The following is a 227,038-nucleotide window of genomic DNA, read 5'->3' as shown; positions in this document are numbered from 1 at the left end:
CGCCCCGCCAAGGCGATCTGGTTGGTCAGTTGCGGCCGGAACGTGTCGGTGAAGACCGGCTTGAGAGCGCCAAGTTCAGCTGCCAGGCGAAAGCTTTCGGCGAGTTCCCGTCCATAGATGGTGCCGTCGTCGATGATGGCGAAAAGCACGCCGGCCCATTGCCGGGTCATGATACGCCCGACCGCCGCGGCTTCCTCGTCAGCGCGCGGGGCGAGGCGGAAGACCGACCAGCCACTCTGCTGTCGGCGGTCGGTCAGCGCGTTGATGCGCACGCCGGTGGTGATCACCGGAATGCCTGCTTCGGTGAGGATCGGCAGGGCCGCCTCGATGGCCTCGATGCAAAGGAAACCGACAACCAGCCTCACATCTGCGGTCACAAAAGCCTCCGCGGCCCTGCGACCGCCATCGCCTGAACATTCCGTATCGCTGGCCATGGGTTCGTTGGCCCCCGCAGCACTTAGAGCAGCGTTTGCGCCATCCCGCATCTGCCCGCCGAGCAGGGCAAACGGGCCGGAAAGCGGCGCGGCTACGCCGATCTCGGTGCCGGACGCCACGGCCGGGCAAGAAATTGCGGCGAGCACAATCGCCAAGCGTTTCAGGATGAGCATCGCGCGGACGTTTCGTTCTTCCGGCCTTCACCGGTTTCGTAAAGAAGGCCGGCCCCGCACGCAACATCGCTTGCACCGCGCCGGGTTGTGGCGTAAGCGCGCGGGCCTATATTGCAGGCAGAAAGGGTTGGCGGCACGCGGTGTTGAAAAAGAGCGAAATCGAGCCTCGCCACTATCGTGACGCAATGGCGCAGTTTGCCGGCGCCGTTCATGTGGTGACCACTGATGGTGTATTCGGGCGCCGCGGCGCGACGGTTATCGCCGCTTGCTCGGTTTCGGACAATCCGCCGACCATTCTCGTATGTCTCAACCGCGAGAATGCCAACAATGACTGTTTTGCGAAGAACGGCGTTTTCGCGCTCAACACGCTCTCCATCCAGCAGGAACCGCTGGCTTCGGACTTTTCCGGCCTGACCGGCAAATCCCAGGAAGAACGCTTCGCCGCGGCTGAATGGGCGCGCATCTCGACCGGTGCGCCGGTGCTCAAGGGCGCGCTGGCCGTCTTCGATTGCGAAGTGGTCGAAGCGCATGATTTCGCCACCCACCGCGTGCTCTTCGGCAAGGTGACAGGGCTCGATATCGGCGCTAGCCTGAGACCGTTGCTCTACCACAATCGCTCATACCGCGCGCTCTGAACCGCGGGTGCGGCAAAGCTCCCCGGAGAAGGCATGTCCCAACCGAAATCGCAGGCACTGCCGCAGTCGATCGACGACACGCTGGCCCTTCTTCAGGGCGCCGACTACGTCGCCGATCGTGCGCTGGCGACAGTGCTCTTCCTGAGCCTGCGTATGGAGCGGCCGCTATTCCTTGAGGGCGAGGCCGGTGTCGGCAAGACCGAGATCGCCAAGGTCCTGGCAAGCGCCCTTGGGCGGCGTCTGATCCGTCTCCAATGCTATGAGGGGCTCGACGTCGCGTCGGCGGTCTACGAGTGGAACTACGCCGCGCAGATGATCGAGATCCGGATGGAGGAGGCGACGGGGCACGTTGACCGCAACGTCATGGAAAAGAATGTCTTTTCCGAAAAATATCTGATCCGCAGGCCGATCCTTGATGCCCTGTCCGGCAAGGACGGCAAGGCGCCGGTGCTTCTGATCGACGAACTCGACAGGACAGACGAGGCCTTCGAGGCGTTTCTGCTCGAAATCCTGTCCGACTTCCAGGTTACCGTGCCTGAACTGGGTACGATCCGCGCTGAAGAGGCGCCGATCGTCATCATCACCAGCAACCGTACCCGCGAAATCCACGATGCACTCAAGCGACGCTGCCTTTATCACTGGGTCGACTATCCCGATGCCGTGCGGGAACTCGAGATCGTGACCCGCAAGGTACCCGAGGCCAACAAGCGCCTGTCGCAGGAGGTGGTCGGCTTCATCCAGCGCCTGCGCCAGGTCGATCTCTTCAAGGCGCCGGGGGTGGCCGAGACGATCGACTGGGCGAGCGCGCTGACCGAACTCGACAAGATAGCGCTCGATCCGGAGACCGTGTCCGACACGATCGGCGTACTGCTGAAATATCAGGACGACATCGCCCGTATCGAGCAGGGCGAGGGCCGCCGCCTGCTCGACGAGGTCAGGGCAGAACTCTCGGACGCCGGCTAGGGCGATGGACGAAATCGTGTCCAAGCCCAGGCGGGCCGCGCCCGATGGCCGCATCGCCGACAACATCGTCTATTTCGCCCGCGCCTTGCGCAAGGCGGGCATGCGGGTCGGTCCGGCTGCGGTCAAGGATGCCATCGAAGCCGTGCTTGCCGCCGGCATCGGCACGCGCGACGACTTTTACTGGACGCTGCATGCTGTGCTGGTGACGCGCCATGAGGATCATGCCGTGTTCGACGAGGCATTCCGGCTGTTCTGGAAGTCGCGCGAACTGGTCGAGAAGATGCTGGCGATGTTTTCGCCTCAAGCTGTCGACAGGCGCGAGAAGGAGAAGCCGCGCACCGCGGAGTCGCGTGTCGCCGACGCCATGTTCGAGGGGCATGAGAAGAACCGTCCGCCGCAGGAAGTTCCCGAGGTAGAGGTTGACGCCCGCCTAACCGCGTCGGCCCGCGAAATCCTTCGCGGCAAGGACTTTTCGCAGATGACCGCGAAGGAACTGGCCGAGGCGAAAAGGGCGATCGCCGATTTGCGGTTGCCCTTCGACCGTGTGCGTACGCGCCGCTGGCGCGCCGATCCGCGCGGTTCGCGAAGCGACCCGCGCGCCATGCTCCGCTCCGGCCTGCGCACCGGCGGCGAGCTGATCCTGCCGAAATTCCGCTCGGTTCGAGAGGTCCACCCGCCGCTGGTCGCACTGACCGACATTTCCGGCTCGATGAGCCAGTACACCCGCATATTCCTGCATTTCCTGCATGCCCTGACCGAGAAGCGCCGCCAGGTGCACAGCTTCGTCTTCGGCACCCGGCTGACCAATCTCACCCGTCAGATGCGTCATCGCGACCCCGACGAGGCGCTGGCGGATTGCGCTGTTGCCGTTCAGGATTGGTCTGGTGGCACCCGCATCGGTCACACGCTCTACGAGTTCAACCGGTTGTGGTCGCGTCGCGTTCTGGGGCAGGGGGCGATCGTGCTTCTCATAACCGACGGGCTGGAGCGCGACGACATCGAACTCCTCGAACGCGAGATGGAGCGGCTCCACAAGTCCTGCCGCCGGCTGATCTGGCTGAACCCGCTGCTTCGCTTCGACGGTTTCGAGGCGCGGGCGCGGGGGGTGCGCGCGATGCTGCCCAATGTCGATGAGTTTCGCGCCGTTCACACACTGAACGCGCTCGAAGATCTTTGCGCCTCGCTCGCCGCGCATGGCTCGCGGGCCGCCGACCCGCGCCGCTATCTCGACCTTGGCAATCGCGCCGCAGCGTGACCATATGTCGATGAGAGGAGAACCGGGAATGGAAAACCTTTCCGCGCTCGACGACGATCGCGACCCGTTGCTGATCGCCGAAAACTGGAAGAAGGACGGCAAGTCTCTGGCCATCGCCACGGTGGTGGAGACCTGGGGTTCGGCGCCGCGTCCGGTCGGCAGCCACCTGGTCATCGACACCGACGGCAATTTCGAGGGTTCCGTTTCCGGCGGCTGCGTCGAGGGCGCGGTCGTGGCCGAAGCCGCCGACGTGATCGAGACCGGCCGGCCACGAATGCTTGAATTCGGGGTGGCCGACGAGACCGCCTGGCAGGTTGGTCTTTCCTGCGGCGGTCGCATCCGGGTTTATGTCGAGCCTCTCGGCTGAGCGGAGCCTGGCATGGACCTGAAAGCGCTGGAAACCCTCAATGCCGAACGGCGCGCGCGGCGCGCGGTCATGCTGGTGACCGATCTTGGCGACGGAAGCGGCCGATTGGTTCGCGAAGGCGATGACCTCGCGGGAGCACTCGGCACCGAGGTCGACAAAGCGTTCCGGTCAGGCAAGTCGGGTACCGTCGAAGTGGAAGGCCGGGCCTTCTTCATCAACGTGCATCTACCCCCGCCGCGCATCGTGGCGATTGGCGCCGTCCATATCAGCCAGGCCTTGGCGCCGATGGCGAGGATCGCCGGCTTCGACGTGGAGATCATCGACCCGCGCACCGCCTTTGCCACGCCGGAACGGTTTCCGGACACGACACTGCACGCCGAGTGGCCGGAGGATGTCCTGAGCCAGCGACCGCTCGACCCTTACACCGCGCTTGCGGCGCTGACCCATGACCCGAAGATCGACGACCTTCCGCTGAAGGCGGCACTGGAGGCTGGCTGTTTCTATGTCGGTGCGCTCGGCAGCCGCAAGACCCACGGCAAGCGGCTCGAGCGACTCGCCGAAGCCGGCGCTTCTCACGCCGCGCTGGCGAGCATCAGCGCGCCCATCGGCCTTGATATCGGGGCAGCCAGCCCCGCCGAAATAGCGGTGGCCGTGCTCGCAGAGATCATTGGAGCACTGCGTTCACGTGGGCTCGCCGCCACGCGGGAAAGTCGGGCGGCATGAAGTTCGGCGCCGTCCCGGTCGGTGAGGCGGAAGGCGCGATCCTGGCCCATGCCACCAGCGCTGGCGGCAAGAGGTTGCGGAAGGGCACACGGCTCGATCGTGCCGAGATCGATCAACTCCGCGCTGCCGGCGTCGAGACGGTGATCGTTGCCGTGCTCGCGGCGGACGATCTCGGCGAGGACAGTGCCGCCACCCGTATCGCCACGGCGCTCGAGACCCGCAACATTGCTACCCGCAAGGCCGCTACCGGTAGGGTCAATCTGCATGCCGACGGGGCAGGGGTGTTCACCGTCGATCGCGCGCTGATCGACGCCATCAACGCGGTCGATCCAGCAATCACCATCGCCACGCTGGCCGAGTTCGCGCCGGTCCGCGCCGGCCAGATGGTTGCGACGGTCAAGATCATTCCCTTCGCTGTGCCGGCGCGCCCGGTTGACGAGGTTGTTGCACTTTGCACCGGACGCGAGGTCTTCGCGGTCCAGAGGTTTTCCCCCAAGCGTGTCGCGCTGGTCCAGACCCGTCTTCCCGGCATCAAGACAAGCGTGCTCGACAAGACGGCGGCGACCACCAGGGCACGCCTTGATCGTTCCGGCAGCACGATCGTCTTCGACCGGCGCGTGCCGCATGAGGAAAGAGCCTTGGCCGCCGCCCTGGGCGACGCGGTCACGGGCAGCGATATGGTGCTGGCCTTCGGCGCGTCCGCCGTCAGCGATGCCGACGATGTCATTCCGGCCGCGATCAGGCTTGCCGGAGGTGCGGTCGAACGCTTCGGCATGCCGGTTGACCCGGGCAATTTGCTGGTCAAGGGGCGTATTGGCGATGTGGTCGTGCTCGGTGCGCCGGGCTGCGCGCGCAGTCCGAAGGAGAACGGCTTCGACTGGGTCCTCGATCGTACGATCGCGGGGCTCGACGTCAGCGAACGCGATATTGCCGGGATGGGCGTCGGCGGCCTGCTGATGGAGATCGCCAGCCGGCCCGAACCACGCGAGAAGGCGACGCGGCCGGTCGACCTCAGGCCGCATGCGATCCTGATGGCGGCGGGCCGGTCGAGCCGCATGGGCGGCGCCAACAAGCTGCTGGCTGCGTTCGATGGCCGGCCGCTGGTCCGGCGCAGCGCCGAGCGCGTCGTCGCGAGTCGCGTCAGGGGAACGGTCGCGGTGCTCGGGCACCAGGCTGGCACTGTCGGCGACGCGCTCGCCGGCGTTTCGCTGACGCGCATCGACAACCCGGACTTCGCCGACGGGCTTTCGACGTCGATCAAGGCCGGCCTCAAGGCGCTACCGGCCGATGCCGCCGGCGCGCTAATCGTGCTTGCCGACATGCCCGAACTGACGACGGCCGACATCGACGAAATGATCGCGGCGTTCGAGCAGAAGGGCGGCCGCGCCGTGGTGCGGGCAACACACAACGGCAAGCGCGGCAATCCGGTGATCCTGCCGCGAGCCTTGTTCGGGGCGGTCGAAAGCCTGGAAGGCGACACCGGCGCTCGCCACCTGGTCGAAAGCGGCCTGGCCGAGGTTATCGATTTCGAGATCGGCCGGGCGGCGACCGTCGATGTCGACACGCCCGAGGCAATGCGCCGGGCAGGCGGCGTGCTTCAGGATTAGGGGTTGACGCCTTGCCATCCGGGCGTCGCGACGGCATGGTCGCGGCCCATGATCAGGCCTGTCGTCCTTGCCGTTTTCCTTGCCGCGGGCCTAGTCGGGCTTGCGTTTCCCTCGCAGGCCGTCGAACTCGCTCCGTACAAGGACAGCCTCTTTGCCTATCCGGCCCTCCTGTCCTCGAGCGATGGCGGCAGGTACCGCGTCGTCGACTACCGCGAAATGCGCGACATCAACGGCCGCGACGCCATCCCGGAACGGCGGGTGAAGGACGATTATGTGTCGTTGCGCGTGCGCGCGAGCCAGCAGCAATATGCACTAGATGGCATTCGCCACTACGCCGTCGGCAAGATCGACGATGCAAGCATCGTGACGATCTATCTGCACGGCCAGGGCGGCAGCCGCAAGCAGGGCGTCGACGACTTCACCTTTGGCGGCAATTTCAACCGCATCAAGAACCTGATGGTCCGCAATGACGGGCTCTATCTGTCGCCGGACTTTCCGGATTTCGGCGAGAGCGGCGAGGCGGCCGTCGCCGCCCTCATCGATTATTATGGCCGCAAGTCGCCGCAGGCCCGGTTCTTTATCGCCTGCGGGTCGATGGGTGGCGCGATCTGCTACAGGCTGGCCGATAACGCTGGCGTCGCCGCCCGTCTTGGTGGCCTCATCCTGCTCGGCTCGCACTGGGATGACGGCTTCATCAACAGCGCCGCGTTCCGGGCCCGGGTGCCAGTCTTCATCGGCCAGGGAAGCCGCGACACCGTCTTTCCGGTCGAAAGGCAGGAGGCGTTTTTTCGAAGCATCCTTGCCGCGGATGCCAACTATCCGGCCCGCTTCGTCCGTTTCGAAACCGGCACGCATGGCACGCCGATCCGCATGACCGACTGGCGCGAAACGCTCAACTGGATGCTTGGCCAGCGCTAGGCATGATCGGAGGAAGGAAATGACCGGTTTTATCGATCCGACACGGGAGATGTTCGGCCAGTTTCGTGGGCTGGACGAGGAAGGCCCGATACACATGTTGAATCTGGTGCGTTTGCGCGACAAGGCGGCTTACCCTGACGGGCGTGAGGCGACCGGCGCCGAGGCCTACGCTGCCTACGGCCGCGAAAGCGGGCCGGTCTTCCGCCGCGTCGGAGGCCATATCGCCTGGTCGGGCGAATTCAAGCTGATGCTGATCGGACCTCAGGACGAGCGTTGGGATCTCTGCTTCATCGCGGAATATCCCTCGGGCGCGGCGTTTGTCGAAATGGTAAAGGATCCCGACTACCAGAGTGCCGTGGTCCACCGCCAGGCAGCCGTCGCCGACTCGCGCCTGATACGTCTGGCGCCGAGAAAGGCGGGAGCGGGCTTCGGTGAATAGACGGCGGCCGGGCTACGGCGCCGAATAATAGTCGAGGATCACCTCCGGATTGATCTCCCCGTCATAGGACGCGTCGACCTCGTATTTGACCAGAACGAACTGGCCGTGACGGAACAGCCATGTTCCGACCGACGACGCATCACCGAGCCCGCGCCACTTGCTGTGTGACGTGATCGTGTAGGTCTGAGGATCGTATGACGAATTCACCAGCCGGTTCTGCTCGTTGAAGCCAATGATACGGATTTCCTCGACCGCGCCTTCGAAATCGTCGTTCTCATAGCGGATATCGAGATCCGGACTGGCGAAATGCAGTTCGCGCACGCCATCGATCTCGTCCGAGATGTAGTAGACGAAGATCTCGTTGTAGGCACCCGCGTCGCAGTAGAACTGCACCAGGCGAGCCTGACGCGTCGGCGCGTCGGCGTCGTCGTAGTCGTAGCGGAACTCGATCGTGTGGCTTTCCGGTTCAGGACGGCTGTTGCCGCCGGGCATGCCACGGCAGGAATCGCCATAGGCCTTCTCGAACAACTCGCGTGCGCGCCTCATGACCGGATCGCCCGCAGGATCGGGCGGCATGTCGCCGCATTGTGGAGGAACGGCATCCTCCAGCGGCTCCGACGCTGTCTCGAGCGATCCTTCCACGATATGCATGGGCTGGAAGGGGTCGCCCTGGATTTGCGGATTGGCGAGCCGCGCCGTGTAGCAGCCGGAAAAGACCTGTTGGGCGCCGCCGGCCTCGGTCGAGCGGATCGCAACGGCAATCTGGTAGAAGGTGCTGCCGGCGGCGCCTTCGGAACTGATATTGCCGACGACAAGATCCACGCTCTCTGTCGTGCTGTAGCCGTCGGCAAAGCTGTCGAGGTCTGGAGCCGGCTTGTCAGCGCCGAAGTAACTCCACGCCCGCGCGTATTCGCGGCGATTGACGGCGTTGTAGTAGGACTGAATCAGGTTTCCAGCGCTTGAGCGATCGTCCTTATACGGCGCGTCCTGGGCTTGAGCGAGAGCCGTAAGGGCCGCGATGACGGCGACGGCGATTGCTGTGCGCATGGTGGTTCCTCCTGCCGCCCGAATCCTTACCGCGCCTTTGCGGCGGCGCTGTGAACTTTCTCGCGCTTCACACGTTGAACAAGAGAATTTTGGCGGGAAAACCAAGGCGGTCGGCCAGTACCTCAATTTCGACCGGAATTTCAGCCAGCTTGTTAATCGATTTCACATAACCTCTCGTGAGGGTGCGTGAGACGAAAGTGGGAGCAGACTGGCGTGAGCGGTTTCTCATCCAGCGAATTTGCGACACTGCTCGATGACCTCATCGCCGCCAAGGCGCGCGAGGAGGACGATGACGGCGCACGTCCGTCGATGCCCTTCGCTTTCGTCCCGTCCAGCGAGGCCGTCGAGACGCTGTGGGCGAACGTTCCCGGCGATGTGGTCGCAAGCCTCTACGCCAGGGACGAATTCCGGACGTTGGGGGAGGCCGCCCCCGGCATCGAAACACCCGAAGATCCGGAATTGCCGCTGCCTCCGGTCGATCCGGAATCGATCGCCGCCGAACTGCGCGCGGCGTACAAGCGCTGGCCGAAGGATTTCGACCGCATCCGGCGCGAGTTCGCTCTCGCCAACCATCCCGACCGCGTCGAGCCGCGCTTGCGCGAGCGCGCGCTGATCCGCATGCAACTCGCGAACATGATGATCGACCGGGCCAAGCGCAACGCCGCAGCGAAACGCTGATCCGAAAACTCGATGAAATCACTCAAATTTAACTTGCCAATTGGCGCATGGCGTCCGATGTCTCCGGCTGAAACTGGAGCTCGAGATGACTGAGAACACCCTGCAATCGACCGCGCGCGTCAGCACGGACAAGGCCAGCCGTTACCTGCAGCAGCTATGCAAACATTTCGGCCACAAGCGGCCGGTCGAATTCACGGCCAAGCATGGCTCGATCGCGTTCGACTTCGGCACATGCACACTGGCAGCCGACGATGCGATCCTGACGATGACGGTCGCGGCTGAGGATGCTGCAAGTCTCGAGCGTATGCGTAACGTGATTGCCAGCCACCTCGAGCGTTTCGCCTTCCGCGAGCCGCCACAGATTGCCTGGACCTGAACGGAGGCCGAGGGGTTTTCGCGAGCGGCCTGCCGGGGTTATAGAGGGCGCGGTGCCTTGCGCACCGTCCGCAGACCATTCCCGGAGAGCCCTGATGGAAAAGCGCCGTATCGGCCGCACCGACCTCCTTGTTTCCAAAATCTGCCTTGGATCGATGACCTGGGGCGAGCAGAACACCGAGGCCGAAGGGCATGCCCAGATGGATCTCGCTTTCGCGCGGGGGGTCAATTTCATCGATACCGCCGAGCTTTATCCGATCCCGCCCAAGGCGGAAACCCAGGGTCGGACAGAGAGCATCATCGGCACTTGGGTGAAGTCGCGGAAGAACCGAGCCGATGTCGTCCTGGCCTCCAAGGTTGTCGGGCGCACCGCCAACGACTGGTTCCGCGGCGGCCGTCCGTCCAAGCTCGTTCGAGCCGATATCTTTGACGCCATCGAGAAGTCGCTGAAGAAGCTTCAGACCGACTATCTGGATATCTACCAGATCCACTGGCCGGAACGGCCGATCCCATGGGGTTCTAACCCGACCCGTGCCGGCCCGCCATCGGAGGCAGGTGGGCCCGATGACGAAACGCCGATCGCTGAAACCCTCGCGGTTTTCGACGAACTGGTGAAAGCGGGCAAGATCCGCCACGTCGGTCTCTCCAACGAGAGTTCCTGGGGCGTTATGCGCTTTCTCGCCGAGAGTGAGCGCGGTGTCGGTCCGCGCGTCGCCTCGCTTCAGAATGCCTACAGTCTCGCCAACCGGACCTTCGAGGTGAATCTTGCCGAGGTCTGCCGACGCGAGGATGTCGGTTTCCTCGCCTATTCTCCGCTGGCACAAGGCTACCTGACCGGAAAATACGATCACGGCGCGCTGCCCAAGGGCTCGCGCAAGCAACTGTTCGACCGCCTGCAGCGCTATGAGAAGCCGAACGCGCTCGAGGTCTACCTGGAGTACAATACGCTGGCGCGCAGCTTCGGCATCGAGCCGGCACTCTTCGCCAACGCCTTCGTCACCCAGAGCCCTCTCGTGACCTCCAACATCATCGGTGCGACGTCGATCCCCCAACTCGAGATGGCACTCGATTCGGCCGATGTCGAATGGACCACGGAGATGCAGGACGCGGTCGACGCGGTGCATCAGCGGGTGGGCAATCCCTGTCCCTGACGATCCGCGAGCGGCTTCGTCACAACTGATCGTCGCCGCGGCACGGCAGGGAAGGTGCTTCATTCTCTCGCCAAAAGGCACTAGCGTGATCGCGGCGAGAGAGGGGAGGTCGCGTGGCTGACAGCAAGCATGGACAAGCGGGCGGGGGCCGTTTCCCGCCACCGGACGAAATCTGCCGGCTTGGCGCGGTCGACCTCGCCGCCGCGATCCGCGAAAAGCGCTTTTCCGTCGCCGAAGTCGTGGCTGCGTTCCTCGATCGCATCGCCGCGGTCAATCCGCACGTGAATGCGATCGTATCGTTGCGCCCGGCCGAGGACCTGCTGGCCGAAGCAGCGGCGGCGGATGATCGCCTCGCGGCGGGCGAGGATGTCGGGCCGCTTTTCGGCGTGCCGATGGCGGTAAAGGATTTGGCGCAGACGAAAGGCCTGCGCACCACGTTCGGCTCGCCGATCTTTGCCTGCCATGTCCCGGAGGTCGACGACTTTTTCGTCGAAAGGCTGCGCAAGGCTGGCGCCATCGTCATAGGCAAGACCAACGTGCCCGAGTTCGGTCTCGGCTCCAATACCTACAATCCGGTCTTCGGTCCGACGCTCAACGCCTTCGATCCGCATCTGACGGCGGGCGGGTCGAGCGGCGGCGGCGCCGTCGCGCTGGCGCTGCACATGCTGCCGGTGGCGGATGGCAGCGACTATGGCGGCTCACTGCGCAACCCGCCGGCCTACAACAATATCTACGGCTTTCGCCCCTCACAGGGTCGCGTCCCGACGGGCCCCAAGCCGGAGAGCTACTACGCGCAGATGGGCATTGACGGGCCGATGGGCCGTAGCGTCCGCGACATGGCCTTGCTTCTGTCCGTGCAGGCTGGGCGCGATCCGCGCGCGCCGCTCTCGCTCTGCGACGACGTTGACTTCCTGGGCGGCCTTGCGCCGGCGGTAAAAGGCAAGCGCATTGCGTGGCTTGGCGATCTCGACGGCCATCTTGCCTTCGAGGACGGCATCCTCGAACTTTGCCATGCCGGCCTCGCAAGGTTCGCCAAGGCGGGTGCGATTGTCGAGCCGCTCTCCTTGCAGTTCGACCTGCCGGCATTGTGGAACGCGTTTGTCACGCTGCGCCACTTCGTCACCGGAGGCGGACTGAAACCGCATTACGACGATCCCGAGAAGCGCGCGCTGCTGAAGCCCGAGGCGATCTACGAGATCGAGGGCGCGCTTGCGCTGACGGCCGACCAGATTTTCGCGGCCTCGCAGACGCGAACGGCCTGGCACCGCTACCTCGTCGATATCTTCGAGGAATGGGACGCTCTGGTTCTGCCCACCGCGCAGGTGTTCCCGTTCCCGTTAGCGCGCCACTGGCCCGACGCTATCGCCGGCCGGCGCATGGACAGCTACCATCGCTGGATGGAAGTCTGCTCCTACGCGACCATGGCCGGCTGTCCGGCGGTCAACGTACCGGTGGGCTTCGACGCCGGCGGACGGCCGATGGGTATGCAGCTGCTCGGGCCCTTGGGCGCCGATCTCGGCGTGCTATGCTTGGCAGCGGCCTATGAAGCGACCGCGACCGACCCAAAATAGAAGTCGAGCATGCTGTCGAGAGGGGCGGGGTCGCGACGCAGCCGGCTGCGCAAGGCAGCGCCTTCCCAGCAATTGACGACCAGATCGGCCATCAGTCGCAGGTTGGCGTCGGCGGGCAGATCACCCCGATCGCGTGCCTCCTCGAAACAATTCGCGATTCGGCTGGCGATCGCGGACAGACATGCCTCGATCCGCTGCTGAAAGACCGGGCTCACTCCGGACAGTTCCTGACCCAGGCCGCCGAGCATGCAGCCGAGATAGCCTTCCGTTTCGTATTTGTCCCGAGTCGATTCAAAGAACTTTCGCACCCGGTCGAGCGGGGCCGTCGCGCAATCGCCGAGCGTATCGTCGAGCCCGTGGTGGACCTCCTCCATATAGCGATCGATCACCTGAAGAGCGAAATCCTCCTTGCTGACGAAGTGATGGTAGAATGACCCTTTCGGCATACCTGTTTCCTTCAGCACCGCCTGGATGCCGAGGTCATTGTATCCGTGCCGGAGGAGCAGACGCAGTCCGGCGTCGAGCATGCGCTGCTTGGAATCGTTCATCTAGGGGTTCCGGTCCGATCCTCTGAGCGAAAATCGACTCAGCCGCTGCGAAGGTCAAGGCCGCCCCGCTTGTCGCGGGGCGGCTGTTCACGCTGGCCGCGCCGGTATCCGGCGATCGCGGGATGTGGCAAACTTCAATGCAGGTGTTCCGGCGGGGCGAAGAGGATCAGTTCAACGCGGCTGTCCCCTTCGACGTGGGCGTCGTGGCCCGGCGGGATCTCGAAAAAATCGCCGGGCGCGATTTTCGTACTTGCGCCGGTGTCGAGCATGCGGACCACGAGAGTGCCTGCGATGCAATAACCCGTGTGATGCATCGGGCAGGAGTCCGGATTGCCCAGAAGCGGCTTCTCGTCCTTTTGCCACGTCCAGCCGGGTTCGAAGACCGCATGCATGCCGGTTGCCCCCGTCGCCATCTTCACGATGGCTATGCCGCCGGATTCCTTCATGTCGAGCAGGTCGTCCGGTTTGTCGAAGCGTCGCGTCTCAATTGCTGTTGTCACGAGTGCTCTCCTCCGTTCGAGTTAGAATAGACCGGTCGGTCCAATTGGAGCGTCACATAGGATATGGCCCGGGTCAACACGCCGGGACATAAGAAACTCATCGCTCGGGCGTTGCTCAGGCCCCGATCGGAACCTTCAGCTCCTGGCCGACGAAGATCAGATTCGGATCGCTGATCAGCTGCGGATTGGCACGGGCAATGAGCGCAAACTGGCTCGGATCGCCATAATTGTCGCGGGCGATCTTCGACAGCGTGTCGCCTGGCGCGACCACGTGGATGCGGTAGCCGACATAGTCCGTCACGATGCGCGGACCAAAGATGACCGGGACGATCGCCTTGTTGACCTCGGAACCGTCGCGAGCGCTTTCCTCGTAGACCTCGACGAACAGCCGATCGAGCTGGAACGCCGCATTGCCGATGGCCGCCGCGACATGGAACTGGCCGTGCTCGCCGGTGCCGCCGCCGACGTTGAAGAAGCCGGTGCGTTCGTCATGGCCGTCATGGACGCGCCAGTTGAGCGTGGCCTCGAAGCCGCTGCCGATACCGGCGATCAGAACGGGATCACCGACCAGATCGAAAGGCTGCGGCTGCTGGATGATGTTCTTCACAATCGTCGGCATGTCGACACCTCCATGCCGCCAGCATAGCCTGCAGACGAAAGCACTCTGCGACGCATTTCACTGACGGCGCGAAACCACAGGTGCCCGGTCGTCAAAGCGGAATATTGTCGTGCTTCTTCCAGGGGTTGTCGAGGTTCTTGTTGCGGAGCATGCGCAGGGCCCGCGCTACGCGCTTGCGGGTCGAGTGCGGCATGATCACCTCGTCGACATAGCCGCGCTCGGCGGCGACGAAAGGCGACAGGAAGCGGTCCTCGTACATCTTGGTGTGCGCGGCGATCTTCTCGGGATCCTTGATATCCTTGCGGAAAATGATCTCGACCGCGCCCTTGGCGCCCATCACGGCGATCTGCGCCGAAGGCCATGCGTAGTTGATGTCGCCACGCAGATGTTTTGACGCCATGACGTCGTAAGCGCCGCCGAAGGCCTTGCGCGTGATGATGGTGATCTTCGGCACGGTCGCTTCGGCGTAGGCGAACAGCAGCTTGGCGCCATGCTTGATCAACCCGCCATACTCCTGCGCGGTCCCCGGGAGGAAGCCGGGCACATCGACGAAGGTGACGATCGGGATGCTGAAGCAGTCGCAGAAGCGCACGAAACGGGCTGCCTTGCGGCTGGCATCGGAATCGAGCACGCCGGCCAGGACCAGTGGCTGGTTGGCGACGAAGCCGACAGTGCGGCCCTCGACGCGGCCGAAGCCGGTGACGATGTTCTTGGCGAACGACTGCTGGATCTCGAAGAAATCCGCTTCGTCGCAGATCTTCAGGATCAGTTCCTTGATGTCGTAAGGCTTGTTGGCGTTGTCGGGCACCAGGCGGTCGAGCGAAAAGTCCGGTTCCTCTGCAGGCTGATGAAACTCGATCTCGGGGATCGGCGCAGTGTTGGACGTCGGCAGAAGGTCGATGAGCCGACGCATCTGCAACAATGCCTCGACGTCATTGTCATAAGCGCCGTCGGCGATCGACGATTTCACTGTGTGCACGGTCGCGCCGCCGAGTTCCTCGGCGGTAACGGTCTCGTTGGTCACCGTCTTGACCACATCGGGGCCGGTGACGAACATGTAGGAGGTATCGCGCACCATGAAGATGAAGTCGGTCATGGCCGGCGAATAGACGTCGCCGCCCGCGCACGGACCCATGATGACGGAGATTTGCGGGATCACGCCGGAGGCAAGAACATTGCGCTGGAAAATCTCCGCATAGCCGCCCAACGCCGCGACCCCTTCCTGGATGCGGGCGCCGCCGGCGTCGTAGATGCCGATGACCGGCGCCCGGTTCCGGAGCGCCATGTCCTGGACCTTCTGCACCTTCTCGGCGTGTGCTTCGGAAAGCGAACCGCCGAAAACCGTGAAGTCCTTGGCGAACACGAAAACGGTGCGGCCGTTGACCGTGCCCCAGCCAGTGACGACGCCGTCGCCGGCGACCTTGGTCTTCTCCATGCCGAAATCGGTCGAACGGTGTTCGACGAACATGTCGAACTCCTCGAACGAACCCTCGTCCAGAAAGATGTCGATGCGCTCGCGGGCCGTCAGCTTGCCGCGCTTGTGCTGCGCGTCGATCCGCTCCTGTCCGCCGCCCATGCGGGCGACGCTGCGGCGGCGTTCAAGCTCTGCCAGAACTTCCTTCACGAACGATCCTCCCCTCGTGGCCGTCTTCCGAAGGTTCGGTCTAGCACGCGGACCGATGTTGGCAAGCTTGGCGCTTGGGCCGGCGGCACAAAACCCTGCTCACACCGGGTTATTGCCAACCAGCGCTCTCACCAGGTGCCGACATTGGGCATGGACGCCCAGGGCTCCTTGACCGGGAGCGACGCGCCTTCCTGGAGCAGCTCGATCGAGATGCCGTCCGGCGATTTGATGAAGGCCATGTGGCCGTCGCGGGGAGGGCGGTTGATGGTCACCCCCTGGTCCATCAACCGTTGGCAGGTCTCGTAGATGTCATCGACCTTGTAGGCGAGATGGCCGAAATTGCGACCGCCCTGATAGTCTTCGGGATCCCAGTTGTAGGTCAGCTCCAGTTCCGGCGCGCGTGACGCGGCCGAGGCCGACTTGTCCTTCGGCGCTGCGAGGAAAATAAGGGTGAAACGGCCCTTGTCGTTCTCCATTCGCCGCACTTCTTCCAGGCCAAGCTTGTTGCAGTAGAAGTCGAGCGACTTGTCGACATCGGCGATCCGGACCATGGTGTGCAGATAGCGCATTGCAGTTCCTCGCAGCTGATCTTGAAAAGCGGTGCAGCCGATATGGCGCGCGTTTCCCCCATTGGCAACCTCGCATGCGCGGCGGCTGCAGGGACCAAGCAAGCAATCTGCCCGCGCAAAGCAATATTGATTCGGGACTTCGACGGCCGAAAGCTGTACGCGTGCGCTGGTCCGGGGCCTCGAACGGACGTAAGCGGAGCCGCGAGACGCGCGAAGCTTGCGCGGGGCTTGATAGAACTGCCTATAACCTTAAAAAAATGGCGGCGGCCTGCTGACAGTCTCCGGCAGGGTGTTATCCTGCCTTCCAGAATCAGTTTGTTTCGCGACGGAAGGTGCGTTCGAATGGGGGACAAGTCCTCTTCGGAGGGGCGGGACGCCGTCAGGGCTGGCGCGCTGAGCGCCACCGACAGCAGCCAATCTGCCGACCTGATCGAGATCGCCGGGGCGATCAAGTGGTTCGATGTCGCCAAGGGGTATGGCTTCATCCTGCCGGACGAAGCCGGCTATGGCGACGTCCTGATCCATGTAACCTGCCTGCGCCGTGACGGCTTCAGCACTGCGATGGAAGGCGCGCGTGTCGTCTGCCTGATCCGCCGCGGCGAGCGCGGTTTCCAGTGCTTCAAGGTTCTGTCGATGGACATGAGCACGGCAACTCACCCGCAGGATCAGACCGAGCAGCGAACCCGCAACGCGGTACCGCCGGAGAGTGGTATCGAGCGCGCCATCGTCAAATGGTTCAACCGCACCAAGGGCTTCGGCTTCCTGACCCGTGGCGAAGGGACAGAGGACATCTTCGTCCACATGGAGACGTTGCGCCAATATGGCATTGCGGAGCTTCGGCCGGGGCAAGTCGTGCTGGTGCGATTCGGTCGTTCCGACAAAGGCCTTATGGCTGCCGAAATCTACCCCGATGTTGGGACGTTGCCGCTCACAAACTGACCGGACGTCCCGGCCATGCACCTGATTCTCCGACCTGCGCTTGCGCTGGTACTGTTGGCCATCTCGGCGCTGCTCGCGCCACTTCCCGAAACGGCCACGGCCCAAACCGGCCAGCGCGCGCTCACATTGCCCGTGCACGCCAGCGCGCTCGTCGTGGAGACGTCTGGCGGACCACGGTCCTTTGCCGTCGAGATAGCCGATACCTCCGAAAAGCGCAGCCGCGGCCTCATGTTCCGCCAGTCCATGCCGGCCGATCGGGGCATGCTGTTCGTGTTCGAGGAAACGCGCCCGGTCGGCTTCTGGATGCAGAATACCAGCCTTCCGCTCGACCTCGTCTTCATCGCGGAGGACGGCACGGTTCGCGGTATCCGCCAGGGGACGCCGTTTTCCACCGACCTGATATCGAGCAGGGGCGCGGTGAGATTTGTTCTTGAACTGAACGAAGGCATTGCGCAAAAGACAGGGATTGCCGTCGGAGACCGCGTCCGCCATCCCGTGATCGACAGGGTTGCGCGGCCCGGCTGATCCGGCACGAGGAGATCGCCCGGATCGCGCATGCAGACATTCCACCACGACGGCTTCGACCTGGCGTTTATTGACGAAGGCGAGGGGGAACCGGTCCTCCTCATTCACGGCTTTGCCTCCTCAATCGGCGTCAACTGGGTTTCGCCGGGCTGGGTGAAGGCCCTTGTGGAAGCCGGCCACCGGGTTGTCGCGATCGAAAATCGCGGCCATGGCCAATCGACCAAGAGCTACGACCCGGCAGATTACCGGCCGGCCAAGATGGCGGCGGACGCCGCGGCACTTCTCGATCATCTCGACATCGCCCGTGCTCATGTGATGGGCTATTCGATGGGGGCCCGGCTCGCGGCCTTTGCAGCGCTTGGCGCTCCCGCCAAGGTTGCAACGCTGGTGTTCGGCGGGCTCGGTATCGGCATGGTGGAGGGGGTGGGAGACTGGGATCCCATCGCCCGCGCGCTCGAGGTCGACGATCCGGCGACGATTACCGGGCAGCGTGCCAGGATGTTCCGCGCCTTCGCGGATCAGACCAGGAGCGACCGCCGCGCGCTTGCGGCCTGCATAGAGACATCGCGCGAACTCCTCACCGAGGAACAGGTGGCGGGGATCACGCAGCCGACGCTCGTCGCGGTCGGCACCACCGACGACATCGCCGGCGCGCCGGCTCCGCTCGCGGCGCTGATGCCCAACGCGGCCGCTTTCGCCATCGAAGGCCGTGACCACATGCTTTCGGTAGGCGATCGCACCTTCAAGAAGCGCGTGCTGGAATTCTATCGGGAGAATCCGCTTTGAGCGAGCCGCATGGCATCGAGTTCGCCGGAGTCGAAAACAACCGCATCGCGGCCAGCCTGTGGGACGGGCGAGGGCATCCCGTGCTGTTCTTTCATGGGGGCGGGCAGACGCGGCGCGCATGGGATCTGACGGCCCGCCGGGTCGCCATGGAAGGCATGAGGGCAATTACTGTCGATCTGCGCGGTCACGGCGAAAGTGCCTGGGTCGAAAGCGGCAACTATCGCTTTTCCGATTTCGCCGCCGATGTCGCGGCGATCATCCGGCAGACGGCGGAACGCTTCCATGCCGCGCCGTCGGCGGTCGGCGCCTCGCTCGGCGGCCTGTCATCGCTCGCCGCGGAGACACAGTCCGGACCTTTGCTTGAATCGCTCGTCCTGGTCGACATTACCCCGCGCATGGACCCGGACGGCGTGGCGAAGATCCAGGGCTTCATGGCCGAGCGCATGGATGAAGGTTTCGCAACGCTGGAAGAGGCGGCTGACGCGGTCGCGTCCTACCTCCCACATCGGCCGCGTCCACCATCGCTGGAGGGATTGCGCAAGAACCTGCGGCTTTGTGACGACGGGCGCTTTCGCTGGCACTGGGATCCGGCCTTCATGCGCGGCGACAACAACATCAACAGCAATGCGCGCGAGTTCGCCGAAGGCCTCATGGGAGGCATTCCCGATTTGCATCTGCCGGTGCTTCTGGTGCGCGGGATGAATTCCGAACTCGTGCAGGAGGATTTCGTGCGCGAGTTCGTTGACCTCGCGCCGAACGCGTCCAGTGTCGATGTCAGCGGGGCAGGGCACATGGTCGCCGGTGACAAGAACGACCTCTTCTGCGACGCCGTGCTGGATTTCCTGACCGACCGCGAGGCTGCCTGATCGAGGCTACTGCTGGAGCTGCTCGATCTGGCCGGCAAACCACGCAACATCGTTTTGCCAGACCGACCACGCCGGATACTTGGCTACCAGATCGGTCATGATCCGGTGCCCTTCGCGCAGATGTTCGATCGCTTTCGACGGCTCCTGCTCGGCGCGATAGATCAGCGAGAATTTCGCGTGGCTGACCGCGATGTCGCGCTGCCAGTCGGGATTCGCGGGATCGGCCTCGGCCAGTTCGTCGATCAGAACCGCGCGCGCCTCGTATTCAGCCATCGCATCCGCATACTGCCCCTTCTCATAATAGACGTCGCCGATCTTCTCGTGCGCGATCGCCACGTCGCGCTTCCAGGTGACGTTGAGCGGGTCGGAGGCATGAAGCTCCTTGCGGATGTCTAGGCTGGCACGCTGATGCTCGAGCGCGCCGTCAAGGTCGTTTTGGGCGATCAGCACCTTGCCGACTTTTTCGTGCGAGAGCGACAGGTCGCGCAGCCATGACCGATTGTGCTCGTCCATGGCGACGAGCCGCTCGGCGATCTCCTTTCGGTTCTGGTAGCTTTCCAGTGCGCCCGGCAGGTCGTTCAGTGCAAACAGCGCGTTGCCGATCTTTTCGTCGGCAATGGCGAGGTCACGCAGCCACACCGTGTTCTGGGGGTCGCGCTCGATCAACTCCTCGGTGGACTTGCGGCTTTCGCGCAGCGTGTCCAGGGCTTCCTGGTATTTTCCCTGCTGCAGCATGATGTCGGCGAGGCGCCCCAGTGCTACCGTCACGTCGCGTTGCCACACCGCATTGTGCCGATTGGAATCGGCCAGTCCCTTGATGATGGCATGCGCGCGCTCGAGTTTTTCGCGCGCCGGCTCCAGCCGGCCGAGGCTGATCTCGGCGTCGGCCACATACCAGAGGCCGGCATAGAGATCAAAACGCCAGCCGGCGTTCTGGGGATCGATCGCGACGAGTTCCTCGCGGATCACCAGGCTGGCATTGTGAGCTTCCAGAGCTCGCACGAGATCACCGGTCGCCGCCCTGATGCGCCCGATGCGCTCATTGGCGGTCGACAGATCGCGCTTCCAGGTGACGTTCAGTTTGTCCTTTTCGGCCAGTTCCCGGGCCATTTCGGCGCGGCGCGAATACGAGGCCAGCGCGCCGGCCAGATTGCCCTGCGCCACCAGGACGTCGCCGATCTTTTCGTGCGAGAGCGACCAGTCACGCTTCCACACAAGGTTTTCCGGATAGGCTTGTGACAGCGAGGAGATGATCTTCTCGGCGGTGGAGAACGCGGTGAGGGCGGCCGAGAGATTGCCTTGCGAAACGCGGATGTCGCCGATGCGGTTGAAGACAACCGAATAGTCACGCCGCCACACCGCATTGTCCGGGTCGCTGGCAACCAGTCCGAGCAGGATGTCACGCGAGCGTTCGAGCTTCTCGATGGCACTCGCCAGCCGGCCGAGATTGACCTCGACATCGGCGACGTTCCAGAGCGAGCCGTTTACGTCGAAGCTCCAGTTCGTGTTGTTGGGATCGCCCTGGGCAAGCTTGTCGCGGATGGCGAGCGCCTTTTCGAAGGCGGCGAGGGCTTCCGTCAGATCGCCCTGGGCAAAAAGCACCGACCCGATGCGGGTGGCCGAATAGGCAAGGTCGCTTTGCCATTCGGTGTTGTTGGCGTTGCTTTCGGCAAGCTTGTTCACCGGCTCGGCGCCTTTCTTGAACGCCGCCAGCGCGGCGCCGAGATTGCCCTGGTTCTTCAGGATGTCGCCGACCTTGCCCCAGGCCACGCCGAGATCCCGCTGGAACAGCGTGTTGCCCGGGTCGGATTCGGCAATCTCGATGGCCGCATCGAGGCGCCTCTGGAAGGCATCGAGAGCGCCGGCAAGGTCGCCGGTGCTCAAGAGTACGTTGCCGATGCGTTCGAAAGCGACCGAACGGTTGCGGATGGCGTAGATGTCGTCCGGATGATCCTGAAGATAGGTTTCCGAGACGCTGGCGGCGGCGTGATAGAATTCCAGCGCCCGGTCGAGCCGCCCCTGTGACTTGATGATATCGCCCTGGCCGAACGCCGCCCAGATGCGGTTGCTGATCTGGTCGTTGTCGCGTGCGCGGGCGCTTGCCTCGCGAAACGCGCGCAGGGCCTGGGTCGTCGAACCGGCGTCGCGCGAGGTGTAGGCGTAGTTCATCCAGGTCTGGATATCGTCGGGGTCCAGTTCCGCCGCCTGGCCGTAATAACGCGCGGCCTTGCCGACATCCTTGGGCCAGGCGAGGGAAGCGATGTGGCGGGCTGCGTCGGCGGCCTCCTTGCGCTGGGCCGCCTCGATCTCGGCTGCGGCACGCGCCTGCGTTGCCCGGGTCTCCAGCACCTCGTTGAAGAGTTCCTCGGCCGCGGTCTCATTGCCGTTGCGCAGCAGCGCCAGCGCGCGCTCTGCACGGTTGTCGTTGCGCTCGATCAACGCCTTGCCGGCCTTGGCGATGCCGTCGAGGATGCGCTGCCGGTCCTCGGGCGACAGGTTCTGGTTGCCGTCAAGGCCGGCGCTGCGCACATAGGCGGCGCCGATTTCGGCCAGTTCCTGGTTGCGTTCGTTTTCGCTCCGCAATTTCTCGACTTCGATGCGCAGGGCCGCGGCCTGCGGGTCGTTGCTGCAGGCGTCGCCCGACAGGCAGGCCTCCGGTGCGCCGCCGCGGATCAGGATTTCCGGAATCTGGGTGAAATTCGCCGCTGTCGTACGCTCGATGACGCGTTTGGTGACACGGTCGAGCATCTGCGCGAACGGTGCCTGCGGTTCGTTCTCCATCCAGTGGAAGAGCGCTTCGGCGAAAGGCGAATGCGCGCCGGGCACGCCATCCTGTGCCAGTTGCCCAGCACGGGTCGACGTGATCAGCAGGAAGCGCGAGGCGCTGTCGGGCACGGCGAAACTGTCGAAGGAGAGGGGCCTTGCGCCCCTGTCCAGGCATTGCTGCGCCTGGAACGGATCGTTGCGGCAGGCATCCAGGATGACGATCTTCTGCTGGGCGCCTTCCATCGCCTCCAGCACGTCGTCGAGCAGGACTTCGCGCCGCGCCTTCCACGTGCCGCAGGAAATCTCCATGTCGACCGGCGCAAGGACATTGCCTTCCGCCGTCTGCATGCCGTGGCCGGCGTAAAACACCAGCGCGACGGACGCGCCGTAGGCGAGTTCCTCGAAATCCTCGAGTGCGTCGTTGAGCCCGGAGCGGTCGAGATCGAAGCATCCGGGCTTGTCATCGTCGCAACTCATCACCTCGAAGCCGTGATCGAGAAGCGTCTCGGCGAGCCGCGTCGCGTCGCCGACGGGATTGTTCAGCGACGACATCTTTTCATAGGAGTTGTTGCCGATGACCAAGGCAACACGCCCAGCCGCGCCGGCCAGCGTCGTCTGGCCGGCGACAATTGCTGCCGTCACTATGCCGAGCGCCAATACGCGTCGTAGCATCATCACAACACCCCAAAACCCGGCAACAGGCGACTATAGCATATGGGCAAGAAGATGACCAAAGCGACCATGCACTGAAGAGGCAATGTTGATCCATCGCAAGGAAGTGGCGCGGTGGATCGGGAACACTCGCGGGAAGAACCGCAAGGAGTCCCCATCATGTATGACACCATTCTTGTTCCGATCGATCTCGCGGACAGAGCGAAGGCGGACAAAATGATCGATGTCGCTCGCCGGCTTTCCAACCGGAATGCGCGGATCGTGCTCGCCCATGTTGTCGAAGACATCCCGACCTTTGTTGCCGCCGAATTGCCGGGCGGTATCATGGAGCGGTCGCGTGAGGAAGCGACCACGGCGCTGAGAGAGATTGCCGAGAAGACCGAGCTTGCAGCCGAAATCGACGTGCGTACCGGCCAGGCTGCCAGCGGCATCCTCGCCATTGCGAAGGAGCGGGGTGCCGACGCCATCGTGATCGCCTCGCACAGCCCGGGGCTTCAGGACTACCTGATCGGGTCCACGGCCGGGCGTGTTGTCCGCCACGCGGCCTGTTCGGTGCATGTTCTGCGATAGGCGGCTGCCGCATGCAGGTGCTTGCAGAGCTGGGGGGCGGCGCGGCATAATTGTCGGCGCCGCCACAAGGCGCATTGTCGCATTGGCGCGACAGGCCAACCTGCAGGCATCGGAAGTGAGCGATAGCGACACCAGGCTTCGGACGAAAGCGCGCCGGAAGACCCAGCGTCCCAAGCTGCACAAGGTCATTCTGGTCAATGACGATTTCACGCCGCGCGAGTTCGTGGTTGCGGTGTTGAAGGCGGTGTTCCGCGTCAACGAGGACCAGAGCTACAGGATCATGATGACCGCGCACCGTCGCGGTGTCTGCGTCGTTGCCGTCTACACCAAGGATGTCGCCGAGACCAAAGCCAGCGAGGGCACCGAGGCTGGCAAGGCGGCCGGCTATCCGCTCATGTTCACGACAGAGCCGGAAGAATAGGGTTTCGCCGCGTCAATGGAAGTCGCATAAGATAGATTATGGAACTTGCGGCGGCTTGCTGTTCAGGCCGAAATATCCGCGATCCGTGCATTCGCCGCCTTCAGTAAGGCACTAGGCTCGCAGGAAAAGACCGCGTCGTGCGCGCCCGCCGCCGCCCAGACGAGGTCGTGATCTTCGAACGCACGGTCGGCAAATGCCGATATCGGAATTGTATGGCCGATCGGTGAGACGCCGCCAATGGCAAACCCGGTTCTTTCGCGTACCAGCCGTGGATCGGCCCGCAGCAGCGTTTCGCCGGCGAGCGCTGCCGACTTTTCGGCATCGAGCCGTCGGTCGCCTGGTACCAGGAAGAGGAAAAGTTCGCCCGTCCGTTCACCCTGGAAGATCAGCGACTTGACGATCTGTCCGACACCGACGCCGCATTGGGCGGCCGCATCCTCGGCGGTCCGCGTCGATTCGCCCACGCGCCGGATCTCGATCGCCAGACCGGCAGCCAACGCGGCGTCACGCACACGATCGATGCTCTTGGCCATGGAAATGCTCCTTGAAAAACATAAGCTTCAAACAGGAAGCTCGATCACCATGCCATCGTAGCCGGGCTCGACATTCTCGGGTGTCTCGCGCATCACGGTTTCATAATCGAGCGGCACGTGCATATGGGTCAGCACGGCTTTTCGCGGGGCCAGCCGCGCGATCCAGGCCAACGCCTCGTCAAGCGAGAAATGCGACGGATGCGGCCGGTACTGCAAGGCGTCGATGACCAACAGGTCGAGATCGAACAGGCGATCCGACGTGTCGGGTGGAAAGTCGTTGACGTCGGGACAATAGGCGATGTTGCCAATACGAAAACCAAGTGAGACGATCTCGCCATGGATCTGCGGCAAGGGCTCGAAGGTCAGCGGACCGCCCTCGCCGTCGATCGTCATGGACTCATCGTGCGCGATCTCATGCGGCCTAACGATCGGCGGATAGCTGCTGCCCGGCGGGGTTTCGAAACAATAGCCAAAGCCTTCGCGCAGCCGTGCCAGCGTCGGCCGATCGGCGTAGATGTCCATCAGCCGACGCTGCTCGATGACGTAGCCGCGAATATCGTCAATGCCATGGATGTGGTCGGCATGCGCGTGCGTGTAGATTACGGCATCGAGGCTCCTGACGTTCGCGCGAACCATCTGCTCGCGAAAATCGGGGCCGGTGTCGATGGCGACACGCGTTGTCGCGCCGCTGCTGGCGATGCGCTCGACAAGCGCAGCCGTGCGCAGGCGGCGGTTGCGAGGATTGGCCGGATCACAATTGCCCCAATCACCGGTGATGCGCGGCGCGCCCGGCGACGAACCGCAACCGAGAATGGTCAGCCGTAGCCGGGCGCCATCGCCGTCGTTCATCCGCTGCTGCTCGCGTGCGGAACCTTGGTGAACAGCCGAAAGAAGTTCTCGGTCGTCTGTCTCGCTACTTCTTTCTCGGTGACGCCCAGCGTATCGGCGAGCACCTTGGCCGTGTGCACGACAAAAGCCGGCTCGTTGCGTTTGCCGCGATGCGGTGGAGGCGCGAGATAGGGCGCGTCGGTCTCGACAAGCAGCCGCTCATGCGGCAGGTCGCGGGCAATGGCACGCAGCTCGTCCGATTTCTTGAAGGTCAGAATACCCGAGAACGACACATAGCCGCCAAGGCGGATGCCGGTTTCGGCGAGCCCGCGTCCGGAGGAAAAACAGTGCAGGATGAAGGGGAAGGCCCCCTTCCCCGTCTCCTCCTCGAGGATTGCGGCAATGTCGTCATCGGCGTCGCGCGCATGGATGACGAGCGGCAGCCCGCTCAGACGGGCCGCCGCGATGTGGCGCCGAAAGCCTTCCGCCTGCGCATCGCGCGGCGCCTTGTCGTAGAAGTAGTCGAGGCCAGCCTCGCCGATCGCCACCACCTTGGGGTGCGCCGAAAGCCGCACGAGTTCGTCAACGGTGATGCCGGTCTCCTCACCGGCATTGTGGGGGTGTGTGCCGACCGAGCAAAAAACGCTGTCGTAGGTCTCGGCGATCGCCCTGATCTGGTCGAAGCGCTTTACCCGGGTGGAGATCGTCACCATCAATCCGACGCCGGCCGCGACTGCGCGCGCGACCACGTCGTCGCGCTCGGGTGCGAAATCCGGAAAGTCGAGATGGCAATGGCTGTCGATCAGCATGAGGAAGGGCCGCTCGCTTGGGGATTGGGGCCGCCATCGACTTGGCTAGGTCAGCTGGCGGCCACCGGGATGGTGAAGGGGCGGACGCGCCCTTAGCTCTCGATGCGCTCCTTCTCGACGTAGCGCGGAAAGACCGGCGTTGGAGGCGGCAGCGCCACTCCCGCGACCAGGGCGGCCTTGTCGCCGAGATCGGCAAATGTGCGTTTGTCGGCTGGAACCGCGAGCAGATCGAGGAGCTTGCCCGCCGAACCCGGAATGAAGGGTTGGCACAAAAGAGCAACCCGCCTTACCGTCTCGGCGGTCACATAAAGCACGGTCTCCATCCGCTCAGGATCGGTCTTTTTCAGGGCCCATGGCTCCTGCGTGGCGAAATAGCGGTTGGCATCGGCCACGACGCTGAAGATTGCCGCCAGCGCGGCATGGATCGCCTGGGTTCCGATCGCTCTGCGCGCCGTGTCCAGCGCGGCGGCGCACTGGTCGAGTATCGCGCGGTCGGCTTCGCTCAGTTCACCCTTCGACGGCACCTTGCCGTCGCAGTTCTTGGCGATCATCGACAGCGAACGCTGCGCCAGGTTGCCAAGGTCGTTGGCGAGGTCAGCGTTCGAACGGTTGACGATGGCGTCGTGGCTGTAGCTGCCGTCCTGTCCGAACGGCACCTCGCGCAGGAAGAAATAGCGCACCTGATCGAGCCCGTAATGATCGATCAAGGCGAACGGATCGACGACGTTGCCGACCGATTTCGACATCTTCTCGCCGCGGTTGAACAGGAAGCCGTGGGCATAGACGCGCTTCGGCAGCGGAATGCCGGCCGACATCAGGAAGGCCGGCCAGTAGACGGCGTGAAAGCGGACGATATCCTTCCCGATCAGGTGGATGTCGGCGGGCCAGTATTGCCAGTTCGAGGCGCTTTCGTCCGGATAGCCGGCCGCGGTGATGTAGTTGGTCAGCGCGTCGACCCAGACATACATGACGTGCTTTTCGTCGCCGGGCACCGGTACGCCCCAACTGAAGGTCGAGCGCGAGACCGACAGGTCCTTGAGGCCCGATTTCACGAAGCTGATCACCTCGTTGCGGCGTTCGGCCGGGCCGATGAAGTCGGGATTGGCTTCGTAATGCGCGAGCAGGCGGTCCTGATAGGCCGACAGGCGGAAAAAATAGGTCTCTTCCTCGTTCCACTCGACCTCAGAGCCCAATGGTTCGCGTCGTACCCCGTCCTCGCCGACCGTCGTTTCGCTTTCGTCGAAATAGGCTTCCTGGCGCACGGAGTACCAGCCGGTGTAGCGATCGAGGTAGATGTCGCCATTGGCCGCCATCTTCTGCCAGATCGCCTGGCAGGCGCGCCGGTGGCGCTCTTCGGTGGTGCGGATGAAGTCGTCGTTCGAAGTGCCGAGCGCTTCGACCATGGTCCGGAAGATCGCCGAGTTGCGGTCGGCGAGCGCCTGCGCGGAAATTCCTTCCTTGTCGGCGGTCTGCTGCATCTTCATGCCGTGCTCGTCCGTGCCGGTGAGGAAAAAGACCTCACGGCCGTCCAGCCGGTGAAAGCGCGCCAGCGCATCGGTCGCAATCACCGTATAGGCATGCCCGATATGCGGCTTGCCGTTCGGGTAGAAGATCGGAGTCGTCAGATAGAATTTTTCGCGGGACATCGACAAAAGGAGTTCCAGGGAAGCGGTTCGAAGGCGGTCAGATAGCGCATCAAGGAAGGCTTGACCATCCCGCTTGCGGCGGACAGGCGGCGAGCTCAGCCGTTGCGCGCCTCGTGCAGCGCGCGCATCAGCCCGGCGACGTGCTGGCGCTTGTCGAGATTGTAGGTTTCGGTTTCCATGACCGTTTCGCTCGCCTGGCTCCAGAAGGCCGAAAGCCTTTCGGCGCGGCCGAAATCCCCCTGTTCCGCCGCGTGGCGGGCCAGCGATGCTGCCCGGTCGAGAACGTGCCGGTTGAAGAGCGCGAAGGCAATCGCCTTGTCGCGTCCGGCGACTGCGTCGGCGATCCTATGTGCCGCTCCGACCGCGAACTGTCCGGATGCCGAAGCGCCATCGACCGCGTCGGCGATCTCCAGGCCACCATACTGGGTCAGGAGTACCGCATCGCGCACGCTGCCTGCAGCCCGCCGGGCGAGCGCAGCACCCGCTTCGCCCTCGGGCAGTGACAGCCCGATCCCATCCACCGCGATGCGGAACTCGGCTTCGGGGAGTGGTTGCAAGCGAATCATCTGACACCGCGAGCGAATGGTCGGCAATAGGCCGCCGGCCGCATGCGATATCAGAACGAACTGGGTGCGTGCGGGAGGCTCTTCCAGCGACTTCAGCAGAGCGTTGGCGGCGTTCTGGTTCATGTCGTCGGCCGGATCGATGATTACCACCCGGTAGCCGCCATCATGCGAGGTCATCGACAGGAATCGCTGTACCTTTCGCACCTCCTCGACGGTCACCGCTGTGCGGAAAGCCTTGGTGCGATCGTTGAGCGGCCGCGTCAGGTGAAGGATCGAGGGGTGCGCGCCCCCGGCGATCAGGCGGAAGAGCGGAGAAGAAGGGTCCGGAACCGCGAGCTGGTCGGGAGCCTCGGTCCCATCCCGGTGTTTCAGGAGATGATGTGCGAGGTGAAAGGCCAACGTCGCCTTGCCGATACCTTGCGGACCGGCGAAGATCATCGCGTGATGGAGCTTGCCGGCCTGGTGCGCCGCCGCAAGCCGCGAGGCCGCTTCTTGGTGGCCTGCCAGCAGCGGGTTTTCGGCCGGTTCGGGAATGTCGGCCAGGGTGTCGTGCTGTTCCGGGGCGATGCGCTCGAACATCATCCCGCCTCCATCTCGTCCTCGCGCGCGGCGATCAGATCGGCCACGAGCCCGGCGATCTCGGCGGCGACATCCTCGGCAGGCTGCGCGGCATCGATCACCTTGCAGCGCTCGGGTTCGTTGCGGGCAATCTCCTGGAACGCCTCGCGCCGGCGTTGGTGCACCTCGATCTCTTCCTTCTCGTAGCGGTCGGCGCCCTCTTCCCCTCGCCTTTCGTCAGCGCGGCGCAGGCCTTCGGCAGGATCGAGATCGAGAACCAGGGTCAGATCCGGCATCATGCCGTTGACCGTCACCCGCTCGAGCGTAGCCATGAAGTCGGCATCGAGCCCGCCGGTCACACCCTGATAGACGCGGGAGGAGTCGACAAACCGGTCGCACAGCACGGTCACACCACGCTCGACGGCGGGGCGGATAACCTGCTCGACATGGTCGTAGCGTGCGGCGCCGAACAGCACCGCCTCCATCGCAGGGCCGAATGGCTCGGCAGCGCCCGACAGCAAGACATGGCGGACCGCCTCCGCACCCGGTGATCCGCCCGGCTCGCGGGTCACCAGCACGTCGTGGCCCTGGTCGCGCAGGATATCTGCAAGGATGCGGATCTGCGTCGACTTGCCGGCGCCCTCCCCTCCCTCGAACGTGATGAACAAGCCGCGGTCCACGGGTGAATCGGCCTTCCGTCTTGTGGCCTCGCCTACATAAGGCGAGCGGGCAGCCAGGTCCATCGCCGCGCGGATCGTTGCATCAGCGCAGCCAGCCGATCAGAAGTTCCTCGATCGCGTCGAGCGCGCGCCTGTGGAGCGGCCCCCTGCCGACATTCTCGCTGGCGAAGAGCGGCGTTTCCTGGCTGAGCGTGTCGCCGATCCAGACCTTCAGCGCTCCGACCGGGGTGCCGGCCTCGACCGGGGCGATCACCGGGCCTTCATAGACGATGCGTGCGATCAGCCGGTCGCGGTTGGTGATCGGGATGAAGATCGAGACGGGGCCGTTCGCCTTCAGCTCGACGCCGCCCTTGGCGCCACCATAAAGCTTGGCCTCGCCGATCACCTCGCCGTCGGCAAAGATTTCGCGCTTTTCGAAGGCGCGCATGCCCCAGTCAAGCACCTTGCGCGCTTCCTCGGCGCGAACATTGGGGCTCGACATACCGCTCAGCGCCACGAAAAGCCGGCGGCCGTCGCGGGTCGCCGAGCCGACGATGCCGTAGCCGGACTCCTCGGTGTAGCCGGTCTTCAGGCCGTCGGCGCCAATGTCCATCTTCAGGAGCGGATTGCGGTTGGACTGCTTGATCTTGTTCCAGGTGAAATCCGGCAGCGCGTAATAGCGGTAAAATTGCGGGTATTCGCGCCAGATGTGCATGGCGAGCCGGGCCAGTTCCTTGACCGTCACGAACTGGCCTTCGGCTGGCAGGCCGGTCGAATTCTTGAACACCGACTGCTCCAGGCCGATCTTGCGGGCACGCTCGGTCATCAGCTGGGCAAAGTTTTCCTCCGACCCGGCCATGCCCTCGGCAATCACAATGCAGCCGTCATTGGCAGACTGCACGATGACGCCCTTGATCAGGTCTTCGAGCCGGATCGAGGATTTGAGTTCGGCAAACATCGTCGAGGTGCCCGATGGCGCGCCACCCGTGCGCCAGGCATTCTCACTGACAAGGAATTCATCGTCGAGACTCAGCCGCCCGGATTTGATGGCGTGAAAGACGACCTCCATCGTCATCAGCTTGGCGAGCGACGCTGGCGGGATCAGCTTGTCCGGATCCTTCGAGAGCAGTACGGTGCCGGTTTCGGCATCGATCATGAAGGCGGTGTCGGCACGCGTCTCGAACAGTTGTGCGAAGGCGTGTTGCGGGAAAACGGCGATGGCCAACAGGCTCAGAAGAGCTGCAAAGGCCGAAAACTTGATCCTGGACACCGCTACCCCACACGCATCTGACGGCGCCCGCCGGTGCAAACCGGACGGGATGCCGCAAGGTCGACCCCGGCGAGGACACTAGCAAACCGGCGTCGCCACGATCAACGTGTGGAAGCAGGTTGTTATTCGCGGACGGTGAGTGCCTCGTCCGCGCCGGCAGCCCATGCCTGGCGCAGGATGTCGTCGACCGGCGCGCGCCCGTCCGGATGGACGTTGACCGTATACCAGGGGGCGGTGGCGTCGCTGTCCGTGACGATTTCGGCACGGCCATGCGCCGAAAGCGCGGCCACGAGGCGTTCGGCGTCGCCGCGGTCGCCATAGGTGCCGACGGAGACGTATTCGCCGCCCACCGGGTGTGATGCGGCAACGTTGCTGCCGTCCTTCCATGCCGCCGAGCCTTCGGAAGCGAAAGCCGCAAGTGCTGCGGCCGAGCCCGCCTCGCGCCGCTCGGCATAGGAGAGCGCGACGAGAACCGCCGGCCGTTCGGGAAGCGCCGGGCCGAAGGCCGGCAGCGCCGGATCGCCAATGCTAGCTGCCGGTGCGATGGCCAGCGGCTCCGGCTGCAGCGTGCGCACGCCGACCGGCGCTGACGGCGTCGGCCCGTTCATCGCAATCATGACGCCGGGCTGGATCGCATCATCCATGCCTTCGCCGGGCTGGTACGACGCCATCAGGAACTGGTCGTCCTGGCCGTGCAGCGGCGCGCGTCCCATATACTCGACCTTCACCTTGGCGACGCCCGAATGTGTGTAGTCGAGCAGTTCCGCCGCGCGCTTCGACAAGTCGATGATGCGGTTGTGGGCGAAGGGGCCACGGTCGTTGACACGCACCACGACAGAGGAGCCGTTGGCCATGTTGGTGACGCGGGCATAGCTCGGCAGCGGCATTGTCGGATGCGCCGCCGTCAGATGGGTCATGTCGTAGACTTCACCATTGGCGGTGAGCCGGCCGTGGAAAGCGGAACCATACCATGAGGCCGCCCCGACCTTGACGTAGTCGGGGTCTTCCTTGGGACGGTACCACTTGCCCTTGACCTTGTACGGCTTGCCGATCTGCTCGCGGCCGCCGCCGCGCCGTAGGTTCGAACGCTTGCTCGTTACCTTTGGACTCGCCTGGACGCCGTATTCGGCCTCGGAAAAATACTCCTTGGACGTGCCGGCGAGCTTCGGCTTGGGTGTGGAGGCGCTCGTGCAGCCAGCCAGTGCGGCTGCGACCATGGCAACGCCCGCGTAGCGGATGGCATGTCGGAAACGCCGCACGCGTGAAAAATGCATAGTGGAAACGTCCCCAGTCGCCGACAATTGACTGCTACCCACGTCCGTACCTTATTTGGCCCTGCCGGTCAGCCCCCCTGGCGGGCCGTCAGAGCTTTCTGCATCGGAACGGTTTAGCAACCTGTAAATCCCTTGTGGCGAGAACTGGGCAATAATGTGGCCTGCGCCGCACTTCGCGCGCTGCGTTCACCGGTCAGGCAAGCGATGTTTCCCAGGGCGTGAAGCGACATCCTTGAATTGGCAGGCGGGTTCAAGCATAGACGGGTCAGCACGGAGGGATGGCCGAGCGGTTTAAGGCACCGGTCTTGAAAACCGGCGTGGCAGCGATGTCACCGTGGGTTCGAATCCCACTCCCTCCGCCACCTGACCTTTGCGAAAGCGTTCTGCCGATCCGGCTGCGGCCGGATTTTCTCGTTGTTTTCGAGGGTTATGCGGGTGGAACTGAGCACCGGCCCCGGCGCCAAGAGCCCCGGAAGCGGTCTCTTAAGGCCGATGTTCTCTGGACCTGATGACTACGCTGATTTGGTGAATTTCTTACAAGTTATTGAAAAAGTGTTTGTTTTCGATGCGTGCGCCTGAACACTTCGACGGTAGTGGCGTTTGCCAGAAGGAACTCATCTCGAAACCTTGCCTGTCGGCGAGGCAGTTCGCAGGATTGGCGGGATGAGTGCACGTTACTGCACCTCGATGAATGACCTTGTTGGGGCCGGACGCTGACTGGCGGCTTTAGGCGGGCCAATCGTCAAATCGGACTTAGGCCGTGTGGTTGCTTCCTACCGTTGGAAGACGTGTTGCTGTTTGTTATCGAGCGCATGGCGCGCGACCAGCGCGGCTGATATGAAGCATGGCGGCGGCGAGCCGCCACTACTCTGGACGGCAGAGCGACCGTCACCCGAATGGGCGGGGATCCATAGGAGCCCGCCGGGGCACGGCTGCCCCCGCGGACATGTACGACCGCCTCATCATCAGGCGCGGACCTCCTGGCGCTGAAAAACCACATAGGCAAGCGTGAACAAGATCAGCATCGCCGCGACTAGCCCGGAAAACTGGGGCCAGACGATCACGAGACTTTGCAAGGTCGGCAGCGGCGCGCCGATGACGGCGCCTTGCAATTGATGCATGAAGAGCGGCCCGACCGAGCGCGCCGCGGGATCAAGCAGGAGGGTTGTCACTTCGCCATAAAGGGTTTGTGGAGAAAGGCGCGCTATGGCCTGTTGCCACTCGAACTGGGCCAGCACGGTCATGGGCTCGAGCGGATCGATCGGTGCGATCACGCCGGCAAGCAATGGTGCGATCATGCCCCAGAACAAGGTAAGCACGAGCCACATCGACAAGGCGGCCAACGCTGAGGTGGCAGGAGAGCGGACCAGAGTCGAGAAAGTGATGGCGACGGCCAGCCAGACCCCGGCATAGGCGAGCGTGGCTGCGAGCCAGAACATCCCCCGCACAATGTCCGCACCCGATGGCGGCAGACCGAGAAACACGATGCCCAGGCCCACCATCAGCAGCCACAGCGTCAGCAAGGCTATCGCGATGACGATGAATCCCCCCACGAACTTCCCGAACAACACGGCGTCCCGGTAGATCGGCTGCGCAAGCAAGCGGCTCATCGTCCGGCGACTAAACTCGCCATTGATCGCATCGAAGCCGAGGGCGATCGCGACAAGAGGTAGCAAGAAGCCCAGAAAGGCGGCGAAGGACGGAAGCGGCTCGCGCGCCACCGTGAACAGTTTCAAGAACAGGTAGGCGTCCTCGGCCGTGGTATCGCGAATGCGGTCGATTGCGCCGTAGACCGCGCCGATGGCCGTCAGCAACACCAGCAGCATAATGAGATGCATGCGCGCGCTGGTCATGTGATCGGCTGCCTCCTTGAGGGCAACCGTGCCCACGCCCGTGAGCGGGGAGCCTTTACGCTGCATTGGCGACCTCCTTGAAGTAACGGTTGTAGGCCTGGTCGAGGCGGGCACGGCGCAGATCGAGATTCTTGAGAGACCCGCCGCCCTGCACAACGAGCCGGGCGAGTTCGGGACGAAGATCGCGGGTGGCTTCGACCTCCCAGTGACCTTGTCCCGATGAGCGGATGGACTTGACGCCCTCGGTCGAAGAAGCGGCGGTCTCAAGGTCGACCCCCTCGGCCTCGACGTCGACAATGAAGGCGCCGCCGCCAATTTGCTTCGCAAGATCCTCGACCGTCCCGATAAAGCCGATCCGGCCTTTGCTGAACAGGGCGATCCGGTGGCAGATAGACTGCACGACATCGAGCATGTGCGAGGACAGCAAGATCGTCATGCCAGCACGGCTCAGCTGTTCGATCAGCGCGAGCAGGTCCTGTGTCGACTGCGGATCAAGGCCGGATGTTGGTTCATCGAGTATCGCGACCTTGCTCTCACGCATGAGCAGTTCGGCAAGCCCGAGCCTTTGCCGCATGCCGCGCGAATAGGTCCCGGCCGGACGGTCGGCCGCCGCGGTCAGCCGGACCTTGGCGAGCGCGGCGTCGATCCGCTCGCGGGCCTGATCACGGGACATGCCCGCCAGGCGCGCGCTGTAGCTGAGATTTTCGCGCCCGGTCATGGTTTCATAGAAGCCGACCGCATCGGGCAAGTACCCGACTTCGCGTTTGACTTCGAGGGGCTGGCGCAGCGGATCCTTGCCCAGGATGCGGACACTGCCCGCGGTGGGTTCCGTCAAACCGAGCAGCATCAGGATCGTGGTGGTCTTGCCGGCGCCGTTCGGCCCGAGAAGGCCAATCACCTCCCCGGCAGCGACCGAGAGGTCAACGCCGTTGACGGCGACGGTGGTTCCGTAGTGCTTAGTAAGCCCTCTTGCTTCGATTACGGTAGTCATCGCCGGCCATACCTCATCACGGCACCTCCCAGTACCAGCACCGCGGCGGCGATCACGCCAAGGCCCGCGATCCCCCACAAGGTGGAAGTCCTCACCGTGGTGCGGAACTGCACCTCTTCCGAGACCGGTCCTCCGGCGGCGCGCACGGCCACCATGTAATCTCCGGCGATGGCACGCTCGGAGGGCGTGATCTTGACTGCGACCTTGTCGCTCGCGTTCGGTGCGATTTGGTCGACAAGTTTCGGTTCAAAATCGACATTCCAGCCGGTCGGCGGCGTGGCCGAGAGTTCGATATCCTTAGCGGGCGCGCTGCCTGTGTTGAACAGCGTGAAGGTGAAGCTGGTTTCTTTGCCGGCCTGCGCCTCTCCCGAAAGCCGCTCTTGCGGACCGACAATCTGCACCGCCGGTTCCCCGGTAACCTCGAGGCTCAGCTCGGCGGTTGCCGTTTGTCCGTTGCCCGAGACCGTGAAGCCGACCGGGTAGCGGCCCGCCGCGGTCGCACGCGGCGGCACAACCTCAACGGTCACCGTCTCGGTGGCGCTGGCACCGATGGGCAGGCCGGTGATCTCGTCCGATCCGTAGCCCTTCTTGAACCGGGTCCGGAAACCCGGCGGCACGTCCGCGGCAAGGTTGAACAGCCCTTCCTCCGGAGTGTCATTCGCGACCTTGACCTTGTAGGAGAAGGTTGAGCGGGCCGTGCCGCGCAGGGCCGGCAGTTCCGGTTCGAGTTCGAGACCGCCCGCCTCCGGCGCATCATCGGAAATGCGCACGGCGAGGGGCAGTGTGACTGTCCCGGAGCCGGTGCGCGCACGGACCTCTATCTGGTGAGTCGCCAACTCGGCGTCCCCGGGCGGGGTCAGCTCGAGGGTCAGCCGCTCGGTGGAATCCATCGAGACCATCGCCGCCGACACCTCGTTGCCGCCGCCCTTTAGCGCCCACTTCCATTCCTCCGGGACGCCTGCCACCTCAATCGACGCGCGCTGCGGCGGCAGTTTTTCGTTGCGTAGCGTGAGCGTGACGGATTCCGTCTCACCAGGCGGGATCGTCAATTCCGGATAAGGCGTCGTGAGCCAGAAACCTGTCGTAACGGCAGGCTGCTCCGCGTTGTCCTGCGCCGCCAGCGGTGCCGGTGCCATCAGCAAACCTGCAAGTGCGGCTGCCGCGAAACCCTTGCTCAGATATCTCATCTTGAATTCTCCCTTGGATGTTGCATTGAAGGCCATGGCGCTTGATCTTACTAACGGATCACCAGGAGCAGCCTGCTGCCGCCGCGAAACAGGTCGAGCGCAATGGTGCCGCGCGCCTCGCCAATGAAATGGGTGAGGTCTGTCAGCGTTCTGACCGCGTTGCGGTTGACGGCAACAATGACGTCGCCGGTCCGCAGGCCCGCGAGTGCGGCCGAACTGCCAGGTTCGACATGGTCCACGAAGACATTGCCGGACGCGTCCTGAAAGCTCGCGCCGGCAAGCCGATCGGGCAGCGCAGCGGTGGCGTATGTCTCATCGGGCTCGACGCGGACGCGCACTGTGTTTCGCGCGCCTTCGCGAAGCCAAACGATTTCCACTTCGGAACCGGCGCGGGTCAGGCCGATGCGGTTACGCAAGTCGGCCGAGCTGGAAATTGACCTTCCGTCAACAGCGACGATGATATCCCCGGCCTCCAGGCCAGCTTCAGCCGCGGGTGAATTGTCCTCGACGCTGGCAATGATGGCCCCGTAGGCCTGATCGACCCCGAGCGCTTCGGCGAGGTCGGGCGTCAAGTCTTGGATGGTCACGCCGAGACGACCGCGCCGGACCTCCCCGTGCTCGATGATCTGTGTCATGACTGCGGCGGCCATATCGATCGGTACCGCGAAACCGATGCCGACATTGCCGCCGGACGGTGCGATGATGGCGGTGTTGATGCCGATCAGCCGTCCGTCGGCGGTCACGAGCGCCCCGCCTGAGTTGCCCGGATTGATCGACGCATCGGTCTGGATAAAATCTTCGTAGCCCTCGAGATTAATGCCGCTGCGACCGAGCGCGCTGACGATGCCCGACGTGACCGTCTGACCCAGCCCGAAGGGGTTGCCGATCGCCACTACATCGTCGCCGACGCGCAGCGCATCCGGATCGCCCGGTGGAAGTGCCGTCAAGTTGTCGGCTTCGATCCGCAGCACGGCGATATCGGTTGCCTTGTCGCTGCCGATCAGTTCGGCCGCGAATCGGCGGCGATCCTTCAGCGTGACGGCGATCTCCTCTGCACCTTCGATGACGTGATGGTTGGTAAGCACGTAGCCCTCCTGTGCATCGACGATCACGCCGGATCCCGCGCTCATGCGCCGGGGGCTGGACGGCGGTGGCGGGAGATCGAAAAAGCGGCGAAAATAGGGGTCGCCAAAGAGTGGGTTGGTCTCAGCAGGCATCCGCGATGTCACGGCAATGTTCACCACGGCGGGCGTGACGATCTCCAGGACGTCCGCGAGCGGGCGCGCTTGACTGATCTGCGGGTCGGTGTCTGCTGCTGTGACCGGCGCGACACTGCATCCGGTAAAGGAAAGGATGATGGCCGCGCCCAGAATGGCGATGAACCGGTTTACAGGCTCTGGCAAGCAAACAGTCATGCTCACTCTCCCCGAAAACTGTCTTCCTTTGCTCCGGAAGGCGACTTATCGGGCCGGCCGCCTTCGTCAGTTTGCATGGCCGCGTCAGGGAAGCGGCGTTGTGATCAGGCTTGCCCCGCCGGGTCTCTAGCCGCCGACAGGTGCTGCGCGGCGAGAAACATCAGGGTCGAGGCGACGGTTCGCCGGTCCCAGCCGACGGATTCTGCCCTATCAAGAAAGCCCTTCACCCACGGCCGCAAGGCGATGCGGCACTCCTTTTCATGGGCGAGGATGTCCTCTACCGGATATTGCGGCGGCGCGAGGATCGCGACGTTCTGCGAGTTCATCTGAGCGTCCTTGGGGACGCCCGCGCGCCCAGGCGGGGCGCGGGCGTTCTTCGTCTGACGTGGTCAGAAGTCCATGCCGCCGGCCGGCATCGCCGGTGCGGTTTCCTTCTTCGGTCGTTCGGCAACCATGGCCTCGGTCGTGACCAGCAGGCCGGCAACCGAAGCGGCGTCCTGCAGCGCGGTGCGCACGACCTTAACCGGATCGATCACGCCCTGCTTGTAGAGGTCGCCGAATTCGTTGGTCTGGGCGTTCCACCCCCAGGCGAAGTCGGGCTTCTCCCGCAGCTTGCCGACGATAATCGAACCCTCGGCGCCGGCGTTCTGAGCGATCTGGCGAACCGGCGCTTCGATGGCGCGCCGGACGATCTCGACACCAAACTGCTGGTCCGGATTCTCCACTTTCAGATTATCGAGGGCTTTCGCCGCGCGCAGCAGCGCAACGCCGCCGCCGGGCAGAATGCCTTCCTCGACCGCCGCCCGCGTGGCGTGGAGCGCGTCATCAACGCGGTCCTTCTTCTCCTTGACCTCGACCTCGGTCGCACCGCCGACGCGGATGACAGCGACGCCACCGGCGAGCTTGGCCAGCCGCTCCTGCAGCTTCTCGCGGTCGTAGTCGGAGCTGGTCTCCTCGATCTGCGCCTTGATCTGGGCAACGCGGCCCTGGATCTCGTCCTTGGAGCCCGCGCCATCGACAATGGTGGTGTTTTCCTTTTCGATCACCACCTTCTTGGCTCGGCCCAGCATGTCGAGGGTCACGTTTTCGAGCTTGATGCCCAGATCCTCCGAGATGGCCGTGCCGCCCGTCAGAACGGCGATATCCTGAAGCATGGCCTTGCGGCGGTCACCGAAGCCCGGCGCCTTGACGGCCGCGACCTTCAGCCCGCCGCGCAGCTTGTTGACGACCAGCGTGGCCAGGGCCTCGCCCTCGACGTCCTCGGCGATGATGACGAGCGGCTTGGACGACTGCACGACCGACTCCAGAACCGGAAGCATGGCCTGCAGGTTGGAGAGCTTCTTCTCGTGGATCAGGACATAGGGCTCTTCGAGCTCGACTCGCATCTTGTCCTGGTCCGTAATGAAGTAGGGCGAGAGATAGCCGCGGTCGAACTGCATGCCTTCGACGACCTCAAGCTCGGTCTCGGCGGTCTTGGCTTCCTCGACGGTGATGACACCCTCGTTGCCGACCTTCTGCATGGCCTCGGCGATCATTGCGCCGATTTCCTTCTCGCCATTGGCGGAGATGGTGCCGACCTGGGCGACCTCGCCATTCTGGGTAATCTTGCGGGCGTTGCGCTTGACTTCCTCGACGACGGCCTCAACGGCCTTATCGATGCCGCGCTTCAGGTCCATCGGATTCATGCCGGACGCAACAGCCTTCGCACCCTCCTTGACGATGGCCTGGGCGAGAACGGTTGCCGTGGTCGTTCCATCGCCGGCGAGATCATTGGTCTTCGATGCGACCTCGCGCACCATCTGGGCGCCCATATTCTCAAATTTGTCCTCGAGCTCGATCTCCTTGGCGACGGTGACGCCGTCCTTGGTAATGCGGGGTGCGCCGAACGACTTGTCGATGACGACGTTGCGGCCCTTGGGGCCGAGCGTGACCTTGACGGCGTCCGCCAGAATATTGACGCCCTTGAGCATGCGTTCGCGCGCGTCGGTGTGGAATTTCACATCCTTGGCAGCCATTGGATTCACTCCTTTTCTATAGGCAGCAATCTTGACTGGAGAGGGCGCCGTCAGGCCGCCTTCTTCATGGTGTTGTTGACTTCGACTACGCCGAGCACGTCGCTTTCCTTCATGATCAGCAGGTCTTCGCCATCAAGCCGGATCTCGGTGCCGGACCACTTGCCGAACAAGATGCGATCGCCGATGGCGACGTCCAGCGGCTGCAACTGGCCGGACTCGTCGCGCGTGCCCGGCCCGGCCGCGATGACCTCGCCTTCCATCGGTTTTTCTTTCGCATTGTCGGGAATGATGATGCCGCCGGCCGTCTTCTCTTCGGCCTCGACCCTTCGAACAAGGATGCGGTCGTGCAATGGACGGAACGTCATGTCGTTCTCCTCTTTGGGACAAACACGTTGAGAGGTTCCACCGCGCCGGTTCCAGCGAACCGGAACGGGGTGCGCGGCCCGGATTCGGCGCCGCGCGCGGATGAGCTAGTTTCGTGTTTTTGGAGTTTCAAGAGGTCGACGCAAAAAAGTTAGCACTCGGGAGTCCGGAGTGCTAGCGCCTTGAAAATGCGCCACTAATACGAGCAAATGCGCACGCCGCCGGGCGTTCGGCCTGCTTGAATTTTTGCAAGATGCCACCAAAATAAGAGCAACTTCGGCGCTCGCCGGAGGCCAAATGCGAAGCACAAGCAAAGGAGCTTATCTGAGACGGAGGACAACGATGAACCGACAGAAAATGCCGCCGATCATCCCCTCTTTGGTTCCCGAAACATCCGATCTCGCATGTGACCGCCTGCTGTCGCCGGCGGAACATTTCAGTAGTCCGGGCGCGGTCCTGGCGGACGAAACGCTCGATGTCCAGGAAAAGCGGGCCATCCTGTCCTCATGGGCGTCGGACGCCTGCGCCGTTGAATCAAATCCGGCGCTGCGCCGGCAGCCGGGCGCCCGGCTGCCGGTTTCTTTCGATCAGATCATGGACGCCTTGTGCCGGCTCGATGCGCTCGGATCGTCAAGGCCCGCGCCAGATCGCCGGGACATGCCGGATCGGCTTGATGCGTGACGTTGCGGAGAAAGGGAGATTTACATGTCAACAAGGGTCAGCAGGCAGTTCTGCCTGCAGATGGAGGGTTACGGCCTGACCACTGCCGAGATTCACTATCATCTGCCTGATCATCCAAACCTGCTTCAGCTTTTTGTCTGGCAGGAATACGATCTGGCGCCGCACTTCCCGGAGCTCAAGGGCTTTCTTGGTTACTGGGAGCGTGAGCTCGAGGGTGCGTTGCACTCGGTGCGCATCGCCCATCGTCGTCTCATCGAACCGGCCGAATGGCAGGCAGTGGATGGCATCATCCCGCTGCACTAGCGCGCCGCGAATAACGGTCGGAAAACAGCAGTCCGCCCCGCCACGGCGGCCCCCACAGGCTAGGTTTCGTCTTCGGGCGGATCCAGAATGTCGATCAACTCGCTCACACGGCTGCCGGGGAGCGGACGACCGGCGCCAATCAGTGCTTCTTCATTGTGCAACCATCCCCAGGCCTCGCGGAGTTCCCGCGGCGAGGCGCCGCTGGCGATGAGGTCTGCGACAAGGTCGTCGTCGACCGGCCCGACGATGGAGATGATTTGCTCTCGTGTCATGTCTTTTCTCCGGCGTGGGTTTGCGCCCGCGGCAGGCGACACGCACCGCCGCGGATGCCGGCCTGCGTCAGTTCGAAATGGCGATGCGCTTGACCTGCGAGCGCGCCTTCTCGCTCTTGGGCAAGGTCACCGTCAGGACACCGTTCCTGAACCGCGCGTCGACCTTGTCTTCCTGGACTTCGTAGCCGAGCGGAATGCGGCGCTCGAAGCGGCCGTAAAAGCGTTCCGAGAAATGCTTGTCCCCACTCTGCGTCTCGGAGCGCTTCTCGCCCTTCAATGTCAGGACACCCTCATCGAGCAGGACCTCGATGTCCTTTTCCTCGAGCCCGGGCACCTCGGCAGTCACCTTGATGTCCTTGTCGCCATCCGAGACTTCGACGCTTGGCCAGTGGCCGCCGAAAGAGGGTGCGCCACCCAGGGACGGGAGGCCCGCGCCGAAGTCGCGGAAGACATCGTCAAACAGACGGTTCACTTCCCGGTGCAGCGAGAGGAAGGGATCTCGTTCGCCGTCACGGAAAACGCTCGGAGGCCGGCTGGCGCTGTTCCGGCTCCAGGGGATCAGGTCACGAACACTCATTTTGGTTTCTCCTTTCTGTTCATCGATATCAGCCCAACACGCCGCCGTCGGCGCCGGGCACGCCGGCGCCGTGCATATGGCAGTGCGATTGGAAGCGGCCTTAGGCGGCCTGTTTGTCAGCCTTGACCCGCTTCGACTCGACCCGGTGTGCGGTCGTCCCTGCCACGATCTCAATCCGGCGCGGCTTCATCTCTTCGGGAATTTCGCGCTTGAGATCGATCGTCAGCAGGCCATTGTCGAGGCCCGCACCCGTGACCTTCACGTGATCGGCAAGCTCGAAGCGGCGTTCGAAGCCGCGCCCGGCAATGCCGCGATGCAGGTACTGGCCGTTATCGTTGCCAGACTTCTGACCTGACACCATCAGCAGGTTCTGCTCCTGTGTGATGTCCAGTTCTGCCTCGCTGAAGCCGGCCACCGCCATCGTGATGCGGTAGTGATCATCACTGGTCTTGGCGATGTCGTAAGGAGGCCAGTTGTCGGGGGCCTCAACGCGGCTCGCGGTTTCGAGCGCATTCAACATGCGTTCAAACCCGATGCCCGAACGATACAGGGGAGAAAAATCGAAAGTGGTTCTCATAGCCACATCCTCCTGTGAGCAACATGGGTACAAGTTCGTGCGGCCGGAGCTATCGCATTCCATGCCGCCTGCAGGCCCCGATATGGGCACCTACCACCGTTGATTTAGGTGTGTCTTGTCAATCGTCAAGGGTGATGAATGCGGCGTCGCCCCGGCTGTTCGCCGAGGTTTGCTATAGCCGTTTGGAGCGAGGCACTGGTCAATGGCGGGAAAGACAGATCGAGAATTCCGCACTGTCGAGCTTAATGTGCCCTGAAGGCAGTCGGCGCTTCTGTCTACGCCGCCGATGCCCAAAATGGGAGATCCCGCTCCGCGAGGCCAAGCACAAGGGCCTGATCACGCTCCAGACCTTTCAGAAGATCCAGCACCGGCTGGAGGGCAACGCCAAGGCGCCAGCGTGCAGAGATATCAGCGCCGACTTCCCGCTTCAAGAATTTGCCACCTGTGGTTCGTGCGGGTGTCCCCTGACCGCTTGCTGGTTGACCAGCCGCGGCGCCAAGAAGCATCCCTATTCTGACCAATAACAGCTGCGTCGATCGCCGCAAGTCGATCCCGCGTGACCAGGTCGAGGGCGCGTTCGAAACGATGCTTCACGACCTGACACCAAAGCGGCGCATGTATGCGATCGGCAAGGTGACTATTAAGAAAGCTGTATGATGTGCGTCTGCTATTGGGAGTTCCCAATTCGGATTTGAATGGCCGGAATGAGGGCGCGAAGCAGCCATTCGCGTATGGAAGACCTGCCGCCGCGGATTAATTGCTGTTACCGAGCATCCGGCACTGTTCGGCCCAATCATCCGGTGCGGATCCCTTGAGCGCTTCTGCGGTGGACTTCGGGTCCTGGCTTCCATCCAGGATCGCCTCGACGATGTCGGGCGCGAGCAGCGTGACCCGCAGGACGCGGGTCACATACGACGGTGCGATACCCTCCCGCTCGGCCAGTTCGGCGATGGTGGCGAACTCGCCGGACTCCAGCATGCGTTTCCATCGGAACGCGCGGGCCAGTGCCTTGACCAGCGTGTTGTCGGTTCGGCGCGGTTGCGTAGCACCTTCGGGCATCTGCATCTCCTTGCGGCAGCCGCGCTTCACGAGGCGGAACGGGACGTGCAACGTGACGGTGTCGGGAATCGGCGCGCTGCGGGTCATGCGGCCTCTCTGTCGTTGGAAGCCCGCATTTCGCGGTAGAGACTGCCGAGCCCATCGATGCGAAGGCGCACATCGAGCCCGTCAGTGCCAACATCGACGCGTTCGACCAGCAGTGCCACGATGCGCGCCTGCTCGGCGGGGAACAGTTCGTCCCACAATGGGTCAATCTTCTGGAGTGCGGAACGCGCGTCGGCTTCCGTGATGTCGTCGGCGTGGGTGCGTGCCGCCTTCCACGTCGCTGCGACGATCTCGGGCTGGCGGAACGCGACCCGGAGCTGGTCGATGACGGCGGCCTCGATCTCGCCGGCGGGCACGCGGCCGACCGGGCACGACCCGGCGCCATGCTTCAGCACCGTCTGGCTGACATAGTAGCGGTACAGCCTGGCGCCCTTCCGCGTGTGGGTCGGCGAGAACGCCGCGCCATCGGGACCGAACAGCAGCCCCTTCAGCAGCGCGGGCGTCTCGGCGCGGGTGCGCGCGGCGCGCTTTCGCGGGCTTTCCTGCAGGATGGTATGGACGCGGTCCCAGGTCTCGCGGTCGATGATGGCTTCGTGCTCGCCGGGATAGCTCTCGCCCTTGTGGACCGCCTTGCCGATATAGGCGCGGTTGTTGAGCATCCGATACAGGTACTTCTTGTCGATCCGGTTGCCGCGTGGCGTGCGGATGCCGCGCTGCGCAACCTCGCGGGCCAGTTCCGTGCCCGAGCCGATCTCGAGGAAGCGGGCGAAGATCCAGCGGACATGCGCGGCGGCTTCGTCGTCGATGACCAGTTTCCGGTTCAGGGCGTGGTAGCCGTAGGGCGGCACCCCACCCATCCACATGCCCTTCTTGCGGCTGGCGGCAAACTTGTCGCGGATGCGCTCGGCCGTGACCTCACGCTCGAACTGGGCGAAGCTGAGCAGGATGTTCAGCGTCAGGCGGCCCATCGACGTCGTCGTGTTGAAGGACTGCGTGACCGAGACGAAGGTCACGCCGTTCCGATCGAACACCTCGACCAGCTTGGCGAAGTCGGCGAGCGACCGGCTCAGGCGGTCGATCTTGTAGACCACGACCACGTCGACCAGCCCGTCCTCGATGTCCTCCTGCAGGCGCTGCAGACCGGGGCGGTCGAGCGTACCGCCCGAGATGCCACCGTCATCATACTGATCGCGAACCAGCACCCAGCCCTCGGAGCGCTGGCTCGCAATGAAGGCCTCGCAAGCTTCTCGCTGGGCGTGCAGCGAGTTGAACTCCTGTTCCAGCCCCTCTTCGGAGGATTTGCGCGTGTAGATGGCACACCGCTGCTTGCGCACGATCTTCGATTTCTCCGGGAGCTTCGTCATGTCCGCCCCCTGTGGTTCTTGAGGCCGAAGAACACCCAGCCATTCCAGCGCGTGCCGGTGATGGCCCGCGCGATCGACGACAGCGACTTGTAGGGCCGCCCCTGCCATTCGAAGCCGTCAGCGGTCACTGTGACGATCTGTTCGACGCCCTGCCATTCGCGCAGAAGGCGCGTGCCAGTGATCGGGCGGTCACGGTCGAGGCGGACACTGCGCTTGGATCGGTCGCCCCCGTCCAGTTCCTCGCCGAGCCGCTCCAGCCGGCGGATCGTCTCCGGCTTCAGCCCGCCATAGGCCAATTCCTGGATGCGGTAGGCGAGCCGGCTTTCCAGGTAGCGGCGGTTGAACGGCGGCGGTTCGCTGTCGAAGAGGTCGCGCCACTGCGCCTTCAGTTCGGGCGCCGTTGCCGCCTTGAGCGCGGCCAGGCGGGCAAGGACGGCCGGATCGTCATGGCGGCCTCCCCTGCCCTTCGCGTCGTTCGTGGAGACTGTTGTCATCGGAACTCCCCCTTGCGGTCGTCCCGACACACGCTCTCCCGGGCGCCGAAGTGAAGCGACTTGTCTGCATCATCGCCAGATAGTTCGCTTGACTGTCGAAGCCTCAGCCGGATCAGACCGAGAGCCAGGATTGAGCAGAGTTCCTGCCGACGCTCTATCGAGCCCAACATCTCGGCGGGGATCGGATTCGCGCCTGACGCGGATCTGCGCAGCGTTTCGAAGAAGTACATCGAGTGGTGGTAACCCGCCCCGGACCGCGCTCCAATCATCGAGCGAATCGTAGCGTAGTCCTGCGTATCCACCGGATTTTGCTGCACAATTGTAGCGGCGAGGATTATTTTCCTGTATATTCCAGAGCGTGCTTCGAGATGGAGAACCCGCTTGACCCGAGCCTACCTGCAACAGCACGAACTGGCAGCCCGGTGGCGCATCAGCCCAAGAACGCTTGAGCGCTGGAGATGGCGCAAGACAGGTCCCAGCTATACCAAGATCGGCGGCAGGGTCGTCTATTCGCTGGAAGATGTGGAGGCCTACGAGAGGCGGAGGCGCGCCCAGACCCATTCCTCGATCATCGGCGACTGGAGGGCGGCTTGACCTCCACGCCACCGATTTCCCTGCGCCCAAAACAGCCAGCGGAAGAGATGGGCGCGACCGATGCCTTCCATCCAAGGCTGCCCGCCGCTCTCACGGCGCAGATGGCGAAGCTGTTCTCCGGCGGGTATTCCCTGATCCCGCTCGGTGGCGCCGATGGCAAGCGGCCGACGGTACGCTTCCGGGAGCGCAAGCGGCTGCCGCTCGCTTCCGTCCTGGAGCGAATGGCGGGAGGTGGCAACACCACCTACGGCATCCGCCTCGATGGTCTGCTGGTCGTGGATGTCGACACGGACACGCCGGAGGCCCGCGACTATGTCGAGCGGCGTTTCGGCGCCTGCGGGTACACCACCCGAACGGGTCGCGGTTTCCACCTCTTCTTCCGACATCGGGGAAAGCGACCGGCTCCCGTCCGGCTTCCCGGCATCGCGATCGACTTCAAGATGGGGGAGAACGAGTTCGTCGTCGGCCCGCTTTCGGAGCGCCCGGACGGGATTGTCTACCAGCCGTCAGGACTTCTTGCAGCAGCCGAGCACCTCCCCGTCTTCATGGACCACTTTGAAGACACGAAAGAGCTGGGTCACGGCCGCAGACGGGTTGCCAGAGGCGGTCGCCACCTCGCGCTCAAGCGCGAAGGTTACCGGCTCGCACTTACCGCTGCGACTTTTGAGGAACTTGCCGCCGGGCTGCGTCGGTACCGCGACACGCTCATCGAAGCGCCCGAGGATTTTCCCGACCGCAGGATCGACAGCCTCGCATCCTGGTTCTGGGAGAAGCGCGAGGCGGGGCGGCTTTACGGGCGCGGCAATTCGACGGTTTCCATTCCCCGCCGCGCGATCCGCCTGCTTGCGCATCAGGGCGAGCCGCTCGCGTTCCAGCTCTATTCCATGCTTCAGGCAGCGCATGGCCACGTCCCGAGCAAGACGTTCGCCATCGTGCCGGACGGAATCCGCAACAGCGGCCTGATCAAAGCCGGCAGAAGCCAGCTCTATGCCGCCATCGAGGTACTGATACGAACCAGGCTGATCGTGAGGGTGGCCAAAGGCACCAGGAACCGCGAGCCGCACCAGTACCGGCTGGTCCCCCTGCAGGAACTTCAAGAAGAAGGAGAAGGGTCTATGCTTACATTGGTACCCTCTGCGGGTACAGGTTCAAGAAACCTTGCGCGCAAGGAGCAAGCCGCATGAGCCCCGCGCCCCGTACTCGCCTCCATCCTCCTGATGATCCTTCCAGCGCCCGCGTGCTGGACTGGACAGAACCTTTTGCAAGGCGGGTTCTCGCACGGCTCTCCGAATATGACGACCGGCGCGTCAAGCCGCGGAACCGCAACACGGTGGTTCCATTCGCACCACCTGGCGCTTGTCGCCGCAACGGCTGCCTCTAGACGAAACGCACACGATGCGCCACGAATCCCAACTCCAGATCCAGTACCGTCCTGCCTCGGGTCTGATCCCGTACGCCCGCAATGCGCGCACTCACTCCGAGGCACAGGTGGCGGAGATCGCGGCATCCATCCGGGAGTTCGGGTGGACCAACCCCATCCTGGTCGACGGCGAGAACGGGGTCGTTGCCGGCCACGGACGGCTGCTGGCGGCGAGAAAGCTCGGCATGGCACAGGTTCCGGTCATCGAGCTTGCAGGTCTCAGCGAGGCACAAAGGCGCGCCTACGTCATCGCCGACAACAGGCTGGCGCTCAACGCCGGGTGGGACAACGAGCTGTTGGCGCTGGAGTTCGGCGATCTGGAGAGCCTGGGCTTCGATCTGGCCCTAACCGGCTTCGGCGAGGAGGAGATCGCGGCGCTGACTGCGCGCGGCACGACCGGCCTCACCGATCCGGATGCCATCCCTGCCCCGCCCGCAAAGCCTGCAAGCCGTCGCGGCGATCTCTGGGTCCTCGGCAACCATCGTCTGATCTGCGGTGATGCCACCAGTGAAGCGGACGTCGCCCGCCTGCTGGGTTGCGTCTCCCCTCACCTGCTGGTCACCGATCCTCCCTATGGCGTCAACTACGATCCGGCCTGGCGCGGGAAGCTGAATGGTGCCGAGGGGCTTGCGACCGGCAAGGTGGCCAACGACGACCGCGCCGACTGGCGTGAGGCCTGGGCACTGTTTTCCGGCGATGTCGCCTATGTCTGGCACGGCGCCCTTCACGCCGGGATCGTGGCGGAAAGCCTCGAGGCCTCGGGCTTTGCCATCCGGTCCCAGATCGTATGGGACAAGACCCGCCTGGTGATCGGCCGCGGGGACTATCACTGGCAACATGAGCCGGCGTGGTACGCTGTGCGCAAGGGCAGGAAGGGCCACTGGAAGGGCGACCGCAAGCAGACGACCGTCTGGCAGATACCGCACCGCAAGAACGACAGCGGCCATGGCACGCAGAAGCCGGTGGAGTGCATGCGCCGCCCGATCGAGAACAATTCCTCTCCCGGTCAGGCCGTCTACGAGCCGTTCAGTGGATCCGGCACGACGATCATAGCCGCAGAGATGACGGGGCGGTGCTGCCATGCCATCGAGCTCGACCCGGCCTATGTCGATGTGGCGGTGAAGCGCTGGCAGTCCTTCACCGGCGAGACGGCCATGCTGGAAGGCGGCGATGCGTCCTTTGCGACTGTGGCTGCCGAACGCGGTGCGCAGGCAAGCTGATGCCAATGCCGGACGCAAGCAAGGGAACATCCAGAGGGATTGAGGAGACCAAGAACGCCCGCTGCAGGATCAAGCGTGCCCGGGAACCGAAGCAATGGCAGGCCCCCCGGGGGGGGGGCGGTTCGGATCTCTGGAGAATCCGACTGGGGACCGCGCGGGGTCCTTTCTTCACAGATCCGCGAAATTGGCAGGGGGGTCCCGGCACCATGACGGTATCGAGAACCGCGCAAATCCGGGGTTTGTCTGGTGAAATGAAGGCCAGAGACAGGCTCCGGCAGTCGACCAACTCCACAGTCGCCGCCGTGCTTTGTGCAAGACAAGCCGGGCACTGAGGGCAACCCGATGCGTGGACGCAAGCCTCTTCCGACAGCGATGAAGATCGTGCTTGGCAACCCTGGCAAGCGGCCGCTCAACCACCTGGAGCCGAAACCCGTGGCCGCCATGCCCACCTGTCCCGCCCACCTGTCACCGACGGCCAAGGCCGAATGGAAGCGGCTTGGCCGCTATCTCCACCGGCTTGGCATCATGAGCGATCTCGACCGGGCCGCCTTCGCTGCCTACTGCCAGGCCTATGGCCGCTGGGTGGAAGCCGAAAAACGGCTGAAGGAAACGCCGACGCTGCTCAAGACGCCCGCCGGCTACGTGCAGCCCTCCCCCTGGCTGGCGATTGCCAACAAGAATGTCGAGCTCATGCACAAGTTCATGTGTGAACTCGGCCTCTCGCCGTCATCCCGGAGCCGGGTGACCACCAGTTCCTCTCTCGGCCCGAAGCCATGGGAGTTCAGCGGGCTGGAAGCCGAGGACGACGAGTTCTTCTCATAGGCACGATTCTGGCCCTGTGCGACTTGCCACAGCGACTGTACGATCGGCAGGACGCCCTCACCCGCCGACTCCGTCACGCCAGGTCACGCGCTTGACGTTGTAGACCTTGTCGAGCCGGCGGATCGTCATCGTCATCGTCATCCTTTGCCCGGCGGTCGGTAGTTCCTAGCTTACACGCATCCACCAGCGCTCGCGGCAGCGCCCGCAGCACATCTTGGTCCAGCGGCTCGAAAAAGCGTACGATACGACAGTGCCTACATTCGATGCGGATCAGCGAGCCATTCGCATGCGCGTGCGAGCGCGATGATACCGGCGCCCCACATCGCCATCAATAGCGCCGCCATCGCGGTGACTCGAGCAGCCTCTTGACGTCTTTCCCGGTTATCGGTTTGCCAGGCTGGCTCACCAAGACGCGCGGGCCGTCGCGGCCCCGGTCGGTTTCGAGCATCGCCGTCGCGATCCCGCAGGTAGCGTCGAAGGTGATGGTGCGGAGCTTCATCGTGCGTCTCCTCGTCTGGCTGCCGGTCGCGCCGGCTTTCTAGATTCGGCTTCTCTCCGCGCTCCGGACTTCATCCACATCGACGTTGGACGGTCCAGTCGCTGATCCCGGCCTCGAGATGCAGGCAGGCAGTCCATCACGACTGCGCTTGCTGGCATCGGGGTCGACACGCATCTGGGCAGAATGGCGCTGCGCCAATGCCGTCACTGGCGGGACGGCGCGGTCCGGCCCCGTCAGTCGACCTTTCTCACAGTGATATCCGCCTCGACATCGAGCCCCAGGGTGAGCGGGAAGGAGACGTGGTGCCCCCGCGTGGTGATGTTGTCGTCATGCACGGCCAGGGTAACGGTGAGCGTGCTGCCAGGATCGAGCACCGCATCGTCGGGCTCGCCCGTATCAAGCGGACGGACCCAGACGACGGTCCATGTGCCGTCCTCCCACGTTCCCAGCACCTCCATGTTATCCGCTGCCGAGCCCGACGCTTGGGCACGGCTGAGGACGTATTGCGGGACCATCTCTCCCTCAGTCCAGTCGAGATCGGGATCGAAGGGGACGGTATTCTCTCCAAGGATCAGCGCGCCGGCCTCGGCCCGCTCGACGATCTCGTCGGCGCGGCGCGATCTATAGCCGGTCTTCACGGCGTCGAACATGTACTTCGGCCGCTTCGCGTCCTTGTCCCAGTTCGAGGTAAAGACAGGCTGGCCGGCGTCTGAGAGGCGGTATTCCAGCACATAGCCGTCGTCGGCCATGCCGACAGGGTTCGAGCGGTGTGCCCGCCACTGCATCAGGTCGGCGAAGCCGCGGTCCACCTTGATCCCGGCGATCTCCTCGGGGGTCTTCGTCGCTTCCCAGTTCGCATCCTCATCCGCGCGCGAGGCGGCGAGGTATTTGCGCACGTCGCTCTTGCCCAGAACCTCGCCGAGCAGCGGATGCGCTTTCACCTTGTCCGCATTCGGCTCGTCCGGCATGTCGCGCATGCTATTGTGGCACGAGAGCCAGCAGCCCTGCTCGGCGAAGGCGGGCACGCTCCCGCCGTCCAGCATCATCGACAGGCGGTCCTCGTAAATCGCCGGGCCGCCCTCCTGCCAGACGTCCGGATGCAACCTCGGTGCGCCCCAGCGCTCCCAGCCCTCGCCGTCGAAGCGCCAGTGCGGATGCGCCACGCCCGGATAGGGGTTCTGGGTTGCCCACTGGAAGCGGAGATAGAGGTTCTCGTCGTCGTGGGCGGCCTGCACGCGAAGGTCGATGACCGGCTTCTTGCCCTCGATGGGGCGCGGTTCGAGCGGCCCGCCCCCGACGATGCTGCGGCCGAGTTCGGCCGCGTCGTCCTTGTGACAGGTCCGGCAAGCCATGCCGGCCGCAACCTGTGCGCCGCCCGCGTGCTCGTCGCTCCGGAGCCACTGCAGGCTGGCCTGCCCGGGCCAGAAGAGCGTCACCTCGTGGACCGGCAGCTCTGACCAGTCGGCGGGAGCCTGCGCGGCCGCGGGGCCACCGGCGGCAAATCCCAGGGCGAGCGCGAGGGCGGTAAGCGAGTAACGACGGCGTGTCATCTGCGTCTCCTCCGTTGATAGATTCTTCGACCCCTTTGGTCCGCAAGCCGATGAACGAACGCCGATCCGGGGCTGCCGATGGCGCCTCCGGGCCGGGCCGCGACGCTCGGGCGCCTCCCCAGTACTCGACGAGGGCGCGGAGCATGTCGGCGCGGCTGATCTGTCCGACGAGCCGCCCCTCCGATAGTACTGGAAAACGGCGATGGCTGCTGTCGACGAACCGCTCTGCTGCCGTGACGATGTCGAGCCCCGCCTCCATGGCCGGCCAGGCCGCTAGGCCGGGCGGCAGGCGCAGACGTCGCGTCCTCATGCGTCCGCCTCCAGTTGGTCCAGGACCGCTCGCAGGAGCGGGCGATAGTCCATGCCGCTCGCGCAGAGTGTTGACAGGAGCGCCACGTCCTCTTCGAGCAAGTCGAGCACGCCGAGCTTCAACGCCGTCTCGGCGTCGCCCACGGCGAGCGCGCGCATCAGCGGCACGGCGTGGATGCCCCGCGGCAGCGTGGCGTCGAGTCGGTCGGTGGCGAGGATCGGACGCGGCCGCGCCTGCGCTTGCCGGCCGAGCCAGGTCGCGCCGCCGTCGTGCGGCAGGGGACAAGCCTCGTCCAGCGTCACGACCTGGTCGTCCGGGCCGAGCCAGGCCGCCTCGAGCCCCGCCCCGGGCGGACCGGTGAGGACGCGCACTGCCCCGGTGCCCGACCGCGCCTCGGCGCGCGCGATCTCCTGTAGGTCGGCGCCCAGTCGGAGCGAGACCGCGCGCGGGCGAGCGGCGAGCGGCCCGTCGATCCGCACGACGCGGCGGGGGTCGTAACGCCCGGTCTCGAACAGCCGACCGATGGTAAGAACATCGCTGCAGGAGATTGTCGCGACCATGCCGCCGTCGGCGACGCTGTGATGTCGCCGGAGGTGCGCGGCGGCGAGCGCATCGGCCGGCCGCGGGCCGGAACGGCTGATCCGGATGCGGCCGCCCTCAGCCGCTAGCGCCGGCCCCGCATCCTGGCAGAGCCAGATCGGGCCGTCGGTCAACTCGGCGATGCGCGCGACCGCGTCGGCGAAGCGCGCCGCCTCCGGCGCGACCACCGAGCCGCGGTTGGGCGCAGCCGGCCCCTGGCGCAGCGCCAGCACGAAGATCGCCTCGGGCCGGGCGTTGGGACCGCATTGGTCGATACAAGCCCTCCGACCTGCGCACTGCTCCCGGAACCAAGATGCATCAAGCACGAGACCGGCTTCGACCCTGACTGAGGCGCTGGCGTGATCAATAGTCTCGATGGCTATCATCCTCGATAGTGAGAGGATAACGCTACCAGCGCTCCCCAACACTGCCCCGCCGCACAGGCTGGTGTTGCCGCCCTGCGGGACTATGGTCAGGCCATGCCGTAGGCACAACGCGACGACCCGCGCGACCTCCACAAGTTATTGAAAAAGTGTCTGTTTTCGATGCGTGCGCCTGAACACTTCGACGGTAGTGGCGTTTGCCAGAAGGAACTCATCTCGAAACCTTGCCTGTCGGCGAGGCAGTTCGCAGGATTGGCGGGATGAGTGCACGTTACTGCACCTCGATGAATGACCTTGTTGGGGCCGGCTGCGGACGGTCCGGTTCTCGCGCAAACCTTCAACAATCTGCCTTCAGCTTCAGACGCCATCGCCGCCGCTTAGCAGGCGCGACGCGACCTGTGGATTAAATCAACGCCTCTGACCCCGGATGGAACCTGTTTGCCCCCCCGATCATTACCATTACGGTGTGGCGCGACTACCAGCTATTCCTTGGGGGGTCCTCGATATGGCGGAACTACCGACCTTCCTGACTGGCGGGGGCGAATTAAACAATCTGATGCGCGCTCACGACTGGGCAGGAAACCCTCTTGGTCCTCCGGAGCACTGGCACCAAAGCCTAAAGACGGCCGTCCGGATCATGCTCGCGTCCCGACAGCCGATCTGGATCGGCTGGGGCAAAGAGTTGATCTACCTTTACAACGACCCGTACAAATCGATCATCGGCGGCAAACATCCTTGGGCGCTAGGGCGACCAACCCGAGAGGTTTGGGCCGAAATCTGGCCGGACATCGAACCTCTGCTAGCGACGGCTATGCAGGGTGACGAAGGAACCTACGTGGAAGAACAACTCCTGATCATGGAGCGCAATGGCTACCCTGAGGAAACCTACTACACATTCTCATACAGTCCTATACCAGCCGATGATGGGTCCGCAGGGGGCATCATCTGCGCCAACACCGACGACACCCAGCGCGTCATAGGTGAGCGGCAGATTTCACTGCTAAGGGAAGTGGCAGCGAGAACGGCCGATGTGAGCACGGTGGCCGATGCTTGCCAGCGCAGCGCCGAAGCTTTGTCGACGAACGGCCGGGATATCCCCTTCAGCCTGAAGGGGGAAAATCACGACGGGGCGAATTTGAGGGGTGACAGCATCTTCGCCCCGTCGTGAGATTGCCAACGCTCTTACGCCAATGTTCCCTTTACCCTGAACGACTGCGACCGCGTCGCCCTTGTGCGTCAGTTGGCTCAGCCGAGATAGATGGCCTTCGCCTCGACCGAGGCCGCGGAAGCGGCCGTCTCGATGATGGCCAGCACGTCTGAGTCGCTGGCCTGCTGAACCTCGATCGTGGCGCCCTGGTCAACAAAATTGTAGTTGCCTGAAGTACCATTCAGCATGAGGAAGTCACCGGTCGTCGTCGAGGTGCTGAAATCCTTGATCGTCAGTTCGCCGCCTCCCGTATAGTAGTTGGTATCGTCACTGCCCAGGTAGAAGAAGTCGGTGCCCGAACCGCCATAGGCGACGTCATCGGTGCCTGAGCTCCCCTCTACGTCGACGCCGATGATGATGTCGTCGCCGGCACCCCCGAAAATGGTATCCAGGCTGAGGTTGCCTATAAGCAGGTCGTTGCCGTTGCCGCCGAACAGGACGTCGAGCGAGCTTCCGCCGAACAGCACGTCGTCGCCGTCCTGGCCTTCCTGGACGCTGCGATCGTTGATGCTCTCGATCACGTCATCGCCAGCGCCGCCTCGCATATGGTCGAAGCCGAATGAGCCTGCTCGCAGGAAATCGTTACCTTCGCCACCGTCCAGCACATCAGTACCGTTGCCGGCGATGAGCGTGTCGTTGCCGGCGCCGCCGATGATCTGGTCGTTGCCAGTATTGCCAAGCAACTCGTCGTTTCCCGAGCCGCCGAAGATCGAGTCTCCGCCGATACCACCGTCGGCCCGATCGTCGCCGTCGCCGGCCATGATAAAGTCGTTATCGTCGCCGCCGAAGATCAGGTCGTCGCCACCGCGCCCAAAGAGGTCATCATTGCCGTCGCCCCCATCGATGAGGTCGTTCGTGTCGCTGCCGGTCAGGGTCTGGCTGGACACCGTGCCCGGCATCGCCTGCATCAGCGTCAGTTCGCCGCTTACCGGGTCGCGCATGACCAGTTCGACGATGCCGTCATTGTCGAAATCTCCGGCGTTCTCGAACTGGACGTTGGCAAACGTAGGCACCTCGTAGATGGCGCGGCCGATCTCGGTGGAGCCGTTGGTGAAGACGACCTCGATGCTGCCCGTGTCGCTGCCGGCGGCGTCCCGGTAGAGAAAGTCGGGGTCGCCGTCGCCGTTGAAATCGCCGCTCATGACGAACTCGTTGCCGGCATTGACCGTGAATGTATCTGTGACGGTACGCACGCCACCGGAGTAGCTCGTGATGTCGAACTGGAAGGTGGAGTCATCGAACCAGAGGCTTTTGAACGTGTCGAAGTCCGTCCCGTCGAAGGCGGCGAGCAAGGTATCGTCCGTTGTGTAGCCGGAAGCGAAGCTGCTGGTACCCGGCACTGACGCGCCGTCCATCTCGAAGATCAGCAGGTTGGCGTTGGTGTTGATGAAATAGATGACGTCGTCCATGCCGTCGCCGTTGAGATCGGTCGCCGCGCGGGCGTCGGCGATCGAGGAGGCGGACGCGCTGTTGGTGATCGCACCGGTGCTGCTCAGAAGCACCTTGTTGGTGCCGACAGCCTGATCGCGCAGATAGGGGTCGGCGCGGCCGTCGCCGTCGAAATCACCGACCACGGCGACTTCGTGATCGCTGACCGAGGGCAGAATGTCTGTAGCGACCGTGGAGGTGCCATCCTGCTGCCACAGCACCAGGCTCTGGTCGGCGATGTTCTGCCACAGAATGTCGCCGAAGGGCGCGCCGTTGATGTGCAGCGTCGAGGCGATCTGCCAGGTGCCGTCGGTGAAGTTGGGTGTTGAGACCATGACGTCCTCCTACGGTGGAAATGCACGCCGGAGGACCCCACGCCCCGCGCGGCGCGAAGGCCAGTGTAGCCCCGCAACATCGGATGACGAAGCTCGGGTAGGGCGTGTTCGCGACGTTGACGGACACGAACCCGGGACAAATGCCCGACGGACTGCCAATGACGGTTAGGTTTTGCCGTAATTCTTGAGCGTTCTTCCCCACCGACGAAACCAAATCGTTTCGCCGGTATCGCGGGAGTGCTCGCTGATCCCCTACGCCCGCAATGCGCGCACTCATTCCGAGGCGCAGGTGGCGGAGATCGCGGCATCCATCCGGGAGTTCGGGTGGACCAACCCCATCCTGGTCGACGGCGAGAACGGGGTCGTTGCCGGCCACGGACGGTTGCTGGCAGCGAGAAAGCTCGGCATGGCACGGGTACCGGTCATCGAGCTTGCAGGTCTCAGCGAGGCACAAAGGCGCGCCTACGTCATTGCCGACAACAGGCTGGCCCTCAACGCCGGGTGGGACAACGAGCTGTTGGCGCTGGAGTTCGCCGACCTGGAGAGCCTGGGCTTCGATCTGGCCCTGACCGGTTTCGGCGAGGAGGAGATCGCGGCGCTGACTGCGCGCGGCACGACCGGCCTCACCGATCCGGATGCCATCCCTGCCCCGCCCGCAAAGCCTGCAAGCCGTCGCGGCGATCTCTGGGTCCTCGGCAACCATCGTCTGATCTGCGGTGATGCCACCAGTGAAGCGGACGTCGCCCGCCTGCTGGGTGGCGTCTCCCCTCACCTGCTGGTCACCGATCCCCCCTATGGCGTCAACTACGATCCGGCCTGGCGCGGGAAGCTGCATGGTGCCGAGGGGCTTGCGACCGGCAAGGTGGCCAATGACGACCGCGCCGACTGGCGTGAGGCCTGGGCACTGTTTTCGGGCGATGTCGCCTATGTCTGGCACGGCGCCCTTCACGCCGGGATCGTGGCGGCAAGCCTCGAGGCCTCGGGCTTTGCGATCCGCTCCCAGATCGTGTGGGACAAGACCCGCCTGGTGATCGGCCGCGGGGACTATCACTGGCAACATGAGCCCTGCCAGCCCGCTGGCACCATGGTCCAGAAGGTGATCGAACGCGGCGCCGGTTCGCGCCCTGCCAGGATCGAGGTGACGCCGATCGAGAGCCTGCGCGAAGGCGACTTCGTGGTGTCTTACAATCCTTATGAGAGTGTCGTTCGGCGTCGCGGGCGCAAGATCACCCGCTTTGGCAAGCGTCACTTCGACGGGCTGATGCACACGATCTCTGCCGGCGACCGGGCCACGCGGGCCACACCGGAGCATCGCTTCTCGGTGCGCCTTGATCCGGATGCAGCAGACAAGCAGATCGTCTACCTGATGCGCCGCGGCCCATGGTGGCGGGTAGGACGGGTGAGTCTGTTCAATACACGCGGCTTTGGCCTGTCGACCCGCCTCGCCGACAACAAGGCCGAGGAGGCGTGGATCATCTCGGTGCACGATTCACCCTGTCTCGCTCAATGCGCGGAACAGGTCCTGTCCTGCCGATACGGCATTCCCACCACCCATTGGGAGGTTGACGGATGGGCAAAGGCACCCGAGCGACAGCGTTCTGCCGAGATGATTGCAGACATATATGCCAGCCTTGACCCTGGCGCCCTTGCTGCGCGAGCGACGTTGCTGCTTCGCGATCATCGCCTTGAGCCTGACCACCCGGTGATCACGAGCCGGGAGCGACTGATGTTCTCGCGCAAGGCGACCCGGCTGGTTCGGGCCTGCAACGTGTTTGCGCAGATCATGCAGGTCCCTGCACCCTGCGAAAGAGATCAGTTCACGTGGCTCACCGTCACCGGCAACGATGCTACGCCCTTCAGCGGTCCGGTCTTCTCGATGGACGTGGATCAGGATCTTCACTACGTCGCCGATGGACTGGTGACGCACAATTGCTGGTACGCTGTTCGCAAGGGCAGGAAGGGCCACTGGAGGGGCGACCGCAAGCAGACGACCGTCTGGCAGATACCGCACCGCAAGAACGACAGCGGCCATGGCACTCAGAAGCCGGTTGAGCGCATGCGCCCGACCGATCGAGAACCATTCCTGTCCCGTTCAGGCCGTCTACTAGCCGCTACCGGCGCCGGTACCATCGTCAACGCCGCCGAGATGGGTGGCCCATCCTGGAAGGAAGCGTCTACCGGTTGGCATTCTAGTGAGATAAACGACCTTTAGTCGCAATGCCGTTCGTCGTGTCTGCAGAGCTTCAGCCACAAGACACCCGTTTTTGGCCTCGATAGCATGCGCGGTGCAATCGCGAATGCATTACGTATCAGGTCTTCGCAGGTCCGACACGATCAAGGAGAGCATCGCGCGAACAGCCGACGAGCCCCATCTCGGCTGCGCCTCGTGTCGGGACCTCGCCCCTACTCCGCGCGATTGCGCAGAGTGCGATCAGTGCGTCGGCCACCGGCGTCGCCACACCGGCGATCCGGGCGATCACGGTGAAGGGAACGAGCCCGTGTCCGAAATCCTCGACATAATAGCGGTGATCAAGGCTGTCGGGGGCCTTGATGCTCCGGTTGGCGGCCCCCGAGGCGATCGCGCCGTAGTCGTTAGGGTCGGCATCCGCGGGAACCGTACCGAGCGCGCGCATTTCTCCGATGACGGTGGGAAGCGTATGCCCGAGGGCAGTCGCGACTGCGATCCGCTCAGCATCGAGCGCGCGCATGACATGCATGACACCCGGCGTCATGCCCTGGACGTAGAAGGTGAAGTCTCCGCCGGTTGCCTCAGTCCAGGACGCGCCGAGCATGGCGCCGGGAGGATGGACGATCATATTGACGTTGCTCAGCCCGGTGGCGATCACGTCGCCGCTGTCATAGGCACCGGGAAAGAGCGCGCAGGCCAGTTCAAGCGCGGCGCGACCCGACGGCAGCGACGCCGCGCGCAACGCCTTTGCCCGCCCGGTGACATTGACGGTGTCCGGCTGCGGCTTGCGCGCGACATAGGCGAGCGTGGAGAATTCGGCGACTGGGGGAAACTCGTCACTGACGGTGCGGTAGGCGGTCTCGAATTCGAAGACGCCGCCGGTATGGCCGGGATTAAGAATTATCGGGCGGGTAGCGCCCCATTCCGCCTCCGCCAGCGCACGGGCAACCGCGCCGTGCGCGTAGACGGGCAAGGCCACGACCGCGGCTTCGACATCCGCGATCGCCGCTGCAAGGTCGCTGCCAAGGCCGTACGGACGCAGCCGACCCTCGCCAAGCACGCCTGCAAAGCCGATACCATCGCGCGAGAACGGCTCCAGTGTCGAAGCCGACCTGGCGTAAAGGCGGACTTCATGCCCCGCCAAGCTCAGCTCGACGGCGGCGGCCGCACCGCCGTTTCCCGCGCCGATTACCAAAATACGCATTCTCATCTCCCGCTTGGCTGCACCTAGCCGCCCAGGCGCTCGCGCAGGCGTGAGAGGCCAGCCACCGCCTCTTCGATATCATTGACCGCAAATCCATCGGCGATCTCGGCGCTATGGGGCCGGATCATCTCTCTGGCCTTTTGTGAATAGACGACTCGGCCGTCACGGATGCTGACGCCGTCCTTGTCCTCGAATTGCAGGTTCCAGGCGACTGCCTCGTCGCGGCTGATACCGGCGGGAAGGTCCAGCCGGACACCCGAGGCGTCGACGGCGACCGGGTATCCGCCCGGCAGACCGGCAGGGCCCGGCACATGCGCGCGGCGCCCGCCCTCGCCGGCCAAGGCAAGCAGTACCGGCACTGCGCTGGCCCCCGAAATCAGGTTGAGGTCGCGATAGGGAAGCTGGATGTCGCGCGTCATCGCTTCGACCTCGCCGATTTCGGTGTCGCCAATCCAAGCGCGAACCGGTGCGCCGTCGCGCTGACCAGGCGGCTTGCGCCACTCGACAATGTGGCGGTGATGACCAAGAACCCTTAGCGCGGCCCGATCGGCGTGCGACAGGCGCCCGCCGATCATAGCCGAGAAAATTCCGACGTTGCCCACGCCGGTGGTCATCGGCATCCCGGCTGAGGCGAGAACCTGATTGACGCCGTCGGGATAGCAGGTGTTGACGAAATGCGCATGCAGTCCGGCTTGCTTGAGCGCGCCGGCAGTGCGCCAGGCCAACAGCGCATGAAAGGCAATGGTCATGCCGAAACCGGCTCGGGCAACGAGGTCGGACCATTCGCTTTCGCCGTTATCGACGCTCCACGGCGATTGCGCCGACGCCGATTGGACGACCACTTTGGGATTGAGCACGCTCAACGGTTCGATCAAGGTGTCGCGCGCGGTCGCATCAAGTCGCACACTGTCGAACGAAACGGGCGTGCCGTAGATCGTCGCCCGCGCTCGGCAGGCATCGACCAGCCAATTCATACGGTCAGGATTGCGCCCACCGATCGTCACGCGGAGATCGGTCGTGGCCGTCGCGGCGAGGTCGGCCAACATGATTTCGGTGAAATAGCCGGTCCCGCAAAACAGAATGTCGCAGCGCTGATGCCGCTCCATGATCGCTGCCTCCAGATTAGTCGATACGGATAAGCGTGTCGGTGTTTGTGTAGTCGGACAAAAGGGTCGCGCCATCGGCCGTCACGTGCAGCACGTCCTTGTTCTGGACGCCGAAGCCGTAACCGGTGCGGTAGCACAACGGCTCGAAGCCAAGCACCATATCTTCCTCGATCGGCGCATCGCCGCCCGGCTCGCCCAGAATCGGCGTCTCGCCGATATAAGGGTCCTCGTGCAGATGCAGACCGATACCATGGCCCACGAAGGAGATCGGCGGCAGGTTCATGGTCTCCAGCCGCGCGATGAAGTCCCGGTAAACGTCGAGGCAACTCGCACCCGGCCTGATCCGGTCGAGGATCGCGTATTTGCACTCGACCATCAGGCGCCAAATCTCCTCCGCCATCGGCGGAGCCTCCTGAACGTAGGCGGTCCGACACACGCCGGCCTGATAACCGCCAATGACCGAAAATATCTCGACCCGGCAAACGTCGCCGCGCTGAAGTTTTCGGGCGGTGGGGCCGACATTCGGGAGTTGGCTACGTTCGCCGGTCGCCACGATCAACAGCTTGAAATTTTCCGCACCAAGCTCATAGATGCGCCGGGTGAGGACGGCAGCGATGTCGAGTTCCGTGTCGCCGCCACGCACGGCGGCCAGGCTTTCGGAGATCGCCTGATCGGCGATGCGCGACAGACGTCTGATCAGCTCCACCTCGCCAGGAGTCTTGATCTGACGCAAGCGCGATAGATCTTTTTCCACACCGACCAGGCTGGCATGCGGCAAGAAACCGGTAAGTCGGGCGAAATCGCTGGCGGCAATGTAATCGAGTTCGAGTCCGAGACGTGCCCTGGCGAGCCCCATACCCGCTAGTGTGGAGGCCAGCACCTGCATCGGATCGTCGCTGAACTCCCGCCACACACTGAGCGGGCTGTCGGGCGCCTCGCGCTTGACGGTCGATTCCTCCATGTCGACGCAGAAAAGTCCGGGCGCGCCGCCGGACGGCACAATCGCCATGGCGTGGCGATGGCGCATCAGCGGCTGGGAGGGCGGGATGAAGCCGGCGACATAGCCGAAATTCTCCGGCGAACTGGTGATGATGGCGTCGAGCGAGCGGACCTTCATCAGACCCTGGAGCTTGTCGAGAATAGCTTGGCGCATGCGAAATGACCTCAGGAAGCGACGCGGTAGGTATCGATCTTGTTCATGTCGACCTCGACGCCCATTCCGGGACCAGTCGGCACGCGAATGCCGCCATCGGTGAACTCGAGCGGCGTGGCGAGCAGATCGTCGGCGTAATAGATGCCACCGATGCGGCCATTCTGGTGCTCGGCCGGCATCGAGACCGGGATGACGTTGGAGAGCGTCGCGGCCGGCGCGGCAGCGGCGAGATGAATGTTGGCGAGGTTGCCGACGCCGGTTTCGACCGAACCGTTGACGTTGCACGCAATGCCCGCCGCTTCGCAGACCGCCGAGACCTTCATCGCCTGATAAAGCCCGCCCGGCTTGGTGGTGTAGATCGAGATGATCTGCGCCGCACGCTGTTCAACGATCTGGAGCGCGTCATGCGCGTTCCACGCAGATTCGTCGGCCATGACCGGCGCGTCGATCGCTGCCGCGACGGTTGCCAGACGCTCGATCCCCATGACCGGCTGCTCGACATAAATTAGCCGGCTCGCCTCCATGCGGCGCACGGTCTGGATAGCCTGGCCGGGCGTTGCGTAACCCTCGTTGGCGTCCACACACAGCGCGATGTCCGGGCCAACGGCCGCACGGATTGCCTCGACGGTCTTGACATCGCGATCGGGATCGACTCCGACCTTGATCTTGATGGTGCGGACACCGTCGGCGACGACCTTCTTCACCTCCGCCACCGCCTCATCAACAGCCAGCAGGCCGATCGAATGGGTAACGGGTACGACGGGCCGCAACAAACCACCCAGCAACGCGTGCACAGGTACGCCGAGCACGCGGCCGGTCAGGTCGTAATAAGCGAAGTCGAGCGCCGCCTTGGCGTAGGGATAGCCCTTGACCTGGGCATCCATGCGTCGATGGAGCTCGGCAGGGTTCGCAATCGCTAGGCCGATCACGGCCGGGGCCAGATAGCGCGAAATCACAGTCTCGACGATCGCCGTGCTCTCGCTGAAGTAGCGGCCGAATTCGCCGCCCCAATCCCTGAGCGCGGGCGCCTCGCCCCAACCGACGGTGCCGTCGCTGCCGGTCATGCGCACCAGAAGATACTGGCCGATCGGCTCGGTCAGCCCGGTCCATTTATGCACACGCCGGGTCGGCAGGCGCACAAGCACCATCTCAATTGCCGCGATCTCCACCATCACCGAAAACTCCTCAAATTATGATCTCATAATGTGATCACAGGCGGAATGTCAACGTGCTCCGACAAAAAACGGCCGTTGTTCGTCAGGCGTTTTGCGTGCGGGTGATTCTGCGTCGCAGGCCCGCAATTAGAGGAAAGAAAATGATGATGGCCGTTACCGCCAGCATCAGCGCGCAGATCGGGCGCGTAAGAAACACGCTCCAGTCGCCGTATACGATCATGGTGCGTCGCAGGTTCTCTTCCAGCACCGGCCCCAGAACGAGACCGAACATGACCGGAGCCGTCGGCACGCCGAACTTCGCCAGCAGGTAGCCGACACAGCCGAAGAAGATCATCAAAAGCACGTCGAACAGCGAGTTCTGAACCGCGTAGGACCCGGTCACGCACAGGATGAGGACACCGACAAGCAGGATGCGCGGGGGAACACTCAACAACCGCGCGAAGACCCGCATCAAGGGCAGCGCCAGCAGGAAGGTCACCAGTACGGTGAGCGTCAGAGCGACATAGATCGAGGCGATGAAGTCGGGATGTTCGACGAAGAGGTCCGGCCCAGGCCGCAAGCCGTGGACCAGTAGCGCGCCGATCAGGACGGCGGTCATCGTATCGCCTGGAATGCCGAGCGTGATTAGCGGAATGAGCGCACCGCCGACACAGGCATTGTTGCCCGCCTCGGCCGCAACGATGCCGCGCGGATTGCCATCGCCAAAGGTCTCGCGCCGGCCAAAGAGCTTCTTTTCCTGAGCATAGGAGATTGATACCGCCACCGCCGAGCCGGCGGCGGGAATGATCCCGACCAGCAGGCCGATTGTAGAGGACCGGATCGCGGTGCCGAATTTGGCGGCGATCTGACCGAACGATGGCCAGAGATTAGCAATACGGCTGGCGCTGCGATCGCTATCAAGCGGCTTTTCCAGCAGCCGCAAGACTTCGGCCAGGCCGAAAATCCCGACCGCGAACGGGATAATATTGATGCCGCCCTGCAGACGATGGATTCCAAAATCGAAGCGCGACAGATTTGTCACCACGTCGAGGCCGACCATGCCGAGTACGAGGCCGAGGATGCCCGACATTATGCCGAGATAAGTCGAGCCTGGCGACGCATAGGCCAGCATCGACAAGCCGAAGACCATGATGACCGCATACTCCGGACTTTGGAAGGCAAACGCCGCCTTGGCCAGGATCGGCGCGAACAGCATGAGACCAACAATGCCGAACAAACCCCCGATCGTGGAGGCCACCAGCGCGTAGGTCAGCGCTTGGCCGGCATCACCGCGCCGGGCCATAGGATAACCATCGAGTTGGGTAACCATCGAGCCCGGCGTTCCGGGGATGTTGATCAGGATAGCCGAGATCGAACCACCATAAACACTGCCGTAGAAGGCGCCGATCAGGAAGATCATCGCCACATGCGGCGACATGGAGAAGGAAAATGGTAACAACACCGCCAGCGTCATCGTGGAACTGATGCCGGGCAACGCGCCGAGAATGATGCCGAGCAACGTCGCACAAACGCCGAGCCCGAGCAGCGTGGGACTGGTGAGAACCTCCAGCGCAAATGTTGAAAATTCTGTCAGCATGGTGCTTTCACGGGAGTGGCACCTGGATGCCGTGACGGAAAATCAGATAGACGCCGACGGCGAGAGCTGCACCCTCAGCAGGCAACTGGAAAACATGGCGCGAACGCACCCCGTTGGCTGAACGCCAATGCAGGACGGCAACCCAGACAACGCCAAAAGTGATGCTAGCGGCCAGGAAACCGAACGGTCTTAGCGCGGCCTGGTAGACCACCAGCGACGCCAGCATCAATGCCGGTACCCACAACCGCGCGAGCGAAAACTCGCCGTTGGCTACGCCGAAACCGCCAGCAACGACAGCGCGGCGCAAAACGGAAAGCATATGGACAATGCCGCCGACCAGCAGGACGGTGAGCGCAATCCAAGGCACGAACCCCGGCCCCGGATCGGACCCGCTGCGTCCAAGTTCGAGATATTCGTTGTTGGCAAGGCTCGTCATGCCCACCAGCGCAATTCCAGCAAAGGCGACCCCTGCGAGGAGTTCGGTGAACTCCGGGCGACGATCTCCGTCGCCGCCCGCAGCCTGGCCCGCTTTGTATCGGGGCGCCGGTTTTCCGGTTGCTTCGGTCCGGCTCATTTCTGCCGGACTTTTACGAGGCCGGCCTCCAGCAGTACCGGATACATGTCCTCGTCCATCTTTTTCAGGAAGGCGGTCGCGTCTGCCGACCCCAACGGCGCAATCGAAAAGCCGGCCGCGGTCGCCCGTTTCTTGAAGTCCTCATCGCTAAGGGCCGTCATGATTGCGGCTTCCAGCTTCGCGACTACATCGTCCGGCGTCTGGGCCGGGACGACGATGGCGCGAACCGTACCGGTCACCAGCGGGAAGCCGGCTTCCGTGAACGTGGGAATGTCTGGCGCCATAAAATGCCTCTCGGCACCGGCCACGGCCAGGATCGTCACCTCGCCAGCCTTGTGCTGGGCGATTAGATCGGTGACCGAGGGCGTGGCAGTCTGGGTCTCGCCAGACAAGATGGCCTGCACCACCGGCGCCGACCCCTGATAGGGCACGAGCGTCAGGTCGATGCCGAGGGCGATTTCCATCAGCGAAGCCGCCACGAAGGCCGTGCCGCCGGGCTGGTCGTTGGCATTGCGCAGCTTGCCTGGCTCCGCCTTACCTTCGGCGACCAGCTGCTCGAGCGTCTTGATACCGGTGTCCCTGCCGGCCGCAATGATCGCGGGATCGACGCCGATGAAGGCGACAACTTTATACTGGTCCAGCGTTGGCGAATTGGGATTGCCGTATTGTTCGGCAATGAAACCGGTGGCGACCATGCTCATGGTGTAGCCGTCGGGTGGGCTCTCGGCGACTTCGCGCAGGCCGAGTGAACCGCCGGCGCCGGGCTTGTTCACGACCACCACGGGCTGACCGAGCGAGCTAGTCGCGCCTTCCGCGATCATGCGCATCAAGGTGTCGCTACCGCCACCGGCCGGCCACGGCACGACAAGCGTGACGGGCTTGTCTGGGAACGCGGCGGCGGTGCCGGCTCCGGCCAGGCCGAGCAAGGCTACCGACAGCGCAAGCGCCGCAAGTTTTTTCAGTCTCATCAGATGTTCTCCCATTTTGACCATCTATTAGGAATAGCATTTTATGATTGCATTTTGTGATGACACTTTTCGTTTTGCAAGCGTAAAAATTCGCCGCGCTCGGTTGAATCAGCTGCGACGCCTCGCGTCTCCGGCTTGACGTCGAGACTCATATGATGTTGATGATCTCAATACGTGATCACAAAACTAGAATGCCGGTCCAGCGTCGGCGAGGAGTATTTATGCGCATATGTGACATCGTTCCGGTTCGTTCGCCAAAGGTCATTTCGGGAATGCGCAACCAGCGGACAGTCTGGGAACGCACGGGCGTGGAAATCGAGGTTCGCGCGGTCGAGCAGGGCCCCTACTCCATGGAGTTCGCGACCGAAGAAGTGCTGGCCGGTCCGCACGTTCTCAAGGAAGTCCGCCGCGCCGAGCAGGACGGCTTCGATGCGGTCGTGCTCGATTGCATGGTCGATCCCGTTCTGCGGGCCGCGCGCGAGACGGTCTCGATCCCGGTTATGGCGCCGGGGCAATCGGGGCTTGCGGTGGCGAGCGTGCTCGGGAAGCGCATTTCGGTGATCGGGATGCGCAATGGCCGCCAGCATCTCGAAGAGCATATTCGCGCATATGGCTACGCCGATGCGGTCGTGTCGATGCACGCCGTTGATGTTCCACCAGCCGAACTGATCGAGAGCAAGCCGCATTGCTTGCCCACGATCGAGTTCGAGATACGTCGGGCGATCGAAAACCACCGGGCCGAGGTGATTCTTCTCGGCTGCACGGCGATGTCCGGCTACATAAACCACCTCAGGACAAGCATTTCCGTGCCAATCGTCGAACCCATGGCTTGTGCGATCAACATGGCGGTCGCCATGGTCACCATGGGCCTGTCACATTCAAAACTGTGCTACGAAAGCCTACCCAAGCGCGGCAGCGCACCTGGCAGCATCGAGATTATCTGAAACGCCGCCCTGAGGGATGCTAGGCGCGAAACGTAGCGCTGGGCGGCGCGCTCCACACTCCCGTCATACGGCCGCCTGAACCTGCATTTCGACACGCAGCGCGGGACTGGCAAGGCTTGCCTGCACGCAGGCGCGTACCGGTTGCCGCCCCTCTACGACCCAGTCATCGTAGATGGCATTCATTGCCTCGAAATCCGCGATATCGCTCAGCCAGATCATTACCTGGATCACTTTTTCCTTCGACGTGCCGGCCTCCGCCAACAGCCGATCGATCTGACCGAGAACGTCGCGTGTTTGGCCGGCAATGTCGGTCGGACCGTTTCGAGACGTGACGCCCTTTAGATACACGGTGCCGTTATGTGTGATCGCCGCACTCATGCGAGTTGTGCCGGGGATCCTGTGAAGTTCAGCCATCGTGTAGTTCTCCTTGCAACGATGTGGACGGGAGGCGCGTAACGGAAGCGCGATCGAGTTCGCATAAGGTTTTCCAGCCGCCGATCGTCATGGCGTTACGCATCTCCTGTTCAAGAATATCAAGAACCGCCTCCACCCCCCTCGCTCCGGCTACGGCCAAGCCCCATAGATGTGCCCGACCGATGACGCAGGCATGCGCGCCTAACGCAACCGCCTTGACGATGTCGGTGCCCCGAGAGATGCCGCCGTCGAGCAGCACCGGCACATGGCCGTCGACTGCGTCAACGACGGCCGGCAAAGCGTCGATGCTCGCAAGTGTCCCGTCGAGTTGGCGGCCGCCATGATTGGATATCTGCACGGCGTCAGCGCCGCGTTCGACTGCCTGACGTGCATCACCTGGATCGAGAACACCCTTGACGATGAGGGGCCCCTTCCATTGCTCGCGCAACCAAGAAAAATCGTCCCAGGTCACGTCGGGATCGAGTACGGAGGCAATATAGGAAGCCATGTCGACCATGTTGCCGGTAGAACGGCCGGCGAAGTTTTGCATCGCAAAACGCGGCGCCCGTGCCATTCGCAACCACCAACGATAGTGCCATGCGACGTCGATCAAGGTGGCTGGGGTCAGTTTGCGGTCGATGGAAAACCCGTTCCTGGTGTCGCGATCGCGGCGACCATGTACTGGCGCGTCGGTCGTTACACAAATAGCGCGATAACCGGCCACGCGCGCGCGATCGAGAAACTCCAGTGTTAACCCTCGATCCCGATAGAGGAAGAGCTGCAGCCATTTGTCAGCGTCCGAAGCCGCCGCGATGTCCTCCATCGACTGCAGAGAACCGGCCGAAACCTGCATGATGACTCCCTTGGCGGCTGCCGCCCGGGCAGTTTCTGCCTCGCCGAACGGCCACAAAAGGCCGGAGGCGCCGGTGGGAGCGAGCATAAGCGGAAAAGAAAGGGTGCTGCCAAAAAGCTCGCGACGTAACGACACGTGCGCACTGGAGCGGAAGCTGCGCCCTCGAAGCCACCAGTCCCCAAAGCCCTCCCGATTACGGTAAACTGTTTGCTCATCAAGCGCGCCGCCGACAACGAAGTCGTAGAGCATTCGCGGAAGCGTGCGCTGCGCGGCCGCCCGGTAGTCCATGACGGTGATCAAGCCTTTTTGGATCGCCATGCTAGGACTCTCCTCAATAACTTACTTGCGGCCAGTCATCGAGCCGGTGGACCCTGCTACGGAAACCCGCCGACTAGGTCGCCTGCGGGTTGAACGCAAGGCGGTCAAGTTGATATACTGATCGCAAAGTGTCATCACAATAGCGAAACAGCAGATGGCCAGATTTGTCCGAGGAGAGATACATGACGCGTACGACCCTAGATGAGGCGGACACGAAGACGGCCAAACCTTCAGTGCGCGGTAAGGTTCAGGACAGAGTCCTGACCAGCCTGCGATACGGCCTGATGTCGGGACTGTTCGTGCCAGGGCAGGTGTTCAGCCTGCGAAAGCTGGCTTCCAGCCTCGGAACGAGCCCTATGCCAATTCGCGAGAGCCTAAGCCGGTTGGTCGCCGCCAACGCGCTCGAGGAACTTCCAAACCGCTCTGTACGAGTGCCGCGGCTGAATGCGACTAACCTCTCACAACTTTTCGAGATGCGTACCCTTATCGAGGGCGTTGCGACGCGTGTTGCGTGCGAGAAGGCGACGGACGAGTTGCTGGACAAGCTGGAACGGCACAATGACTCGATCATAGCGGCCCATAGCCAAGGCGACATGGCCGAGGTGCTTCGTGCCAACCAAAAGTTTCATTTTGCCATCTATCGCCATGCTGATTCCGACATTATGATGCCTCTGATCGAATCGCTTTGGCTACGGAGCGGCCCGACGATGTACTATTCTCTCAACTCGCCGGGGCTTTGGGACGCGAGCTCGCATATGAAGATCCTTGAGGCCATGGCCGCCAGAACGTCCGAGGACGCGCGGGCCGCAATGGTCGAGGACATCCTGAAGACCGGCAATTATCTGATTGAAAAAGCAAGCATGCGAACGAGTTCCGGCCCGTTCGCTGAACTCGGCACGCTCGGGGTCGATGACATGACCTAATCACGCAGGGGCCACTTTCTCCGCGCCGGTTCTTCGGACTACCTACCTGTTCAGACGAAAGCTGCATGACACCTGAAGCAAGGATCGTTGGCGTTTTTGTTGGGGCCGTAGAGAACCGTTGGCCTGAAAAACCGCCTTCCGCGATTCGAAAAAGCGCCGTCGAAGAACCGGTCGAGATCAATTTCTCCGGCCTGGTTGGCGATGCGCAAGCGGACCTCAACGTGCATGGTGGCCTCGACAAGGCGTTGCACCACTATTCCGCTGACCACTACCGCAGCTGGCGTATGGAACTTGGGCGTGAGGATCTCGTCCCCGGCGGTTTCGGAGAGAACATCTCGACCAGCGGATGGACCGAGGAGGCTGTCTGTATCGGAGACATAGTTGCCCTCGGATCGGCCACGGTGCAGATCAGTCAGGGCCGCCAACCCTGCTGGAAGCTGAACGCGTACACGGAAAATGAACGCATGGCATGGCTGTTCCAGAAGACGGGACGGACGGGCTGGTACTACAGGGTCCTCGCGCCCGGGATGGTCATCCAGGGCGACGTCGCCACACTTATCGAGCGGCCATGTCGCGAGTGGTCCGTACGGCGCGTTACAGCGGCCCGCTTGACGCGCGTTGTCGCAATCGAGGAGGCCAAAACCTTGGCTGAGCTACCTTAACTAGCGGACGGATGGCGGAAGGCTTTTGCGCGGATGGCGACCGGTAACAACAGCGAGGACACGACCGCTCGCCTCGAAAGATAGTAGACCTCCTTCGCAGGCGATCGCACGCGACCAGGAGTCGACGCGTGTCTACGCGCCGCCTGTCCCGCGCGGAAGCACCCGTCGCCTGGCGATGCCCCGGGGCGGGAGTACTCGCGGTTCTAGGGGATCTAGAAACCGGCTGCTGCCAGGAACTCGCCGCGCAAGGTCTCGTCTTCCCCGTACGCCCCCAGCATGCGCCTGGTGACCAATCGTGCTCCGTGAGCGCGGATGCCTCGCGAGGTCATGCAGCCGTGCTCCGCCTCGATGACGACTGCCACGCCCCTCGGTTTGAGCGCGGCATCGATCGCGGTGGCGATCTCGTCGGTGAGGCGCTCCTGGATCTGCAGGCGCCGGGCGCAGCTCTCCACGGCGCGGGCCAGCTTGGAAATGCCTACGACCCGGCCGACCGGAAGGTATGCGATGTGAGCCGTTCCCTCGATGCCCGCCATATGATGTTCGCAGAAGGAGTGGAAGCGGATGCCATGCAGTTCGACCGCTTCCGAGTAGCTGCCGATTTCATCGAAGGTACGCTCCAGCAGTTCAACCGGATCCTCTTTGTAGCCGCGGAACCACTCCTCGTAGGCCCGCGCCACGCGTGATGGTGTGTCGAGAAGGCCCGGCCGGGCAGGATCGTCTCCGGCCCAGCTGATCAGTGTCCTGACTGCCGCTTCAGCCTCTGCCTGTGACGGTCTCGACCGAGCGAATGACGGCTTTGTGATGTTTGCTCTTACTGCGTCCGATCCCAGCACTGCGGGGTCATCGAAACCGTTCATTGCTTCAGTCCGGTTGCCCATGGTCTGCTCCAGTCTGCGTTCGTAGCCCTCATTCGATGACGGGTGAGGCCAAATGTTCCCCATCGGCGGAAACATTCTCGGGAACCTTTGGCGGCACGCTTCGTCCAATAGGCAGGACGTGCCGAGGGCACGGTTCGCAAAGGAGACTTTCTCAATGGGTAGCAAACCGACAGGCGGGACAGGTCCGGACCTGACCAGAGGTTTCGATCTCGGAGGGCTGCGCGAGGGCGAGATTTTCGAGGGACACGTCGGAGACGAGACCGTGATCGTCGTGCGCAAAGGCGACGACGTGCTCGCAGTAAGTGGCACGTGCACCCACTACGGCGCGCCCCTGAGCAAGGGGCTGCTACAAGGTGAGACAATCCGTTGTCCTTGGCACCACGCCTGTTTCAGCCTGCGCACAGGCGAAGCCCTACGCGCGCCCGCCTTCGATCCGATCGAGTGCTGGTCGACAACAAGACGCGGGAACCGTGTTTTCGTTGAAGAAAGGGTGGAACGCGCGCGTCCGGTCAAGACTGCCATCCCGGAGACGCTCGGCGAGATCGTTATCATCGGAGGAGGTGCGGCAGGATTTGCCGCAGCGGAGATGTTGCGCCGGCGGGGGTTTGGTGGCCACCTTGCCATGCTCAGCGCCGATACCGATGCTCCCTATGACCGACCGAACCTGTCAAAGGATTATCTCGCGGGCGATGCACCGGAGGAATGGATTCCGTTGCGTTCGTCCGATTTCTACAGGCAAAACGAGGTCGACCTCAATTTGGGAACAACGGCCATCCGGATTGACTCGCGGGCAGGCGTCGTGTCGACAGTTGACGGACGCTCTTTCCACTTCGACCGTCTGCTTCTGGCCCCGGGCGCAGAGCCGGCCACCCTCCCCGCCACTGATCATCCGAACGTATTCACGTTGCGCTCGCTTGCCGACAGTCGCGCCATCATCGAACGCGCGAAAACGGCCAGGTCGGCTGTGGTGCTGGGTGCTGGCTTCATCGGGCTGGAAGTGGCCGCCGCCTTGCGGGCGCGGGGCATCGAGGTTCAAGTCGTTGCGCCTGACCGGCAACCGCTGGAGAAGGTGCTGGGCCTGGATCTGGGACGTCATGTGCGGTCGCTACACGAGCGGCATGGCGTGGTTTTCCACCTGGAGGATGTGGTCTCACACATCAAGGAAGATCATGTCACCCTGGCCGGCGGAGATGTTCTGGACGCCGATCTGATCGTCGTGGCAATCGGCGTTACCCCGCGCACGTTGTTAGCCAAGTCCGCTGGGATCGCAACCGGCGAAGGTATTCTGGTCGACGAATATCTGGAGACCAGCGTCCCGGGAATTTTTGCGGCCGGTGACGCCGCCGAGTGGCTCGAGCGCGCCAGCGGAACTCACACGCGAAGCGAACACTGGGTGGTCGCCCAGAGGCAGGGACAAGTCGCCGCATGCAACATGCTTGGTGAGCGCAGGGTTTTTGCCGACGCTCCATTCTTCTGGAGCGCTCACTATGAAACCTCGATCAGATTTGTCGGGCACAGCCGACACTGGGACAGCACCGAGATCGAAGGCGACCTCGAAGCTGGCGAAGCGGTGGTGCGCTATCGTTCAGAAGGAAAGGTCGTAGCTGTTGCTGCTATCGGTCAGGACCGGGAGGCGTTGAACGCAGCCGTCAGCCTGGAACAGGGATTTGTGGCGGGGTGATCTGGCTTCATCACTCTGGTGCGCAAAGCGTCCGACGCCGTCTGAAGAGCAGACCTCGCCTCGAACTCTTCGACATCAACAGGATGGCTAGTCGTGAGCCTCGGCGCGTGTTCAATGCACTCCATCGCGCTACTTGGAACGAGACTGGGCGGCATCCTTACGGAAGTTCGCCCTTCCGGCCGTCCGTACGAACTGCGCAATGTCGTTGACAATCTCCATTGCGCGTCGAAGTTGGCCGTGGCCGGCAGTTTCCAGGAATCTGGCCCCCACGCCGCAATGGCTCAGCACTCGCAGCCGTTGTCGAGCGGAAGGCGCTCGCTCTAACTCAGCCGACAATCATCGAGGGCGTGACGAGGGTATCCTGGGAGCGAAAGTGCTTCAGGAAGGCGATTGTGTAGTCGAGCATGCGTGAGAAAAGCTCTTGACCGCGCTCCTTCGACGCATTGGTCGAATTGCCCCATCCCGACGTCGGAGAAACTTCCTCCAACTGCAGGAACATGTCCACCTCGCTCTGACCGAAGACTACACTGTTCGGCGTGCTGATGGCCAAACCGAGCACAGTACCCTTGGCCGGGTCACTCGGCCCACCTTCGGACACGCATTGGGGATGCAGGTGCATCATCAGCGATGTGCTGGGTTCGGCGCCGTGACCCATTTCCTCCGAACGAAACAGGTCGCTGCCCAGATCGCGAGCGATCCTGGCGGGATTGATCGAAGCGATCAGACGCCCGGTCCGGCGGCGAAAATTGCGGCCGGCGATCTCGGCCGGCGTCTGGTTTGGACCGTGATTGGTGATGAGAAGAACCTTGTTGAAGCCGGAACTCTCCAAGCTGTCGAGGATTCCCTCGATCTGCTGTGCGAGGAAGGCGGGTGATACACTGATCGTGCCTGGGAAAGCGTCAATCGCTTCTGACACACCGTAGAATAGCGGCGGCAACAGGACGTCACCTGTGCGTTCGGCCGCGCCCCGCGCCAGCGCATCCGACACCAGTGTGTCGTAGCCGAGCGGCAGTTGCGGTCCGTTCGCCTCGACAGTGCCGATTGGAACGATCGCCACTGCGCCGCGAGCCGCGGCGTCCCTCGCTCCGCGCCAAGTCATATGCGGCAAGAAGTTGACCATCAGAAGTCCTCCGAGATGTTCGTGGTAAGTAATGGTGCCAATGGGACGCGCGCCAGGTCCTAGCCAACGCGGCTGCGCGAACGCGGGTCGAGCGTGTCGCGAAGCCAGTTGCCGACCGTGTTGATGGAGATGATAGTCAGAGTAACGACAAAGCCGGGCATCACGACCAGCCACCATTTGCCAAGTTGCAGGTAGCGCTGGCCCTCCGCGATCATGGCGCCCAGCGTCGGCGCCGGCGGCGGCACGCCCAGGCCGAGATAGCCGAGCGCCGCTTCTGCGATCATCACATGTGCGAACTCTAGTGTCGTAATGACCCAGATCGGTCCGGCAATGTTGGGCAGGACGTGGTAGAGCAATATGCGCATGTCCGAACAACCAGTTGCCCGCGCCGCCAACACGAGATCGGTCTCGCGCAGCGACAGAACCTGGGCGCGGGCAACGCGGGCATAGACGACCCAGACAATGAGCGAGAGCACGCAGATTGTCGTTCCCACACCCGGCCTCAGCACTGCGGCCAGAGTCAACACGAGCAGCACGCCGGGCACCGCGAGCTGAATGTCCACAGTCCGCATCAGAAGGTTGTCGACCCGTCCGCCGAGATAGCCGCTGGCGAGGCCGATTGCCGTCCCAAAAACGCCGCCGATCAATACAGCGAACAAGGTGATGAGCAGCGACGTCCGCATGCCGGTCACGAGTCGCGCCAGAAGGTCGCGGCCGAGTTGATCCGTGCCAAGCAGATAGGTGCCGACATTACCACGGGCGAGCGGTGGCCTCATTACCGCCAAAAGGTCCTGAGCATTGGGATCGCGCACCAGCAGCGGCCCCAAGGCGGAAATAGCGACGACGATCGTTACTGCTGCAAAGGCCAGCACGACTGATGGGGGGCACCGCGAGAACAACGGGCGCGGAATCGACTCCAACGGCTGCGGTGGGTTGTCAGTGCGGCGGTTGGAAAGGATCGCCATCGCCGCGCTCACTGGAGCCTTATGCGCGGATCGACCAGCGCATAAACTATATCGGTGACGAGATTGATCGTCACGACGGCTCCGGCCACGAAAACGATGATCGTCTGGGCCAGCGGAAAGTCACTGGCCAAAAGCGTATCACGCGCGAAGCTGCCGAGCCCCGGCCAGCCGAAGATCGATTCGACCACGATTGTGCCGCCTATCATGGCGATGACCTGCAATGATATGACGGTCAAGGCCGGTAGCAACGCGTTGCGCACCATGTGACGGGCGACGATTGCGGGGTGCGACAAACCCTTCGCTTGAGCCGTCAGGACATAGTCCTGTTCGATGGTGTCCAGCATGCTGGCCCGCAGCACTCTCGTCACCAGTGCCATCGGATACAGTGCCAGGGTGGAGGCCGGCAGCACGATGGAGGAGGTCGTTGCGCCCCCCGAAACTGGCAGCCACTTCAGCATGACGGCGAAGAACAGGATAAGCAGTGGACCGACGACGAAATGCGGCACCGACTGGGCAAGGCCGGTCGCGGCTGAAACGCAGCGGTCGAACCAGCTGTCCTTGAAGACGGCCGCCAGGATTCCGAGAGGCAACCCAAGTGCGACGATGATGGCGATGGCTGCGCCACCGAGCATCAGCGTGTACGGCAGTCGCTCCATGACCATATCGATGGAAGGCTGACCAAAGCGGATCGACTCTCCGAAATCGCCATGCGCCATGGCCCACAAGAAATCCCCATAGCGGACGATGATTGGCCGGTCATAGCCGAGCTTCGACTTGAGCGCCGCGATTTCCTCTTGCGAGGCGCCAGTGCCCTGCAGAACCGCCGTGACCGGGTCACCGGTCAGGTTCAGCACGAAAAAGGTTACAGACGCGACGATGAAAAGCACGATGAAAGCAGATATCAGGCGACGCAGGACAAAGCGGATCATACCGTTGCCTCCCCCGCAAGGTCGCGCCACCGATGACACGAGACGCGGTGCTGCCCCTCTATGGTTTCGAGCGCTGGTCTCGAACTGCCGCAGCGCTGTTCGGCATACGCGCACCGCGTCTCGTAGTAGCAGCTGTGAGGCTGAAGGATGGGCAGGTGCGGCACGTCGGTCGCCATTGGGTCGACAGACCGGAAGGAACGCTTGTCAGTCATCGCCGGGTTGCGAACCGCCGACAGCAGGGTGCGAGTATAGGGATGGCGCGCGGCGCGAGCCAGATCATCGCTCGCCAGTATCTCCGCTACGCGGCCAAAATACATGACCATTACACGATGAGCGAGGTGCCGGACGATGGCCAGGTCGTGTGAGATGAAGATGTAGGTGAGCCCGAACCGCTCCTGCAGTTCCGACAACAGGTTGACGACCTGCGCCTGGACGGAAACGTCAAGGCTTGCGGTCGGTTCGTCGCAAACGACCAACTGCGGACGCGCGATTAGTGCTCGCGCGATGGCAATGCGTTGAAGTTGCCCGCCCGAGAATTCGTGGGGATAGCGGTTCCCTGCCGCGGTCGTTAGGCCAACCGCCTCCAGCATCTCGTCGACGATCCGGTCGGCCGCAGGACCCGAAGCGATGCCGTGCACGGCGAGCGGTTCGCGCAATGTATCGCCAACGGTCCAGCGTGGGTCGAGGCTAGAACGCGGATCCTGGAAGATCATCTGCATGTGACGGCGTACCCCGCGCAATTCCCCACCACTAAGGCGGGCGAGGTCACTGTCGCGAAAAAGTACTTGGCCGGCAGAGGGCCGCAGCAGTTGCAACACGGCACGGCCGAGCGTGGTCTTGCCACAGCCCGATTCGCCGATGATTCCGAGGGTCTGGCCACGCATCAGGTCGAAAGAGACGCTATCGACTGCACGGAATGTTTTGCGCCGGTTGCCGAAGTCGACCGACATGTTGTTGACCCGGAGCAGAGGCGCATTATCTGCAACCAAGCCGCCGCGCTCGATTGGCTTTGCAATAGAGGGGGGCGTCATGTCGATGCGCACTTCGGAGTCAGGGTCGGGCGCCAGTCCGCCGATGCCAGCCAGCAGCGCGCCGCGCGATCATTGTCGATATTCGCGAGTGGCGGGGTTTCTGTCCCGCAGCGGGCAATCGCGAAATCGCAGCGCGACCGGAACGAACATCCAACATCGTTCGCAGACACAGCTGAGACGCTTCCACGGATCGCCTGCAGCCTGGGACGGCGGACGCCATCGACATGCGGCACCGAGTTCAGCAGTCCGAGGGTGTAAGGATGCGCGGGATCGCGCAGTAGCTGCGTTGAAGCGCCCTGCTCCACGATGCGGCCCGCATACATTACGGCAATGTGGTCGGACACGCTGGCTATCGCCGACATGTCGTGGCTGATGAACAGCATCGCCATCGACATTCTTTCTTGCAACGAGGCGAGCAAATCGAGGATCTGCGCTTGAACCGTCACGTCGAGCGCGGTCGTAGGCTCGTCAGCAATCAACAGCTTCGGATCGCAACTGATCGCCATGGCGATCATGGCGCGCTGGCGCATGCCGCCGGAAAGCTGGTGCGGATATTCGTGGACGCGATCCCGTGGCCGACTAATGCCGACGATGTGGAGAAGTTCGATCGCGCGAGCGATCGCGGCCCGGCCACGCAACTCCGTATGGATCTCAAGCGCTTCGGTGATTTGCCGGCCAACCGTGAGCACTGGATTGAGCGCCGACATGGGGTTCTGGAAGATCATAGCCACGACACCTCCGCGCTGCCTGCGTATCCTCCGTTCGTCCATCGCCGCCACGTCGCTGCCAAGTAACCGGATGGAGCCTGCCATCGTGGCGTTCGGCGGCAATAGCCTCATCACAGCACGGCCGAGCGTGGACTTACCGCACCCGCTTTCGCCAACGAGGCCTAACGTTTCTCCGCGGCGTATTTTCAGCGATACTTGGGCGAGTACCGTTCGCGTCTGGCTTTGGTCGAACCCGACCGAGAGGTTCTTCACCGCGAGGACCGTATCCCTTTCATTGTCAGCCAGCCGTTCCACGTCTAACGGGCCACGGATTTTTCCACGACGTCGGAGACCATTTCGATGAAGATCTGGCCAGACTGCCCGAGCAGACTTTGCACCGAACCCATGAGCATCCGCGAGCCGAGCTCGATGGCTCGCTCGACAGAGGCCTTGTCACCAACTGCCTCGTTAAGGATCTTGCCGTTGCGTTTGGCAACCTCGGCAGCCTTGCGCAGGCGTGCCTGAACCGTTTCGTGCCCGACGTCGCCTGGCACGCCGGCGGAGATGGAAAGGTCCATCTTGCCAAGGCAAAAGACGTCGAGCCCCTCAACCTCGCCTATGGCGTCGAGATCATCATCATAAGCTTCGATGTCCTCCAGTAGGGCCATCGCGACCGGGTGAGTTTCGACGGCGCCAAAATAGTCGCGCGGGCTCTGTGTGACGCCGAAGTTTGCAGCGCGCGAGCCGGCAGCGGCGCCGCGAATGCCGAGCGGAGCATAACGAAGGGCAGCGACGAGTGCCTTGGCGTCAGCTGCGTTGCGAACATGCGGTCCGATTACGCCTCCGACGCCGCTGTCGGCGTAGGCCAGGATCGTTTCAGCGCTGATGTCGGGCACACGCACGATCGAGGCGATGCCGGCGGCATCCGCAGCTCGAACGAGGTTGTAACATGTTTCAACGCTAATCCCGACATGCTCGGCGTCGATCAGAATCCAGTCGAATCCTATCCAAGCGGTAAACTCGACGAGATCAGCTGACGGGAAATCCATGAAGGCTCCCACAGTAACATGCTTCTCTGCCAGTACCTTGCGCAGCTTGTTCTCGCGCATCGGGAATTTCGTTCTTGCGTTCACAATACTCTCATCCGTGCTTTGTATTGGACGCGCGCGGCCAAGAGCGGTGGTCAGACGCGGTTCCCCCAGGGACCCACGAAGGATAGCGACGCTCCCCGGCTGACCGTCATACATAAATGACATGGCTCCTATCGCGGCCGTGTAGGAGTCGCCAGTGTCAGTAGCGCAGGAAACTGCTTCCCGAGGCGAGCGAACGGGTAATCTCGTCCTTGAATGCGCTGGTGACGATCTCGCGTACCGCCCGCTCGGCCTTTGAGAAGGTGCGGCGCTCGCGGTAGATCAGCCGCAACTCAGTCGAGACCACGGGATTGACGATGCGGCGCGCGACGAACCGACCTTGCTCCATCTTCAGCCTCGCCGCCATGTAAGGTAGGATCGTGTAGCCGAATGAGCGCTCGACCAGTTCATTGACCAGGGGCTGCGATCGTACTTGCAGTGGAACGCTAAGCGAGACGCCGTTGCGAAGGGCAGCATCGTGCAGTAGTCGGCGCAAGCTGTTTTCTTTGCCGGGCAGGATAAGCGGGTGCTTCACCATTTCGTCGAATGAAATGTCACTGCCATTGTCGTCTATCATTCCCGGTGCGCCAACAAACAGAAAGTCCTCGCGCAGCAGTCGCTCGCCGCGCATGTCGCGTGGGATTGAATCGACGTAGGCGCAGGCCATATCGAGTCGGCCGTCCTCGATCCATTCGACCAGGAAAGAAGAGAACTCCTCAACGATCGTAAGCGAGATCTCCGGATATTCGGCCCTGCAGCGCTCGATGACATCGATCGGCACCGAATGCACGATCGGCGGTATGCCGAGTGAAACGTGGCCGCGCGGTGGCCCCTTATAGTCGTTGATCTTGTTCTTTATGGCGTCGGCGTTCGCCAGCAATGCCTTGGCTTGCTCGAACAATAATGCGCCGACATCGGTCGGCTCCACACCGCGCGAATGACGTACCAACAGAGGCGCGCCAAACTCCCCCTCCAGCTTCTTGATCTGGACCCCGAGTGCCGGCTGCGCTATGCGGAGCACGGTCGCAGCCCGCGTCAAGCTGCCCATCTCCACCACCCGCACGAAGTATCCAAGCTGCCTGAGATCCATATATCGACCTAAACTCGGGAAGTCTCATCCTCGCCCTTAACAGGAACCCGAACGCTCTGGATCATAGCAGCGGAAGAGCGTAGTGACGCAACGCCAAAATGCTGTTGCGTGCTGCGCACGCTCGACTCGTCGACATCGAGGATCGATTGCAGGAACTCGTTGCGCTTCCATTGTTCGAACTCGCATTCCGCATGGCCGCCACTGCTGCGGTGGTTATGGCGGTAACGTGGGCCGTCGATCATTTCGGTCCATTCATCGGCGGTGCGCTCGCAGGCTTGCCCGTGGTGATCGGCCCCGGTTTCTACTTTCTCTCCCTCCATTCCACACCTGATTTCGTCAACAACGCGGCGTCTCACTCACTCTGGTCTCTGTGCGGAACGCAGGCATTCATTCTTACCTACATGGCATGTGCGCGCAGGCATGGAGTTGCCAGGTCGCTAGGCTGCTCGGTGATTGTCTGGTCGATTGCCGCGGTCGCTGTCAGCCACCTTCCGCCCGCGCCACTCTTGGGCCTTGCAGCCTTCGCAGCCGTAACGTTGATCGCAATCTGGCTCGGGGGACGTCTCGCGTTTGGCACAGCACCCGCCATGCCGTCCATCGGGTGGGCCACGCTGCTTGTTCGCGGCGGTCTCGCCGGCCTGCTGGTTGCGGCAGTCACGACGATGTCGAGCCGCCTTGGCCCAGAGTTCTCCGGTATCTTGCTTGCCTTCCCGATCGGCTTTGGCGTGGTTGCCGTAACGCTACACGAGAAACTTGGAGCCGCGAATGTGATAGGTACCTTGAACGCCGCCCTGAAAGGCGCGGCAGGACTGGCTGTGTTCTCAGCCGCATTCTCGCTCTTACTGCCGCATTTCGAGTATGGTTGGAGCCTCATTCTGGCAACCATCGTCTCCTGTTCGCTTACGCTGGCACTGGTGCTGCAGGCCAGGATGCTGGGACGACAGTTGACACCGCCGAAGCCTCCGGGCGGGTAGCCAGAATTTATTGATATACCTGCCAGCTTCAATCCATATGAACGAATCCGGATCGCGCCCCCTATCATCCACCGTACGCCAAAGACCGTCCCGCGAGCGCTGGCAGGGGTTACGCCCTGCGAGATGACTCTGCGTACATCTTGAAGGGGAGCGCAATCCAATGATCAGAAAAAACTTTCTTTCAGCATTGAGCGTCGCAGCATCCACACTTTCCCTGTCTGTCGCCGCTTGGACCAGCGATGCACTCGGCCAGGAAAAGAACACGCTGAACGTTGTCCAGGCGGCAGTAGTCAACATGCTTGAACCGGACTTCGAATCTGCCCGTCCATCCCTGCGTATCAGCTCGGAGATCGTCGAAGCCATCACCAAGTATGTATGGGACGGCAAGAACTACGAGCTGCACCCAGGTCTCGCAGAAAGATGGGAACAGGTGGACGATTATTCTTGGCGATTCTATCTGCGCCCGGGCGTCGAATTCACCAACGGTGAGCCGTTGACGGCCGAAGCTGTTCGTTTCACCAAGGACGTATACATGGAGAACAAGCGCTCCGGTCCACCACTCGTCGGAGACTTGGAGATCAAGGTGGTGGACGACCTGACCTTCGATGTGATCACTAAGGTACCCAACCTTCCCACCGTGCCCGCACAACTTTCCTTTCTGTATGTTTATCCGCCGGCGTACTTCGCGCAGGTCAAGACGCAGGGGTTTGGGAACGCACCGATCGGCACCGGCCCGTTTATGCTCGACAACTGGCAAAAGGGCGTAGCGATCACGCTCAAGCCAAACCCCGATTACTGGGGGACCAAGCCGGAGATTTCGAAGGTCGTCTATCGGAGCATCCCTGACGACATGACTCGCGTGGCGGAACTGCAGGCCGGCAGTGCCGACGTGGTTGCCGACCTTTCTCCGACGCTCGCCCCGCTTGTCGAGGCGCTGCCTGAAGCCGAGGTAAAGCGTATTCCGAGCCAACGGCGCATCTTTTTCTTCGTAAGTGCCAAGCACAAGCCGACTGACGACGTGCGGATCCGGCAGGCGATTGCCCATGCCATCGACCGCAACGCCATTGTAAACTCGCTGCTAGCCCAGGACGCTGTGCCGCTAAAAGGTATCTTCCTGCCTGGCGAGATCGGCTACGAGGCTTCCTTCGAGGGCATCCCTTATGATCCTGAGAAAGCCAAGGCGCTTCTTGTGGAGGCGGGCTTCGCCGATGGCGTCACTATTGACCTGCACTTCACGCAGGACGGTTCAGTGATGGAGCCATATGTGGCGCAGGCAGTGCAGGCCCAGCTCGCTGCCGTAGGCATCACCGCCAATCTGGACAGCGCCGCGCAGAGCATCATGATACAAAAATATGGTGCCGGGGACTCCACCGGCATGAGTTTGGCGAGTTACGCGCCGATTTATGCCGACTCAAGCTTCCTGGTATCGCGTGCCTACTTCGCCTCGACGTCACGCTATGGTGGCTACCTTGAGTCTGATGACAAGCGGCTTGACGAGATGGGCGCGGCGGCCAATCTGACGACCGATACGGACTTCCGTCAGAAGACCTACGCCGAAATCGAGAAGCATGTCATCGTCGACAAGGCCTACTGGGTGCCGCTTTACCAACTGGTCGACAGCTACGGTGTGTCGAAAAAGATCGACTGGGACCCTCGCCCCGACCAGAACTACGACTTCGGCGCGGCATCGGTGCGGTGAATTCCATGAGCATCGGTTTCAGGGTCTACGAGAAGGTCGAGCGCGCGCCGGCCGCCCTCGTGAAGCGGCTGGCTGAGTGTGACACTGCTGACATCGCCGACGTCACTCGCCAGGCGGCGACAATGCGCGGCCTGCACCGCATCGGCAATGTGCCGGGCCGTGTCGCAGGGACGGCGATCACCGTTTCGCTGCCGCTGGGCGGAGTGAACATGCTCAAGATGGCGATGGCGCAGTTGCGCAAAGGTGACGTGCTTGTTGTATCTAGTCGTGGCAGCGCCGACTTCGCCATGTTCGGCGGCCTGCTGGCCGGTGGCATGCAGAAGCACGGGGTGGCGGCGATGGTTGTTGATGGCTATGTCCGAGACGCGGACGAAATTGCTGAATCGGGCTTCCCAATTTTTGCCCGTGGCGTTGTGCCGAACGCATGTTTGGCGGATGCGCCGGGAGAGGTGAATGTGCCGATCGCCTGCGGTGGCGTGGTCGTCTTCCCCGGCAGCATAATCGTGGCGGACACCAACGGCGTTGCCTGCGTGCAAGCTGCCGACGCGCCGTACGTTGTCGACAAGGTGGTCGAACTACATGGCAAGCACGTCGAATGGGGTCCGTTGCTGGCCGCCGGTCAATTCCCGGGCATGGCCAACGCCAGGAAGGTCGTCACAGACCAGGGCTGCGCCTTCATCGACTAACGCCGCGTCGCTCGAACCCGCTCCGACAGGTTCGACCTCCCCGAGCCGGCCCCTTTCCTCCCGGGGCCGGCTCCCGCGCTCGCGCACAGCCCACACGGAGCCTTACGCATGGACGTTGAGCAGATCCTCGCTTCCGGATCCGTCACCGAGCTAACCCGCTCCTATCGTGAGAAGCGCCTGTCCGTACGTGAGGCCGTCGAGTGGTACCTGACGCGCATCAGGGCGCGAAACGGGAGTGGGGATGCAATCAACGCTATCCGCGAGGTCGCACCGCGGGTACTCGAAGACGCTGATCTGGCTGACCGGCGCCTCGCGTCGGGTCGAGCGAACGATGAGCCGCTGGTTGGTGTGCCGGTCGTGTTGAAGGACAACGTGACGACGGCCGACGGCATGGCGACGACAATCGGCGCACGGGCGCTGAAGGACTTCCTGCCGCGTCGCGATGCGACCATCGTTGCCCGTCTGAAACGGGCCGGGGCGCTCGTACTCGGGAAGGCCAACATGACCGAGTTCGCCGACTATGCATCCGACATTATGCCCTCGGAATTCAGCGGCGCCGGCGGTGTCGTCCGCAATCCGCGTGGGCCGCGCTTCGACCGCGGCCAAGGATCGAGTGTCGGCTCGGCTGCTTCGGTAGCGGCGGCTTTCGCTCCTTTCGCCATCGGCGGTGAATCGCAGAATTCTATTCAATCGCCGGCCTCCGCGACCGGGATCGTTGGCTTCAAACCAACCGTGGGGCTTGTGAGCCGCGCCGGCGTCGCCCCGCTAGTTCCAAGTCAGGACAGCATCGGTCCGTTCGCGCGCACAGTCGAGGACGCAATCGTCGTCGCCGCAATCATGTCGGGCTCGGATGCTCGCGACAGCATCAGTTATTTGCGCGGCGTGCCGGCGCTCGAAATGCCGAAGACCGCCGACCTGCGTTACGCGACAATCGGCGTGCCGCGGACCGCAATGGCCGACATGATCGAGGACGACGCGACACAGGGCATGTTCGACAAGGTGCTGAGTGCGCTGGCCAAGGCCGGTGCCCGCATAATAGATCCCTGCGACGTTCCCAGCGCCCCGGAATTGGCACCGCTACGCTCGTCTGTCTTTCGCACCGAGTTCAAGCAAGCGATCGGCGAGTTCCTTCAGGAACACCGCGCTCCTTGCGGCATGGCGTCGCTCGCCGATATCATCGCCTGGAACGAAGCGCATCCCGAAGCCATTCCCTACGGCCAATCATTGCTATTGGCGGCCGAGGCGACCAGCGGTCTCGAAGACCCTGCTTACCGCGTCGACCGCCTCAACGACGTCCGTTTGGCCACGACGGAGGGCATTGATGCAGCTCTTGCTGCGGGCGCGGCCGACATCTTGATCGCGCCGATGGGCGTGGCGGCCAAGTTGACGGGCAAGGCTGGCGCTCCAGCGCTATCGATACCGATCGGGTGGCACCCTAACGGTTCCCGATTCGGAATATCGCTCTTCACCCGGGTCGGACAGGACATGCGGCTACTGTCGATCGGACGCTCGGTCGAACGTGTCGTAGAGAGCCCTTTCCAGCCCTCCTGATTGTTCGATCCCTCCAAGCATTTCCAACGGAGGTTGTGGGGCTGGAGAAGGTTGGACGTCAGACCCCTCCCCTCCGCCACCTGCCCACTCGAAAGCGTTCTCCCGATCCGGCCGCGGCCGGATTTTTCCGTTGTTTTCGAGGGTTATGCGGGTGGGGCTGAGCACTGTCCCCTTCGCCAAGCGGGCCGGAAGCGGTCTCTCAGGGCCGATTTTCTCCCGACCTTATGACTGCGCCGATTTGGTAAATTTCCTGTACGCCTTTGTTTTGATGAGGGAAAATCCCGCTAAAGAAACTGTTTGGATTGGAGTCGCGTCTGCACCTGCCGCGACCGGGCTCGGAAGTCAGGCCAAGGCTCGTTCCAACCGCTGCTTCTGACGCTCCCAATCGGGCATCACCTTCTCGAGGAGCTCGAAGAAGGCTGCCCCGTGATGGGGTTCAGCCACGTGGCAGATTATCTCGCGGCTCGCGTCTCGGCCATGCCTGCGAGCGTGCCCTGCAGTTCGAGTTCACGGCGACGCCGAAGGACGAGGGCCAGGACTTCAGCGGCCAGTCGCTGCGCATCTTCGCCATCGGCCATGCGCTCGAGGATCTGGCCGTCGCCTGGCTGCGCGGCGCGGGCTTCGACCTCTACACGCGCAAGGGCAACCGGCCCGATGGCGGCCAGTTCGGCTTCTCCGTCGCGGGCGGGCGCATCCGCGGTCATGTCGACGGCATCGTCGCCGCCGGGCCCGAAGGCTTCGGTCTGGCCGTTCCCGCGCTCTGGGAATGCAAGACGATGAACGCGAAGAACTGGCGCGCCTGCGTCAAGGACGGCGTGACCAAGTCGAAGCCGGTCTACGCCGCCCAGATCGCGCTCTATCAGGCCTACATGGAAACCAGCGTGCCTGGCATCAGCGCCGCGCCCGCCGTGTTCACCGCGATCAACAAGGACACCGCCGAGCTCCACCACGAGCAGGTCGCCTTCGACGCCGATCTCGCGCAGCGCATGTCCGACCGGGGCGTGCGGATCCTGCAGGCGACCGATGCGGGCGAGCTGCTGCCGCGCGTCGCCACCACGCCCGACTTCTTCGACCGTCGTCATGGGAATGCACGAGATCGATTCCGAATTCAGCGGCTCGACCCTGTTCAACACCGTCGTCGTGGTCGGGCCCGACGGCGCCATCCTCAACCGGCACCGCAAGCTGATGCCGACCAATCCCGAGCGCATGGTCTGGGGCATGGGCGACGCCCGCGGCCTGCGTGTGGTCGATACGCCGGTCGGGCGCATCGGCTGCCTGATCTGCTGGGAGAGCTACATGCCGCTCGCCCGCTTCGCGCTCTACGCCCAGAACCTCGACATCTACATTGCCCCGACCTGGGACAGCGGCGAGACATGGCTCGCCACCACGAATCACATCGCGCGCGAGGGCGGCTGCTGGGTGCTCGGCACCGCCACCGCGCTCGCCGGCTCGGACATTCCCGACAGCTTTCCCGAGCGCGACACGCTGTTCACGGATGACGAATGGATCAATCCCGGCGATGCCGTCGTCATCAAGCCGTTCGGCGGCGTGGTCGCCGGGCCGCTCCACCGGGAGAAGGGCATCCTCTACGCGACGATCGACGCCGAGGCAGCGCGCAGCGCGCGAAAATCGCTCGACGTCGCCGGCCACTACGGACGGCCTGATCTGTTCCGTCTGGAGATCGATCGGCGCGCGATGCAACCGGCGGCGTTCGTCGAGGCGGACGAGCGGCCATCGTAGCTCAGTCCAGAACACCCTGCCTGAGCCGGGTAGCCAACTCCGCCCGCCAAGCTCAACCCCGCATGGTGGCGGCCGGCTAGAAACTCAGCGTCCCGGCGCCCGCCTTGATGCGTTCGTGCATCGGGCTGGCGCCGGTGACGACGACTCCCTCTATCAGGTCGCCCTCTTCGTATCCCCGCGCCTTCACGCAGGGCGCGCATGCCCACAAGGTGCCCCCGCGCTTCAGGAAATCGTCGACCAACCCGGCCAGTGGCTCGAGCGGCTTGACGTGCGTCATGTCCGTCGCCTTGCGGCGTACGGCGTCCACCGCCGAACTGGTCAGAAAGATCGACACGTTCAGTCCGGCGGTCATCCCTCCATTGGCGATGGTGAACGCGACGGAGGAGAGTTCCTCGTCCGGTCCATGTGTCATTACCACAACGAGGTCACGCTGAGCTTCCGGCATTCTTGGTCTCCTTGCTGCGCGCGTTTTTCTTGAGCCGCCAATCCCAGGCCGCGGCGAGCGCCAGGGCGGCGAGGCCGACGAGCTCCGTCAGCCAGTGATAGGATCCGAACATCGCCCAGAGCACGGCGGCGGCTCCGAGGGTGGCGAGCGCCGCCGGCCAGAGAATGCGGTAGCGCCGATACCCAATGAGCACACTGGCCCAGGCGAGAACGGCGAACAGGCTCACGGCTCCGGCCCAGACGCCGTCATGGATCGCCACGGCGATGCCGAGCGAGGCGAGCGCCGCCACGATCAGCATCGTGCCGTAGCAGGCGGCGACCGCGAGCGCCGTGGCGCCCGCGGCGAGCGAGTTTGGTCCGGCCTCGGGTCTCATGGCGCCGCTCATTGCGTCCTCGGGTCGTCCTCGTCGCGGACATAGGTGATTGTCCATGGTCCGGTGCTGTTGAGCTGGATCACGGTCTCGCCCTCGGCATAGGCGTAGTGCACCATGCCCGGCGGATAGGCGAAGAAGCCACCGGGCTCGAGCGCGGTCGTGGCCTCGGGGTCTGCCTCCTCGCCCATGCCCAGCCGGAACGTGCCGGAGATCACCGTCACGATCTCGGGCTGGGTGTGTTGGTGGGGCGCGATGTGGAAGCCGTCGGGCAGCCTCAGCCGCATGGCGAAGACGCCGTCCGAACCGGGGTCTCCGTAGAGGACCGCGAATTCCGCCCCCTCGTCGATCGAGGCGGGACCGGCTTGATACTCGAACGCGTCGCTTTCGATCAGCACGTGATCGTCTTCCGCCAACGCGACAGGCGCGGCAAGCATGGCGGTCGCGATGGCGGCAGAGGCAAATGGCATTTGGTGGCGGGTCATTTCGATCTCTCCTCTCTATGGCACGCGCCAGAGTGGGCGCGATCCGGCCCGGTCACATCTGTGTTTGGTCGGAACCAAGCCGTCGATGACGAGCCTAAAGAACCCGCACCCGGCATGCTTGAGGATTTCCTGCTTCTTGCGTGACGGTTTTCTGCATTCGCGAGGTCCGGCCTGATGCGGCGGCTACTGCCATCTGCGGGCGGCGACGCCAGGACACGAAAGCCCCACGGAACCGTCAGGAAACGCTCAAGCATCGAACCGGCACCGCACCTATGCTTCGGACCCGGAAGTTTCCAAAAACCACAAATGGAGGCACGCATGCCCACGCTCGACCAAACCTCCGCCACGCCTGCAGTTGCGCCGCAAGACGACACTGAGTTCGTGCAGTTCTGGAACGAGGTGCTCGCACCCAAGTTCATCCGGTTCCGCCACATCCTCGTCGACGGCCTGACGCATCACAGCGAGGCGGTTTTCCCCAAGCTCCCGGTGCGCGAGGGGGACCGGGTGCTCGACGTCGGCTGCGGCTTCGGCGACACCGCGATCAAACTCGCGCGCATCGTCGGCCCAGAAGGCGAGGTCGTGGGAATCGATTGCTGCGACGCCTTCCTTGCCGCCGCCGATGCCGACCGTGAACAGGCTCGCATCGACAACCTCAGCTTCATGCGGGGCGATGCCGAGGTCGCGCTTCCCGAGGGCGCCTTCGACTTCGTCTTCGCCCGCTTCGGCACCATGTTCTTCGCCAACCCGGTGTCGGGCCTGCGCAACATGCGCCGCGCGCTGCGACCGGGCGGCCGGATGACTCACATCGTATGGCGCAATTCGGCCGACAATCCTTGGCTGTCCATGGCCAAGGATGTCGTCCTGCGCTTCCTGCCCGCGCCGGGCGACGACGCGCGAACCTGTGGACCGGGCCCTTTCTCGATGGCGGACGAGCCGATGGTGCGCAAGATGATGGAGATCGCCGGCTACGACGACATCACCTTCGAACGCGTCGACGCGCCCGTGCTCGTCGGCCACGACGTCCGCGATGCAGTAGCGTTTCAGCTGGCTATCGGCCCTGCCGGCGAAGTCTTCCGTGAGGCCGGAGACGCGGCCGAGGCGCGGCGGTCCGAGATCGAGGCGGCGCTGGCGGAGGCGATCCGCGCCCAGACGAGTTCGGCCGAGGGCATCGTCATGCCGAGTTCGTCCTGGGTGATCAGCGCCACGAATCCCGGCGGGAACGGCCACTGACCGGACTTTCCTTGCCGCAAGGGCGCGGCCTCTGGTAGGGTTTTCCGAGATGTCTTCCGCCGGAACCCACCGCGACGCCGACAAGTCCGCGCGTCGCCCCTGGAGGCGAGACCGATGCGTCGGCAGGCAATAGCCGTCTGGCGCCCAACGAAACCGGGAGCCGCTGATGAGCCGCTCGACGGTGCAACCGCTGACACTCGACGAAGCCGACGGCCCGATCCGTTTCGGCCCATTCGAGCTTGACCCGGACCACTTCGAGCTGCGGCGGGATGGGCAGCGGGTACCGATCGAGCCGCGGACGTTCGACCTCATCCGGTTTCTGGCGCAGAACATGGGACATACCGTGACCCGCGACGAGATCTTCAGCGCGGTCTGGCCCGACCGGGTCGTCTCGGACGCAGCACTCAGCAGCCAGATCCGGTCGGCGCGGCGAGTCCTCGGCGACGACGGCGATAGTCAGCAGATCATCGCAACGGTGCACGGGCGCGGCTTCCGTCTGCGCCGGCAGACGGCTCCGCCGGAGGCGGCAGGACCCGACAGCGACGGCAGAGCCGCAGCGGCGCGAACCGGCCCGCCGACCTTGGTCGTGCTCCCATGCACAAGCCTAGACGACGACGGGCGGGGTACCGTCCTAGCCGAGGGAATGACGGAAGACATTATTGCCGCGCTCTCCCGGAACCGCTGGCTGCGAGTGATCCCGCGCAGCACTGCCTTCGCGCTGACGGGGATGGGCGACGAGCCCGCCGAGATCGCCCGCACCGCGGGGGCCGATTACCTCGTGGCCGGCAGCGTCCGCCGCGACGGAAATCGGGTTCGTGTTGCGGTGCAGACGCTCGATGCCCGCGACATGCGCTGCCTCTGGAGCGAGACCTTCGACCGGGACATGACAGACATCTTCGAGTTGCAAGATGAGATCGCTCGTCTGGTCTCCGCGAGGGTCGCGACCGAGCTCGGCATCACCGAGCAGCAGCGTGCCGCGCGACAGGCACGCAAGAACCTCGGTGCCTGGGAACTTTACCAACTCGGCTCGATCGAGTTCTACCGCTTTACACCGGAAAGCAACCAACGCTGCCAGCGCCTGTTACGGCAGGCAATTCACGAGGACGCCGGCTTCGGCGCTCCCTACGCCCGGCTCGCCTACGCGATGATACTCGAGATGGTCTATTTCGACGGCGAGCCCAACCGGGCGCGGATGGACGAGGCACTCGAATTCGCCCGCGAGGGCGTCGCCTGCGACGATCAGGACGCCAACACCCTGTTCGCGCTCGGCCGCGTCCGCCTCGCTCGCTGCGAGTACGAACTCGCGATCGACGCGCTCGAGGACGCGCTGCGGCTGAATCCCTGTCTGGCGCTAAGCCATTGCGGCCTCGGGGACTCGCTTGCCTATGAGGGCCGGCTCGACGAAGCGATTGACAGATTCCAGGCAGCGATCGACCTCAGCCCGCACGACCCATTCCGCTGGGCCTTCATGTCCTATCGTTCGCTCGCCCATCTCTTCGGCCAGGAGTTCGACGAGGCGGCACAGTGGGCGCGCCGCGCGACGCAGGTGCCGAACGCGCATTTCTGGGCCCAGGCCAACCTCGTCTCAGCCCTCGGTCATCTTGGCGACTGCCGCGCCCCCGAGGCTGTGGAGACGCTGAAACGGACGCGGTCCGACTTCTCGCGGAACTTCGCACGGAAGCGGCTCTTCTACCTGAAGGATCCCGCTCAGCTCGACATCTTCATAGAGGGGCTGCGGCTCGCCGGTGTCGACGAGTAGAGCGAGCCTTCGTGGTGCACCCAACAACTCCGGCGTCGGCGATCTCTCCGACGCATCGATTTGATGGACCCCGCGCTACCGTCTGCGCTCTCAGCCTGAAATCTACGCTGTTCGACGTCGGAGCCGCCTCGCTTGCATGGGCGTGCCGGAGTAGCCCGTCCTCCGACACGCCCAGATTGAACGCAGCCGCGGAGGCGGCCACGCGGCCGGCGAAAACTCCAGCCAGCCTGGTGGGCTCCGAACGGGTTCGCCGCCATCCCCACCGCCGCGCTCGATCCGGCCCACCGTCCGGCGTCTCCCGCGGTCCCCGCGCTTGTCGGGTCCGGGTCCCCATCGTCTGCTCTTGCCTCAATCAATCGGGGTTGGCGGCTTCCACCGGCGTGATCTCGGTGATCGTCTGGAACTCGCCGAGGAACTCGGGATGGTTCTGCGCCAGATAGCGCCTGCGGCGTGCCCGCGAGGATCGCGTTCACATAGGCGACGGAATAGTTGTTTGCGTTGACCAGCAGCTCGGCCGCCTCGATCTGCCGCATGGTCTTCATCTTGCGCAGTGTCTCGAACACCGCATTGGTGCAGGGCTTGTCCTTCAGGATCGCGACCGCTTCCTCGCAGATGCCATCGAGCAGGCGCGCCTTGCGCCGGATGCTGCTCATGTTGAGGTCGAGCGCGGCTACAACGACCGGCAAATCGGCGAGAAGATCGGCGTGTCCACCGAGTATGTGAACATGATCGCCGGTCTGTTGGAGAAAGGCGAAGAGCGCCTGGTCGCGGCAGTCGAGTCGGGGCTCCTGCCGCTGAATCTCGCCATCCAGATTTCCAAGACGGACGCGAAGGGCGCACAGAAGGCGCTGATGGACGCCTACACGCAGAACAAGCTGCGCGGCCGGAAGCTGGCGCTCGTGCGACGCCTGATCCAGCAGCGCGAATTGCGCGGCCCGCAGATCAAGAGCAATCCGCTCGGTCGCCGTGTGGGGAGACGGGCGCTGACCAGCGAAGGCCTCGTTCGCGCCTATCAGCAGGAAGCCACGCGCCAGAAGCTGCTGATCAAGAAGGCAGAGCACAACCCGGGCGTTCCCGAGCAGTCTGCCGACGTAGCCCTTGATCACCGTCAGATGCAGGTGATCCTGGCCATAGGTGTCCTGGATCGAGGCGATGCCCTCCTGCAGCCGGGCGAGTTCCTGCTCCATCCGTGCCATCGCCTCGGGCGTGATCCCTTTGACCTTCTTTGGCTTGGACGACTCGACCAGCTGCGCTGGCGGAGCGCGCCGATCTCGCGCATCAGGTCGATGGGGTTGTGCTGCCGCCGCGCACAGTTTTCGACGAGGCTCATGACGAGGCAGTCGCTTTCGTCGGCCTCGATCACGATGGCGGGGATGCGCTCCTGCTTGAGTTCCATGAAAGCCTCGAGGCGGCCTTGGCCGCAGACGAGGTCGTATTCCTGCGGATCGGTCCCGGCGCGCGGCGCCACGGTGATTGGGCGCTTCAGGCCAATGCGGGCGATGTTGGCCACCATTGCCTCGAAAGTCCGCCGGTTGCGGACGCGGGGGTTGAGGATCCGGATCCTGTCAGTCGGGATCAGTGTCACCTGCTTCGGGCTGGTCGGCTCAAATTCGTCGGGCATCACGCCACCTCCGCGATCCTGGCCCGCGAGGCGAGCGCATAGAAGAAATCGAGCGTATCGAAGCGGTACGCATCCAGCGCGAGCCCGTTCTGCTTGGCGAATTTCAGTTTCCCAAATGTCATGTCGATGCTGGGCAGCACGTAGTAGTCGCGCGGCGCCTCGTTCACCTCGTCCATGCGCACGGCGATGGTGATGTCCGGCACCAGCCCAGTGTCGAGACGGATGCGCCAGCGCAGCGACCCGGCCGCCGTCGCCGTGCAGCGGGCCAGCACGATGGACACGGTGAACTCGTCGTTGACGCGAACAAGGTCCGTGGCCGGATCCTGCACGGCCGACCCGCCATGGCGCGTAACGCCCGCGATGATCTCTGGTGGACAGCATTCCGGGCGATTATCGTGGTGCGATAGCTTTGGCTTTGCATACGGAGCTCGGCTCGACTCATCGGGCGATCAAGACCGCGATGCGGTGGACGGGAGCCAGCGAGAGAACCGTGAAATACTGGTTTTCGGGTGAGCGCGGGCCGAGCGGCGAGCACCTGATTTTACTCGCGCGGCATTCCGACGCCATCGTGTTGGTGCTCCTGGCGCTGGCGGAGCGGTGGATCAGGGACGACGATTAGGGGCGTGCGCTACCTCCGGGGTCCATGCCACCTCTTGTCCTGCGTTCGTTTTTGGTTATCTTGAATACAGAAGAAGGAGGACGGCCCCCATGCCGCGCACCACAACGATGACCGTACGCGTGAGCGGCGCTCTCAGTGAGTTCGTCGCGACGAACGTTGGCGAGGGCGGCGCCTATGAAAACGTCAGTGAGTACATCCGCGACCTGATCCGCCGCGACAAGGAGCGCGCGGAGCGCGAAGCCTTCGATCGCCTGAAGGCGGAACTGAACCGGGCGTTCGCCGCGCCCGAGGAGAGCTACACGCCCATGACCGCCGCCGAGGTGATCGCTCGAAACCGGCGGGCTTGAGCCCATGGCAATCCGGGTCCAGGAAGCGGCCTCGGTGCGTCTCGACGAGATCTACCGCTACACCCGCGATCAGTGGGGCGAAGCGCAGGCCGAGACATACATCACCGGGCTGTTCGACGCCTTCGAGAAGATCGAAACCCGCGGGGTGATATCGAGGCCGGTGCCGGCCGAGTTCGGAGTAGACGGATACTTCTTCCGCTACGAGCGGCACTTCGTTTACTGGAGACGGCTCGGCAATGGCGACATCGGCATCGTCACCATCCTGCACGAGCGGATGCACCAGATCGACCGGTTCAAGGAAGACTTTGGATAAACCATTGTAGCGAAAAAAGTCAGATCCGAAGCCGAGCCGAAGGAAGGCCATGCGAGGTGGAGAAGGTTGGATATCAGGCCCACTCCCTCCGCCAGAACGATCATCGCGTGTATTCGAGCCATCGCGACCGCGTACGACCCCTGCCCGCGATACGGCGGGATGGTGTTCTCAGGACCATCCGTACTCAATCACCGCCTACTGCCGGCGCTCGTGACCTTCAAACGCACCATCTCGGGATCGAACGTCTTGGTCTCCGCCCTGACAGAACTGTCCCGCTGTTCATAGCTTCGTGCATTGTTCGCATTGCTCCATGGAAGGCCCATAGGAGAATGCAAGCGCTGACATGGATGTGCTAACGAGGATTCGGGCATGGGCGGCCACCCAAGGCTCGTTGTGGCAAGTACCGGTCGGTCTGCGCCAGCGGTCTGACCAGCGCGATCGCTTTGAAAACCGTTCAAAAGATATCGTAACCGAGATCATCAACCGGCGTGATGCAGAGCGCGGAGCAATGAGACATTGAGCGAACACGAGGACAAGCAGCCCAGCGCTTCAACGAGCCTCGGACAGCTTATTGCTCGAATTCCAGGCGGGATACTGGGAGGTATCGGTCTTGTGGGCCTTCTCAGCGGAGTGATTGACCTCCAAGGCCAAATCAAAGAGGTCGTCGATGCATATCAGAGTGTAACTCGCCCGATATGGGATTTTTCGCTAGGCGCATTCCTGAGAATATTTGGCTGGCGACTGCCGGGATTTCTAAAAGACTACCTTTCAATGGGATTTATTGTTGCTACCGCAGAATTTTTCGCAATCGGCCGATTGCTCTGGGCCGGCAATTGGCGAATGAAATTCTGGACGAGATTATGGGGTGGTTTCCGGGTACTGTTTGTCGATATGCATGGCAGGCCAATCGTTACATTCTTGTTTTGGCCCATCACGATCATACGAACATTTATTTCTTCGCTTCGGAGTGCCAGCGCCAAGGACCATGCCGAAATGATGCTGAGCCCGCTGCGCAGCACAAAGAGGGCGCGCGCATTTTATCGTTCAATGCGCCATTACGGCGCCAAATCGTTCTTTGGCTTTGTTTTGTGGGCACTGATAATCCTAATGATAAGTTACGGCATCAAGTTAACAGAAACGGCAGGAACGCTAGCCTAACGCATGTACCCCGATGCCGAACTGCCGAGATAGAGGGGAACCGCGGAAATCACCCCCCTTGCCCGCTTGATTATTCGCACCGCCCACGAGGTATCGCCGGGCCGTTGTGACGATCAGATCTTCTTATGCCTTTCGATGAGTCGCGACGCCGAACCCGTCTCACCCGCGGCTCTGCGTATTTCCCCGAGCAGCAGGCTCTGGGCCTTCGTGGGTACCCAGCCCCGGCGGTACAACTCGGCCTGCTGCCCCGCTTCGAGATCCGCCATACGTTGGATCGAGAGAGTGGCCAGATCTATCTTCCGGCGATCAATATTGCCCTGGTTGCCGGCGTTCTGCTCCTCGTCCTCGAGTTCCAGAGCTCGAGCGCCATGGCTGCAGCCTACGGCATCGCCGTCAGCGGCACGATGCTGGTCACGACCGGGTTGGCCATGCTTATGCTGCGGCATGTCTGGAAGTGGTCGTGGTTGCTGGTGGCAAGCATTTCCGCTCCCATCCTGCTCATCGAGCTCGCATTCTTCTCCGGCAACCTTCTGAAGGTCCCGGAGGGCGGTTACGTACCTCTCGTGCTGGGTGCGCTGATCGGGTTGGCCATGTGGACCTGGTCGCGCGGCACGCGGGATCTGTTCCAACGGAGTCGTGCGCAGGCTGTCCCTCTTGATCGTTTCATCCGGCAGATCGAGCGGGGCTCCGCGCTCCATGCACCGGGAAATGCGATCTACCTGTCGAGCGATCCGAAATCGTCTCCGCCGGCGTTGCTGCACAATCTCAAGCACAACCACGTCTTGCACGGCCAGATCGTCGTCCTGACCGTCGAAACTTGCGATACGCCGCGCGTCCGCGCTGCTGAGCGCGCATCGGTCGAGCAGATCGATGATCGGTTCACGCGTGTGACGCTACGCTTCGGGTTCATGGAGACGCCCAACGTTAATCGCGCGCTCGGCCAGCTGCGGAAGGACACGCTGGACTTCGAAGGCCGCAAGCTGTCGTTCTTCCTCGGTCGTCGGAAGATCGTGGCGAGCCCGACGGTCGGCATGCCCGTCTGGTGGGACCGCGTCTACATCCTGATGTCGCGCCTCGCCGCCGACCCCAGCGACTTCTACCACCTTCCGCGCGACCGCGTTGTCGAGATGGGATCGCAGGTCGCGGTCTAGACGAATGGCCCTCGTCTGTTAACCTCAACCCGAAAATGAAAGGAGTTAGAACGTGTTGGAGATCTGGTTGCCTCTCATCGGAGGTCTCGTCCTGCTGATCGCTGGAGGCGAGTTGCTGGTCCGAGGCGCAGTCCAGGTCGCAACTGGCCTCGGGGTTTCACCGCTGGTCATCGGGCTGACGCTGGTCGGTTTCGGAACTTCAACACCCGAACTCGTCACCTCCGTGCAGGCGGCACTCTCTGACGCGCCGGGGATCGCCTACGGCAACATCGTCGGCTCCAACATCGCGAACATCCTGCTGATCGTCGGCGTTGCAGCCCTGATAAGTCCGATGGTCATCGCGTCCGTGGCGCTGAAACGCGACGGCGCAGTCATGCTGGCTGTCGCCATCGTCTTCGCAGTTGTTGCGTTCGCGATGCCCCTGGGACGCGGTGTCGGCGCTGTCTTCGTCGCGGCGCTGATCGCCTATGTCTATCTTGCCTTCCGGCAGGAGAGGGCGTCTGCCCCGAGCGGCCATGGCGCGGTCTACGACAAGAGCCTTGCGCTGCAGGAAACCGATGTCGCTCTTGCGCCTCCCTCGGAACCAAAGAAATCCCTTCTGGTCTCGGCCCTGATTGCCCTTGCCGGGCTCGTGCTTGTCGTGATCGGAGGTCGCTTTCTCGTGGAGGGCGCCGTGTCGCTGGCCCGCGGCTTCGGAATCTCGGAGACGGTGATCGGCTTGACCATTGTGGCGGTCGGCACCTCGATGCCGGAATTCGTGACCTCGGCGGTTGCCGGTCTGCGCAAGCAGGGCGACGTGGCCTTCGGCAACATCGTCGGCTCGAACATCTACAACATCCTCGGGATCGGCGGCTTTACGGCGCTCATCGCACCGGGCGTGGTGCCGGCCGAGATCGTGAGCTTCGACAACCTCGTGATGATCGGCGTCTCGCTAGCGCTGGTCGCCTTTGCCTGGACCGGGCTCAGGATCGCGCGATGGGAGGGCGCAGTCCTGCTCGTCGGCTACCTCGTCTATGTCTGGGCGATCTGGCCCTAAATCCCGGATGGCGGCGGCAGGCTCAAGCCGCCGCCTTCTGCACCAGAAGCTTGTCGATGCGCCGACCGTCCATATCGACCACCTCGACCCCCAGCCTTGCAGGTCGATGCGCTGCCCCACTTCCAGCAACTGGCCCGCTTCGTCGAGGACAGGCCCTGCCACCGTCTCGTATTCGCGGTCTTCGTCGATCTCTAGCGAGAGGAGATCGGCGAACCCGTCGACCGGCATCCACCCCGCGATCAGGTAGGACCCGTCCGCCCGCGTCACCACCTTGGGCTCGTCGGTACCGTGTTCGGGGAGCTCGCCCGCGATCGCCTCCAGTACGTACATGGCGTGACGATGTCCTCGAAGTGCCCGTATTCGTCGTAGACCAGCACCATATGCGCCGGCGCCGTCCGCAGCCTGTCGACACCGCGGAAATCAGCCCCCCTGCCCGCTTGATTGTTCGCACCGCCCACGAGGTATCGCCGGGCAGTTGTGACGATCAGATCTTCTTATGCCTTTCGATGAGTCGCGACGCCGAACCCCTCTCACCCGTGGCTCTGCGTATTGCCCCGAGGAGCAGGCTCTGGGCCTTCGTGGGTACCCAGCCCCGGCGGTACGTGAGGCCGATGCTGCGGCCGGGCCAATCGATTCGCGTCCGCAGGCTTACAAGAAGGCCGTTGCGGACCTCCGCCTCGGCTTGCTGACCGGATATGCATCCCAGGAGGTCGCTCCTGAGAAGCAACTCCCGCATGAGCAGTATCGAACCACACTCCACGACGCTGTCCGGCAGGACCATTCCTTGCGCCTCGAACAGGGCATCGAATTGCTCACGCGCCGGCGTACCCGGCCGCGGTACGGTCCAGGTGTGCTGAACGAGTACCTCCAGCGGGATATCATGCTCGGCGGCCAAAGGGTGGTCGGGTCGGGCGAGTATCGCAAGATGATCGAGGAAAAGCGGTTCCTGGGTTACGTCGTCGATAGGCAGCGGATCGCGCAGGGCGCCGAGGATGAAGTCGATCTGCCCGCTGCGGAGACTCCCCAGCAAATCGTCGTAGGGGCCATCGATGATCGTCACCCTCCCCTTTGGCCGAGCGGAAAGGAACCTGGCGACGGCCTCAGGCAGCACGACGGAGCGGGACAGCGGCAGGGACCCGACGACGATACGGCCCACCTCGCGCCCGTCAAGATCGGCAAGGTCCGCCTCGATCTGGTCGAACTCGGAGAATGCAAGCCGGGCGGCCTGCGCGAGCTCGCGACAGGGTCGCGTCGCCACCATGCCGAAGGGCGTTCGCTCGAACAGGGACCGGGTCGCCTCCAGTTCGATCTGGGTGATCGCCCTGTGCACGGTTGGTTGGGCGACGCCGAGCCTGCGTGCCGCCAGCGTGAAGTTCCGCGCCTCGGCCATGGCTATCAGCGCTTGCAATTGAGCCGTCGTGGCCGTCACCGCCAACCTCGGCGAGACCTCGGCGAAACTGTTGTCGAGCCTGTCCATCGCGCGCCTCAGTCGCGCGTTGAGCACCTCGCCGCGCTCGGTCAGGAAAAAGCCTTGCCGGGTACGCTCGAACAAGGCGCCCCCGGCTTGGCGTTCCAGTTTGGCGAGAGCCTGGGTTACCGCGGGCTGCGAAACCAGGAACCGGTCAGCGGCCGCGGTCGGCTTGCGAAGCTCGGCTACAGCAAGAAAAACTCTGAAATGTCTGAGGTTCCGCGAGATCATGGAGCGGACGGGCCGCGATCGAGCCTACGGTCGTGGTATCGTGCGAACATTGCTCCCGGGTTGCCGCGATCATGTTGCTGATGTCGTGCCAACCCAGGCGGAATGGCGGCCAACCTGCCAAATGCTGCGCCGCCCTCCGGAGGCCGACGAAGGCCCGCCGCCGGTGTTTTGACTCTCAGCAATCCTTACTCCTTTTCGTCCTCTCGCTTCGCCGTACGCGCATGCCTGCAGAACTAGATCGCAATTATAGCAAAAACTTATCCTGCTGCATGAGCTTCCAAATTGTCGAGCGCCGGGTTGGATGAGACAATGCAAGGCGACAGGAAGCTCCGGGGCCCAGATCATGTCTACACCGAAGACCGCGCTCGTCATTTCCGCCCATGCCGCCGATTTCGTCTGGCGCTGCGGCGGAGCCATCGCGCTCCACGCCGAAAAGGGCTACGCCGTTACGGTCGCATGCCTCTCCTTCGGCGAACGGGGGGAAAGCGCCAAGCTGTGGAAGGAAGGCAAGTCGCTGCAGGAAGTGAAGGACATCCGGCGCGGCGAAGCGGAAGCCGCAGCCGCGGCGCTCGGCGTGACCGAACTCGTCTGTTTCGATCTCGGTGACTACCCGTTGCAGATGGAAAAGGACGACAAGTACAGGCTGGTCGATCTGATCCGCAAGGTGCAGCCGGCCTTCATGATGAGCCATTCGCAATACGACCCCTACAACACCGACCACATGTACATGACGCAGGTTGCCCTCGAGTGCCGGATGATCGCGCAGGCGTGGGGCTACAATCCGGGCGAAAAGGTGCTGGGGGCGCCGCAACTATACCTGTTCGAGCCGCACCAGACCGAGCAGATGGGCTGGAAGCCTGATACCTTCCTCGACATCACACCGGTATGGGAGAAGAAACGCGCTGCGATGGAGCATATGCAAGGGCAGGTCCACCTGTGGGATTATTACACCCGCGTCGCCCAGCAGCGCGCCAACCACTTCAAGCGCAATTCGGGCGGGCAGGCCGGCGGCCGCGATTGTCTTTATGCCGAAGGCTTCCAGTCGGTGTTTCCGCGCACGGTCGACGAACTCTAGGATCAGGCGCTCGACCCGAAACGACCACGGCCAGGGATTGACCGCGCCTCGGCGATGATTCCCCGGAGCAGGCGGACGACAAAGGAAGGAAGAGCTGATGAGCGTCGTTGTGCAGAAGGTCGAACGGGCGGAGGCTGACGTGATCCGCAGGCTTGGCGAGGCGGGTGTTGCGACTGTCCACGAGGCACAGGGCCGCAACGGATGCCTTGCCGCGCACATGCGCCCGATCTATCCCGGCGCGCAGATCGCCGGCTCGGCGGTGACGATCAGCGCGCCGCCCGGCGACAACTGGATGCTGCATGTGGCGATCGAACAGTTGCGGGACGGCGACGTGCTCGTGCTCGCGCCGACCTCGCCCTGCGACAACGGCTATTTCGGGGACCTGCTGGCCACCTCGGCCATGGCCCGCGGCTGCCGGGGCCTGGTGATCGAGGCCGGGGTGCGAGATGTGCGTGACCTGACGAGAATGGGGTTTCCGGTCTGGTCGAAGGCGGTCAGCGCCCAGGGAACGGTCAAGGAAACGCTTGGCTCGGTCAATGTACCGATCGTGTGTGCCGGTCAGTTGATCGAGGCCGGCGACGTGGTCGTTGCCGACGACGATGGCGTGGTCGTGGTCCGGCGCGCGGAGGCGGAAGCCGTGCTCGCGGCCTCCGAGAAACGGCTCGCCGCCGAGGAGGTCAAGCGCAAGCGGCTGGCCGCCGGCGAACTCGGCCTCGACATCTACGAGATGCGCGAACGTCTCGCCGCCAAGGGGCTCAAATATGTCTGATGGCGAAACCGACGGCATTCCCTGCATCTGGATGCGGGGCGGCACGTCGAAGGGCGCCTACCTGCTTGCCTCCGACCTGCCGGCGGAGCGCAAGGACATCGACGCGCTCCTGCTGCGCATCATGGGATCGCCCGACGCGCGCCAGATCGACGGGATCGGCGGCGCCGACCCGCTGACCTCGAAGGTCGCGGTCCTTTCGCCCTCCTCGCGCGAAGACGCCGACGTCGATTATCTTTTCCTGCAGGTTTTTGTCGATCAGGCGCTGGTCTCCGACGCGCAGGGCTGCGGCAACATTCTGGCCGGCGTCGGCCCGGCGGCGATCGAGCGTGGGCTGGTCGTAGCACTGGACGGCGTGACGCCGGTGCGCATCCACATGGTCAACACCGGCGAGGTGGCGGTCGCGCGCATCGCCACGCCGGGCGGACGTGTCAGCTATCGCGGCGAGGCGGAGATTGACGGCGTTCCCGGCCGGCACGCGGCGGTACCGCTGATGTTCCGCGACATCGCCGGCTCGATGACGGGCGCCCTGCTGCCGACGGGCAATGCCGTCGACATGATCGACGGCATCGCCTGCACGCTGATCGACAACGGCATGCCGATCGTGGTCATGGATGCGGCGGATTTCGGCTTGAGCGGACAGGAAACGCGCGACGCGCTTGACGCCGACACCGCGCTCAAGGCCCGCATCGAGACGATCAGGCTCAAGGCCGGACCGATGATGAAGCTTGGCGACGTGGCTGACAAATCGGTGCCGAAAATGACGTTGGTGTCGCCGCCGGCGGCTGGTGGAGCGATTGCGACCCGCAGCTTCATCCCGCATCGCTGCCATGCCTCGATCGGCGTCTTTGCCGCCGTCAGCGTCGCGACCGCCTGCACGCTGGCCGACGGTCCGGCGGCACGGCTGGCCTCTCTGCCGGCCGACGGCATCTTCCTGATCGAACATCCGAGCGGGGTGGCCGAGGTCGTGATCGAACGCGACGAAACCGGCGCCGTGCTTGGCGCGGGAACGGTCAGGACGGCGCGCAAGCTGTTCGAGGGCCGCGTCTTCCCCGCCCCGGCCCGCTGACCGGAGGCCACTCAGTTTTCACGGGCGCAAACCTGCTTGATCTGGTCGCGCAGCCAGGCATGCGCCTGGTTTCCCTCGAACCGCCGGTGCCATATCAGATGGTTGGCAATCGGCGCCATTGCGAGCGGCACCGGCACCGCGACCAGGCCGTAGCGGCGCACGAAATAGTCGCTGGTGCGATGGGTGAAGACGCCTACCAGATCGGACGTCAGAAGCAGTTCCGGAACGATTGTGAAGCTCATCAGCGTTGCCGCGATCGTCCTGCTGGCACCATGCCGGTCGAGCACCGCATCGAAGGCCGCGCGCCGGTCGCTCGTGGAACTGACGACCAGGTGTGAATAGGCAAGCAGGTCGCCGAGGTCGAGATCCCTGCCACTTTCCAGCAGCGGGTGATCGCGGCGGCACAGGCATACGAACCGGTCTTCGTAGGCGAACATGCGTCTTAGGTGCGGCGGCGTGGCGTCGAACCAGCCGATCGCCAGGTCGATTTCCTCGGCTTCGATCAGGCGGATCGCGTAGTCGCGATCGGTGGTGCGCAGATTGACGACGATGCCCGGAGCGACGCGGCCAAGATGCTCCAGCAGCGGCAACAGGACCGGCAAAGAGAAGCGGTCGGGCGCGCCGATGGAAAATTGCGCCTCTGCCGTCGTCGGATCGAACGCGTCCGGCCGCGCTATGCAGGCATCCGCATCCTGGACGATCTTGGCCAGCAGCGGGGCCAGTTCGGCTGCCCGCGGCGTCGGGCTGAGGCCGTCGGGCGTGCGCACCAGCAGAGGATCGCCAAGGCTGTCCCGTAGCCGCCTCAGCGAATTGGAGATCGCCGACTGGGTGCGGCCCAGCCGCTGCCCCGTCCGTGTGACGCTGCGTTCCTCCAGCAAGGTATGCAGGACGACAAGCAGGTTGAGATCGAAATTGTGCAGCATTTTCAATCAATCATCACCAACGGTGATATTGTAGAACACGACTATCCATTTCACAAATTGCCGGCAATCGCGCACAGTCGGGGTAAGAGGAGAAACCCGACATGCACTTGTCGCGAGCGGAGGACGCTATCGCGGCCGCGACACGGCCCGACCCCGACTACCTCCCGTTCCACCCGGCGCCCGCGCGGCCGCAGTTCCGCATGCCGGACGGCGCCGTCGACGCGCATTGCCACGTTTTCGGCCCGGCCGCGCTGTTTCCCTTCTCCGCCAGCCGGCGCTACACGCCGGTCGACGCCCCGGCCGAGCGCCTGTTCGCCCTGCGTGACCATCTCGGCATCAGCCGCAACGTCATCGTGCAGGCCACCTGCCACGGCACCGACAACAGCGCCATGCTCGACGCGATCGCGCGCTCCAATGGGCAGGCGCGCGGCGTGGCGGTGATCGACGCCGATACCCCGCAGGAAGAGTTGTGGCGGATTCACGATGGCGGCGTCCGCGGGGTGCGTCTCAATTTCCTCAAGAGATTGGTCGGCGACGCACCTCGCGACGACTATATCAGGATAGCGGAACGCGTCGCCGCGCTCGGCTGGCACATCGTCGTCTATTTCGAATCCGCAGAACTCTCCGAGCTCGGCCCCTATGTCGAGGCGCTGCCGGGAACGATCGTGATCGACCACATGGGGCGGCCCGACGTGGCGGACGGACTTGGTGGTCGCGGCTTCGCCCGCGTTCTGGAACTGATGGCCAGCAACCCGCGCTTCTGGATCAAGGTCTCCTGCCCCGAACGGTTGACGGTAGACGGGCCGCCCTATGGCGACGTGGTGCCGTTCGCGCGAACGCTCGTCGAGAGGTTTCCCGATCGCACGCTGTGGGGCACCGACTGGCCGCACCCGAACATGACTTCGCACATGCCCGACGACGGCGCGCTGGTCGATCTCATCCCGCAGATCGCTCCGAGTCCCGAATTGCAGAAACGCTTGCTCGTCGACAACCCGATGCGGCTTTACTGGCCCGGGGAGCGCGCGCCGTGAGCAAGGCAATCCGCGAGCGCGGCAACTGGGTCGGCTGGGTCGTGGCAGCGCTCGCGACCGTCATGTGCGTCGCCTGCATCCTGTGGAACCTGGAGGTGCACACGCGCATCGGCGTGGCCGTCCTGCGCCAGCAATATATGGCGCTGCAACTCGGACTGGCGCTCACCATCGCCTTCCTGCGTTTCGACCCGCGCGGACAACCCGCCACGCGTCCCTGGCTATTCGATGTTGCGATCGCAGCGACCTGCTTCGGCACGCTGATCTACGCCGCGGCGGACTTCGTCTGGCTGCTGCAGGAACAGTTCTACCGCCCCTGGCAGATCACCCTGATCGGCACGGTAGTGGTGCTTGCGGTGATGGAAAGCATCCGCCGGCGCGCCGGCCTGATGCTGTTTTCCATCGTCGCCGTGTTCCTCGTCTATGCCCTCTTTGCCGACAAGGTTCCCGGCCGGCTGGTGGGGCGGGAACTGAGCCCGATCCGGCTGGTCGACTATGTCGGGTTCGATTCCTCCGCCGTTTTTTCCTCGCCGCTCGCCGTCGGCACGATCACGGTCCTGCTGTTCGTCTTTTTCGGCCAGTTGCTGTTTGCCGCCGGCGGCGGCGCGTTCTTCACCGACCTTGCGATGGCGGCGACCGGCCGCTCGCGCGGCGGCAGCGCCAAGATCGCGGTGACCGGCTCGGCCCTCTTCGGCTCGATCTCGGGCTCGGCGGTCTCCAACGTGGCGACAACCGGCGTCATCACCATCCCGCTGATGCAGCGTGGCGGCTACACCCGGGAAGATGCCGGCGCGATCGAGGCGGTCGCCTCGACCGGCGGCCAGCTGACACCGCCGATCATGGGCGCGGCCGCATTCCTGATGGCCGAGTTCCTTGACATACCCTATGCCACCGTCGCCGGCGCGGCACTGGTGCCGGCGATCCTCTATTATCTCGGCGTCTTCATGCAGGTCGACCTGATCGCGGCGCGCGACGGGATCGCCGCGCCCGAGGAAAGCGCGCTCGGCGTCCGCAAGGTGCTGGCGGAAGGCTGGCATTTCCTGGTTCCGTTCGCAGTCCTCCTCTACGCGCTGTTCTGGGTCCGCCTCGATCCGGAGGATTCCGCCCTTTTCGCGTCACTGGCGATCGTGGCGGCGGGTTTCGCGCGCGGCTACCGCGGCACCCGCTTGACCTTGCGCACGCTCGGCCGCGTCTTCGTCGACACGGGGACCTCGATGGTCGACCTGATCCTGGTCGTCGCCGCCGCGGGTTTCGTCATCGGCGTCCTCAACATAACCGGCCTCGGCTTCGCGCTGACGCTGCTTCTGGTCGATTCCGTCGGCACCAGTCTCGTGCTGCTGCTCCTGATTTCGGCGGTGGTCTGTATCATCCTCGGCATGGGCATGCCAACCTCGGGCGTCTATGTCCTTCTGGCAGCACTGGTCGCCCCGTCGCTGGTCGAAGCTGGCGTCGAGCCGATCTCGGCCCACCTGTTCATCCTCTATTTCGGCATGATGTCGATGATCACGCCGCCGGTGGCCCTTGCTGCCTTCGCCGCGGCGACGATCTCGAAGGCGGGGCCGCTGGCGACCGGGCTTGCCGCGATGCGCGTCGGCTGGGCTGCCTTCATCCTGCCGTTCTGCTTCGTCTCGACGCCGGCGCTGCTATTTGCCGGGGGACTGCAGGAGACCGTGATCGCCGCCTGCCTGACGGCGATCGGCATCGCAGCGGTCACGGCCGGTATTGCCGGCTACTGGGGCCGCCAATTGCGGCTGGCGTTGCGGGTCTGCTTCGTCGTTCTTGGCGCGCTCACCCTGCCGCTTGGCTTCGTCGCCGTCCCCCTCGCCGTTCACCTCGTCGCCGCCGGAGCGACCCTGACGCTCGGCCTCGGCCTCTTGATCCACAAGTCGCGGTCCAAGCTCGACGGCCAACTGACCTGATCCGAACAATCAACCCAGGGAGGAAACAATGAGACATCTGAAAATGCTGGCCGGTGCGGCCATCGCCAGCCTGGCTTTCGCTGCCGCGGCCCAGGCGCAAGTGGTGTCGATGGCGACCGGAGCGCAAGGATCGCTGGCCTACAATTCCGGCCAGGCGGTGGCGCGCGTCGCCAATGACAACGGCATCACCGTGCGCACCCAACCGCTCGTCGGCTACATGCCTCTGCTGCAGAGCGGCGAGGTCGATTTCGGTTACGCCAACGGTGCCGAGGCCGCCTTTGCCTACACCGCGACCGGCAATTTCGACCGCGAGCATCCGAACGTGCGGCTCGCCGGCGTCATGTTCCCGCTGACGACCGGCATCATGGCGCCATGCGATCTCGAGATCGAGAGCGTCAACGACCTCGTCGACCGCGCCGGCGACCTCAGGATCGCGTCGGAATACACCTCATCGACCATCATTCCTTTCTATATCGGCGGCGCGCTGGCCTCGGCCGGGCTGAGCTATGAGGATTTCCAGCAGGTGCCGGTGGCGAGCTTCGTCGACGGCATCAACGCCCTTGGCGATGGGCTGGTCGACATCGCGCTGGTCAGCCTCAATGCCGGCGCCGGGCAGGAAGCCGCCGTCAAGCTCAAGGACCGCGGCGGGCTTTGCTACATTTCCGTCAACAATACTGAAGAAGGCATTGCAGCCTTCTCCGACTACCTGCCGGCAGGCTATGTCGCCGAACTGCCGCAGAACGAAAACGTCAACGGCCTGCAGAAGCGCGGCGCGGTCCTGATCCGGGTTCCATGGATGCTTCTCACCAACGCCGATGTCAGCGACGACCTCGTCTACAATCTGGTCAAGGTCGTTGCGGAGAACCAGAAGGCGCTCGGCGAGGCGTTCGGCCCGTTCAAGCTCTCTAAGGTCGAGCAAATGGCGCCCAAGAACGTGATGCCGTACCACCCCGGTGCTCTGCGCTATTTCGAGGAAGCCGGGATCGCGGTCGGCAAGTAAGCATGTCGCCGACGGGCTCGCCGAAGAAGGCGAGCCCGCTGTGCCGGTAAGTCTGGAGGATCAACGAAATGATGACGCAACTCACCGCGGCCGACGGCCATGTACTTGATTGCTGGATGGTCGAGGCCAACGGCCCGCGCCGCGGCGGGATCGTCATTCTGCAGGAAATTTTCGGCGTCACCGACCAGTTGAAGGGCGTGGCGGCGATGTATGCCGTCAAGGGCTACGACGTTGCCGTGCCGGCACTGTTCGATCGGCACGAAAAAGATGCCGTTATCCCCTTCGATCAGGGGGCGCGGGGACGCGACATGATGCTGGCGTCGAAGCCGGAAGAATGCCTGATGGACGTCGATTCAGCCGTGAAGGCGCTTGCGATCAAGGGCGGCAGGGTCGCCGTCATCGGCTTTTGCTGGGGCGGCGGGTTGGCGCTGCGCGCAGCGCAGAAGCTCGACATCGCTGCCGCCGTCGCCTTCTACGGAACCCGGCTGCAGCAATATCTCGACAGCCCCCTGAAGGCGCCACTGCTCGGCCATTTCGGCAGGACGGACGACCATGTGCCGCCGGAAATGCTGGCCGAGGCGCAAGCCTACCTGCCGGACATGGAAGTGCATCTCTACGACGCAGGACACGCCTTCGTCAACGATGCACGTACGACTTATGTCGCGGAAGCCGCCGCCGAGGCGCATGTACGGACGCAGGCCTTCCTGGCCAGGCACGTGGGTTAGCTGGGAACGCGAATTCCTCCCGCGTCTATCTCAGGGCATGCCTCTGTCACAACAGCACAGGAGGCATGTCCGCCATCCTGGCTCCGTTGCCCAGGTCGATGGCGCTGCGCCAGATCGTTCGTGCGCGCAACAGCGGCACCGAGCGAACCGGCGCCGGACGCCCCTCCCCGATCGCCACCTCCTGCTCCCAGTGCGGCGGCTGTAAATCGCGGAACTCGACGTTGAGATGGACGTCAGCGTGCGCGTAGAGATGGCGAAGAGCGCGCGGTGGCAACGTGGCGGCGAGCCCGATATCGGGAACCCAGCCGGCTTCTTCCGCAGTGAGTTCCTCGCGCAGACTCTTGAGCCCGATCGCCATCATACGCGCCTGATAGCTGACCTCGGCGATCACATAGGCCCGCGTCCGGCCTTCGCGCAATGACGGCGCCTCCAGATCCGTGTCGGTCAGTTCGTTGAGCTTTCTGGCAAAGAAGGCCGCGCCCCGGCGCGCCAGCAGCAATTCGTCGGCCGGTGCGTTGGCGGCGTCGTAGCGCGCCCCGCTGCCCTGCCGCGCGCGCAACGCTTCGCGTGCGGCGAGGTCGGTGTCGGTCTGCTGCACGCCTACCGTCCTTCGATCCTGGTCCGCATGAAGTGCAACCGCTCCATGATCGGTGCATCGCAGAAGCGGAACAGGTCGAACTGGCTCTCGGCTTGCAGCAACCAGGGGACCCAGGACGGCACCACGAACATGTCGCCCTTGTCGAGCCTCGTCGTCTTGCCGTTGAGGACGACGGCGCCGCTGCCGTCGAACACCTGAAACACGGAAGATCCGACTTCGCGGCAGGTCGCGGTCTCTGCGCCGGCGCGTAGGCGATGAAACTCGCAGCGGATCGTCGGCATCACATCACCGCCGGTCGTCGGGTTCACGTAGCGGATCGCGGCGTGGCCCTGGGCGACCGTGGCCGGCTGGCCTTCATCCTCGAGCAGCAGTTGCTCGGTCAGGGCACGATCGGTGAACTCCCAGCGATAGGCACCGATAGGCGAGGAAACCGTATCCTGGAGCTGCGACAAGGGTCTCAGGCCGGGATGACACCACAGCCGCTCGCCGCGCGAGTAGTTGGGCGTCGCATAGTCGGTCACCCGGTCGGAACCGAACTCGAAAAAGCCGACATCCATCTGCTGGCTGAAGGGAATGTCGAGTCCGTCGATCCACGCCATCGGGTGGTCGGTGTCGTTGTGGTGGCCGTGAAAATTCCAGCCCGGCGTCAGCAGCAGATCGCCCCGCGACATGCGCACAGGGTCGCCGTTGACCACGGTCCACACCCCCTCGCCCTCGACGACGAAGCGGAAGGCGTTTTGCGAATGGCGATGCTCAGGTGCGGTCTCGCGCGGGCCGAGATACTGGATGGCCGCCCATAGCGTTGGCGAGACATAGGCGTTCGGCGCCAGGCCCGGATTGGCGAGGCCGATCGCTCGTCGCTCGCCGCCACGGCCGACGGGCACGAGTTCGCCCGACTTTTCCGCCAGCGGCAGCAGGTTCGCCCACTTCCAGACATGCGGGACAGCTTTCGACTTCGGGTGCACCGGCATCAGGTCGCCAAGCTGGGTCCACAGCGGGATCAGGTGCTCCTTTTCGAAGCCGGCGTAAAGGGCGCGCAGTTCCGGGCTATCCTCCGGCTGCATCGCATGCGCCACATTGTCGTGATCGAGCTGTTCGTTCATGACAGTTCTCCTTCGAGCATGGGGCCGACGGCCGCGCGTCGTCGTCGGCCCCGAGGGCAGAGGAATGGCCCGGGCATCATTCCCGTGGGCCGATCTTTGTTTCGATGGACCCTATCCCTTCTATGGTCACGACACATGTGTCGCCCTCCACAAGGGCGCCCACCCCCGCCGGCGTGCCGGTCATGATCAGGTCGCCCGGTTGCAGTTCGATCGAATGGGACAGGATCGAGATGATCTCGGGAACGGACCAGATCAAGTCGGTCAGGTCCGCGTCCTGCTTGACCTCGCCATTCACGGTCAGCCTGATGGCTCCTTCGGCGGGGTGTCCGACCTGCTCGACGGCGTGAACCGGGCCGATCACCGCGGAGCGGTCGAACGCCTTACCCCAGTCCCATGGCCGGCCTTTCTCGCGCGCATCGAGTTGCAGGTCGCGACGGGTCAGGTCGTTGCCCACGGCGTAGCCCCAGACATGGGATAGGCTGTCCTTTTCCGCGATATTCCTGCCTCCGTTTCCGATGGCCACGACCAGTTCGGCTTCGTAGTGAAAATTGTTCGTTTCGGGCGGATAGGGAACAGTCGCGCCGGTATCCACGACCGCATCAGCCGGCTTGGTGAAGAAGAAGGGGGGCTCGCGATCGGGATCGCGGCCCATTTCACGGGCGTGGGCGGCATAGTTGCGACCGACGCAGAAGATGCGTCGAACCGGGAAACGGTCGGACGTGCCGGCGACTTCGACGCTGGCGACGGGTGGTTGCGTAATGACGTAGGCCAAAAAGTCAGCTCCGTTCTAGCTAAATGGCGTGGGCCGTGAGGGCACGGACCTCGGAAATCCGCGCCTCAGCACGCGAGCGGCGTGTTCGCGATCGCCTGCCGGTCGATCTTGCCCGTTCCGGTCTTCGGCAACTCGGCAACATATTCGATCATGCGCGGCGACTTGTAGGGCGTCAGTTGCGATTTCACGTAATCGCGCAGCTTCGTGGTTCGCGCTTCGTCACCGGTCAGGCCGGGTACCAGGCACACCACCGCCCGCAGCGCCATGCGCCGGTCTCCGAGTTGCTGGGCCAGCACCGCGCATTCGTGCACGTCAGGGTGTTCATTCAGGCAACGTTCGACCTCCAGAGGCCAGACCCATTGGCCGGAAACCTTGATGAGGTCGTCGGCGCGGCCGAGGAAGTAAAAATAGCCGTCGCGTTCGACGAACCGGTCGCCGGTGTAGATCCAGTCGCCGCGTATGGTCTCGGCGGTCTTGTCCGGTCGGTTCCAGTATGTCGGCGCCGTGGAATGGCCGCGAACATACATCACGCCCTCTTCGCCGGGTTTGGCCTCCCCGCCTTCGGGTGTCTCGAGGCGGATTTCATAGCCGGGCACCCTGGCGCCCGCCGCACCTATGCGGTGGTCGTCAAGGGCATTGGACAGGTAGACGTGAAGCACCTCGGTCGAGCCCAGCCCTTCGGTCGGCCCGTGGCCGACCAGCCTCTTCCAGGCATTGTAGACCTCCTCCGAAAGGATTTCTGCTGCCGACATCGACTGGCGGATCGAGGTCAGGTCGCGGGCCTCGATCCCGCTGGTCCTCGCGAGTGCGGTGAAAAGCGTGGGCAGGCCAAAGAACACCGTCGGGCGATAGGCCTCGATCGCGTCGAGGACTGTTTCCGGACGCGGCTGCCCCGGCATCAGGAGCGTTGTCGCACCGCAGGCAAAGGGAAATATGAAGGAGTTCCCGAAGCCGTACGCGAAATAACCCTTGGGCACCGAATAGCAGATGTCGTCGGCATTGAGCCTGAGCACATGCTCGCCGAAGCTCTGCTGTACATAGGCCACGTCGTGATGCAGGTGGACGATCCCCTTCGGCCGTCCGGTCGAACCCGAGGAATACATCCAGAACGCCATGTCGTCCGGCCCGGTGTCGGCGCACGCCAATTCGCCCGGTTGGCCGTCGAGAAACGCATCTGCGGACCGAAAGCCTTCTCCGTCCACCGCACCGTTGGCGACGATAGTCTCCTCGAGCCGGGTTCCCTCGACTATCTCGCCACTGAAGATGTCGGCAAACTCGGCATCCACCACCGCGAGGCGGGCTTCCGTGTCCTCCAGGAAATAATTGAGAACGTCCGGCTTGGTCTGGATGTTGAGCAGAACCGGCACGAAGCCCGCCCGCACTGCGCCGAAGAAGGCGGCGGGAAAGACGGGTGTGTCGTCGAGGAAAAATGCGATGCGCTCGCCAGGGGTGAGTCCTGCCGCGGCAAAGGCATTGCCCCAGCGCGCAGCATCGGCGACGAGTTCGGCATAGGTTAGGGTTCCGGCCGGCCCGACAACGGCCGTCTTGTCCGGATTGCGCGCGAGGTTCTGCCACAGAACCTCCGAACAGTTGCGATGACGCGACCGTTGAAAGCCGATTTCGATCGCTCCCGGGATGTCCTCCGCGACCGGATCAACGATTGGCGTTTGGGCCGTGCGGCGGAGCGTCTCTGTGCCTGCCAAACTCGACATGTTTTCTCCCTGAATGGCTTGCGAAGCGCCAAGTTGCTGCAGCAACCGCGGCCAGATGTTTCCTCGAACCTGTCCGGCCGCGTCAGCCGGCCATCGCCTTGTGGTTCGCGTAAGCCGCGGCAAATCGCGGCGCGATCTGCCGCAAACGTTCCTCCGTCATGCGCCCCGATCGCATCAGGTAATCGCGGGCGAAATCCATTGGCGACAGTCGCATCTTGTCGCCGAAGGTCTCGTACCATTCGGCAGAGGTGTTGGCGGCATCGACGATCTTGCGTGCGATCGGCGCCCGCTCCGACTGGTAGGCGGCCAGCGCGCTGTCCAAATCGTCATGGTTCGCCAGGGCGTGAACCAAGGCGATCGCATCTTCCATCGCAAGGCGGGTTCCGGATCCGATCGAAAAGTGCGCCGTATGCGCGGCGTCGCCGAGCAGCGCGTACCGATCGCTGACCCAGGTACTGCACCACAGGCGTGGGAACTGGCGCCAGGTCGACTTGTTGGTGATCAGCGACGTCCCGCGCAGAACGTCGGCGAACAATCGGCTGCACAATTTGGCGCTTTCCTCTTCGCCCATGGCATCGAAGCCGTGCGCCCGGTACGTCGCGTCCTCGCACTCGACGATGAAGGTGCTGCGATCCGGCGCATAGCGATAGTGATGCGCATTCATCGGGCCCTTGTCGGTTTCGATGAACGTCTGGGTGAGCGTGTCGAAGGGAACCTTCGCGCCGAACCATGCGAAATGATTGCTGAAATGATCCAGGGTGGGGCCAAATCGCTCCTCCAGGGAACGGCGAACCAGTGAATTCAGGCCATCCGCGCCGATCACCAGATCGGCCTTCAATTCGTCCAGCGAATTGACCTGTGTGCCGAAGCGGATCGGCACGTCGAGTGCGCGCGCCCGCTCCTTCAACAGTTCGATGAGTTCGAGGCGTCCGATCGCGGTGAACCCGACGCCATCAAGGGTTACCGATTCGCCCGGCAGGTTCAGCGTCATGTTCTGCCAGCGTTCCATATGCGGCGTGATCAGGTCATGCGTCTCCGGATCGTCCGCCTTCAGGAACTCGAGCGCCTGGTGCGAAAAAACGACGCCAAATCCAAAGGTAGCACCCTCCGGGTTTTGCTCGGTCACTCGCACGCTCATATGCGGCAACAGCTTTCGCACGAGGATGGCGGTGTAGAGGCCGCCGGGACCTCCCCCCAATATTTCCACGCTCGTGAGCCTCGACATGTCGCCTCCGAAATCCCTGGACGTCAGGCAGAGCGTAGGCTACAATTCCAAATTATGCAACGAATTTTACATAGCAGAATTATTGCGTCACGCATGGCTATGCGGAAACGATGACTCGCTGCGTGACCGGAGCCTGCGGGATTGATATCGAGGCTGCGCCCCTGCCCCGCGCCGCGCCACCACGGAGAGCGAAGAATGGCTGACGAAACCACCCATGGGCTCACCTCGCTCGACACTGCTCTCGGGGTCCTCAATTACATGGCGCGGCAGAGCGGCCCGCTAACCCTGTCCGAGATCGCCCGGAGCTGCGGCATGCCGCCCAGCAAGACGCATCGCTACCTGGCGTCCTTCGTCAATGCCGGGCTGGTCAGGCAGGAAGGCAGGTCGGGCCGCTACGACCTCGGACCCAGCGCCATGGAGCTTGGCCTGGCGGCGATCGCCCGCCACGATTTCGTCAATCGCGCCGCTGACGGCCTCCCCGGTCTCGCGGGCGACACCTCCATGACTGTGCTGCTCGCGGTTTGGGCGAACGGCGGCGCAACGGTGGTGCGCTGGGAACGCGGGGTTACGCCGACTGTGACATCGATGGGGCTGGGGACCACCTTGCCGCTCCTGAACTCGGCCACCGGCAGGATTTTTCTCGCATGGGCTCCCAAGGCAGCGGTTCAGGCCACCGTTGAACGCGAGTTGAGGCGCGCGGCGCGAAACCCAGCGCTCGTTCCAGACATGAAGCCGACCAAGGCGGGCGCAGCTGAACTCGCCAACAGCATCCGTGCGAACGGCTTCGCGTCGGTGGACAGTCAATTCATCCCTGGCCTTGTCGCTGCCGCGGCCCCGATCCTCGACTGGCAGGGCGAGGCACAAGCCGTCGTGACACTGGTCGGGGTGGATCCAGCGGCCATCGCGCCAGGTGCCCCGGAGATCGAAGCCCTGCTTGCGTTTTGCCGCAACCATTCGGTCGTCAGGAACATCGCCTAGCCGCGACAGGTTTGCCTTAAGGCACCGGCGCGCGCTACAAGGGTCGGGGCCAAGGGCGGTATCGTTAACAGATTGCGGCCGTTAACTATTCGGTAAGGTTTCCCTTCCAACTTTCCGGCGCCTCCATAAGACTGTCACGAAAGAGCGTGGTCTGGGGGCGACGGTCATGACATCGATGGAAATTCGCGATCTCGGCAGCAGGATTGCCTGGGTCATTCTGGGACTACTCGTGGCGGCGATTGCGATCCGCTACGGCACGCTGCAGAAAGGGCTGCAGCTTCTTGAGAAATACCCGCCCGATTTCTCCGCGCCCGGCTGGCTCCGGCTTGCCGGCTCGACGCTGGCAGCGTTTCTCATCTACCTTGCACTGAAGCCAGCGCGCGGCCAGACGCGGTCGTTCCTTGACGGGACGCCGAGTTCGCATCTCCCCGCCGCACTTTCCATCACGGCGGCTGCCATCGTGTTGGCTACCATGGCTGCAGTCATCTTCATTCCGGATCGGCTTTACCCCTGGGTCACCGACGCGGCCGCAGTGCAGACGATTTCCGAACTGTTCCTGGCCGGGACAATCGGCTTTGCCGTCTACGCGGCGGTGCGTTCGCGCCAGGTCGAAGGTGCCAAGATCGGGGTCTTGCCGGCGCCTCTGCCCTTCGCCGCGATGGCGGTGGTGTCCCTGCTCATCCTCGGCGAGGAAATGTCCTGGGGGCAGCACCTGATCGGCTGGGAAACCCCCGAAAAATTCGCCGGAAACATCCAGAACGAGACGAATCTCCACAATTTCTACACGTATCGGTTCGAGACCGCCTACTATCTGGCGGCACTCGTCCTGTTTTTCGTGCTTCCCTATGCGTGGGTCCGCCGACCCGGACGCCTGCTCTCCATGATCGCCTTCTTCGTTCCGCCGGCCGGCTTCATGCTGATTGCCGTGCCGATCTCGGGGCTTTTCTACGAATATTGGAACGTCGTGCCGATGCAGATCGCCTTTGCGCTCGGCGTCATCCTGCTGCTCGACGCCGCTTTCGACAAAGCGCGCGGAACACCGGCCCAGCGCGTATGGGCGGGTACCTGGGCGCTCCTCATGCTCGCCTCGCAAGCCGTGTTCCTGCTCTACGGCAGCCGCATGACGGAAGGCCACGAACTTTCCGAGATCCGGGAGTTCCTGATTTCGTTCCTGATGTTTGTCTATCTCGGCTGGCTGCTCTGGCGCATCCGGCAGGCTCGCGTGGCCGCAGGCCCTGCGCGGACGTAGCTACTAAGGTCATACGTGCCGCGTTCGCGGCGTGATGATCTGGTGGCAAGCCTGCGCTTCGCGTGCTATGCGCCGGCGCAATCGTCAGCAAAGCAGACCAGAACCCGCCCATGACCGCGCCACGCGTTTCCTTCGTCAGCCTTGGTTGTCCCAAGGCGCTGGTCGATTCCGAACGCATCATCACGCGGCTGCGTGCCGAGGGTTACGAGATTGCCCGCAAGCATGACGGCGCCGACCTCGTCGTCGTCAATACCTGCGGCTTCCTGGATTCGGCGCGCGATGAATCGTTGGCCGCGATCGGCGAGGCCATGGCCGACAACGGCAAGGTGATCGTCACCGGCTGCATGGGCGCCACGCCGGAACTGATCCGGGAAAAACATCCCGGCGTGCTCGCGATCACCGGTCCGCAAGCCTATGAGAGCGTCATGGCGGCGGTGCACGAAGCCGCACCGCCGGCGCACGAACCTTTCGTCGACCTGATGCCGCCGCAGGGCGTGAAGCTGACACCGCGCCACTACGCCTACCTGAAGATTTCGGAAGGCTGCAACAATCGCTGCTCCTTCTGCATCATCCCGGCATTGCGCGGCGATCTGGTGTCGCGCCCGGCGGCCGACGTGCTGAGGGAAGCCGAACGGCTGGTCAAGGCCGGTGTGAAGGAAATTCTGGTGATTTCCCAGGACACCAGCGCCTACGGGGTCGACGTCAAATACGCGCCGAGCCTCTGGCAGGAGCGCGAGGTGCGTACAAAATTCCTCGACCTGGCGCGCGAACTCGGCGAGATGGGCGTGTGGGTCAGGCTCCACTATGTCTACCCCTACCCTCACGTCGACGAGGTGATACCGCTGATGGCGGAGGGCAAGGTGCTGCCCTATCTCGACATTCCGTTCCAGCACGCCTCGCCGGCGGTGCTGAAGAACATGCGCCGCCCCGCGCACCAGGAAAAGACGCTGGAGCGAATTCGCCGCTGGCGCGAGATCTGCCCCGATCTTGCGATCCGCTCGACCTTCATTGTCGGCTTTCCCGGCGAGACCGAAGAGGATTTTGGCGAACTGCTCGACTGGATGGATGCGGCGAAGATCGAACGCGCCGGCTGCTTCAAATATGAGCCGGTCGCTGGCGCGCGCGCCAACGAACTCGGCCTCGACGAAGTGCCGGAGGAGACAAAGACCGCACGCTACGACCGCTTCATGGCCCGGCAGCAGGCGATTTCGGCCAGCCTTCTCAAGAAGAAGATCGGCAGGCGCCTGCCGGTCATCATCGACGAGGCGCATGGCACGTCGGCCCGCGGACGCTCGCAGTTCGATGCGCCGGAGATTGACGGCGCCGTTCACATCAGCGCACGCAGGCCGCTCAGGACCGGCGACATCGTGACCGTCAAGATCGACCGCTCGGATGCGTACGACCTCTTCGGTCAGGCGGTCTGATCGTCAGCCGGCCGCCTCACCGCCGAACTGAGCCTTGAAGAACGGTAGCTCCATCGCCAGGACGCGATCCTTCTCGTCGGCGCGCTTTGCCGCCGGCCGCGCTTCGATCCGGGACATATACGCCTTGAAGGCATCGCGTTCCGGGAGGACCTTCAGCACCTCCATCGTGTAGCCGATGGCGCTGCCCATCTGCACATCGGCGGCGGTGAAGCGGTCGCCGCACATGAAGGCGTTCGTCGTCAGATGTTCTTCGACATGGCGGACCATGTCGTCGAACAGACCGAAGGAATAGTCGTTGCTGACATAGTCGAGCCCGTGGACGCGGGCGCTTACCGCCGGATCGAAAACGGCGTCGGCATAGACCAGCCATTTGAGATATGCGGCACGCATCGGGTCGCTGATCGCGGGCGCCAGTGCTGCCTCTGGGAAGGTGTCGCAAAGATAGATGGTGATCGCGGCACGCTCGGTGACGATCCTGCCGTCGTGGTCGATCGCCGGCACCTTCTTGTTCGGCTGGATGGCGCGGTAGGCTTCGGGCGCCCCGCCCTCACCCCTGATGTCGACGATCTCGAGTTTGTATTCGACGCCGAGTTCTTCCAGCAGCCAGAACACGCTGGACGAGCGGGACCAGGGCGCGTGATAGAAGGTGAGCATATTGCCGTTTCTCCGTTCCGATCAGCGTTTCTAGCACCCGCCTCCTGACGACCGACTGTCAGGAGCCGGATGTCAAAAGCAGCATAAAACGAAGAAGGGCGCCCTGCGGCGCCCTTCCCGTCTCACCGGCTACCCGGCCGAGATTACTGCGGCAGCTTGTCGTCCACGCCTTCGACGTAAAAGTTGAGACCGAGCAGGACGCCTTCCTCGGCTACCTCGCCGTCGGCGAGCCAGTCGGAGCCGTCCTGCTTCTTCACCGGGCCGGTGAAGGGATCGAACTCGCCCGACTTGATCTTGGCTTCGGTCTCCTCGGCCAGCTTCTTCACGTCGTCAGGCATGTTGGTATAGGGCGCCATGACGACATGGCCCTCCGCCATGCCGGCCCAGACATCGACCTGTTCCCAGGTGCCTTCCATCACCGCCTTGACGCGTTCGGTGTAGTACGGACCCCAGTCGTCGATGATCGAGGTGAGCTGGGTCTCAGGCCCGAACTTGATCATGTCGGAAGCCTGGCCAAAAGCCTTGATGCCGCGTTCGGCCGCAACCTGCATCGGGGCGGTCGAATCGGTATGCTGGGTAATGATGTCGACACCCTGGTCGATCAGCACCTTGGCAGCGTCGGCCTCCTTGCCGGGATCGAACCAAGTATTGGCCCAGACCACCTTCACCTTGAATTCCGGATTGACCGACTGTGCGCCGAGCACGAAGGCGTTGATGCCCATGACCACTTCCGGAATCGGGAACGAGGCGATGTAGCCGGCAACGCCCGCTTCCGACAGGCTCGCGGCGATCACGCCCTGAACGTAGCGGCCCTCGTGGAACTTGGAGTTGTAGGTCGAGACGTTCGGGTGCTCGCGCTTGAAACCGGTCGCATGTTCGAACTTCACGTCCGGGAACTTCGCCGCGACCTTGTTGGTGGCGTCCATATAGCCGAACGACGTGGTGAAGATGATGTTGCAGCCGGAGCGCGCAAAACGTTCGATGGCGCGTTCGGCGTCAGCACCTTCCGGCACGCTTTCGAGATAGGCCAGTTCGACCTTCTCCTCGCCACCTAATGCCTCCTGCATCTCCAGCGCACCCTGATGGTGCTGATAGGACCAGCCGAAGTCGCCGATCGGTCCGACATAAATGAAGCACGCCTTGGCCTTCTCCTGTGCGCCCGCGGCTCCGGCGGCCAGAAGCACGGCAGTTGAGGCGGCCAGTGCAAGCAGTGTTTTTTTCATGGTGTTATCCTCTGTTGGTTTCTCTTCCGGGGTTTCCATCCCTTGTCGTTCTAGCGATCGGGCACGAACGGCCGCCCCAGCGAGGCCGGCGTGTTCATCATGGTCAATCGCCTGTTTCTGGAGATTAGTACGAGGACCACGATCGTCGCCAGATAGGGAAGCGAAGAAAGGAACTGCGACGGGATCGACTTGATCATCTCGGCCAGCCAGTAGAGGGGCGCGGGCAGTCCGATGAGATCGCTCAGATTGGTGGCCTGAATGTGAAGCTGGGCGATTGTGATGGCGCCGAAGAGGTACGCGCCGGCCAACACCCGCCAGGGACGCCACGAGGCGAAGACTACGAGCGCCAGAGCGATCCAGCCGCGCCCGGCCGTCATGTTCTCGATCCACTGCGTCGTGTAGACGAGCGAGAGCTGCGCACCGGCGAGCCCGGCGCAGGCGCCGCCGAACATGACCGCGAGATAGCGGATTCCGATCACCTTGATGCCGAGCGCATGGGCCGATGAGTGGCTGTCGCCGACCGAGCGCAGCGTCAAACCGGCCCGGGTGCGGAACAGGAACCACATCACACCGCCGGTCAGAAGCAGCGAAATGTAGAACATCGGATCCTGACCGAAGAGCAGCTTGCCGACCAGGGGCAGGTCCGACAGCCCCGGAATGTGCAGGACGCCGAGCTTCACGCCGGGCTGCCCGACGAAGGCCTCGCCGATCATGCCGGAAATGCCGATGCCGAGCAGCGTCAGCGCCAGTCCGGTCGCCACCTGGTTGGTCACCAGCGTCAGTGCCAGGAAGCCGAAGAGCAGCGAAAACAGCATGCCGGCAATCGCCCCTGCGAGGATGCCGAACCAGGGTTGGCCGGTGGTCAGCGCCATGCCGAAGCCAGCGACGGCGCCCATCAGCATCATGCCTTCAACGCCGAGGTTGAGCACCCCGGAGCGCTCGACCACCAGTTCGCCGATCGCCGCCAGAAGCAGCGGCGTCGCCGCCGTTGCTATGGTGAGAAGGATTGCTTCAGCCATGCCCATGAGCGGCCTCCGTGGCAACGGGTTTTTCGGGGGCGGCCGCTGGCGCGGGCCGGACCAGGCGCACCTGGTAGTGGATCAGCGTGTCGCAGGCGAGCACGAAGAAGAGCAGCATGCCCTGGAACGCGCGCACCGTCTTGTCCGTCACGCCGATCTCGATCTGGGCCGCCTCGCCGCCGAGATAGGATAGTGCCAGGACCAGGCCGGCGGCGACGATGCCGAGCGGGTTCAGCCGTCCGAGAAAGGCCACGATGATCGCGGCAAAACCGTAGCCGGGCGAGATCTGCGGCTGCAGGCGGCCGATCGCGCCGGAGACCTCGACGATGCCGGCAAGCCCCGCCAGCGCGCCGGACACGAGGAAGGCGAAGATGATCGTGCGGGTAGCGGAGAAGCCGCCAAAGCCGCCGGCGCGCGGGCTCTGGCCGATGACCTTGACCTCAAATCCCTTCAGCGTCCTCGACATCATGTACCAGACGGCGACCGCGGCGATGACAGCGAAGACGATACCCCAATTGGCCCGGCCGGAAGCCGGTAGTAGTTCGGGCACGATCGCCCAGGAATGGAAGGCGGGCGCCTGCGGGAAGCTCATCGCCGCCGGATCGCGCCACGGACCACGCACCAGCCAGTCGAGCACCAGTTGCGCGACATAGACCAGCATCAGCGAGGTCAGGATCTCGTTGGTGTTGAACCGCGCCTTGAGCAATGCCGGGATCGCCGCATAGAGCGCGCCGCCGATCGCCCCGCAGACGAGCATCATCGGCAGCACGGTCCAGTTCTGGAAATCCGGGAAATAGAGCGGGATCACGGAGCCGACGATGGCGCCCAGCGTGAACTGGCCTTCCGCGCCGATGTTCCAGTTGTTGGACTGGAAACAGACCGAAAGGCCGACGGCAATCAGGATCAGCGGTGCCGCCTTGATCGCCAGCTCATGCAGCGACCACATCTCCGTCAGCGGTTCGATGAAATAGGCGTACAGGCCCGCGACCGGGTTCTTGCCGAGTGCGGCGAAGACGATCGCGCCTGCGACCACCATCAATGCGAAGGCGAGAAACGGAGACAGCGCCGAATAGAGCTTCGACTGTTGCGGACGCTTGATGAGTTCGATGCGCATCAGGCAACCTCCGCCGGATGATCGTGTTGGACGTGGCCGGGTTCGGCGCCGCCCATGAGCAGGCCGATCTTCTCGAAGGTCGCCTCGGCACGCGGCACCGGCTTCGACAGTTCGCCGTTGTGCATGACGGCAATGGCGTCGGAAATCTCGAACAGCTCGTCGAGATCCTGGCTGATGACGAGTACTGCGGAGCCGGATCGCGCGAGCTCGATCAGCGCCTGACGGATACGCGCCGCCGCTCCTGCGTCGACACCCCAGGTCGGCTGGTTGACGACCATCACCGACGGTTTGCGATCCAGTTCGCGGCCGATGATGAACTTTTGCAGATTGCCGCCAGAAAGCGCCGATGCTGCCGGGTCTTCCGCGCTTTTCCTGACGTCCATGATCTCGTTGATGCGCTTCGCGGCGGCCGAAAGCGCGCCGGTGCGAACCGTTCCGAGCGCGCCGAGGAAGGCCTTGGCATCCGTGGTGTGGCGCGAAAGGAGCAGATTGTCGGAAAGCCGCATGGCGGGCGCTGCGCCGTGGCCGAGCCGCTCCTCCGGAACGAAAGCCGCGCCCATCAGCCGGCGCCCCGAAATGCCCTTGAACCCGACTCCCTCGCCGCGAATGCGCACGGCGTCGGCACGACCCTGCGTGACTTCGCCCGATACCGCCTCGAAGAATTCGCCCTGACCGTTGCCGGCCACACCGGCGATGCCGATCACCTCGCCGGCGCGCACCGTGAGCGATATCTTGCGCAGCGGGATGGAAAACGGCGTGGCTGGCGCCCGGTCGAGCTTGTCGACCTCGAGCAGCGCCGCGGCTGAACCCGTCTCGACCGGTTCGCGCACGACCGTATCGACCTCGTTACCCACCATCATGCGCGCCAGCGACGATGCGGTCTCCTTGCTGGGGTCGCAATGGCCGACGACCTTGCCGTGGCGAAGCACGGTGGCGCGGTCGCACAACCGCTTCACCTCCTCGAGCCGGTGGGAGATGTAGAGGATGGACTTGCCTTCGCCGCGCAGCCTTTCCAGCGTCTCGAAAAGCTTGTCGGCCTCCTGCGGCGTCAACACCGAGGTCGGTTCGTCGAGGATGATCAGATCCGGTGTCTGCAGCAGGCAGCGGATGATCTCGATGCGCTGGCGTTCGCCGACCGACAGGTCGCCGACCAGCGAATGAGGATCGAGCGGCAGTCCATAGCTGTAGGAAAGCGCCTGCGCCTTGGCCGCGATCGTCGAGATCGGCGTATCGGAGGCCAGTGACAGCGCGATGTTCTCGGCCGCCGTCAACGCCTCGAAAAGCGAAAAGTGCTGGAACACCATGCCGATGCCGAGCTTCTTGGCCTCGCTCGGGCTGGTGATGCGCACCGGCTTTCCCTGCCAGGAAATCTCGCCGGCATTGGGCTCCAGCGAACCGAACAGCATCTTCACCAGCGTCGACTTGCCGGCGCCGTTCTCGCCGAGCAGCGCGTGGATCTCGCCTTTTGCGATGTGGAGATCGACGCCGTCGCAAGCGCGCAAGGTCCCGAAAATCTTCGTCAGACCACGGACGTCGAGAAGGGCATGGCCCAGCCGAGCGTTGTCACCCGCCAAAGTGGTTCCCCTTATTTTTCAGTTTGTTCCCGACATTGATCGTAGGCGCGGCCTTCGCCTAACGCAAAGCGGTTTGCACCTTGAAAGTGCTTCAACAATTCCAACGCAATATCAGGGGAGCAGGATCGTTGCGCCGGTTGTCCGTCGGCCCTCGAGATCGGCATGGGCGCGCGCCGCATCCTTCAGGCTATATCTTTGATTGACTTCGATTTTCACTGCACCGCTCGACACCACGTCGAAGAGATTCCCTGCAGTGGATTCAAGGTCCTCGCGCTTGGCGACGTAGGTGAAAAGCGTCGGCCGAGTGGCAAACAGCGAGCCTTTTTGTGAAAGTATTGCAAGGTTGAAAGGCGGAATCGGGCCGGAAGACTGCCCGAAGCTGACGAACATGCCCAGCGGCCGCAGGCAGTCGAGCGAAGCCGGAAAGGTGTCCTTGCCGACCGAATCGTAGACGACATCGCACATGCGCCCGTTGGTGATCTCCCGCACGCGCTCCACGAAGTCTTCACTCCTGTAATTGATGACGTGGTCGAAGCCGTGCGACTTGGCAAGCTCGGCCTTTTCCGCCGAACCAGCGGTGCCGATCACAGTCGCACCGAGATGCTTTGCCCACTGGCCGAGGATCAGGCCGACGCCGCCCGCGGCGGCGTGATAGAGGATCGTGTCGCCAGCCTTTACCTTGAACGTGCGGCACAGAAGGTATTCCGCCGTCATGCCTTTCAGCATCATTCCCGCGGCCTGCTCATCGGCGACGGCGTCGGGTGTCTTGACCAGCCGGTCGGCCGGCATGACACGCTTCTCGGCGTAGGCGCCCAGCGGGCCGACATAGGCGACCCTGTCACCCGGGCGGACATGGGTCACGCCCTCACCCACCGCAAGCACTTCGCCGGCTCCCTCGTTGCCGGGCGTGAAGGGGAGTCCGCTCGGTGCCGGGTAAAGCCCGGTCCGGAAATAGACGTCGAGGAAGTTCAGTCCGATCGCGCTGTTGCGCACCAGCGCCTGCCCCTTGCCAGGGCTGCCCACGTCGACCTCCTCGTAGCGGAGGACCTCGGGCCCGCCGGTTTCGTGAACGACGATGGCTTTAGGCATTTGTTGTTCCCCTCGCTCCGAGACCAGGTAGAAGCTGCATGATCCCGCCGATGACGTAGAGATAGATGCCGGTCGCGGCGATGCCGACCTTGACCAGGATATGGGCGTTCATGTCCTGCAGCAGCGCGATCGCCCCGAACAGGCACCATGCAAGAAAGACCGGCAGATTGATTGCCCGCAGCCGCTTCACCCTTACAGGGTGCAGGAAATTCATCGGCACGAAGGTGAGGATGCCGGAGACGACCACGACGGCGAAGGACGCCCATTCGCCCGGTTCGATGACGAACAGGGTGAACACCACCATGTTCCAGACCACGGGAAAGCCCTTGAAGAAGTTCTCCTTGGTCTTGATCCCGGTGTCGGCATAGTAGATGGCGCTCGACACCACGATGATCGCCGCTGACAGGAACGAGAGGCCTTCGCCCATGAAGCCGCGCTGATAGAGCGCGAAGGCGGGGATCAGAACGTAGGTGACATAGTCGATGATGTTGTCGAGCATGTCGCCCGACCATGTCGGCAGGATTTCCTTGACCTGCAGCTTGCGCGCGATCGGGCCGTCGATGCCGTCGACCAGCAGTGCTAGCCCTAGCCACCAGAACATCGCGGTCCAGCGTTGCTCGCTCGCCGCGACCAGCGAAAGGAACGCCAGGAAAGAACCCGAGGCGGTCAGGAGATGTACGGAAAAGGCCCGCGTCTGCGGCCAGGTGACCTTCTTTCCAGCCTTGGGGAAGCGTTCGGCGATCTTCCGGCCGATGACGTTCTTGCTCACGGTCCGCGCCAGTCCAGCTTGCAGATTTCGGCCGAGCGCCCGGCAAAGTTCCAGTTGCGTCCGAAGGCGCGCATGCGGCTCTTCTCGGCCTTTGCAATCGTGATCTCCGGCGCGATCCAGTATTCGGAATTTGAGATTACGGTATCGGTTTCACGATCCTTGCCGGGGATCGGCGTCACTGCTCCGTCGATGATTTTCGGAATCGTGAACACCCGCGTGCGCTCGCGGGTCTCGTAGGAGATCGGCGCTCGCTCGATCCCGAGAAAATTGCCGACGAGGATCGAAAGCAGCGATGTCGTGCCGCCCGCCTTGCCCGAAAAGATCTTGCCGATAGCCTTCTGGGCGTAGATCGAGGCGCGTTCGTCCACGAAGAGGCCGGCCGTCCAGTTGCCGCGGCTCATATAGCCCGGAATTTCCATGACCAGGCCGAGATTGAGTCCCGACAGGTCAACATCGCCGAAATGGCCCTGGTCGATGCGGAACCCGGCCCACGTCTGGCAATAACCTTCGGTCGGTGGATGGTTGCCGAGCGACAGGACGCAGGGGCAAAAGACCGTGCAGTTGCACGACAGAACCAGTTCCCCCTTCATGGTCCAGCTGTGGTCTGGCATCTGTCGCGTGGTTCCTCCGTTCACGCGGACAGTACAAGCAGGCTTCCGGCCCAGACAAGCAATATCGCACCGGCCGTCCGTCTGAATGTCGGTCCGCTCGCCTGCTTCTCGATAACGGCGGAAAGCGCCAGCAACGCCATCCAGAACGGGTTCATGACGCCGACCGCGAACATGACCAGCATCAGCGCCCAGCAGCAGCCGAGACACCAGATGCCCTGCAAGACGCCGAGGCGGAATATTTTCGGTGCGCGATCGCTCCAATGGGCGAAGAGCGTGGCGAACGGGTTACGGCATTTAGCAAGGCAGGCGTCCTTCAGCGAGGTGAACTGATAGAGGCCGGCAAACGCCAGCGCGATCGCCGCTGCCGCGACCGGCAGCGGCCTGATCCCCTCGGTTCCTGTAGACGCGCCCAGGACCGAGGTCAGCATGGCGAAGCCGAAGGAGGCCGCCAGCCACGTCGCGAGATAACCCGCAACCAGCACCAGGGGATGGACGACCGGCGCGCTCTTTCCGCGTGCGGTATCGGCGATCTCGCAATAGGTAGCGATCATCGGTGTGGCCGAGGGCAGCATCATCGCCACCGACATCAGGAACCACATCCCCGCCAACGCAACGAAGCGCCAAAGGTCGGCATCGGCCCCGGCGGGAAACACGCAAAGACGCAGGAGCCATCGAGCCATGGCTGGCAGTTCCAAATGGGGCAACCAGGCAAGAATGTCGGTGCCGGGGCCATTTTCCAGCGGCGAAAGCCGCGACAATTCCAGCGCCATGGCGAACATCATCAGCCACGCCAGCGCGGTCAGCAGGATCAGTGCGGCAACGACACCCAGGCCCGGGCGGCGCGCGAAAGCGCCGACGCCGCGGCCGGTCCGATCCAGGCTGGGAAAATCTTCACTCGCGTCGGACAAGCGCCGCTCCCGTGGCAATCGGCCCGATTGATCGTACCGGCGCCGGTGCCATATAGAGTTCAGAGCCGGCTTCCCAAGCCGTCGACGCTAGCAGGAGAGCCCGCCATGGCAAACGGTGATTCGGGATCCGTCATTGTCGCGGGAACCGGGCCCGCGGGCCTTATCGCGGCTCTGGCCCTGGCCCACGCAGGCTTTTCTGTTTCATTACTCGGACCGGTCCCACGCACGGACGACCGCCGTACGACGGCATTGATGATGCCGTCGCTGTCGTTCCTCGACGAACTCGGTGTGCGCGAGGCGCTTGTTGCCGGCGCTGCGCCGCTGAAGACGATGCGCATTGTCGACGCGACAAGGCGGTTGGTGCGAAGCCTGCCGGTGACCTTCCGTGCATCCGAAATCGGCGAGGAAGCGTTCGGACACAATATCCCGAACACGGTTCTGAACCGTGAACTCCAGGCCGCGGTGGAGCGCGCCGAAAACATCGCCTGGCAACGGGACATGGTCGCCGGCTGGCAGATCGATGCCGAGAATGTCACCGCCAACCTTGATGACGGAAGCGCGGTGGCGGCCCAACTCGCGGTCGCAGCCGACGGGCGCGGCTCGGCGGCCCGGGAGGCGGCGGGCATCCGCGCCGTGCGGCATTCCTACCGGCAGACAGCGCTGGTGCTCAACTTCGCGCATGAGCGTGACCATGGCTTTTGCTCCACGGAATTTCATACCGAGACCGGCCCCTTCACCCAGGTTCCGCTGCCCGGGCGCCGTTCCAGCCTGGTCTGGGTGGTGCGCCCGGAGGAGGCCGAACGGCTGGAGGCCCTGTCCGACGCGGAGATTTCGTTGCTGATCGAAGAAAAGATGCAGTCGATGCTCGGACGGGTAACGGCGGAGCCGGGTCGCCAGACCTATCCCCTGTCGGCCGCCCTGCCCTCGCGCTTTGCCAGGAACCGCGTCGCGCTGGTTGGAGAATCGGCCCACGTCTTCCCGCCAATCGGCGCCCAGGGCCTCAATCTCGGCATCCGCGACGTCCGCGACCTCGTCGCCACCGCCGAAAGGTTCCGCGGCGATCCCGGATCGGAACGCGCTCTTTCGGACTATTCGGCACGTCGGCGTCCGGACATCGTGGCGCGTGCCGGGGCTGTCAACGCGCTCAATGCGTCTTTGCTGTCAGGCTTCCTGCCGGCGCAGCTTGCCCGCTCCGCCGGCCTTGGCCTGCTGTCGGCGCTGGCGCCGCTGCGCGCCTTCTTCATGCGCGAAGGCATGGAGCCCGGCAGCGGGTTCAGGCAGGCGGCAACGTCAACCCGGGAACAGGTCCGGCGGCAGCGCGCCTGACTTGATCAGGTAGAGAAGCCCGGTGACGGTCGCCACCGACAGCACCGTCGTGATGAGAACGCTGGCGGAAGCGCGCTCGACCCATGTGTGATATTGCTGGGCGATCACGAAGACATTGGTCGCGGTCGGCAGCCCCGCCAAGAGCACCGCGGTCGAAACCCAGACCGGATCGAAGTCGCCTATGGCGCTCAGCACCACGTAGCAAAGCAGCGGGTGCAGCACGAGCTTGAGCACCGCGATCGCGCCCAGTTCGCGCGGGACGCGTTTCAAGGGCCTGAGAGCCAGCGTCACCCCCATGGCGAAGAGCGCGCAAGGCGCGGCGGCGCGGGCCAGCGTTTCCAGCAGGCGTTCCACCGGCTGCGGCGGGGCGACAGCCAGCGCGGCGGCTGCAACGCCGACGGCGGTGGCAATGATGAAGGGATGCAGCGCGATCCGCCTCACGACGTCGACGGCAAGTGCCCCCGCGCCGCGCCTGTCGTCGCCGGCCAGTGCCATCATCATCGGCGCGATGGCGAAATGCATGATGTTTTCGAAGCAGAAGATGAGGGCGACCGGGACTGCCGCCTCCTCGCCGAACGCGATCAGCGCGATACCCGGCCCCATGTAGCCGATATTGCCGTAGGCCGCGGCCAGTCCCTTGACCGTGCTTTGGGCGATCTCGCCGCGCGACCACAGCACCGACGCCACAAACATCAGCGAAAACATGACATAGGTCGAAAAGACCGCTCCGAAGATGAAGCTCCATTCCGTGAGCTTCTCAATCGGCGTTTTCGACAGCAGCTGAAAAAACAGGGCCGGAAGCGCGACATAGATGACGAAGATGTTCATCCAGCCGAGCGCCTCGAGAGGCTGGCGCACGATCCGGGCCACGAAGAAGCCGAGAAAGATCAGCCCGAAGAACGGAAGAACGAGTCCGAAGATTTCTGCCATGTGCTCGCCGCGCGGGTAACCCGAAGCGGCTACCGGCTCCCTCGCGCAGGGTCAAGGCCGGGGCTATTGAACTGCCCGCCGACGTGCGCCAAATAGAAGTCAGAATGGCAAGCGTTATGACAGATATCAAAAAAGCCAAGTTTCAGATCGGCCAGGTGGTCAGCCACCGCATTTTCCCGTTCCGCGGTGTCATCTTCGACGTCGACCCCGAGTTCGACAATTCCGAGGAATGGTACCAGGCGATCCCCGAGGACATCCGTCCCTCCAAGGACCAGCCTTTCTACCACCTGCTCGCCGAAAACGAGGAAACCGAATACATCGCCTATGTTTCGGAACAGAATCTGGTGCCCGACGATTCCGGCGAACCGGTCAGACACCCGCAGATCGCCGAGTTCTTCAACAAGACGGCCGACGGCCGCTACGAGCCCAAGAACTCCGGCGTTCACTGATTTCGCAGCCGCATAGGGCCAACAAAAAAGCGGGGCGCATTGGCCCCGCTTTCGATTCCAGCCACTTTTGTGGAAGTCAGTTGCCGGCTTTCGCCTTTTCCTGCTCTTCCTTGAGCTTCTTGGCGAAATCCTCGTTGTTCTTCGAGACGAACTCCTGCAGCTTCTTCTGGCGGTCTTCGATGTCGGACTGCTGAAGCGGCGCGCCGTCAAAGGCGTCGGTGAAGCCCTGCAGCGAAACCTTGATCGGGTTCGGCTGGTTCTGGAAGTTGACTGAGGTGAGCGTCAGCTCGCCGCCCTTCTTGAAGGAGTCGATGAGCGGATCGGTGAGCGGCACCTCGGCTACGCAGCGGTCCGGCAGGCAGACGGCGTAGTCGACCTTCTGCGCCTTGCCGCCATCGACCTGGACGCCGACCCCCGGCTTCATCAGCCGCCCGGTCGGCACCGTTATCTGGAAGACCTTGCGGTTCACCTTGCCCTTGATCTCGATCAGGCTCACCCCGGTGATGAGCTGGCCTGAATCAGCCAGGATGATGTTCTGGACATTGCAGATGTCGACATCCTCCTGCTTGGAGCAGGCCTTGAACCATCCACGCGGAATCTGCGGCTGCTGGGCCTGCTGCGCGGATGCCGGAATGACATTGGCCGCCAGGAACGCCGTTGCGGCGCCTGCCAGTACCGTCAGTCGGGTCGCGCTTTTGCGATTGATCTTCATTCTGGATTGATCCTTTCGAGCGTTCCGTTGCCAGCTCTTTTGACCCGCTACCTGTTTGCCAAATGAGGCAACAGGATGACTGCAGCCGCCGGCGCCGGGTCGTTGCCGGCCGCAAAATCGGTTTCCGGGCCGTGTTACACTGCCCGACCGCCCGAATCCAGCCATTTCGAGCCGATCCCGCGCCTGCCGCTTTGCCGACACCGGCGCCTTTCATGATAGGTTCGAGGCGATTCGAGACACCCCGGGCACAGCGAGGCACCATGAACCGATTTGCCCTGACGACGGTCGCGTTTGCCGCCGCCTTCCTGAGCGGCATGGCGACGGGGGAGGCCGAACCGAGCCATGCCCTCGCCATGCATGGCGAACCGGCGCTGCCAGCCGATTTCGAGCATCTTCCCTACGCCAATCCGGATGCGCCGAAGGGCGGTTCGGTCGACTATGCAGTGCAGGGCTCGTTCGACAGCCTCAATCCTTTCATCATTCAGGGGTCGGCGGCGCGCGGAACGCTCGACCTCGACTTCGGCTACAACGTCTTCGAAAGCCTGATGCAGCGCTCCTATGACGAGCCCTTCACGCTCTATCCACTGATCGCCAAGACCGTCGAGACCGACGAGGAGCGTTCTTTCGTCGAGTTCACCCTCGACGAGCGGGCACGGTTTTCGGACGGCGAGCCGATCACGGCGGACGATGTGATCTTCACCTTCAAGCTTCTGCGCGACAAGGGTTTTCCCCGCTACAGGCGCACCGTGGACAAGATCGCCAGGATGGAAAAGGTCGGCGACAACGGCGTCCGCTTCACCTTTGGCGAAGGCGATCGCGAATTGCCGCTGATCCTCGGTCTGATGCCGGTGCTGCCCGAACACGCGACCGATGCCGAAACCTTCGAGAAATCGACGCTGAAGCCGATGATCGGCAGCGGTCCCTACACCGTGGACGCGGTTCGCCCCGGTGAACTTCTGGTTCTGAAACGCAACCCCGACTACTGGGCAAAGGATATTCCCTCAAAGCGCGGCTTCGACAATTACGACGAGGTGCGCATCAACTATTTCCGCGACGAGAACGCGCTCTTCGAAGCCTTCAAGAAGGGACTGGTCGACGTCCACGTCGAAAACAACAGCGGCCGCTGGACCGGCGAATATGATTTCCCGGCGGTGACGAGCGGCGACATCGTCAAGGATACGTTCGAAAGCGGCCTGCCATCCGGCATGTACGGCTTCGTGATGAACACCCGCCGCCCGGTGTTCCAGAATCGCGATGTGCGCGCCGCGCTCGCAATGCTGTTTGATTTCGAGTGGGCGAACCGCAACCTGTTCGACGGCGCCTATACCAGGACAAAGAGTTATTTCGACGGCTCGGAGCTGTCGTCCCAGGAACAGCCGGCCAGCGATGCCGAAAAGGCCCTGCTAGCGCCCTTCCCCGACTCGGTCGAACCGGAGATCATGCAAGGCACGTGGGCACCGCCGGTTTCGGACGGCTCGGGGCGCGATCGCGAGTTCCTGCGCAACGGTTTCGAGGCGCTGAAGAAGGCGGGCTACGCCATGCAGGGCGGCAAGTTGGTCGGGCCTGACGGGCGGCCGCTGGCGTTCGAGATCATGCTGCGCGCCAAGGGCGGGGAGGAACTGGCGCTTGCGTGGCAGCGCACCCTCGCCCGGCTGGGCATCGAGGCAAGCCTGCGCTCGGTCGATGCCGCGCAATATCAGCAGCGCCTCCTGAGCTTCGACTATGACGTGATCCTGCATTCCTACCCGTCATCGCTGTCACCGGGCGTCGAGCAGATCGGCCGCTGGGGCAGCGCCTCGCGTGAGGCGCAGGGCTCGTGGAACTTCGCCGGCGCGGCCGACCCGGCGCTCGACGCCATGATCGACGCGCTGCTCAATGCGCGCCAGCGCGACGAGTTCATCGACGCGGTACGCGCCTATGACCGGGTCCTGCTGAGCGGTGCCTATGTCGTGCCGCTCTATCACCGCGACGAAAAGTGGGTGGCGCGCTGGAAGCGCATCCGGCACCCTGACCAGGCGCCGCTTTACGGCTACCAGTTGCAAAGCTGGTGGCACGCCCCAGATTAGGCCAAAACGGCCGGAGGCAACCATGAGCGACAGCAGCAAGGTCCAAATCGACGTCGTGTCGGATGTCGTCTGTCCCTGGTGCTATATCGGCAGGCAGCGGCTGAAACAGGCCATCGCAGACCTGGACGGTGTCGAGGTCGAGGTGCGCTGGCGGCCCTACCAGCTCGATCCGACCATCCCTGCCGAAGGCCATGACCGCAAGGCATATATGCTGGCCAAGTTCGGCAGCGAGGAGCGGCTGAAAGAGGTTCACAAGACCGTCCTGGGTGCCGGCCAGGAAGCAGGCATAGAATTCGATTTCGGCGCGATTGCCGTTTCGCCCAACACGCTCGATGCACACAGGGTGATCCGCTGGTCCCAGACCGCCGGCCCCGGCGTCCAGGATCGTCTGGTCGGCGCGCTGTTCAAGGCCTATTTCGAGGACGGCAAGAATGTCGGCGATCGCAGCGTGCTGATCGACGCCGCGCGCGATGCCGGTATGGACGTCGCCGTGGTGGAAAGCCTGCTGCCCACCGACGCTGACCGCGACGCGGTGCGCACCGAGATCGAGACGGCGTCGCGCATGGGTATTCGCGGCGTGCCGTGCTTCCTGCTCGAAAACCGCTATGCGGTGATGGGCGCGCAGGAGCCGGAAGCGCTCGCCGACGCCATCAGGCAGGTCGCCGAGGCCAAGGCGCGCGGCGAACTGGAGCCGGCGGCTGGCTAGGCCGCGGCCTTCTCCACCAGCCTCGTCAACTGCGTCATCACCACCGCGGCGCCGGCCAGCCTCTTTTCGGCGCTCGGCCAGTCGCGGATGAAAACCACGCTCTGGTCCGGCCTGATCTTGGCGAGCGAACCTTGCTCGGCGATCATTCCGACGAGCCCTGCCGGGTTCGGGAACACCTTGTCGCGAAACTGGATGACGACGCCCTTCGGACCGGCGTCGAGCTTCTCGACATTGGCGCGGCGGCACAGCGCCTTGATGTAGACGATCTTCAAGAGGTGCTGGACCTCGACCGGCAGCGGGCCGAAACGATCGATCAGTTCGGCGCCGAAGGCGTCGATCTCTCCGGTGGTTTCGAGTTCGGCCAGTCGCCGATAGAGCCCGAGCCTGAGTTGGAGATCGGCGACATAATCCTCCGGGATCATCACGGCGGTTCCAACCGTGATTTGCGGCGACCAGCCCGTATCGACGGTCTCACCCGAGCCGCGCAACTCGGCGACCGCTTCCTCCAGCATCTGCTGGTAGAGCTCGAAGCCGACTTCCCTGATGTGGCCCGACTGTTCCTCGCCAAGCAGATTTCCGGCGCCGCGAATGTCGAGGTCGTGGCTGGCAAGCTGGAAACCCGCGCCGAGCGTGTCGAGCGACTGCAGCACCTTGAGCCGACGGTCGGCATTGGCGGTCAGCGTGCGGTTGGCGGGCAGCGTGAACAGCGCGTAGGCGCGCACCTTGGAGCGCCCGACCCGGCCGCGAAGCTGGTAGAGCTGGGCGAGCCCGAACATGTCGGCACGATGCACGATCAGCGTATTGGCGGTCGGAATGTCGAGCCCGGATTCGACGATCGTGGTCGACAGCAGCACGTCGAACTTGCCGTCATAGAAGGCGTTCATGATGTCGTCGAGTTCGCCCGGCGGCAATTGTCCGTGAGCCGTTGCGACCTTCAGTTCGGGCACCGATTCCTTCAGGAATCCGGATATTTCGGCCAGATCGCTGATGCGCGGCACGACATAGAAGCTCTGGCCGCCGCGATAGCGCTCGCGCAGCAGGGTCTCGCGGATGACGAGCGCGTCGAAGGGCGAGATGAAGGTTCTTACTGCCATGCGGTCGACGGGCGCAGTGGCGATCAGCGACAGTTCGCGCACTCCCGTCAGCGCCAGTTGCAGCGTGCGCGGGATCGGCGTCGCCGACAGGGTCAGGACGTGCACGTCGGATTTCAGCTCCTTCAGCCGTTCCTTGTGCTTGACGCCGAAATGCTGCTCCTCGTCGATGATCAGCAGCCCCAGATTCTTGAACCGCACCGAGGCGCCAAGCAACGCGTGGGTGCCGACCACGATGTCGACCGTGCCGTCGCAGAGGCCCTTCTTGGTCTCGGCGAGCTCCTTGGCGCCGACCAGCCGCGACGCCTGGCGCACCCGCACCGGCAGGCCGGAAAAACGTTCGGCGAAGGTCCGGTAATGCTGGCGGGCCAGCAGCGTGGTCGGAACCACCACGGCGACCTGAAACCCTTCCATGGCGGCGAGGAAGGCGGCGCGCAGCGCCACCTCGGTCTTGCCGAAGCCGACATCGCCACAGATCAGCCGGTCCATCGGGCGCCCCGCGCCAAGGTCATCGATGACGGCGTCGATCGCGCCCTGCTGGTCCTCCGTCTCCTCGTAGGGGAAACGGGCTGCAAATTCACCGTAAAGGCCGTGGGGTGGCCGGATCGCCGGTGCGCCGCGCATCTCGCGCTCGGCGGCGATGCGGATGAGTTGGCCGGCCATTTCCAAAAGCTTCTTCTTGAGCCGCGCCTTGCGCGCCTGCCAGTTGCCGCCGCCCAGCCGGTCGAGCGCCGTGTCGGCCGCGTCGGAACCATAGCGCGACAGCAGCTCGATGTTTTCGACCGGCAGGAACAGCCGGTCATCGCCGGCATAATGCAGCTCCAGGCAGTCATGCGGAGCGCCTGCCGCCTCGACCGTGCGCAGGCCGATGAAACGGCCGATACCATGGTCGGCGTGAACGACGATGTCGCCGGAGGCGAGCGAGGACAGCTCGGTGATGAAGTCGGCGCTGCGCTTGCGGCGCGAACGGCGCACCAGCCTGTCGCCGAGGATATCCTGTTCTGACACGACCGCGAGCCGCTCGGTCTCGAACCCGGTCTCGACCGGCAGGACCGCGAGCCCCGCTTCCTGCGGAGGCAGCTTGTCCAGCTCGGCAAGGTCGGCCGCGCGCTCCATCCCGCCGAGGCCGTGTTCGTCGAGGATCTGCGACAGACGGTCGAGCGATCCCTCGGTCCAGCCGGCGATCATGACGCGTTTGCCCGATGCGCGAAGTGCGGTCAGGTGGCGAACGGCGTGATCGAACACATTGGCGGAGGGATCGGCGCGTTCGGCGGCGAAGGTGCGGCCAGCCTTGGAACGGGCATGAACGACGCGCCGCCCCGCCGAGTCCGGTGTTTCGAATGCTGTGAGATCGCAGCGCAGCCTCTGTGAGGCGGCCGCCGAGACTTCGTCTTGATCGAGATAGAGAAGCTCGGGCGGCAATGGCTTGTAGGGCGTGGCGTCCGCCAGCCCCTTGCCTTCTGCCTGGTTGCGGCGGGCCTCGTAATGGTCGCGGATGAGGTCATGCCGCTCGCCGAGGGAGTCGTTGGCAAGCGTATCGAAGACGACGGGCACGTCCGGCAGGTAGTCGAAGACGGTTTGCATGCCCTCGTGAAAGAACGGCAGCCAGTGCTCCATGCCGGCGAAGCGCCGACCTTCGCTGATTGCGGCATAGAGCGCGTCGTCGCGCGAGGGCGCGCCAAAAGCCTCGATATAGGCGCGACGAAAGCGGCTGACTGCTTCCGGCGTCAGCGCGACCTCGCTGGCAGGCTTGAGCACGAGTTCGTTGCGCTGGCTGGTGGTGCGCTGGGTGGCGGGATCGAAGGCGCGGATCGATTCCAGCGTATCGCCGAAGAAGTCGAGCCGCAGCGGCTCGGGCGATCCGGGCGCGAAAAGGTCGAGGATGCCGCCGCGCACGGCGTATTCGGACACGTCGCGAACCGTGCCGGTGCGCTCGAAGCCGCTGGTCTCCAGCCGCTCGACAAGCACCTTCATGTCGATCTGGTTGCCCGGCCTGACCGTCAGAAACTGGCTCTCCAATGCGGCCGCCGGCGGAATGCGCTGCAGGATCGCGTTCACTGTCGAGAGCACGATCGCCCGGTGCGGCGCCTTTTTCAGCGCAATCATGGCGCCCAGCGCGTCGAGCCGCCGCGCGGCGGCGTCCGCGCCCGGCGATACGCGGTCGTAGGGAAGACAGTCCCATGCGGGCAGTTCGAGCACCGGCAGACCGGGCGCCACGAAGGCCAGGGCTTCGCGGATCGCTGGGATGCGCTGGCCGTCACGAGCGACGAAAAGCATCGGACAGTCCGTGGCCGCCTCAGCGGAGATGGCGGCAAGTGCGAAGGCCTCGAAGCCGTCGGCAACGCCGGCGACGGTGACCGGGCCGGGTGCGGCTGACGCCAGGCCGAATTTTGGAAGCAGTGTCATGAAAGGGCTATGTCAGATCGGCAAGACCCGGCAGAAGGCCTGGATCCGGCGAAAAAGTTCGGTGTCGTGGTGGTCGGGGACCGGCGCCTCGCCGGTCATCCATTTGAAGAGTTCGGCATCCGGCACTTCCAGGAGATCCTCGAACACATCGATGTCCGCCGCCGACAGCGTGTCGACGCTGGCGTCGGCGAAGGTGCCGAGAAGCAGATCCATCTCGCGCATGCCGCGATGCCGGGCGCGGTAGTGCGCCTTGCGCCGCCGCACCTCCAGGGTGCCGCTGCTTCTTGTGGTGCCTGTCATCCGACGATCATCCTTCGCGAGGCGATATATAGTGGATCGACGCCGGTGTCAGCCTTGCGCGCCATCGCCTGCCTCATATTGTTGACACGTCATGCGGCCCTCACGTCTCGATCCCCTGTTCGCTCCGGCCACCGCGCTCGACGGCGTCGGCGCCAAGATCGCTGACCTGTTGGCCAGGATCGTGCCCGCCGATCTTGCCGGTCGCGACGTCAGGGTCGGCGACCTTCTTTTCGTGCTGCCGCATTCGCTGATCGACCGCCGCAACCGTCCGGGCATCGCCGCAGCCCCGGAGGGCGCGATCGTGACACTCGACCTGAGGGTCGACCGGCACCAGCCGTCGCCGCGCGGCAGGAGCAACGTGCCCTACAGGGTCTTTGCCCACGACGAGACCGGTGAGATCGCGCTGACCTTCTTTCACGCCAAGCAGAACTGGCTCGAAAGGGCATTGCCGGTTGGCGAAAACGTGGTCGTGAGCGGGCGCATGGAGTGGTTCAACGGGCGGCCCTCGATGGTGCATCCCGACCACATCGTGAATGCGACCGAGGCTGCCTCGTTGCCGCTGGTCGAGGCGGTCTACCCATTGACCGCCGGGCTCTCGCCGCGGGTGCTGCGCCGCTCGCTCGAGCAGGCCCTGGCCAATGTGCCCGACCTGCCCGAATGGCTCGACGAGGCTTTGATGCGCCGCCATAGTTTTCCCGCCTTTGGCAGCGCGCTGGCGCGGTTGCACCACCCTGCGGGACCGGAGGATGTCGACCTCGACAATCCCGCGCGCCGGCGTCTGGCTTATGACGAACTTCTCGCCAACCAGCTCTCGCTCGCGCTTGTGCGCGCCCGTATCCGGCGCCTGTCGGGCCGGCCGCTGTCCGGCGACGGCCAGCTGGTCGAGGCCATTCGCGCCGCCCTGCCCTATACGCTGACCGGTTCACAGCAGCAGGCCTTTGCCGAGATCGCCGACGACCTTGCCCGGCCGGAGCGCATGTTGCGGCTGCTGCAGGGCGACGTCGGTTCCGGCAAGACCGTGGTCGGCCTGCTCGCCATGGCGCGCGCGTCCGAGGCCGGCGGCCAGTCGGTACTGATGGCGCCGACCGAGATCCTCGCTCGCCAGCATTTTGCCACCATCGCGCCGCTGGCAAGAAAGGCGGGGATAGAGACGGCAATCCTGACCGGCCGCGAAAAGGGCCGCGAGCGGCGCGAAATCCTGGCGGGCATCGAGGACGGCGCCACCGGCATTGTGGTCGGCACCCACGCGCTCTTCCAGGACGAGGTCCGCTACAAGGAACTGGTGCTGGCAATCATCGACGAGCAGCATCGCTTTGGCGTGCACCAGCGCCTCGCCCTGACCTCGAAGGGTGTTGCGCCGGACATGCTGGTGATGACGGCGACCCCGATCCCGCGCACGCTGGTGCTGACGGCCTTCGGCGACATGGACGTGTCGCGGCTGACGGATAAGCCGGCCGGCCGCCGTCCTGTCGTCACCGTCACTCTGCCCACCGAGCGGCTCGCCGACCTCCTCGACCGCATCGCCAGCGCGCTCGCCGAGGGACAGAAGGTCTATTGGATCTGCCCGCTGGTCGAGGAGTCCGAAGAGGCCGGGCTGATGTCGGCCGAAGAGCGCCATTCGCTGCTGGCGCCGCGTTTCGGCGACACGGTCGGGCTGGTGCATGGGCGCATGAAGGGCGCCGACAAGAACGAAGCGATGCGCGCCTTCAAGTCCGGCGAGACAAGGCTGCTCGTCGCCACCACGGTCATCGAGGTCGGTGTCGACGTGCCGGACGCCACGATCATGGTGATCGAACATGCCGAACGTTTCGGCCTCGCGCAGCTGCACCAACTGCGTGGCCGCGTCGGCCGTGGCGACAAGCCGTCGACCTGCGTGCTGCTCTACAAGGGACCGCTCGGCGAGACGGCGACCAAACGCCTTTCCGTCATGCGCGACACCGAGGATGGCTTCGTCATCGCCGAGGAAGACCTGAAGCTGCGCGGCGAAGGTGAACTGCTCGGCACGCGCCAGTCCGGAACACCGGGTTTCCAGGTGGCCCGCATCGAAGCGCATGCCGACTTGCTGGAAACCGCTCGCAGCGACGCGCGATTGGTGCTGGAGCAGGATCCCGAACTGACCTCGCCGCGCGGCGAGGCGCTTCGCCTGCTGCTTTATATCTTTGGCAGGGATGCAGCGATCCGCCTGTTGCGGTCGGGCTGACCACTACTCGGCTGCTGGCCGTTTCTGGTCGCCCCGAAGCGCATCCTCGGCGAGCTGCTGGGTCAGTTTCTGGTATTCGGGCGTCACGAGGCCCGCGGAGATGACAAGCTTGGCTGCCTCCTCCACCGTCATCGACAGTTCGATCACCTCGGATTTCGGCACGTACATGAGGAAGCCGGTGGTCGGGTTCGGCGTCGAGGGCAGAAAGACTGCGATTGTGCGCCCCGCATGCGGCTCGATCAGGTGGTTGACCTCGGATTCGCGCTCTGAGGACACGAAAACGATCGCCCATGCGCCGCGACGCGGATATTCGATCAACGCGACCTTCTTGAAGACATCGGATTTGTGCGACAGCACGGTTTCGAAGATCTGCTTCAGGCCGCGATAGATCGAGCGCACCAGCGGCATGCGCCCGAGCATATCCTCGCCATAGGAGACGATCGAGCGCCCGATGAAGTTGGCGGTCAGGAAACCGACCAGCGTGATCAGCACCAGCGCCACGATAAGCCCGAAACCGGGCACTGCGAATGGCAGGTAGTTGTCCGGGTTGTAGCGGGCCGGGATGTAGGGTTTGACCCAGGAATCCACCCAGCCGATGAGCGACCAGGACAGGTAGGCCGTGATGGCCAGCGGCGCACATACGACGAAGCCGGTCAGGAAGTAGTTGCGCAGGCGGGTCATGCCGCGGTGCTTGGGCTGCTCAGACATCGGCTCCCGGAGCGTGCAGGGTCAAACGTTGCACGATAGATAGTGCATGACGACCGAATTATGAATGGCGAGACGTTTCACGCAAAGTCCTACGCCGCTTCCGCGGCGTCGGCAAGGTCGCCGGACGGCGCTTTGCCGAAAGCTATTCGACGGTCACCGACTTCGCCAGGTTGCGCGGCTGGTCGACGTCGGTTCCCATGAACACCGCCGTATAATAGGCCAGCATCTGGATCGGCAGCGCATAGACGATTGGCGCCACGAACTGCGGAACGTCGGGCATGACGATCGTTTCAAGCGTGTCGATGCCGGCGCGTTCGGCGCCCTTGCGGTCGGTGATCAGGATGATCTTGCCGCCGCGGGCCGCCACCTCCTGCATGTTGGAGACGGTCTTGTCGAAGATGTGGTCATGTGGTGCGATCACGATCACCGGCATGTTTTCGTCGATCAACGCGATCGGACCGTGCTTGAGTTCGCCCGCCGCGTAACCCTCGGCGTGAATGTAGGATATTTCCTTGAGCTTCAGCGCGCCTTCCATGGCGAGCGGATAGTTGGTGTCGCGGCCGAGATAAAGCACGTGCTTGTAGTGCGTCAGTTCGCGGGCGACCTTTTCTACCTGTTGTTCGAGCTTCAGCACCTGGCTGGTATAGCGCGGCGCCTCGGTCAGCGCGCGCACATGCGCCTTCTCCTCCTCCGCCGAAATGGTTCCGCGTTCTTTGGCCGCGCGCAAAGCGAGAGAGGCAAGCACGGAAAGCTGGCAGGTGAAGGCCTTGGTCGAGGCGACGCCGATTTCCGGCCCGGCCAGCGTCGGGAAGATGCCGTCCGACTCGCGTGCGATGGTCGATTCCTGCACATTGACGATGGCGCCGATCGCAACGCCTTGCTGCCGGCAATAGCGCAGCGAGGCAAGCGTGTCGGCGGTCTCGCCCGACTGCGAGACAAACAGCGCCGCGCTCCTTTTCGACAGCGGCATCTCGCGGTAGCGGAACTCGGATGCGATATCGATGTCGACGGGCAGCCGGGCCAGCCGTTCGAACCAGTATTTGGAGACGAGGCCGGCCAGATAGGCGGTTCCGCAGGCCGAGATCGCAATCCGGTCGAGATTGGCAAAGTCGAAGGGGATCGCGTCCGACTTCGTCGTCCGTTCGGCGAAATCGATGTAGTGCGACAGCGTGTGGGAGATCACTTCGGGCTGTTCGTGGATCTCCTTTTCCATGAAGTGGCGGTGGTTGCCCTTGTCGACCAGGAACTTGGTGCCGATCGATTGCTGCTGTGCGCGTTCGACGCGGTGGCCGTTCATGTCGAAGATTTCGAGCCCGCCGCGCCGCACCACAGCCCAGTCGCCATCCTCCAGATAGGTGACCGCGTTGGTGAAGGGCGCCAGCGCGATCGCGTCTGAACCCAGGAACATCTCGCCGTCGCCATGGCCTATCGCCAGCGGCGGGCCGTTGCGGGCACCGACGATCAGGTCTTCATCGCCGCGGAAGATGATGGCGAGCGCGAAGGCGCCCTCGAGCCGCTTCAGCGCGGCGAAGGCCGCGTCGACGGCCGCGCTGCCGCGCGCCAGCTCGCGCGAGATCAGGTGCGCCACCACTTCGGTGTCGGTCTGCGAGGCGAAGGTGTAGCCGTCGGCGAGAAGCTCGGCGCGAAGCTCGGCGAAGTTCTCGATGATGCCGTTGTGGACGATGGCGACATCGTCGTTGGAAAAATGCGGGTGGGCGTTGGTCTCGTTGGGAACGCCGTGGGTGGCCCAGCGGGTATGGCCGATGCCGATGGTGCCGGTCAGCGGCTGGTCGGCGATCCTGCGCTCGAGGTTGACCAGCTTGCCTTCCGCCCTGCGGCGGTCGAGACGGCCACCATGGATTGTGGCGACGCCGGCCGAGTCATAGCCGCGATATTCCAGCCGTTTCAGCGCGTCGACGATCAGCGGCGCGACGGGCGTGTTGCCGACAATTGCTACGATTCCGCACATGGCGATTGTTCCCCGCTTCGATTCGACCGGCCCCTCAATCCGCGAGGATTTAGGTGGTTACAAGGCGCGACGGAAGTAAAAAGAGTTTTCAGTTAATGACAGCCGGCAGATGGCGACGCTATTCGCCCGAGGCGGGCGCGCTGCGCTTTGCCGCGAGCCGGCGTTCCTTTTCCTGGCGGTAGCGCTCCCTCAACATTGGCGCGCGACCTTCCTTCACCTCCTGCTTGGCCCGCCCGAAAGCCAGCGCATCGGCCGGCACGTCGGCGACAATGACGCTGCCCGAGGCGATATAGGCGTTGTCGCCGATCGATACCGGGGCGACGAGGGAGGAGTTCGAGCCGACGAAGGTTCCACGGCCGATCTCGGTGCGGTCCTTGGTGTAGCCATTATAGTTGCAGGTGATGGTGCCGGCGCCGATATTGGCCTCGGCCCCGATCGTGGCGTCGCCGATATAGGTCAGATGGTTGACCTTGGCACCCGGCCCGATGTCGGCCGCCTTGACCTCGCAGAAATTGCCGACCTTGGAGCCTTCGGCCAGCTCGGCGCCCGGCCGCAGCCGCGCAAAAGGCCCAACCTCCGCGCCGCTCGCCACTGTCGCGCCCTCGATATGGGAGAAGCCGCGGATTCTCGCGCCGCCGGCAACGCGAACGCCGGGCCCGAAGATCACCTGCGGCTCGATCGTAGTGTCGGGGCCGATTTCGGTATCATGGGAGAGGAATACGGTCTCGGGTGCCGCCATGGCGACGCCCTCGAGCATGAGCTTGCGCCGCCGGCGAGCCTGCCAGATCGCCTCCGCCTCGGCGAGTTCCGCACGGTTGTTGATGCCAAGCACGTTCTCGAATGCTACCTCCGTGGCAACGACCCGCAGGCCCTGCCGGTGCGCGATGCCGACGATGTCGGTCAGATAGAATTCGCCCTTGGCGTTATCGTTGCCGACGGCATCGAGCAGCGCCAGCGCCTGCCGGCCGTCGATCGCCATCAGGCCGCCATTGCAGAAGGTGATGCGGCGCTCCTTGTCGGAGCAGTCGCGTTCCTCGCGAATGTCGGTCAGGTGCCCGTTCTTTTCGATCAGGCGGCCATAGCCGGTCGGGTTGTCGGTCCGGAAACCCATGACAACAACAGCCGCACCGTCGGCCAGACCGTCGCGCGCGCGCGCCAGCGCGTCGGCTTCGATCAGCGGCGTGTCGCCGAACATGACCAGAATCTCGTCGAAACCGCGCGCGATCGCCTCGCGAGCCGCAAGCACGGCATGCGCGGTGCCCAGCCTCTCGGCCTGCACGAACGTCTCGACGTCGCCGCTCGCGCGCTTGACCTCGTCCGCGACCTTGTCGGCGCCATGGCCAACGACGACCGCCAGCTGGCCGCTGCCGGCCGAGCGCGCCGCCTTCAGCACATGCGCGACCATGGGCAGGCCGGCAATCGGATGCAGCACCTTGGGCAGTGCGCTTCTCATGCGCGTGCCTTCGCCGGCGGCGAGAATGATGGACAGGCAGGTGCGTTCGCTCATCAATGGGTTCCGTCGGGCTTTCGGGAAATCTCGTCGGTTCTGGTGGGATCACCTAGCACTGCCGGCGACGCAATCCAATCCGCACCGGTGTGCGGGCACTTATCCAAGCATGCCGAGTGCCGGAAAGGTTTCGAGCAACCAGTATGAGGCGGCCTGGATACCGCCGGTCAGGAACAGGATGCCGGCAATGACCAGTAAGCCACCCATTATCTTCTCCACGCGTCCGAGATGCACCCGGAAGCGCGCCAGGAACCGCATGAAGGCGCCCGAAAAAAAGGCCGCGATCAGGAAGGGAATGCCAAGGCCGAGCGAATAGGCAAGGAGCAGCGCCGCCCCCTCGCCGACCGTCTCGCGGCCACCCGCCAGGGTCAGGATCGGGCCGAGCACCGGCCCGATGCAAGGCGTCCAGCCGAAGGCGAAGGCAAGCCCCATCAGATAGGCGGGAAGCAGCCCGGTCTGTCCGCCACCGGTCTGGAAGCGGGCCTCGCGTGACAGCAACGGGATGCGCAACACGCCGAGAAAGTTGAGCCCCATGATGACGATCAGTACCCCGGCGACGATGGCAAGCTCCTGCTGCCAGGCGCGCAGTACCCCGCCGATGGTCGACGCACCGGCGCCGAGCGCGACGAAGACGGTCGAAAAGCCGAGCACAAAAAAGACCGCGGCCGAAAGCAGCGCGGCCCGCGTGCGGGTCGCCACGGGCGTGGTGCTGTGGTCGCGCCGGAAGTCGTCGACCGAGACGCCGGCCATATAGCACAGATAGGGTGGCACCAGCGGCAGTACGCAGGGTGACAGGAACGACAACGCCCCTGCCCCGACCGCGCTCGCATATCCGACGTCGATCGCCATTCGTTTCCTGCTGCCATGCACCGGCCTGCGGCCGATGGCTCGTGCGGCCTATAACCCCGCCGCGCCACAACTGCCAATCACCCTTAGGTGCGCGAATTGTCCCGGTCGTGACCGCCCATCGAGAGACGCGGGCACAGCGGCGCGGTGTCATCGCTTTTCAGGTTGACCGTTCGGGCCGGCCTCCCTATTTTCCGCCGCACTTCGGGGCCTGCCCCGCGGGAGCGCGTAGCTCAGTTGGTAGAGCAACTGACTTTTAATCAGTAGGTCCAGGGTTCGAGCCCCTGCGCGCTCACCAAGCCACGCGATCGAAAATGCTTTGTTTCGGTAGGCGCGACATTTGCGGCAGTAGGCACGTGACGAAACGGTAGCCATCCGACGTGTAACATAATCGGCATGGATAGATGCGTTTCTTCGGCTCGGCGCCGGAAATACTAGGAGCGAGCGCATTGCAACGCGCTTAGCCAAGCCTTATCCAAGGCGGCTCCGTTCATAGGCAACTACCACTCAATACTTCGCTCAGCAACGATGGCAACTGATCTTTCACTCGACGAGGCCAGGGCCACCAGCCATCGACGCGCCGACTTCCAGGGCTTGCGCGCCGTAGCCGTGCTTGCGGTCGTAGCCTATCACTTCGGGGTTCCGGGCATTTCCGGCGGCTTTGTTGGTGTCGATATTTTTTTCGTAATCTCGGGCTTTTTCATCACGCGACTGCTGCTGCGTGACATCGAGCAAGACGGGCGGGTTCGCTTCCTTCGTTTCTGGAGCCATCGGGCTAAGCGCCTGCTTCCCAATGGGCTTTTGGTCGTCATCTCGGTGCTGGCAGTATCGGCGTTTCTGTTGCCATCCTATCGCCTGCCAACCATCGCGGGTGATGCGTTCTCGGCGGCGGCGTTCTTTGCGAATTTCCATTTTGCGCAGCAGACGGTTGACTACTTTCACCTCGACGCTCCGCCAAGCCCCTTGCTTCACTATTGGTCACTGGCCGTTGAGGAACAGTTTTATCTTGTCCTTCCGGTTTTGGTGGCGCTGTCAGCCGTGCTGTCGGGTAGAAATGCGCGCGCTACTGTTCTAACGCTCCTGCTTCTCGTTGCACTGGCATCCTTTATTGGCGCCACCATCGTGATGGAACGCAGTCAACCCGAGGCATTCTTTCTTCCCCAGTACCGGGCATGGCAGCTCGCGATCGGTGGACTTGTCGGGGGCCTCTTCGATCAGCGCACTCTCTTGCCATCGTTTGTTCGGCGCATCTGTTCATTGCTCGGTTCATTGAGCGTCTTGGCAAGTATTTTCCTGCTTAACGATGCACTGCCTTATCCCGGTTGGCTGGCGCTCGCGCCAAGCTTAGGAACCGCAGCTCTCATTCTTGGCCTTGATGCCGGTGGATACGCTTCGGCTCCAAGGCGCGTTCTCGCCATGCCGGCCATGGTGTCGATCGGAGACATGTCTTACAGCATCTACCTCTGGCATTGGCCGGTTTGGGTCACGCTCGCCAGCCTGTGGCCGACAGCCTCTGGTGCCATGGCTTTGGTCGCAGGTCTGGTGGCGACAGCCTTGCTAGCGTCAATCGCCTATTTCTTCGTTGAGCGGCCTGCCCATCGGATGTCCGCGACCACGCTGGGCCATCCGCAAATGTGCGCCGCGGCTGCGGCGGGCGTACTTATAGTTGTTACCGCTTCATACGGTGCAAAACTGCTTCCGGGCCGTTCCGATCCCGCAATCAGGGCGATGATTGCTAAGGCTTCAGCCGATCATGGGCCGAACTACCACAATGGCTGTCACGTTCACTACGAAGATATCGCACAGCCGGACTGCCGGTTTGGCGATCTTGGCGGACCGCGCGTTGTCCTCTTCGGCGACAGCCACGCCGCCCAGTGGTTCGCCGCCATAGTGAAGGCGGGAACGGAGGCGGGCTGGGAAGTGAACGCTTGGACAAAAACCGGTTGCCCGACTCCGGAGGTGACCATCTGGTATCCCGCGAAGCGTTCTGTATACGAGCAATGCAATGTCTGGCGGCGACAGCGCTTGGAGCAACTTGTCAACGATCCACCCGCCTTGGTGATCCTCACGAACTCAACGCGCTACTATGGTTGGATCTACGATCAGGCCGGGCGCCACCCGGCTACCCGTTCGCGTGCCGAATTGCTGTGGCAAGAAGGGTTTCGGCAGACAACAAGGGTGTTGACTGACGCAGGCATAAGCGTGATCGAATTGAGGGACACGCCAAAAATGTACCCGAGGTTCAAGGATTGCCTCAGTCAGGACGCGTGGTCCGCCTGCCACCGTCCCCGGGAGGAAGCGCTGGCCGGGATGACTAGCCCGACTATGAAAAGCCCCCTTTTCGCGCAGATTGATCTGACGGATGCGCTATGCGGACCGCATCTTTGCTGGGTCGCGATTGGAGAGAAGATACTCTATCGCGATACCGACCATTTGACGGCCACGTCCGCCGCGTCATTGTCCGACAAATTCCTGGAACTACTGGCTACCGACGCGGCCGGTAACGAGCGCTAGCCAACGTCGCGATGGCGCCACCGCCATACCACGTCGCCTGAACGAGCCCATCGCGTCGCCAGCGGCGACTGTTCGCTCACCGGAATTTTTCCCGATCTCGCCTGAAACGTGCCTCACCGGCCATAACAAAGCGCGCAGGTTGCGCGATCGGTGTCGTTCGGGCGCAAAACATGTTTCCGCCGCCGGCAAACATACGTGATCGCGGAATACCGGGTCGGTCATCCTTCGGTGACACATTGTAGCGTGGATCGCGATTCCCGGAAGCGTATCTCCCACGCGATCTGGCAACGTCCGGGTCTCGCGGTCTACTCCCCTGCCCGTGGACGAGGCATGGGCAGGGGGCCACCCTAGACTAAGGCGATTTTCCCGCACGAGAAGTGAGAGATGATGCGGGTGTCCGCGGCCGAGCGGGCGGACGATAGCGTCCGCCGAAGCTGCCTCAGCGCGCCGGCAATTCGCCTTGCGGGAGCGGTCGCTCCCGGCCGGCTCAGCCCACGAAGGCGCGTTCGACGACGAAGTCGGCCGGCGCCGCATTCGAGCCTTCGGCGAGGCCCGCCTTCTCCACCAGTTCCTTGACGTCGCGGATCATGTCCAGCGAGCCGCAGATCATGACCCGGTCATGGGCCGCGTCGAGCGGTTCGACGCCGAGGTCGGAGAAAAGCTGGCCGCTCTCGATCAGTGTCGTGATGCGGTTCTTGACCGGCGAATCTTCGCGCGTCGTGGTCGGATAATAACGAACGCGCTCAGCCACCAGTTCGCCGATCAGCGGGTCGGCGCGCAGCGCCTCGATCAGCTCGTTGCCATAATGCAATTCGGCAACGTCGCGGCAGGTATTGGTTAGCACGATCTCGTCGAACTTGTCATAGGTGTCGGGATCGCGGATCAGGCTGGCGAAGGGTGCTATCCCGGTGCCGGTCGCGATCATGTAGAGCCGCTTGGCCGGGCTCAGCGCGTCGTTGACAAGCGTTCCGGTCGACTTCTGCCGCAACAGCACCGTGTCTCCGGGCGCGATCTTCTGCAGTTCTGAGGTCAAGGGGCCGTTCGGCACCTTGATCGAATAGAACTCGAGCTCTTCGTCCCAGGCCGGGCTGGCGATCGAATAGGCGCGGAACACCGGCTTTTCGGCATTCGGCAGGCCGATCATCACGAACTCGCCGGAGCGGAAGCGAAAACTTTGCGGCCGGGTGATGCGGAACGAGAAAAGCCGGTCGGTGTAATGCTTCACCGAAACGACCCTTTCGGCATGGACACCGGCAGGAATCGGGAAGTCCTGCTTGCGGCCGATCTCGTTCGTGTTGGCGGCGACGTTCGTCATCCGTTTTTCACCTTTGCGGGAGATTGCCATGGCGGCCCCGGCCGGGCCGATCTACGGATTTCAGTGGCGGGGCACGGCGACGAAACAGAATCCCGACGGACGTCCCTTGCTCGCGAAATTTATTAGTATACAAATGAATATCGGGTCAAGGTGCGACCCTAGAGAGCCATTCCAAATTGCTGCCGATCGGTAGTCGAGCGTTTCGGAAATCCGGCATGAACGAGAAAAACGCCGCCACGCTGAAAGGAACGGTCGCGGGCATCGATGTCGGTGGGACATTCACCGACCTGATCCTCGTCGACGGAGGCAGCGACGGCAAGGTGCTTCTGGCGAAGACGCCGACGACGAGCGACAATCAGGCCAGTGGCGTGCTCAACGCGTTGACACAAACCGGTTTCCCGATTGCCGGGATCGACCTCATCGTACATGGCACCACGACCACCACCAACGCCGTGCTGGAACGGCGCCTCGCGCGCACCGGCATGATCACCACACGCGGCTTCCGCGACGTGATCGAACTCGGCCGCCGCACCCGGCCACAGCCTTACGGCATGACCGGGCGCTTCGTGCCGGTGATCGCACGCGATCTGCGTGTCGAGGTGACGCAGCGCATGGAAGCCTCGGGCGCGGTGCGCGAGAACCTGGACGAGGACGAGGTGCGCGCGGCGGTGGCCGATCTCCTGTCGCGCGGCTGCGAGTCTCTGGTGATTCATTTCCTGCATGCCTACGCCAATCCGGCCCACGAGCTGCGCGCGGCCGAAATCGCGGCCGAGACATGGCCCAACGATCACATCACCACCGGCCACTCGCTGCTGTCGGAGGCGCGGGAGTTCGAACGGGGCGTGACGGCTGCGGTCAATGCCTCCGTGCAACCGATCCTGGAACGCTACGTCTTGCGTTTGCGCGACGAACTACGCCGCCGCGGCTACGAGCGCGAGTTCCTGGTCATGAACGGTAATGGCGGCATGATCTCCGCCGGCAAGGTGACGCGCGAGGCGGCCAAGACGGTGATGTCGGGGCCGGCCTCCGGCGTCATGGCTGCGGCCTATACGGCGCGCCGGGCCGGCTTCGCCAACGTTGTTACCTACGACATGGGCGGCACCTCCACCGACGTCGCCCTGATCCGCGACGGCCAGCCGGCGGTCTCCAACGAGATCGAGATCGAATACGCCATGCCGATCCACGTGCCGATGGTCGACGTCCACACCGTCGGCGCCGGCGGCGGTTCGATCGCGCGCGTCAACGATGCCGGCCTCCTGGAGATCGGCCCGCAGAGCGCCGGCGCCGTGCCCGGTCCGATATGCTACGGCCGGGGCGGCGAGGAACCGACGGTGTCGGACGCGAACCTGCTCCTCGGCCGGTTGAACGCCAAAAAGCTGCTCTCGGTCGAAGGAGCCGCCGACATCGACCGGGTGCGGGCGATCTTTGCCGCAAAACTCGGCGAAAAGCTCGGGCTTGACGCGACCGGGGCCGCCGGCGCCGTACTGCGCATCGGCAACGTCAAGATGGCCGGCGCGATCCGCATGGTTTCGGTCGCCAAGGGCCACGACCCGCGCGACTTTTCGCTGTTCGCCTTCGGCGGCGCCGGCCCGTTGCACGCGGCGGCACTCGCCCGCGAACTCGGCATTCCACGCGTCATCGTGCCGGCACGGCCCGGCATCACCAATGCGCTCGGCTGCATCGTCGCCGATCTGAGGCACGATTTCGTCAGGACTCTCAACCGGCCGGTTGCCAGTGTCGACATGGAAGAGGTCCACGCGGTCCTTAAGCAGCAGGCCGATGAGGGCATGGCTCAGATCGACGCCGAGGTCGTGCGGCCCGAGCGGGTCGATATCATCCATTCCGCCGATATGCAGTTCATCGGCCAGACCCATCTCCTGAACGTCGCCCTGCCCTCGGCTGAGGTCGACCGCGCGACCTTGCAGGGGCTTTTTGAAGCGGCCTACTTCGCCCGCTTCAAGGTCAGGTTGCCGGAGATCCGCGCCAATCTCGTGAACCTCAACACCTCTGTGATCGGCGTGCGTGCCGATCTCGACTTGTCGAGATTGATTGACCCGGCCGGGCGCGCCGACAGGCTTGACGACGCGAAGACCGAAACCCGCCCGGTCTGGTTTGCCGGCACATGGCACGACACTCCGGTCTACGCGCGCGAGCGCCTGCCCCTGGACGTCGAAATCGCGGGACCGGCCATCGTCGAACAGATGGACGCGACCACCGTTCTGGAGCCCGGCGACAGGGCGTGCGCCGACCGTGACGGAAATCTGATTATCGAAGTGGTCAGGCACTGAGCCATGCGCGAACTCGATCCGATCACCCTCACCGTCATTCAAGCCGCCCTGCAGCAGGTCTGCGACGAGATGGACCTGACATTCTCGCGCGCCGCCTTCTCCCCGGTGATCGCCGAAGCCAACGACCGCTCGGACGGCATCTATTCGGCGGAGGACGGCTCGCTCATCGCCCAGGGTTTGGGCGGCCTGCCGGTCTTCGTTGGCGTCATGGAACATTCCACTCGCACCTTGATCGAGATGATCCGCGATGGTCGCTGCCTGCCGCCCGAGCAAGGCGATATCTACATCGTCAACGATCCCTATCTCGGCGGCACCCACCTGATGGATGTGCGTTTTGCCAGGCCGGTCTGGCGTCACGGCAAGATTTTTTGCTGGCTGTCGAATACTGGCCATTGGCCCGACATCGGCGGCGCCGTGCCGGGCGGCTTTTCCGCTTCTGCCACGGCGGTCGAGCAGGAAGGCTTGCGGCTGCCGCCGGTCAAGCTCTTCAAGCGCGGCGAACTTGACCCCGAAATTCACGCCATCATCGCCTCCAACATCCGCGTCGCCGACCAGCGCATCGGCGACATCAAGGCGCAGGCGGCCGCGCTGATGGTCGGCGAGGACCGGCTGGTCGCCCTGCTCGACCGCTATGGCGACGAAACCATCGTCGAGGCGATTGCCGAGCTGCGCCGTCGTGCGGCCGAACAGATGCGGGTGCGTATCGCCGAAATTCCAGACGGTACCTACCGCTCCGAGGCCTATGTCGATTCCGACGGTGTCGTCGACGCGCCGCTCACCATCGCGCTTGCGGTGGAAAAGACCGGCGACCGGCTGGTGTTCGACTTCACCGGCTCGAGCCCGCCCTGCGCGGGGCCGATGAACAGCGTGCTCGCCACCACGATCTCCTCGGTCTATCTCGCCATGCGCCACATCTTCCCGGACGTGCCCTTGAGCGCCGGCGCTTTCGAGCCGCTGGAGATCAGGAGGCCGGAAGGCACTTTCCTCGACGCACATTACCCGCGCCCGGTCTCGGGCTGCGCGGCGGAGGTGTCGCAACGCATCGCGGAGTCAGTGTTCGCCGCCCTGGTACAGGCGCTGCCGGAAAAGGTGACGGCTGCGCCTGCCGGCTCATCCGGCAATTTCGCGCTCGGCGGCCACGACCCGGCGCGCGGACGCGGCTTCGTCATGTACCAGATCTCGGGCGGCGGCTATGGCGGCAACGCCGATCATGATGGACTTTCGAATGGCTGCTCGACAATCGGCATCTCCAAGTCGCCGCCGATCGAGGTGATGGAGCAGGCCTTTCCGATCCTTTATCGCCACTACGCACTGCGTGAGGGCTCCGGCGGCGCGGGCAAGCATCGCGGCGGTTTCGGGCTCGCCTACGAGGTCGAGCTGCTGCGCGGCGAGGCGCGCGCCTCCTTCGTCATGGACCATGGCCGTTTCGGCCCCCAGGGCGTGCTCGGCGGCGCCGATGGTGGCGTCAACACCGTCACCGTGTGGCGCGACGGCGCCGCCTATGTACCGAAACACCTGTCCAAGGAGCAGGACATCCCGCTGAAGCCCGGCGACCGCGTCAGCGTCGGCACGCCGGGTGGCGGCGGCTACGGCGACCCGCGCCAGCGTGACCCGGCGCTGGTCCGGCGCGATGTGGAACTGGGGTATTATTCGCAAGAGGACGCACGCGAAAAGTTTGGCACAGCGGATTGACCCGCCTCAAACGACCGGCGTCAGGATAATTTCGCCAGCAGTCTGAGCAGTGTTGCGCGTTCTCGCGCGGTCAGCGGGGCCAGCGTCTCCTCGCTGATTTCGGCGGCCAGCGGCAGCAGTTCGGCAATTTTTGCCCGGCCGGCTGCGGTCAGGTTGACGACCAGACGCCGGCGATCCTCCTTATGGCCGTTGAGTTCGACGAGCCCCCTCGCCTTCAGGCGGTCGATCACGCCCTTGATGGTTGCCGCGTCCATGGCGACCAGACTGCCGAGCTGGTTCTGCGAGGTTTCGCCGACCTCGTGCAATTTCGCCAGCGCTGCAAACTGCGGCGGCGTCATGTCGCCGATACGCACACCGAAGATCGACAGGTGGCGCTGGTTGGCTTTGCGCAAGGCAAATCCGATCTGATCCTGAAGGCGATACTCCTCGGGATCGCCGCTTTCCATGGTCACCACCACCGGTTTGGTGGGCGCGCTCATCTGAGCCCGTCCTCGCCCTTGACGTCGCCTGCCGAAAGCCCGCCCATGCGGGCGTGGATGCGCGGGCCGCAACTCATCGCCAGGCAGAACAGGATCTCGTCCGGACGCGGGCCATCCGGTGCCGACACGGTGATGGCGTCGAAATGGCTGCGCACATAGGCGGCGTTGGTATGGCCGAGCGGCACGTCGAGGCTCGAGCCGAACGCGCCGACCTTCATTGCCGAGGGCACGATCGCCTTCGACTTCGGCAGCCGCTCGCGCATCGCATAGCCGCCGGGAACATGCCACAGGGCGCCGTGCTCGATCTCGCCGGCGCTGCCTACAATGGCGCCCTTGCCGTAGCCGTCGATCGCGCCAAGGTCGCCGCCCAGTGCGGCAATCAGCCGTTCGGTTAGCGTCGCTCCAAGCGGCTTCAGGTCATCCATCGCGGCTTCCAGTTCGGCGGCGTAGCCGCCGGCGAAGGGGTTCTTCACCAGCGCCATTGCCGCGGCCCTGCGGCGCGGCTCGGCGGCGGGCTTGCCGCCATCATGGAAAATCTCCTCGGCGAACACCGCAATCTTGCGGATCGCGAAATCAGGCATGAAGCAGTTCCTCTTGCAAGAAGCGGATCGGCAGGTCGGCAAGCTCTCCACACAGGCGCGCCTCACCGGCCAGGAAAAGCGCTGCCGAAACGATCAGGCCCCTGCGGCGAAAGTCTTCGGCCACATCCCGCCCGCGCTCCAGCGCTTCGTTAGCATCGGTAGCGGTCAAGTCCCCGACGCCGGTCGTCACCAGCCGCTCGCCGAGATCGCTGTCGGGTGCCAGCTCACGGGCCGGCCTGCGGCTGATGGCGGGGTGTCCGGGCAGGTCGACTGCGTTGGCGATCAGCGTTGCCGCGACGTCGGCGGACGCCGCGTCCCGGGCCAGCACCGTCACGGCGTCGGCGATGCCCAGGGAGTGGCTGCGGCCGCGCCAGCCCGAAGTGGCGATGCCGCGCACCGGCTCGTTCGCGGCAACGCGAACGCGGTCCGAAATGCCGTGGCCGGTGCCGGCAATGGCAAGGTCGAGCGCCTCACCAGGCGCCAGGTGGATTGCGATATCGCCACCATTGTTGACAAAAGCACGTTCGAGCGTTCGGCCCTCGACCAACGCCGCGAGCATTTCGTCGGCGACGGCGCCGGCCACCGCCGCCATTGGCGTGACGAACCGCGACGCGTGACGGCAGGCCGCAGCCTCCATGCGACGCGCCGTGGACCCGCTGAAGATCCGCACGACGGGTTGCACCGGTCGGCGTAACTCGCCGAGTTCCCCGACAAGTTCGCCGAGAATGGTCCTGAAGCGCCTGGCAGCCTGTCGGTAGGCCGCGTCGACTTCCTCCACCGGGCCGAACGCCCGCATGATCAGATCGATCGGCCCATGGTTCAAATGCAGCCGCTTTCCGTCGGCCAGCCAGGCGATCTGCGGCCCGTTCATCGGCCGCGATCCCGGCGAAGCTGCTGCAACGGCGGCCACTCATTGCCTGCCGGCGCTGCCGCGCCCGCACGTTCGTTAAGATACTCTCCGCCCCTTGCGACGATATCCTCGACGGTCCTGATTTCGGCCTCATAGCCGCCTAGCCGGACATAATCGTCGCGGCGCAAGGTGAACTCGATGGGCGCCACCAGCGCCGGCGTCGGCACGTAACCAAAGGCGTTGTCAGGCGTCCGCGTCACGTCGACCATGATGGTGATGCCGCCGCCGGGCCAGACATAGACCGGCGCCCCGCCGCAGGTGACGTAAGTCTTCAACCCCTGCACGGAGCGGGTGAGGTTCACCGGGTTCTCGGTGACGCCGGCCCGCAGCGAGCCGCCCGCACCGCCCATGAAAAGCACAGTACAGAGGGCCGGTTCGCAATTATCTTCAATGAGTTCGACCGATTTTCTGAGGCGTTCCGGGAACGGCTTCTCAACCGGCTTGAGGTCGTGGTCGAGCTCGTAGTAGCCGAACTGCTCGCCGGTGGTCGACACCATCAGCAGCGACAGGCCTTCGCGGGCGCCCTTTTTGGCGTTGAAGGGTCCCAGGATTTCGAGCGGATCGGAAATCGTCGTGCCGCCCCAGCCGAGACCGGGCTCGGAGACCTTGAAATAGCGCCCGGGCGTGGAACGCCGGCCGACGATCTTGATGCCGGTATCCTCCCAGCCGAGCACCTTGCCGGCCTGGTGTTCCGAGACGACCCCGGTGATGTGATCGTCGACGACGACCACTTCGTCGACGAGGTCGCGCCACTGGGTGGCGAACATTCCGATCGTCGCCGAGCCGCAACCGACACGCATGCGGTATTCCTGCTTGCCGTCGATCACCGGCGCCTTGCCGGCCTCCACGATCACCGTGGCGCCATCGTCGATTTTCAGTTCGATCGGCTGCCGGTTGCAAAGCGTCATCAGCGTGTCGCAGGTGACCCGCCCTTCCGCCTTGGAGCCGCCGGTCAAATGACGCACGCCTCCCAGTGACAGCATCTGCGAGCCGTATTCGGCCGTCGTGACATGGCCGACCGCCTCGCCATTGGCGCGCACTGTCGCCGTCTCCGGGCCGAGATGGCGGTCGGTGTCGATCTTCACCTTGACGCCGCAATAGGAGAAGATGCCCTCCGTCACCACGGTGACGAGATCGACGCCCTCGACTTCCTGGCTGATGATGAACGGCGCCGGCTTGTAGTCGGGATAGGTGGTGCCTGCGCCGATCGCGGTGACGAAGCGGCGGCCGGTATTGACGAGGTTCCCGTCCCAATCCTCCGTACCGTCGAGGAACGGCACCACCTCGCCGCCGCGCTCCTCGGCATGATGCAGGATGGTCAGCGGGTCGGTGCGCACGATGCGGCCCGCCTGATTGGCGTAACGGTCGCAGGCGCCGGTCCGCCCCTCGGCGATGTAACACATGACCGGGCACGCATCGCAACGAACCTTTTCACCGCCTGTGTCCGGTTTGGCGGTCGACGGCTCGAAGCGTTCCGAAAGCTCGCTCACCGGCCGGCCTCCCGGATCGCCGCCAGCACCCGGCTCGGCGTCGCCGGAACCTTCGTAACCAGCACGCCTGTCGCGTCTCGGATGGCGTTGAGGATCGCCGGCGCGGTCGGGATCAGCACGTGTTCGCCCAGCCCCTTTGCGCCGAATGGCCCCTCGGGATCGGCAACCTCGACCAGGATGGTTTCGATCTCCGGCACGTCGCCGATGGTCGGGATCAGGTAGTCATGCAAATTTTCGGTGCGACCGGGAACGTATTCCTCCATCAAGGCCATGCCGATCCCTTGCGCGATGCCGCCCTCGATCTGGCCCTCGGCAAGTTGCGGGTTGATGGCGCGACCCACATCGTGCGCGGCGGTGATCTTCAAGAGCTTCACCGTGCCGAGGCGGCAGTCGACCTCGAGTTCGACGATCTGTGCGCCGTAGCCATAGACCGCATAGGGGATCCCCTGCCCTTTTTCGTCGAGCGGCGCGGTCGGCGGGTCGTAGGTTTCCTCAGCTGAAAAGACGTATCCGCGTTCGTCGACAGGCAGCTTGGCCAGCTCGATCCGCCGCCGCTCACCGCCTTCCGTCACGACGATCGCCCCTCCTTCGATGGCGATCGATGCGCCGGCCGAGACATTGGCGAAGCGCAGGATATTCTCTCGCAGCGCCCGCCCTGCCTTCTCGGCCGCCTTGCCGGTGACGAAGGTCTGGCGCGATGCGGACGTCTTGCCGGCGTCAGGCGTGATGGCCGTGTCGCCGCCTACCAGCCGGAAATCGGCCAGCGGCAGCCCGAGCGCGTCGGCGCAGATCTGGGCAATCACCGTATTGGAGCCCTGCCCGATATCGACGGCGCCCTGATGCAGGACGACCTCGCCGCTTACCGAAATCCCGACCCTGATGGTCGACGGGTTCGGCAGTGAAGTGTTGCCGCAGCCATACCAGCACGAGGCAATGCCGACGCCTCTGCGCAGCGGCGAGCCGTTGGCTGTCGCATTGGCGCTTGCCGCGTCGGCACAGGCGCGACGCCAATGCGGCGACAGCGTTTCCAGGCACGCGGCAATGCCGACACCCTCGGCGAGAAGCTGGCCGGCGGTGGTGTTTGACCCGTCACGCAATGCGTTCCTCAGCCGAAATTCGAGGCGATCGATGCCGAACTTGCCGGCCAGTTCGTCATAGAGCGTTTCCTGCATGATCGTCGCCTGCGGCACACCAAAACCGCGAAAGGCGCCGGAGACAGGCCCATTGGTGTGGATCGCGCGACCGACCGCGCGGTAGTTCGGCGTGACGTAGGGTCCGGAGGCATGGACCGGTACACGATTGGCTACCGTCGGTCCCCAACTGGCGTAGGCGCCGGTGTTGAAATCACCCGAAAAAATCATTCCGGTGATGTTGCCGTCGCGGTCGGCGCCGATCGTCGCCCGCATCGACGCCGGGTGTCGCTTGGTGGTCGAGGCCATCGATTCCGAGCGTGTGTATGCCAATGCCGCCGGGCGTCCGGTCTTCAGGGCCACCAGCCCGATCAGCGGCTGCAGCGAGACGTCGAGCTTGGAGCCGAAACCGCCTCCGGTCGCTGTCGGCACGATGCGCACCTTCTCCGGCGGCAGGCCAAGCACCGCCGCCGTGTCGTCGCGGTCCATGTAGGGCGCCTGCGTGCAGGCCTTGATCACGAGAATATCCCCGTCGAGAAAGGCATAGCCGGCTTCCGGTTCGATATAGGCATGTTCCACATAGGCCGTCTCGATCGCGCCGGTCACGGTGAGGTGAGAGGCAGCCAGGGCCGCCTCCGGCTCGCCGCATTCGACAAGACCCTGGGTCAGGACATTGCCTGGGCGGCTGTCGTGGACCGGCCTCTGGCCCGCAGCCAGCGCTGCGCCGAGTTCGAGAACATGCGGCAGTTCACGCCATTCGATCGGAAAGTCCGCAATGTCGAGTGCCGCGATGGCATCGCGTTCGCCGGCAATGAGCGCCACCGCCTCGCCGCGAAAGCGCGCCCGGCCTTCCGCCAGCGCCGGCTGGTCGGCGAAGGGGGGAATGACGCCGAAGCAATTCTTCCCGGGAATGTCGGCGGCTGTAAAAACGGCAACCACACCCGGATGTTGGCCAACGAACGCTTCGAGATCGCCGAACGAAAACGCCGCGTGCCAGTGTGGCGAGCGCACAACCAGCACGGAAAGCGCTTCGGCCGGCCGTTCGTCGGCGCCGAAAAGGTCGCGGCCGGTGACCTTTGGCACGCCGTCAAGCCGGACGACCGGCATGCCGACCGCGTGTCCGTTGGCAGGCGGGTTGTTGTGGCCGCGATCCGGCAGATGCGCGTTCATTACAGCCGCGACGATCTTGCGATAGCCGGTACAGCGGCACAGCACGCCGCCAAGCGCGTCCATGACTTCGGCCTCGCTCGGTACAGGGTTGCGTTCGAGCAGCGCCGTGGCGGCTACGAGGAAACCGGGTGTGCAGATGCCGCACTGCGCGGCGCCATGCCGAAGGAACGAGTCCTGCACGGCCGAGAGCGCCCCGTTGCCCAGCCCTTCAACGGTTCGCACCTTCGCACCCGCCGCACTGGCGGCCGGCACGAGGCAGGCGCAAACCGGCTCGTCATCAAGGAGCACGGTGCAAGCGCCGCAGTCGCCCGCATCGCAGCCGACCTTGGTGCCGGTGCGGCCCAGATGGTCGCGCAAGAGGTTGGAAAGCCGCGTCACCGGCGGAGCGGTCACCGAGACGCGCTCGCCGTTGAGATCGAAGGCGATGTTCTCGACCGGCAGGCTCATGCGGCGAGCCCCCTTGCGGTGGGGTCGGTTGCCATCGCGATCGCGCGGTCAACGATTTCGGCTGCGGCCAGCCGCCGGTATTCGGCACTGCCGCGCACGTCGTCGATCGGGTCGAGTTCCGGCATCAGGTTCGGCGTGATGTCGATTGCCGCCAAACTCCGGCCGCGAAGGGCCTGTTCCAACGTCGTCATCCGTTGTGCCACGGCTGAGCAGGACCCGACGGCAATCGCGATATTCTCGACCAGGCCGCCCTCCCCGATCTCGACGCGGACCGCGACCATGGCGATCGAGATCACCAGATAGCGCCGGGCCCCAAGCTTGACGAAGCTCGAGCGGCCACCGGTCGAAGCCTTCGGGATGCGGATGGCCGTCATCAGTTCGTCTGGCGCCAGAGACGTCTTGCGGTTGCCCTGGATGAAATCGGCGAGCGGCACATGCCGGACGCCATCCAGCGAGCGCAGTTCTACCTCGGCGTCGAGTGCCAATAGCGGCGGCACGCCGTCGGCCGCGGGCGACGCATTGCAGAGATTGCCGGCAACGGTGCCGGCGTTCTGGATCTGGATCGAGCCGACCTCGCGCGCGGCGAGTTTGAGCGCGTCGAAAGATGTCGGCAGGTGCCGGCGCATGATGTCGGTCCAGGTCGTCCTGGCACCGAAGACTACATGCCGGTCCGTCTCGGCAAAGTGACGAAGTTCGCGCAATCCATTGATATCAAGGATATTTTCGCGGATCGGCCGAGCGCCCTGGGCCGGATAGAAGTCGGTGCCGCCGGCAAGCACCCGCCAGCGATCGGCCGACAGCAGATCGAGCGCCTCCTGCAGTTCCCGCGGTCGTGCGTAGTGCGCCAAGGTGGCCGTTCCCAACACGCTGCCGGCTTCTCTTGTCATTGTGACCGGCGTCACGAAATCATTCGTATGCAAATGATATCAGGACGCCGCCACTTGTCAAAGCCGACGCGTCTGTCCATGGTCGCCAAAAGCACCCGACCGACAAAAAACCCGAGGGGAGACGGATGGCCGACAAAGCCCTGATCGTGATCGATCTTCAGAACGATTTCTGTCCCGGCGGTGCGCTGGCGGTTGCCGGCGGCGACGAGATCGTGCCCTTGGTCAACCGACTGATTGTCGAGCACGAACACGTGATCCTCACCCAGGACTGGCACCCCGCCGGCCATTCGAGCTTCGCCTCCGAGCATGAGGGCAAGAACCCGTTCGAGACGGTGACCATGCCCTATGGCGAGCAGACCCTGTGGCCGGACCATTGCATTCAGGGTTCGAGAGGCGCCGAATTTCACGAAAAGCTCGAATGGACCAAGGCGGAACTCGTGGTTCGTAAGGGTTTTCGGCGGAAAATCGACAGCTATTCGGCATACTTCGAGAACGATCACGAGACCCCGACCGGCCTCGCCGGCTATCTGCGCGAGCGCAGCCTTTCCGACCTCACCATGGTCGGGCTGGCGACGGATTTCTGCGTCGCCTATTCGGCGCTCGACGCCGCCCGTGAAGGCTTTTCGGTCACGGTGGTGATGGACGCATGCCGCGCGATCGACCTCGGCGGCTCGCTCGCCGCGATGACCAGCATGATGAAGGATGCCGGCGTGCGGCTCGCCTGAGCTAATGTCTCGGGGTCTCAGCCGACGCCGACGTAATGATGGACCAGTGCCGGGTCGGCGCGCAGCTTTTCCACGCCGACAACATCGCGGTTGACGCCGTTTTCGATGAAGGCGACGCGGTCGGCGATCGGCAGCACCGCATCGACCCGCTGCTCGACCAGGATGGTCGAGACGCCGCGACTGCGCAATTCGGCAACCGCCTCGCGGATGCGCGCGATCATCGACGGCATCAGCCCCTCGGTCGGTTCGTCGAGCAGGAGCACCTCCGGCTCGACGCACAGTGCCCGCGCCATGGCGAGCATCTGCTGTTCGCCACCGGAGAGCGTACCGGAGCGCTGGCGCAAGCGCTCGCGCAGCACCGGGAAGAGTTCCAGCACCGCCTCGCGCGTTGACACGCCCTTGGCGCGCGCCATCAGCCCGATATCGAGATTTTCTGCGACGCTGAGTTCAGAAAACAGCCGCCGGCCCTGCGGCACATAGGCGACGCCCTTGCGCGGGATGTCGTGGGCGGCGAGGCGTGCCAGGTCGGTTTCACCCAGCATGATCGTGCCCGAGCGCACCGGCACAAGGCCCATGATCGCCTTCAGCATCGTGGTCTTGCCGGCCCCGTTGCGGCCGAGCAGGCAGAGCACTTCGCCCTTGCGCAATGTCAGATCGAAGTCTCGCAGGACCTGCACATCGCCATAGAAGCAATTGATCTGATTGACGGAAAGCGCGTCAGCCATCTTGCGCAGTTCCCAGATAGGCATGCTGGACGGCGCTGTTGGTCCGGATTTCGTCGGGCGTGCCTTCGGCGAGGATCGCACCGGCGTTCATGACCGTGATACGACCGGCAAGGGCCATGACCACCGGCATGTTGTGTTCGATCAGAAGCACGGTGGCCGATTGCGCGATCTCGCGTACCAGCTTGATGAAGCTTTCTATTTCGGCGTCGGAGAGCCCCTGTGTCGGCTCGTCGAGGATAAGCAGCCTCGGGGCGAGCGCCAGCCCCATCGCCACCTCCAGCAGTCGCTGATGGCCATAGGCCAGCTTGCCGGCCGGCTGGTCGGCGCGTTCATGAAGGCCGACCCGTTGCAGCGCCTCCTCGACGCCGTGCCTCAGATCGGCGGCTGAAAAACGGCTCCCCCCACGCTCGGCATGATCGATCAGGCGCCGTTGCACCGAAAGGGCAACATTGTCGAAGACGCTGAGATTGGCGAAGATCGAGGTGATCTGAAAGGTATAGGCGATGCCCCGCTTCACGCGCCGGTGCGCGGGAAGCCGGGTCACGTCGCGACCGTCGAAAGACACGCTGCCGGCACTGGGCGCGATCCGCCCGCAGACCAGGCTGACGAAGGTGGTCTTGCCGGCACCGTTGGGGCCGATCACGGCCCGGATTTCACCTTCCTGCAGCGAGAAATCGACATCGTCGACAGCACGCAGGCCGCCAAATGAGCGCGACAACCCTCTGGTGACGAGCAGCGGGTTCACGGCAGCCATCGCAGCCACCTTTCGCGGACAGTGCCCAGGAACCCCTTGGGAAAGAAAAGCACCAGCAGGATCAACGCTATGCCGACGATCAGCAGGTAGGCCGAGGTGTAGCCGGAGGTGATGTCGACGACATAAAACATGAAGACTGTGCCGATGAGCGGCCCGAGTGTCGTCGCCGCGCCGCCGAGCAGCACCCAGAGCAGCGGCAGGATCGAATACTGGATCGAGGCAAAGGTCGAACCGACATAGCCGAACAAAAGCGCGTAGGCGGCACCCGCCGCCGCGCAGAAGACGCCGGAAATGACCACGGCCGCGAGCTTGTTGAGGAACACGTCGTAGCCCAGCATGCGCACGCGTTCCTCGTTCTCGCGGATCGCGATCAGGACACGGCCGAAAGGTGCGCGGGCCACGGCAAGGCTGGCAAACAGCACGACGCCGAACAGGATGACGGCGGCGAAATAGCGCGTTGCCGGGTCGGTCAGGTCGACGATCGTGCCACCGATCACGAACTGCCTGAGTTGCTGCCCGATCACAAGACCTTCCTCGCCGCGCGTCCAGGTCGTGAAATAGAGCGTCGTCAGATAGAAGACCTGCGAAAACATCATGGTAACTATCATGAAGGCGACGCCGCTGGTCCTGAGCGCCAGGAAGCCGACCACCAGCGCCAGCACGGCGCCCGAGGCGATTCCAGCAGCGAAGGCCGGCAAAACACCCCAGTCGAGGTAATATGCCGGCATGCCGGCGCCGTAGATGCCGGCGGCGAAAAACATGGCATGGCCGAGGCTCAGGAGCCCGGTATAGCCGAAAAGGATGTTGTAGCCGGCGGCGAACACCGCCAGCACCAGAACGCGCGGAACGATGCCACGGTGGTAATCGGGCAGAACGAAATACAGTGCGACAAGCACGGCCAGCACCGCCAGATGCAGCGCCAGCACCCTTGATGCGCTACCCCGCCCCATCAGCGCGCCACCGTGCCGAACAGGCCTTGCGGGCGGAAGACGAGCACCAGCGCCACCAGCAGGGTGGCGATCATCTTGGCCAACGTCGGCGAAAAGAACACCGAGATGATGCCGTCCGAGAGCCCGATCAATACGGCGGCGAGCACGGTTCCGCGCAGTGAACCGAGCCCGCCGATGATGACGACGATGAAGGACAGGAGCAGCGGGTCGAGCCCCATCAGGTAATGCGCCTGCTGGATCGGCACGATCAGCACGGCGGCGACCGCAGCAAGCATCGCGCCGAGCGCGAAAACGATCGCATAGACCCGGTCGACGGGGATGCCGAAATTCTGCGCCGTCTCGCGGTCGAACTGCGTGGCGCGCATGACGAGACCGATGCGCGTGCGCGTCAGCACGAACCATGTCATTCCCATCAGCACGATCGAGGCCGCGATGACGGCGAGCTTGTAACCGGAATAGCCGAACCAGGGCAGCGCGACACGAAAGTTGAACGGCGCCAGCACCGGCCGAGCCTCTGGACCATAGAAGGTCAGTGCCAGTTGCTGGATGATGTACAGCATACCGATGGTGGCAACGATCGTCGCCTCCGGGTCGTAGGAAAGGCGGCGCAGAACGAGCCGCTCGCAAATGAGTGCGACCAGCCCGACCACCAGCGGCGACAGCACCAGCGCCAAAAGGAAGCCGACGGCCGGGTGGCCCGTGACCAACGTCGAAAAGAACCAGGCGAGCACGGCGCCCAGCATGAAAAACTCGCCATGGGCGACGTTGACGACGCGCATGACGCCAAACACCAGCGACAGGCCGAGCGCGGTCAGCGACAGCACCGCGGCGGTGACGAGGCCTTCCAGGGAGGCCAGAAGCAGGTGTGGTCCGAAACCCATTCAGTCGTGGCTCTCACGCTTCCCGGGCCGGGGCAATGGCGCGGGACGATCCGGTTCGATATGCAGGCAGGACTATTGCAGCCGCCAAACGGCGGCGCCGGCCTTCCCCGCCAGGGGCGGCCGGCGCGATGCGATCAGAGCGACTGGGTGGTGTAGTCGGCCTCCGGCTCGTACATGCCGTCCTCGATCGAGGTGGTATGCACGACGTTCAGCCTGCCATCGGCGACCTGCGAGATGTTCTGGTGGCCGAAGCACTGGTGGATCTTGCCGTTGAACTTCTTGTCGCCCTGCGGGTGCTCGGGGCCGGCGGCGAATTCGGTCATCGCCTCGGTCGCCTCGACCAGCTTGGCACGGTCGTCCGGCCCCTGGTAACCGGCGGACTCCATCGCCGCCTTGATGACGTAGAGCGTTTCCCAGCAACCGAACATGTGCGCGGCCGTCGAGACGTCCTTGCCGTCTTCCTTCGAGGCGCCGTTGTCGTCGATGCCGACGGCGTCGCGATAGGCCTTCACGTAGTCCGGCGCGTCGGGCTGGAGATAGCGCGGCATGCCCTCCCAGAAATGGCTGCCCTCGAGGAACTCAAGCCCGGGGCTGGCGATGTCGACCGCTTCGAGCGAATCGATGAAGCCGAACAGCTTGGGACCGCCGCCGCCATAGAATTCGCCGAGTTCCTTGACGAATGTCAGCACGCCCGGCCCGACCATGACGTGGTAGAGCACCTCGGTCTCGGACGGGATCTGCGGCAGATAGCGTGTGAACGAGCTCTCCGTCGGCGGGATCGGCACATGCTGGATGACCTCGCCGCCCTGCGCCTGCATCGCCGCGGTGAAGAAGTCGCGATGGTCATGCCCGAAGGCGTAGTCGGGGAAGATCATGGTGACCTTCTTGCCGAGATTGGACGATACCCAGGGCGCCATCGACGACACCTGCGCCTTCACGTCGGTGATACCGGGCTGGAACACGTAGCGGTTCAGCTTGCCCGACGCGACGTGATAGCCCTCGCTGACCACGTAATACGGGATCTTGAGTTCACCGGCGGTCGGCGCCGAGCCGACGACGACGTGGCTGAAGAGCGTGCCGAAAACGACGTCGACCTTGTGCTGGTTGGCGAACTTTTCCACCACCTCGGCGCCGCGCTTGGGGTCGGTACCATCATCCTCTGTGACGATTTCGAGCGGGCGGCCGTTGATGCCGCCAGCGTCGTTGATCAGCTTGGCGGCGGCTGTGGTCGTGCGCTCGTACCAGCGGCCATAGGCGGCGCCAATGCCGGTGCGGTGCGCCTGGAAGCCGATGCGGATCGGCTCGGACGATTGCGCCTGCGCGTACCGGACAAAGCCTGGTCCGACGGCCAGGCCAGCCGCAGTCGCGCCCAGCCCCTTGAGGGCCGTGCGGCGGTCCAAGGTCCGGCTCAAAATATTGGTTTTATTGCGATTCTCAGTCATGGCTGTTCCCCGAAGATTTTGGTTTCGACCGAAGAAGGCGCTTGCAACCGATCGTGCCGTGGGCGCGAAAAATTGCTTGTGTACAAACTAAATCACCAAACTTCCGGCATGGCAACAGAAACTGCCCCAGCGGAAGGAATTCGGCCGGTTCAGTATCCGGTCGGGGTCGACAACAGCCACAGCCCGAACCCGGTATAGGCGACCATCAGGATCGCCAGCGGGATTTGGCTTCGCGCGGCGCGGGCCGTCGAACCGTGCATTCGCCACGCGACGACATGGCTCGCCGCGACCGCGAGCAGATGCCCGCCGATGATCGCCGCCGACTGGATGTTCCACATGACCCATGCCATTTCGGCGCCGGCGGTGACGGCGGCCGAGACATAGAGGCCCGCCGTGCCGAAGAGGTTCCAGCCACGTGCGAATGGATCGGAGATCGCCGCCAGCGCGTACTGGCCGTCGACAAGCAGCGCCGGCAGATGGTGCGAATAGTGGTAGCCGAGCACGATCGGCATCAGCGACCAGACAAGACGGCCGGCAGCGCCGGCGCCACCCTGTCTGCATTCGGCCAGCCATTCACCTAGGCGCACGCAGAGCACAAACAGCAGCCACAACAGAAGGAACGCCCCTGCCGCGCCGAGGCTGTTGGGCATGACAACGGCCGAGCGGCCCGGAAACTCGAGCGGGTTGATCCCCGACAGTCCCAGCCAGAAGAAGGTCCGCATCAGGCTGTCGAAGGAGATCGAACTCAGCGTGAGCAGCAGGAACGCCGTTCCGCTTGCCGCGAGTGACGGCGCGAGCACGAGGCCGGCGCCCGGCAGCCTGAACCGGACCAGCGTGCGGCCTTTGCCCGTCGTCCTGAAAACGGCGATACCCATCTGCGCGACGATGGTGAAGAGCAAGGTCAGGAACTCGCCGTTGCGGCACCATGCGCGGAAGCCGAAGGCGATCATGCCGGCAAGCGAATAGAGCCAATAGGCGATCATTGCGGTGGCGAGCGCCTCCGGATCGGCCGGCGCGACATAGACCAGTTCGAACCAGACAAAAGCGCCAAAGGCGGCAAAGGCCGGCCATCGCCCCGCAGCGCGTGGATACGCAAACAAGCCCCCTTCCGCCCCTCGTCCAATCAGCCGCGTCGCCAGCCGCCACGGCGCGTACCAGGGGTTGAGCCAGCGCCAGAGGTCGCCGACCACGCCCTGCACCAGAAGCATGCCGATCCAGACGAACGTCCAGAACACCAGCGGCAGCGGGTTTGACAGCGGGTCGCGGCTGCCGCCAAGCCCCGCGGCCAGCAGGCTGGCGAGAACCAGAAACGAGATTGTGCTGCCGAGAAACCGCCCGTCGACGGGCAGGACAAGAGCCCGCAAGCGCAGGCGCGCAAGCCGGTCGAGCGGGCTTGGCGGCGTGAATGCCAGAATGGCGAAACTGAGGGCGACGGCGACGGCCCCGCCGAACAGATAGTACCCCGTCGGCAAGAGCAGCACATAGCCGCGATCGGAGACATGCGCGAGCGCCGGCACTGCCAACAGGAGCCCTGCCAGGCCACCGGTCGCCCGAAACCACCGTTTTCGCCCGGAACTTGTCACTCCCGCTCCTTCGCGAAGGTCGGCATCAGGTATGGCATGTTCGCCATGCTGGCAAAAACCCGCGCGGAAAAATGCGTAATAGACGGGCCTCTGCCCCGCCCAGCCGTTGCTCCAGCGCCAAAATTTCACGGCAGCATCTTTCAGCAACGAAAGCATTTGCTAAATAATGGATAGCTCCCATCCGGGAAACTGTATATCCAGACACTCGACTATTGGGACTCACGCCGAGGCGCGATGTGCTGAACGAAACGAGCGACATGGCTGGCGCGGCCAATGTGAGCGACGAGCTTGACCAGGGCTTCCTGCCGGAGCTTCTCGGCCGTCAGATTCGTGTGACCTATCTGGCCACCTTCCGGATCGTCGAGCAGGGGCTAATGGCGTTTGGCATCACGCCGCAGCAATTTGCCCTTATGATGATCGTCGACCGCAACCCGGGATCGCGCCAGAGCCTGCTCGCGCGCGCCCGCGGTCTCGACAAGTCGACCCTGGTGCCGATGATCGACCGGCTTGAGCGCGACGGGCTGCTGGAACGGCGGCCGCTGCCGACCGACCGCCGCATCAAGACCATCTGGATCACCGAACGCGGACGCGAGGTGCTCGATCTGGCCGTGCCGGCGGTACAGGACAGCGACCGGCTCATCGGCGGCAATCTCAGCGCCGAGGAACGGGCCGAGTTCCTGCGGTTGATGGAGAAGGTTCGCAGCGGGATCAGCCACAACGGGCAGGGCGAAGAGTAGGCGGCGTCTCTCGTCCTGTGGAAATCTCGGGCAAGGCAACGCACGGCGATGGCGGTGCTGGCAAGCCGCGCTAAGGTCGCCTCCATGCACCCTTCCAAGGACATTTCGCGTCTGATCGAGATCATGGCCGCGCTCCGGACACCCGGCAGCGGCTGCCCGTGGGATCTCGAGCAGGACTTTTCCACGATCGCGCCCTACACGCTCGAAGAGGCCTATGAGGTTGCCGACGCCATCTCCCGCAACGATCTGGCCGACCTCAGGGACGAGCTCGGTGACCTTTTGCTGCAGGTGGTCTTCCATTCCCGCATGGCCGAGGAGGCCGCTGCCTTCTCCTTCGGCGATGTGGTCGAGGCGATCACCCGCAAGATGATCCGTCGCCACCCGCATGTCTTCGGCGACGAGGACGCCCGCGCGGCGGGCATGGCGAAAGGCATGTGGGAAAAGATCAAGGCAGAGGAAAAGGCCGAAAGGCGCGCTGACCGCCTCGAACGCGGCGATCCGGCGGAAGACCATGGCAACGGCTATCTCGACGGCGTTCCCCTTGCCTTGCCTGCCCTCACCCGCGCCCTGAAGCTGCAGGAAAAGGCCGCCCGGGTCGGCTTCGACTGGCAGGATCCAGGCCCGATCCTCGACAAGATCGCCGAGGAGATCGACGAACTGCGCACCGCCCTGCGCGAAAGCGACAAAAAGGCGGCCATGGACGAGTTCGGCGACGTGCTGTTCGCATTGGTCAATTTCGGACGCCATATCGGCACGGATGCCGAAACCGCGCTGCGCGGCACCAACGACAAGTTCCGGCGCCGGTTTCACCAGGTCGAAAAGGCGCTTGCCGATCAGGGCCGCAGCCTCGACGAGGCCTCGCTCGACGACATGGAAAACCTCTGGCAGGCCGCCAAGGCTGCCGAATAGCTATCCCGTCGCCCGGCGGCGCGCGAATTCGTCACGCGCGGTTTCCGTCATGCGTACTTCGAGGGCCGCGCCGCCATCCTCGCGGTCCTCGCGGTCGAGCACCTCGGCATTGCGGTAGAGCCAGTCGATCAGCCGCATTTCGTCAGCCGACAGGGTGACGCGCAGATCGGTGAGCGCGCCGGAAACGCGGTTTTCGATGACCTCGAGCAGAAGCGGCATCCCCTCCCCCGAAGCGGCGGAGATGGCGACCGGGTGATGATCCTCGGGCCCGCCGTGCGCCGCGAGCATGCGCTCGCGCGTCTGGACGTCAAGCTGGTCGATCTTGTTCCAGACCTCCAGCACGCGGCGATCATCGGTGGTTTCCACGCCGAGGTCGGCAAGGATTCGCTCCACATCCTCCGCCTGGGCCGCCGCGTCGGGATCGGAGATATCGCGCAGATGGATCACGAGATCGGCCTCGATCACCTCCTCCAGCGTCGCCCGGAACGCGGCCACGAGATGTGTCGGCAGGTCGGAGATGAAACCCACCGTGTCGGACAGGATCACGATCGTGCCGCGCGGCAGCCGAACCCGCCGCAAGGTCGGGTCGAGGGTCGCGAACAGCATGTCTTCGGCGAGCACGCCGGCACCCGTCAGCCTGTTGAACAGCGTCGATTTACCGGCGTTGGTGTAGCCGACGATGGCGACCACCGGAAACGGCACCTTCTTGCGCTTCGAGCGGTGCAGTTCGCGCGTTCGCCTCACCGTCTCCAGCTCACGCTTGAGCTTGGTGATCTTGTCCTGCAACAGCCGGCGGTCGGCCTCGATCTGCGTCTCGCCCGGCCCGCCGAGGAAACCGGCGCCGCCGCGCTGGCGTTCAAGGTGGGTCCAGCTCCGAACCAACCGGCCGCGCTGGTAGTTCAGATGGGCAAGTTCAACCTGCAGCGCGCCTTCCTTGGTGCGGGCGCGGCGGCCGAAGATCTCGAGGATCAGCCCGGTGCGGTCGAGCACCTTGGCGTTGAGCGCGCGCTCGAGATTGCGCTGTTGCACCGGGGTCAGCGGATGGTCGATGATGGCAAGCGTGGCGCCGGTCTCGGCAATTTTGCCAGCCAGTTCCTCGACCTTGCCGGCACCGAGCAACGTCGCCGGTCGCGGATCGTTGACGGTGACGATCTCGGTGTAGACGGGCGCAAGGTCGATGGCCTGGGCGAGCCCGACCGCCTCTGCAAAGCGGGCGTCGGGTGTCCGCTCGAGGCGCGGGCGGGTCCTGTCTTCCGAGCCGGTTTCGCGGGCGCGGTTGGGGAGTACCGGCACGACCACGGCCGCGCGCGTAGCATCAGCCGGCGCGCCGTCAGCCGCCGTTTTCGTCGCCCCATCCCGCCGCCCGGCCGGATTTATTGTGTCCAATCAGCCATCCCGGCCATTGTCGTCACCATCGAACATCTGCACCGGCTGGCTCGGCATGATGGTGGAAATGGCATGCTTGTAGACAAGCTGAGAGTGGCCGTCTCGTCGCAACAGCACACAGAAATTGTCGAACGATGTGACGACACCTGTCAGCTTCACGCCGTTGATCAGAAAGATTGTGAGAGGATTCTTGCTCTTGCGAACTGTGTTCAGGAACAGGTCCTGAAGATTCTGCGAACGTTCCGCCATTTTTCTTTCTTCCGCCGTTCCCCGTTCTCCGCTGTTACGGCGTCGAGTCCGGACATCGAGGTCCGAAACACGCACATGCCCGCCGCCGAAACAGACACACCCCGAGCGTAAGGTATTCTATCCTAGCGGTTATCAGGCTTGGCATTTTTCCGCAACGTCAAAAAATGCCGCCCTCAGGGAAAGGGTAATGCTGCCCGGGTGGCCGTTGGCCACTGTGTCGCCGTCTATCATGACGACCGGCATCACGACCGTCGTCGCCGCCGTAATGAAGGATTCGCGGGCTTTCTTGGCTTCTTCGACACTGAAGGGACGTTCCTCGATCTCGTAGCCGAGCTTTTTCGCCACATCGAAAACGGTCGCCCTCGTGATGCCGCGCAGGATGCCGAAATCGGCCGGTCGGGTCACGAGGCGCCCGTCCTTGGTGACGATCCAGGCATTGGTCGCGGCCCCTTCCTTGACCATTCCGTCACCGTCGACGAACCATGCTTCCTGGGCGCCGGCATCCTTGGCCTGCTGACGTGCCAGCACGTTCGGCAAAAGCCCGACGGTCTTGATGTCGACCCGGTCCCAACGATTCTCCGGCACGGTGATGACGGAGATCCCGGTCTCGGCCTTGCGGCGCGCAGCTGCCGGGTCGGAACGTTTCGCCGTCACGACAAGGGCCGGCCTGATGGCGGTCGACGGGAAGACATGGTCGCGGGGGGCGACACCACGCGTGACCTGCAGATAGACCAGACCGTCGCGGACACGATTACGCCTGACGACCTCACGCATGATCAATCGGAGCACATTGCGTTCGACCGGCCAGTCGATCTGCAGCTCGCCCAGCGAACGATCGAGGCGATCGAGATGGCGCGTCATGTCCATGATGTGGCCGCGCGCGACCTCGCAGACCTCGTAGACGCCGTCGGCGAACTGGTAGCCGCGATCCTCCATATGCACCATCGCCTCGGCATGGCGCTGGTAGCGGCCGTTGACATAGGAAATGCGCGGCATGGGGTCCCCTCTGGCGTTCGGCGGGCGCTGGTTGTCAGAAATATTCGAGACTGACGCGGAACATCTGCTCAACCTGCCGCACGGCATTGGCGAGCGCGAAGATCACGATGCGGTCGCCGGGGCGGATGACGAAGGCCCCGTCCGGCTTGATGGCAGCGCCATCACGATAGACGATGCCGAGCCGCATCCCGTCCGGCAAGTCGAGGTCACGCAGCGGCGAGCCCACCAGCGGTGAGGTTTCCAGCGCCTCGGCCTCGATGATCTCGGCCGCACCGCGCTGCACGCTGTGCACGGCCCGGATGCGGCCGCGGCGCACATGCTGGAGGACACGCGAGATCGTCACCGTGCGCGGATTGACATGAGCGTCGATGCCAAGCGTGCGGGTGAAGTCCTGATAGGTCGGGTTGTTGATCAGCGCCAAGTTCGACTTGCAGCCGAGCCGCTTGGCCATGACGCTCGACAGGATGTTGACCTGGTCGTTGTTGGTCAGCGCCACCATCAGGTCGGCGTCCTGGATGTCGGCCTCCAGAAGCACCTTCTGGTCGAGCGCGCTGCCGTTGAGCACGACGGTGCGACGCAGCTTGTCGGCAATGGCGACCGCGCGCTCGCGGGTGTCCTCGATAATCTTGACCTTGGCGCGCGACTGCCGCGCCTCGAGCGCCTTGGCGACATAAAGCCCGATATTGCCGCCGCCGGCCACGACGATGCGCATCGCCTCGACCTCCTCATGGCCGAACAGACCGAGCGTGCGGCGCACCTGGTCCTTGGTCGTCACCACATAGGCAAGGTCGCCCGCAACGAGCTGATCGGCGGAATGCGGAATGAACAGGCGGCCATTGCGCGATACGCCGACCACGGTCGAGGGAAGGTCCGGGAAAAGCTCGGAGAGCTGCGACAGCGGCGTGTTGATGACCGGGCATTCCTCCTGGCACTCGATCGCCACCATCGCGACCTTGTCGTCCGCGAAACGCACGACATCGGTAGCGCCAGGCAACGCGATCCGGCGCAGCACCATTTCCCCGACCTCGATTTCGGGCGAGATGATGACATCGATCGGCAGGTGCTCGCGCGAGAACAGGTTCTGGTAGTGCGGCAGGAGGTAGGACTGGGCGCGGATGCGGGCGATCTTGGTCGGGATGTTGAAGATCGAATGGGCAACCTGGCACGCGGTCATGTTGACCTCGTCATAAAGGGTCACCGCGATGAACATGTCGGCCTGCTGGGCGCCGGCCATTTCCAGCACGTCGGGATGGGCGCCATGGCCGACAAAGCCGCGCACGTCGAGTTGGTCGCGGATGGTGCGCACCAGTTCCGGCGAGGTGTCGATCACCGAAACGTCGTTGCGCTCGGCCGCGAGCCGCTCGGCGATGCCATAGCCGACCTGGCCTGCGCCGCAGATGATTACCCGCATGGTCTGTCCGTCTCCGCCTCACACACCGAGAGACTTCAGTTTCCGGTGCAATGCGGAACGTTCCATACCAATGAACTCGGCCGTGCGCGAGATGTTGCCGCCAAATCGGTTGATCTGGGCGATCAGATATTCCTTCTCGAAATGCTCGCGCGCCTCGCGCAGCGGCAGCGCAAGGATGTGCTGATCCGACTGGTTCGGCGCGCGTGGCATCACGTCGCCGATCTCGGCCGGCAGAAGATCGGCGGTGATCGGCGCCTCGGCATCGTCGCCGCGGGCCAGAATCATCAGGCGCTCGACATTGTTGCGCAATTGCCGGACATTGCCGGGCCAGTTGTGCGCCTGCAGGACCGCCAGCACGTCGTCGCCGACCCGGCGCGACTTGATTCCGGACTGGCGCGCCATCTGCTTCATGAAATGGTCGACGAGATAGGGAATGTCCTCGCGCCGCTCCGAAAGGGCCGGCACGATCACCGGAACGACCGCCAAACGGTGGTAGAGGTCTTCCCGGAACCGGCCCTCGGCGATCATCGCCTCCAGGTTTTGGGCGGTCGAGGAGATGATACGCACGTCGACCTTGACCCGCTTGGCGCCGCCCACGCGCTCGAACTGCTGCTCGACCAGCACACGCAGGATCTTGTTCTGCGTCTCGCGCGGCATGTCGGCGATCTCGTCGATGTAGAGCGTGCCGCCATGTGCTTCCTCAAGCGCACCGACCTTGCGCTCCGCCCCGTTCGGCTCGGTGCCGAACAGCTCGATCTCCATGCGCTCCGGTGTGATGGTCGCGGCGTTCAGCGAAACGAACGGTCCCTCCTTGCGCACCGACATGGCGTGGATGGCGCGGGCCACCGACTCCTTGCCCGAACCGGACGGCCCCATCACCATGACGCGGCTGTTGGTCGGTCCGATTCGTTCGATGGCGTGGCGGAGCTGGTTCATCGGCGCCGACATGCCGATCAGGTCGAACGTGTCGGCGGTGCGCTTCTTCAGGTCGCTGACCTCGCGGCGCAGCTTCAGCGTCTCGAGAGCGCGTTCGCAGATCAGGATGAGCCGGTCCGCCTTGAACGGCTTCTCGATGAAATCGTAGGCGCCGCGCTTGATCGCCGACACCGCGGTCTCGATAGTGCCGTGGCCGGAGATCATCACCACCGGCATCTGCGGATGGATCGTCTTGATCTCGTCGAGCAGGGCCAGCCCGTCGAGGCGCGAACCCTGCAGCCAGATATCGAGGAAGATCAGCGACGGCACGCGGTCGGCGATCGCCGCCAGCGCGCTGTCGCTGTCGTGCGCGGTGCGGGCCTGGTGGCCCTCATCGTCGAGAATGCCGGCGACGAGTTCGCGGATATCTTCCTCGTCGTCGACGACCAGGATGTCAGACGCCATTTCGGACCTTCTTCTTTTCGCTGTCGACGCTGTCGCCAGACGCCGTCGTTTCTTCCGCCCCGTTGCCCTCGAGCGCCGGCAGGAATACCCTGATCAGGGCGCCGCGGCCGTCGAAAAAATCGGCCGGCGCATCGTGCAGTTCGAGCCGGCCGCCATGGTCCTCGATGATCTTGCGGACGATGGCGAGCCCGAGCCCGGTGCCCTTTTCACGGGTGGTCATGTAGGGCTCGAGCAGTCGCTGCCGGTTCTCGCGCGGCAGCCCCTTGCCGTTGTCGACCACATCCACGGTGATCCATTTGCCGGCCTTTGCCGCGGTGATGCGCACCGCGCCCGGCAGATCGCCACGCTCGCTGTCGGATTCGATCGCCTCGGCGGCGTTCTTGACCAGATTGCCGAAGGCCTGGCTCATCAGACGGGTATCGAAGCTGCCGGTGAGCGGCTCCTTGCCTAGCTTGTGCTCGAAACCGATCTCGGCCCGGCTGACCTCGACCAGGAACACCGCCTCGCGCAGGGAATCGCGCAGATCGGTAACCTCCATGGTCGGCTTCGGCATGCGAGCGAATGCCGAAAACTCGTCGACCATGCGGCCGATGTCGCCGACCTGGCGGATGATGGTGTCCGTGCACTGGTCGAAGACCTCGCGGTCCTCGGTGATCACCTTGCCGTAGCGGCGGCGAATGCGCTCGGCCGACAGCTGGATCGGCGTCAGCGGGTTCTTGATCTCGTGCGCGATGCGGCGCGCCACGTCGGCCCAGGCAGAAGAGCGCTGCGCCTGCATCAGGTCGGTGATGTCGTCAATCGTGACGACATAGGCCGGGCTTTCCTGCGTCTTTTCGCCTTCCTCGATCGTCACCTGGACGTTGAAGGTACGTTCCGCGCCGGCACGGAAGAACGTCACCTGTTCACGATAGACCGGCCGGCCGGACCCGCGCGCGATCTCGAAAACCCGGCCGATATGTGGCAGCACCGAACTCAGCCTGTCGCCGAGCGCCTTCGATGCTCTGACATGGAGCATGGTCTCGGCGGACCGGTTGACGATGGTGATGACGCCATCCGGGTCGACGCCGATGACCCCGGCAGTCACGCTTGCCAGCACCGCTTCGGAGAAGCGGCGCCGTTCGTCGATCTGGTCCTTGGCCGAGATCAGTTCGTTGCGCTGCGACTTCAGCTGTCCCAGCATCTTGTTGAAGGTGTCCCCGAGCGAGGCGACGTCGCCATCCGAACTGCGCACGGGCACCGAGACATCGAGATTGCCGGTCGAGACCTCGTCCGCCGCGCCGATCAGCTGCCGGATCGGTCGCACCAGCCGGTCGGCGACGGCGATGCCGGTCCAGATCGCGGAAAGCACGATGATCAGCGTCAGCCCGAGATAGACCAGGGCGAAGGCGAACTGGACGGAGGTGCGGCTTTCCTCCAGTTCGCGATAATCGCCGGCGTTGGCCTGGACGATCTGGCGCGCCCGGATCACCTCCGGATCGACAAGCCGGATCGTATAAAGATAGCTGTCATCGATCTCCGCCAGCCGGATGATGGAACCGACGATATTGCGGGTGCGCGGCTCGATCAGCACCGGATCGCCGTCGGCCGCATCCTTGACGGCGCCTGCGGGCGGTTCCGGCATCGCAAACTCGGCGCGCGTGTCGGCCTGGATGATGACGCTGCCGTCGTTCCGGATCAGGGCGGCGTGGGCCAGTCCGCGGCCTACCGCCTGCTGCGTCATGAGTTGCTGGAAGCCTGTGCGGTCGAGGCTGTAGAGGGCCCTGTTCTGGTCGAGCGTCACCGCCATCGACAACGCCGTGCCCTGCAGGTTGCGCGCATTCTCCTGGACGTATGCCTCGGCGATCGACAGCGACGAACTCACGATCGCCTTGGTCTTGATCTCGAACCAGCGATCGAGCCCGATGTCGAGCGTGATCGACGCGATGATGGCGACCGCGAGCGCCGGAACGGCTGCGATCAGCGAGAACAGCGCGACGATGCGCACGTGCAGCCGCGAAGCGGCCTTGCCGTGCCGGCGCGCCACGATGATGCGGTGCACCTCGCGGCCGATCAGCGCGATCAGCGCCAGGATGAGCGTGACGTTGACGGCAATCAGCGTCAGCGTGACCTGGCGGGTCGGCAGGATCGGTCCGAGACCGACCAGGATCGAAAACGAAACGGCCGCGCAGATCAGTGCCGCCACGACGGCGATGATGCCCGGCAACGCCAGCAGCCTGCGCCCCTCCGGCGAGGCGGGGCCGATCACGTCGCCGGCCCGCATGAGTTCGGTCTGAGTCGTCATTTCCTGCCACGCAGTCGCCGTGGCACTCATGCAACACAATGTGGCGATTCTGCAACAAAATCGCGGCAGTCGTGGATTTTTCGGGCGCTCAGCCGCCGCGTGCGGTGCGGTAGACGTTGATGCCCAATTCGCGGATCTTCTTGCGCAGGGTGTTGCGGTTGAGGCCCAGCAGTTCGGCTGCCCGGATCTGGTTGCCGCGCGTGGCCGTCATTGACGCCAAGACCAGCGGATATTCGACCTCGGCCAGGATGCGCTGGTAGAGCCCGGCCGGTGGCAGCTCGTCGCCATAGGATGTGAAATAGCGCTGGAGATAGTGCTCGACCGCCTGGCCGATTGTGATGTTGTCGGGCAGCATCGCCTGCGTCTGTCCGGCCTCGGGCCGCGCCGCGCCGCTCAATTCGGCGTCGATGATCTCGGCGGTGATCTCTTCCTGCGGGTAGAGCGCGGCCAGCCGCCGCACCAGGTTTTCCAGTTCGCGCACATTGCCCGGCCACGAATAGCGTTTCATGGCGTCGAGCCCCGCCGGGACGACGCGCTTGGCCTGCAGGCCTTCCTTCTCGGCCGCGGCAAAAAAATGCCGCACGAGGTCGGGTACGTCCTCGGCGCGCTCGCGCAGCGGCGGCAGGCGAAGCGGCACTACGTTAAGGCGATAGAACAGGTCCTCGCGGAACAGGCCCTGATTGATCAGGGTGCGCAAATCCTTGTTGGTGGCGGCGACGATGCGCACATCGGTCTTGATCGGGGTGCGGCCGCCGACGGTCGTGTATTCGCCCTGCTGCAGCACGCGCAGAAGCCGGGTCTGCGCCTCCATCGGCATGTCGCCGATCTCGTCGAGAAACAGCGTGCCGCCCTCGGCCTGCTCGAAGCGTCCGGTCGAGCGGTGCTGGGCACCGGTGAAGGCGCCCTTCTCGTGCCCGAACAGTTCCGATTCGATCAGGTCGCGCGGGATCGCAGCCATGTTGATGGCAACGAAGGGGCCGTTGCGGCGGCGGCCATATTCATGCAGCGCGCGGGCGACCAGTTCCTTGCCGGTGCCGGATTCGCCGCTGATCATGACCGTCAGGTCGGTCTGCATCATGCGCGCCAGCATGCGGTAGATGTCCTGCATGGCTGCCGAGCGGCCGACCAGTGGCATCGATTCGGGCTGGTCGTCGCTACGCTGTTCGGCTGCCGGCTGTTTCGGCTCCGACAGGGCGCGGTTGACGATGCCCAGCAGTTCGGTGAGATCGAACGGCTTGGGCAGGTATTCGTAGGCGCCCTTTTCGGAGGCCCGGATCGCCGTCATGAAGGTATTCTGCGCACTCATGACGATGACCGGCAATTGCGGCCGCGCCTTCTTGATGCGCGGCAGCATGTCGAAGGCGTTCTCGTCGGGCATGACCACATCGGTGATCACCAGATCGCCCTCGCCCGCCGCCACCCAACGCCACAGCGTCGCCGCGTTTGACGTCACGCGCACGTCGTGGCCGACGCGCGACAATGCCTGGTTCAGCACGGTGCGGATTGCGGCGTCGTCGTCTGCAACAAGAATGCTGCCGTGGCTCATCGATCGTCTCTTTCCGGGGTTTGGTCGCCGCGCCGACTGCCGCTTTCCTTCCAGGCCGGCATCAGGATGCGGAACGTGGTGCCACGCGGGGAGGAATCGCATTCGATGACGCCGCCATGCTCGCCGACGATCTTCGCGACCAGAGCCAGGCCAAGGCCGGAGCCGTTCGTCTTGCTGGTGATGAAGGGATCGAACAGGATCGGCAGGATGTCGTCGGGCACGCCGGGGCCGTTGTCGTGGACGCAGAATTCCAGCGGCAACGAGACGCGGTCGCGGGTGCCGGGAACGGCGAGCCTGATGCCGGGCCTGAACGCCGTCGACAAGGTGATCTCGCCGCCGGTATCCGGCCCGACGGCCTCGGCGGCGTTCTTGACCAGGTTGAGGAACACCTGGACCAACTGGTCGCGGTTGCCGTAGACCGGCGGCAGCGACGGATCGTAGTCCTCGAGGATACGGACCTTGTTCGCGAAGCCGTTGCGGGCGATCGCCTTCACGTGGTCGAGCACGACATGGATGTTGACGGCCTCGCGGGCGATCGGGCGTTCGTCCGAGAAGACCTCCATGCGGTCGACCAGCGCCACGATGCGGTCGGTTTCGTCGGTGATTAGCCGGGTCAGCGCCCGATCCTCGTCTGATGCACTCGATTCCAGAAGCTGGGCGGCGCCGCGAATACCGGAGAGCGGGTTCTTGATCTCGTGGGCAAGCATCGCCGCCAGCCCCGTGACCGAGCGTGCCGCGCCGCGATGCGTCATCTGGCGATCGATCTTGTCGGCCATCGAGCGTTCCTGGAACATCACCACCACGGAGCCCGGAAGCTCCGGCACCGGGGCGACGAGGATATCGACCAGCTTGTCGCCGCCAAGGCGCGGCGAAGAGATATCGACCCGGTATTCGTTGACCGGCGACTGGCGCTCGCGCACCTGTTCGACGAGTGTCAGCAGCGGGCTGCCGAACGGCACGAAATGGCCGAGCGTGTTGCGCGCCAGCATGACGGCGCTGGAACGGAAAAAGTCCTCGGCGTCGGCATTCGCGAAGGAAATGCGGTCGTCCGCGTCGAGCATGATGACGGGGTGGCGGATGGTGTTCAGCACTACCTCGGCCAGCGACACCTGCGGCGGGGAAAGCGTCGCTGTCGTCATGCGGCGCTCCTCAGGCCGGGCATGGCGTCGCCTTGCAGAATGAAGGCGGCACGTAGCGCGGCGGCGACCTGCCCGGGATCGGTGCCGGTCATGATCGCGTGGCGATCCGCCTGTTCGAGCGCTTGAGCGTGCCGGTCGAGATACCAGCCCAGATGTTTCCGGGCATGGCGCACGCCGGTCGTCACGCCATAAAGGGACAGCATGTCGCGATAATGGTCGACCACATAGTCCGCGATCTCTTCCGGCGAACTTGGTATGCCCGGCGCGACCGTGCCCGCGGCACGGGCGGCGATGGCGCCGGCGATCCACGGCGCACCGCAATGGGCGCGCCCGACCATGACCGCATCCGCGCCGGAGGCTTGCAGGACCGCGACCGCGTCGTCCTCCGTCTTGATGTCGCCATTGGCGATCACCGGGATCGACACGGCCTCCTTAACCCGCCGGATGGCGCGCCAGTCTGCCTGCCCCTTGTAGAACTGGCAGCGGGTGCGCCCATGCACCGTCACCATCCGCGCACCGGCGGCCTCGGCCCGGCGCGCCAGCTCGGGCGCCAGCAAAGCGCTTTCGTCCCAGCCGAGCCGCATCTTCACGGTGACCGGAACCGAAACGGCTTCGGCTGCCGCCGCGATCAGCGATTCGGCAAGGTCCAGATCGAGCATCAGTGCCGACCCGCAATAGCCGCCGGTCACCTTCTTGGCCGGGCAGCCCATGTTGATGTCGACGATGTCGGCGCCCTCGCCCGCCGCGATCCGCGCGCCCTCGGCAATCCAGCGCGCCTCGCGGCCGGTCAGCTGAACCACGCGCGGCGTTTCGTCGGCCCACAGCAGTCGCCGCCTGGTGTCGCCACGCCCGCGTGCAAGCTCGCCGCTGGCAATCATCTCGGAGACCACCATGCCCGCACCGTGGCGGAAGGCGCGGCTGCGAAAGGCGCTGTCGGTGATGCCCGAGAGCGGCGCCAGAAACACCCGGTTGCGAATTTCGACCCCGCCGACCCGCAAGGGCTGAGCCAGATCGTCAAGAACTGCCATGCACATTTTCCGCGCACAATCTCATGCTGCTTAATCCTTAGCCATTGACGGACGATGTTGCAATGCGGAATCCAGCATCCGGACTGCACGCCGGATAAACTTCTGGCCTTCCCCCGGCAGCCTCGCTAATCCAGCGCGACTGATACGGAAAAGGCCCATGTCCACGCGCGAGAAGGGAACGATCGCCGCCGTCATCGTCGCGGCAGGCCGCGGCGAACGCGCAGGCCAGCGCGACGGGCCGAAGCAATATCGCTCCATCGGCGGACGCGCCGTGCTGGCTCATACCATCACCGCGTTTTTAGCGCATCCCCTCGTCGGCAGGCTGGTCGTCGCCATCCATCCCGAAGACGAGGAGCTGTTCCGCACCGCCGTTTGCGACCTGCCCCCGGACGTCGTCATCGTCCATGGCGGCGCGACGCGGCAGGCCTCGACCTTGCGGGCGCTTAAGGCTCTCAAACCCTCCGCGCCAGGCGCGGTGCTGATCCATGATGGCGTCCGGCCCTTCGTGTCGGAGGGCCTCATTGCGCGGGTCGCAGCGGCTGTCACTGCCGATACCGGCGCACTGCCCGCGCTAGCCATTGCCGATACGCTCAAGAAGGCGGGCAATGGCGGCATCGTGTCAGCGACCGTTCCGCGCAATGGCCTTCATGCCGCGCAGACGCCGCAGGGCTTTCCGTTTGCCGCCATCCTCGCTGCGCATCGCCAAGCGGCTGCTGAAGGCCGCGACGACTTCACCGACGATTCGGCCATCGCCGAGTGGGCCGGCCTTACCGTGCGCATCGTCGAGGGCGAGCCCGACAACATCAAGCTGACCTTCGCACGGGAGATCGTTATGGCGGACGAAAAGCTGCGCATGAATGCATCGGCGTGGCCTGACGTGCGCACCGGCAACGGCTACGACGTGCACGCGCTCGGACCCGGCGACCATGTCACGCTGTGCGGTGTCGACATCCCGCACGACAAGGCGCTCGTTGGCCATTCAGATGCCGATGTCGGCCTGCATGCGCTTACCGACGCGCTTCTGGCGACCTGCGGCGCCGGCGACATCGGCACGCACTTTCCGCCATCCGACCCGCAATGGAAAGGTGCTGCTTCCTCGAAGTTCGCCGCGCATGCCGCAACGATTGTCCGCGAGAAAGGCGGTCGCATCGCCAATGCCGACGTCACGCTGATCTGCGAAGCGCCGAAGATCGGCCCGCACCGGCCGGCGATGGTCGCGGCCCTCGCCGCCGCCCTCGGCATCGAGGAACACCGCGTCTCGGTCAAGGCAACGACCAACGAAAAGCTCGGCTTTCTGGGCCGCGGTGAAGGCATTGCCGCGATCGCGACGGCGACGGTGGTTTATCCGGGCAGCCTGTCATGACGACGCATGACGATCTCGCCCGGGCGGTCCTGGCGGCCTGCGAGAGCCGCGGCCTCATGGTCGCCACGGCTGAATCCTGCACCGGTGGCATGGTCGCGGCGGCGCTGACCGACATCGCCGGCTCCTCCGTCGTGGTCGAGCGCGGCTTCGTCACCTATTCCAACGAGGCCAAGGTGGAGATGCTGGGCGTCGATCTGCAGACTCTGGCCCGGCATGGTGCGGTATCCGGCGAAACGGCGCGCGAGATGGCGGTGGGCGCACTCGATCATTCGCGGGCGGATATAGCCGTGTCGGTGACGGGCATTGCCGGGCCCGGCGGTGGCTCTGCCGAAAAACCCGTCGGGCTGGTCTGGTTCGCCGTCGCGCGGCGCAACGGCAACGTCGCCGCGCATCAGCGCCGTTTCGGTGATCTCGGCCGTGATCCGGTCAGGCGGGAGGCGCGCGACCTTGCGCTTCGACTACTCCTCGAGGAAGCCGAACGCGAGCGTTGAATGCGCTTCGGCCGCCGTCGACCGCCTATTTCTTTCGCATCATCGCCGAGATGATGTTCGAGTAGTCGTCAGTCCAGGCGCGCGTTGTTCCCGCCTCCGGCACCGTCCAGCGCGGATCGTCGAGCATTGGCCCGAAATGCGCGGCCTCGCGCGCAATCACCGCCACGCGGGACTTCGCCACGTGGCGCTCGGCGTCAGCCGCGTCCGGCGTGAAATGGCCAGTGCGGATCGCCAACCCCTCGTCCCGGGCGATCGCCGCCAGCACGCTGCCCAGTTCCAGATGGCGGTTCGAGATATGCATGACGACAACGCCGTCGGCGACGACCTTCGACAGATAGAGCGCGATCGCCTCCCGGGTCATGAGATGAACCGGGATCGAGTCGGAAGAAAAAGCGTCGACCAGAAGCAGGTCGTAGCGGTGGTCCGGTTCGCCGGCGAGCGTGATCCGTGCATCGCCGACGATCATCGGGGCATCCGGCGCGCAGGACGGCATGAAGGAGAACAGGCCCTTGTCGACCGCCGCATCCACGACGCTGCGGTCGATCTCGAAGCCGGTCCAGGTTTCGCCCGGCGCGCGGTGGCAGAAGGCGCTGCCGGTGCCGAGCCCGATCGCCCCGACCTGATCCATGGCGCCGCCCCGGCGCCGCTGCATTGCATGGATGGCGGCTGCGATCCCGCCGGAGGAATGGTAGTAGGTCAACGGTTCGGGCCGGTCGCCGGAGTTCGAAAGGGCCATCGCCCCGTGGATGGTGGTGCCGTGGCGCATGAGCCGAAAGCGCCCGTCCGCCGTGTCGCTGACGCGCACGACGCCGAAGAAGGAGCGCTCCTGGAAGAGTTCGCCCGAGGCATGACTTTGCAGGAAGGCAAGCGGGATCACCGGTATCAGCATGATCAGTCGGGCGGCTGGCTGGAAGATGCCGATCACCAGTGCCGCGAACGCGAAGCCGATCAGGACTGCGGCAAGCGCACCGCCGCTGAAGAACCGTTCCAGCGCTTCGAACTGTGCCCCGGTCAGGATCATGGCGCCCAGAACGGCGCCCGTTGCAACGAAGGTCGCGATCTCGCCCGCGGGCCGCGCCGCGATGCGCGGTCCGATCACCATGACCAGGAGGATAAGCAGCACATACTCGGCCACCCATTCGAAGGCGATCGGCGCGATCAGCGACGCAAAGATGCCGCCCAGCACACCGCCGAACGACATCCACAGGTAGAACGCCGTCAGACGCGCAGCCGGCGGCCGGCGCGCCACCAGCAGGCTGTGGCAGAACAGCGCCGCGATGAAGAAGAACGCGAGATGGATACAAAGCGCGATCCAGATCGGGACCATCGAATGCGCATAGATGGCGATCAGGGCGGCGGTCGCCGCGAACGGCAGGACGGAGCCCAGTCGCCTTATGGTGAAGATCGGCCGCCGCGCGAAGGCGAGCACGAAGGTCAGGAGGAAGAGCGCCAGCGGGGCCACCCAGAGGAAGGGTGCGGCGGCCACATCGACCGAAATGTGCGCAGTGACCGCAACCAGAAGGCCGGAGGGGATGAAGGCGAACAGGATCCAGCGCGCGGTCTCTCCGATCGAGCCGCTCATTTCGCCTCCCGTCTGGTTCTCCGGCCCGTTCTCAACCGGTGCCTCGACGGAAATCACGAGCATTGCCGCGCCGACGATCATCGCCGCCAACAGGGCAAATCCCGCGGCCCACATGGCCGATTGCAGCGATAGCGTGAAAAGCGGTTCGAAAAAGATGATGAACAGGATCAGCGAAGCAAACGACCCGAGATTGCTGGCACCGTAGAGGAAATACGGGTCTGCCGCGTGCGGATGGCCGGTGCGGGCAAACCAGGCCTGCAAGAGCGGCGCATTGGCCGAAACGGCGAAGAACGGCAGGCCGACGGAAACGCCGAACAGGCCGAGCAGCCAGAGCGACTGGCCGGTCTCGGGCGGCGTTTCCCAGCCGGCAGGAATGGCTATCGGCAGGAACAGGAAGGCTGCGGCGAGCACAACGGCATGGAGGAGAGCCGCGGCACGCAGGCCGAGGCGGCTGGTCAGCAGGTGCGCATAGCCGTAACCCAGCAGGAGAACACCCTGGAAAAAGACCATCGCCACCGACCAGACGCCGGGCGAACCGCCAAGCCGCGGCAGCACCATCTTGGCGAAGAACGGCTGGACGGAAAAAAGCAGGAAGGCGCTGAGTGACAGCGTCAGTGCAAAGACCGGCAACGCAAGGCGCACCGCCGGCGAACTCCGCTCCGTGGCGACCCTGTCGATGGTCGTCATGATGTTCTCCCTGACCGCGAGGCGGCCAAGGTAACGCGCGGGGGGTTAACCCGGCTTTTACGTGGCCGTGGCGCGGTTCGGCGCGCCGTAGACCTCGTCGGCGCGCTTTTCGAAAGCCGAGGCGAACATGCGGAAGGCGCGGTCGAACATCGCCCCCATCATGGCGCCGAGGATGCGGCTCTTGAACTCGTAATTAATGTAGAAATGGATGTCGGTGCCGCCGCGGCCGTCGGGCTCGAAACGCCAGCGATTGTCGAGGAAACGGAACGGACCGTCGAGATATTTGACGTTGATGGCGTGGTCGCTCTTGCGCGCGATCACCTGGCTGGTGAAGGTCTCGCGGATCGCCTTGTAGCCGACGGTCATGTCCGCGACCGACAGAACGACGCCGTGGCCCTCCTTTCGCGAACGCACCGCAAGCGCCTCACACATCGGGACGAACTCCGGGTAGCGCTCGATGTCGGCGACCAGCGCGAACATCTCGTCCGGCGCATGTGCGACGTTTCGGACCGTCTCGTATTTGGGCATGGCGGCCTACGCGGTGGCCGTCTTCGCCAGATGCGCCTCGCGCGCATCGCGCAGGCGGGCGAAGTCCTCGCCTGCATGGTGCGAGGAGCGCGTCAGCGGGCTCGCAGACACCAGGAGGAAGCCCTTGGCGTAGGCGACCGTCTCATAGGATTTGAACTCGTCCGGAGTGACGAACTTCTTTACCGGATGGTGCTTTTTCGTCGGCTGCAGATACTGGCCGATGGTGAGGAAATCGACGTCCGCCGTCCTCAGATCGTCCATCAGCTGCAGCACCTCGTTGCGCTCCTCCCCAAGCCCCACCATGATCCCAGACTTGGTGAACATGGTCGGGTCGAGCTCCTTCACCCGCTGCAACAGCCGGATGGAGTGGAAGTAGCGCGCGCCGGGCCGCACCGTGAGATAGTGCGACGGCACCGTCTCCAGATTGTGGTTGAAGACATCGGGCTTCGCCTCCACGACGATCTCCAGTGCGCCGTCCTTGCGCAGGAAGTCCGGCGTCAGCACCTCGATCGTGGTCTCCGGCGATTGCTCGCGGATAGCGCGAATGACGTCGGCGAAGTGGCGCGCGCCGCCATCCTTCAGGTCGTCGCGGTCGACCGACGTGACGACGACGTGGTTGAGCCCCATCTGGCGAACGGCCGAGGCCACGTGGTCGGGCTCTTCCCGGTCGAGCGCGTTCGGCAGCCCGGTCGTGACATTGCAGAAGGCGCAGGCGCGGGTGCAGATTTCGCCCATGATCAGGAACGAGGCGTGCTTCTTGTCCCAGCATTCGCCGATATTCGGGCACCCGGCCTCCTCGCACACGGTGACCAGCTTGTTGGTGCGCACGATCTCGCGGGTTTCCTGATAGCCGCGCGAGGTCGGCGCCCTGACGCGGATCCAGTCAGGCTTGCGCAACACCTCCTGGTCGGGGCGATGCGCCTTTTCCGGGTGGCGCGGGCGAGGCCGGTTGGCGACGGTGTCGATGACTGTGACCATGTCTCTCCGTTTCGGGCCTTAGCGGCTTTCCCTCGCATATAGGCCATCTCGCGGTCCGTAAACAGGCCGCGGAATGGCACCCTGCTATGCGTTGAGCGCCTGACCGTAGGCGTCGAGCACGCTTTCCTTCATCATTTCCGACAGGGTGGGATGCGGGAAGATGGTGTGCATCAGTTCCTCCTCGGTCGTCTCCAGGTTCATCGCGACGACAAAACCCTGGATCAGTTCGGTCACCTCGGCGCCGATCATGTGCGCACCCAGCAGCTCGCCGGTCTTCTTGTCGAAGATGGTCTTGACCAGCCCCTGATCCTCGCCGAGCGCCACCGCCTTGCCGTTTGCGACGAACGGGAAGCGCCCGACGCGGATGTCGCGCCCCGCCTCCTTCGCCTTCGCCTCGGTCAGTCCGACCGACGCGACCTGCGGATGGCAATAGGTGCAGCCCGGCACCAGCCCCTTGTCGAGCGGGTGCACGCCCTTCTTGCCGGCGATCTTTTCGACGCAGATCACCCCCTCATGCTCTGCCTTGTGGGCGAGCATCGGCGGCCCGGCGACATCGCCGATGGCATAGATGCCGTCGACGCTGGTGCGGCACCACTCGTCGATGACGATCGTGCCGCGCTCGGTCTTCACACCCAGCGCCTCCAGCCCGAGGTTCTCGACATTGCCGACGACCCCGACGGCCGAAATCATCCTGTCGGCGGTGATTTTCTCGACCTTGCCGCCCTTCAGTTCGACATGGGCAGTGACCGAACCTTTGGCCTTGTCGACCTTGACCACCTTGGCCTCGAGCAGGAATTTCATGCCCTGTTTCTCAAAGCGCTTTTTCGCCAGGCCGGAGATCTCGGCGTCCTCCACCGGCAGGATGGTCGGCATCACCTCGACCACCGTCACCTCGACGCCGAGCGTGCGGTAGAAGCTCGCGAACTCGATGCCGATCGCGCCGGAGCCGACCACGATCAGCGATTTCGGCAGTTCCTTCGGCACCATCGCCTCGAAATATGTCCAGATCAGTTCGCCGTCCGGCTCCATGCCGGGCAGCGCGCGCGGCCGCGCGCCGGTCGCCACGATGATGTGCTTGGCCTTGTAGGTGCCCTCGCCCTTCGTGTTCTTCGGCGCCGGATGCTGCGGCTGCATCGCCTTCTTGGCTGGCTTGGAAACGACGACCTCGCCCGGCTTGGCGACCTTCGCCTCGCCCCAGATGACGTCGACCTTGTTCTTTTTCATCAGGAAGCCGACGCCGTTGTTCATGCGGCCGGCGACCCCGCGCGAACGCTCGACCACGGCCTTGATGTCGGCCGCGATCTTGCCGTCGAGCTTCAGCCCGTAATCGGCGGCATGTTCGCCGAAATGCAGGACTTCGGCCGAGCGCAGCAGCGCCTTGGTCGGGATGCAGCCCCAGTTGGAGCAGATGCCGCCCAGGTGCTCGCGCTCGACCAGTGCGGTCTTGAAGCCCAACTGCGCGGAACGCACCGCGGTCACGTAGCCGCCCGGCCCCCCGCCGATGATGATCACGTCGTAGCTGTCGGACATGTTTGCTCCTGTTTCTTTGCTGGCCGCATCGCCGCGCCCGGGACTTTTCTCCGCGAGAGGATCAAAGCCCCAGCATCATGCGAACGACCGGTTCCAGCCCACGGCCGATGGCCCGGGTGTTTTCGGCATCGAGATGGACGCCGTCGGCGGGCGATGTCTCCGCCACCGAGCCGGCATCGAAGAAGCCGCAGCCGTTCACGTCGGCCAGATCGGCATAAAAGCTGGCCAGCATGCGCGACTGCGCAAGGCCGCCGGCAAACATCGCGGCAAAGTCCGGATCGGCGGTCTCGCAGAGCGGCGGCGGTGCGACCACCAGCACCTCCGGCGCCGCTTCGTCGAGCGGATAGGAATGGCCGCGCACGATGGCCACCAGCCGCTCCATGCCCTGCTTGGCGCCGATCGCCTGGCCGCAGACGAAAGGCTTCATGTCGTTGGCGCCGAGCATGATGATGATCAGGTCGAGCGGCGCATGCGTGGTGAGCAGCGTCGGCAGAATGCGGGCGCCGTTGCGGTCGGCGGAACCGAGATGATCGTCAAAGGCGGTGGTGCGGCCGTTCAGCCCCTCCGCGATCACCCGGACCCGCTCGCCGAGTGCTGCCTGCAGGAAATCCGGCCAGCGGTCGGCCGGCGCGTGGCGCGACGGCCCTTCCGGGTTGTAGCCCCAGGTCAGCGAATCGCCGTAGCAGAGGATGGTCTTCATGGCCGCGACCCGGCCCTAGACCAGCATCGACATCGGATTTTCGACAAAACCCTTGAACGCGGCGAGCAGTTCGGCTCCGAGCGCCCCGTCGACAGCGCGGTGATCGGTCGAAAGCGTCACCGACATCAGCGTTGCAACCTTCACCTCGCCATCCTTCACCACCGCACGCTGCTCGCCCGTGCCGACGGCGAGGATGGTGGCGTGCGGCGGGTTGATGACGGCCGAAAAGTCCTTGATGCCGAACATGCCGAGATTGGAGACGGCGGTGGTGCCGCCCTGGTATTCCTCCGGCTTCAGCTTGCGGTTGCGGGCGCGCCCCGCCAGGTCCTTCATCTCGTTGGAAATCGTCGACAGCGTCTTTTCCTCGGCGCGGCGGATGATCGGCGTGATCAGCCCGCCCGGGATCGAGACCGCGACGCCGACATCGGCATGGGCGTGCTTGACCATGTTGGCGTCTGTCCACGACACATTCGCCTCCGGCACCGCCTTCAGCGCCAGCGCCATCGCCTTGATGATCATGTCGTTGACCGAAAGCTTGTAGGCCGGCTGCTCGCCCTTTTCGGTCTTGGTCACCGGCGCGGCGTCGTTCAGTTGCTTCCTCAGCGCCAGCAGCGCATCGATGTCGCAGTCGATGGTGAGGTAGAAATGCGGGATGGTTGACTTCGCCTCGACCAGCCGCCGGGCGATCGTCTTGCGCATGTTGTCATGCGGCACGAGTTCGTAGGAACCTTCCTCGAACAGTTTCAGCACCGCGTCGTCCGACATCGGCTTCGGCGCAGGTGCCGGCTGTGCGGCGGCCTTCGCCTCCGCCGGTGCGGCCTTGGCGCCGCCCGAGGCCGCCGCCTCGACGTCGGCCTTGACGATGCGTCCATGCGGGCCGGACCCCTTCACCGAGGCGAGATCGACGCCTTCGTTCTGGGCGATGCGGCGCGCCAGCGGCGAGGCGAAGACGCGCTCGCCGTTCTTCGTCGGCGCCGGACCGGCCTTGACGTCGTCGGGGATGGCCGACTTCGCGGCCGCCTCCTTCGCGCTGGCGCCCGCATCGGCCGGCGGCTGCGGGGCGGCCGTTTCCTTGGCCGGCTGCGCCTTGTCCTGCGCCTTCGCGGCACCGTTGCCGCCGCCATCGCCGGACGCCTTGGCGGCGTCGGCGGCATCCTCGCCCTCGGCGGCAAGCACGGCGATCAGCGCGTTGACCTTCACGCCCTCGGTGCCGGCCGGCACCACGATCTTTGCCACCGTACCCTCGTCGACGGCCTCGACCTCCATCGTCGCCTTGTCGGTCTCGATCTCGGCGATCACGTCGCCGGGCGCGACGCTGTCGCCCTCCTTGACCAGCCACTTGGCGAGGTTGCCTTCCTCCATGGTGGGCGAAAGGGCCGGCATGGTGATGTTGATCGGCATCTATCGGTCTCCGGCGTAATAGGGCGTAGGGTCTTCGTTCATGCCGAGCGGCGGGTCGAGCGGCCAAAGGTCGGCAAGCGAGAAGGCGATGGCATCGAAGGGAGGCGCGCGGACGGCGTCGGCAGAGTTCCAGTCGCCGACCTTCGTCCACCGTCCGCCAACGTTCTCAAACGCTTCAAGTATCTGAAGTCGGGGATCTACCAACCACAGGTGGGCGATGCCGGCCATTCCGTATATCCGCATTTTCAGCGTACGGTCGCGAAGTTCGGTCGAACCAGACAAGACTTCGCAGATCCAGTCCGGGACGACCGTGAAATAGCTCGTTTCCGGATGATCAGTCAGCCGCTCGCGACGCCAGCCGGCAAGGTCGGGCACCACGACATCGCTGCCGATGCGAACCTCCGGTTCGTCCAGGATCACCCAACCTCCGGGGCCGCCCCGTCCTTTCTGGAAAGGCCCGACGAGTTCATCGCCCAACGAACTGGCGGCCGCCACATGGCGGCGCGACGGTCGCGGATGCGTGAGCAATGCCCCGTCAATGAGTTCCGCAACCAGATTCTCCGGGACGGCCTCCAGATCGGCATATGTCGCTGGGCGTCTGTCAGTCTCGGCCATGCTCGGTGTTCCTGAAGCAACCTCTCGCGAACGTCTTCAGCCTTTGTAGCTCACCGCCTTCACCGCCGCGACAACCTCGGCGACGCTCGGCAGCGCCAGCTTCTCGAGATTGGCCGCGTAGGGCATCGGCACGTCCTTGCCGCAAATCGTGACCACCGGCGCATCGAGCCAGTCGAAGGCGCGCTGCATCACCTGGCTGGCGATGTGGTCGCCGACCGAAGACTGCGGGAAGCCCTCTTCCACCGTCACCAGCCGGTTGGTCTTCTTCACCGAAGCAATCACCGTATCGAGGTCCATCGGGCGGATGCTCCTCAGATCGATCACCTCGCCCGCCAGCTCCTCCGCCGCCTTGACGGCATAGGTCATGCCGATGCCGAAGGAGACGATGGTGGCGTCGCTGCCCTGCCGGTGCACGCGCGCCTTGCCGATCGGCAGCACGAAGTCATCGAGCTTCGGCACGTCGAAGGTCTGGCCGTAGAGGATTTCGTTCTCGAGGAAGATGACCGGGTTCGGGTCGCGGATCGCCGCCTTGAGCAACCCCTTGGCGTCGGCGGCCGTGTAGGGCTGCACCACCTTAAGCCCCGGCACGTGGCTGTACCAGGCTGCATAGTCCTGGCTGTGCTGGGCAGCGACGCGCGCCGCGGCGCCGTTCGGACCGCGGAAGACGATCGGCGCCCCCATCTGGCCGCCCGACATGTAGAGCGTCTTGGCGGCGGAGTTGATGATCTGGTCGATCGCCTGCATGGCGAAGTTGAAGGTCATGAACTCCACGATCGGTTTCAGCCCGGCCATTGCAGCGCCGACCCCGACGCCGGCAAAGCCGTGTTCGGTGATCGGCGTGTCGACGACGCGCTTGGCGCCGAATTCCTGCAACAGCCCTTGCGTGATCTTGTAGGCGCCCTGGTATTCGGCAACCTCCTCGCCCATGACGAAAACGTCACCGTCGCGGCGCATCTCCTCGGCCATGGCATCGCGCAACGCCTCGCGCACCGTCGTCGGCACCATTTCGGTGCCTTCGGGAATATCGGGATCGGAGGAAATGTCCGGCTTCATCGGCTCCGGATGCACCTTGCCTTCGGCGGGCACGCGGCGCTCGTCCATGTCGGCGACCGCATCGCCGGATGCGGCCTGGCCGCTCTCTCCTTCATTGCTGGCTTTCTGGGCGGACCCGGCCGCCTTGCCGATATCGTCGGCACTTTCGCCTTCCTCCAGCAGCACGGCGATCGGCGTGTTGACCTTGACGCCCTCGGTGCCTTCCTCGATCAGGATCTTGCCCAGCGTGCCCTCGTCGACAGCCTCGACCTCCATCGTCGCCTTGTCGGTCTCGATCTCGGCGATCACGTCGCCGGCGGTGACCTTGTCGCCTTCCTTCTTGACCCATTTGGCCAGATTGCCCTCCTCCATCGTCGGCGAAAGGGCGGGCATGAGGATTTCGATCGGCATGTCCGTCCCTCCCTCAGAGCACGATGTCGGTATAGAGCTCGGACACGTCCGGCTCGGGATCGGTCTGCGCGAACTCGGCCGCGTCGGCAACGATGTCGCGCACCTCCTTGTCGATCGCCTTCAGTTCGTCCTCGCTGGCCCAGCCCTTCTCGACCATGCGCGCCTTGACCTGCTCGATCGGGTCATGCTCTGAACGCATCTTCTGCACCTCGTCCTTCGAGCGGTATTTCGCCGGATCCGACATCGAATGGCCGCGATAGCGGTAGGTCATCATTTCGAGGATGATCGGCCCCTTTCCGTCGCGGCAATGCGCCAGCGCCATCTCGCCGGCCGACTTGACGGCGCGCACGTCCATGCCGTCGACCTGGATGCCGGGGATCTTGAAGGAGATGCCGCGGTGGGAGAAATCGGTCTCGGCGGAGGAGCGCGCCACCGACGTGCCCATGGCATAGCGGTTGTTCTCGATGACGTAGATCACCGGAAGCTTCCACAGCGAGGCCATGTTGAAGCTCTCGTAGACCTGCCCCTGATTGGCGGCGCCGTCCCCGAAGAAGGTGAGCGAGACAAACTTGTTCTCGCGATACTGGTTGGCAAAGGCGAGCCCGGTGCCGAGCGACACCTGGGCACCGACGATGCCGTGACCGCCGTAAAAATTCTTTTCCTTGGAGAACATGTGCATGGAGCCGCCCTTGCCCTTGGAGTAGCCCCCGCGGCGGCCGGTGAGTTCGGCCATCACCCCGCGCGGCGACATGTCCATGGCAAGCATGTGGCCGTGATCTCGGTAGGCCGTGATCATCTGGTCGCCGTCCTCCATGGCCATCTTGAGCCCGGTGACGACAGCCTCCTGACCGATATAGAGGTGGCAGAAGCCGCCGATGAAACCCATGCCGTAGAGCTGGCCGGCCTTTTCCTCGAAACGGCGGATCAGCAGCATGCCGCGATAGGCGGCAAGCTCTTCTTCCTTGGTGAGATTGGCAGGCTTGGGGGTCTTGATCGCGGCGACCGCGGCGATCTCGGCTTCGGCCTTGGTCTTGGCGGACGGGCGTTTGGTGCGTTTCGGCGCCGCGCTCATGCATCACTCCCTGTATGCGTCTCTTTGCGGACAAGGCGGGAGGATGACAGACTGGCCTCCTCCCAGTTGTTCCAGGAAGGCTAGCATGGGCTGGCGGTTTCAGCCATGCGGAAAAACGCATGGCTGGCATGCGGCTAAACCGTTCTTATTGTTCGGCTTATGCTGAATTAACTTGATATGAGTTAATTGTTGACGTCGAACGGGCGCATGATGGTGAGTTCGTCCGGCGCCGACAGATTTAGCGCCCGCCGCGCCTGCTCGTCGAGCATGTCCCGTTCCAGCGTGCCGTTGTGCAGCAACTGCACGCGCCGCTCCAGTTCAAGGCGTTCGGCGCGCTTGTCCTCGAGCCGGGCGAGCATCTCGACCGTGCGTGTCTCGAGGCGGTATTTCGAGTAGATGCCGAACTCGCCGTGGAAGGCATGGAAGCCGAAATAGGTCAGGAACAGCGCCGCCAGCACCGGGACGATGAACTTGCCGCCGTTGCGCTTCTTGTACTGACGCGTCCACATTGCCGGGAGATTCCTTTCCCGGCCACCTTGCCCGCGACGTGCTTAACGTCCGGTTACGGGTATGCGCGAATGCCGCTCAGCCGCGCAGGATGGAGCGCCCGGCGTAGCGCGCTTGCCGGCCGAGTTCCTCCTCGATGCGCAGCAGCTGGTTGTATTTTGCCAGCCGGTCGGAGCGCGCCAGCGAGCCGGTCTTGATCTGCCCGCAATTGGTCGCCACCGCGAGGTCGGCAATGGTGGCGTCCTCGGTCTCGCCGGAACGATGCGACATCACCGCCGTGTAGCGCGCCTTGTGCGCTGTCTCGACTGCGTCGAGCGTCTCGGAAAGCGTGCCGATCTGGTTGACCTTGACTAGGATCGAATTGGCCACGCCCATCTTGATGCCGTCGCGCAGCCGCGCCGAGTTGGTGACGAAGAGATCGTCGCCGACCAGCTGGCACTTGTCACCGGCAAGATCGGTCAGCTGCTTCCAGCCTTCCCAGTCGTCCTCGGCCATGCCGTCCTCGATCGAGATGATCGGATAGTCGGCGACCAGCTTGGCGAGATATTTGGCCTGCGCCTTCGGATTGCGGGTCTTCTTCTCCCCCTCGTAGATATAGTCGCCGTCCTTGAAGAACTCGGTCGCCGCGCAGTCGAGCGCGATCGCCACATCCTCGCCCGGCTTGTAGCCGGCCTTCTCGATCGAGTTCATGACGAAGTCGAGTGCAGCCTGGGCGCTCTTGATGTTCGGCGCGAACCCGCCTTCGTCGCCGACATTGGTATTGTGGCCGGCCTCCTTGAGGCCTTTCTTGAGCGTGTGGAAGATTTCCGCGCCCCAGCGCAGCGCCTCGCGAAAACTGTCCGCGCCCACCGGCATGATCATGAATTCCTGGAAGTCGATGGGGTTGTCGGCATGGGCGCCACCATTGACGATGTTCATCATCGGGACGGGAAGCACATGCGCGCCGGCACCGCCGACATAACGGTAAAGCGGCAGGCCGGAAGCCTCGGCCGCCGCCTTGGCCACCGCCAGGGACACACCGAGGATGGCGTTGGCGCCGAGCCGGCCCTTGTTGGGTGTGCCGTCGAGATCGATCATGATCTGGTCGAGATGCAGCTGGTTTTCCGCTTCCATGCCGCTCAGCGCCTCGAAAATCTCCCCATTGACGGCGTCGACCGCCTGCTCGACACCCTTGCCGAGATAGCGCTTGCCGCCATCGCGCAGTTCGACCGCCTCATGCGCGCCCGTCGATGCACCGGAAGGCACTGCGGCGCGCCCCATCGAGCCGTCTTCCAGCACCACATCGACCTCGACGGTCGGATTGCCGCGGCTGTCCAGGATTTCGCGGCCGATGATGTCGATGATGGCGGTCATGGATGATCCCTCGCTCGGTCGATGAGTGGAGCGCGGCTGGCGGGCCCGATCCGGCCCCGCATGCTCCGATCGGAAAGTCGCGCCTCTCTTAGCGGAAGCGGTCGAAAACGCAATGCGCCGCAGGCGTCGTCAGGCCGCTGGCGCCACGGTCGACCGGAACTTCGACATCAGATAGGGACCCGAAAGCACTGGCTCGTATCTGGGTTCCGCGCCCGGTTCGAGGCAGGACGGGATGCAGGCGATCTCCTGGTCCCAGTTGGGCTGGTGGAAAAACGCAAAGGACTGGCGTCGCGTCGAACCCGAAGGACCAGGCGGCGGGTTCACCACGCGATGCAAGGTTGAGACCCAGCGGTCGTTCGTCCACAGCGCCATAAGGTCGCCGATATTGATGATGAAAGCACCGGGCACCGGCGGCACCGGACGCCATTCGCCGCTGGGATCGCGGATTTCCAGCCCGCCGGAGCCGGCCTGTGGCAACAGGATCGTCAGGCTGCCATAATCGGTATGCGCGCCCGCCCGCAACTGGCCGGGCTTTGGCGCGATTGCCTGCTCGGGATAGTTCAGCGCTCTCAACGCGCTGATCGGCCGGCTGATCGCCGCCTCGAAATAATCCTCCGGCAGCTTCAGCGCGGTGGCGAACACACGCATGATGCGTGCAGCCAGATCCTCCATCTCGGCATAGTAGGCCTGCCACGCCTCGCGAAAGCCTACCGGCCGCTCCGGCCAGATCGTCGCCGCGTAGCAGAAGGCGAGCGCATCCTCGTCGGTCAACCCTTCTGGTACCGACGCCGGCCCGCCATTGAAGCTTTCTTTCAGGTCTGGTGGGCTGTCCTCGTTGCGCGACTTGGCCAGCGCTTCCGATTCGGGGCCGAGATAGCCATAGGGATAGCCGGCATAGGGCGCCCGCGCCTTGGCCTTGTCCTCGGCGGCGAGGTGGAAGAAGGCGTGTGCTGCGTTCCAGGCATCGTCGATCACCGTTTGTGCGACCCCGTGCCCGCTCACCGCCAGGAAACCGGTCGTACGGCAGATCGCATCGACCTCCTCGCCCAGCGCGCGACGCTTGTCGGTGGGCGCTCGCTCATAGGCTGCCAGATCGAAGACCGGGAAATCAGCGCTCGTCATCCTGTCCTCCGTTCGGAGCGGCCATCCTAGCTGTGGCGAAGATGTGGCGAAAGGATTCACGATGCGAAAACCGGCGACACCGTTATTGAATCGGCGATTCACGACAGAGGGCGCGATCACATGTAGATTCCGATTTGCGAGGGGCGAAACACTAGGAGTTTCGCCATGACCCATCTGGCCGGCATCATCAGCCTGTTCCTGATCGCCGCCGCGTTCCTGACATCCGTCGACGGGCCGCAAGGCGGCTCATCCACAATGTACCTGACGGCTTCCCACTGACGGCGTCCCATGCGGCTGCCGGCGGACCCGTCGTCGTGTAGGGTAGCCGCATGGATCGCCTTGCCATCATCCTTCGCGCCGCCCTGATTGCGGCGACGATTGCCACCTCGACCGCGTTCGCCACCGGAGCGGAGCGTCTTTCCGGAGCGACCTGGCGGATGGATGTCAGCCATCCGCCGGGCGCCGGGCCGTTCCCGGCCGTGATCCTGCTGCCCGGCTGCGCCGGCAATACTCCGCCACTGGTGGCGCGCGGTCTGCGCGCCCACGCGAAAGCCCTCAATGCCCGAGGTTACGCGACCGGCATTCTCGACGTCCTCGGACCGCGCGGACTCAGTTCGATCTGCGCCGATGCCGGCCGCCTCGGCGGAATGGTCGAGAGGGCGGTACGCGATGCGTTTGACGCCGCCAATGCGCTGGCGGCGCTCCCACGCATCGAAGCCGCCTCGCTCGCCTTTCTGGGCCAGAGCTTTGGCGGCTCGGTGGCGCTCGCGATCGCGTCGCGGAAGTCGCAGCCCTTCGCGGCGACCGTCGCCTACTATCCGTGGTGCGCCGGCGGCTATGGCGCTAGCGGCCGTTCTGATTTTGCCGTTCCCGTGCTCATCCTGGCTGGCCGTTCCGATGACTGGACGCCGGTCGAGCGCTGTTCGAGGCTGAAACCACTGTCAGGCACCCGCGGGGCCCGGATCGTCATCTACGAAAAGACCCACCATTCGTTCGATCTGCCAGGACTCGGCCGTCAGACGATCGCGGGTGTCGGCGGCGCGAAGACGGTAGCAGGCAACCCTGCCGCCACCGCTGACAGCCGGCGCCGCTACGCGGCCTTCCTGAAGAACGCATTTAGTCGATAACGCTCGCCGTGCGGCTGACGTAGGTCAGTCCTTGAGGATGAAGGTCACCTTCATGTTGACGCGATAGGCGGAGATCTTGCCGTCCTCGACGACGATCTTCTGCTCCTGGACCCAGGCGCCGGTGACGTGTTTGAGCGTCTTCACGGCCCGCGCAATGCCCTTTTCGACCGCGTCGTCGAAGCTCTTTTCAGAGGATGCGGTGATCTCGGTGACGCGTGCGACTGTCATGACTGCCTCCTTGGTAAGGAAGGCAGCCTAGAGGCGGCAAAAGGCAAGCTCAAGGCAGGTCGAGCGGTGATTTCCTTCGCCGGCTCAGCCCTTTGCCACCCGGTCGAGCGCGATCAGGCGTTCCAGCAGCGCCGGCATGTCCTTCAGCGGCACCATGTTGGGGCCGTCCGACGAGGTCGAATTGTCGGGATCGTCATGCGTCTCGATGAACACTCCGGCCACGCCGACGGCGACCGCCGCCCGCGCCAGCGTCTCCACGAAGCGCCGCTCGCCGCCCGACGTCGCCCCCTGCCCGCCCGGCTGCTGGACCGAATGGGTGGCGTCGAAGATGACCGGAGCGCCGATGTCGGCCATGATCGGCAAGGCGCGCATGTCGGAAACAAGCGTGTTGTAGCCGAAGGACGCACCGCGCTCGGTGACCAGTACGTTGGCATTGCCCGAACCCGTCACCTTGGCGACGACGTTCTTCATGTCCCAGGGCGCCAGAAACTGGCCCTTCTTGACGTTGACGACCCTGCCTGTCTTCGCCGCCGCGATCAAAAGGTCGGTCTGCCGGCTCAGAAATGCCGGGATCTGCAAGACGTCGACCACTTCCGCCACGACCGCGCATTGTTCTTCGGTGTGAACGTCGGTCAGTATCGGAAGGCCGAGTTCGGAGCGCAGATCGGCAAAGATCGGCAGCGCTGCATCGAGGCCGGCGCCGCGGGTGCTGCTCAGCGACGTGCGGTTGGCCTTGTCGAAGCTGGACTTGTAGACGAGGCCGATACCCAGCCGAGCTGTCAGTTCCTTGAGCGCGCTCGCCATGTCGAAAGCGTGCTGGCGGCTCTCGAGCTGGCAGGGGCCGGCGATCAGCGTCAGCGGCCTGTCGTTGCCGAACACCGCCTCGCCGACCGTCACGGTGGCGTTGGGAGAACTCATTCGGTTTCCTCGAAGAAAAACGCCGCCCCCTGGCCGGGTGCCGCCGGAACCAGAAGGCCGCCGCCGACGAGGCGGGACGAGATACCCCGCATCGGCAGAAGCGCCTTCACCGCCTTCACGTCGTCGACGCCGACGGAAACCAGCACAAAGCCGGCGCCGTCGATCGCCGGATCGATCCCGAACCGTCCTGCATAGGTTTTGCGGTCGAGGATGTCGATGCATCCATTGGGCAGCGAGACCTGATGGGAATCACCCTCGCTGTCGGCCTCAGCGCCGGCGATTTGCGCGATCTCGGCAGCGGTCGCGGCCGGGTCGCCGCTGACGACCGTCACCCCCAGGAGGCGGGTCGCGCCGTTCTCGTGGCGCTCGAGTGCGGACCGGTCGACCGCAGGCGCATTCATCCGTTCGCAGGCGAAGAAGAAGCGCGCGGGAAGCGATGGGGCCACTGCGAAGGCGAGCCTGAAACTCGCCGTGTCTTCCTTCCCGCTGGTATCGACGAACGGCCGCGAGAATGACAGCATCTCCCCCGCCGAGAGGTGATCGGCCACGTAGCCGGCATGGTCCGCGGCCGCATCCCTGCTGCCGAAAACGATGGCCGAAAAGCCGTCATCGCCTTGCGCGGCACGGAAATCATTGTCCCGCTTGACGAAGACGTTGCCATCCGCAATCGCGGCATCGCGCTGTGTCGCATCGCCGACCGCCAGCGGCTCGAGAAAGGTTCCGTCCGCGAAGTAGATGCAGCAATTCTGCGTCCCGAACGGGTGAACGCCGGTCGGCGCGACCGTAAAGCCGAGCGCGGTCAGGCGGTCGCGCGCCGTGTCGAGGCTCGCGGCGGGCAGCACAAGGTGATCGAATGCTCTGGCTGCTGTTTCCGTCATGACGCCCATCTGCCCGAAGTCGGAGCGCGGTGCAAGCCGTACAGGTGCCGGCCGCATCCTGCTGCGCGCCGGCAAAAGCGGCCGCCTGCTTTCGCCCTCGAAACAGGCCCCGTTTCGCCGAATTGCCGTGCCGGATATTGCATTCCGGCGCGACGGCGATAGCCTCGCGAAAGTTCGTTGTGCAATTCGCGGCGAAGCTAGGGGCAAGAAAGGGCGGCGCGGGGCATGGTTTCTCTTCGGACACAAGGATGGCCACTGGCAGGCGGTTGGGTGCCGCGGCGCCACATGATCGGCACAGGTCTCGCGGCAGCGGCGCGCTTTTTTCTATGCCTGTTCCTGGCTGTCGCCGTTACTGCCTGCTCGACATCGGAGACGCTGCGCAGCGCGGCCCCGACCTCCAAGGCAGCGGCATCGTCCAAGTACGCGGCCATCGTCATGGACGGTTACAGCGGCGAGGTGCTGTTCGCGCGCAACGCCGATTCACCGCGCTACCCCGCCTCGCTCACCAAGATGATGACGCTCTACCTGCTGTTCGAAGCCCTGGAGGACGGGCGTCTGAGCCGCTCCTCGCAGATCACCTTCTCTCCCTATGCGGCCAGCCGTCCGCCATCCAAGCTCGGCTTCAAGGCGGGCCAGTCGATCGATGTCGATACCGCGATCCGGGCGCTGGCCGTGAAGTCGGCCAATGACGTGGCGACCGCCGTCGCCGAACATCTTGGCGGCAGCGAAGCGCAATTTGCGCAGATGATGACAGCGAAGGCGCGCCAGCTCGGCATGGTCAGCACGGTATTCCGCAACGCCTCGGGGCTGCCCGATTCGAGCCAGCGCACGACCGCGCGCGACATGGCGCGGCTGAGCATGGCGCTGCGCAGCCGCTTCCCCGGCTATTATCCCTATTTCTCGCAGACGAAATTCACCTTCCGCGGCCGGACGATCAATGGTCACAACAAGGTGCTGGAGACGGTGCGCGGCGCCGACGGCATCAAGACCGGCTACACCCGCGCCTCCGGCTTCAACCTGGCGACCTCGGTCAGCCGCGACGGACGGCGGTTGATCGCCGTGGTGATGGGCGAAAGCTCGGCCACGCAGCGCAACGCGCACATGGCGGACCTGGTCGCGACCTACATGCCAAAGACGTCGTCGCGCAACGGTGGCAGCCGCGCGCTGGCGATCAGGCGACCCTGAACCGGCTCAAGCCGGTTTCGCGTCCGCCGGCGCCTGCCGCCGTTTGCCTAGGTAGCCGACCAGCCAGGTGATGGCCAAGCCGCCCACGATCAGTGCGATCGAAAGCAGCGGCCGGTACCAGAACCAGGCGACCGCGATTGTGGCCGTGCCGACCACCACCGCCAGCACGAAGGCGAGCGCGCCGGTGCCCATACGCACGATGTTGCCCAGGAACGGGATGACATCGGCGATGACGCCGATCGGGCCCATCATCAGTGAAAAGCCGACCATCAGCAGCATCAGCCCGACGGCGCGCAGAACCCATGTCAAAACCTTGTTGCCGCTGATCGCGTCCGCGAACATCTGGTCGGCCGGTACGGCGCCGCTCTCGACCATCAGCAACCGGTCTCCGGCTTCTGTCTGGTAAGGCGCGAAGGTCGAACCGGTCTGCCGCGCGACGAGGCTGATCGTGCCCAGCGGCACCAGTGCATAGGCGATCCTGTAGTCGCCGATCGCCGGGGAGGATGGATTGGCGCCAAGATAGATCCGGCCATCCGCGACCCCGATCGGTTCGGGGCCGGTGAAGCTGCCGCGGATCGACGGCAGCAGCCCGGGCGTGATCGGCACGTCCCGCGCGCCACCGATGCGGCTCAGCACCTGGCCGTCGAGGTCGAACGCGCCGAGCTTGGCCGCGTTGACCTGAAAATCCTCGCTGCGATAACGCATCGGCGGGTTCCGGTGCCCGTCCGGCTGCTTGAAACTCGCCGAATCGATGGGCTGCGACGACCACGCGCGCTCATAGGTGTAGGTGGTGACCGTCTCTTCGCCGCCACCGAGCTCCTTCTTCGTTTCGGAGCTGGCGTTCTGTTTCCATTGATACATCTCGACCGCACGCTCGAGTCTCACCCCTTCGGCGGTGATGCCGAAGGCAAGATCAGCGGGATTCTCTTCGGTCGTGACCGGGCCGGTGACATGAACCAGTTCGCCTTCGTTCGCGGCATCGATCAGTTCGGCGGGAACGGAGACCACGATGCCCGCCCCTTCGGCCAGAGAGCGCGCGGTCTGGACCGCCCTGCCCTCGTTCCAGAACAGGGCGACGATCATGAACAAGACCAGCAGGATGCCGAAGACGATCCCGCCAAAGGAACTCCGGATCCGCGAAAACCACGAACGCCGTGTCACTTCCGTATAGCTGTCGCTCATTGCAGGCATCCCCTCCGCGGCAGGCTGGCAGGGCAGCCGCCCTCGTACACCCCGCGGAAAGTCTAGTAGCGAACGCCGCGCAAAGCCAGATCGGCTGCTAGACCAGCCGGCTCTGCTCCACCGCCGCGCCGATGAAGGAGGCAAACAGCGGATGCGGCTCGAGCGGCCGCGATTTCAGTTCCGGGTGATACTGGACGCCGATGAACCAGGGATGGTCGGCATACTCAACGGTCTCGGGAAGGACGCCGTCCGGCGACATGCCCGAAAAGACCAGGCCGCATTCCTCGAGGCGTTCCTTGTAGTCGATATTGACCTCGTAGCGGTGGCGGTGACGCTCGGAAATGTCGGTGTCGCCGTAGATCTCGGCGATCTTGGTATCGCCGGCGAGCCGCGCCTTGTAGGCCCCGAGCCGCATGGTGCCGCCGAGGTCGCCGGCCGCCTGGCGCTTTTCGAGCATGTTGCCCTTGAGCCACTCGGTCATCAGGCCGACGACGGGTTCGCCGGTCGGCCCGAATTCCGTCGACGACGCGCCCTCGATGCCGGCCAGCGAGCGCGCCGCTTCGATGCAGGCCATCTGCATGCCGAAGCAGATGCCGAAATACGGCACCTTGCGTTCGCGTGCAAACTTTGCGGCCAGGATCTTGCCTTCCGAGCCGCGTTCGCCGAAGCCGCCGGGCACTAGGATGCCGTGAACCTTTTCCAGGAAAGGCGCCGGGTCTTCCTTTTCGAAGACCTCGCTTTCGATCCAGTCGAGATTGACACGCACCCGGTTGGCCATGCCGCCATGCGACAGCGCCTCGATCAGCGATTTGTAGGCGTCCTTGAGGCCGGTATATTTGCCGACGATGGCGATCGTGACCTCACCTTCGGGGTTGTGGATGAGGTCGGAAACGCCCTGCCAGGGCTCCATGCGCGGTTTCGGCGCCGGATCGATACCGAAGGCAGCCAGCACCTCGCCGTCGAGCCCTTCCCGGTGGTAGGCCATCGGCACGTCGTAGATGTGCCGGACGTCGAGGGCCTGGATGACGGCGGTTTCGCGCACATTGCAGAACAGCGACAGTTTGCGCCGCTCCTCCTTGGGAATGGCGCGGTCGGCGCGCACCAGCAGGATGTCGGGCGCAATCCCGATCGAGCGCAGCTCCTTCACCGAATGCTGGGTCGGCTTGGTCTTGAGTTCCCCCGCCGCCGGTATCCACGGCATCAGCGTCAGGTGGATATAGATCGCGGCGCCGCGCGGCAGGTCGTTGCCAAGCTGGCGGATCGCCTCCAGGAACGGCATCGCCTCGATGTCGCCCACCGTGCCGCCGATCTCGCAGATGACGAAGTCGTAGTCGTCATTGCCTTCGAGAACGAAGTTCTTGATCTCGTCGGTAACGTGCGGAATCACCTGGACGGTCGCGCCGAGATAGTCGCCGCGCCGCTCCTTCTCGATGATGTTCTTGTAGATGCGGCCGGTGGTGATGTTGTCCTGCTGGTTCGCCGAGCGGCCGGTGAAGCGTTCATAGTGGCCGAGGTCGAGATCGGTCTCCGCGCCGTCGTCAGTCACGAACACCTCGCCATGCTGGTAGGGCGACATCGTGCCGGGATCGACGTTGAGATAGGGATCGAGCTTGCGAATGCGCACACGGTAGCCGCGTGCCTGCAGAAGGGCTCCGAGAGCCGCTGCGGCGATGCCTTTTCCGAGGGATGAAACCACGCCGCCAGTGATGAATACATATCGCGCCATGGGAGTCAGGGCTTAGCGTGGTGCCGCTGATTCCGCCACTAAAAAATCCCGCCCCCCGACGTTTTCCCGTCCCCGTTGGCAAACGCCCACGGGCCGGCCGGAGGCCGGCCGGTCTCGCAACGTCCAAATGATTGGAATTAAAGCACGATCACCGGCGCGCCCACCGGTACGCGGCTGTAGAGGTCCATCACGTGGTCATTGACCATGCGGAAGCAGCCATTGGATGAATTGGTGCCCACCGTTTGCGGCTGGTTGGTGCCGTGGATGCGCACATGGGTGTCGGTCTTGCCCTGGTAGAGATAGAGCGCCCGCGCGCCGAGCGGATTGTCGGGTCCGCCGGGCATGCCGTCCTTGTACTGGCCGTATTTCTTCGGCTCGCGCTTCTGCATCGCCTGGGTGGGAATCCAGCGTGGCCATTCCTGCTTGTCGCCGATCGTCGCCTTGCCCTTGAATTCCAGCCCCTCGCGCCCGACCGCGATGGCATAGCGGCGCGCCGAGCTGCCCGATTCGACAAGGTAGAGGTAGCGGGCGCGCGTATCGATCACGATGGTGCCGCGCTTGTAGCCGGAATAGGAGACCGACTGCGGTTCGAAGTCCGACTTGACCTTGAACTTGCCGCCCTGCTTCTCGAGCTTTTCGTCGAGCGCCCGCGTCTGCGGCAGCAGGCTCGAGCGCTTGCCGCCGAACAGCGAACCGAACACGTCGCCACCACCGTTGCCGCCATGGCTGCGCAATTCGCCATTGTTGCCGTTTGCCACGACTTCGGAAACCGATGCTGTCGGCAGCGTGTCCTTCTTCGCCGACCGCTCGGTCGCGGTCACCCGCTTCTTCGCAACCGGGGCGGCAGTACGCTTCGGCGTATTGTTCTCACCGATGCCGAGTTCCTTCCACTTGGACGGTCGGAAATCCGATTCGGCCTGCGCGACGCCGAAGGAGTAAAGGAAGGTCATCACCGCGCCGAGCGCGAAGCCAAGAAGAGCTCTCGTTGCCATCGTTCGAACCTGCTGGCTGCCAAAACCGGTGTCGTGGCGACGCGAACGCGCTGCCGACAGGTGCAATCATACCCGCACTCGCGGCATTCGCTCAAGCCGCAACGCGTTGAATGGTGACGAGGCAATTCAACGCAAATGCGCGAAATCGGCTTCCGTGGCAGGCACTTGCCGCAGGTTGGCTGTTACTCGGCGTCCGGAACCGCGGGTTCGCCCGACGCCTGGCCGCCATTGTCGGCCGGCGCCGCCGGGATGTCGTTGCCGCCAAGCTGGTCCAGCACGCCCTGGCCGCCACCACCGCCATCCTGCTCGGCCTGCGGCGGCAGCCGGTCGAGAATGTCGATCGGCTGTTCGCCGTAGCGGGCGAGGATCGAAAGCGCCAGCGAGGTGGCGAAAAACGCCGCCGCCAGGATCGCGGTCGCCCGCGTCAGGGCGTTCGCCGCGCCGCGCGCGGTCATGAAGCCGGAACCGCCGCCGATGCCGAGACCACCGCCCTCGGAGCGCTGCAGCAGCACGACGCCGACGAGCGCGAGCACGATCATCAGGTGAACGACGATGAGGACGGTTTGCATGATGTGGTTCCGCTGAGTTCGGGCGGTTCGCCTGTTCGAGGACGCGGCTCCTTACACGGCTTTTGCGGCCATTCCAAGCCTTTCGCCATAGCGCGCCAATGGGGCCGATATGGAGGCCGGGCGCGCCGATTTCAAACGCAGCGGAGCCAGTGGCGTCAGATTTCGCGGTAGGCCTCGGCAATGGCGAGGAAATCGGCTGCCTTCAGGCTCGCCCCGCCGACGAGCGCGCCGTCCACATTGTCGATAGCCATCAGTTCGGCGGCGTTGGCCGGCTTGACCGACCCTCCATAAAGAATGCGCATCGACGCTGCGTGCTTCGCTCCCGCCTTCCTGCCAAGCTCGGCGCGGATATGCGCGTGGGCCTCTGCCACGTCGGCAACGGTCGGCGTCAGGCCGGTTCCGATCGCCCAGACCGGCTCGTAGGCGATGATCGTGTTGGCGGCTTCCGCGCCGGCCGGCACCGAGCCGGCGATCTGCCGCGACAGGACGTCGAGCGTGCGGCCGCCCTCGCGTTCGGCCTGGGTTTCGCCGACGCAGACGATCGCGACCAGGCCGGCAAGCCACGCTGCTTCCGCCTTGGCGCACACATCCGCGTCACTCTCAGCATGATCGGTCCGCCGCTCGGAGTGGCCGACGATGACGTGCGAGGCCCCGGCATCCTTGAGCATTTCGGCGGAAATGTCGCCGGTATGCGCCCCGCTGGCCCTGGCGTGGCAGTCCTGACCGCCGAGCCGCACCGGCGACCTGGCGACCACCTCGCGCGCCCGCGAAACCAGCGTCGCCGGCACGCAGATCAGTGCTTCGGTGTCGGCGTCGAGGCCATGCAGGAACCCGTTGGCGATCTGCCGCAACTCGCCCAGCGAGGCGGCCGTGCCGTGCATTTTCCAGTTGCCGGCAACGAGCGGCCGAATTCCTTTGGTCATGGGCGGCAGGCCTCGCGGATCAGGACCGAAACGTCGGGCTTCCCTAGCAAATTCGGCCCATAAAGCAATCGACACCGGTTCCGAAGGGCGTTATTTGCATCGGCTCAGGAAACGCCGCACCTTCCTCGGTGCGCGAAGCACTGGGAAATTAGATGCTCAATTCTCTGCGCTCGGCCGCCGGCACATGGGTCGCGAAGCTCCTGCTCCTGCTACTGGTGCTCAGCTTCGCCGTGTGGGGCATTTCCGGCCAGATCGCCAATGGGATCGGCGGCAACACGGTGATCTCCGCCGGCGAGACCACGGTTTCGGCGCTCGACTACCGGCTGGCCTACGACCGCCAGATATCCGTGCTGTCGCAGCGCTTCGGCCAGCGCATCACGCGCGAGCAGGCGATCGCGCTCGGCGTCGACGGCCAGGTGCTTACCCAGCTTGTCGCCGGCGCGGTGCTGGACGAACAGGCGCGCAAGATGGGACTTGGCGTCTCAAAGGACCGCCTCGCTGCCCTGACCTCGGAAGATCCGGCGTTCCACGGGCCCGACGGCAGTTTCGACCGGCAGCAGTTCGAGTTCGTGCTGCGGCAGATCGGCATGCGGCCGGAAGATTATCTGCGGAACCGCGAGCAGGTCGCGATACGCCAGCAGATCGTCGAGGCCGTGTCCGACGGCATGGCGATCCCAGACACCTTCCTGCACGCCGTCGCGCTCTATCAGGGCGAAGACCGCACCGTCGATTTCCTCGTCCTGCCCCCTGCCCTTGTCGAGCCGATCGAGCCGCCGTCCGAAGAGGCGCTCAAGGCTTGGTTCGATGACAATAAGGTGCGCTACGATGCCCCGGAATATCGCACCATCTCCTATGTGAAGCTGGAACCGACGGACATCGCCGATCCGCGCGCCATCTCCGACGCCCAGGTGCGTGAGGACTACGAGGCCAACATCGACGACTACACCACCGCCGAGCGGCGCGCGATCGAACAGCTGGTGTTCGCCAACCGGGACGCAGCGCAGATCGCGCTCGACCGCATCCGTGGCGGGGCGACCTTCGAGGAGACGGTCGCCGCCGAAGGCAAGACCATGTCTGACGTGGAGCTCGGAACGCTGGCGAAATCCGCGGTGCCGGACGATGCCGTCGCCGACGCCGCCTTCTCGCTGGCCCGGAACGAGATCAGCGGCATCGTTGACGGCGCCTTCGGCCCGGTCATCCTCAGGGTCACGGAGATCACGCCGGAAACCGTGAAGCCGCTCGAGGAGGTTGCCGAAGAGATCCGAATGGAGCTCGCGCTCAACGAAGCGGGCGCGGTGCTGTTCGACGTCCACGACAGCTACGAGGACGCACGCGCCTCCGGCGCCACCATGCAGGAAGCGGCCGAAAAGCTCGGCCTCAAGGTGGTGACGGTCGAGGCCGTCGACAGGACCGGCCAGACGCCGGACGGTACCATCCTCAAGGACCTGCCGGAATCCAAGGAACTTTTGCGCCAGTCATTCGAGACCGAGGCCGGCGTCGAGAACCCGCCGATCTCGATCGGCGCCAGCGGGTTCGTGTTCTACGAGGTCGACAAGGTAACACCAGGCCGCGAACGCAGCCTCGAGGAGGTACGCGAAGAGGTGATGGCCGACTGGACCGAAGCCGAGCGTGATACGCGGCTGTCGGCGAAGGCCGAGGAACTGCGCAAACGGGTCGAGGACGGCGCTTCGCTCGACGATGTCGCGGCGGAACTGGAACTTGAAAAGCAGACCAAGCGCGGCGTGCGCCGTGGCGCCGACGACGCCGATCTCGGCCGCGCCGGCGTGGCGGCGGTCTACGGCGTCGCGCCGCAAGGGACCGGTACCACGGCGACGCCGACGGGTGACGGCCAGATCGTGTTCAAGGTCACCGAAGCCTTCGAACCCGCCGGCGCCAGCGCCGAATCGATCGCGCCCGAGAACCAGCAGGCCTTCCGCTCCGGTCTTGCCGACGATCTGCTCGACCAGCTGGTCGGCAAGCTGCGCAACGAATACGAGGTCACCATCAACGAGGCCGCCATACGCCAGGCACTGAGCTTCTGACGGCGGCCATGAGCGACTTCAAGCCCCATATCGCCAAGGTCGCGACCGGGACGCCGCTCTCTTTCGAGGAGGCGCGCGCGGCCTTCGAGGTGGTCATGTCCGGCGAGGCGACGCCGGCCCAGATCGGCGGATTCCTCATGGCCATGCGGGTGCGCGGCGAGACGGTGGCCGAGATTTCCGGCGCGGTCGCGACCATGCGGGCCAAGATGCTGCCGGTCGCCGCACCGGCGGACGCGATCGACATTGTCGGCACCGGCGGCGATGCGTCCGGCTCCTACAACATCTCCACTTGCGCGGCCTTCGTGGTCGCCGGCGCCGGCGTGCCGGTTGCCAAGCATGGCAACCGCGCGCTTTCCTCGCGCTCCGGAGCGGCCGATACGCTGGCCGCCCTCGGCGTCGACATCGAGATCGGGCCGGAAGCGATCGCCGCCTGCATTCGCGAGGCGGGGCTCGGTTTCATGTTCGCGCCCAGGCATCATTCGGCCATGAAACATGTCGGCCCGGCCCGGGTCGAGCTTGGCACCCGCACGGTCTTCAACCTCTTGGGGCCGCTGTCGAATCCCGCCAGCGTCAAGCGCCAGATGGTCGGGGTCTTCGCGCCCGAATGGGTGGTGCCGGTCGCCGAGGTGCTGAAGACGCTCGGGGCCGAGGCTGCCTGGGTTGTTCACGGCGACGGCCTCGACGAGATCACCACCGCCGGCGAGACCGAGGTCGCCGCCCTCGAGTATGGCGCGATCACCACCTTCAAGGTGAAGCCGGAGGATGTCGGGCTGCCGCGCGTTGCCTTCGCCGATCTCAAGGGCGGCGACGCCGAGCACAACGCCATGGCGCTGAAGCTGGTTCTCGACGGCGAGAAGACGCCCTATCGCGACATCGTCCTGATGAATGCGGGCGCTGCCTTTGTCGTCGCCGGCAAGGCCGCGACACTCAAGGACGGCGTCGCGCTCGCTGCCGAGACGATCGACGCAGGCAAGGCGCGCCAGACCCTCGAACGGCTCGTCGCCGTTTCGAACCGAGGCGACGGGTAGCCGCCATGGCTGACATCCTGAAGAAGATCGAGACCTACAAGCGCGAGGAGATTGCCCGCGCCAAGGCCGAGCGCCCGCTGGCCGAACTCAAGGCGCGGATCGCCAATGTCGAGCCGCCGCGCGGCTTTCGCGCTGCACTTGAGAAACAGCGCGCCGGGGGCGGCTTCGGCCTCATCGCCGAGATCAAGAAGGCGAGCCCGTCGCGCGGGCTGATCCGCGCCGATTTCGACCCGCCGGCGCTCGCCCGCGCGTACGAAGCTGGTGGCGCGGCCTGCCTCTCGGTGCTGACCGACACCCCGTCCTTTCAGGGCACGCCGGAGTTCCTGACCGCGGCACGCGGCGCAACCTCCCTGCCCGCGCTGCGCAAGGATTTCATGTTCGAGCCCTATCAGGTCCACGAAGCGCGCGCCTGGGGTGCTGACGCCATCCTGGTCATCATGGCGAGCGTTTCCGACGAGGAAGCCAGCGCGCTGGAAGAAAGCGCCGGCGAACTCGGGATGGACGTGCTGGTCGAGGTCCACGACGAAGCCGAGACCGAGCGCGCGCTCAAGCTTGCCTCGCCGCTGATCGGCATCAACAACCGCGACCTCAGGACATTCGAGGTGAGCCTCGCCACATCCGAGCGGCTTGCGCGGCTGGTGCCCGACGACCGCACCCTGGTCGGCGAAAGCGGCATTTTCACCCATGCCGACTGCCGGCGGCTTGCCGCGAGCGGCATCAATGCGTTCCTGGTCGGCGAAAGCCTGATGCGCCAGGATGACGTCGCGGCGGCGACGCGATCGCTGATCGGCGGCGCATCCGAGCCGGTGCGCAGCGCGGGCTGAGGCATCGATGACCAAGGCCCGCCTCACCCATATCGGCGCCAGCGGCGAAGCGCATATGGTCGATGTCGGCGACAAGGCCGAGACCGAACGCGTCGCCGTCGCCGAAGGCGCGGTGACGATGGATGCGGCCACGCTGCGGACGATCCTCGCCGGCGACGCCAGGAAAGGCGACGTGCTCGGCACGGCGCGGCTTGCCGGCATCATGGCCGCCAAGAAGACCCACGAACTGATCCCGCTCTGCCACGCTCTGCTCCTGAGCAAGGTCTCCGTCGACATCGAGCCGGACGAGGCTTTGCCCGGACTGCGCGTCCGCGCCATGGCGAAACTCAAGGGCCGCACCGGCGTCGAGATGGAGGCGCTGACCGCGGTCGCCGTCGCCTGCCTGACGATCTATGACATGGCCAAGGCGATCGACCGCGGCATGGCCATCACAGGCGTCCGCCTCATCGAAAAGACCGGCGGCAAATCAGGCGACTGGCGCGTTCCGGACGACGGTCGATGAGCCTGCTTCCGGTTGAGATCGCGCTGGAACGGCTTCTTTCGGGCGCCAGCCGGCGACCCGCCGAGACGTTGGCGATCGCCGAATGTGCCGGCCGGGTGCTCGCTGCCCCCTTGATGGCCCTGCGCACGCAGCCTCCCTTCCCCGCCTCGGCAATGGACGGCTACGCCATCCGCGCCGCCGACGTCGAGACAGTGCCGGTCATGCTGACGGTGATCGGCCAGGCACCCGCCGGGCTGCCGTTTGACAGGGTGGTCGGACCTGGCGAAGCTGTGCGCATCTTCACTGGCGGCGTCGTGCCGGAGGGTTCCGACACGGTACTGATCCAGGAAAACACGCGCCCGATCAACGGACACACGGTCGAGGTTACCGAAACAGTCGTCCGCGGGAAAAACATCCGCCGCAAGGGGCTCGACTTCGAGGCCGGCGAGAGCCTGCTCGAGGCCGGCCGCGTCCTTGACGCCGCCGCGCTATCGCTGGCCGCGGCCGCCAATCATGCCCGACTCGACGTCGTCTCGCGGCCGCTTGTGGCGATCCTCGCCACTGGCAACGAACTGGTTCCGCCCGGCAGCGAAGTCGGCCCCGGCCAGATCGTCGCTTCCAACATGTATGGCGTGGCCGCGATCGCGCGGGAGGCCGGCGCCCGCGTGCTCGACCTCGGCATTGCCGCCGACCGCGACGAGGCGATCGAGGCCGCCCTTGCCCGCGCCGTCGATGCCGACGCCGACATCATCGTCACCATAGGCGGCGCCTCGGTGGGCGACCACGACCTTGTCCAGCAGGCGCTAAGGGCGCATGGCGCGGCGATCGATTTCTGGAAGATCGCCATGCGGCCCGGCAAGCCGCTGATGGCGGGCATGCTCGGCGGTCGCCACGTGCTCGGCCTGCCCGGCAACCCGGTCGCAAGCCTCGTCTGCTCGCACGTCTTCCTCAAACCGCTGATTGCCCGGCTCGCAGGCCGCCCGGCGCCCGACGGACCGGTCCCCGGTTTTATCGGCGCCGATCTTCCCGCCAACGATCTCAGGCAGGACTATCTGCGCGCCATCGCGGTGAGGGAAGGCGGCCGGCTCGTGGCGCGGCCCTCGCCGATCCAGGATTCCTCTATGCTCAGGGTGCTGGCCGACGCCAACGCCCTGATCGTCCGCCCGCCGCACGCGCCGGCGGCTCAGGCCGGCGCGCCCTCCGCGTTGCTGATGTTACGCTGAACAAAGCGTAAACGCATTCACTAAAATTTAAATGGTTGCGGAACAAGACTGGAACAGATAGTGTTTGTTCTGGTTTTGTTTATGAACGATTCCCTTGGGGGCCCGAATGCTGACGCGGAAGCAACACGAACTCCTGCTCTTCATTCATGAGCGTCTGAAGGAGACCGGCATTCCGCCCTCCTTCGACGAGATGAAGGAGGCGCTCGACCTTGCCTCCAAGTCCGGCATTCACCGGCTGATCACCGCTCTGGAGGAGCGCGGATTCATTCGCCGGTTGCCCAACCGCGCCAGGGCGCTCGAAGTGATACGGCTTCCCGATTCCATCGCGCCGGGACTTGGCGCGCCGCGCAAGTTCTCGCCAAGCGTGATCGAGGGTGGCAAGCCGAAACCCGCGGCCCCGCCGCCGTCGGGCAATGACGACGACGCGGCCTCGGTCTCGGTGCCGGTCATGGGGCGCATCGCCGCCGGCGTGCCGATCGACGCCATCCAGCATCAGACCCATTCGGTCGCCGTGCCGCCGGAAATGCTTTCCGGCGGCGAGCATTTCGCGCTCGAGGTCAAGGGCGATTCGATGATCGAAGCCGGCATTCTCGACGGCGATACGGTCATCATCCGCAGCATCGGCACCGCCAATCCCGGCGACATCGTCGTCGCCCTGGTCGACGATGAGGAGGCAACGTTGAAGCGCTTCCGCCGCAAGGGCGCCTCGATCGCGCTCGAGGCTGCCAACCCGGCCTACGAAACCCGCATCTTCGGGCCCGACCGGGTCAAGGTTCAGGGCCGGCTCGTCGGTCTCATCCGCCGCTACTGACCCGCTGGCTGCCGTCGCTCGTCAGTCCTCGCCCCTTCGGTAGGGCGGCAGGCCGCGCGCCTCGCGTGAGAAGCGCCGGTGGTCGTGCCATGGGCGAAACGGCTCCGAAATGGCGAATTCCGCGCTCGCTTGGTTCGTACCGGCGTCGAAGTGGACGGCCAAGCTGCCGCGCCGCGCCAGGTCGCGTGCCGTCACCACCAGCACCTTGCTGTCGCCGCACGGATCTTTTGCCGTCGCATCCTCGATAATGATGATTGCGGCTATCGCGCAGAACGGCGCAGCGGTCTCGGCAGTGGCGGACTGAACGATGACGGCCCCGCCGGCATGGCGCGCGATGCAGGTGTCGTCCGCGCAGATGAAAGCGTCGCCAGAACCATCTGCGGCTCCCAACAGCGAGGATGCTTCGGCATCCTTGGAGGTTTCGGGCTTCACCAGCCGCTCCGACGCCAGCGCCTTCTGCCAGATGCCGACCGTGAAGCCGTTGGGTCGCGACCTGCTGACCGCCAACCCGCCATCCGACCGCGCCAGGGCCAGCAGCTTGCCATCCTCAGAAACAAGCAGATCAGGATGCCGGCCCGCCAGCATCGCCGCCAGTCCGGCGACGGCCAATGGGACTGCGATCAAGCGCAGCCGCGTCGTGGCAACGGTGGCCACGATCAGGGCGGCCGTCAGCCACAGCAGAGCAGCCGGTGAGATCGCTCCAACTGCGTCGAACGGCGTGCGTTCGGCGACCCAGTCGGCTATCGCCACCATGGCCGATATCCCCTGCCCCATCACCCGCAATGCCGGCCCTTCGAGGCCCAGGGGCATCAGCACGCCCGCGATCACTGCGAACGGCATGACGATCAGCGAAACGACCGGCATCGCGGCAAGGTTGGCGATCAGCCCCAGCGGCGCCGCCCGGTGAAAATGCCAGACAGCAAAGAGCGTCGTGGCGCCACCGGCAATCAGGGACGTCATTGCCAGTCCGGTGGTGTAATAGGCCGCGCGGCTTGCAAGCCGGCGGACGAGGCCGGCTTCGGGCGACCAGTCGCGCCGGGGCGCGGCCGCCGCCCGCTCGGCCCAGGCGGCGTAAGCGGCAATCAGTGCCGCGGTGGCCGCGAACGACATCTGGAAGGAGGGACCAACCACCTCGTGCGGGGCGATCGCGATGATGATCATCGCTGCGATTGCCAGGTTGCGCATGGTGATCGCCCCCCGGTCGAAGAGCAGCGCGACCAGCATCACGGCGATCATGATGAAGCTGCGTTGCGCCGCGACTGCCGCTCCCGATACCAGGAGGTAGTAGCTGGCGGCGACCAGGGCCGCAGCGGCGGCGTATTTCTTTACCGGATGTCGCGAGGAAAACCCCGGCAACGCGGCAAACAGCGCCCTCAGCGCCAGCATCACCGTCCCCGCAACCAGCGCCATGTGCAGTCCCGAGATCGACAGCACGTGGGCCAAGCCCGCCTTGCGCAACGCCTCGTTGGTCTCTTCCGGAATGCCGGCGCGGACACCCGCAATGAGGGCGGCCGCGACCTCGCCGGCCGCGCCGTCGAGATGGCGGCGGATGCGCGCCGCGATGGCCTCGCGCATATTGGCAACCCGGGCCGCCCAGTGGCGGCGAACATTGCTGTCCGGCGCCGCCTCGATGCGCCGCGGATCGCCGAGGAAAAAGCCGGTCGCGCCGATCCCGGCCATATAACTTTCGAAAGCGAAATCGTAGCCATGGGGGCGCACCGGCCCCGATGGCGGGAACAGCCTGACGACGCCTTCGATCCTGTCGCCGGCCGCCACGCCGGGATCGTTTCGCGCTGATGCACGGATACGGTCGGGCGCGTAGCGCAGGAGTGGGCGCCGCGTCGCCTCGACGTCGACCGTGAGCCGCGTGCGCCCGCTCGCCTGGTGTTCGACCGCAACGACGCGGCCGGTCAGCACCGTCGACACGGAGGAGCCGAGCATCGCGGTGCCGGCGCGCCAGGCCTCGATCTTGCCAGCCGCCAGCCCGAGGCAGACGACGAGGAGCGCCGTACAGAGGAATGCCAGATGGCGTTTCGCAGCCAAAGCCTGGCGTAGCGCGACGACGGCGAGCATCAGCCCGGAGACAAAGGGCCAGCCCGGTTCCACCGGGAGGGCAAAATAGGTTGCCGCGCCTGCCCCGAGGCAGACCGGCAGCAGCAGGAACGGTGTCCCGCGCGCTTGTTCCAGTTCCAGAGCCGCGGGGATGCCCGCCGCAACGTGCGCCGGCCAGGCTGAGAGCCGGACGGCAAGCGTTCTCTGCGACCGCAGGGGCATGCCATCGGCGCGCACCGGCAACCCGGCTTGCGGCGCGTCGCCGGCTTCAACGCCGATCCGGCTGCGACTGTCGCTGGCGAGGACCATCCCTGCCCGCCTCCCGCAACACCCCTTCTTGCACCCCGAGCCACCTATGCTACATGAACGCCAGCCAAAATCACCCGTACGCACCTCCGGTAACGTTCGGCGCAGCGAATTCCTGGACATTCTCATGAGCAAGACCGTCGTCACGCGCTTTGCGCCCTCGCCAACCGGCTATTTGCACATTGGCGGCGCACGCACGGCGTTGTTCAACTGGCTCTACGCGCGGCACACCGGCGGCAAGATGCTGCTGCGCATCGAGGACACCGACCGCGAACGCTCGACCGATGCGGCGACCGCGGCGATCCTCGACGGCCTGGCATGGCTCGGGCTGCAATGGGATGGCGAGCCGGTATCGCAGGCCGGCCGGATCGGCCGCCACCGCGAAATCGCCGAGGAGCTGGTGCGCCGTGGCGAGGCCTATCATTGCTATGCCAGCCAGGCCGAACTGGAGGAAATGCGCGAAACGGCCCGTGCTGAAGGGCGCCCGCCGCGCTATGACGGGCGCTGGCGCGATCGCGACCCCTCGGACGCTCCGGCAGGTGTCAAGCCAGTCGTGCGCATCAAGGCGCCGCGCGAGGGCGAAACCGTCGTGGCCGATCGCGTTCAGGGAGAGGTGCGCTTCCCCAACAAGGACCTCGACGATTTCATCATCCTGCGCTCTGACGGCAATCCGACCTATATGCTCGCGGTCGTCGTCGACGATCACGATATGGGCGTCACCCACATCATCCGCGGCGACGACCACCTGACCAATGGCGCCCGCCAGACCATCATCTATCAGGCCATGGGCTGGGACGTCCCGGTGATGGCGCACATCCCGCTGATTCACGGGCCGGACGGCGCCAAGCTCTCCAAGCGCCATGGCGCGCTCGGCGTCGAGGCCTACCGCGCCATGGGCTACCTGCCGGTTGCCTTGCGCAACTACCTGGCCCGGCTCGGCTGGAGCCATGGCGACGACGAGATCATGTCGACCAAAGACATGATCGCATGGTTCGAGATCGAGGACATCAACAAGGGTGCTGCGCGCTTCGATTTCCAGAAGCTCGAAGCCGTCAACGGTGTCCACATCCGTGGCATGCCCGATGCCGAACTGCTCGATATCTTGGTCGCTACGCTACCGTATCTCGAAGGCGGAGAGGCCATCGCCGCCGCGCTGGACAATGGCAAGCAGGCCAGTCTGCTGGCAGCCATGCCCGGGCTGAAAGAGCGCGCCAAGACGCTTGTCGAATTGATCAACAATGCCGCCTATCTCTTTGTAAAAAGGCCTCTTTTGCCAGACGACAAGGCTGCCGAGATCATCGCCAAATCGCACGAGGTGTTGGAGGGCGCGAGGCGGTCACTGGAAGCGGTGAGCGGCGACTGGAGCGCGGAGACGACCGAAGCGGCGGTCCGCGCCTATGTCGCCGATTCAGGCGTCAAGCTTGGCGCCGTGGCCCAGCCGCTGCGCGCCGCGCTCACCGGCCGCACCGTCTCGCCCGGCGTGTTCGACGTCCTGGCCGTGCTCGGACGCGAGGAGAGCCTTGGGCGCATCGCCGACGCGCTCGACCGCTAGTTTCGGCGTCTTGCGTTTCAGGCCGATGGTGCCGGTGTTGCATCGCAGCATTAGGCTTTCGGTCAGCTTGGCACGGTGGCGGAAATAGGATAGCTAGAGCGCACTTTTCACGCCGCGATGTCCGTCGCGGAGCTGTTCCCGTTTGGCTGGCCATTTCAGACGAAGGAGTTCGCCCATGACTGATTCCACCGCAAAGCTCGAGATCGGCGGTAAGGAAATGGAGCTCAATGTCCGGCCAGGCTCGGTGGGCCCCAGCGTTGTCGACATCGCCGCGCTCTACAAGGAAACCGGGATGTTCACCTACGATCCCGGCTTCACCTCGACCGCGAGCTGCGAATCCAAGATCACCTATATCGACGGCGACGAGGGCGTGCTGCTGCATCGCGGCTATCCGATCGACCAGCTCGCCGAACATGGCGACTTTCTCGAGGTCTGCTACCTGCTGCTTTACGGCGAATTGCCGACCAAGGTGCAGAAAGAGGATTTCGACTACCGCGTCACGCGGCACACGATGCTGCACGAGCAAATGTCGCGCTTCTTCACCGGTTTCCGCCGCGACGCGCACCCGATGGCCGTGATGTGCGGCGTGGTCGGCGCGCTGTCAGCCTTCTACCATGACTCGACCGACATCTCGGACCCGCATCAGCGCATGGTCGCGTCGATGCGCATGATCGCCAAGATGCCGACGATCGCGGCGATGGCCTACAAATACCATATCGGCCAGCCGTTCATTTATCCGAAGAACGAGCTCTCCTACGCGGCCAACTTCCTGCATATGTGCTTCGCGGTCCCCTGCGAGGACTACAAGGCCAACCCGGTGCTGGCGCGCGCCATGGACCGTATCTTCATTCTCCACGCCGACCACGAGCAGAACGCCTCGACATCGACGGTGCGGCTGGCCGGCTCCTCGGGGGCCAATCCGTTCGCCTGCATCGCCGCCGGCATTGCTTGCCTGTGGGGTCCGGCGCATGGCGGCGCCAACGAAGCCGCGCTCAACATGCTGGCCGAAATCGGCACTGTGGACCGCATTCCCGAATTCATCGAACGCGCCAAGGACAAGAACGATCCGTTCCGCCTGATGGGCTTCGGCCACCGTGTCTACAAGAACTACGATCCGCGCGCCAAGATCATGCAGCGTACCACGCACGAGGTGCTGGCCGAACTCGGCGTCAAGGATGACCCGCTGCTCGAGGTCGCCATGGAGCTCGAAAAGATCGCGCTCACCGACGAGTATTTCATCGAAAAGAAGCTCTATCCGAACATCGACTTCTATTCCGGCATCACGCTGAAGGCGATGGGCTTCCCGACGACCATGTTCACCGTGCTGTTCGCCCTGGCGCGCACGGTCGGCTGGATCGCGCAGTGGAAGGAAATGATCGAGGATCCCCACCAGAAGATCGGCCGGCCGCGCCAGCTCTATACCGGCGAGCAGTCGCGCGACTACGTGCCGATCGCCAAGCGCTAGACCCCTCAGCCGGTTTTTCTCAGACGGCGCCGCGTGGCGCCGTTTTCGTTTTGGCAATAACCGCTTGCACCGCGTCCGCGCCGATCGCACCCGCCGGGCGCTCTGTCGCCATGCGGTCGCGCACGCGCGCGAAGCCTTCAAGCTGTCCCCGCCGTTCCGGCGTCTCGGCGATGAGGCGCTCTAGCTGGCGCGCGATCAGCCGCGGCCGTACGAAATAGTCGTAATATTCGGGCACGACCGGGTAGTCGGCAATCAGGTTCGGCAGCGATGCCGACCAGGTCGTGATCAGCGGATAAAGGGCCTTGCCGACCGTGTCGGCCTTGTAGCAGGCGACAAGAGGCACGCCCGCGAGCGCCAGTTCGAGTGAGACAGTGCCCGAAGCCGCAAGCGCGGCGTCGGCCTCGCCGAAGGCCCGGTATTTGGCCTCGCTGCCGAGGATCAGTTCAGGCCGGTTGCGCCAGTTGGCGATGGCCGCCTCGACCAGCGGCCGCACATGCGCCACTGTAGGTAGCAGCAGGCGCAGAGCCTGCCCCCTGTTTTCGAGTTCTTCAACGGTTTCGCGAAACGGCCCGATCAGCCGGCGCACTTCGCTGCGCCGCGAACCGGGAAGCACAAGCAAGGTGGCCGTTTCGCCCGTCGCTTTCGGAGCGCGCTGCGCCTGCCGGGCTGCGGCGGCGATCAGCATGGGGTCGTGCGCCAGCCGATGCCCGACATAGGTTGCCGGCGGCCCTTTCAGGCGCGCAAGGGCGTCGGCCTCGAAGGGCAGCAAGCACAGCACATGGTCGACATAGGCCGCCATCCTCACCGCACGCTGCGGCCGCCATGCCCAAACGCTTGGGCACACATAGTGGATGATCGGGATTTCAGGCGCGAGCGCCCGCACTTTCCGCGCCACGCGCAGGCTGAAATCCGGGCTGTCGATGGTAATCAGGCAGTCGGGCCGCGTCTCGGCGATGGTCCGCGCCGTGGACCCTATCTTGCGCACGAGGCTCGGTAGGCGGGCCAGAACCGCTGACAGGCCCATGAGGGCGATCTCGGTCGGATCGAAAAGCGAATTCAGTCCGAGTTGAGCGAGATGCGGGCCGCCGACGCCCGTCAGGCGGAGCGATCGTCCGGCCCGCCGCGCCAGTTCGCTGACAAGATCCGCGCCGAGCAGGTCGCCGGATTCCTCCCCGGCAACCACTGCCACATGGAGCGACTCTTCACCGCTCATCGCGGCTCGCCCCGTACGCCGACGACAAACATGCCGAGCCGATCAGCCGCTTCGATAACGCCGGGCTGATCGAGAACGAGCGAACGGCCTGCCTCCACGGCGACGCCGCCAAGCCCAGCCCGATGCGCCGTGACAATCGTATTCGGCCCGATCGTCGGCAGGTCGGCGCGCAGCTCTTGCGTGGGCTTGGCGCATTTGGCGAGCACCCCGCCGGAACGTGCGGCAAGGCGACCGTGGGTCCGCAACTCGCGCGTCCGTTCCAGGAGCCCGTCGGTACCTTCGATGCCTTCGAGCGCGATCACCCGCCCGCCGATGGACACCGCCGCTTGTCCGATGTCGAGCGCCCCGATGGCGCGGGCAGCCGCCATCGCGGCGTCGATGTCGCGCTGCGCGGCTTTCGACGGCTTCTTGCGGGACAGCGCGCCCTCCGCCGCCAGCAGGTCCGGCATCAACTGATGTGCGCCGACGACGGCGAAGCCGCGCGATTCAAGAAAACCCACGATCGTATGGAGGAGCACGTCGTCGCCTTGCGCCAGCGCGGCCACCACGCGCGGCAACAGCCGAACGAGATCGAACGTCAATTTCAGAGAGGCAAACGCCGGACGGCGCTCGATGCCGCCGGCTAGGACGACATGCGTGGCCTCGTTCTTCTTCAGAACCGCAACGAGCTGCGAGAATTCCTCCAGCTCCAGCACGTGGTGATCGTAGGTGAAGAGCGGCGAGCTTGGCGACACCTCGCCTCCGGCAATGACGATAAAGGGGGCCTGGCCTGCCTCGCTCAGTCGCTGTGCCAGATCAACGGGAAGCAGCCCGCCACCGGCAATGATCGCCACGCGGTCGCCGGCCCCCAAGGCGAGGCGAATGTCCGCCTCAATCGCGCTCATCGTCGGTATCGGCAGCCGAACCCGCCAATGGCGGAACGCAGAAATAGCGTCTGTCGCGCCCTTCCATGAAGGCAATGATCTCCATCACGGCGGGTGTGTCGGCATATGCCTCGCGCGCGATGGACAGGTTCTCGCTGAGCGGTCGGGCTGGGTCGAATATCGTCCGGTAGGCTTCGCGCATGCGCAGAACCTGCGCCCGCGGTATACCTGAGCGGCGCATGCCGACGATATTGAAGCCGCGCAGCTTGGCGCGGTTGCCGACCGCCATGCCGTAAGGGATCACGTCGCCGACGATGGCGGAGCAGCCTGCAGCGAAGGCGCGCGAACCAATGCGGACGAACTGATGGACCGCGGTCATGCCGCCGATGATGGCATGGTCGCCGACCTCGCAGAAACCGCCAATCGTTGCGCCATGCGTCAGCGTGACGTGGTCGCCGACGATGCAGTCATGCGCGACATGCGAATAGCCGAGAAAGAAGCCGTTGTTGCCAACCACGGTCTCCCGGCGGCCATGGTCGGTGCCCACATGCATGGTCGCGAACTCGCGAATGATGTTGTCACGGCCGATCTTCAGGGTCGTGTGACCGCCTTTGTGCTTGGCGTCCTGCGGGTCGCCGCCAAGCGCGACGTGGGAATGCACGACGGTCCCAGAGCCGATTTCAGTGGCGCCGACGACGGAGACATGGCTGTGAAGCTCGACGCCGTCATGCAGGCGCACTTGCGGACCGACGAAACAGAAAGGGCCGATACGAACGCCCTGCCCGATTTCGGCGCCGCGCTCGATGACCGCGCTCGGGTGGATCGACGATCCGCTCTCGTCGTTCACGCGGGGCTGGTTCAACTGTTTTCCTTGGGCGTCATCATCGCCGATATGTCCGCCTCCGCAACCTTGTTGTCGCCGACGTGGGCTTCACAGGCGAACTTGAAGATACCGCCGCGCTGCTTCTGCTTGACGACGGAGATGCGGAGTTGGTCTCCCGGCAGCACGGGCTTGCGAAACTTCGCACTGTCGATGGTCATGAAATAGACCAGCGCCGGCATTCCACTGCCCGAACTCCTGACGCAAATGGCTCCCGCCGTCTGCGCCATGGCCTCGACGATGAGCACGCCCGGCATGACCGGCTGATCGGGAAAATGGCCTTGAAAATGGGGCTCGTTGATCGTGACGTTCTTGATGCCCACAGCGGAATTGTTGCCGTCGATCTCCTCGATCCTGTCAACCAGCAGGAAGGGATAGCGATGCGGCAGGAACCGCATGAGTTCCATGATGTCGAGCGTGTCGAGAGCCGATTTCGCCTGAGCCTCAGACATCGCCTTTTCCCTTTCGCCTGTTCTGGCCGGCCAGCTTGCGAAGCGCACTCACCTCGCGGAAGAAGTTGGTCACCGGTTGAGCCGGCGCGCCGGCCCATTTCTGACCTGCCGGAATGTCATGCATCACTCCGGCGGCAGCCGCAATATGTACCCCGTCTCCTATCGTGACATGGTCTGAGATGCCCACCCGACCGCCGAGCAGGACATAGTCGCCGATCGTCACTGAACCGGAAATGCCGGAATGGGCGGCAATCGCGCAATGGCGGCCAATGCGCACGTTGTGGCCGACCTGCACCAGATTGTCGATCTTGGTGCCCTGCCCGATGATGGTGTCGCCAAGCGCACCGCGGTCGACCGTCGAGTTGGCACCGATCTCGACGTCATCCTGTAGAACGACGCGACCGATCTGCGGGATTTTCTTCAACCCTTGCGCCGAAGGCAGGAAGCCGAACCCTTCCTGGCCGATGCGCGCTCCAGCGTGGATGACGACGCGGTCGCCGAGCAGTGCCGCCATGACGGTCGCGCCGGGGCCGATATAGCTGTCGCGGCCGATCTGGCATTCGGGCCCGATGATCGCGCCGGGCGCAATCACGGTCCCGCGGCCGATACCCGCCCCGGCACCGATCACGGCACCGCCCTCGACGATCGCCCCCGGCTCGATGACGGCACCATCGGCGACCGTCGCCAGCGGCGACACGCCGGCCTCCGCGGTGAAAGCTGTCGGACGCGCCGCCGTCGGGTACATCAACGCCGCAATGCGTGCGAAATCGAAGCCCGGCCGGCGCGAAACGAGCGCAGCGACGCCAGCGGGCACCAGATCCAACATTTTTTGAGGGCAAAGGATGGCCGCAGCGTCGAGGTCGCCGAGCTGTTCGGCAAAACTCTGGCGTTCGACGAAGACGAGGCTGCCCGACCCGCCTTCCCCTATCGAGGAAATCCGCTCGATCGTCACGCCGGCAAGCGCGGGGTTGGCCAGTTCGGCGCCTGTCAGCTCTGCCAGTTCCCCGGCCGAATACGAACGCGACGGCACGAAGAACTTGGGGTCTGCCATGTCACGTCCGAAGCCTCGGAATGCGGGCCGGCCATCCTGCCAGCCCGCGCGGGCGCATCTTAGAAGCGGGTGGAAACGCCGAAGTTGAAGTGCTGGATCTCGTCGGTCGGTTCCTTGAGCACCGGTATGGCGTAGTCGATGCGGATCGGACCGAAGGGTGACGACCACAGGATCGAGGCGCCGATCGACGCACGCCACTGCATGCCGGTCGTGGCAGGATTCACGTCGGCAAGCGAGTTGGCGTACAGCGTTGCCGCGTCGACAAAGAGAGCACCCTTGAGCCCGAGGCTGTGCGGTACCACCGGCAGCGGAAACTGCGCCTCCGCCGAGGCGTGGAAATAGGTCCGGCCGCCGAGATGATCGGTAGGCGATGTGAGCGACACCGGTCCTATGCCGCTTCCCTCGAAGCCGCGGATGATGCGATCACTGTTCTGGAAATGATCAAACAGGCGCAAGGTCTGGCCGGTCGGGATGATGTGCCCGGCACCGGCGACCAGAACGCCGACGACGTCCTGCTCGTCGAGCAAGGTGTGGTAATAGGTTCCGCGACCGGTCAGCTTGACGTATTTGGCGTCGCCGCCAATGCCGGCATATTCGACCGAGAAGGTCGAGTAGACACCTTCGCGCGGATTCTTCAGGTCGTCGATCGTGTTGTAGAGCAACGTGCCGGAAACCGCCGACTTCTTCCACGGGCTCTGGCCGACCGCCGTGACGATAGCCGGAGACACCAGGCAACCCGGGTCGGGAATTCCGTCCGCGTTCGCGTCACAGGCTGACGTCAGGTCGTATTCTTCGGTCGAGTAGGTATAGGCGAGTTGGCCGGTCAACGCCTCTGTGATGGGCAAACCGAAGCGCACGGTCGCGCCGGTCTGCGCCGAGGTGTAGTTGTCGAACGAGCGCGACTGACGGAAAATATCAAAACCGGCCGCAATCCGTCGCCCGAGGAAATAGGGTTCGGTGAACGAGATCGAGTAGTCCCGCGATCCCTTGCCGCCGCCTGCCGAGACCTTGATGAACTGGCCGCGACCGAGGAAATTGCGCTCGGCAACCGAACCCTCGACGCTGACGCCGCTGCGGCCGCTGGCCGAATTGCCGGTGGAATAGCCGGCACCGATCGAGAACTCGCCGGTCGACTTCTCGACAACATCGACAACCAGATACACCTGATCCGGCTGCGAGCCGGGCACGGTCGAGATGTTCACCGACGTGAAGTAGTCGAGCCGTTCCAGCCGACGCTTGGCGCGCTGCACCAGCACCTGATTGAAGGCGTCTCCCTCCGTGATATCGAATTCACGGCGGATCACGTAGTCGCGCGTGCGGTCGTTGCCGCGAATCTCGATGCGCTCGATGTAGGTGCGCGGCCCCTGGTCGATGGAATAAACGACGGAGATCGTGCGGGTCTCGAAATTGCGGTCGCCACGCGGCGTAACCTGCGCAAAGGCATAGCCGAGACCGACAGCGCGCTCGGTCAGCGCGATGATCGTGTCCTCGACATCCTTGGCGCTGTAGACATCGCCCGAGCGAGTTTCCAGCAGCGAGTTGAGCGTGCTGGCGTCCATGCCGTCCAGCGTGCTTTCGACCTGAACGTCACCAAAGGTGTAGCGGTCACCTTCCTCGACGGTGATGTTGACCGTGTATTCGTTGTTGGTCTCGTCGAGTTCGGCCGATGCCGAGATCACGCGGAAATCGGCATAGCCTCGATTGTAGTAGAAGCGGCGCAGCGCTTCTTCGTCGGCGCGCAGCCGGTTCTCGTCATAGACGTCGTCACGGAACAGGAATGAAAGCAGCGACGAACGCTTGGTCGAAATGACGTCCTGCAGCCGGCGATCGGAATAGGCGTTGTTGCCGATGAAATTGACTGACGCGATCTTGGTTCGGCCGCCTTCGGTGATCTCGAAGACAACGTTCACGCGGCCTTCGCCCAGATCGATCGTGCGCCCGTTGACGATCGCGTCCTCGCGGCCGATTCGCGCATAGGCTTCGCGGATGATCTCGATGTCGGCCTGCATCGCGGCCTCCGAGAAGGGTCCGCGCGGCTGAAGCTGAACGGAGCGCGCGAGCGCGTCGTCCTTGAGCTTGCTGTTGCCCTGAAAGATCACCTGGTTGACGATCGCGTATTCGTCGACCTCGACGACAAGCGTGGAACCGGCGAAATTGATGCGCACATCGGCGAACAGCCCGGTGCCGAACAGGCGCTTCACGGCCTCATCGATGTCGGCGCCAGAATAGTTCTGACCGCGACGGACGTTGAGATAGCTCTCGATTGTGGCGTCGTCGACGCGGCGGTTGCCACGAACGTCGATGTTGCGCACGACCGCAGCCTCGGCCGCGACAACCGCGGCCAGCTGAACGGTGATCGATCCCGAAACAATCAAGCCGGCTGATAGCGCGGCTGCGGACGCGGCGCCCAAAAATTTTCTATATGCCTTCATCGGGCGAAATTACCTTGTTCTCGTAGTCCCCACGGCGAGAAACCGGATATGCGAAATCGTGTCCGATACCGTAATACCCGGAAATTCCATACACGCAAGGCTTCTGGTTAAATTGCGTTTACTAAGCCCGCGCGCGTGGCATTCGCGTCACGCAATTCGGCACTCATGGTAAATGGCATGTCAATCCAATGGCCTGTCGCTATTCCCTTATCCTCCTAGCAACCAAAGATGTCGTTCCAGAAAACGAACGCCATGAACACCAGTACCAGAAGCAGGCCGGCCCGGTAAATCGCCTCCGTAACCCGCTCCGACACCGGTCTGCCGGTTGCCGCCTCCACCGCATAAAAGACCAGATGGCCGCCGTCCAGCGGCGGAATCGGCAACAGGTTGAGCACGCCGATTCCCACCGACAGCAACGCCACCAGTTGCACGAGCCATTCGAAGCCTTTGCTGGCCGCCTTGCCGGCCATATCGGCGATCTTCACCGGTCCGCCCAACTGGCACCGGTCCTCACGGCCTGCCACGAAACGTTTCAGAAATTGACCGGTCCGGGCGATGACATGCCCGGTTTCGGTCACGGCTTCGCCCAATGCCTCCAGCGGCCCGTATTCCACCACGCGCGGCTGTCCGGTTTCCGGATTGCTCACTACGCCGATGATGCCGATGCGGATCGTGTTGCCGAGCGCGTCGGTCTGTTCGGTCAGTTCGGGCGTTGCCTGCAGCACAACCTCATTGCCGTTGCGCGCCATGACGAAGGTCAGTTCGTCACCCGCCCTGCCCGAGACGATGCGCTGCACATCGGCGAAAGTCTCGATCGCCACGCCCTCGACGGTGACGAAGCGGTCGCCGGGCATGAAGCCCGCCGTATCGGCCGGGCTGCCGGCGCGAACCTCCGAGACGACCGGATCGGAGACGAAGCGCCCATAGGCGGAAAACATGACCGCGAAGACCGCAATGGTGAGCAGGAAGTTGAACAGCGGCCCCGCGAAAACGGTCGCCGCCCGCTTCCACACGGACTGGAGGTGGAAAGCCTGGGCGCGCTCCGCCTCGGTCAGTTCGTCCAGCTCGTCGGTGTCGGGCTGGCTGGTCGCGCTCATGTCGCCGACGAATTTCACGTAACCACCGAGCGGCACCGCGGAAAGCTTCCAGCGCGTGCCGTGGCTGTCGGTGAAACCGAACAGTTCCGGCCCGAAACCGATCGAGAACGCCTTGACGCCGATGCCGCACCATCGCCCCACGAGGTAGTGGCCCATTTCGTGGACGAACACGACCACGGTCAGGACGAACAGAAATGGGACGATCGTTCCAATCAGGATGCCGTCCACGCCGAAGATCGATTGCAACATTCAGGCCGCTACCGTGATTCGTGTCTTCGTGGACCCGTCTTCGGCCGCCGCCGCGGCGCCAAGCGAAGCCGGAAGCCTGCCTACCAGGCGAAAATACCTGCCGATGGACCACCCGCCCACGACACGGTCAGGCCGACCAAGTAGAACGCAATGAGGGCCACGACAAGGCCGTCGACCCGATCCATGACCCCGCCGTGGCCGGGAATGATGTGCGAGGAGTCCTTGGCGCCGAAGCGGCGCTTGACCCATGATTCGAAAAGGTCGCCGGCCTGCGAGACCGCCGAGATCACCAGAATCGCGACGACGAGCCCTACCCCGGCTCGGGTGCCGGCCGCCGAGGCCATCGCAAGGCCTGCCGCCAGCGCGAAACAGGCGCCGCCGACAGCCCCGCTCCAGGTCTTGCCGGGCGAGATCGCCGGCGCAAGCTTCGGCCCGCCGACGATTCGGCCGACGAAATAAGCGAAGATGTCGGTCGCCCAGACGACCGCGAAGATGAACAGGATCGCAGCCAGCCCGCCCGCGCTATCGTCGCGTATCGCCGCCGCGGCGATGGCCGGAGTTGTCGCATAGACGAGGCCCGCCGCCGCCCAGCCGCCTCGCCCTGAGCGCTGTCCGGCGACCAGGGCAGCGATTGCCGCCGCGCCCGCCGCCGCGAATTGCAGGAAAGTCGACGCGTCCGAAAGCACCAGCAGCAACACGGCCGCGGCCAGGACGCCATAGACCGCGCGCAGCCGGCGGTCTGCCGCCACTCCGCACAACATTGCCCATTCGACGGCAATCGCGACGCCCATCGCGACGACGAGGATGCGGAAGGCCAAACCGCCGAGCCAGGTGAGCCAAAGCACCACGGCCGCAAGCACCAGTGCCGAGATCACCCTTGCGACCAGATTGTTCATCCGTGATTCCCGCCGTTCCCGGACACGGACGGTCGTTGCCGGCGGTCGCGCCTCAAGACGCGACGTCCTGCGCGGCGACGCCGCCAAAACGCCGGTCGCGGCCTGAGAAGGTTTCGATCGCGCCAAGCAGGTCGTCCCTGCCGAAGTCGGGCCAGTAGCAGGGCAGGAAGACCAGTTCGGCATAGGCAGCTTGCCAGAGCAGGAAGTTCGAAAGCCGCTGGTCGCCACCGGTTCGGATGATGAGGTCGGGATCGGGAATGCCGGCCGTGTCGGTGAACGCGGCGAAGGTTTCCTCGGTGATCTGGTCGGGCGACATTTCCCGCGCCGCTGCCAGGCGCGCGATCTTGGCCGCCGCGCGGGCGATCTCGTCGCGAGCGCCATAGTTGAAGGCGATGACGAGGTTCATGGCGGTGTTGTCGACCGTCAGCGCCTCTGCTTCCTCCAGCAGCGCGCGGATGTCGCCGGTCAGGTTGCGCCGGTCGCCGATGATCCTGACCTTGACCCCGTTCTGGTGCAGTTCCGCCAGGTCGCGCCGGATGAAGAGTTTCAGGAGCCCCATCAGGTCGCTGACTTCGGAGGCCGGCCGCGACCAGTTCTCCGACGAGAACGCATAGACTGTGAGCCAGCCGATACCGAGTTCGCCGACCGCGCGCACCGTCTTGCGCAGCGCCTCCACGCCGGCGCGGTGACCGGCGGTACGCGGCATGCCGCGAGACTTCGCCCAGCGTCCGTTGCCGTCCATGATGATGGCGATGTGGGTCGGCTTGGCCACGGTGTCCTCCCGGGCCGTCACGGCGACGGCCCGCCCGGATCAAACATGCATGATTTCGGCTTCCTTCTCGGTGAGAAGGGAATCGATGGTAGCAATGGTGTCGTCGGTGAGCTTCTGCACCTGGTCGGAGCGCGAGCGGACTTCGTCCTGGCCGAGCTCGCCATCCTTTTCGAGCTTTTTCAGCCCGTCCATGCCGTCGCGGCGCACGTGGCGGGCGGCGATGCGCGCGTTCTCGGCATATTGATGCGCGATCTTGACCAGTTCCTTGCGCCGCTCCTCGTTGAGCTCGGGCAGCGGGATGCGCAGCGTGGTGCCGTCGACTATCGGGTTGAAGCCGAGATTGGATTCCCTGATGGCGCGGTCGACCGCACCGACCAGCGACTTGTCCCAGACCGCAACGGAAATCATGCGCGGCTCGGGCACGGAGATGGTGCCGACCTGGCTGATCGGCATCGGCGACCCATACGCCGTGACCATGATCGGGTCGAGCAGATTGGCCGAGGCACGCCCGGTCCTGAGCGTCGCCAGGTCATGCTTGAAAGCGTTGACCGCGCCCTCCATCCGCCGCTGCAGATCCTTGTAGTCGTATGGGCTCGTCATCGTCTGGCTCCGTTTTGCGCCGCTTGTCTACCACGTCTCAGCTGTCGGAGACGACAGTGCAGCGGCCCTCTCCCCGCAGAATGGCGCCGAAACCGCCCTTCTCGTGAATCGAATAGACGATTATCGGAATGTTGTTTTCGCGTGCAAGCGCAATCGCGGCGGTATCCATGACCGCCAGCCCGTCGCGCAGCACCTCCTGATGGGTGATGCGATCGTAGCGTTTCGCGCTCGGATCCTTCTTCGGATCGGCCGAATAGACGCCGTCGACCTGCGTGCCCTTGAAGAGCGCGTCAGCGCCGATCTCGGCCGCCCGCAACGCCGCCGCCGAATCGGTGGTGAAGAACGGGTTGCCGGTGCCGCCGGCAAAGATGACCACCTTGCCGGCATTCATATATGCGGTCGCCTGGCGCTGGGAGAAACTTTCGCACAGCTCGGGCATGGCGATCGCCGAAAGCACCACCGCATCGACGCCGATCTTGACCAGCGAAGTGCGCATGGCGAGCGAGTTGATCACGGTCGCCAGCATGCCCATGTGGTCGCCGGTCACCCGGTCACCGCCGCTGGAGGCGACCGCGACGCCGCGAAAGATGTTGCCGCCGCCGATGACCAGGCCGACCTCGACGCCGAGCGCCCGCGCCTCGGCAATATCGGCCGCGATCTGGTCGGCGACCGAAACGTCGATGCCAAAGCCCTGCCCCCCCATCAGCGCCTCGCCGGACGCTTTCAGCAACACGCGGCGATAGGGCGGATTGGCGGCCATCTGTCTCTCTTTTTCGTCGGATTGTTGCGCGGCAAGCGATTACACGAAGGGCGCCGCGATGTCACGCGACGCCCCTGGCGTTTTCCGACCGTGCCGGAAGGCGGTCAGCCCTTGACGGCGGCAGCCACCTCGGCGGCGAAATCGCTTTCCTCGCGCTCGATGCCCTCGCCGATGGCGAAGCGCACGAAGCCGGTCAGCTTCGCCGGCGCGCCGATGGCCTTTTCGGCCTCCTTCAGCGCCTGTTCGACCGTCTGGTCGGGGTTGATCACGAAGGCCTGCTTCACCAGCACGACTTCCTCGTAGAACTTGCGCAGCCGGCCTTCCACCATCTTCTCGATGATGTTTTCCGGCTTGCCGGAGGCACGCGCCTGGTCCGAGAAGATCTCGCGTTCCTTGGCCACGGCGGCCGGGTCGAGTTCCTCGGTGGTGAGCGCCATCGGGCTGGTCGCCGCGACATGCATGGCGACCTGGCGCGCGAAGGCGCGGGCGGCTTCCGCGTCACCTGAGGTCTCGATGCCGACGAGCACGCCGAGCTTGCCGAGGTTCTCCGCTGCCGCATTGTGGACATAGGTCGCCACGGCGCCCTGGCTGACGCTCAGCTTGGCCGCGCGGCGCAGGTTCATGTTCTCACCGATGGTGGCGACGGCGTCCTTGACCTGATCGGCGACCGCCTTGCCCGAGCCCGGATAGGCAGCGCCGGCAACGGCCTCGACCGAGCCGTCGGTCGTCAGCGCGACGCCGGCGATGTTGCGCACCAGTTCCTGGAAGGCCTCGTTGCGGGCGACGAAGTCGGTCTCGGAGTTGACCTCTACGACAACGCCGGCGGCGCCGTCCGAAGCGACCCCGATCAGGCCTTCGGCGGCGGTACGGCCGGCCTTCTTGTCGGCCTTGGCGATGCCCTTCTTGCGCAGCCAGTCGACGGCGGCTTCCATGTCGCCGCCGCTCTCGGCGAGCGCGTTCTTGCAGTCCATCATGCCCGCGCCGGTCAGCTCGCGCAGCTCTTTAACCTGTGCAGCAGAAATGCTCATACCTACCTCTTCGTCCTTTGCCGCAACGGGCGCTCGCCTCGTGGCGCGCCGCCCGTCCGGTCCGACCTTGTTCTCCTGATCCGGCGCGGCGGATGTCCGCGCCGTCGATGTCGCAGATGACTGCGGCAGCCTTATTGCTTCGCCTCTCCGGCCTCGCCGCCGGCGGCTTCCTCGGCCGGGGCTTCGCCGGGCGCCGGGGTCTCGGCTTCCGCGTCGAGCGCCGGCTCAACAGGAGCTTCCTCGGCTGCGCCGATATCGACGCCCATGGAGCCCTGCTGGCGGGCGATACCGTCGATCGCCGCCTTGGCGATCAGGTCGCAATAGAGCGCGATCGCGCGGGCGGCATCGTCATTGCCGGGGATCGGATAGTCGACCTGATCCGGATCGCAGTTGGAATCGACGACGGCGACGACCGGAATGCCGAGGCGCTTGGCCTCCTGGATGGCGATCGCCTCCTTGTTGGTATCGATCACGAACATCAGGTCCGGCGTCGAGCCCATGTCCTTGATGCCGCCGAGCGCCTTGTTCAGCTTCTCGCGCTCGCGCTCGAGGTTCAGACGCTCCTTCTTGGTGAAGCCCTGGGCTTCGCCGGCCAGCAGCTCGTCGAGCTTGCGCAGGCGCGAGATCGAGTTGGAGATCGTCTTCCAGTTGGTCAGCATGCCGCCGAGCCAGCGGGCATTGACGAAATACTGAGCCGAACGCTGCGCCGAATCGGCGATGATCTCGGAGGCCTGGCGCTTGGTGCCGACCATGAGGACGCGGCCACCCGCGGCGACGGTGTCGGAGACAACCTTGAGCGCCTGGTGCAGCAGCGGCACGGTCTGCGACAGGTCGATGATGTGGACGTTGTTGCGGGCGCCGAACACGTACGACGCCATCTTCGGGTTCCAGCGGTGGGTCTGGTGGCCGAAGTGAACACCAGCTTCCAGAAGCTGGCGCATGCTGAAATCAGGCAGAGCCATTCTCGTTTCCTTTCCGGTTCAAGCCTCCACGGGCCATCGACGATCACCGATTTCGGCGTCGCCACCGGCGGTGCCTGGCGGATGTCTCCCGGCCAGTTACCAAGACCCGTGTGTGGAATGAGCGCGCAGATAGGGGATTTTGCAGTGCAATGCAAGTCTCGACGGCTTGTCGCCGCCGGCGGGCCCGTTCAGGCCGCCTTGCTTGCCTTGCTGTTCTTCACTCGCACGCGG

General features: G+C 64.3%; 213 protein-coding genes, 2 tRNA genes and 7 pseudogenes (2 of these 222 running past the window's edge). 79 read left to right on the top strand and 143 right to left on the bottom strand.

Translation table 11 applies throughout. The features are described from left to right. A protein-coding gene (locus FQ775_RS08005; RefSeq protein ID WP_146298203.1) for a branched-chain amino acid ABC transporter substrate-binding protein crosses the window boundary here: on the bottom strand, positions 1-608 show its 5' portion. Its footprint begins 463 nt before the window's first position; only the first 608 of its 1,071 coding nucleotides appear in the window; it begins with the start codon at positions 606-608; its stop codon lies beyond the left edge, outside the window. 140 nt (positions 609-748) lie between these two features. Here FQ775_RS08005 and FQ775_RS08000 point away from each other — a divergent pair, with 140 nt between their 5' ends. Genes FQ775_RS08000 through FQ775_RS07965 form a run of 8 tightly spaced genes read left to right on the top strand, consistent with a single transcriptional unit; the run spans position 749 to position 7,515 of the window. Continuing rightward, entirely contained in the window at positions 749-1,243 is a 495-nt protein-coding gene (locus FQ775_RS08000) for a flavin reductase (protein WP_146298202.1), read from the top strand. A 33-nt stretch (positions 1,244-1,276) separates the two neighbouring features. Then, entirely contained in the window at positions 1,277-2,206 is a 930-nt protein-coding gene (locus tag FQ775_RS07995) for an AAA family ATPase (protein WP_146298201.1), read from the top strand. Between the two features lie 16 nt (positions 2,207-2,222). Beyond that, on the top strand, positions 2,223-3,461 hold the full coding sequence (locus FQ775_RS07990; RefSeq protein ID WP_432420049.1) for a vWA domain-containing protein: 1,239 nt from the start codon (positions 2,223-2,225) through the stop codon (positions 3,459-3,461). Positions 3,462-3,489: 28 nt separating this feature from the next. Beyond that, a complete protein-coding gene (locus FQ775_RS07985) occupies positions 3,490-3,828 on the top strand; it encodes an XdhC family protein (RefSeq protein WP_146298199.1) in 339 nt (112 codons plus the stop codon). A gap of 12 nt (positions 3,829-3,840) precedes the next feature. Then, a complete protein-coding gene (locus FQ775_RS07980) occupies positions 3,841-4,551 on the top strand; it encodes an XdhC family protein (RefSeq protein ID WP_146298198.1) in 711 nt (236 codons plus the stop codon). Then, positions 4,548-6,158, top strand: a complete 1,611-nt coding sequence (locus FQ775_RS07975; RefSeq protein ID WP_146298197.1) for an NTP transferase domain-containing protein — start codon at positions 4,548-4,550, stop codon at positions 6,156-6,158. Before FQ775_RS07980 ends, FQ775_RS07975 begins: the two co-directional genes overlap by 4 nt. Before the next feature lie 48 nt (positions 6,159-6,206). After that, a complete protein-coding gene (locus FQ775_RS07970) occupies positions 6,207-7,076 on the top strand; it encodes an alpha/beta hydrolase (protein WP_146298196.1) in 870 nt (289 codons plus the stop codon). 19 nt (positions 7,077-7,095) lie between these two features. Then, entirely contained in the window at positions 7,096-7,515 is a 420-nt protein-coding gene (locus tag FQ775_RS07965; protein WP_146298195.1) for a DUF1330 domain-containing protein, read from the top strand. Between the two features lie 12 nt (positions 7,516-7,527). On the opposite strand, the gene FQ775_RS07960 is transcribed toward FQ775_RS07965, so the two are convergent. Next, positions 7,528-8,562 carry a DUF1176 domain-containing protein gene (locus tag FQ775_RS07960; RefSeq protein ID WP_146298194.1) on the bottom strand — a complete coding sequence of 345 codons (1,035 nt, stop codon included), beginning with the start codon at positions 8,560-8,562 and terminating at the stop codon, positions 7,528-7,530. Positions 8,563-8,775: 213 nt separating this feature from the next. Here FQ775_RS07960 and FQ775_RS23925 point away from each other — a divergent pair, with 213 nt between their 5' ends. The 4 genes from FQ775_RS23925 (at position 8,776) to FQ775_RS07940 (ending at position 12,337) form a co-directional block, all read left to right on the top strand. Further along, positions 8,776-9,240 (top strand): hypothetical protein, encoded by a 465-nt coding sequence (locus FQ775_RS23925; protein ID WP_246730300.1) that lies wholly within the window; start codon positions 8,776-8,778, stop codon positions 9,238-9,240. Positions 9,241-9,325: 85 nt separating this feature from the next. Further along, positions 9,326-9,616 (top strand): DUF2218 domain-containing protein, encoded by a 291-nt coding sequence (locus FQ775_RS07950; RefSeq protein WP_146298193.1) that lies wholly within the window; start codon positions 9,326-9,328, stop codon positions 9,614-9,616. A 94-nt stretch (positions 9,617-9,710) separates the two neighbouring features. Next, positions 9,711-10,766, top strand: a complete 1,056-nt coding sequence (locus tag FQ775_RS07945) for an aldo/keto reductase (RefSeq protein WP_146298192.1) — start codon at positions 9,711-9,713, stop codon at positions 10,764-10,766. A 113-nt stretch (positions 10,767-10,879) separates the two neighbouring features. Then, the gene (locus tag FQ775_RS07940) at positions 10,880-12,337 is read left to right on the top strand and encodes an amidase (protein ID WP_146298191.1); all 1,458 of its coding nucleotides are present in this window, start codon (positions 10,880-10,882) and stop codon (positions 12,335-12,337) included. Here the strand turns inward: FQ775_RS07940 and FQ775_RS07935 are convergent. The 5 genes from FQ775_RS07935 to gloA all read right to left on the bottom strand — a co-directional run bounded on the left by FQ775_RS07935 (position 12,307) and on the right by gloA (position 16,197). After that, complete coding sequence (locus FQ775_RS07935) at positions 12,307-12,864, bottom strand: TetR/AcrR family transcriptional regulator (protein ID WP_206064850.1); 558 nt, start codon at positions 12,862-12,864, stop codon at positions 12,307-12,309. The genes FQ775_RS07940 and FQ775_RS07935 overlap by 31 nt on opposite strands. Before the next feature lie 155 nt (positions 12,865-13,019). After that, complete coding sequence (locus FQ775_RS07930; protein WP_146298189.1) at positions 13,020-13,385, bottom strand: cupin domain-containing protein; 366 nt, start codon at positions 13,383-13,385, stop codon at positions 13,020-13,022. Between the two features lie 115 nt (positions 13,386-13,500). Further along, a complete protein-coding gene (locus tag FQ775_RS07925) occupies positions 13,501-14,004 on the bottom strand; it encodes a Gmad2 immunoglobulin-like domain-containing protein (protein ID WP_246730299.1) in 504 nt (167 codons plus the stop codon). 91 nt (positions 14,005-14,095) lie between these two features. Then, complete coding sequence (locus tag FQ775_RS07920; RefSeq protein ID WP_146298188.1) at positions 14,096-15,628, bottom strand: acyl-CoA carboxylase subunit beta; 1,533 nt, start codon at positions 15,626-15,628, stop codon at positions 14,096-14,098. A gap of 128 nt (positions 15,629-15,756) precedes the next feature. Continuing rightward, a complete protein-coding gene (gloA, locus tag FQ775_RS07915; RefSeq protein WP_146298187.1) occupies positions 15,757-16,197 on the bottom strand; it encodes a lactoylglutathione lyase in 441 nt (146 codons plus the stop codon). Between the two features lie 342 nt (positions 16,198-16,539). Here gloA and FQ775_RS07910 point away from each other — a divergent pair, with 342 nt between their 5' ends. Genes FQ775_RS07910 through FQ775_RS07895 form a run of 4 tightly spaced genes read left to right on the top strand, consistent with a single transcriptional unit; the run spans position 16,540 to position 19,313 of the window. Next, entirely contained in the window at positions 16,540-17,136 is a 597-nt protein-coding gene (locus FQ775_RS07910) for a cold-shock protein (RefSeq protein WP_146298186.1), read from the top strand. A 15-nt stretch (positions 17,137-17,151) separates the two neighbouring features. Then, positions 17,152-17,661 carry a DUF192 domain-containing protein gene (locus FQ775_RS07905; protein ID WP_146298185.1) on the top strand — a complete coding sequence of 170 codons (510 nt, stop codon included), beginning with the start codon at positions 17,152-17,154 and terminating at the stop codon, positions 17,659-17,661. Positions 17,662-17,691: 30 nt separating this feature from the next. Next, a complete protein-coding gene (locus FQ775_RS07900; protein WP_146298184.1) occupies positions 17,692-18,447 on the top strand; it encodes an alpha/beta fold hydrolase in 756 nt (251 codons plus the stop codon). Next, positions 18,444-19,313: an alpha/beta fold hydrolase gene (locus FQ775_RS07895; RefSeq protein ID WP_146298183.1), complete on the top strand. Its 870-nt coding sequence runs from the start codon at positions 18,444-18,446 to the stop codon at positions 19,311-19,313. The genes FQ775_RS07900 and FQ775_RS07895 overlap by 4 nt, the downstream gene beginning before the upstream one ends. Positions 19,314-19,319: 6 nt before the next feature. Here FQ775_RS07895 and FQ775_RS07890 read toward each other — a convergent pair whose 3' ends face one another. Next, complete coding sequence (locus tag FQ775_RS07890; RefSeq protein WP_146298182.1) at positions 19,320-22,754, bottom strand: caspase family protein; 3,435 nt, start codon at positions 22,752-22,754, stop codon at positions 19,320-19,322. A gap of 156 nt (positions 22,755-22,910) precedes the next feature. Here FQ775_RS07890 and FQ775_RS07885 point away from each other — a divergent pair, with 156 nt between their 5' ends. Beyond that, a complete protein-coding gene (locus FQ775_RS07885) occupies positions 22,911-23,321 on the top strand; it encodes a universal stress protein (RefSeq protein WP_146298181.1) in 411 nt (136 codons plus the stop codon). Between the two features lie 115 nt (positions 23,322-23,436). Next, positions 23,437-23,742, top strand: coding sequence for an ATP-dependent Clp protease adapter ClpS (clpS, locus tag FQ775_RS07880; RefSeq protein WP_246730297.1), 306 nt, complete (start codon positions 23,437-23,439; stop codon positions 23,740-23,742). 62 nt (positions 23,743-23,804) lie between these two features. Here the strand turns inward: clpS and FQ775_RS07875 are convergent, their stop codons facing one another. The 8 genes from FQ775_RS07875 to FQ775_RS07840 form a co-directional block, all read right to left on the bottom strand. Next, positions 23,805-24,275: a YbaK/EbsC family protein gene (locus FQ775_RS07875; protein ID WP_146298179.1), complete on the bottom strand. Its 471-nt coding sequence runs from the start codon at positions 24,273-24,275 to the stop codon at positions 23,805-23,807. A 27-nt stretch (positions 24,276-24,302) separates the two neighbouring features. Then, the gene (locus tag FQ775_RS07870; RefSeq protein ID WP_146298178.1) at positions 24,303-25,124 is read right to left on the bottom strand and encodes an MBL fold metallo-hydrolase; all 822 of its coding nucleotides are present in this window, start codon (positions 25,122-25,124) and stop codon (positions 24,303-24,305) included. Beyond that, positions 25,121-25,912 (bottom strand): TatD family hydrolase, encoded by a 792-nt coding sequence (locus tag FQ775_RS07865; protein ID WP_146298177.1) that lies wholly within the window; start codon positions 25,910-25,912, stop codon positions 25,121-25,123. Before FQ775_RS07865 ends, FQ775_RS07870 begins: the two co-directional genes overlap by 4 nt. 92 nt (positions 25,913-26,004) lie before the next feature. Continuing rightward, positions 26,005-27,558, bottom strand: coding sequence for a methionine--tRNA ligase (gene metG, locus FQ775_RS07860; protein ID WP_146298176.1), 1,554 nt, complete (start codon positions 27,556-27,558; stop codon positions 26,005-26,007). A 95-nt stretch (positions 27,559-27,653) separates the two neighbouring features. Beyond that, positions 27,654-28,706: a DNA polymerase III subunit delta' gene (locus tag FQ775_RS07855; protein WP_146298175.1), complete on the bottom strand. Its 1,053-nt coding sequence runs from the start codon at positions 28,704-28,706 to the stop codon at positions 27,654-27,656. Next, the gene (gene tmk / locus FQ775_RS07850; protein WP_146298174.1) at positions 28,703-29,362 is read right to left on the bottom strand and encodes a dTMP kinase; all 660 of its coding nucleotides are present in this window, start codon (positions 29,360-29,362) and stop codon (positions 28,703-28,705) included. The genes FQ775_RS07855 and tmk overlap by 4 nt, the downstream gene beginning before the upstream one ends. A gap of 82 nt (positions 29,363-29,444) precedes the next feature. After that, a complete protein-coding gene (locus FQ775_RS07845) occupies positions 29,445-30,575 on the bottom strand; it encodes a D-alanyl-D-alanine carboxypeptidase family protein (RefSeq protein ID WP_246730357.1) in 1,131 nt (376 codons plus the stop codon). A 158-nt stretch (positions 30,576-30,733) separates the two neighbouring features. Further along, positions 30,734-31,885, bottom strand: coding sequence for a septal ring lytic transglycosylase RlpA family protein (locus FQ775_RS07840; protein WP_146298172.1), 1,152 nt, complete (start codon positions 31,883-31,885; stop codon positions 30,734-30,736). 272 nt (positions 31,886-32,157) lie between these two features. Between FQ775_RS07840 and FQ775_RS07835 the strand changes: the two genes are divergently transcribed. Beyond that, positions 32,158-32,247: transfer RNA gene (locus tag FQ775_RS07835), tRNA-Ser, on the top strand. A 603-nt stretch (positions 32,248-32,850) separates the two neighbouring features. Here FQ775_RS07835 and FQ775_RS07830 read toward each other — a convergent pair. The 7 genes from FQ775_RS07830 to FQ775_RS07800 all read right to left on the bottom strand — a co-directional run bounded on the left by FQ775_RS07830 (position 32,851) and on the right by FQ775_RS07800 (position 39,711). Then, positions 32,851-33,804 (bottom strand): ABC transporter permease, encoded by a 954-nt coding sequence (locus FQ775_RS07830; protein ID WP_146300998.1) that lies wholly within the window; start codon positions 33,802-33,804, stop codon positions 32,851-32,853. Further along, positions 33,794-34,729 carry an ABC transporter ATP-binding protein gene (locus tag FQ775_RS07825; protein WP_146300997.1) on the bottom strand — a complete coding sequence of 312 codons (936 nt, stop codon included), beginning with the start codon at positions 34,727-34,729 and terminating at the stop codon, positions 33,794-33,796. Before FQ775_RS07825 ends, FQ775_RS07830 begins: the two co-directional genes overlap by 11 nt. Beyond that, positions 34,726-35,916 (bottom strand): COG1470 family protein, encoded by a 1,191-nt coding sequence (locus FQ775_RS07820; RefSeq protein WP_146302058.1) that lies wholly within the window; start codon positions 35,914-35,916, stop codon positions 34,726-34,728. The genes FQ775_RS07825 and FQ775_RS07820 overlap by 4 nt, the downstream gene beginning before the upstream one ends. Before the next feature lie 50 nt (positions 35,917-35,966). Then, positions 35,967-37,331, bottom strand: coding sequence for a DegQ family serine endoprotease (locus tag FQ775_RS07815; RefSeq protein WP_146300996.1), 1,365 nt, complete (start codon positions 37,329-37,331; stop codon positions 35,967-35,969). 104 nt (positions 37,332-37,435) lie between these two features. Then, entirely contained in the window at positions 37,436-37,657 is a 222-nt protein-coding gene (locus FQ775_RS07810) for a hypothetical protein (protein ID WP_146300995.1), read from the bottom strand. A gap of 63 nt (positions 37,658-37,720) precedes the next feature. Continuing rightward, positions 37,721-39,346 (bottom strand): chaperonin GroEL, encoded by a 1,626-nt coding sequence (gene groL / locus FQ775_RS07805; RefSeq protein WP_167812837.1) that lies wholly within the window; start codon positions 39,344-39,346, stop codon positions 37,721-37,723. A gap of 50 nt (positions 39,347-39,396) precedes the next feature. Further along, complete coding sequence (locus FQ775_RS07800; RefSeq protein ID WP_146301232.1) at positions 39,397-39,711, bottom strand: co-chaperone GroES; 315 nt, start codon at positions 39,709-39,711, stop codon at positions 39,397-39,399. A 340-nt stretch (positions 39,712-40,051) separates the two neighbouring features. Here FQ775_RS07800 and FQ775_RS07795 point away from each other — a divergent pair, with 340 nt between their 5' ends. Together FQ775_RS07795 and FQ775_RS07790 are read left to right on the top strand one after the other, a co-directional pair. Beyond that, complete coding sequence (locus tag FQ775_RS07795; protein ID WP_246730296.1) at positions 40,052-40,390, top strand: hypothetical protein; 339 nt, start codon at positions 40,052-40,054, stop codon at positions 40,388-40,390. Between the two features lie 24 nt (positions 40,391-40,414). Continuing rightward, positions 40,415-40,693, top strand: coding sequence for an usg protein (locus FQ775_RS07790; protein WP_146301231.1), 279 nt, complete (start codon positions 40,415-40,417; stop codon positions 40,691-40,693). Positions 40,694-40,752: 59 nt separating this feature from the next. Here the strand turns inward: FQ775_RS07790 and FQ775_RS07785 are convergent, their stop codons facing one another. From FQ775_RS07785 to FQ775_RS07760, 6 genes are all read right to left on the bottom strand, one after another. Next, on the bottom strand, positions 40,753-40,965 hold the full coding sequence (locus tag FQ775_RS07785; protein WP_146301230.1) for a hypothetical protein: 213 nt from the start codon (positions 40,963-40,965) through the stop codon (positions 40,753-40,755). A gap of 67 nt (positions 40,966-41,032) precedes the next feature. Beyond that, complete coding sequence (locus FQ775_RS07780; protein ID WP_146301229.1) at positions 41,033-41,542, bottom strand: Hsp20/alpha crystallin family protein; 510 nt, start codon at positions 41,540-41,542, stop codon at positions 41,033-41,035. A 100-nt stretch (positions 41,543-41,642) separates the two neighbouring features. Beyond that, positions 41,643-42,119 carry an Hsp20 family protein gene (locus FQ775_RS07775; protein WP_146301228.1) on the bottom strand — a complete coding sequence of 159 codons (477 nt, stop codon included), beginning with the start codon at positions 42,117-42,119 and terminating at the stop codon, positions 41,643-41,645. Between the two features lie 753 nt (positions 42,120-42,872). Further along, positions 42,873-43,265 carry a hypothetical protein gene (locus tag FQ775_RS07770; RefSeq protein ID WP_206064849.1) on the bottom strand — a complete coding sequence of 131 codons (393 nt, stop codon included), beginning with the start codon at positions 43,263-43,265 and terminating at the stop codon, positions 42,873-42,875. Next, positions 43,262-44,587, bottom strand: coding sequence for a recombinase family protein (locus FQ775_RS07765; RefSeq protein WP_167812836.1), 1,326 nt, complete (start codon positions 44,585-44,587; stop codon positions 43,262-43,264). Before FQ775_RS07765 ends, FQ775_RS07770 begins: the two co-directional genes overlap by 4 nt. After that, entirely contained in the window at positions 44,584-45,081 is a 498-nt protein-coding gene (locus tag FQ775_RS07760) for a DUF2924 domain-containing protein (RefSeq protein ID WP_167812834.1), read from the bottom strand. The genes FQ775_RS07765 and FQ775_RS07760 overlap by 4 nt, the downstream gene beginning before the upstream one ends. A 381-nt stretch (positions 45,082-45,462) precedes the next feature. On the opposite strand from FQ775_RS07760, the gene FQ775_RS07755 reads away from it, so the two are divergent. The 4 genes from FQ775_RS07755 (at position 45,463) to FQ775_RS07740 (ending at position 49,137) form a co-directional block, all read left to right on the top strand. Next, positions 45,463-45,675 (top strand): helix-turn-helix transcriptional regulator, encoded by a 213-nt coding sequence (locus FQ775_RS07755; protein ID WP_146298861.1) that lies wholly within the window; start codon positions 45,463-45,465, stop codon positions 45,673-45,675. Next, on the top strand, positions 45,672-46,859 hold the full coding sequence (locus tag FQ775_RS07750; protein WP_206064848.1) for a bifunctional DNA primase/polymerase: 1,188 nt from the start codon (positions 45,672-45,674) through the stop codon (positions 46,857-46,859). The genes FQ775_RS07755 and FQ775_RS07750 overlap by 4 nt, the downstream gene beginning before the upstream one ends. Before the next feature lie 211 nt (positions 46,860-47,070). Beyond that, positions 47,071-48,315 (top strand): site-specific DNA-methyltransferase, encoded by a 1,245-nt coding sequence (locus tag FQ775_RS07745; protein WP_167812830.1) that lies wholly within the window; start codon positions 47,071-47,073, stop codon positions 48,313-48,315. 342 nt (positions 48,316-48,657) lie between these two features. After that, positions 48,658-49,137 (top strand): phage terminase small subunit P27 family, encoded by a 480-nt coding sequence (locus FQ775_RS07740; protein WP_167812828.1) that lies wholly within the window; start codon positions 48,658-48,660, stop codon positions 49,135-49,137. A gap of 328 nt (positions 49,138-49,465) precedes the next feature. Here the strand turns inward: FQ775_RS07740 and FQ775_RS07735 are convergent, their stop codons facing one another. The 5 genes and pseudogenes from FQ775_RS07735 to FQ775_RS23915 form a co-directional block, all read right to left on the bottom strand. Next, positions 49,466-49,636: a hypothetical protein gene (locus FQ775_RS07735; protein WP_167812826.1), complete on the bottom strand. Its 171-nt coding sequence runs from the start codon at positions 49,634-49,636 to the stop codon at positions 49,466-49,468. 233 nt (positions 49,637-49,869) lie between these two features. Continuing rightward, positions 49,870-51,186, bottom strand: coding sequence for an ethylbenzene dehydrogenase-related protein (locus FQ775_RS07730; protein ID WP_146297753.1), 1,317 nt, complete (start codon positions 51,184-51,186; stop codon positions 49,870-49,872). A gap of 139 nt (positions 51,187-51,325) precedes the next feature. Next, positions 51,326-51,445, bottom strand: a pseudogene (locus FQ775_RS24110) (CBS domain-containing protein); the annotation flags it as partial. Positions 51,446-51,492: 47 nt separating this feature from the next. Then, positions 51,493-52,401, bottom strand: coding sequence for a hypothetical protein (locus tag FQ775_RS07720; RefSeq protein ID WP_246730356.1), 909 nt, complete (start codon positions 52,399-52,401; stop codon positions 51,493-51,495). 51 nt (positions 52,402-52,452) lie between these two features. Next, a pseudogene (locus tag FQ775_RS23915) lies at positions 52,453-52,593 on the bottom strand (FAD-binding protein); the annotation flags it as partial. 370 nt (positions 52,594-52,963) lie between these two features. Between FQ775_RS23915 and FQ775_RS07710 the strand changes: the two are divergent. Next, positions 52,964-53,566 (top strand): annotated as a pseudogene (locus FQ775_RS07710) (PAS domain-containing protein); the annotation flags it as partial. 137 nt (positions 53,567-53,703) lie between these two features. Here FQ775_RS07710 and FQ775_RS07705 read toward each other — a convergent pair. Further along, the gene (locus FQ775_RS07705) at positions 53,704-55,428 is read right to left on the bottom strand and encodes a calcium-binding protein (RefSeq protein WP_167812819.1); all 1,725 of its coding nucleotides are present in this window, start codon (positions 55,426-55,428) and stop codon (positions 53,704-53,706) included. A gap of 184 nt (positions 55,429-55,612) precedes the next feature. Between FQ775_RS07705 and FQ775_RS23770 the strand changes: the two genes are divergently transcribed. Further along, positions 55,613-57,640 (top strand): ParB N-terminal domain-containing protein, encoded by a 2,028-nt coding sequence (locus FQ775_RS23770; RefSeq protein ID WP_206064847.1) that lies wholly within the window; start codon positions 55,613-55,615, stop codon positions 57,638-57,640. 97 nt (positions 57,641-57,737) lie between these two features. Here the strand turns inward: FQ775_RS23770 and FQ775_RS07690 are convergent, their stop codons facing one another. The 7 genes from FQ775_RS07690 to FQ775_RS07660 all read right to left on the bottom strand — a co-directional run bounded on the left by FQ775_RS07690 (position 57,738) and on the right by FQ775_RS07660 (position 65,387). After that, on the bottom strand, positions 57,738-58,820 hold the full coding sequence (locus tag FQ775_RS07690) for an NAD/NADP octopine/nopaline dehydrogenase family protein (protein WP_146298240.1): 1,083 nt from the start codon (positions 58,818-58,820) through the stop codon (positions 57,738-57,740). Positions 58,821-58,843: 23 nt separating this feature from the next. After that, a complete protein-coding gene (locus tag FQ775_RS07685) occupies positions 58,844-59,863 on the bottom strand; it encodes a hypothetical protein (RefSeq protein WP_146298241.1) in 1,020 nt (339 codons plus the stop codon). Positions 59,864-59,942: 79 nt separating this feature from the next. Further along, positions 59,943-61,079 carry a M24 family metallopeptidase gene (locus FQ775_RS07680; RefSeq protein ID WP_146298242.1) on the bottom strand — a complete coding sequence of 379 codons (1,137 nt, stop codon included), beginning with the start codon at positions 61,077-61,079 and terminating at the stop codon, positions 59,943-59,945. An 11-nt stretch (positions 61,080-61,090) separates the two neighbouring features. After that, positions 61,091-62,251, bottom strand: coding sequence for a mandelate racemase/muconate lactonizing enzyme family protein (locus tag FQ775_RS07675; protein ID WP_146301823.1), 1,161 nt, complete (start codon positions 62,249-62,251; stop codon positions 61,091-61,093). A gap of 85 nt (positions 62,252-62,336) precedes the next feature. Further along, positions 62,337-63,830, bottom strand: a complete 1,494-nt coding sequence (locus FQ775_RS07670; RefSeq protein WP_246730295.1) for a tripartite tricarboxylate transporter permease — start codon at positions 63,828-63,830, stop codon at positions 62,337-62,339. 7 nt (positions 63,831-63,837) lie between these two features. After that, complete coding sequence (locus tag FQ775_RS07665; protein ID WP_146298243.1) at positions 63,838-64,404, bottom strand: tripartite tricarboxylate transporter TctB family protein; 567 nt, start codon at positions 64,402-64,404, stop codon at positions 63,838-63,840. After that, complete coding sequence (locus FQ775_RS07660; protein ID WP_167812817.1) at positions 64,401-65,387, bottom strand: tripartite tricarboxylate transporter substrate binding protein; 987 nt, start codon at positions 65,385-65,387, stop codon at positions 64,401-64,403. The genes FQ775_RS07665 and FQ775_RS07660 overlap by 4 nt, the downstream gene beginning before the upstream one ends. A 137-nt stretch (positions 65,388-65,524) precedes the next feature. Here FQ775_RS07660 and FQ775_RS07655 point away from each other — a divergent pair, with 137 nt between their 5' ends. Next, positions 65,525-66,316 (top strand): aspartate/glutamate racemase family protein, encoded by a 792-nt coding sequence (locus FQ775_RS07655; protein WP_206064846.1) that lies wholly within the window; start codon positions 65,525-65,527, stop codon positions 66,314-66,316. A 63-nt stretch (positions 66,317-66,379) separates the two neighbouring features. On the opposite strand, the gene FQ775_RS07650 is transcribed toward FQ775_RS07655, so the two are convergent. Then, complete coding sequence (locus FQ775_RS07650; RefSeq protein ID WP_146298246.1) at positions 66,380-66,730, bottom strand: RidA family protein; 351 nt, start codon at positions 66,728-66,730, stop codon at positions 66,380-66,382. Continuing rightward, a complete protein-coding gene (locus FQ775_RS07645; protein WP_146298247.1) occupies positions 66,723-67,901 on the bottom strand; it encodes an alpha-hydroxy acid oxidase in 1,179 nt (392 codons plus the stop codon). The genes FQ775_RS07650 and FQ775_RS07645 overlap by 8 nt, the downstream gene beginning before the upstream one ends. A gap of 182 nt (positions 67,902-68,083) precedes the next feature. Here FQ775_RS07645 and FQ775_RS07640 point away from each other — a divergent pair, with 182 nt between their 5' ends. Both FQ775_RS07640 and FQ775_RS07635 read left to right on the top strand, forming a co-directional pair. Next, positions 68,084-68,824, top strand: a complete 741-nt coding sequence (locus FQ775_RS07640; RefSeq protein ID WP_146298248.1) for a GntR family transcriptional regulator — start codon at positions 68,084-68,086, stop codon at positions 68,822-68,824. A gap of 65 nt (positions 68,825-68,889) precedes the next feature. Further along, entirely contained in the window at positions 68,890-69,486 is a 597-nt protein-coding gene (locus FQ775_RS07635) for an MOSC domain-containing protein (protein ID WP_206064845.1), read from the top strand. 212 nt (positions 69,487-69,698) lie between these two features. On the opposite strand, the gene folE is transcribed toward FQ775_RS07635, so the two are convergent. Next, complete coding sequence (gene folE / locus FQ775_RS07630) at positions 69,699-70,343, bottom strand: GTP cyclohydrolase I FolE (RefSeq protein ID WP_146298249.1); 645 nt, start codon at positions 70,341-70,343, stop codon at positions 69,699-69,701. A 175-nt stretch (positions 70,344-70,518) separates the two neighbouring features. On the opposite strand from folE, the gene FQ775_RS07625 reads away from it, so the two are divergent. Then, positions 70,519-72,045, top strand: coding sequence for an FAD-dependent oxidoreductase (locus FQ775_RS07625; RefSeq protein WP_146298250.1), 1,527 nt, complete (start codon positions 70,519-70,521; stop codon positions 72,043-72,045). A 325-nt stretch (positions 72,046-72,370) separates the two neighbouring features. Here the strand turns inward: FQ775_RS07625 and FQ775_RS07620 are convergent, their stop codons facing one another. From FQ775_RS07620 to FQ775_RS07590, 7 genes are all read right to left on the bottom strand, one after another. Next, complete coding sequence (locus tag FQ775_RS07620) at positions 72,371-73,165, bottom strand: creatininase family protein (RefSeq protein WP_167812815.1); 795 nt, start codon at positions 73,163-73,165, stop codon at positions 72,371-72,373. A 59-nt stretch (positions 73,166-73,224) separates the two neighbouring features. After that, positions 73,225-74,130: an ABC transporter permease gene (locus FQ775_RS07615; RefSeq protein WP_146298252.1), complete on the bottom strand. Its 906-nt coding sequence runs from the start codon at positions 74,128-74,130 to the stop codon at positions 73,225-73,227. Between the two features lie 8 nt (positions 74,131-74,138). Beyond that, the gene (locus FQ775_RS07610; protein ID WP_146298253.1) at positions 74,139-75,059 is read right to left on the bottom strand and encodes an ABC transporter permease; all 921 of its coding nucleotides are present in this window, start codon (positions 75,057-75,059) and stop codon (positions 74,139-74,141) included. Further along, positions 75,056-76,102, bottom strand: a complete 1,047-nt coding sequence (locus tag FQ775_RS07605) for an ABC transporter ATP-binding protein (RefSeq protein ID WP_246730294.1) — start codon at positions 76,100-76,102, stop codon at positions 75,056-75,058. The genes FQ775_RS07610 and FQ775_RS07605 overlap by 4 nt, the downstream gene beginning before the upstream one ends. Next, entirely contained in the window at positions 76,087-77,112 is a 1,026-nt protein-coding gene (locus tag FQ775_RS07600; RefSeq protein WP_246730293.1) for an ABC transporter ATP-binding protein, read from the bottom strand. The genes FQ775_RS07605 and FQ775_RS07600 overlap by 16 nt, the downstream gene beginning before the upstream one ends. 2 nt (positions 77,113-77,114) lie before the next feature. Next, a complete protein-coding gene (locus FQ775_RS07595; protein WP_167812813.1) occupies positions 77,115-77,906 on the bottom strand; it encodes an HpcH/HpaI aldolase family protein in 792 nt (263 codons plus the stop codon). A gap of 181 nt (positions 77,907-78,087) precedes the next feature. Then, the gene (locus tag FQ775_RS07590; protein ID WP_146298255.1) at positions 78,088-79,017 is read right to left on the bottom strand and encodes a LysR family transcriptional regulator; all 930 of its coding nucleotides are present in this window, start codon (positions 79,015-79,017) and stop codon (positions 78,088-78,090) included. 98 nt (positions 79,018-79,115) lie between these two features. Between FQ775_RS07590 and FQ775_RS07585 the strand changes: the two genes are divergently transcribed. The 4 genes from FQ775_RS07585 (at position 79,116) to FQ775_RS07570 (ending at position 83,927) form a co-directional block, all read left to right on the top strand. Then, positions 79,116-79,991 carry a hypothetical protein gene (locus tag FQ775_RS07585; RefSeq protein ID WP_146298256.1) on the top strand — a complete coding sequence of 292 codons (876 nt, stop codon included), beginning with the start codon at positions 79,116-79,118 and terminating at the stop codon, positions 79,989-79,991. A gap of 160 nt (positions 79,992-80,151) precedes the next feature. Then, positions 80,152-81,690, top strand: coding sequence for an ABC transporter substrate-binding protein (locus FQ775_RS07580; RefSeq protein ID WP_146298257.1), 1,539 nt, complete (start codon positions 80,152-80,154; stop codon positions 81,688-81,690). Between the two features lie 5 nt (positions 81,691-81,695). After that, a complete protein-coding gene (locus FQ775_RS07575; protein ID WP_146298258.1) occupies positions 81,696-82,376 on the top strand; it encodes an RraA family protein in 681 nt (226 codons plus the stop codon). Between the two features lie 108 nt (positions 82,377-82,484). Continuing rightward, positions 82,485-83,927 carry an amidase family protein gene (locus FQ775_RS07570; RefSeq protein ID WP_146298259.1) on the top strand — a complete coding sequence of 481 codons (1,443 nt, stop codon included), beginning with the start codon at positions 82,485-82,487 and terminating at the stop codon, positions 83,925-83,927. A gap of 342 nt (positions 83,928-84,269) precedes the next feature. Here FQ775_RS07570 and FQ775_RS07565 read toward each other — a convergent pair whose 3' ends face one another. Next, positions 84,270-84,371 (bottom strand): YgjP-like metallopeptidase domain-containing protein, encoded by a 102-nt coding sequence (locus FQ775_RS07565; RefSeq protein WP_246730292.1) that lies wholly within the window; start codon positions 84,369-84,371, stop codon positions 84,270-84,272. An 8-nt stretch (positions 84,372-84,379) separates the two neighbouring features. Beyond that, a complete protein-coding gene (locus FQ775_RS07560) occupies positions 84,380-85,009 on the bottom strand; it encodes a hypothetical protein (RefSeq protein WP_167812811.1) in 630 nt (209 codons plus the stop codon). On the opposite strand from FQ775_RS07560, the gene FQ775_RS07555 reads away from it, so the two are divergent. Beyond that, positions 85,008-85,667 carry a nitrilase-related carbon-nitrogen hydrolase gene (locus tag FQ775_RS07555; RefSeq protein ID WP_206064844.1) on the top strand — a complete coding sequence of 220 codons (660 nt, stop codon included), beginning with the start codon at positions 85,008-85,010 and terminating at the stop codon, positions 85,665-85,667. The genes FQ775_RS07560 and FQ775_RS07555 overlap by 2 nt on opposite strands. 76 nt (positions 85,668-85,743) lie before the next feature. Here FQ775_RS07555 and FQ775_RS07550 read toward each other — a convergent pair whose 3' ends face one another. Genes FQ775_RS07550 through FQ775_RS07540 form a run of 3 tightly spaced genes read right to left on the bottom strand, consistent with a single transcriptional unit; the run spans position 85,744 to position 86,967 of the window. Continuing rightward, complete coding sequence (locus FQ775_RS07550; RefSeq protein ID WP_146300999.1) at positions 85,744-86,112, bottom strand: DsrE family protein; 369 nt, start codon at positions 86,110-86,112, stop codon at positions 85,744-85,746. After that, entirely contained in the window at positions 86,093-86,497 is a 405-nt protein-coding gene (locus tag FQ775_RS07545; protein ID WP_167812809.1) for a MerC family mercury resistance protein, read from the bottom strand. The genes FQ775_RS07550 and FQ775_RS07545 overlap by 20 nt, the downstream gene beginning before the upstream one ends. Then, positions 86,494-86,967: a cupin domain-containing protein gene (locus tag FQ775_RS07540; RefSeq protein ID WP_146301001.1), complete on the bottom strand. Its 474-nt coding sequence runs from the start codon at positions 86,965-86,967 to the stop codon at positions 86,494-86,496. The genes FQ775_RS07545 and FQ775_RS07540 overlap by 4 nt, the downstream gene beginning before the upstream one ends. Positions 86,968-87,285: 318 nt before the next feature. Here FQ775_RS07540 and FQ775_RS07535 point away from each other — a divergent pair, with 318 nt between their 5' ends. Then, a complete protein-coding gene (locus tag FQ775_RS07535) occupies positions 87,286-88,197 on the top strand; it encodes a class I SAM-dependent methyltransferase (RefSeq protein ID WP_146301002.1) in 912 nt (303 codons plus the stop codon). 166 nt (positions 88,198-88,363) lie between these two features. Next, positions 88,364-89,956, top strand: a complete 1,593-nt coding sequence (locus FQ775_RS07530; protein WP_146301003.1) for a winged helix-turn-helix domain-containing tetratricopeptide repeat protein — start codon at positions 88,364-88,366, stop codon at positions 89,954-89,956. On the opposite strand, the pseudogene FQ775_RS23905 reads toward FQ775_RS07530, so the two are convergent. Further along, positions 89,905-90,573 (bottom strand): annotated as a pseudogene (locus FQ775_RS23905) (plasmid partitioning protein RepB C-terminal domain-containing protein); the annotation flags it as partial. The gene FQ775_RS07530 and the pseudogene FQ775_RS23905 overlap by 52 nt on opposite strands. An 87-nt stretch (positions 90,574-90,660) precedes the next feature. Here FQ775_RS23905 and FQ775_RS23900 point away from each other — a divergent pair. Then, positions 90,661-90,954 (top strand): annotated as a pseudogene (locus FQ775_RS23900) (plasmid partitioning protein RepB C-terminal domain-containing protein); the annotation flags it as partial. A gap of 102 nt (positions 90,955-91,056) precedes the next feature. On the opposite strand, the pseudogene FQ775_RS23895 reads toward FQ775_RS23900, so the two are convergent. From FQ775_RS23895 to FQ775_RS07505, 3 genes and pseudogenes are all read right to left on the bottom strand, one after another. Continuing rightward, a pseudogene (locus tag FQ775_RS23895) lies at positions 91,057-91,203 on the bottom strand (plasmid partitioning protein RepB C-terminal domain-containing protein); the annotation flags it as partial. Positions 91,204-91,280: 77 nt separating this feature from the next. Then, positions 91,281-91,577 (bottom strand): annotated as a pseudogene (locus FQ775_RS23890) (ParB N-terminal domain-containing protein); the annotation flags it as partial. Next, complete coding sequence (locus FQ775_RS07505) at positions 91,577-91,906, bottom strand: hypothetical protein (protein ID WP_206064841.1); 330 nt, start codon at positions 91,904-91,906, stop codon at positions 91,577-91,579. The pseudogene FQ775_RS23890 and the gene FQ775_RS07505, both read right to left, overlap by 1 nt. A gap of 41 nt (positions 91,907-91,947) precedes the next feature. Between FQ775_RS07505 and FQ775_RS07500 the strand changes: the two genes are divergently transcribed. From FQ775_RS07500 to FQ775_RS07475, 6 genes are all read left to right on the top strand, one after another. Beyond that, entirely contained in the window at positions 91,948-92,196 is a 249-nt protein-coding gene (locus FQ775_RS07500; protein ID WP_206064840.1) for a hypothetical protein, read from the top strand. A gap of 89 nt (positions 92,197-92,285) precedes the next feature. Continuing rightward, entirely contained in the window at positions 92,286-92,543 is a 258-nt protein-coding gene (locus FQ775_RS07495) for a ribbon-helix-helix domain-containing protein (protein WP_146301005.1), read from the top strand. A gap of 4 nt (positions 92,544-92,547) precedes the next feature. Next, positions 92,548-92,856, top strand: a complete 309-nt coding sequence (locus FQ775_RS07490; protein ID WP_146301006.1) for a type II toxin-antitoxin system RelE/ParE family toxin — start codon at positions 92,548-92,550, stop codon at positions 92,854-92,856. 516 nt (positions 92,857-93,372) lie between these two features. Continuing rightward, a complete protein-coding gene (locus tag FQ775_RS07485) occupies positions 93,373-94,014 on the top strand; it encodes a hypothetical protein (protein WP_146301007.1) in 642 nt (213 codons plus the stop codon). 125 nt (positions 94,015-94,139) lie between these two features. Beyond that, positions 94,140-95,165 (top strand): KUP/HAK/KT family potassium transporter, encoded by a 1,026-nt coding sequence (locus FQ775_RS07480; protein WP_167812807.1) that lies wholly within the window; start codon positions 94,140-94,142, stop codon positions 95,163-95,165. Positions 95,166-95,217: 52 nt separating this feature from the next. After that, positions 95,218-96,201 (top strand): calcium/sodium antiporter, encoded by a 984-nt coding sequence (locus tag FQ775_RS07475; protein WP_146301009.1) that lies wholly within the window; start codon positions 95,218-95,220, stop codon positions 96,199-96,201. Here FQ775_RS07475 and FQ775_RS07470 read toward each other — a convergent pair. Together FQ775_RS07470 and FQ775_RS07465 are read right to left on the bottom strand one after the other, a co-directional pair. After that, on the bottom strand, positions 96,097-96,531 hold the full coding sequence (locus FQ775_RS07470; RefSeq protein WP_206064839.1) for a transporter associated domain-containing protein: 435 nt from the start codon (positions 96,529-96,531) through the stop codon (positions 96,097-96,099). The two genes, FQ775_RS07475 and FQ775_RS07470, sit on opposite strands and share 105 nt — an antisense overlap. 154 nt (positions 96,532-96,685) lie before the next feature. Then, positions 96,686-97,900 carry a LysR family transcriptional regulator gene (locus tag FQ775_RS07465; RefSeq protein ID WP_146301010.1) on the bottom strand — a complete coding sequence of 405 codons (1,215 nt, stop codon included), beginning with the start codon at positions 97,898-97,900 and terminating at the stop codon, positions 96,686-96,688. Positions 97,901-98,243: 343 nt separating this feature from the next. Here FQ775_RS07465 and FQ775_RS07460 point away from each other — a divergent pair, with 343 nt between their 5' ends. From FQ775_RS07460 to FQ775_RS07450, 3 genes are all read left to right on the top strand, one after another. Further along, positions 98,244-98,975, top strand: coding sequence for a PIG-L deacetylase family protein (locus FQ775_RS07460; protein ID WP_146301011.1), 732 nt, complete (start codon positions 98,244-98,246; stop codon positions 98,973-98,975). 97 nt (positions 98,976-99,072) lie between these two features. After that, a complete protein-coding gene (locus tag FQ775_RS07455) occupies positions 99,073-99,744 on the top strand; it encodes a 4-carboxy-4-hydroxy-2-oxoadipate aldolase/oxaloacetate decarboxylase (RefSeq protein WP_146301012.1) in 672 nt (223 codons plus the stop codon). Then, positions 99,737-100,810: a 4-oxalomesaconate tautomerase gene (locus FQ775_RS07450; protein ID WP_146301013.1), complete on the top strand. Its 1,074-nt coding sequence runs from the start codon at positions 99,737-99,739 to the stop codon at positions 100,808-100,810. Before FQ775_RS07455 ends, FQ775_RS07450 begins: the two co-directional genes overlap by 8 nt. A gap of 11 nt (positions 100,811-100,821) precedes the next feature. Here the strand turns inward: FQ775_RS07450 and FQ775_RS07445 are convergent, their stop codons facing one another. Further along, on the bottom strand, positions 100,822-101,733 hold the full coding sequence (locus tag FQ775_RS07445) for a LysR family transcriptional regulator (RefSeq protein WP_246730354.1): 912 nt from the start codon (positions 101,731-101,733) through the stop codon (positions 100,822-100,824). Between the two features lie 101 nt (positions 101,734-101,834). On the opposite strand from FQ775_RS07445, the gene FQ775_RS07440 reads away from it, so the two are divergent. From FQ775_RS07440 to FQ775_RS07425, 4 genes are all read left to right on the top strand, one after another. After that, positions 101,835-102,764, top strand: a complete 930-nt coding sequence (locus FQ775_RS07440) for an amidohydrolase family protein (RefSeq protein WP_146301015.1) — start codon at positions 101,835-101,837, stop codon at positions 102,762-102,764. Further along, the gene (locus tag FQ775_RS07435; protein WP_146301016.1) at positions 102,761-104,680 is read left to right on the top strand and encodes a TRAP transporter permease; all 1,920 of its coding nucleotides are present in this window, start codon (positions 102,761-102,763) and stop codon (positions 104,678-104,680) included. Before FQ775_RS07440 ends, FQ775_RS07435 begins: the two co-directional genes overlap by 4 nt. 28 nt (positions 104,681-104,708) lie before the next feature. Beyond that, on the top strand, positions 104,709-105,680 hold the full coding sequence (locus tag FQ775_RS07430) for a TAXI family TRAP transporter solute-binding subunit (protein WP_146301017.1): 972 nt from the start codon (positions 104,709-104,711) through the stop codon (positions 105,678-105,680). A 68-nt stretch (positions 105,681-105,748) separates the two neighbouring features. Then, positions 105,749-106,405 carry a dienelactone hydrolase family protein gene (locus FQ775_RS07425; RefSeq protein WP_146301018.1) on the top strand — a complete coding sequence of 219 codons (657 nt, stop codon included), beginning with the start codon at positions 105,749-105,751 and terminating at the stop codon, positions 106,403-106,405. 46 nt (positions 106,406-106,451) lie between these two features. Here FQ775_RS07425 and FQ775_RS07420 read toward each other — a convergent pair whose 3' ends face one another. The 5 genes from FQ775_RS07420 to FQ775_RS07400 form a co-directional block, all read right to left on the bottom strand. After that, positions 106,452-107,003, bottom strand: a complete 552-nt coding sequence (locus tag FQ775_RS07420) for a maleylpyruvate isomerase N-terminal domain-containing protein (protein WP_146301019.1) — start codon at positions 107,001-107,003, stop codon at positions 106,452-106,454. 2 nt (positions 107,004-107,005) lie between these two features. Next, on the bottom strand, positions 107,006-108,106 hold the full coding sequence (locus FQ775_RS07415) for a cupin domain-containing protein (protein WP_146301020.1): 1,101 nt from the start codon (positions 108,104-108,106) through the stop codon (positions 107,006-107,008). 76 nt (positions 108,107-108,182) lie between these two features. Continuing rightward, the gene (locus FQ775_RS07410) at positions 108,183-108,878 is read right to left on the bottom strand and encodes a fumarylacetoacetate hydrolase family protein (protein WP_146301021.1); all 696 of its coding nucleotides are present in this window, start codon (positions 108,876-108,878) and stop codon (positions 108,183-108,185) included. Between the two features lie 65 nt (positions 108,879-108,943). Continuing rightward, positions 108,944-110,590, bottom strand: a complete 1,647-nt coding sequence (locus FQ775_RS07405; protein ID WP_146301022.1) for a benzoate-CoA ligase family protein — start codon at positions 110,588-110,590, stop codon at positions 108,944-108,946. 82 nt (positions 110,591-110,672) lie between these two features. Further along, positions 110,673-111,815 (bottom strand): FAD-dependent monooxygenase, encoded by a 1,143-nt coding sequence (locus FQ775_RS07400; RefSeq protein ID WP_146301023.1) that lies wholly within the window; start codon positions 111,813-111,815, stop codon positions 110,673-110,675. A gap of 195 nt (positions 111,816-112,010) precedes the next feature. Here FQ775_RS07400 and FQ775_RS07395 point away from each other — a divergent pair, with 195 nt between their 5' ends. From FQ775_RS07395 to rimO, 3 genes are all read left to right on the top strand, one after another. Then, complete coding sequence (locus FQ775_RS07395) at positions 112,011-112,793, top strand: IclR family transcriptional regulator (RefSeq protein WP_146301024.1); 783 nt, start codon at positions 112,011-112,013, stop codon at positions 112,791-112,793. Between the two features lie 166 nt (positions 112,794-112,959). Then, positions 112,960-114,042, top strand: a complete 1,083-nt coding sequence (locus FQ775_RS07390) for a hypothetical protein (RefSeq protein ID WP_146301025.1) — start codon at positions 112,960-112,962, stop codon at positions 114,040-114,042. A 110-nt stretch (positions 114,043-114,152) separates the two neighbouring features. After that, a complete protein-coding gene (gene rimO / locus FQ775_RS07385; RefSeq protein ID WP_146301026.1) occupies positions 114,153-115,466 on the top strand; it encodes a 30S ribosomal protein S12 methylthiotransferase RimO in 1,314 nt (437 codons plus the stop codon). A 3-nt stretch (positions 115,467-115,469) separates the two neighbouring features. Here the strand turns inward: rimO and FQ775_RS07380 are convergent, their stop codons facing one another. The 9 genes from FQ775_RS07380 to FQ775_RS07340 all read right to left on the bottom strand — a co-directional run bounded on the left by FQ775_RS07380 (position 115,470) and on the right by FQ775_RS07340 (position 124,427). After that, positions 115,470-116,120 (bottom strand): glutathione S-transferase family protein, encoded by a 651-nt coding sequence (locus FQ775_RS07380; RefSeq protein ID WP_146301027.1) that lies wholly within the window; start codon positions 116,118-116,120, stop codon positions 115,470-115,472. 143 nt (positions 116,121-116,263) lie between these two features. Next, entirely contained in the window at positions 116,264-117,343 is a 1,080-nt protein-coding gene (locus tag FQ775_RS07375) for a BMP family ABC transporter substrate-binding protein (RefSeq protein WP_146301028.1), read from the bottom strand. A 50-nt stretch (positions 117,344-117,393) separates the two neighbouring features. Then, on the bottom strand, positions 117,394-118,368 hold the full coding sequence (locus FQ775_RS07370) for an ABC transporter permease (protein WP_206064838.1): 975 nt from the start codon (positions 118,366-118,368) through the stop codon (positions 117,394-117,396). Beyond that, on the bottom strand, positions 118,355-119,476 hold the full coding sequence (locus tag FQ775_RS07365; protein WP_146301030.1) for an ABC transporter permease: 1,122 nt from the start codon (positions 119,474-119,476) through the stop codon (positions 118,355-118,357). Before FQ775_RS07365 ends, FQ775_RS07370 begins: the two co-directional genes overlap by 14 nt. Beyond that, on the bottom strand, positions 119,476-121,050 hold the full coding sequence (locus FQ775_RS07360; protein ID WP_167812805.1) for an ABC transporter ATP-binding protein: 1,575 nt from the start codon (positions 121,048-121,050) through the stop codon (positions 119,476-119,478). Before FQ775_RS07360 ends, FQ775_RS07365 begins: the two co-directional genes overlap by 1 nt. 111 nt (positions 121,051-121,161) lie before the next feature. After that, on the bottom strand, positions 121,162-122,139 hold the full coding sequence (locus tag FQ775_RS07355; protein WP_146301031.1) for a quinone oxidoreductase family protein: 978 nt from the start codon (positions 122,137-122,139) through the stop codon (positions 121,162-121,164). Next, positions 122,132-122,908, bottom strand: coding sequence for a phosphatidylcholine synthase (pcsA, locus tag FQ775_RS07350; protein WP_167812803.1), 777 nt, complete (start codon positions 122,906-122,908; stop codon positions 122,132-122,134). Before pcsA ends, FQ775_RS07355 begins: the two co-directional genes overlap by 8 nt. After that, positions 122,905-123,519, bottom strand: a complete 615-nt coding sequence (locus tag FQ775_RS07345; RefSeq protein WP_146301033.1) for a DUF1326 domain-containing protein — start codon at positions 123,517-123,519, stop codon at positions 122,905-122,907. Before FQ775_RS07345 ends, pcsA begins: the two co-directional genes overlap by 4 nt. A 20-nt stretch (positions 123,520-123,539) precedes the next feature. Next, positions 123,540-124,427 carry a DUF2182 domain-containing protein gene (locus tag FQ775_RS07340; RefSeq protein ID WP_246730291.1) on the bottom strand — a complete coding sequence of 296 codons (888 nt, stop codon included), beginning with the start codon at positions 124,425-124,427 and terminating at the stop codon, positions 123,540-123,542. Positions 124,428-124,532: 105 nt separating this feature from the next. Here FQ775_RS07340 and FQ775_RS07335 point away from each other — a divergent pair, with 105 nt between their 5' ends. Continuing rightward, positions 124,533-125,753 carry a UbiH/UbiF family hydroxylase gene (locus tag FQ775_RS07335; RefSeq protein ID WP_146301034.1) on the top strand — a complete coding sequence of 407 codons (1,221 nt, stop codon included), beginning with the start codon at positions 124,533-124,535 and terminating at the stop codon, positions 125,751-125,753. Here FQ775_RS07335 and FQ775_RS07330 read toward each other — a convergent pair. Further along, positions 125,718-126,683, bottom strand: coding sequence for an AEC family transporter (locus FQ775_RS07330; RefSeq protein WP_146301035.1), 966 nt, complete (start codon positions 126,681-126,683; stop codon positions 125,718-125,720). The two genes, FQ775_RS07335 and FQ775_RS07330, sit on opposite strands and share 36 nt — an antisense overlap. 116 nt (positions 126,684-126,799) lie before the next feature. Here FQ775_RS07330 and hspQ point away from each other — a divergent pair, with 116 nt between their 5' ends. Further along, a complete protein-coding gene (gene hspQ / locus FQ775_RS07325; protein WP_206064837.1) occupies positions 126,800-127,132 on the top strand; it encodes a heat shock protein HspQ in 333 nt (110 codons plus the stop codon). A gap of 76 nt (positions 127,133-127,208) precedes the next feature. On the opposite strand, the gene FQ775_RS07320 is transcribed toward hspQ, so the two are convergent. Further along, a complete protein-coding gene (locus tag FQ775_RS07320; RefSeq protein ID WP_146301036.1) occupies positions 127,209-127,844 on the bottom strand; it encodes an invasion associated locus B family protein in 636 nt (211 codons plus the stop codon). 260 nt (positions 127,845-128,104) lie between these two features. Here FQ775_RS07320 and FQ775_RS07315 point away from each other — a divergent pair, with 260 nt between their 5' ends. Together FQ775_RS07315 and FQ775_RS07310 are read left to right on the top strand one after the other, a co-directional pair. Next, positions 128,105-129,910: an extracellular solute-binding protein gene (locus FQ775_RS07315; RefSeq protein WP_246730290.1), complete on the top strand. Its 1,806-nt coding sequence runs from the start codon at positions 128,105-128,107 to the stop codon at positions 129,908-129,910. A 22-nt stretch (positions 129,911-129,932) separates the two neighbouring features. Continuing rightward, positions 129,933-130,616, top strand: a complete 684-nt coding sequence (locus tag FQ775_RS07310; protein WP_146301037.1) for a DsbA family oxidoreductase — start codon at positions 129,933-129,935, stop codon at positions 130,614-130,616. Here FQ775_RS07310 and mfd read toward each other — a convergent pair. Continuing rightward, positions 130,613-134,113: a transcription-repair coupling factor gene (gene mfd / locus FQ775_RS07305; protein ID WP_146301038.1), complete on the bottom strand. Its 3,501-nt coding sequence runs from the start codon at positions 134,111-134,113 to the stop codon at positions 130,613-130,615. The genes FQ775_RS07310 and mfd overlap by 4 nt on opposite strands. Positions 134,114-134,125: 12 nt before the next feature. Continuing rightward, positions 134,126-134,413 carry a succinate dehydrogenase assembly factor 2 gene (locus tag FQ775_RS07300; RefSeq protein ID WP_146301039.1) on the bottom strand — a complete coding sequence of 96 codons (288 nt, stop codon included), beginning with the start codon at positions 134,411-134,413 and terminating at the stop codon, positions 134,126-134,128. A 91-nt stretch (positions 134,414-134,504) separates the two neighbouring features. Here FQ775_RS07300 and recG point away from each other — a divergent pair, with 91 nt between their 5' ends. Next, a complete protein-coding gene (recG, locus tag FQ775_RS07295; protein ID WP_146301040.1) occupies positions 134,505-136,613 on the top strand; it encodes an ATP-dependent DNA helicase RecG in 2,109 nt (702 codons plus the stop codon). Positions 136,614-136,616: 3 nt separating this feature from the next. On the opposite strand, the gene FQ775_RS07290 is transcribed toward recG, so the two are convergent. The 4 genes from FQ775_RS07290 to FQ775_RS07275 all read right to left on the bottom strand — a co-directional run bounded on the left by FQ775_RS07290 (position 136,617) and on the right by FQ775_RS07275 (position 141,646). Continuing rightward, the gene (locus tag FQ775_RS07290) at positions 136,617-137,321 is read right to left on the bottom strand and encodes a DUF502 domain-containing protein (RefSeq protein WP_146301041.1); all 705 of its coding nucleotides are present in this window, start codon (positions 137,319-137,321) and stop codon (positions 136,617-136,619) included. Between the two features lie 142 nt (positions 137,322-137,463). Continuing rightward, complete coding sequence (gene glmS / locus FQ775_RS07285; RefSeq protein WP_146301042.1) at positions 137,464-139,290, bottom strand: glutamine--fructose-6-phosphate transaminase (isomerizing); 1,827 nt, start codon at positions 139,288-139,290, stop codon at positions 137,464-137,466. Between the two features lie 118 nt (positions 139,291-139,408). Next, on the bottom strand, positions 139,409-140,797 hold the full coding sequence (gene glmU / locus FQ775_RS07280) for a bifunctional UDP-N-acetylglucosamine diphosphorylase/glucosamine-1-phosphate N-acetyltransferase GlmU (protein WP_146301043.1): 1,389 nt from the start codon (positions 140,795-140,797) through the stop codon (positions 139,409-139,411). A gap of 99 nt (positions 140,798-140,896) precedes the next feature. Further along, entirely contained in the window at positions 140,897-141,646 is a 750-nt protein-coding gene (locus FQ775_RS07275; protein WP_146301044.1) for a cytochrome c biogenesis CcdA family protein, read from the bottom strand. Positions 141,647-141,865: 219 nt separating this feature from the next. On the opposite strand from FQ775_RS07275, the gene FQ775_RS07270 reads away from it, so the two are divergent. Next, positions 141,866-141,941 (top strand) — tRNA-Lys (locus tag FQ775_RS07270). 230 nt (positions 141,942-142,171) lie between these two features. Continuing rightward, on the top strand, positions 142,172-144,157 hold the full coding sequence (locus FQ775_RS07265; RefSeq protein ID WP_146301045.1) for an acyltransferase family protein: 1,986 nt from the start codon (positions 142,172-142,174) through the stop codon (positions 144,155-144,157). Positions 144,158-144,644: 487 nt separating this feature from the next. Here FQ775_RS07265 and FQ775_RS07260 read toward each other — a convergent pair whose 3' ends face one another. Then, the gene (locus FQ775_RS07260) at positions 144,645-145,472 is read right to left on the bottom strand and encodes a ferredoxin--NADP reductase (RefSeq protein ID WP_146301046.1); all 828 of its coding nucleotides are present in this window, start codon (positions 145,470-145,472) and stop codon (positions 144,645-144,647) included. 215 nt (positions 145,473-145,687) lie between these two features. Here FQ775_RS07260 and FQ775_RS07255 point away from each other — a divergent pair, with 215 nt between their 5' ends. Then, positions 145,688-147,760 carry a hydantoinase/oxoprolinase family protein gene (locus FQ775_RS07255; RefSeq protein ID WP_146301047.1) on the top strand — a complete coding sequence of 691 codons (2,073 nt, stop codon included), beginning with the start codon at positions 145,688-145,690 and terminating at the stop codon, positions 147,758-147,760. Between the two features lie 3 nt (positions 147,761-147,763). Beyond that, the gene (locus FQ775_RS07250; RefSeq protein ID WP_146301048.1) at positions 147,764-149,452 is read left to right on the top strand and encodes a hydantoinase B/oxoprolinase family protein; all 1,689 of its coding nucleotides are present in this window, start codon (positions 147,764-147,766) and stop codon (positions 149,450-149,452) included. Positions 149,453-149,472: 20 nt separating this feature from the next. Here the strand turns inward: FQ775_RS07250 and FQ775_RS07245 are convergent, their stop codons facing one another. Genes FQ775_RS07245 through FQ775_RS07220 form a run of 6 tightly spaced genes read right to left on the bottom strand, consistent with a single transcriptional unit; the run spans position 149,473 to position 156,507 of the window. Beyond that, positions 149,473-149,931 (bottom strand): MarR family winged helix-turn-helix transcriptional regulator, encoded by a 459-nt coding sequence (locus FQ775_RS07245; protein ID WP_146301049.1) that lies wholly within the window; start codon positions 149,929-149,931, stop codon positions 149,473-149,475. Beyond that, complete coding sequence (locus FQ775_RS07240; protein WP_146301050.1) at positions 149,928-150,512, bottom strand: amino acid synthesis family protein; 585 nt, start codon at positions 150,510-150,512, stop codon at positions 149,928-149,930. The genes FQ775_RS07245 and FQ775_RS07240 overlap by 4 nt, the downstream gene beginning before the upstream one ends. Further along, positions 150,505-151,383, bottom strand: coding sequence for a UPF0280 family protein (locus FQ775_RS07235; RefSeq protein ID WP_146301051.1), 879 nt, complete (start codon positions 151,381-151,383; stop codon positions 150,505-150,507). The genes FQ775_RS07240 and FQ775_RS07235 overlap by 8 nt, the downstream gene beginning before the upstream one ends. Beyond that, a complete protein-coding gene (locus tag FQ775_RS07230; protein WP_146301052.1) occupies positions 151,380-152,912 on the bottom strand; it encodes a 6-hydroxynicotinate reductase in 1,533 nt (510 codons plus the stop codon). Before FQ775_RS07230 ends, FQ775_RS07235 begins: the two co-directional genes overlap by 4 nt. Next, a complete protein-coding gene (locus FQ775_RS07225) occupies positions 152,909-155,659 on the bottom strand; it encodes a molybdopterin-dependent oxidoreductase (RefSeq protein ID WP_146301053.1) in 2,751 nt (916 codons plus the stop codon). Before FQ775_RS07225 ends, FQ775_RS07230 begins: the two co-directional genes overlap by 4 nt. Then, entirely contained in the window at positions 155,656-156,507 is an 852-nt protein-coding gene (locus tag FQ775_RS07220) for an FAD binding domain-containing protein (protein ID WP_146301054.1), read from the bottom strand. Before FQ775_RS07220 ends, FQ775_RS07225 begins: the two co-directional genes overlap by 4 nt. Positions 156,508-156,671: 164 nt before the next feature. On the opposite strand from FQ775_RS07220, the gene pncA reads away from it, so the two are divergent. Next, complete coding sequence (gene pncA, locus FQ775_RS07215; RefSeq protein WP_146301055.1) at positions 156,672-157,271, top strand: bifunctional nicotinamidase/pyrazinamidase; 600 nt, start codon at positions 156,672-156,674, stop codon at positions 157,269-157,271. Between the two features lie 17 nt (positions 157,272-157,288). Here the strand turns inward: pncA and FQ775_RS07210 are convergent, their stop codons facing one another. The 6 genes from FQ775_RS07210 to FQ775_RS07185 form a co-directional block, all read right to left on the bottom strand. After that, a complete protein-coding gene (locus FQ775_RS07210; protein WP_146301056.1) occupies positions 157,289-157,996 on the bottom strand; it encodes an ABC transporter ATP-binding protein in 708 nt (235 codons plus the stop codon). After that, complete coding sequence (locus FQ775_RS07205; protein WP_146302063.1) at positions 157,989-158,741, bottom strand: ABC transporter ATP-binding protein; 753 nt, start codon at positions 158,739-158,741, stop codon at positions 157,989-157,991. Before FQ775_RS07205 ends, FQ775_RS07210 begins: the two co-directional genes overlap by 8 nt. Then, complete coding sequence (locus tag FQ775_RS07200; protein WP_146301057.1) at positions 158,738-159,700, bottom strand: branched-chain amino acid ABC transporter permease; 963 nt, start codon at positions 159,698-159,700, stop codon at positions 158,738-158,740. The genes FQ775_RS07205 and FQ775_RS07200 overlap by 4 nt, the downstream gene beginning before the upstream one ends. Then, complete coding sequence (locus tag FQ775_RS07195) at positions 159,700-160,581, bottom strand: branched-chain amino acid ABC transporter permease (RefSeq protein ID WP_146301058.1); 882 nt, start codon at positions 160,579-160,581, stop codon at positions 159,700-159,702. The genes FQ775_RS07200 and FQ775_RS07195 overlap by 1 nt, the downstream gene beginning before the upstream one ends. 134 nt (positions 160,582-160,715) lie before the next feature. Continuing rightward, positions 160,716-162,023, bottom strand: coding sequence for an ABC transporter substrate-binding protein (locus FQ775_RS07190; RefSeq protein ID WP_146301059.1), 1,308 nt, complete (start codon positions 162,021-162,023; stop codon positions 160,716-160,718). A gap of 149 nt (positions 162,024-162,172) precedes the next feature. Beyond that, on the bottom strand, positions 162,173-163,540 hold the full coding sequence (locus FQ775_RS07185) for a hypothetical protein (protein ID WP_246730353.1): 1,368 nt from the start codon (positions 163,538-163,540) through the stop codon (positions 162,173-162,175). Between the two features lie 302 nt (positions 163,541-163,842). Here FQ775_RS07185 and FQ775_RS07180 point away from each other — a divergent pair, with 302 nt between their 5' ends. Together FQ775_RS07180 and mazG are read left to right on the top strand one after the other, a co-directional pair. Continuing rightward, complete coding sequence (locus FQ775_RS07180; protein ID WP_146301060.1) at positions 163,843-164,343, top strand: MarR family winged helix-turn-helix transcriptional regulator; 501 nt, start codon at positions 163,843-163,845, stop codon at positions 164,341-164,343. A gap of 84 nt (positions 164,344-164,427) precedes the next feature. After that, positions 164,428-165,252: a nucleoside triphosphate pyrophosphohydrolase gene (gene mazG, locus FQ775_RS07175; protein ID WP_146302065.1), complete on the top strand. Its 825-nt coding sequence runs from the start codon at positions 164,428-164,430 to the stop codon at positions 165,250-165,252. Here mazG and hflX read toward each other — a convergent pair whose 3' ends face one another. From hflX to dusB, 9 genes are all read right to left on the bottom strand, one after another. Then, positions 165,253-166,629 (bottom strand): GTPase HflX, encoded by a 1,377-nt coding sequence (hflX, locus tag FQ775_RS07170; protein WP_432420065.1) that lies wholly within the window; start codon positions 166,627-166,629, stop codon positions 165,253-165,255. A 9-nt stretch (positions 166,630-166,638) separates the two neighbouring features. After that, positions 166,639-166,887: an RNA chaperone Hfq gene (hfq, locus tag FQ775_RS07165; protein ID WP_146301061.1), complete on the bottom strand. Its 249-nt coding sequence runs from the start codon at positions 166,885-166,887 to the stop codon at positions 166,639-166,641. Positions 166,888-167,019: 132 nt separating this feature from the next. Beyond that, positions 167,020-167,883 carry a D-amino-acid transaminase gene (locus tag FQ775_RS07160; protein WP_146301062.1) on the bottom strand — a complete coding sequence of 288 codons (864 nt, stop codon included), beginning with the start codon at positions 167,881-167,883 and terminating at the stop codon, positions 167,020-167,022. Positions 167,884-167,917: 34 nt separating this feature from the next. After that, a complete protein-coding gene (trkA, locus tag FQ775_RS07155; protein WP_146301063.1) occupies positions 167,918-169,294 on the bottom strand; it encodes a Trk system potassium transporter TrkA in 1,377 nt (458 codons plus the stop codon). 18 nt (positions 169,295-169,312) lie between these two features. Further along, positions 169,313-170,674, bottom strand: a complete 1,362-nt coding sequence (ntrX, locus tag FQ775_RS07150; RefSeq protein ID WP_146301064.1) for a nitrogen assimilation response regulator NtrX — start codon at positions 170,672-170,674, stop codon at positions 169,313-169,315. After that, positions 170,664-172,955 carry a sensor histidine kinase NtrY-like gene (locus tag FQ775_RS07145; protein ID WP_146301065.1) on the bottom strand — a complete coding sequence of 764 codons (2,292 nt, stop codon included), beginning with the start codon at positions 172,953-172,955 and terminating at the stop codon, positions 170,664-170,666. The genes ntrX and FQ775_RS07145 overlap by 11 nt, the downstream gene beginning before the upstream one ends. 88 nt (positions 172,956-173,043) lie before the next feature. Further along, positions 173,044-174,501, bottom strand: coding sequence for a nitrogen regulation protein NR(I) (gene ntrC / locus FQ775_RS07140; protein ID WP_146301066.1), 1,458 nt, complete (start codon positions 174,499-174,501; stop codon positions 173,044-173,046). Then, positions 174,498-175,640, bottom strand: coding sequence for a two-component system sensor histidine kinase NtrB (locus FQ775_RS07135; protein WP_146301067.1), 1,143 nt, complete (start codon positions 175,638-175,640; stop codon positions 174,498-174,500). Before FQ775_RS07135 ends, ntrC begins: the two co-directional genes overlap by 4 nt. Next, complete coding sequence (gene dusB / locus FQ775_RS07130; protein WP_146301068.1) at positions 175,637-176,668, bottom strand: tRNA dihydrouridine synthase DusB; 1,032 nt, start codon at positions 176,666-176,668, stop codon at positions 175,637-175,639. The genes FQ775_RS07135 and dusB overlap by 4 nt, the downstream gene beginning before the upstream one ends. Positions 176,669-176,825: 157 nt before the next feature. Between dusB and FQ775_RS07125 the strand changes: the two genes are divergently transcribed. Both FQ775_RS07125 and FQ775_RS07120 read left to right on the top strand, forming a co-directional pair. Continuing rightward, entirely contained in the window at positions 176,826-178,031 is a 1,206-nt protein-coding gene (locus tag FQ775_RS07125) for a bifunctional 2-C-methyl-D-erythritol 4-phosphate cytidylyltransferase/2-C-methyl-D-erythritol 2,4-cyclodiphosphate synthase (protein WP_146301069.1), read from the top strand. Continuing rightward, positions 178,028-178,522 (top strand): CinA family protein, encoded by a 495-nt coding sequence (locus FQ775_RS07120; RefSeq protein WP_146301070.1) that lies wholly within the window; start codon positions 178,028-178,030, stop codon positions 178,520-178,522. The genes FQ775_RS07125 and FQ775_RS07120 overlap by 4 nt, the downstream gene beginning before the upstream one ends. Positions 178,523-178,547: 25 nt before the next feature. On the opposite strand, the gene FQ775_RS07115 is transcribed toward FQ775_RS07120, so the two are convergent. From FQ775_RS07115 to FQ775_RS07060, 12 genes are all read right to left on the bottom strand, one after another. Then, the gene (locus FQ775_RS07115) at positions 178,548-180,791 is read right to left on the bottom strand and encodes a fused MFS/spermidine synthase (RefSeq protein ID WP_146301071.1); all 2,244 of its coding nucleotides are present in this window, start codon (positions 180,789-180,791) and stop codon (positions 178,548-178,550) included. A gap of 57 nt (positions 180,792-180,848) precedes the next feature. Beyond that, positions 180,849-181,319 carry a type II toxin-antitoxin system RatA family toxin gene (locus tag FQ775_RS07110; protein ID WP_146301072.1) on the bottom strand — a complete coding sequence of 157 codons (471 nt, stop codon included), beginning with the start codon at positions 181,317-181,319 and terminating at the stop codon, positions 180,849-180,851. Between the two features lie 6 nt (positions 181,320-181,325). Continuing rightward, a complete protein-coding gene (gene lipA / locus FQ775_RS07105) occupies positions 181,326-182,297 on the bottom strand; it encodes a lipoyl synthase (protein WP_146301073.1) in 972 nt (323 codons plus the stop codon). Between the two features lie 84 nt (positions 182,298-182,381). After that, the gene (gene lpdA / locus FQ775_RS07100) at positions 182,382-183,827 is read right to left on the bottom strand and encodes a dihydrolipoyl dehydrogenase (protein WP_146301074.1); all 1,446 of its coding nucleotides are present in this window, start codon (positions 183,825-183,827) and stop codon (positions 182,382-182,384) included. Between the two features lie 61 nt (positions 183,828-183,888). After that, complete coding sequence (locus tag FQ775_RS07095; protein WP_146301075.1) at positions 183,889-184,527, bottom strand: SGNH/GDSL hydrolase family protein; 639 nt, start codon at positions 184,525-184,527, stop codon at positions 183,889-183,891. Positions 184,528-184,542: 15 nt separating this feature from the next. Further along, positions 184,543-185,928, bottom strand: coding sequence for a pyruvate dehydrogenase complex dihydrolipoamide acetyltransferase (locus FQ775_RS07090; protein WP_146301076.1), 1,386 nt, complete (start codon positions 185,926-185,928; stop codon positions 184,543-184,545). Continuing rightward, positions 185,929-186,543 (bottom strand): Uma2 family endonuclease, encoded by a 615-nt coding sequence (locus tag FQ775_RS07085; protein ID WP_146301077.1) that lies wholly within the window; start codon positions 186,541-186,543, stop codon positions 185,929-185,931. A gap of 36 nt (positions 186,544-186,579) precedes the next feature. Further along, positions 186,580-187,986, bottom strand: a complete 1,407-nt coding sequence (locus FQ775_RS07080; protein WP_167812800.1) for a pyruvate dehydrogenase complex E1 component subunit beta — start codon at positions 187,984-187,986, stop codon at positions 186,580-186,582. A gap of 13 nt (positions 187,987-187,999) precedes the next feature. Next, on the bottom strand, positions 188,000-189,058 hold the full coding sequence (pdhA, locus tag FQ775_RS07075) for a pyruvate dehydrogenase (acetyl-transferring) E1 component subunit alpha (RefSeq protein ID WP_167812798.1): 1,059 nt from the start codon (positions 189,056-189,058) through the stop codon (positions 188,000-188,002). Between the two features lie 182 nt (positions 189,059-189,240). Beyond that, positions 189,241-189,567 carry an FtsB family cell division protein gene (locus FQ775_RS07070; RefSeq protein ID WP_146301080.1) on the bottom strand — a complete coding sequence of 109 codons (327 nt, stop codon included), beginning with the start codon at positions 189,565-189,567 and terminating at the stop codon, positions 189,241-189,243. 76 nt (positions 189,568-189,643) lie between these two features. Next, positions 189,644-190,918 (bottom strand): phosphopyruvate hydratase, encoded by a 1,275-nt coding sequence (eno, locus tag FQ775_RS07065; protein WP_146301081.1) that lies wholly within the window; start codon positions 190,916-190,918, stop codon positions 189,644-189,646. 129 nt (positions 190,919-191,047) lie between these two features. Beyond that, positions 191,048-192,040, bottom strand: coding sequence for an isopenicillin N synthase family dioxygenase (locus FQ775_RS07060; protein ID WP_146301082.1), 993 nt, complete (start codon positions 192,038-192,040; stop codon positions 191,048-191,050). A 329-nt stretch (positions 192,041-192,369) separates the two neighbouring features. On the opposite strand from FQ775_RS07060, the gene FQ775_RS07055 reads away from it, so the two are divergent. Further along, the gene (locus tag FQ775_RS07055) at positions 192,370-193,167 is read left to right on the top strand and encodes a dienelactone hydrolase family protein (RefSeq protein WP_146301083.1); all 798 of its coding nucleotides are present in this window, start codon (positions 192,370-192,372) and stop codon (positions 193,165-193,167) included. Between the two features lie 24 nt (positions 193,168-193,191). Here the strand turns inward: FQ775_RS07055 and FQ775_RS07050 are convergent, their stop codons facing one another. The 3 genes from FQ775_RS07050 to FQ775_RS07040 all read right to left on the bottom strand — a co-directional run bounded on the left by FQ775_RS07050 (position 193,192) and on the right by FQ775_RS07040 (position 195,191). Beyond that, on the bottom strand, positions 193,192-193,395 hold the full coding sequence (locus tag FQ775_RS07050) for a dodecin family protein (RefSeq protein ID WP_146301084.1): 204 nt from the start codon (positions 193,393-193,395) through the stop codon (positions 193,192-193,194). Between the two features lie 84 nt (positions 193,396-193,479). Then, positions 193,480-194,313 carry a 3-deoxy-8-phosphooctulonate synthase gene (gene kdsA / locus FQ775_RS07045; protein WP_146301085.1) on the bottom strand — a complete coding sequence of 278 codons (834 nt, stop codon included), beginning with the start codon at positions 194,311-194,313 and terminating at the stop codon, positions 193,480-193,482. Further along, positions 194,310-195,191, bottom strand: coding sequence for a VOC family protein (locus tag FQ775_RS07040; RefSeq protein WP_146301086.1), 882 nt, complete (start codon positions 195,189-195,191; stop codon positions 194,310-194,312). Before FQ775_RS07040 ends, kdsA begins: the two co-directional genes overlap by 4 nt. A gap of 285 nt (positions 195,192-195,476) precedes the next feature. Here FQ775_RS07040 and FQ775_RS07035 point away from each other — a divergent pair, with 285 nt between their 5' ends. Then, positions 195,477-196,376, top strand: a complete 900-nt coding sequence (locus tag FQ775_RS07035) for a D-alanyl-D-alanine carboxypeptidase family protein (RefSeq protein WP_146301087.1) — start codon at positions 195,477-195,479, stop codon at positions 196,374-196,376. Positions 196,377-196,382: 6 nt separating this feature from the next. On the opposite strand, the gene FQ775_RS07030 is transcribed toward FQ775_RS07035, so the two are convergent. From FQ775_RS07030 to tpiA, 5 genes are all read right to left on the bottom strand, one after another. Beyond that, positions 196,383-197,558, bottom strand: a complete 1,176-nt coding sequence (locus tag FQ775_RS07030) for a TMEM43 family protein (RefSeq protein ID WP_146301088.1) — start codon at positions 197,556-197,558, stop codon at positions 196,383-196,385. A gap of 97 nt (positions 197,559-197,655) precedes the next feature. Continuing rightward, the gene (pyrG, locus tag FQ775_RS07025; RefSeq protein WP_146301089.1) at positions 197,656-199,284 is read right to left on the bottom strand and encodes a CTP synthase; all 1,629 of its coding nucleotides are present in this window, start codon (positions 199,282-199,284) and stop codon (positions 197,656-197,658) included. A gap of 137 nt (positions 199,285-199,421) precedes the next feature. Continuing rightward, on the bottom strand, positions 199,422-200,276 hold the full coding sequence (locus FQ775_RS07020) for a L,D-transpeptidase (protein ID WP_146301090.1): 855 nt from the start codon (positions 200,274-200,276) through the stop codon (positions 199,422-199,424). Positions 200,277-200,458: 182 nt separating this feature from the next. Continuing rightward, positions 200,459-200,845 (bottom strand): preprotein translocase subunit SecG, encoded by a 387-nt coding sequence (secG, locus tag FQ775_RS07015; protein WP_146301091.1) that lies wholly within the window; start codon positions 200,843-200,845, stop codon positions 200,459-200,461. A 155-nt stretch (positions 200,846-201,000) separates the two neighbouring features. Then, positions 201,001-201,768, bottom strand: a complete 768-nt coding sequence (gene tpiA, locus FQ775_RS07010; RefSeq protein ID WP_146301092.1) for a triose-phosphate isomerase — start codon at positions 201,766-201,768, stop codon at positions 201,001-201,003. A gap of 152 nt (positions 201,769-201,920) precedes the next feature. Here tpiA and FQ775_RS07005 point away from each other — a divergent pair, with 152 nt between their 5' ends. The 6 genes from FQ775_RS07005 (at position 201,921) to lexA (ending at position 208,177) form a co-directional block, all read left to right on the top strand. Further along, complete coding sequence (locus tag FQ775_RS07005; protein WP_146301093.1) at positions 201,921-203,810, top strand: SurA N-terminal domain-containing protein; 1,890 nt, start codon at positions 201,921-201,923, stop codon at positions 203,808-203,810. A gap of 8 nt (positions 203,811-203,818) precedes the next feature. After that, on the top strand, positions 203,819-204,838 hold the full coding sequence (trpD, locus tag FQ775_RS07000) for an anthranilate phosphoribosyltransferase (protein ID WP_146301094.1): 1,020 nt from the start codon (positions 203,819-203,821) through the stop codon (positions 204,836-204,838). A 5-nt stretch (positions 204,839-204,843) separates the two neighbouring features. After that, a complete protein-coding gene (gene trpC, locus FQ775_RS06995; RefSeq protein ID WP_146301095.1) occupies positions 204,844-205,662 on the top strand; it encodes an indole-3-glycerol phosphate synthase TrpC in 819 nt (272 codons plus the stop codon). 7 nt (positions 205,663-205,669) lie between these two features. After that, a complete protein-coding gene (gene moaC / locus FQ775_RS06990) occupies positions 205,670-206,164 on the top strand; it encodes a cyclic pyranopterin monophosphate synthase MoaC (RefSeq protein WP_146301096.1) in 495 nt (164 codons plus the stop codon). Beyond that, positions 206,161-207,366 carry a molybdopterin molybdotransferase MoeA gene (locus FQ775_RS06985; RefSeq protein WP_146301097.1) on the top strand — a complete coding sequence of 402 codons (1,206 nt, stop codon included), beginning with the start codon at positions 206,161-206,163 and terminating at the stop codon, positions 207,364-207,366. Before moaC ends, FQ775_RS06985 begins: the two co-directional genes overlap by 4 nt. Before the next feature lie 106 nt (positions 207,367-207,472). After that, entirely contained in the window at positions 207,473-208,177 is a 705-nt protein-coding gene (gene lexA, locus FQ775_RS06980) for a transcriptional repressor LexA (RefSeq protein ID WP_146301098.1), read from the top strand. Positions 208,178-208,198: 21 nt separating this feature from the next. Here lexA and FQ775_RS06975 read toward each other — a convergent pair whose 3' ends face one another. Beyond that, on the bottom strand, positions 208,199-210,682 hold the full coding sequence (locus tag FQ775_RS06975) for a ComEC/Rec2 family competence protein (protein ID WP_246730289.1): 2,484 nt from the start codon (positions 210,680-210,682) through the stop codon (positions 208,199-208,201). Here FQ775_RS06975 and gltX point away from each other — a divergent pair. Further along, positions 210,663-212,087 carry a glutamate--tRNA ligase gene (gltX, locus tag FQ775_RS06970; RefSeq protein ID WP_146301099.1) on the top strand — a complete coding sequence of 475 codons (1,425 nt, stop codon included), beginning with the start codon at positions 210,663-210,665 and terminating at the stop codon, positions 212,085-212,087. The two genes, FQ775_RS06975 and gltX, sit on opposite strands and share 20 nt — an antisense overlap. Before the next feature lie 175 nt (positions 212,088-212,262). After that, positions 212,263-213,552, top strand: coding sequence for a citrate synthase (gene gltA, locus FQ775_RS06965; RefSeq protein ID WP_146301100.1), 1,290 nt, complete (start codon positions 212,263-212,265; stop codon positions 213,550-213,552). Between the two features lie 19 nt (positions 213,553-213,571). Here gltA and lpxB read toward each other — a convergent pair whose 3' ends face one another. The 14 genes from lpxB to FQ775_RS06895 form a co-directional block, all read right to left on the bottom strand. Then, positions 213,572-214,765, bottom strand: coding sequence for a lipid-A-disaccharide synthase (lpxB, locus tag FQ775_RS06960; protein WP_146301101.1), 1,194 nt, complete (start codon positions 214,763-214,765; stop codon positions 213,572-213,574). Then, complete coding sequence (locus tag FQ775_RS06955; protein ID WP_146301102.1) at positions 214,762-215,649, bottom strand: LpxI family protein; 888 nt, start codon at positions 215,647-215,649, stop codon at positions 214,762-214,764. The genes lpxB and FQ775_RS06955 overlap by 4 nt, the downstream gene beginning before the upstream one ends. Beyond that, the gene (gene lpxA, locus FQ775_RS06950; RefSeq protein WP_246730288.1) at positions 215,636-216,490 is read right to left on the bottom strand and encodes an acyl-ACP--UDP-N-acetylglucosamine O-acyltransferase; all 855 of its coding nucleotides are present in this window, start codon (positions 216,488-216,490) and stop codon (positions 215,636-215,638) included. The genes FQ775_RS06955 and lpxA overlap by 14 nt, the downstream gene beginning before the upstream one ends. Continuing rightward, positions 216,487-216,960, bottom strand: a complete 474-nt coding sequence (gene fabZ, locus FQ775_RS06945) for a 3-hydroxyacyl-ACP dehydratase FabZ (RefSeq protein WP_146301103.1) — start codon at positions 216,958-216,960, stop codon at positions 216,487-216,489. Before fabZ ends, lpxA begins: the two co-directional genes overlap by 4 nt. Further along, complete coding sequence (lpxD, locus tag FQ775_RS06940) at positions 216,953-218,011, bottom strand: UDP-3-O-(3-hydroxymyristoyl)glucosamine N-acyltransferase (RefSeq protein ID WP_146301104.1); 1,059 nt, start codon at positions 218,009-218,011, stop codon at positions 216,953-216,955. Before lpxD ends, fabZ begins: the two co-directional genes overlap by 8 nt. 59 nt (positions 218,012-218,070) lie before the next feature. Beyond that, complete coding sequence (bamA, locus tag FQ775_RS06935; RefSeq protein ID WP_146301105.1) at positions 218,071-220,443, bottom strand: outer membrane protein assembly factor BamA; 2,373 nt, start codon at positions 220,441-220,443, stop codon at positions 218,071-218,073. Positions 220,444-220,658: 215 nt separating this feature from the next. Further along, positions 220,659-221,789 (bottom strand): RIP metalloprotease RseP, encoded by a 1,131-nt coding sequence (rseP, locus tag FQ775_RS06930; protein WP_146301106.1) that lies wholly within the window; start codon positions 221,787-221,789, stop codon positions 220,659-220,661. Positions 221,790-221,869: 80 nt separating this feature from the next. Continuing rightward, positions 221,870-222,685 (bottom strand): phosphatidate cytidylyltransferase, encoded by an 816-nt coding sequence (locus FQ775_RS06925; RefSeq protein ID WP_146301107.1) that lies wholly within the window; start codon positions 222,683-222,685, stop codon positions 221,870-221,872. A 52-nt stretch (positions 222,686-222,737) separates the two neighbouring features. Continuing rightward, entirely contained in the window at positions 222,738-223,427 is a 690-nt protein-coding gene (locus tag FQ775_RS06920; RefSeq protein WP_432420064.1) for an isoprenyl transferase, read from the bottom strand. Positions 223,428-223,496: 69 nt separating this feature from the next. Further along, positions 223,497-224,057 carry a ribosome recycling factor gene (frr, locus tag FQ775_RS06915; RefSeq protein ID WP_146301109.1) on the bottom strand — a complete coding sequence of 187 codons (561 nt, stop codon included), beginning with the start codon at positions 224,055-224,057 and terminating at the stop codon, positions 223,497-223,499. A 37-nt stretch (positions 224,058-224,094) separates the two neighbouring features. Beyond that, a complete protein-coding gene (gene pyrH, locus FQ775_RS06910) occupies positions 224,095-224,817 on the bottom strand; it encodes a UMP kinase (protein WP_146301110.1) in 723 nt (240 codons plus the stop codon). 104 nt (positions 224,818-224,921) lie between these two features. Next, positions 224,922-225,845 carry a translation elongation factor Ts gene (tsf, locus tag FQ775_RS06905; protein ID WP_146301111.1) on the bottom strand — a complete coding sequence of 308 codons (924 nt, stop codon included), beginning with the start codon at positions 225,843-225,845 and terminating at the stop codon, positions 224,922-224,924. A 131-nt stretch (positions 225,846-225,976) separates the two neighbouring features. Next, positions 225,977-226,807 (bottom strand): 30S ribosomal protein S2, encoded by an 831-nt coding sequence (gene rpsB / locus FQ775_RS06900; RefSeq protein ID WP_146301112.1) that lies wholly within the window; start codon positions 226,805-226,807, stop codon positions 225,977-225,979. A 188-nt stretch (positions 226,808-226,995) separates the two neighbouring features. Beyond that, positions 226,996-227,038: the final stretch of a DUF4031 domain-containing protein gene (locus FQ775_RS06895; RefSeq protein ID WP_146301113.1), read on the bottom strand. It continues 242 nt past the right edge of the window; only the last 43 of its 285 coding nucleotides appear in the window; its start codon lies off the right edge, out of view — the gene reads right to left on this strand; its stop codon occupies positions 226,996-226,998.

The sequence above is a fragment of the Nitratireductor mangrovi genome (genome assembly GCF_007922615.2).
Lineage (GTDB): Bacteria > Pseudomonadota > Alphaproteobacteria > Rhizobiales > Rhizobiaceae > Mangrovimarina > Mangrovimarina mangrovi.
This window is presented reverse-complemented; position numbering and strand designations above follow the sequence as displayed.

Excerpts from the sequence above, each read along its gene's own strand:
- FQ775_RS07995 (WP_146298201.1), top strand. The coding sequence starts at position 1,277 with ATGTCCCAACCGAAATCGCAGGCACTGCCGCAGTCGATCGACGACACG.
- FQ775_RS07985 (WP_146298199.1), top strand. The coding sequence starts at position 3,490 with ATGGAAAACCTTTCCGCGCTCGACGACGATCGCGACCCGTTGCTGATC.
- FQ775_RS07980 (WP_146298198.1), top strand. The coding sequence starts at position 3,841 with ATGGACCTGAAAGCGCTGGAAACCCTCAATGCCGAACGGCGCGCGCGG.
- FQ775_RS07975 (WP_146298197.1), top strand. The coding sequence starts at position 4,548 with ATGAAGTTCGGCGCCGTCCCGGTCGGTGAGGCGGAAGGCGCGATCCTG.
- FQ775_RS07970 (WP_146298196.1), top strand. The coding sequence starts at position 6,207 with ATGATCAGGCCTGTCGTCCTTGCCGTTTTCCTTGCCGCGGGCCTAGTC.
- FQ775_RS07965 (WP_146298195.1), top strand. The coding sequence starts at position 7,096 with ATGACCGGTTTTATCGATCCGACACGGGAGATGTTCGGCCAGTTTCGT.
- FQ775_RS07960 (WP_146298194.1), bottom strand. The coding sequence starts at position 8,562 with ATGCGCACAGCAATCGCCGTCGCCGTCATCGCGGCCCTTACGGCTCTC.
- FQ775_RS07950 (WP_146298193.1), top strand. The coding sequence starts at position 9,326 with ATGACTGAGAACACCCTGCAATCGACCGCGCGCGTCAGCACGGACAAG.
- FQ775_RS07945 (WP_146298192.1), top strand. The coding sequence starts at position 9,711 with ATGGAAAAGCGCCGTATCGGCCGCACCGACCTCCTTGTTTCCAAAATC.
- FQ775_RS07935 (WP_206064850.1), bottom strand. The coding sequence starts at position 12,864 with ATGCTCGACGCCGGACTGCGTCTGCTCCTCCGGCACGGATACAATGAC.
- FQ775_RS07925 (WP_246730299.1), bottom strand. The coding sequence starts at position 14,004 with ATGCCGACGATTGTGAAGAACATCATCCAGCAGCCGCAGCCTTTCGAT.
- gloA (WP_146298187.1), bottom strand. The coding sequence starts at position 16,197 with ATGCGCTATCTGCACACCATGGTCCGGATCGCCGATGTCGACAAGTCG.
- FQ775_RS07910 (WP_146298186.1), top strand. The coding sequence starts at position 16,540 with ATGGGGGACAAGTCCTCTTCGGAGGGGCGGGACGCCGTCAGGGCTGGC.
- FQ775_RS07905 (WP_146298185.1), top strand. The coding sequence starts at position 17,152 with ATGCACCTGATTCTCCGACCTGCGCTTGCGCTGGTACTGTTGGCCATC.
- FQ775_RS07900 (WP_146298184.1), top strand. The coding sequence starts at position 17,692 with ATGCAGACATTCCACCACGACGGCTTCGACCTGGCGTTTATTGACGAA.
- FQ775_RS07890 (WP_146298182.1), bottom strand. The coding sequence starts at position 22,754 with ATGATGCTACGACGCGTATTGGCGCTCGGCATAGTGACGGCAGCAATT.
- FQ775_RS07885 (WP_146298181.1), top strand. The coding sequence starts at position 22,911 with ATGTATGACACCATTCTTGTTCCGATCGATCTCGCGGACAGAGCGAAG.
- FQ775_RS07875 (WP_146298179.1), bottom strand. The coding sequence starts at position 24,275 with ATGGCCAAGAGCATCGATCGTGTGCGTGACGCCGCGTTGGCTGCCGGT.
- FQ775_RS07870 (WP_146298178.1), bottom strand. The coding sequence starts at position 25,124 with ATGAACGACGGCGATGGCGCCCGGCTACGGCTGACCATTCTCGGTTGC.
- FQ775_RS07865 (WP_146298177.1), bottom strand. The coding sequence starts at position 25,912 with ATGCTGATCGACAGCCATTGCCATCTCGACTTTCCGGATTTCGCACCC.
- metG (WP_146298176.1), bottom strand. The coding sequence starts at position 27,558 with ATGTCCCGCGAAAAATTCTATCTGACGACTCCGATCTTCTACCCGAAC.
- FQ775_RS07855 (WP_146298175.1), bottom strand. The coding sequence starts at position 28,706 with ATGATGTTCGAGCGCATCGCCCCGGAACAGCACGACACCCTGGCCGAC.
- FQ775_RS07840 (WP_146298172.1), bottom strand. The coding sequence starts at position 31,885 with ATGCATTTTTCACGCGTGCGGCGTTTCCGACATGCCATCCGCTACGCG.
- FQ775_RS07830 (WP_146300998.1), bottom strand. The coding sequence starts at position 33,804 with ATGCAGCGTAAAGGCTCCCCGCTCACGGGCGTGGGCACGGTTGCCCTC.
- FQ775_RS07825 (WP_146300997.1), bottom strand. The coding sequence starts at position 34,729 with ATGACTACCGTAATCGAAGCAAGAGGGCTTACTAAGCACTACGGAACC.
- FQ775_RS07820 (WP_146302058.1), bottom strand. The coding sequence starts at position 35,916 with ATGAGATATCTGAGCAAGGGTTTCGCGGCAGCCGCACTTGCAGGTTTG.
- FQ775_RS07815 (WP_146300996.1), bottom strand. The coding sequence starts at position 37,331 with ATGACTGTTTGCTTGCCAGAGCCTGTAAACCGGTTCATCGCCATTCTG.
- FQ775_RS07810 (WP_146300995.1), bottom strand. The coding sequence starts at position 37,657 with ATGAACTCGCAGAACGTCGCGATCCTCGCGCCGCCGCAATATCCGGTA.
- groL (WP_167812837.1), bottom strand. The coding sequence starts at position 39,346 with ATGGCTGCCAAGGATGTGAAATTCCACACCGACGCGCGCGAACGCATG.
- FQ775_RS07800 (WP_146301232.1), bottom strand. The coding sequence starts at position 39,711 with ATGACGTTCCGTCCATTGCACGACCGCATCCTTGTTCGAAGGGTCGAG.
- FQ775_RS07795 (WP_246730296.1), top strand. The coding sequence starts at position 40,052 with ATGAACCGACAGAAAATGCCGCCGATCATCCCCTCTTTGGTTCCCGAA.
- FQ775_RS07790 (WP_146301231.1), top strand. The coding sequence starts at position 40,415 with ATGTCAACAAGGGTCAGCAGGCAGTTCTGCCTGCAGATGGAGGGTTAC.
- FQ775_RS07785 (WP_146301230.1), bottom strand. The coding sequence starts at position 40,965 with ATGACACGAGAGCAAATCATCTCCATCGTCGGGCCGGTCGACGACGAC.
- FQ775_RS07780 (WP_146301229.1), bottom strand. The coding sequence starts at position 41,542 with ATGAGTGTTCGTGACCTGATCCCCTGGAGCCGGAACAGCGCCAGCCGG.
- FQ775_RS07775 (WP_146301228.1), bottom strand. The coding sequence starts at position 42,119 with ATGAGAACCACTTTCGATTTTTCTCCCCTGTATCGTTCGGGCATCGGG.
- FQ775_RS07770 (WP_206064849.1), bottom strand. The coding sequence starts at position 43,265 with ATGACCCGCAGCGCGCCGATTCCCGACACCGTCACGTTGCACGTCCCG.
- FQ775_RS07765 (WP_167812836.1), bottom strand. The coding sequence starts at position 44,587 with ATGACGAAGCTCCCGGAGAAATCGAAGATCGTGCGCAAGCAGCGGTGT.
- FQ775_RS07760 (WP_167812834.1), bottom strand. The coding sequence starts at position 45,081 with ATGACAACAGTCTCCACGAACGACGCGAAGGGCAGGGGAGGCCGCCAT.
- FQ775_RS07745 (WP_167812830.1), top strand. The coding sequence starts at position 47,071 with ATGCGCCACGAATCCCAACTCCAGATCCAGTACCGTCCTGCCTCGGGT.
- FQ775_RS07740 (WP_167812828.1), top strand. The coding sequence starts at position 48,658 with ATGCGTGGACGCAAGCCTCTTCCGACAGCGATGAAGATCGTGCTTGGC.
- FQ775_RS07735 (WP_167812826.1), bottom strand. The coding sequence starts at position 49,636 with ATGAAGCTCCGCACCATCACCTTCGACGCTACCTGCGGGATCGCGACG.
- FQ775_RS07730 (WP_146297753.1), bottom strand. The coding sequence starts at position 51,186 with ATGACACGCCGTCGTTACTCGCTTACCGCCCTCGCGCTCGCCCTGGGA.
- FQ775_RS07705 (WP_167812819.1), bottom strand. The coding sequence starts at position 55,428 with ATGGTCTCAACACCCAACTTCACCGACGGCACCTGGCAGATCGCCTCG.
- FQ775_RS07690 (WP_146298240.1), bottom strand. The coding sequence starts at position 58,820 with ATGCGTATTTTGGTAATCGGCGCGGGAAACGGCGGTGCGGCCGCCGCC.
- FQ775_RS07680 (WP_146298242.1), bottom strand. The coding sequence starts at position 61,079 with ATGCGCCAAGCTATTCTCGACAAGCTCCAGGGTCTGATGAAGGTCCGC.
- FQ775_RS07675 (WP_146301823.1), bottom strand. The coding sequence starts at position 62,251 with ATGGTGGAGATCGCGGCAATTGAGATGGTGCTTGTGCGCCTGCCGACC.
- FQ775_RS07670 (WP_246730295.1), bottom strand. The coding sequence starts at position 63,830 with ATGCTGACAGAATTTTCAACATTTGCGCTGGAGGTTCTCACCAGTCCC.
- FQ775_RS07665 (WP_146298243.1), bottom strand. The coding sequence starts at position 64,404 with ATGAGCCGGACCGAAGCAACCGGAAAACCGGCGCCCCGATACAAAGCG.
- FQ775_RS07660 (WP_167812817.1), bottom strand. The coding sequence starts at position 65,387 with ATGGGAGAACATCTGATGAGACTGAAAAAACTTGCGGCGCTTGCGCTG.
- FQ775_RS07655 (WP_206064846.1), top strand. The coding sequence starts at position 65,525 with ATGATGTTGATGATCTCAATACGTGATCACAAAACTAGAATGCCGGTC.
- FQ775_RS07650 (WP_146298246.1), bottom strand. The coding sequence starts at position 66,730 with ATGGCTGAACTTCACAGGATCCCCGGCACAACTCGCATGAGTGCGGCG.
- FQ775_RS07645 (WP_146298247.1), bottom strand. The coding sequence starts at position 67,901 with ATGGCGATCCAAAAAGGCTTGATCACCGTCATGGACTACCGGGCGGCC.
- FQ775_RS07640 (WP_146298248.1), top strand. The coding sequence starts at position 68,084 with ATGACGCGTACGACCCTAGATGAGGCGGACACGAAGACGGCCAAACCT.
- FQ775_RS07635 (WP_206064845.1), top strand. The coding sequence starts at position 68,890 with ATGACACCTGAAGCAAGGATCGTTGGCGTTTTTGTTGGGGCCGTAGAG.
- folE (WP_146298249.1), bottom strand. The coding sequence starts at position 70,343 with ATGAACGGTTTCGATGACCCCGCAGTGCTGGGATCGGACGCAGTAAGA.
- FQ775_RS07625 (WP_146298250.1), top strand. The coding sequence starts at position 70,519 with ATGGGTAGCAAACCGACAGGCGGGACAGGTCCGGACCTGACCAGAGGT.
- FQ775_RS07620 (WP_167812815.1), bottom strand. The coding sequence starts at position 73,165 with ATGGTCAACTTCTTGCCGCATATGACTTGGCGCGGAGCGAGGGACGCC.
- FQ775_RS07615 (WP_146298252.1), bottom strand. The coding sequence starts at position 74,130 with ATGGCGATCCTTTCCAACCGCCGCACTGACAACCCACCGCAGCCGTTG.
- FQ775_RS07610 (WP_146298253.1), bottom strand. The coding sequence starts at position 75,059 with ATGATCCGCTTTGTCCTGCGTCGCCTGATATCTGCTTTCATCGTGCTT.
- FQ775_RS07595 (WP_167812813.1), bottom strand. The coding sequence starts at position 77,906 with ATGCGCGAGAACAAGCTGCGCAAGGTACTGGCAGAGAAGCATGTTACT.
- FQ775_RS07590 (WP_146298255.1), bottom strand. The coding sequence starts at position 79,017 with ATGGATCTCAGGCAGCTTGGATACTTCGTGCGGGTGGTGGAGATGGGC.
- FQ775_RS07585 (WP_146298256.1), top strand. The coding sequence starts at position 79,116 with ATGCTGTTGCGTGCTGCGCACGCTCGACTCGTCGACATCGAGGATCGA.
- FQ775_RS07580 (WP_146298257.1), top strand. The coding sequence starts at position 80,152 with ATGATCAGAAAAAACTTTCTTTCAGCATTGAGCGTCGCAGCATCCACA.
- FQ775_RS07575 (WP_146298258.1), top strand. The coding sequence starts at position 81,696 with ATGAGCATCGGTTTCAGGGTCTACGAGAAGGTCGAGCGCGCGCCGGCC.
- FQ775_RS07570 (WP_146298259.1), top strand. The coding sequence starts at position 82,485 with ATGGACGTTGAGCAGATCCTCGCTTCCGGATCCGTCACCGAGCTAACC.
- FQ775_RS07555 (WP_206064844.1), top strand. The coding sequence starts at position 85,008 with ATGGGAATGCACGAGATCGATTCCGAATTCAGCGGCTCGACCCTGTTC.
- FQ775_RS07560 (WP_167812811.1), bottom strand. The coding sequence starts at position 85,009 with ATGACGACGGTCGAAGAAGTCGGGCGTGGTGGCGACGCGCGGCAGCAG.
- FQ775_RS07550 (WP_146300999.1), bottom strand. The coding sequence starts at position 86,112 with ATGCCGGAAGCTCAGCGTGACCTCGTTGTGGTAATGACACATGGACCG.
- FQ775_RS07545 (WP_167812809.1), bottom strand. The coding sequence starts at position 86,497 with ATGAGCGGCGCCATGAGACCCGAGGCCGGACCAAACTCGCTCGCCGCG.
- FQ775_RS07540 (WP_146301001.1), bottom strand. The coding sequence starts at position 86,967 with ATGACCCGCCACCAAATGCCATTTGCCTCTGCCGCCATCGCGACCGCC.
- FQ775_RS07535 (WP_146301002.1), top strand. The coding sequence starts at position 87,286 with ATGCCCACGCTCGACCAAACCTCCGCCACGCCTGCAGTTGCGCCGCAA.
- FQ775_RS07530 (WP_146301003.1), top strand. The coding sequence starts at position 88,364 with ATGAGCCGCTCGACGGTGCAACCGCTGACACTCGACGAAGCCGACGGC.
- FQ775_RS07495 (WP_146301005.1), top strand. The coding sequence starts at position 92,286 with ATGCCGCGCACCACAACGATGACCGTACGCGTGAGCGGCGCTCTCAGT.
- FQ775_RS07490 (WP_146301006.1), top strand. The coding sequence starts at position 92,548 with ATGGCAATCCGGGTCCAGGAAGCGGCCTCGGTGCGTCTCGACGAGATC.
- FQ775_RS07480 (WP_167812807.1), top strand. The coding sequence starts at position 94,140 with ATGCCTTTCGATGAGTCGCGACGCCGAACCCGTCTCACCCGCGGCTCT.
- FQ775_RS07470 (WP_206064839.1), bottom strand. The coding sequence starts at position 96,531 with ATGTACGTACTGGAGGCGATCGCGGGCGAGCTCCCCGAACACGGTACC.
- FQ775_RS07465 (WP_146301010.1), bottom strand. The coding sequence starts at position 97,900 with ATGATCTCGCGGAACCTCAGACATTTCAGAGTTTTTCTTGCTGTAGCC.
- FQ775_RS07460 (WP_146301011.1), top strand. The coding sequence starts at position 98,244 with ATGTCTACACCGAAGACCGCGCTCGTCATTTCCGCCCATGCCGCCGAT.
- FQ775_RS07455 (WP_146301012.1), top strand. The coding sequence starts at position 99,073 with ATGAGCGTCGTTGTGCAGAAGGTCGAACGGGCGGAGGCTGACGTGATC.
- FQ775_RS07450 (WP_146301013.1), top strand. The coding sequence starts at position 99,737 with ATGTCTGATGGCGAAACCGACGGCATTCCCTGCATCTGGATGCGGGGC.
- FQ775_RS07445 (WP_246730354.1), bottom strand. The coding sequence starts at position 101,733 with ATGCTGCACAATTTCGATCTCAACCTGCTTGTCGTCCTGCATACCTTG.
- FQ775_RS07440 (WP_146301015.1), top strand. The coding sequence starts at position 101,835 with ATGCACTTGTCGCGAGCGGAGGACGCTATCGCGGCCGCGACACGGCCC.
- FQ775_RS07430 (WP_146301017.1), top strand. The coding sequence starts at position 104,709 with ATGAGACATCTGAAAATGCTGGCCGGTGCGGCCATCGCCAGCCTGGCT.
- FQ775_RS07425 (WP_146301018.1), top strand. The coding sequence starts at position 105,749 with ATGATGACGCAACTCACCGCGGCCGACGGCCATGTACTTGATTGCTGG.
- FQ775_RS07415 (WP_146301020.1), bottom strand. The coding sequence starts at position 108,106 with ATGAACGAACAGCTCGATCACGACAATGTGGCGCATGCGATGCAGCCG.
- FQ775_RS07405 (WP_146301022.1), bottom strand. The coding sequence starts at position 110,590 with ATGTCGAGTTTGGCAGGCACAGAGACGCTCCGCCGCACGGCCCAAACG.
- FQ775_RS07400 (WP_146301023.1), bottom strand. The coding sequence starts at position 111,815 with ATGTCGAGGCTCACGAGCGTGGAAATATTGGGGGGAGGTCCCGGCGGC.
- FQ775_RS07395 (WP_146301024.1), top strand. The coding sequence starts at position 112,011 with ATGGCTGACGAAACCACCCATGGGCTCACCTCGCTCGACACTGCTCTC.
- FQ775_RS07390 (WP_146301025.1), top strand. The coding sequence starts at position 112,960 with ATGACATCGATGGAAATTCGCGATCTCGGCAGCAGGATTGCCTGGGTC.
- rimO (WP_146301026.1), top strand. The coding sequence starts at position 114,153 with ATGACCGCGCCACGCGTTTCCTTCGTCAGCCTTGGTTGTCCCAAGGCG.
- FQ775_RS07380 (WP_146301027.1), bottom strand. The coding sequence starts at position 116,120 with ATGCTCACCTTCTATCACGCGCCCTGGTCCCGCTCGTCCAGCGTGTTC.
- FQ775_RS07375 (WP_146301028.1), bottom strand. The coding sequence starts at position 117,343 with ATGAAAAAAACACTGCTTGCACTGGCCGCCTCAACTGCCGTGCTTCTG.
- FQ775_RS07370 (WP_206064838.1), bottom strand. The coding sequence starts at position 118,368 with ATGGGCATGGCTGAAGCAATCCTTCTCACCATAGCAACGGCGGCGACG.
- FQ775_RS07365 (WP_146301030.1), bottom strand. The coding sequence starts at position 119,476 with ATGCGCATCGAACTCATCAAGCGTCCGCAACAGTCGAAGCTCTATTCG.
- FQ775_RS07355 (WP_146301031.1), bottom strand. The coding sequence starts at position 122,139 with ATGCCTAAAGCCATCGTCGTTCACGAAACCGGCGGGCCCGAGGTCCTC.
- FQ775_RS07345 (WP_146301033.1), bottom strand. The coding sequence starts at position 123,519 with ATGCCAGACCACAGCTGGACCATGAAGGGGGAACTGGTTCTGTCGTGC.
- FQ775_RS07335 (WP_146301034.1), top strand. The coding sequence starts at position 124,533 with ATGGCAAACGGTGATTCGGGATCCGTCATTGTCGCGGGAACCGGGCCC.
- FQ775_RS07330 (WP_146301035.1), bottom strand. The coding sequence starts at position 126,683 with ATGGCAGAAATCTTCGGACTCGTTCTTCCGTTCTTCGGGCTGATCTTT.
- hspQ (WP_206064837.1), top strand. The coding sequence starts at position 126,800 with ATGACAGATATCAAAAAAGCCAAGTTTCAGATCGGCCAGGTGGTCAGC.
- FQ775_RS07320 (WP_146301036.1), bottom strand. The coding sequence starts at position 127,844 with ATGAAGATCAATCGCAAAAGCGCGACCCGACTGACGGTACTGGCAGGC.
- FQ775_RS07315 (WP_246730290.1), top strand. The coding sequence starts at position 128,105 with ATGAACCGATTTGCCCTGACGACGGTCGCGTTTGCCGCCGCCTTCCTG.
- FQ775_RS07310 (WP_146301037.1), top strand. The coding sequence starts at position 129,933 with ATGAGCGACAGCAGCAAGGTCCAAATCGACGTCGTGTCGGATGTCGTC.
- mfd (WP_146301038.1), bottom strand. The coding sequence starts at position 134,113 with ATGACACTGCTTCCAAAATTCGGCCTGGCGTCAGCCGCACCCGGCCCG.
- FQ775_RS07300 (WP_146301039.1), bottom strand. The coding sequence starts at position 134,413 with ATGACAGGCACCACAAGAAGCAGCGGCACCCTGGAGGTGCGGCGGCGC.
- recG (WP_146301040.1), top strand. The coding sequence starts at position 134,505 with ATGCGGCCCTCACGTCTCGATCCCCTGTTCGCTCCGGCCACCGCGCTC.
- FQ775_RS07290 (WP_146301041.1), bottom strand. The coding sequence starts at position 137,321 with ATGTCTGAGCAGCCCAAGCACCGCGGCATGACCCGCCTGCGCAACTAC.
- glmS (WP_146301042.1), bottom strand. The coding sequence starts at position 139,290 with ATGTGCGGAATCGTAGCAATTGTCGGCAACACGCCCGTCGCGCCGCTG.
- glmU (WP_146301043.1), bottom strand. The coding sequence starts at position 140,797 with ATGAGCGAACGCACCTGCCTGTCCATCATTCTCGCCGCCGGCGAAGGC.
- FQ775_RS07275 (WP_146301044.1), bottom strand. The coding sequence starts at position 141,646 with ATGGCGATCGACGTCGGATATGCGAGCGCGGTCGGGGCAGGGGCGTTG.
- FQ775_RS07265 (WP_146301045.1), top strand. The coding sequence starts at position 142,172 with ATGGCAACTGATCTTTCACTCGACGAGGCCAGGGCCACCAGCCATCGA.
- FQ775_RS07260 (WP_146301046.1), bottom strand. The coding sequence starts at position 145,472 with ATGACGAACGTCGCCGCCAACACGAACGAGATCGGCCGCAAGCAGGAC.
- FQ775_RS07255 (WP_146301047.1), top strand. The coding sequence starts at position 145,688 with ATGAACGAGAAAAACGCCGCCACGCTGAAAGGAACGGTCGCGGGCATC.
- FQ775_RS07250 (WP_146301048.1), top strand. The coding sequence starts at position 147,764 with ATGCGCGAACTCGATCCGATCACCCTCACCGTCATTCAAGCCGCCCTG.
- FQ775_RS07245 (WP_146301049.1), bottom strand. The coding sequence starts at position 149,931 with ATGAGCGCGCCCACCAAACCGGTGGTGGTGACCATGGAAAGCGGCGAT.
- FQ775_RS07240 (WP_146301050.1), bottom strand. The coding sequence starts at position 150,512 with ATGCCTGATTTCGCGATCCGCAAGATTGCGGTGTTCGCCGAGGAGATT.
- FQ775_RS07235 (WP_146301051.1), bottom strand. The coding sequence starts at position 151,383 with ATGAACGGGCCGCAGATCGCCTGGCTGGCCGACGGAAAGCGGCTGCAT.
- FQ775_RS07225 (WP_146301053.1), bottom strand. The coding sequence starts at position 155,659 with ATGAGCCTGCCGGTCGAGAACATCGCCTTCGATCTCAACGGCGAGCGC.
- pncA (WP_146301055.1), top strand. The coding sequence starts at position 156,672 with ATGGCCGACAAAGCCCTGATCGTGATCGATCTTCAGAACGATTTCTGT.
- FQ775_RS07210 (WP_146301056.1), bottom strand. The coding sequence starts at position 157,996 with ATGGCTGACGCGCTTTCCGTCAATCAGATCAATTGCTTCTATGGCGAT.
- FQ775_RS07200 (WP_146301057.1), bottom strand. The coding sequence starts at position 159,700 with ATGGGGCGGGGTAGCGCATCAAGGGTGCTGGCGCTGCATCTGGCGGTG.
- FQ775_RS07195 (WP_146301058.1), bottom strand. The coding sequence starts at position 160,581 with ATGGGTTTCGGACCACACCTGCTTCTGGCCTCCCTGGAAGGCCTCGTC.
- FQ775_RS07190 (WP_146301059.1), bottom strand. The coding sequence starts at position 162,023 with ATGACTGAGAATCGCAATAAAACCAATATTTTGAGCCGGACCTTGGAC.
- mazG (WP_146302065.1), top strand. The coding sequence starts at position 164,428 with ATGCACCCTTCCAAGGACATTTCGCGTCTGATCGAGATCATGGCCGCG.
- hfq (WP_146301061.1), bottom strand. The coding sequence starts at position 166,887 with ATGGCGGAACGTTCGCAGAATCTTCAGGACCTGTTCCTGAACACAGTT.
- FQ775_RS07160 (WP_146301062.1), bottom strand. The coding sequence starts at position 167,883 with ATGCCGCGCATTTCCTATGTCAACGGCCGCTACCAGCGCCATGCCGAG.
- trkA (WP_146301063.1), bottom strand. The coding sequence starts at position 169,294 with ATGCGGGTAATCATCTGCGGCGCAGGCCAGGTCGGCTATGGCATCGCC.
- ntrX (WP_146301064.1), bottom strand. The coding sequence starts at position 170,674 with ATGGCGTCTGACATCCTGGTCGTCGACGACGAGGAAGATATCCGCGAA.
- FQ775_RS07145 (WP_146301065.1), bottom strand. The coding sequence starts at position 172,955 with ATGACGACTCAGACCGAACTCATGCGGGCCGGCGACGTGATCGGCCCC.
- ntrC (WP_146301066.1), bottom strand. The coding sequence starts at position 174,501 with ATGAGCCACGGCAGCATTCTTGTTGCAGACGACGACGCCGCAATCCGC.
- FQ775_RS07135 (WP_146301067.1), bottom strand. The coding sequence starts at position 175,640 with ATGACGACAGCGACGCTTTCCCCGCCGCAGGTGTCGCTGGCCGAGGTA.
- dusB (WP_146301068.1), bottom strand. The coding sequence starts at position 176,668 with ATGGCAGTTCTTGACGATCTGGCTCAGCCCTTGCGGGTCGGCGGGGTC.
- FQ775_RS07125 (WP_146301069.1), top strand. The coding sequence starts at position 176,826 with ATGTCCACGCGCGAGAAGGGAACGATCGCCGCCGTCATCGTCGCGGCA.
- FQ775_RS07120 (WP_146301070.1), top strand. The coding sequence starts at position 178,028 with ATGACGACGCATGACGATCTCGCCCGGGCGGTCCTGGCGGCCTGCGAG.
- FQ775_RS07115 (WP_146301071.1), bottom strand. The coding sequence starts at position 180,791 with ATGACGACCATCGACAGGGTCGCCACGGAGCGGAGTTCGCCGGCGGTG.
- FQ775_RS07110 (WP_146301072.1), bottom strand. The coding sequence starts at position 181,319 with ATGCCCAAATACGAGACGGTCCGAAACGTCGCACATGCGCCGGACGAG.
- lipA (WP_146301073.1), bottom strand. The coding sequence starts at position 182,297 with ATGGTCACAGTCATCGACACCGTCGCCAACCGGCCTCGCCCGCGCCAC.
- lpdA (WP_146301074.1), bottom strand. The coding sequence starts at position 183,827 with ATGTCCGACAGCTACGACGTGATCATCATCGGCGGGGGGCCGGGCGGC.
- FQ775_RS07095 (WP_146301075.1), bottom strand. The coding sequence starts at position 184,527 with ATGAAGACCATCCTCTGCTACGGCGATTCGCTGACCTGGGGCTACAAC.
- FQ775_RS07090 (WP_146301076.1), bottom strand. The coding sequence starts at position 185,928 with ATGCCGATCAACATCACCATGCCGGCCCTTTCGCCCACCATGGAGGAA.
- FQ775_RS07085 (WP_146301077.1), bottom strand. The coding sequence starts at position 186,543 with ATGGCCGAGACTGACAGACGCCCAGCGACATATGCCGATCTGGAGGCC.
- FQ775_RS07080 (WP_167812800.1), bottom strand. The coding sequence starts at position 187,986 with ATGCCGATCGAAATCCTCATGCCCGCCCTTTCGCCGACGATGGAGGAG.
- pdhA (WP_167812798.1), bottom strand. The coding sequence starts at position 189,058 with ATGAGCGCGGCGCCGAAACGCACCAAACGCCCGTCCGCCAAGACCAAG.
- FQ775_RS07070 (WP_146301080.1), bottom strand. The coding sequence starts at position 189,567 with ATGTGGACGCGTCAGTACAAGAAGCGCAACGGCGGCAAGTTCATCGTC.
- eno (WP_146301081.1), bottom strand. The coding sequence starts at position 190,918 with ATGACCGCCATCATCGACATCATCGGCCGCGAAATCCTGGACAGCCGC.
- FQ775_RS07060 (WP_146301082.1), bottom strand. The coding sequence starts at position 192,040 with ATGACGAGCGCTGATTTCCCGGTCTTCGATCTGGCAGCCTATGAGCGA.
- FQ775_RS07055 (WP_146301083.1), top strand. The coding sequence starts at position 192,370 with ATGGATCGCCTTGCCATCATCCTTCGCGCCGCCCTGATTGCGGCGACG.
- FQ775_RS07050 (WP_146301084.1), bottom strand. The coding sequence starts at position 193,395 with ATGACAGTCGCACGCGTCACCGAGATCACCGCATCCTCTGAAAAGAGC.
- kdsA (WP_146301085.1), bottom strand. The coding sequence starts at position 194,313 with ATGAGTTCTCCCAACGCCACCGTGACGGTCGGCGAGGCGGTGTTCGGC.
- FQ775_RS07040 (WP_146301086.1), bottom strand. The coding sequence starts at position 195,191 with ATGACGGAAACAGCAGCCAGAGCATTCGATCACCTTGTGCTGCCCGCC.
- FQ775_RS07035 (WP_146301087.1), top strand. The coding sequence starts at position 195,477 with ATGATCGGCACAGGTCTCGCGGCAGCGGCGCGCTTTTTTCTATGCCTG.
- FQ775_RS07030 (WP_146301088.1), bottom strand. The coding sequence starts at position 197,558 with ATGAGCGACAGCTATACGGAAGTGACACGGCGTTCGTGGTTTTCGCGG.
- pyrG (WP_146301089.1), bottom strand. The coding sequence starts at position 199,284 with ATGGCGCGATATGTATTCATCACTGGCGGCGTGGTTTCATCCCTCGGA.
- FQ775_RS07020 (WP_146301090.1), bottom strand. The coding sequence starts at position 200,276 with ATGGCAACGAGAGCTCTTCTTGGCTTCGCGCTCGGCGCGGTGATGACC.
- secG (WP_146301091.1), bottom strand. The coding sequence starts at position 200,845 with ATGCAAACCGTCCTCATCGTCGTTCACCTGATGATCGTGCTCGCGCTC.
- tpiA (WP_146301092.1), bottom strand. The coding sequence starts at position 201,768 with ATGACCAAAGGAATTCGGCCGCTCGTTGCCGGCAACTGGAAAATGCAC.
- FQ775_RS07005 (WP_146301093.1), top strand. The coding sequence starts at position 201,921 with ATGCTCAATTCTCTGCGCTCGGCCGCCGGCACATGGGTCGCGAAGCTC.
- trpD (WP_146301094.1), top strand. The coding sequence starts at position 203,819 with ATGAGCGACTTCAAGCCCCATATCGCCAAGGTCGCGACCGGGACGCCG.
- trpC (WP_146301095.1), top strand. The coding sequence starts at position 204,844 with ATGGCTGACATCCTGAAGAAGATCGAGACCTACAAGCGCGAGGAGATT.
- moaC (WP_146301096.1), top strand. The coding sequence starts at position 205,670 with ATGACCAAGGCCCGCCTCACCCATATCGGCGCCAGCGGCGAAGCGCAT.
- FQ775_RS06985 (WP_146301097.1), top strand. The coding sequence starts at position 206,161 with ATGAGCCTGCTTCCGGTTGAGATCGCGCTGGAACGGCTTCTTTCGGGC.
- lexA (WP_146301098.1), top strand. The coding sequence starts at position 207,473 with ATGCTGACGCGGAAGCAACACGAACTCCTGCTCTTCATTCATGAGCGT.
- gltX (WP_146301099.1), top strand. The coding sequence starts at position 210,663 with ATGAGCAAGACCGTCGTCACGCGCTTTGCGCCCTCGCCAACCGGCTAT.
- gltA (WP_146301100.1), top strand. The coding sequence starts at position 212,263 with ATGACTGATTCCACCGCAAAGCTCGAGATCGGCGGTAAGGAAATGGAG.
- lpxB (WP_146301101.1), bottom strand. The coding sequence starts at position 214,765 with ATGAGCGGTGAAGAGTCGCTCCATGTGGCAGTGGTTGCCGGGGAGGAA.
- FQ775_RS06955 (WP_146301102.1), bottom strand. The coding sequence starts at position 215,649 with ATGAGCGCGATTGAGGCGGACATTCGCCTCGCCTTGGGGGCCGGCGAC.
- fabZ (WP_146301103.1), bottom strand. The coding sequence starts at position 216,960 with ATGTCTGAGGCTCAGGCGAAATCGGCTCTCGACACGCTCGACATCATG.
- lpxD (WP_146301104.1), bottom strand. The coding sequence starts at position 218,011 with ATGGCAGACCCCAAGTTCTTCGTGCCGTCGCGTTCGTATTCGGCCGGG.
- bamA (WP_146301105.1), bottom strand. The coding sequence starts at position 220,443 with ATGAAGGCATATAGAAAATTTTTGGGCGCCGCGTCCGCAGCCGCGCTA.
- rseP (WP_146301106.1), bottom strand. The coding sequence starts at position 221,789 with ATGTTGCAATCGATCTTCGGCGTGGACGGCATCCTGATTGGAACGATC.
- FQ775_RS06925 (WP_146301107.1), bottom strand. The coding sequence starts at position 222,685 with ATGAACAATCTGGTCGCAAGGGTGATCTCGGCACTGGTGCTTGCGGCC.
- FQ775_RS06920 (WP_432420064.1), bottom strand. The coding sequence starts at position 223,427 with ATGGACGGCAACGGACGCTGGGCGAAGTCTCGCGGCATGCCGCGTACC.
- frr (WP_146301109.1), bottom strand. The coding sequence starts at position 224,057 with ATGACGAGCCCATACGACTACAAGGATCTGCAGCGGCGGATGGAGGGC.
- pyrH (WP_146301110.1), bottom strand. The coding sequence starts at position 224,817 with ATGGCCGCCAATCCGCCCTATCGCCGCGTGTTGCTGAAAGCGTCCGGC.
- tsf (WP_146301111.1), bottom strand. The coding sequence starts at position 225,845 with ATGAGCATTTCTGCTGCACAGGTTAAAGAGCTGCGCGAGCTGACCGGC.
- rpsB (WP_146301112.1), bottom strand. The coding sequence starts at position 226,807 with ATGGCTCTGCCTGATTTCAGCATGCGCCAGCTTCTGGAAGCTGGTGTT.